General features: G+C 68.0%; 231 protein-coding genes, 1 pseudogene and 1 riboswitch (1 of these 233 only partly in view). Of the genes and pseudogenes, 91 read left to right on the forward strand and 141 right to left on the reverse strand.

The annotated features are described in order from the left end of the window. Window positions 1-140: 140 nt before the first annotated feature. Both ACFULV_RS10990 and ACFULV_RS10995 read right to left on the reverse strand, forming a co-directional pair. Window positions 141-827, reverse strand: coding sequence for an HAD family hydrolase (locus ACFULV_RS10990; protein ID WP_378655501.1), 687 nt, complete (start codon window positions 825-827; stop codon window positions 141-143). Beyond that, window positions 824-1,669 carry a GntR family transcriptional regulator gene (locus tag ACFULV_RS10995; RefSeq protein ID WP_378655504.1) on the reverse strand — a complete coding sequence of 282 codons (846 nt, stop codon included), beginning with the start codon at window positions 1,667-1,669 and terminating at the stop codon, window positions 824-826. Before ACFULV_RS10995 ends, ACFULV_RS10990 begins: the two co-directional genes overlap by 4 nt. A 228-nt stretch (window positions 1,670-1,897) precedes the next feature. On the opposite strand from ACFULV_RS10995, the gene ACFULV_RS11000 reads away from it, so the two are divergent. From ACFULV_RS11000 to ACFULV_RS11020, 5 genes are all read left to right on the forward strand, one after another. After that, window positions 1,898-2,383, forward strand: a complete 486-nt coding sequence (locus ACFULV_RS11000; protein WP_378655506.1) for a hypothetical protein — start codon at window positions 1,898-1,900, stop codon at window positions 2,381-2,383. A 179-nt stretch (window positions 2,384-2,562) separates the two neighbouring features. Beyond that, window positions 2,563-3,657 (forward strand): hypothetical protein, encoded by a 1,095-nt coding sequence (locus ACFULV_RS11005; RefSeq protein WP_378655508.1) that lies wholly within the window; start codon window positions 2,563-2,565, stop codon window positions 3,655-3,657. Beyond that, complete coding sequence (locus ACFULV_RS11010) at window positions 3,654-4,376, forward strand: hypothetical protein (RefSeq protein WP_378655511.1); 723 nt, start codon at window positions 3,654-3,656, stop codon at window positions 4,374-4,376. Before ACFULV_RS11005 ends, ACFULV_RS11010 begins: the two co-directional genes overlap by 4 nt. 3 nt (window positions 4,377-4,379) lie before the next feature. After that, window positions 4,380-4,838 carry a helix-turn-helix transcriptional regulator gene (locus tag ACFULV_RS11015; RefSeq protein ID WP_378655514.1) on the forward strand — a complete coding sequence of 153 codons (459 nt, stop codon included), beginning with the start codon at window positions 4,380-4,382 and terminating at the stop codon, window positions 4,836-4,838. A 2-nt stretch (window positions 4,839-4,840) separates the two neighbouring features. After that, window positions 4,841-6,061 (forward strand): tyrosine-type recombinase/integrase, encoded by a 1,221-nt coding sequence (locus tag ACFULV_RS11020; protein ID WP_378655517.1) that lies wholly within the window; start codon window positions 4,841-4,843, stop codon window positions 6,059-6,061. Here the strand turns inward: ACFULV_RS11020 and ccsB are convergent. From ccsB to hemL, 7 genes are all read right to left on the reverse strand, one after another. Further along, window positions 6,058-7,014 carry a c-type cytochrome biogenesis protein CcsB gene (gene ccsB / locus ACFULV_RS11025; protein ID WP_378634193.1) on the reverse strand — a complete coding sequence of 319 codons (957 nt, stop codon included), beginning with the start codon at window positions 7,012-7,014 and terminating at the stop codon, window positions 6,058-6,060. The two genes, ACFULV_RS11020 and ccsB, sit on opposite strands and share 4 nt — an antisense overlap. 31 nt (window positions 7,015-7,045) lie before the next feature. Then, window positions 7,046-8,674: a cytochrome c biogenesis protein ResB gene (locus ACFULV_RS11030; RefSeq protein ID WP_378655519.1), complete on the reverse strand. Its 1,629-nt coding sequence runs from the start codon at window positions 8,672-8,674 to the stop codon at window positions 7,046-7,048. Then, complete coding sequence (locus tag ACFULV_RS11035; protein ID WP_378634189.1) at window positions 8,674-9,489, reverse strand: cytochrome c biogenesis CcdA family protein; 816 nt, start codon at window positions 9,487-9,489, stop codon at window positions 8,674-8,676. The genes ACFULV_RS11030 and ACFULV_RS11035 overlap by 1 nt, the downstream gene beginning before the upstream one ends. Next, on the reverse strand, window positions 9,486-9,659 hold the full coding sequence (locus ACFULV_RS11040) for a hypothetical protein (protein ID WP_378655521.1): 174 nt from the start codon (window positions 9,657-9,659) through the stop codon (window positions 9,486-9,488). Before ACFULV_RS11040 ends, ACFULV_RS11035 begins: the two co-directional genes overlap by 4 nt. A gap of 62 nt (window positions 9,660-9,721) precedes the next feature. Then, on the reverse strand, window positions 9,722-10,363 hold the full coding sequence (locus tag ACFULV_RS11045; RefSeq protein WP_378655524.1) for a TlpA disulfide reductase family protein: 642 nt from the start codon (window positions 10,361-10,363) through the stop codon (window positions 9,722-9,724). Further along, window positions 10,360-10,977, reverse strand: a complete 618-nt coding sequence (locus ACFULV_RS11050) for a histidine phosphatase family protein (protein ID WP_378634497.1) — start codon at window positions 10,975-10,977, stop codon at window positions 10,360-10,362. The genes ACFULV_RS11045 and ACFULV_RS11050 overlap by 4 nt, the downstream gene beginning before the upstream one ends. 119 nt (window positions 10,978-11,096) lie before the next feature. Beyond that, window positions 11,097-12,416: a glutamate-1-semialdehyde 2,1-aminomutase gene (hemL, locus tag ACFULV_RS11055; RefSeq protein WP_378634182.1), complete on the reverse strand. Its 1,320-nt coding sequence runs from the start codon at window positions 12,414-12,416 to the stop codon at window positions 11,097-11,099. Between the two features lie 207 nt (window positions 12,417-12,623). Between hemL and ACFULV_RS11060 the strand changes: the two genes are divergently transcribed. Beyond that, on the forward strand, window positions 12,624-13,010 hold the full coding sequence (locus ACFULV_RS11060; protein WP_378655527.1) for a hypothetical protein: 387 nt from the start codon (window positions 12,624-12,626) through the stop codon (window positions 13,008-13,010). On the opposite strand, the gene ACFULV_RS11065 is transcribed toward ACFULV_RS11060, so the two are convergent. The 6 genes from ACFULV_RS11065 to ACFULV_RS11090 form a co-directional block, all read right to left on the reverse strand. Continuing rightward, window positions 13,011-13,235 carry a hypothetical protein gene (locus ACFULV_RS11065; protein WP_378634178.1) on the reverse strand — a complete coding sequence of 75 codons (225 nt, stop codon included), beginning with the start codon at window positions 13,233-13,235 and terminating at the stop codon, window positions 13,011-13,013. It abuts the gene before it with no gap. Between the two features lie 76 nt (window positions 13,236-13,311). Continuing rightward, a complete protein-coding gene (locus ACFULV_RS11070; RefSeq protein WP_378655529.1) occupies window positions 13,312-13,575 on the reverse strand; it encodes a hypothetical protein in 264 nt (87 codons plus the stop codon). Window positions 13,576-13,605: 30 nt separating this feature from the next. Continuing rightward, window positions 13,606-13,728 carry a hypothetical protein gene (locus ACFULV_RS11075; RefSeq protein WP_378634173.1) on the reverse strand — a complete coding sequence of 41 codons (123 nt, stop codon included), beginning with the start codon at window positions 13,726-13,728 and terminating at the stop codon, window positions 13,606-13,608. 59 nt (window positions 13,729-13,787) lie between these two features. After that, window positions 13,788-14,300 (reverse strand): hypothetical protein, encoded by a 513-nt coding sequence (locus ACFULV_RS11080; protein WP_378634171.1) that lies wholly within the window; start codon window positions 14,298-14,300, stop codon window positions 13,788-13,790. Continuing rightward, window positions 14,297-15,274: a porphobilinogen synthase gene (hemB, locus tag ACFULV_RS11085; RefSeq protein ID WP_378634168.1), complete on the reverse strand. Its 978-nt coding sequence runs from the start codon at window positions 15,272-15,274 to the stop codon at window positions 14,297-14,299. Before hemB ends, ACFULV_RS11080 begins: the two co-directional genes overlap by 4 nt. A 42-nt stretch (window positions 15,275-15,316) precedes the next feature. After that, a complete protein-coding gene (locus ACFULV_RS11090; protein ID WP_378655532.1) occupies window positions 15,317-16,495 on the reverse strand; it encodes a serine hydrolase domain-containing protein in 1,179 nt (392 codons plus the stop codon). A gap of 254 nt (window positions 16,496-16,749) precedes the next feature. On the opposite strand from ACFULV_RS11090, the gene ACFULV_RS11095 reads away from it, so the two are divergent. Further along, a complete protein-coding gene (locus ACFULV_RS11095) occupies window positions 16,750-17,028 on the forward strand; it encodes a hypothetical protein (protein ID WP_364403472.1) in 279 nt (92 codons plus the stop codon). Between the two features lie 56 nt (window positions 17,029-17,084). On the opposite strand, the gene ACFULV_RS11100 is transcribed toward ACFULV_RS11095, so the two are convergent. The 5 genes from ACFULV_RS11100 to ACFULV_RS11120 form a co-directional block, all read right to left on the reverse strand. Further along, on the reverse strand, window positions 17,085-18,659 hold the full coding sequence (locus ACFULV_RS11100) for a uroporphyrinogen-III synthase (protein ID WP_378634163.1): 1,575 nt from the start codon (window positions 18,657-18,659) through the stop codon (window positions 17,085-17,087). After that, on the reverse strand, window positions 18,656-19,687 hold the full coding sequence (gene hemC, locus ACFULV_RS11105; protein WP_378634160.1) for a hydroxymethylbilane synthase: 1,032 nt from the start codon (window positions 19,685-19,687) through the stop codon (window positions 18,656-18,658). Before hemC ends, ACFULV_RS11100 begins: the two co-directional genes overlap by 4 nt. Then, window positions 19,684-21,156, reverse strand: a complete 1,473-nt coding sequence (locus ACFULV_RS11110) for a glutamyl-tRNA reductase (protein WP_378634157.1) — start codon at window positions 21,154-21,156, stop codon at window positions 19,684-19,686. Before ACFULV_RS11110 ends, hemC begins: the two co-directional genes overlap by 4 nt. A 76-nt stretch (window positions 21,157-21,232) precedes the next feature. Continuing rightward, window positions 21,233-22,096, reverse strand: coding sequence for a redox-sensing transcriptional repressor Rex (locus tag ACFULV_RS11115; RefSeq protein ID WP_378634153.1), 864 nt, complete (start codon window positions 22,094-22,096; stop codon window positions 21,233-21,235). 206 nt (window positions 22,097-22,302) lie between these two features. After that, window positions 22,303-22,584 (reverse strand): glutaredoxin family protein, encoded by a 282-nt coding sequence (locus ACFULV_RS11120; protein WP_378634150.1) that lies wholly within the window; start codon window positions 22,582-22,584, stop codon window positions 22,303-22,305. A gap of 88 nt (window positions 22,585-22,672) precedes the next feature. On the opposite strand from ACFULV_RS11120, the gene ACFULV_RS11125 reads away from it, so the two are divergent. Further along, on the forward strand, window positions 22,673-23,698 hold the full coding sequence (locus tag ACFULV_RS11125) for an HAD family hydrolase (protein ID WP_378634148.1): 1,026 nt from the start codon (window positions 22,673-22,675) through the stop codon (window positions 23,696-23,698). Here ACFULV_RS11125 and ACFULV_RS11130 read toward each other — a convergent pair. From ACFULV_RS11130 to ACFULV_RS11170, 9 genes are all read right to left on the reverse strand, one after another. Next, a complete protein-coding gene (locus ACFULV_RS11130) occupies window positions 23,695-24,711 on the reverse strand; it encodes a lysophospholipid acyltransferase family protein (RefSeq protein ID WP_378634145.1) in 1,017 nt (338 codons plus the stop codon). The two genes, ACFULV_RS11125 and ACFULV_RS11130, sit on opposite strands and share 4 nt — an antisense overlap. Then, window positions 24,708-25,742 carry an NAD-dependent epimerase/dehydratase family protein gene (locus tag ACFULV_RS11135; RefSeq protein WP_378634143.1) on the reverse strand — a complete coding sequence of 345 codons (1,035 nt, stop codon included), beginning with the start codon at window positions 25,740-25,742 and terminating at the stop codon, window positions 24,708-24,710. Before ACFULV_RS11135 ends, ACFULV_RS11130 begins: the two co-directional genes overlap by 4 nt. A gap of 234 nt (window positions 25,743-25,976) precedes the next feature. Beyond that, the gene (locus ACFULV_RS11140) at window positions 25,977-26,078 is read right to left on the reverse strand and encodes a 30S ribosomal protein bS22 (protein ID WP_003402602.1); all 102 of its coding nucleotides are present in this window, start codon (window positions 26,076-26,078) and stop codon (window positions 25,977-25,979) included. Between the two features lie 188 nt (window positions 26,079-26,266). Then, on the reverse strand, window positions 26,267-26,548 hold the full coding sequence (locus tag ACFULV_RS11145; RefSeq protein WP_228537168.1) for a helix-turn-helix domain-containing protein: 282 nt from the start codon (window positions 26,546-26,548) through the stop codon (window positions 26,267-26,269). Window positions 26,549-26,692: 144 nt separating this feature from the next. Then, the gene (gene proC / locus ACFULV_RS11150) at window positions 26,693-27,511 is read right to left on the reverse strand and encodes a pyrroline-5-carboxylate reductase (RefSeq protein WP_378634139.1); all 819 of its coding nucleotides are present in this window, start codon (window positions 27,509-27,511) and stop codon (window positions 26,693-26,695) included. 28 nt (window positions 27,512-27,539) lie between these two features. Continuing rightward, complete coding sequence (locus ACFULV_RS11155) at window positions 27,540-28,406, reverse strand: thioesterase family protein (protein WP_378655535.1); 867 nt, start codon at window positions 28,404-28,406, stop codon at window positions 27,540-27,542. Window positions 28,407-28,594: 188 nt separating this feature from the next. Beyond that, on the reverse strand, window positions 28,595-29,479 hold the full coding sequence (locus tag ACFULV_RS11160) for a sugar phosphate isomerase/epimerase family protein (protein WP_378634133.1): 885 nt from the start codon (window positions 29,477-29,479) through the stop codon (window positions 28,595-28,597). Window positions 29,480-29,495: 16 nt separating this feature from the next. Further along, the gene (locus ACFULV_RS11165) at window positions 29,496-31,562 is read right to left on the reverse strand and encodes a hypothetical protein (protein ID WP_378655537.1); all 2,067 of its coding nucleotides are present in this window, start codon (window positions 31,560-31,562) and stop codon (window positions 29,496-29,498) included. 26 nt (window positions 31,563-31,588) lie between these two features. Continuing rightward, a complete protein-coding gene (locus ACFULV_RS11170; RefSeq protein ID WP_378634128.1) occupies window positions 31,589-32,575 on the reverse strand; it encodes a hypothetical protein in 987 nt (328 codons plus the stop codon). A gap of 65 nt (window positions 32,576-32,640) precedes the next feature. On the opposite strand from ACFULV_RS11170, the gene ACFULV_RS11175 reads away from it, so the two are divergent. Both ACFULV_RS11175 and ACFULV_RS11180 read left to right on the forward strand, forming a co-directional pair. After that, the gene (locus ACFULV_RS11175; RefSeq protein WP_378634125.1) at window positions 32,641-33,519 is read left to right on the forward strand and encodes a hypothetical protein; all 879 of its coding nucleotides are present in this window, start codon (window positions 32,641-32,643) and stop codon (window positions 33,517-33,519) included. 70 nt (window positions 33,520-33,589) lie between these two features. Beyond that, on the forward strand, window positions 33,590-33,919 hold the full coding sequence (locus tag ACFULV_RS11180) for a hypothetical protein (protein WP_378655538.1): 330 nt from the start codon (window positions 33,590-33,592) through the stop codon (window positions 33,917-33,919). Between the two features lie 187 nt (window positions 33,920-34,106). On the opposite strand, the gene ACFULV_RS11185 is transcribed toward ACFULV_RS11180, so the two are convergent. From ACFULV_RS11185 to ACFULV_RS11195, 3 genes are all read right to left on the reverse strand, one after another. Beyond that, the gene (locus tag ACFULV_RS11185) at window positions 34,107-34,796 is read right to left on the reverse strand and encodes a response regulator transcription factor (RefSeq protein ID WP_056814516.1); all 690 of its coding nucleotides are present in this window, start codon (window positions 34,794-34,796) and stop codon (window positions 34,107-34,109) included. Further along, complete coding sequence (locus ACFULV_RS11190) at window positions 34,793-36,031, reverse strand: cell wall metabolism sensor histidine kinase WalK (protein WP_056816211.1); 1,239 nt, start codon at window positions 36,029-36,031, stop codon at window positions 34,793-34,795. Before ACFULV_RS11190 ends, ACFULV_RS11185 begins: the two co-directional genes overlap by 4 nt. Before the next feature lie 130 nt (window positions 36,032-36,161). After that, window positions 36,162-36,542, reverse strand: coding sequence for a winged helix-turn-helix transcriptional regulator (locus ACFULV_RS11195; protein WP_378655540.1), 381 nt, complete (start codon window positions 36,540-36,542; stop codon window positions 36,162-36,164). A gap of 110 nt (window positions 36,543-36,652) precedes the next feature. Here ACFULV_RS11195 and ACFULV_RS11200 point away from each other — a divergent pair, with 110 nt between their 5' ends. Beyond that, on the forward strand, window positions 36,653-37,369 hold the full coding sequence (locus tag ACFULV_RS11200) for an NADPH-dependent F420 reductase (protein ID WP_378655543.1): 717 nt from the start codon (window positions 36,653-36,655) through the stop codon (window positions 37,367-37,369). An 18-nt stretch (window positions 37,370-37,387) separates the two neighbouring features. On the opposite strand, the gene ACFULV_RS11205 is transcribed toward ACFULV_RS11200, so the two are convergent. The 4 genes from ACFULV_RS11205 to ACFULV_RS11220 form a co-directional block, all read right to left on the reverse strand. Beyond that, window positions 37,388-37,735 carry a DoxX family protein gene (locus tag ACFULV_RS11205; RefSeq protein WP_378634114.1) on the reverse strand — a complete coding sequence of 116 codons (348 nt, stop codon included), beginning with the start codon at window positions 37,733-37,735 and terminating at the stop codon, window positions 37,388-37,390. 135 nt (window positions 37,736-37,870) lie between these two features. Then, the gene (locus ACFULV_RS11210) at window positions 37,871-38,608 is read right to left on the reverse strand and encodes a phosphoglyceromutase (protein ID WP_378655545.1); all 738 of its coding nucleotides are present in this window, start codon (window positions 38,606-38,608) and stop codon (window positions 37,871-37,873) included. Between the two features lie 27 nt (window positions 38,609-38,635). Continuing rightward, window positions 38,636-38,812: a hypothetical protein gene (locus ACFULV_RS11215; protein WP_170112119.1), complete on the reverse strand. Its 177-nt coding sequence runs from the start codon at window positions 38,810-38,812 to the stop codon at window positions 38,636-38,638. Between the two features lie 86 nt (window positions 38,813-38,898). Then, the gene (locus ACFULV_RS11220) at window positions 38,899-39,792 is read right to left on the reverse strand and encodes an ROK family protein (RefSeq protein WP_378655548.1); all 894 of its coding nucleotides are present in this window, start codon (window positions 39,790-39,792) and stop codon (window positions 38,899-38,901) included. Between the two features lie 187 nt (window positions 39,793-39,979). Between ACFULV_RS11220 and ACFULV_RS11225 the strand changes: the two genes are divergently transcribed. Continuing rightward, the gene (locus ACFULV_RS11225) at window positions 39,980-41,155 is read left to right on the forward strand and encodes a lipase family protein (protein WP_378634106.1); all 1,176 of its coding nucleotides are present in this window, start codon (window positions 39,980-39,982) and stop codon (window positions 41,153-41,155) included. Window positions 41,156-41,206: 51 nt separating this feature from the next. Here the strand turns inward: ACFULV_RS11225 and ACFULV_RS11230 are convergent, their stop codons facing one another. From ACFULV_RS11230 to ACFULV_RS11250, 5 genes are all read right to left on the reverse strand, one after another. Then, complete coding sequence (locus ACFULV_RS11230) at window positions 41,207-41,701, reverse strand: YbjN domain-containing protein (RefSeq protein WP_378634103.1); 495 nt, start codon at window positions 41,699-41,701, stop codon at window positions 41,207-41,209. Next, on the reverse strand, window positions 41,698-43,056 hold the full coding sequence (gene mshA / locus ACFULV_RS11235; protein WP_378634495.1) for a D-inositol-3-phosphate glycosyltransferase: 1,359 nt from the start codon (window positions 43,054-43,056) through the stop codon (window positions 41,698-41,700). Before mshA ends, ACFULV_RS11230 begins: the two co-directional genes overlap by 4 nt. Before the next feature lie 152 nt (window positions 43,057-43,208). Then, a complete protein-coding gene (locus ACFULV_RS11240; protein ID WP_378655550.1) occupies window positions 43,209-44,204 on the reverse strand; it encodes an alpha/beta hydrolase in 996 nt (331 codons plus the stop codon). A gap of 431 nt (window positions 44,205-44,635) precedes the next feature. Beyond that, the gene (locus ACFULV_RS11245) at window positions 44,636-45,649 is read right to left on the reverse strand and encodes an alpha/beta hydrolase (protein ID WP_378655553.1); all 1,014 of its coding nucleotides are present in this window, start codon (window positions 45,647-45,649) and stop codon (window positions 44,636-44,638) included. Between the two features lie 120 nt (window positions 45,650-45,769). Next, complete coding sequence (locus ACFULV_RS11250) at window positions 45,770-46,588, reverse strand: alpha/beta fold hydrolase (protein WP_378634094.1); 819 nt, start codon at window positions 46,586-46,588, stop codon at window positions 45,770-45,772. Between the two features lie 125 nt (window positions 46,589-46,713). On the opposite strand from ACFULV_RS11250, the gene ACFULV_RS11255 reads away from it, so the two are divergent. Continuing rightward, window positions 46,714-47,448, forward strand: coding sequence for an SDR family NAD(P)-dependent oxidoreductase (locus ACFULV_RS11255; RefSeq protein WP_378634091.1), 735 nt, complete (start codon window positions 46,714-46,716; stop codon window positions 47,446-47,448). A gap of 295 nt (window positions 47,449-47,743) precedes the next feature. After that, window positions 47,744-48,196: a large conductance mechanosensitive channel protein MscL gene (gene mscL, locus ACFULV_RS11260; protein WP_378634088.1), complete on the forward strand. Its 453-nt coding sequence runs from the start codon at window positions 47,744-47,746 to the stop codon at window positions 48,194-48,196. A gap of 85 nt (window positions 48,197-48,281) precedes the next feature. Here the strand turns inward: mscL and ACFULV_RS11265 are convergent, their stop codons facing one another. Both ACFULV_RS11265 and ACFULV_RS11270 read right to left on the reverse strand, forming a co-directional pair. Then, window positions 48,282-49,640 (reverse strand): MFS transporter, encoded by a 1,359-nt coding sequence (locus tag ACFULV_RS11265; RefSeq protein WP_378655556.1) that lies wholly within the window; start codon window positions 49,638-49,640, stop codon window positions 48,282-48,284. Continuing rightward, window positions 49,637-49,813, reverse strand: coding sequence for a hypothetical protein (locus ACFULV_RS11270; protein WP_378655559.1), 177 nt, complete (start codon window positions 49,811-49,813; stop codon window positions 49,637-49,639). Before ACFULV_RS11270 ends, ACFULV_RS11265 begins: the two co-directional genes overlap by 4 nt. Between ACFULV_RS11270 and ACFULV_RS11275 the strand changes: the two genes are divergently transcribed. Both ACFULV_RS11275 and ACFULV_RS11280 read left to right on the forward strand, forming a co-directional pair. Next, window positions 49,812-50,414: an NADPH-dependent FMN reductase gene (locus tag ACFULV_RS11275; RefSeq protein ID WP_378655562.1), complete on the forward strand. Its 603-nt coding sequence runs from the start codon at window positions 49,812-49,814 to the stop codon at window positions 50,412-50,414. The genes ACFULV_RS11270 and ACFULV_RS11275 overlap by 2 nt on opposite strands. Beyond that, window positions 50,411-51,853, forward strand: coding sequence for a DHA2 family efflux MFS transporter permease subunit (locus ACFULV_RS11280; protein ID WP_378634080.1), 1,443 nt, complete (start codon window positions 50,411-50,413; stop codon window positions 51,851-51,853). The genes ACFULV_RS11275 and ACFULV_RS11280 overlap by 4 nt, the downstream gene beginning before the upstream one ends. Before the next feature lie 63 nt (window positions 51,854-51,916). Here the strand turns inward: ACFULV_RS11280 and ACFULV_RS11285 are convergent, their stop codons facing one another. Continuing rightward, the gene (locus ACFULV_RS11285) at window positions 51,917-53,083 is read right to left on the reverse strand and encodes an Ig-like domain-containing protein (protein WP_378655952.1); all 1,167 of its coding nucleotides are present in this window, start codon (window positions 53,081-53,083) and stop codon (window positions 51,917-51,919) included. A gap of 141 nt (window positions 53,084-53,224) precedes the next feature. Continuing rightward, window positions 53,225-53,710, reverse strand: a complete 486-nt coding sequence (locus ACFULV_RS11290) for a DUF2505 domain-containing protein (protein ID WP_378634077.1) — start codon at window positions 53,708-53,710, stop codon at window positions 53,225-53,227. On the opposite strand from ACFULV_RS11290, the gene ACFULV_RS11295 reads away from it, so the two are divergent. The 3 genes from ACFULV_RS11295 (at window position 53,709) to ACFULV_RS11305 (ending at window position 56,258) form a co-directional block, all read left to right on the forward strand. Then, entirely contained in the window at window positions 53,709-54,845 is a 1,137-nt protein-coding gene (locus ACFULV_RS11295; protein ID WP_378655565.1) for a UDP-N-acetylmuramate dehydrogenase, read from the forward strand. The two genes, ACFULV_RS11290 and ACFULV_RS11295, sit on opposite strands and share 2 nt — an antisense overlap. A 64-nt stretch (window positions 54,846-54,909) precedes the next feature. Continuing rightward, window positions 54,910-55,437 (forward strand): DUF2505 domain-containing protein, encoded by a 528-nt coding sequence (locus ACFULV_RS11300; protein ID WP_378634071.1) that lies wholly within the window; start codon window positions 54,910-54,912, stop codon window positions 55,435-55,437. A 23-nt stretch (window positions 55,438-55,460) separates the two neighbouring features. Then, window positions 55,461-56,258 (forward strand): class I SAM-dependent methyltransferase, encoded by a 798-nt coding sequence (locus ACFULV_RS11305; RefSeq protein ID WP_378655568.1) that lies wholly within the window; start codon window positions 55,461-55,463, stop codon window positions 56,256-56,258. On the opposite strand, the gene ACFULV_RS11310 is transcribed toward ACFULV_RS11305, so the two are convergent. Further along, complete coding sequence (locus ACFULV_RS11310; protein ID WP_358186434.1) at window positions 56,244-56,852, reverse strand: hypothetical protein; 609 nt, start codon at window positions 56,850-56,852, stop codon at window positions 56,244-56,246. The genes ACFULV_RS11305 and ACFULV_RS11310 overlap by 15 nt on opposite strands. Window positions 56,853-56,957: 105 nt before the next feature. Between ACFULV_RS11310 and ACFULV_RS11315 the strand changes: the two genes are divergently transcribed. Beyond that, a complete protein-coding gene (locus ACFULV_RS11315) occupies window positions 56,958-57,692 on the forward strand; it encodes a DUF2993 domain-containing protein (RefSeq protein ID WP_378655571.1) in 735 nt (244 codons plus the stop codon). A gap of 35 nt (window positions 57,693-57,727) precedes the next feature. Here ACFULV_RS11315 and deoC read toward each other — a convergent pair whose 3' ends face one another. After that, entirely contained in the window at window positions 57,728-58,393 is a 666-nt protein-coding gene (deoC, locus tag ACFULV_RS11320; RefSeq protein WP_378634061.1) for a deoxyribose-phosphate aldolase, read from the reverse strand. 92 nt (window positions 58,394-58,485) lie between these two features. Here deoC and ACFULV_RS11325 point away from each other — a divergent pair, with 92 nt between their 5' ends. Further along, window positions 58,486-59,013: a GNAT family N-acetyltransferase gene (locus ACFULV_RS11325; protein ID WP_378655574.1), complete on the forward strand. Its 528-nt coding sequence runs from the start codon at window positions 58,486-58,488 to the stop codon at window positions 59,011-59,013. Between the two features lies 1 nt (window position 59,014). Here the strand turns inward: ACFULV_RS11325 and purU are convergent, their stop codons facing one another. The 6 genes from purU to ACFULV_RS11355 form a co-directional block, all read right to left on the reverse strand. Then, a complete protein-coding gene (purU, locus tag ACFULV_RS11330; RefSeq protein WP_378634055.1) occupies window positions 59,015-59,905 on the reverse strand; it encodes a formyltetrahydrofolate deformylase in 891 nt (296 codons plus the stop codon). Window positions 59,906-59,925: 20 nt separating this feature from the next. Beyond that, window positions 59,926-60,978 (reverse strand): alpha/beta fold hydrolase, encoded by a 1,053-nt coding sequence (locus tag ACFULV_RS11335; RefSeq protein WP_378655577.1) that lies wholly within the window; start codon window positions 60,976-60,978, stop codon window positions 59,926-59,928. A 76-nt stretch (window positions 60,979-61,054) separates the two neighbouring features. Then, complete coding sequence (locus tag ACFULV_RS11340) at window positions 61,055-61,345, reverse strand: DUF2516 family protein (RefSeq protein ID WP_056814570.1); 291 nt, start codon at window positions 61,343-61,345, stop codon at window positions 61,055-61,057. A 79-nt stretch (window positions 61,346-61,424) separates the two neighbouring features. Then, window positions 61,425-62,075, reverse strand: coding sequence for a heparin-binding hemagglutinin (locus ACFULV_RS11345; RefSeq protein ID WP_378655580.1), 651 nt, complete (start codon window positions 62,073-62,075; stop codon window positions 61,425-61,427). After that, window positions 62,075-62,521, reverse strand: coding sequence for a helix-turn-helix domain-containing protein (locus ACFULV_RS11350; RefSeq protein ID WP_101465494.1), 447 nt, complete (start codon window positions 62,519-62,521; stop codon window positions 62,075-62,077). Before ACFULV_RS11350 ends, ACFULV_RS11345 begins: the two co-directional genes overlap by 1 nt. Before the next feature lie 113 nt (window positions 62,522-62,634). Next, window positions 62,635-63,966, reverse strand: coding sequence for a DUF445 domain-containing protein (locus ACFULV_RS11355; RefSeq protein WP_358061769.1), 1,332 nt, complete (start codon window positions 63,964-63,966; stop codon window positions 62,635-62,637). A 262-nt stretch (window positions 63,967-64,228) separates the two neighbouring features. Between ACFULV_RS11355 and ACFULV_RS11360 the strand changes: the two genes are divergently transcribed. The 4 genes from ACFULV_RS11360 to ACFULV_RS11375 all read left to right on the forward strand — a co-directional run bounded on the left by ACFULV_RS11360 (window position 64,229) and on the right by ACFULV_RS11375 (window position 68,383). Continuing rightward, window positions 64,229-64,915, forward strand: a complete 687-nt coding sequence (locus ACFULV_RS11360) for a TetR/AcrR family transcriptional regulator (RefSeq protein ID WP_378655954.1) — start codon at window positions 64,229-64,231, stop codon at window positions 64,913-64,915. Between the two features lie 126 nt (window positions 64,916-65,041). Then, window positions 65,042-66,475 carry an ABC1 kinase family protein gene (locus tag ACFULV_RS11365; protein ID WP_378634044.1) on the forward strand — a complete coding sequence of 478 codons (1,434 nt, stop codon included), beginning with the start codon at window positions 65,042-65,044 and terminating at the stop codon, window positions 66,473-66,475. 22 nt (window positions 66,476-66,497) lie between these two features. Continuing rightward, window positions 66,498-67,742, forward strand: a complete 1,245-nt coding sequence (locus tag ACFULV_RS11370) for a saccharopine dehydrogenase family protein (protein WP_378634041.1) — start codon at window positions 66,498-66,500, stop codon at window positions 67,740-67,742. A gap of 17 nt (window positions 67,743-67,759) precedes the next feature. Beyond that, window positions 67,760-68,383, forward strand: a complete 624-nt coding sequence (locus ACFULV_RS11375; RefSeq protein WP_378634038.1) for a class I SAM-dependent methyltransferase — start codon at window positions 67,760-67,762, stop codon at window positions 68,381-68,383. Here ACFULV_RS11375 and ACFULV_RS11380 read toward each other — a convergent pair. The 7 genes from ACFULV_RS11380 to ACFULV_RS11410 all read right to left on the reverse strand — a co-directional run bounded on the left by ACFULV_RS11380 (window position 68,369) and on the right by ACFULV_RS11410 (window position 75,195). Further along, on the reverse strand, window positions 68,369-68,932 hold the full coding sequence (locus tag ACFULV_RS11380; RefSeq protein ID WP_378655957.1) for a vitamin K epoxide reductase family protein: 564 nt from the start codon (window positions 68,930-68,932) through the stop codon (window positions 68,369-68,371). The two genes, ACFULV_RS11375 and ACFULV_RS11380, sit on opposite strands and share 15 nt — an antisense overlap. Next, window positions 68,932-69,702: a DsbA family protein gene (locus ACFULV_RS11385; RefSeq protein ID WP_378655583.1), complete on the reverse strand. Its 771-nt coding sequence runs from the start codon at window positions 69,700-69,702 to the stop codon at window positions 68,932-68,934. The genes ACFULV_RS11380 and ACFULV_RS11385 overlap by 1 nt, the downstream gene beginning before the upstream one ends. Window positions 69,703-69,785: 83 nt before the next feature. Further along, entirely contained in the window at window positions 69,786-70,631 is an 846-nt protein-coding gene (locus ACFULV_RS11390) for a polyphosphate kinase 2 family protein (RefSeq protein WP_378634032.1), read from the reverse strand. Window positions 70,632-70,646: 15 nt separating this feature from the next. After that, window positions 70,647-72,104, reverse strand: coding sequence for an alanine/glycine:cation symporter family protein (locus ACFULV_RS11395; protein WP_378655586.1), 1,458 nt, complete (start codon window positions 72,102-72,104; stop codon window positions 70,647-70,649). A gap of 57 nt (window positions 72,105-72,161) precedes the next feature. Then, the gene (locus ACFULV_RS11400) at window positions 72,162-72,893 is read right to left on the reverse strand and encodes a ZIP family metal transporter (protein WP_378655589.1); all 732 of its coding nucleotides are present in this window, start codon (window positions 72,891-72,893) and stop codon (window positions 72,162-72,164) included. Between the two features lie 7 nt (window positions 72,894-72,900). Further along, window positions 72,901-74,091 (reverse strand): AI-2E family transporter, encoded by a 1,191-nt coding sequence (locus ACFULV_RS11405; protein ID WP_378634022.1) that lies wholly within the window; start codon window positions 74,089-74,091, stop codon window positions 72,901-72,903. A 51-nt stretch (window positions 74,092-74,142) separates the two neighbouring features. Beyond that, window positions 74,143-75,195 (reverse strand): NAD(P)-dependent alcohol dehydrogenase, encoded by a 1,053-nt coding sequence (locus ACFULV_RS11410; RefSeq protein ID WP_378634019.1) that lies wholly within the window; start codon window positions 75,193-75,195, stop codon window positions 74,143-74,145. Window positions 75,196-75,313: 118 nt separating this feature from the next. Here ACFULV_RS11410 and ACFULV_RS11415 point away from each other — a divergent pair, with 118 nt between their 5' ends. Continuing rightward, window positions 75,314-76,384 carry a S1C family serine protease gene (locus tag ACFULV_RS11415; RefSeq protein ID WP_378634016.1) on the forward strand — a complete coding sequence of 357 codons (1,071 nt, stop codon included), beginning with the start codon at window positions 75,314-75,316 and terminating at the stop codon, window positions 76,382-76,384. 22 nt (window positions 76,385-76,406) lie between these two features. Here the strand turns inward: ACFULV_RS11415 and ACFULV_RS11420 are convergent, their stop codons facing one another. Then, window positions 76,407-77,690 (reverse strand): hypothetical protein, encoded by a 1,284-nt coding sequence (locus tag ACFULV_RS11420; protein WP_378655592.1) that lies wholly within the window; start codon window positions 77,688-77,690, stop codon window positions 76,407-76,409. A 96-nt stretch (window positions 77,691-77,786) separates the two neighbouring features. Here ACFULV_RS11420 and ACFULV_RS11425 point away from each other — a divergent pair, with 96 nt between their 5' ends. Both ACFULV_RS11425 and ACFULV_RS11430 read left to right on the forward strand, forming a co-directional pair. Then, window positions 77,787-78,326 (forward strand): TetR/AcrR family transcriptional regulator, encoded by a 540-nt coding sequence (locus tag ACFULV_RS11425; protein WP_378634010.1) that lies wholly within the window; start codon window positions 77,787-77,789, stop codon window positions 78,324-78,326. A 49-nt stretch (window positions 78,327-78,375) separates the two neighbouring features. Further along, entirely contained in the window at window positions 78,376-78,849 is a 474-nt protein-coding gene (locus ACFULV_RS11430) for a DUF1214 domain-containing protein (RefSeq protein ID WP_378655595.1), read from the forward strand. A 98-nt stretch (window positions 78,850-78,947) separates the two neighbouring features. Here ACFULV_RS11430 and metE read toward each other — a convergent pair whose 3' ends face one another. The 3 genes from metE to aceA form a co-directional block, all read right to left on the reverse strand. After that, window positions 78,948-81,272, reverse strand: a complete 2,325-nt coding sequence (metE, locus tag ACFULV_RS11435; protein ID WP_378655598.1) for a 5-methyltetrahydropteroyltriglutamate--homocysteine S-methyltransferase — start codon at window positions 81,270-81,272, stop codon at window positions 78,948-78,950. Window positions 81,273-81,462: 190 nt separating this feature from the next. Next, window positions 81,463-82,335 (reverse strand): 3-hydroxybutyryl-CoA dehydrogenase, encoded by an 873-nt coding sequence (locus ACFULV_RS11440; RefSeq protein ID WP_266293923.1) that lies wholly within the window; start codon window positions 82,333-82,335, stop codon window positions 81,463-81,465. A gap of 162 nt (window positions 82,336-82,497) precedes the next feature. Beyond that, window positions 82,498-83,787, reverse strand: coding sequence for an isocitrate lyase (gene aceA, locus ACFULV_RS11445; protein ID WP_067450000.1), 1,290 nt, complete (start codon window positions 83,785-83,787; stop codon window positions 82,498-82,500). A 496-nt stretch (window positions 83,788-84,283) separates the two neighbouring features. Between aceA and ACFULV_RS11450 the strand changes: the two genes are divergently transcribed. Beyond that, complete coding sequence (locus ACFULV_RS11450; RefSeq protein WP_378655601.1) at window positions 84,284-85,426, forward strand: alpha/beta hydrolase family protein; 1,143 nt, start codon at window positions 84,284-84,286, stop codon at window positions 85,424-85,426. A gap of 77 nt (window positions 85,427-85,503) precedes the next feature. Further along, window positions 85,504-85,791 carry a hypothetical protein gene (locus ACFULV_RS11455; RefSeq protein WP_378655604.1) on the forward strand — a complete coding sequence of 96 codons (288 nt, stop codon included), beginning with the start codon at window positions 85,504-85,506 and terminating at the stop codon, window positions 85,789-85,791. Between the two features lie 40 nt (window positions 85,792-85,831). Here ACFULV_RS11455 and puuE read toward each other — a convergent pair whose 3' ends face one another. The 5 genes from puuE to ACFULV_RS11480 are packed head-to-tail and all read right to left on the reverse strand — an operon-like array spanning window position 85,832 to window position 93,138. After that, window positions 85,832-86,746, reverse strand: a complete 915-nt coding sequence (gene puuE / locus ACFULV_RS11460) for an allantoinase PuuE (RefSeq protein ID WP_378655607.1) — start codon at window positions 86,744-86,746, stop codon at window positions 85,832-85,834. Then, entirely contained in the window at window positions 86,743-87,720 is a 978-nt protein-coding gene (alc, locus tag ACFULV_RS11465; protein ID WP_378655609.1) for an allantoicase, read from the reverse strand. The genes puuE and alc overlap by 4 nt, the downstream gene beginning before the upstream one ends. Before the next feature lie 59 nt (window positions 87,721-87,779). After that, window positions 87,780-89,003 (reverse strand): DUF6986 family protein, encoded by a 1,224-nt coding sequence (locus ACFULV_RS11470; protein ID WP_378655612.1) that lies wholly within the window; start codon window positions 89,001-89,003, stop codon window positions 87,780-87,782. Further along, window positions 89,000-92,194, reverse strand: coding sequence for a molybdopterin-dependent oxidoreductase (locus ACFULV_RS11475; RefSeq protein ID WP_378655614.1), 3,195 nt, complete (start codon window positions 92,192-92,194; stop codon window positions 89,000-89,002). The genes ACFULV_RS11470 and ACFULV_RS11475 overlap by 4 nt, the downstream gene beginning before the upstream one ends. Beyond that, window positions 92,191-93,138, reverse strand: coding sequence for an NADP-dependent oxidoreductase (locus ACFULV_RS11480; RefSeq protein ID WP_378655617.1), 948 nt, complete (start codon window positions 93,136-93,138; stop codon window positions 92,191-92,193). The genes ACFULV_RS11475 and ACFULV_RS11480 overlap by 4 nt, the downstream gene beginning before the upstream one ends. Window positions 93,139-93,239: 101 nt before the next feature. Between ACFULV_RS11480 and ACFULV_RS11485 the strand changes: the two genes are divergently transcribed. Beyond that, window positions 93,240-93,638 (forward strand): winged helix-turn-helix transcriptional regulator, encoded by a 399-nt coding sequence (locus ACFULV_RS11485; protein WP_378633974.1) that lies wholly within the window; start codon window positions 93,240-93,242, stop codon window positions 93,636-93,638. Between the two features lie 2 nt (window positions 93,639-93,640). On the opposite strand, the gene ACFULV_RS11490 is transcribed toward ACFULV_RS11485, so the two are convergent. From ACFULV_RS11490 to uraD, 5 genes are all read right to left on the reverse strand, one after another. Then, window positions 93,641-94,486, reverse strand: coding sequence for an FAD binding domain-containing protein (locus ACFULV_RS11490; RefSeq protein ID WP_378655959.1), 846 nt, complete (start codon window positions 94,484-94,486; stop codon window positions 93,641-93,643). 185 nt (window positions 94,487-94,671) lie between these two features. Further along, on the reverse strand, window positions 94,672-96,042 hold the full coding sequence (locus tag ACFULV_RS11495) for an 8-oxoguanine deaminase (protein ID WP_378655620.1): 1,371 nt from the start codon (window positions 96,040-96,042) through the stop codon (window positions 94,672-94,674). After that, window positions 96,030-96,935, reverse strand: a complete 906-nt coding sequence (gene pucL, locus ACFULV_RS11500) for a factor-independent urate hydroxylase (RefSeq protein ID WP_378633968.1) — start codon at window positions 96,933-96,935, stop codon at window positions 96,030-96,032. Before pucL ends, ACFULV_RS11495 begins: the two co-directional genes overlap by 13 nt. A 1-nt stretch (window position 96,936) precedes the next feature. Continuing rightward, window positions 96,937-97,254: a hydroxyisourate hydrolase gene (gene uraH, locus ACFULV_RS11505; protein WP_378633965.1), complete on the reverse strand. Its 318-nt coding sequence runs from the start codon at window positions 97,252-97,254 to the stop codon at window positions 96,937-96,939. Beyond that, a complete protein-coding gene (gene uraD / locus ACFULV_RS11510; protein ID WP_378655623.1) occupies window positions 97,251-97,742 on the reverse strand; it encodes a 2-oxo-4-hydroxy-4-carboxy-5-ureidoimidazoline decarboxylase in 492 nt (163 codons plus the stop codon). The genes uraH and uraD overlap by 4 nt, the downstream gene beginning before the upstream one ends. 126 nt (window positions 97,743-97,868) lie before the next feature. Between uraD and ACFULV_RS11515 the strand changes: the two genes are divergently transcribed. Together ACFULV_RS11515 and ACFULV_RS11520 are read left to right on the forward strand one after the other, a co-directional pair. After that, window positions 97,869-98,465 carry an NTP transferase domain-containing protein gene (locus ACFULV_RS11515; protein ID WP_378655626.1) on the forward strand — a complete coding sequence of 199 codons (597 nt, stop codon included), beginning with the start codon at window positions 97,869-97,871 and terminating at the stop codon, window positions 98,463-98,465. 15 nt (window positions 98,466-98,480) lie between these two features. After that, window positions 98,481-99,500, forward strand: coding sequence for an XdhC family protein (locus ACFULV_RS11520; RefSeq protein WP_378655629.1), 1,020 nt, complete (start codon window positions 98,481-98,483; stop codon window positions 99,498-99,500). A 42-nt stretch (window positions 99,501-99,542) separates the two neighbouring features. Here ACFULV_RS11520 and ACFULV_RS11525 read toward each other — a convergent pair whose 3' ends face one another. Genes ACFULV_RS11525 through ACFULV_RS11540 form a run of 4 tightly spaced genes read right to left on the reverse strand, consistent with a single transcriptional unit; the run spans window position 99,543 to window position 103,041 of the window. Then, a complete protein-coding gene (locus ACFULV_RS11525; protein ID WP_378655632.1) occupies window positions 99,543-100,607 on the reverse strand; it encodes an ABC transporter substrate-binding protein in 1,065 nt (354 codons plus the stop codon). Between the two features lie 60 nt (window positions 100,608-100,667). Then, window positions 100,668-101,468, reverse strand: a complete 801-nt coding sequence (locus ACFULV_RS11530; RefSeq protein WP_378633951.1) for an ABC transporter permease — start codon at window positions 101,466-101,468, stop codon at window positions 100,668-100,670. Further along, complete coding sequence (locus tag ACFULV_RS11535) at window positions 101,465-102,250, reverse strand: ABC transporter permease (RefSeq protein ID WP_378655635.1); 786 nt, start codon at window positions 102,248-102,250, stop codon at window positions 101,465-101,467. The genes ACFULV_RS11530 and ACFULV_RS11535 overlap by 4 nt, the downstream gene beginning before the upstream one ends. After that, a complete protein-coding gene (locus tag ACFULV_RS11540) occupies window positions 102,247-103,041 on the reverse strand; it encodes an ABC transporter ATP-binding protein (protein ID WP_378633946.1) in 795 nt (264 codons plus the stop codon). Before ACFULV_RS11540 ends, ACFULV_RS11535 begins: the two co-directional genes overlap by 4 nt. Window positions 103,042-103,286: 245 nt before the next feature. Between ACFULV_RS11540 and ACFULV_RS11545 the strand changes: the two genes are divergently transcribed. Then, entirely contained in the window at window positions 103,287-104,303 is a 1,017-nt protein-coding gene (locus ACFULV_RS11545; RefSeq protein ID WP_378633943.1) for an alpha/beta hydrolase, read from the forward strand. 62 nt (window positions 104,304-104,365) lie between these two features. Here the strand turns inward: ACFULV_RS11545 and ACFULV_RS11550 are convergent, their stop codons facing one another. The 5 genes from ACFULV_RS11550 to ACFULV_RS11570 all read right to left on the reverse strand — a co-directional run bounded on the left by ACFULV_RS11550 (window position 104,366) and on the right by ACFULV_RS11570 (window position 108,582). After that, window positions 104,366-104,992 carry a TetR/AcrR family transcriptional regulator gene (locus tag ACFULV_RS11550; RefSeq protein WP_358186529.1) on the reverse strand — a complete coding sequence of 209 codons (627 nt, stop codon included), beginning with the start codon at window positions 104,990-104,992 and terminating at the stop codon, window positions 104,366-104,368. A gap of 146 nt (window positions 104,993-105,138) precedes the next feature. After that, on the reverse strand, window positions 105,139-105,504 hold the full coding sequence (locus tag ACFULV_RS11555) for a DUF3349 domain-containing protein (protein WP_378633940.1): 366 nt from the start codon (window positions 105,502-105,504) through the stop codon (window positions 105,139-105,141). Window positions 105,505-105,515: 11 nt separating this feature from the next. Continuing rightward, a complete protein-coding gene (locus ACFULV_RS11560; RefSeq protein WP_378655638.1) occupies window positions 105,516-105,797 on the reverse strand; it encodes a hypothetical protein in 282 nt (93 codons plus the stop codon). A 12-nt stretch (window positions 105,798-105,809) separates the two neighbouring features. Then, the gene (locus tag ACFULV_RS11565) at window positions 105,810-106,994 is read right to left on the reverse strand and encodes an anion permease (RefSeq protein ID WP_378655641.1); all 1,185 of its coding nucleotides are present in this window, start codon (window positions 106,992-106,994) and stop codon (window positions 105,810-105,812) included. Between the two features lie 73 nt (window positions 106,995-107,067). After that, window positions 107,068-108,582: an ATP-dependent DNA ligase gene (locus tag ACFULV_RS11570; RefSeq protein ID WP_378655645.1), complete on the reverse strand. Its 1,515-nt coding sequence runs from the start codon at window positions 108,580-108,582 to the stop codon at window positions 107,068-107,070. 94 nt (window positions 108,583-108,676) lie between these two features. Here ACFULV_RS11570 and ramB point away from each other — a divergent pair, with 94 nt between their 5' ends. Further along, window positions 108,677-110,083, forward strand: coding sequence for an acetate metabolism transcriptional regulator RamB (gene ramB, locus ACFULV_RS11575; RefSeq protein WP_378655648.1), 1,407 nt, complete (start codon window positions 108,677-108,679; stop codon window positions 110,081-110,083). Window positions 110,084-110,087: 4 nt separating this feature from the next. Here the strand turns inward: ramB and ACFULV_RS11580 are convergent, their stop codons facing one another. After that, complete coding sequence (locus tag ACFULV_RS11580; RefSeq protein WP_378655651.1) at window positions 110,088-111,917, reverse strand: acyl-CoA dehydrogenase; 1,830 nt, start codon at window positions 111,915-111,917, stop codon at window positions 110,088-110,090. A 341-nt stretch (window positions 111,918-112,258) separates the two neighbouring features. Here ACFULV_RS11580 and urtA point away from each other — a divergent pair, with 341 nt between their 5' ends. From urtA to ACFULV_RS11610, 6 genes are all read left to right on the forward strand, one after another. Then, window positions 112,259-113,509, forward strand: coding sequence for an urea ABC transporter substrate-binding protein (urtA, locus tag ACFULV_RS11585; RefSeq protein WP_194826952.1), 1,251 nt, complete (start codon window positions 112,259-112,261; stop codon window positions 113,507-113,509). 76 nt (window positions 113,510-113,585) lie between these two features. Then, on the forward strand, window positions 113,586-114,470 hold the full coding sequence (gene urtB, locus ACFULV_RS11590; protein ID WP_378655655.1) for an urea ABC transporter permease subunit UrtB: 885 nt from the start codon (window positions 113,586-113,588) through the stop codon (window positions 114,468-114,470). Beyond that, the gene (gene urtC / locus ACFULV_RS11595) at window positions 114,467-115,597 is read left to right on the forward strand and encodes an urea ABC transporter permease subunit UrtC (RefSeq protein WP_378655658.1); all 1,131 of its coding nucleotides are present in this window, start codon (window positions 114,467-114,469) and stop codon (window positions 115,595-115,597) included. Before urtB ends, urtC begins: the two co-directional genes overlap by 4 nt. Continuing rightward, the gene (gene urtD, locus ACFULV_RS11600) at window positions 115,594-116,397 is read left to right on the forward strand and encodes an urea ABC transporter ATP-binding protein UrtD (RefSeq protein ID WP_378655661.1); all 804 of its coding nucleotides are present in this window, start codon (window positions 115,594-115,596) and stop codon (window positions 116,395-116,397) included. Before urtC ends, urtD begins: the two co-directional genes overlap by 4 nt. Continuing rightward, on the forward strand, window positions 116,390-117,082 hold the full coding sequence (gene urtE / locus ACFULV_RS11605; protein ID WP_056814706.1) for an urea ABC transporter ATP-binding subunit UrtE: 693 nt from the start codon (window positions 116,390-116,392) through the stop codon (window positions 117,080-117,082). The genes urtD and urtE overlap by 8 nt, the downstream gene beginning before the upstream one ends. 14 nt (window positions 117,083-117,096) lie before the next feature. Further along, the gene (locus ACFULV_RS11610) at window positions 117,097-117,846 is read left to right on the forward strand and encodes a GntR family transcriptional regulator (RefSeq protein WP_378655663.1); all 750 of its coding nucleotides are present in this window, start codon (window positions 117,097-117,099) and stop codon (window positions 117,844-117,846) included. Here ACFULV_RS11610 and ACFULV_RS11615 read toward each other — a convergent pair whose 3' ends face one another. Further along, window positions 117,847-118,728 (reverse strand): NERD domain-containing protein, encoded by an 882-nt coding sequence (locus ACFULV_RS11615; RefSeq protein WP_378655665.1) that lies wholly within the window; start codon window positions 118,726-118,728, stop codon window positions 117,847-117,849. A gap of 202 nt (window positions 118,729-118,930) precedes the next feature. On the opposite strand from ACFULV_RS11615, the gene ACFULV_RS11620 reads away from it, so the two are divergent. Together ACFULV_RS11620 and ACFULV_RS11625 are read left to right on the forward strand one after the other, a co-directional pair. Continuing rightward, window positions 118,931-119,476, forward strand: a complete 546-nt coding sequence (locus tag ACFULV_RS11620) for a carboxymuconolactone decarboxylase family protein (protein WP_378633916.1) — start codon at window positions 118,931-118,933, stop codon at window positions 119,474-119,476. Window positions 119,477-119,568: 92 nt separating this feature from the next. Further along, on the forward strand, window positions 119,569-119,946 hold the full coding sequence (locus ACFULV_RS11625) for a VOC family protein (RefSeq protein WP_378633914.1): 378 nt from the start codon (window positions 119,569-119,571) through the stop codon (window positions 119,944-119,946). Here ACFULV_RS11625 and ACFULV_RS11630 read toward each other — a convergent pair whose 3' ends face one another. Together ACFULV_RS11630 and ACFULV_RS11635 are read right to left on the reverse strand one after the other, a co-directional pair. Beyond that, window positions 119,947-120,270: a hypothetical protein gene (locus tag ACFULV_RS11630; RefSeq protein WP_378655962.1), complete on the reverse strand. Its 324-nt coding sequence runs from the start codon at window positions 120,268-120,270 to the stop codon at window positions 119,947-119,949. A 169-nt stretch (window positions 120,271-120,439) separates the two neighbouring features. Next, complete coding sequence (locus tag ACFULV_RS11635) at window positions 120,440-121,279, reverse strand: NmrA family NAD(P)-binding protein (RefSeq protein WP_378655668.1); 840 nt, start codon at window positions 121,277-121,279, stop codon at window positions 120,440-120,442. 85 nt (window positions 121,280-121,364) lie between these two features. On the opposite strand from ACFULV_RS11635, the gene ACFULV_RS11640 reads away from it, so the two are divergent. Continuing rightward, on the forward strand, window positions 121,365-121,769 hold the full coding sequence (locus ACFULV_RS11640) for a winged helix-turn-helix transcriptional regulator (RefSeq protein ID WP_378655669.1): 405 nt from the start codon (window positions 121,365-121,367) through the stop codon (window positions 121,767-121,769). Between the two features lie 5 nt (window positions 121,770-121,774). Here the strand turns inward: ACFULV_RS11640 and ACFULV_RS11645 are convergent, their stop codons facing one another. From ACFULV_RS11645 to ACFULV_RS11660, 4 genes are all read right to left on the reverse strand, one after another. Next, entirely contained in the window at window positions 121,775-122,470 is a 696-nt protein-coding gene (locus ACFULV_RS11645; protein WP_378655672.1) for a polysaccharide deacetylase family protein, read from the reverse strand. Window positions 122,471-122,522: 52 nt separating this feature from the next. Beyond that, window positions 122,523-123,017: a L,D-transpeptidase gene (locus ACFULV_RS11650; RefSeq protein ID WP_378633903.1), complete on the reverse strand. Its 495-nt coding sequence runs from the start codon at window positions 123,015-123,017 to the stop codon at window positions 122,523-122,525. Between the two features lie 287 nt (window positions 123,018-123,304). After that, entirely contained in the window at window positions 123,305-124,708 is a 1,404-nt protein-coding gene (lpdA, locus tag ACFULV_RS11655) for a dihydrolipoyl dehydrogenase (protein WP_378655675.1), read from the reverse strand. A gap of 81 nt (window positions 124,709-124,789) precedes the next feature. After that, a complete protein-coding gene (locus tag ACFULV_RS11660) occupies window positions 124,790-125,263 on the reverse strand; it encodes a MarR family winged helix-turn-helix transcriptional regulator (protein WP_378655678.1) in 474 nt (157 codons plus the stop codon). A gap of 89 nt (window positions 125,264-125,352) precedes the next feature. On the opposite strand from ACFULV_RS11660, the gene ACFULV_RS11665 reads away from it, so the two are divergent. Both ACFULV_RS11665 and ACFULV_RS11670 read left to right on the forward strand, forming a co-directional pair. After that, window positions 125,353-125,682, forward strand: a complete 330-nt coding sequence (locus tag ACFULV_RS11665) for a rhodanese-like domain-containing protein (RefSeq protein ID WP_378655681.1) — start codon at window positions 125,353-125,355, stop codon at window positions 125,680-125,682. A gap of 52 nt (window positions 125,683-125,734) precedes the next feature. Further along, window positions 125,735-126,766 (forward strand): AraC family transcriptional regulator ligand-binding domain-containing protein, encoded by a 1,032-nt coding sequence (locus tag ACFULV_RS11670; RefSeq protein WP_378655684.1) that lies wholly within the window; start codon window positions 125,735-125,737, stop codon window positions 126,764-126,766. On the opposite strand, the gene ACFULV_RS11675 is transcribed toward ACFULV_RS11670, so the two are convergent. After that, window positions 126,763-127,665: a LysR family transcriptional regulator gene (locus ACFULV_RS11675; RefSeq protein ID WP_378655687.1), complete on the reverse strand. Its 903-nt coding sequence runs from the start codon at window positions 127,663-127,665 to the stop codon at window positions 126,763-126,765. The two genes, ACFULV_RS11670 and ACFULV_RS11675, sit on opposite strands and share 4 nt — an antisense overlap. Before the next feature lie 133 nt (window positions 127,666-127,798). On the opposite strand from ACFULV_RS11675, the gene ACFULV_RS11680 reads away from it, so the two are divergent. From ACFULV_RS11680 to ACFULV_RS11690, 3 genes are all read left to right on the forward strand, one after another. Continuing rightward, window positions 127,799-129,553, forward strand: coding sequence for an adenine deaminase C-terminal domain-containing protein (locus ACFULV_RS11680; protein ID WP_378655690.1), 1,755 nt, complete (start codon window positions 127,799-127,801; stop codon window positions 129,551-129,553). Between the two features lie 31 nt (window positions 129,554-129,584). Further along, window positions 129,585-130,289: a YitT family protein gene (locus ACFULV_RS11685; protein WP_378633889.1), complete on the forward strand. Its 705-nt coding sequence runs from the start codon at window positions 129,585-129,587 to the stop codon at window positions 130,287-130,289. A gap of 136 nt (window positions 130,290-130,425) precedes the next feature. Beyond that, a complete protein-coding gene (locus ACFULV_RS11690; protein WP_378655693.1) occupies window positions 130,426-131,454 on the forward strand; it encodes an NADP-dependent oxidoreductase in 1,029 nt (342 codons plus the stop codon). A 79-nt stretch (window positions 131,455-131,533) separates the two neighbouring features. Here ACFULV_RS11690 and ACFULV_RS11695 read toward each other — a convergent pair whose 3' ends face one another. After that, window positions 131,534-132,508, reverse strand: a complete 975-nt coding sequence (locus ACFULV_RS11695) for a dipeptidase (RefSeq protein ID WP_378655696.1) — start codon at window positions 132,506-132,508, stop codon at window positions 131,534-131,536. A gap of 139 nt (window positions 132,509-132,647) precedes the next feature. Between ACFULV_RS11695 and ACFULV_RS11700 the strand changes: the two genes are divergently transcribed. Next, the gene (locus ACFULV_RS11700; RefSeq protein ID WP_378655699.1) at window positions 132,648-133,178 is read left to right on the forward strand and encodes a hypothetical protein; all 531 of its coding nucleotides are present in this window, start codon (window positions 132,648-132,650) and stop codon (window positions 133,176-133,178) included. Between the two features lie 74 nt (window positions 133,179-133,252). Beyond that, complete coding sequence (locus ACFULV_RS11705) at window positions 133,253-135,313, forward strand: prolyl oligopeptidase family protein (protein ID WP_378655701.1); 2,061 nt, start codon at window positions 133,253-133,255, stop codon at window positions 135,311-135,313. 2 nt (window positions 135,314-135,315) lie between these two features. Here ACFULV_RS11705 and ACFULV_RS11710 read toward each other — a convergent pair whose 3' ends face one another. Then, a complete protein-coding gene (locus ACFULV_RS11710; RefSeq protein WP_378655704.1) occupies window positions 135,316-136,185 on the reverse strand; it encodes an alpha/beta fold hydrolase in 870 nt (289 codons plus the stop codon). Further along, window positions 136,185-136,817 (reverse strand): TetR/AcrR family transcriptional regulator, encoded by a 633-nt coding sequence (locus ACFULV_RS11715; protein WP_378633875.1) that lies wholly within the window; start codon window positions 136,815-136,817, stop codon window positions 136,185-136,187. Before ACFULV_RS11715 ends, ACFULV_RS11710 begins: the two co-directional genes overlap by 1 nt. A 1,188-nt stretch (window positions 136,818-138,005) precedes the next feature. On the opposite strand from ACFULV_RS11715, the gene ACFULV_RS11720 reads away from it, so the two are divergent. Next, window positions 138,006-138,458: an SRPBCC family protein gene (locus tag ACFULV_RS11720; RefSeq protein ID WP_378655707.1), complete on the forward strand. Its 453-nt coding sequence runs from the start codon at window positions 138,006-138,008 to the stop codon at window positions 138,456-138,458. A 49-nt stretch (window positions 138,459-138,507) separates the two neighbouring features. On the opposite strand, the gene ACFULV_RS11725 is transcribed toward ACFULV_RS11720, so the two are convergent. Then, window positions 138,508-138,957 (reverse strand): MarR family winged helix-turn-helix transcriptional regulator, encoded by a 450-nt coding sequence (locus ACFULV_RS11725; RefSeq protein ID WP_378655710.1) that lies wholly within the window; start codon window positions 138,955-138,957, stop codon window positions 138,508-138,510. Window positions 138,958-139,071: 114 nt separating this feature from the next. Here ACFULV_RS11725 and ACFULV_RS11730 point away from each other — a divergent pair, with 114 nt between their 5' ends. Beyond that, entirely contained in the window at window positions 139,072-140,019 is a 948-nt protein-coding gene (locus tag ACFULV_RS11730; protein WP_378655713.1) for an SMP-30/gluconolactonase/LRE family protein, read from the forward strand. On the opposite strand, the gene ACFULV_RS11735 is transcribed toward ACFULV_RS11730, so the two are convergent. Next, window positions 140,006-140,782 (reverse strand): alpha/beta fold hydrolase, encoded by a 777-nt coding sequence (locus ACFULV_RS11735; protein WP_378655716.1) that lies wholly within the window; start codon window positions 140,780-140,782, stop codon window positions 140,006-140,008. The genes ACFULV_RS11730 and ACFULV_RS11735 overlap by 14 nt on opposite strands. 42 nt (window positions 140,783-140,824) lie before the next feature. Here ACFULV_RS11735 and ACFULV_RS11740 point away from each other — a divergent pair, with 42 nt between their 5' ends. Both ACFULV_RS11740 and ACFULV_RS11745 read left to right on the forward strand, forming a co-directional pair. Further along, entirely contained in the window at window positions 140,825-141,511 is a 687-nt protein-coding gene (locus ACFULV_RS11740) for a ZIP family metal transporter (protein ID WP_378633862.1), read from the forward strand. A 106-nt stretch (window positions 141,512-141,617) separates the two neighbouring features. Continuing rightward, entirely contained in the window at window positions 141,618-142,418 is an 801-nt protein-coding gene (locus ACFULV_RS11745; protein WP_378655719.1) for a DUF6585 family protein, read from the forward strand. 121 nt (window positions 142,419-142,539) lie between these two features. On the opposite strand, the gene groL is transcribed toward ACFULV_RS11745, so the two are convergent. Together groL and ACFULV_RS11755 are read right to left on the reverse strand one after the other, a co-directional pair. Continuing rightward, window positions 142,540-144,168 (reverse strand): chaperonin GroEL, encoded by a 1,629-nt coding sequence (gene groL, locus ACFULV_RS11750; protein ID WP_056816261.1) that lies wholly within the window; start codon window positions 144,166-144,168, stop codon window positions 142,540-142,542. Between the two features lie 240 nt (window positions 144,169-144,408). After that, window positions 144,409-145,140 carry a Clp protease N-terminal domain-containing protein gene (locus ACFULV_RS11755; RefSeq protein WP_378655721.1) on the reverse strand — a complete coding sequence of 244 codons (732 nt, stop codon included), beginning with the start codon at window positions 145,138-145,140 and terminating at the stop codon, window positions 144,409-144,411. 72 nt (window positions 145,141-145,212) lie between these two features. On the opposite strand from ACFULV_RS11755, the gene ACFULV_RS11760 reads away from it, so the two are divergent. After that, window positions 145,213-146,472 (forward strand): hypothetical protein, encoded by a 1,260-nt coding sequence (locus ACFULV_RS11760; protein WP_378655724.1) that lies wholly within the window; start codon window positions 145,213-145,215, stop codon window positions 146,470-146,472. Here the strand turns inward: ACFULV_RS11760 and ACFULV_RS11765 are convergent. From ACFULV_RS11765 to ACFULV_RS11785, 5 genes are all read right to left on the reverse strand, one after another. Further along, complete coding sequence (locus tag ACFULV_RS11765; RefSeq protein ID WP_378633846.1) at window positions 146,453-147,535, reverse strand: NAD(P)/FAD-dependent oxidoreductase; 1,083 nt, start codon at window positions 147,533-147,535, stop codon at window positions 146,453-146,455. The two genes, ACFULV_RS11760 and ACFULV_RS11765, sit on opposite strands and share 20 nt — an antisense overlap. An 84-nt stretch (window positions 147,536-147,619) precedes the next feature. Next, window positions 147,620-148,537 (reverse strand): RNA polymerase sigma-70 factor, encoded by a 918-nt coding sequence (locus tag ACFULV_RS11770; RefSeq protein WP_378655726.1) that lies wholly within the window; start codon window positions 148,535-148,537, stop codon window positions 147,620-147,622. Window positions 148,538-148,572: 35 nt separating this feature from the next. Further along, complete coding sequence (locus tag ACFULV_RS11775; RefSeq protein ID WP_378633841.1) at window positions 148,573-149,454, reverse strand: CDP-alcohol phosphatidyltransferase family protein; 882 nt, start codon at window positions 149,452-149,454, stop codon at window positions 148,573-148,575. Next, a complete protein-coding gene (locus ACFULV_RS11780; protein ID WP_378655729.1) occupies window positions 149,451-150,164 on the reverse strand; it encodes a phosphatidylserine decarboxylase in 714 nt (237 codons plus the stop codon). Before ACFULV_RS11780 ends, ACFULV_RS11775 begins: the two co-directional genes overlap by 4 nt. A 70-nt stretch (window positions 150,165-150,234) precedes the next feature. Continuing rightward, on the reverse strand, window positions 150,235-150,507 hold the full coding sequence (locus ACFULV_RS11785) for a GlsB/YeaQ/YmgE family stress response membrane protein (protein WP_101465422.1): 273 nt from the start codon (window positions 150,505-150,507) through the stop codon (window positions 150,235-150,237). Between the two features lie 233 nt (window positions 150,508-150,740). Between ACFULV_RS11785 and ACFULV_RS11790 the strand changes: the two genes are divergently transcribed. The 5 genes from ACFULV_RS11790 to ACFULV_RS11810 all read left to right on the forward strand — a co-directional run bounded on the left by ACFULV_RS11790 (window position 150,741) and on the right by ACFULV_RS11810 (window position 155,731). Next, window positions 150,741-151,766, forward strand: a complete 1,026-nt coding sequence (locus tag ACFULV_RS11790; RefSeq protein WP_378633836.1) for a beta-ketoacyl-ACP synthase III — start codon at window positions 150,741-150,743, stop codon at window positions 151,764-151,766. Between the two features lie 189 nt (window positions 151,767-151,955). After that, window positions 151,956-152,147 carry a hypothetical protein gene (locus tag ACFULV_RS11795; protein WP_378633833.1) on the forward strand — a complete coding sequence of 64 codons (192 nt, stop codon included), beginning with the start codon at window positions 151,956-151,958 and terminating at the stop codon, window positions 152,145-152,147. A 33-nt stretch (window positions 152,148-152,180) separates the two neighbouring features. After that, window positions 152,181-153,848 (forward strand): FAD-dependent oxidoreductase, encoded by a 1,668-nt coding sequence (locus ACFULV_RS11800; protein WP_378655732.1) that lies wholly within the window; start codon window positions 152,181-152,183, stop codon window positions 153,846-153,848. A gap of 70 nt (window positions 153,849-153,918) precedes the next feature. Further along, a complete protein-coding gene (locus ACFULV_RS11805; protein ID WP_378655735.1) occupies window positions 153,919-155,391 on the forward strand; it encodes an ATP-binding protein in 1,473 nt (490 codons plus the stop codon). Next, complete coding sequence (locus ACFULV_RS11810) at window positions 155,384-155,731, forward strand: UBP-type zinc finger domain-containing protein (protein WP_378633825.1); 348 nt, start codon at window positions 155,384-155,386, stop codon at window positions 155,729-155,731. Before ACFULV_RS11805 ends, ACFULV_RS11810 begins: the two co-directional genes overlap by 8 nt. 7 nt (window positions 155,732-155,738) lie before the next feature. Here the strand turns inward: ACFULV_RS11810 and ACFULV_RS11815 are convergent, their stop codons facing one another. After that, window positions 155,739-156,203 carry a hypothetical protein gene (locus tag ACFULV_RS11815; protein WP_378655738.1) on the reverse strand — a complete coding sequence of 155 codons (465 nt, stop codon included), beginning with the start codon at window positions 156,201-156,203 and terminating at the stop codon, window positions 155,739-155,741. Between the two features lie 76 nt (window positions 156,204-156,279). Between ACFULV_RS11815 and ACFULV_RS11820 the strand changes: the two genes are divergently transcribed. The 8 genes from ACFULV_RS11820 (at window position 156,280) to mnhG (ending at window position 165,853) form a co-directional block, all read left to right on the forward strand. Then, a complete protein-coding gene (locus ACFULV_RS11820; RefSeq protein WP_378655740.1) occupies window positions 156,280-158,520 on the forward strand; it encodes an AAA family ATPase in 2,241 nt (746 codons plus the stop codon). 72 nt (window positions 158,521-158,592) lie between these two features. After that, a complete protein-coding gene (locus ACFULV_RS11825) occupies window positions 158,593-159,870 on the forward strand; it encodes a hypothetical protein (RefSeq protein WP_378655743.1) in 1,278 nt (425 codons plus the stop codon). A 114-nt stretch (window positions 159,871-159,984) separates the two neighbouring features. Further along, a complete protein-coding gene (locus ACFULV_RS11830; RefSeq protein WP_378655746.1) occupies window positions 159,985-162,774 on the forward strand; it encodes a Na+/H+ antiporter subunit A in 2,790 nt (929 codons plus the stop codon). Then, the gene (locus ACFULV_RS11835; protein WP_378633812.1) at window positions 162,771-163,154 is read left to right on the forward strand and encodes a Na(+)/H(+) antiporter subunit C; all 384 of its coding nucleotides are present in this window, start codon (window positions 162,771-162,773) and stop codon (window positions 163,152-163,154) included. Before ACFULV_RS11830 ends, ACFULV_RS11835 begins: the two co-directional genes overlap by 4 nt. Beyond that, entirely contained in the window at window positions 163,151-164,746 is a 1,596-nt protein-coding gene (locus ACFULV_RS11840; protein WP_378655748.1) for a Na+/H+ antiporter subunit D, read from the forward strand. Before ACFULV_RS11835 ends, ACFULV_RS11840 begins: the two co-directional genes overlap by 4 nt. Window positions 164,747-164,754: 8 nt before the next feature. After that, the gene (locus tag ACFULV_RS11845; protein WP_378633808.1) at window positions 164,755-165,297 is read left to right on the forward strand and encodes a Na+/H+ antiporter subunit E; all 543 of its coding nucleotides are present in this window, start codon (window positions 164,755-164,757) and stop codon (window positions 165,295-165,297) included. Beyond that, a complete protein-coding gene (locus ACFULV_RS11850) occupies window positions 165,294-165,554 on the forward strand; it encodes a monovalent cation/H+ antiporter complex subunit F (RefSeq protein WP_101465412.1) in 261 nt (86 codons plus the stop codon). Before ACFULV_RS11845 ends, ACFULV_RS11850 begins: the two co-directional genes overlap by 4 nt. After that, window positions 165,551-165,853, forward strand: coding sequence for a monovalent cation/H(+) antiporter subunit G (gene mnhG / locus ACFULV_RS11855; RefSeq protein ID WP_378633804.1), 303 nt, complete (start codon window positions 165,551-165,553; stop codon window positions 165,851-165,853). Before ACFULV_RS11850 ends, mnhG begins: the two co-directional genes overlap by 4 nt. On the opposite strand, the gene ACFULV_RS11860 is transcribed toward mnhG, so the two are convergent. From ACFULV_RS11860 to ACFULV_RS11880, 5 genes are all read right to left on the reverse strand, one after another. Then, entirely contained in the window at window positions 165,850-167,202 is a 1,353-nt protein-coding gene (locus ACFULV_RS11860; RefSeq protein WP_378655751.1) for a DUF5933 domain-containing protein, read from the reverse strand. The genes mnhG and ACFULV_RS11860 overlap by 4 nt on opposite strands. A 50-nt stretch (window positions 167,203-167,252) precedes the next feature. Beyond that, window positions 167,253-168,395 (reverse strand): glutamate--cysteine ligase, encoded by a 1,143-nt coding sequence (locus tag ACFULV_RS11865; RefSeq protein WP_378655754.1) that lies wholly within the window; start codon window positions 168,393-168,395, stop codon window positions 167,253-167,255. A gap of 12 nt (window positions 168,396-168,407) precedes the next feature. Beyond that, complete coding sequence (locus ACFULV_RS11870; RefSeq protein ID WP_378633796.1) at window positions 168,408-169,103, reverse strand: superoxide dismutase family protein; 696 nt, start codon at window positions 169,101-169,103, stop codon at window positions 168,408-168,410. A gap of 89 nt (window positions 169,104-169,192) precedes the next feature. Next, window positions 169,193-169,753 carry a LytR C-terminal domain-containing protein gene (locus tag ACFULV_RS11875; protein ID WP_378633793.1) on the reverse strand — a complete coding sequence of 187 codons (561 nt, stop codon included), beginning with the start codon at window positions 169,751-169,753 and terminating at the stop codon, window positions 169,193-169,195. Between the two features lie 42 nt (window positions 169,754-169,795). Then, window positions 169,796-170,122, reverse strand: coding sequence for a DUF3263 domain-containing protein (locus ACFULV_RS11880; protein ID WP_378633791.1), 327 nt, complete (start codon window positions 170,120-170,122; stop codon window positions 169,796-169,798). A 172-nt stretch (window positions 170,123-170,294) separates the two neighbouring features. On the opposite strand from ACFULV_RS11880, the gene ACFULV_RS11885 reads away from it, so the two are divergent. From ACFULV_RS11885 to ACFULV_RS11925, 9 genes are all read left to right on the forward strand, one after another. Beyond that, window positions 170,295-170,885 carry a peptide deformylase gene (locus ACFULV_RS11885; protein WP_378655757.1) on the forward strand — a complete coding sequence of 197 codons (591 nt, stop codon included), beginning with the start codon at window positions 170,295-170,297 and terminating at the stop codon, window positions 170,883-170,885. Then, on the forward strand, window positions 170,875-171,834 hold the full coding sequence (locus ACFULV_RS11890) for a GNAT family N-acetyltransferase (protein WP_378633786.1): 960 nt from the start codon (window positions 170,875-170,877) through the stop codon (window positions 171,832-171,834). The genes ACFULV_RS11885 and ACFULV_RS11890 overlap by 11 nt, the downstream gene beginning before the upstream one ends. Window positions 171,835-171,856: 22 nt before the next feature. Next, window positions 171,857-172,666 carry an exodeoxyribonuclease III gene (locus ACFULV_RS11895; RefSeq protein ID WP_378655759.1) on the forward strand — a complete coding sequence of 270 codons (810 nt, stop codon included), beginning with the start codon at window positions 171,857-171,859 and terminating at the stop codon, window positions 172,664-172,666. Between the two features lie 73 nt (window positions 172,667-172,739). Further along, window positions 172,740-173,942 carry a homogentisate 1,2-dioxygenase gene (locus ACFULV_RS11900; protein WP_378633780.1) on the forward strand — a complete coding sequence of 401 codons (1,203 nt, stop codon included), beginning with the start codon at window positions 172,740-172,742 and terminating at the stop codon, window positions 173,940-173,942. Window positions 173,943-173,988: 46 nt separating this feature from the next. Further along, entirely contained in the window at window positions 173,989-175,164 is a 1,176-nt protein-coding gene (fahA, locus tag ACFULV_RS11905) for a fumarylacetoacetase (protein ID WP_378655964.1), read from the forward strand. Window positions 175,165-175,313: 149 nt separating this feature from the next. Next, window positions 175,314-177,572, forward strand: a complete 2,259-nt coding sequence (locus tag ACFULV_RS11910; protein ID WP_378655762.1) for an MMPL family transporter — start codon at window positions 175,314-175,316, stop codon at window positions 177,570-177,572. 74 nt (window positions 177,573-177,646) lie between these two features. Next, a riboswitch (TPP riboswitch) is annotated at window positions 177,647-177,773 on the forward strand. Next, the gene (gene thiC / locus ACFULV_RS11915) at window positions 177,766-179,409 is read left to right on the forward strand and encodes a phosphomethylpyrimidine synthase ThiC (protein ID WP_378655764.1); all 1,644 of its coding nucleotides are present in this window, start codon (window positions 177,766-177,768) and stop codon (window positions 179,407-179,409) included. Its footprint overlaps the riboswitch before it by 8 nt. 159 nt (window positions 179,410-179,568) lie before the next feature. Then, a complete protein-coding gene (locus ACFULV_RS11920; protein ID WP_378633773.1) occupies window positions 179,569-179,763 on the forward strand; it encodes a hypothetical protein in 195 nt (64 codons plus the stop codon). Between the two features lie 32 nt (window positions 179,764-179,795). Next, the gene (locus ACFULV_RS11925) at window positions 179,796-180,590 is read left to right on the forward strand and encodes a thioesterase family protein (RefSeq protein ID WP_378633771.1); all 795 of its coding nucleotides are present in this window, start codon (window positions 179,796-179,798) and stop codon (window positions 180,588-180,590) included. On the opposite strand, the gene ACFULV_RS11930 is transcribed toward ACFULV_RS11925, so the two are convergent. From ACFULV_RS11930 to ACFULV_RS11950, 5 genes are all read right to left on the reverse strand, one after another. Next, window positions 180,591-181,097 (reverse strand): SRPBCC domain-containing protein, encoded by a 507-nt coding sequence (locus tag ACFULV_RS11930; protein ID WP_378655767.1) that lies wholly within the window; start codon window positions 181,095-181,097, stop codon window positions 180,591-180,593. It lies immediately after the preceding gene. A gap of 16 nt (window positions 181,098-181,113) precedes the next feature. Continuing rightward, window positions 181,114-181,443 (reverse strand): ArsR/SmtB family transcription factor, encoded by a 330-nt coding sequence (locus tag ACFULV_RS11935; RefSeq protein ID WP_378633765.1) that lies wholly within the window; start codon window positions 181,441-181,443, stop codon window positions 181,114-181,116. Beyond that, on the reverse strand, window positions 181,433-181,864 hold the full coding sequence (locus ACFULV_RS11940) for an SRPBCC domain-containing protein (protein ID WP_378633763.1): 432 nt from the start codon (window positions 181,862-181,864) through the stop codon (window positions 181,433-181,435). Before ACFULV_RS11940 ends, ACFULV_RS11935 begins: the two co-directional genes overlap by 11 nt. Before the next feature lie 78 nt (window positions 181,865-181,942). Beyond that, complete coding sequence (locus ACFULV_RS11945; RefSeq protein ID WP_378655770.1) at window positions 181,943-183,463, reverse strand: MFS transporter; 1,521 nt, start codon at window positions 183,461-183,463, stop codon at window positions 181,943-181,945. A gap of 147 nt (window positions 183,464-183,610) precedes the next feature. Next, window positions 183,611-184,171: a TetR/AcrR family transcriptional regulator gene (locus ACFULV_RS11950; RefSeq protein WP_378655773.1), complete on the reverse strand. Its 561-nt coding sequence runs from the start codon at window positions 184,169-184,171 to the stop codon at window positions 183,611-183,613. A gap of 39 nt (window positions 184,172-184,210) precedes the next feature. Between ACFULV_RS11950 and ACFULV_RS11955 the strand changes: the two genes are divergently transcribed. Further along, entirely contained in the window at window positions 184,211-185,455 is a 1,245-nt protein-coding gene (locus ACFULV_RS11955; RefSeq protein ID WP_378655775.1) for a KasA/KasB family beta-ketoacyl-ACP synthase, read from the forward strand. 11 nt (window positions 185,456-185,466) lie between these two features. Here the strand turns inward: ACFULV_RS11955 and ACFULV_RS11960 are convergent, their stop codons facing one another. The 5 genes from ACFULV_RS11960 to ACFULV_RS11980 form a co-directional block, all read right to left on the reverse strand. After that, on the reverse strand, window positions 185,467-186,462 hold the full coding sequence (locus ACFULV_RS11960; protein WP_378655778.1) for an ABC transporter substrate-binding protein: 996 nt from the start codon (window positions 186,460-186,462) through the stop codon (window positions 185,467-185,469). Window positions 186,463-186,494: 32 nt separating this feature from the next. Then, the gene (locus ACFULV_RS11965; protein WP_378633749.1) at window positions 186,495-187,250 is read right to left on the reverse strand and encodes an ABC transporter ATP-binding protein; all 756 of its coding nucleotides are present in this window, start codon (window positions 187,248-187,250) and stop codon (window positions 186,495-186,497) included. Between the two features lie 91 nt (window positions 187,251-187,341). Next, window positions 187,342-188,148, reverse strand: coding sequence for an ABC transporter permease (locus ACFULV_RS11970; RefSeq protein WP_378633747.1), 807 nt, complete (start codon window positions 188,146-188,148; stop codon window positions 187,342-187,344). 45 nt (window positions 188,149-188,193) lie between these two features. Next, window positions 188,194-188,616 carry a VOC family protein gene (locus tag ACFULV_RS11975; protein WP_378655781.1) on the reverse strand — a complete coding sequence of 141 codons (423 nt, stop codon included), beginning with the start codon at window positions 188,614-188,616 and terminating at the stop codon, window positions 188,194-188,196. Between the two features lie 89 nt (window positions 188,617-188,705). Continuing rightward, window positions 188,706-189,353, reverse strand: coding sequence for a TetR/AcrR family transcriptional regulator (locus tag ACFULV_RS11980; RefSeq protein WP_378633741.1), 648 nt, complete (start codon window positions 189,351-189,353; stop codon window positions 188,706-188,708). 89 nt (window positions 189,354-189,442) lie between these two features. On the opposite strand from ACFULV_RS11980, the gene ACFULV_RS11985 reads away from it, so the two are divergent. Beyond that, on the forward strand, window positions 189,443-190,579 hold the full coding sequence (locus ACFULV_RS11985) for an epoxide hydrolase family protein (protein ID WP_378655784.1): 1,137 nt from the start codon (window positions 189,443-189,445) through the stop codon (window positions 190,577-190,579). Between the two features lie 103 nt (window positions 190,580-190,682). Here ACFULV_RS11985 and ACFULV_RS11990 read toward each other — a convergent pair whose 3' ends face one another. After that, window positions 190,683-191,813, reverse strand: coding sequence for a GTP-binding protein (locus ACFULV_RS11990; RefSeq protein WP_378655967.1), 1,131 nt, complete (start codon window positions 191,811-191,813; stop codon window positions 190,683-190,685). An 89-nt stretch (window positions 191,814-191,902) separates the two neighbouring features. On the opposite strand from ACFULV_RS11990, the gene thiD reads away from it, so the two are divergent. Then, entirely contained in the window at window positions 191,903-192,751 is an 849-nt protein-coding gene (gene thiD / locus ACFULV_RS11995) for a bifunctional hydroxymethylpyrimidine kinase/phosphomethylpyrimidine kinase (RefSeq protein ID WP_378633736.1), read from the forward strand. A 112-nt stretch (window positions 192,752-192,863) separates the two neighbouring features. Here thiD and ACFULV_RS12000 read toward each other — a convergent pair whose 3' ends face one another. Further along, on the reverse strand, window positions 192,864-193,589 hold the full coding sequence (locus ACFULV_RS12000; protein ID WP_378633734.1) for a TetR/AcrR family transcriptional regulator: 726 nt from the start codon (window positions 193,587-193,589) through the stop codon (window positions 192,864-192,866). 150 nt (window positions 193,590-193,739) lie between these two features. On the opposite strand from ACFULV_RS12000, the gene ACFULV_RS12005 reads away from it, so the two are divergent. The 3 genes from ACFULV_RS12005 (at window position 193,740) to ACFULV_RS12015 (ending at window position 197,788) form a co-directional block, all read left to right on the forward strand. Further along, window positions 193,740-194,366 carry a class I SAM-dependent methyltransferase gene (locus tag ACFULV_RS12005; protein ID WP_378655787.1) on the forward strand — a complete coding sequence of 209 codons (627 nt, stop codon included), beginning with the start codon at window positions 193,740-193,742 and terminating at the stop codon, window positions 194,364-194,366. A 69-nt stretch (window positions 194,367-194,435) separates the two neighbouring features. After that, on the forward strand, window positions 194,436-195,731 hold the full coding sequence (locus tag ACFULV_RS12010; protein WP_378655791.1) for a glycosyltransferase: 1,296 nt from the start codon (window positions 194,436-194,438) through the stop codon (window positions 195,729-195,731). Further along, on the forward strand, window positions 195,728-197,788 hold the full coding sequence (locus ACFULV_RS12015) for a glycosyltransferase family 39 protein (RefSeq protein ID WP_378655794.1): 2,061 nt from the start codon (window positions 195,728-195,730) through the stop codon (window positions 197,786-197,788). The genes ACFULV_RS12010 and ACFULV_RS12015 overlap by 4 nt, the downstream gene beginning before the upstream one ends. A 173-nt stretch (window positions 197,789-197,961) precedes the next feature. Here the strand turns inward: ACFULV_RS12015 and ACFULV_RS12020 are convergent, their stop codons facing one another. The 10 genes from ACFULV_RS12020 to ACFULV_RS12065 all read right to left on the reverse strand — a co-directional run bounded on the left by ACFULV_RS12020 (window position 197,962) and on the right by ACFULV_RS12065 (window position 208,599). Then, window positions 197,962-198,741, reverse strand: a complete 780-nt coding sequence (locus ACFULV_RS12020) for an SDR family oxidoreductase (RefSeq protein WP_378655797.1) — start codon at window positions 198,739-198,741, stop codon at window positions 197,962-197,964. 74 nt (window positions 198,742-198,815) lie between these two features. After that, the gene (locus ACFULV_RS12025) at window positions 198,816-199,247 is read right to left on the reverse strand and encodes a PIN domain-containing protein (RefSeq protein WP_378655800.1); all 432 of its coding nucleotides are present in this window, start codon (window positions 199,245-199,247) and stop codon (window positions 198,816-198,818) included. After that, window positions 199,238-199,444, reverse strand: a complete 207-nt coding sequence (locus tag ACFULV_RS12030; protein WP_056814932.1) for a hypothetical protein — start codon at window positions 199,442-199,444, stop codon at window positions 199,238-199,240. The genes ACFULV_RS12025 and ACFULV_RS12030 overlap by 10 nt, the downstream gene beginning before the upstream one ends. Before the next feature lie 70 nt (window positions 199,445-199,514). Continuing rightward, complete coding sequence (locus ACFULV_RS12035; protein WP_101465384.1) at window positions 199,515-200,129, reverse strand: TetR/AcrR family transcriptional regulator; 615 nt, start codon at window positions 200,127-200,129, stop codon at window positions 199,515-199,517. Window positions 200,130-200,133: 4 nt separating this feature from the next. Further along, window positions 200,134-200,916, reverse strand: a complete 783-nt coding sequence (locus ACFULV_RS12040) for an enoyl-CoA hydratase family protein (protein WP_378655803.1) — start codon at window positions 200,914-200,916, stop codon at window positions 200,134-200,136. 61 nt (window positions 200,917-200,977) lie between these two features. Continuing rightward, the gene (locus ACFULV_RS12045; RefSeq protein ID WP_378655806.1) at window positions 200,978-202,138 is read right to left on the reverse strand and encodes an acyl-CoA dehydrogenase family protein; all 1,161 of its coding nucleotides are present in this window, start codon (window positions 202,136-202,138) and stop codon (window positions 200,978-200,980) included. Further along, the gene (locus tag ACFULV_RS12050) at window positions 202,135-204,129 is read right to left on the reverse strand and encodes an acetyl/propionyl/methylcrotonyl-CoA carboxylase subunit alpha (protein ID WP_378655809.1); all 1,995 of its coding nucleotides are present in this window, start codon (window positions 204,127-204,129) and stop codon (window positions 202,135-202,137) included. The genes ACFULV_RS12045 and ACFULV_RS12050 overlap by 4 nt, the downstream gene beginning before the upstream one ends. Before the next feature lie 11 nt (window positions 204,130-204,140). Then, a complete protein-coding gene (locus tag ACFULV_RS12055) occupies window positions 204,141-205,739 on the reverse strand; it encodes a carboxyl transferase domain-containing protein (RefSeq protein ID WP_358061506.1) in 1,599 nt (532 codons plus the stop codon). Continuing rightward, entirely contained in the window at window positions 205,736-206,887 is a 1,152-nt protein-coding gene (locus tag ACFULV_RS12060) for an acyl-CoA dehydrogenase family protein (RefSeq protein ID WP_378633707.1), read from the reverse strand. Before ACFULV_RS12060 ends, ACFULV_RS12055 begins: the two co-directional genes overlap by 4 nt. Continuing rightward, complete coding sequence (locus tag ACFULV_RS12065) at window positions 206,884-208,599, reverse strand: acyclic terpene utilization AtuA family protein (protein ID WP_378655812.1); 1,716 nt, start codon at window positions 208,597-208,599, stop codon at window positions 206,884-206,886. Before ACFULV_RS12065 ends, ACFULV_RS12060 begins: the two co-directional genes overlap by 4 nt. 85 nt (window positions 208,600-208,684) lie before the next feature. On the opposite strand from ACFULV_RS12065, the gene ACFULV_RS12070 reads away from it, so the two are divergent. Next, a complete protein-coding gene (locus ACFULV_RS12070; RefSeq protein ID WP_378633702.1) occupies window positions 208,685-208,828 on the forward strand; it encodes a hypothetical protein in 144 nt (47 codons plus the stop codon). A gap of 49 nt (window positions 208,829-208,877) precedes the next feature. Continuing rightward, window positions 208,878-209,216 carry a hypothetical protein gene (locus ACFULV_RS12075; protein ID WP_378633699.1) on the forward strand — a complete coding sequence of 113 codons (339 nt, stop codon included), beginning with the start codon at window positions 208,878-208,880 and terminating at the stop codon, window positions 209,214-209,216. Here ACFULV_RS12075 and ACFULV_RS12080 read toward each other — a convergent pair. The 6 genes from ACFULV_RS12080 to thiO all read right to left on the reverse strand — a co-directional run bounded on the left by ACFULV_RS12080 (window position 209,199) and on the right by thiO (window position 214,131). Then, window positions 209,199-210,053: an adenylate/guanylate cyclase domain-containing protein gene (locus tag ACFULV_RS12080; RefSeq protein WP_378655969.1), complete on the reverse strand. Its 855-nt coding sequence runs from the start codon at window positions 210,051-210,053 to the stop codon at window positions 209,199-209,201. The genes ACFULV_RS12075 and ACFULV_RS12080 overlap by 18 nt on opposite strands. Before the next feature lie 240 nt (window positions 210,054-210,293). Continuing rightward, complete coding sequence (locus ACFULV_RS12085) at window positions 210,294-211,055, reverse strand: ABC transporter permease (RefSeq protein ID WP_378633697.1); 762 nt, start codon at window positions 211,053-211,055, stop codon at window positions 210,294-210,296. Beyond that, entirely contained in the window at window positions 211,055-211,990 is a 936-nt protein-coding gene (locus tag ACFULV_RS12090; protein ID WP_378633694.1) for an ABC transporter ATP-binding protein, read from the reverse strand. The genes ACFULV_RS12085 and ACFULV_RS12090 overlap by 1 nt, the downstream gene beginning before the upstream one ends. A 59-nt stretch (window positions 211,991-212,049) precedes the next feature. Further along, entirely contained in the window at window positions 212,050-212,835 is a 786-nt protein-coding gene (locus ACFULV_RS12095; protein WP_378655815.1) for a thiazole synthase, read from the reverse strand. Continuing rightward, entirely contained in the window at window positions 212,828-213,043 is a 216-nt protein-coding gene (thiS, locus tag ACFULV_RS12100; RefSeq protein ID WP_378633691.1) for a sulfur carrier protein ThiS, read from the reverse strand. The genes ACFULV_RS12095 and thiS overlap by 8 nt, the downstream gene beginning before the upstream one ends. Further along, window positions 213,040-214,131: a glycine oxidase ThiO gene (thiO, locus tag ACFULV_RS12105; RefSeq protein ID WP_378655818.1), complete on the reverse strand. Its 1,092-nt coding sequence runs from the start codon at window positions 214,129-214,131 to the stop codon at window positions 213,040-213,042. The genes thiS and thiO overlap by 4 nt, the downstream gene beginning before the upstream one ends. Window positions 214,132-214,209: 78 nt before the next feature. On the opposite strand from thiO, the gene thiE reads away from it, so the two are divergent. Further along, complete coding sequence (gene thiE, locus ACFULV_RS12110) at window positions 214,210-214,908, forward strand: thiamine phosphate synthase (protein WP_378633686.1); 699 nt, start codon at window positions 214,210-214,212, stop codon at window positions 214,906-214,908. A gap of 61 nt (window positions 214,909-214,969) precedes the next feature. On the opposite strand, the gene ACFULV_RS12115 is transcribed toward thiE, so the two are convergent. Continuing rightward, complete coding sequence (locus ACFULV_RS12115; RefSeq protein WP_378655820.1) at window positions 214,970-215,608, reverse strand: NUDIX domain-containing protein; 639 nt, start codon at window positions 215,606-215,608, stop codon at window positions 214,970-214,972. A gap of 128 nt (window positions 215,609-215,736) precedes the next feature. Here ACFULV_RS12115 and ACFULV_RS12120 point away from each other — a divergent pair, with 128 nt between their 5' ends. The 3 genes from ACFULV_RS12120 to ACFULV_RS12130 all read left to right on the forward strand — a co-directional run bounded on the left by ACFULV_RS12120 (window position 215,737) and on the right by ACFULV_RS12130 (window position 220,972). Continuing rightward, a complete protein-coding gene (locus tag ACFULV_RS12120; protein WP_378655823.1) occupies window positions 215,737-217,218 on the forward strand; it encodes a hypothetical protein in 1,482 nt (493 codons plus the stop codon). Further along, window positions 217,215-218,171: a glutamate ABC transporter substrate-binding protein gene (locus tag ACFULV_RS12125; RefSeq protein ID WP_378655825.1), complete on the forward strand. Its 957-nt coding sequence runs from the start codon at window positions 217,215-217,217 to the stop codon at window positions 218,169-218,171. Before ACFULV_RS12120 ends, ACFULV_RS12125 begins: the two co-directional genes overlap by 4 nt. 491 nt (window positions 218,172-218,662) lie before the next feature. After that, window positions 218,663-220,972, forward strand: coding sequence for a tetratricopeptide repeat protein (locus ACFULV_RS12130; RefSeq protein ID WP_378634473.1), 2,310 nt, complete (start codon window positions 218,663-218,665; stop codon window positions 220,970-220,972). A 2-nt stretch (window positions 220,973-220,974) separates the two neighbouring features. Here ACFULV_RS12130 and ACFULV_RS12135 read toward each other — a convergent pair whose 3' ends face one another. Further along, window positions 220,975-222,174 (reverse strand): acetate kinase, encoded by a 1,200-nt coding sequence (locus tag ACFULV_RS12135; RefSeq protein WP_378655828.1) that lies wholly within the window; start codon window positions 222,172-222,174, stop codon window positions 220,975-220,977. Continuing rightward, window positions 222,171-224,249 carry a phosphate acetyltransferase gene (gene pta, locus ACFULV_RS12140; protein WP_378633673.1) on the reverse strand — a complete coding sequence of 693 codons (2,079 nt, stop codon included), beginning with the start codon at window positions 224,247-224,249 and terminating at the stop codon, window positions 222,171-222,173. Before pta ends, ACFULV_RS12135 begins: the two co-directional genes overlap by 4 nt. 75 nt (window positions 224,250-224,324) lie before the next feature. Between pta and ACFULV_RS12145 the strand changes: the two are divergent. Next, window positions 224,325-224,475: pseudogene (locus ACFULV_RS12145) on the forward strand (nitroreductase/quinone reductase family protein) (it continues 355 nt past the right edge of the window).

The following is a 224,475-nucleotide window of genomic DNA, read 5'->3' on the forward strand; positions in this document are numbered from 1 at the left end:
AAGCGTTAGAGAATCAGGAACAGGGAGGGGGTGGTTCCTGCGCCGAAGGCGCAGATCAGACAGGGTTTCTACCGGGACCAGACCGGGACCAACCCACTTCGGGCACTTTTCGGGCACTTTTCGGGCAGGATCGCGACCGGTCACGGCCGTGGGCTGTCTGCCAAGCAGTCGAGCAACTCGAACATCGTCGTGATTGTCGCCTCTGGTCGAAGCGCAGCAAACCGCTTGACCTTGCCCGGCTTGTTCGCCAGAGCAACGCATGCGACGCCTGCCGCGCGCCCCGCGGCCACGTCCGATTCGGAGTCGCCGACGAACATGGCGCCGGCTGCCGTCGTCCCCAACTCGCGCAGGCCGACTTCGACCAGGTGCGGATCGGGCTTCAGCAACGCGACCTCAGCACCCGGACGACCTGCAATCGGCCCAACCTTGGAGCGGAGCCCGAGCCTCCGCAGGTAGCGGTCTGCGGCCTCTGCCGAGTTGTTCGTGACGATGGCAACTTGGTATGACCTTGCCGAAAGCTCGGTGATTGCCTCGGCCGCGCCGGGTGTCGGTTCTGCATTCTCGACAGCCCTGCACTCCAGATCGCGAAAGCGCGACTCGACTCGCGAAAGCGTCGCCTTGTCGCCCTCTGCGGCCACATACCGAAGGACGTCGAACGGGTCGTTGGATACGCGTACCGTGCGCGGCAGGTTTGCCCCACCGGCAATGTCGGCCAACTCTTCGGCGACCGCGCGATCCGTGATCGCGCTGAACACCGCGCAAACCGGCCCGTCGAAGTCCAGCAGGACGTTCCGGCGTTCCCTCAGCAGCGACTCAAGTTCGGTCATACCTCGTGGTCCTTGGCGACGGAGGTCCAAATGCTGTCGAACCACATCTGCGATTGCGTGACGAACTGACTTCCCGTCGAGTCCGGGTCATTCGTGGCGCTGAACTCGAACAACGTCGCGTCCTTGCCCATCAGGTCCCATATCGCCGTTGTGGTCCCGTTCAGCGGCACCTCGTGCTCAACCACTGGGTAGTAGCCGAAGAACGCTGTGCTCTGGTTGAACAGGTAGAGCTTGAACTGAGGCGGCGCCGGCCACACTCGAACCGACGCAGTCGCTGATGAGACGAGCCCGAGCCGACCCAGCTCGGCCACGGTGTCAATGACAGCCAACGCGTGTCGCTCCATGATCCGGTTTGCCCGGGCGCGGAACGTCGGGCTGTCGTTCAGCGTGCCGACCTCAGCGGGTAGCGCCCACGGGATCGCAGCATCGGGTACCAGGATTCGGACGGACAAAGTCTCGGGACGTAGGCGCCCGTGTCGAATCTTGTCCAGCGGCTCGGCGATCGCCCCGTTCAGCGTCTCGCCCGAGAACCCGGCGAAGTCGATCGCGACGTTCGGTTCTTCAAACGCGCGCTCAAGATGCGGCCTCAAACCAACTGGCCGCTCGGTGCGCTCGCGCACGAAAACGCCACTCCCCTGCCGAGAGACTACGAGACCTTCATCCCGAAGCAGGCGAACCGCCTGCTGGATGGTCATTCGAGCCACGCCATAGCGCTCGGCAAGTTGTGGTCCGGAAGGCAGCTTCTCGCCCGGCATGAGGGTGCGAGTCAGAATCGCGGCGCGAAGCGCATTTGCGACCTGTTGGTACGGCGGGCGGGGGTCATCGGGGTCAAGTGCATCCATTTCCCCAGCGTATCGACCTAAGCCAGATTGGCCTAGCCAAGCTAGGCCGAAATGCTTGTGTTGGCGCGTGCGGACGCGCTACGATCAAGTTGGCTAGCCAAGCTAGGCAGCTAGCCAAGCTAGTACGAAAACTCCCCCACCGTTCGAGCGGTGGAGGAGTCCCGACCGGAAGCGAGTTCGTACCTCGCTCCGGCATCACTTCCGCACCCATTCCAAGGAGCCAGAAGCATGTCCAGTGTAAATCCCTCCCCCCAGTCCAGCGGCAACAGCAACGGCCGCACCCGGTCACGATGGGCCGGCACCGGCCTCGGCGGGGACGTCATCGCCACCGAGCAGGAACGCCGAACGATGACGCACCGGCAGTTGCTGGAGAAGCTCGGCCGCGGCACCCCCGAGTTCGCCCGCCGCCAGACCGAACGCATCGAAGCCGCTCTCGCCGCCGCCGACGCATCCGCGCCGATCAAGGAACGAGACCTGCCCGGCCGCGCCCACACCGCGCCCGAGGTCGAGTACTTCCTCGACAACGGCCGTTACATGGCCACCGACGGCGTAGATGTCGAACCGGCCCGCAGCGCCGAACTCGAAGACATCGCCCGGCACGGCACCGTGCAGAAGAACGGCCGCGTCCGCTTCGACTACCACGACGGCCTCGAAGAGTCCGAGCTGATCCAGCGCCCCGAACGCCGCCGTACCCCCGTCGAACGCAGCCGCTGAGTTGCCGGGAGTTTCGTAACCCCAGCCTCTGTCTGGTCTCGCGGTTACGAAACTCCCCTTCGCCGATCCGGCACCCACCCAGGACGTCCTGCCACGTCCCGCTATGCGGTATAGAAGTCCGCCGGATTCCAGTCTCATTGCCTGACAACAACTTTCGTTGTCAACTCAGGGAGGAACCCATGACCACCACACATCAGCGGGCCGCTACCGGCGCCCGGACCGGCACCAGCCGCAACCCTTCTCGTGACCACAAAAGGAAGGTCAAGGCTGCCGCGCGTGACGAACTGATCCGCACCATGCGCGCTGGAGGCGACTCGTACCGGGACATCCGCGACCAACTCGGCGTAAGCGCCCGCATCGTTGAAGACGCCCTCGGCGAAGTCGCGGCGTTGGCCGCGATGGGCCGCACCCAAGGCGACATTGCCGACCTGGTCGACCTTCCACGAGCCACCGTGCAGCGTCTTTTACGCGCCAACCGTGAGACCCGACCGAATGCCCGTCACGAGCAGACTGCGCGCCTGATCGCCGAGATGTACGGGTTGCAGGTCGACGTCCTGGCCGAATTCCTCGGAGTGGACATCAGCGGGGCACATACATTGGCCAAGCAGCTGCGCGAAGACGGTCTGATGCTGCCGAAGCTGATCCAGGTGCAACCGGGTGAGAAGTGGATCGTGCCGACCCGCGACGCCGCGTCGAGTTTCCTCGGCTGGACAGTTCACACCACCTGGCGCCCGCCGCTCAAGGACGCCGAGCACTACCGCGCCGTGGCGATGGCCCGCGCGCTGCTCGTCGGCATGGAGCCCGGCGCTTGGATCTCGGAACGGCAGCTACGCCGAGATGCTGAACTGTCGGCGACCCGCACTCGCGGCCGCGCTCGCTACATCGGCCATATCCACGACGGTCGGTTCCTCGGCGTCATCGAGGGACATCACGGCTGGTACGCCGTGGAAGTCGAGCTGACCGCGAAGTCCGCGACCAACATGGACAAAGCCCTGCAAGGCGCGATCAACGCCGCACGCCACGCCGAACCCGATGCACTCGCCGGGGTGCTCTACCTGTGCCGCGGTGACGACGTGGTCCGCGTCGTCGAAGCGGCCAACCGCCGGTTGCCGCAGAACTACGCCGACGCCCTCGTCGTCGTCGGTGACCTCGACGCCGAATGGGACGACTTCCGCAAAACTCGACGTCGGATGCGCGCGGCCACCCGGTCGGCGAACCCGAACCACCGGCGCCGGCGCAGTGTCCAGAAAACTGGACAGGACGGCGACCGATGAACGCCCGCAACGCATCCCTGACACCGCGACAGGCGCGCGCCCTGGCCGGGCTCGTACAGCAGCGGGCCATGCCGGTCGACGTGCTCGCCGACTTCCTCGGCTGCGGATTGAGCCACGCCTACGAGACAGCCGCCGCCCTGCGCGGGCACGGTCTGACTCGGGAGCTGACCGCGCTGGGGTCCGGTCCGAAATGGGTCATCCCGACCCGCCAAGCGGTGACCCGCTACTTCGGTCGGTCGCTGCCGGAGTGGACACCTTCCCCGTTGTGGTCAGTCCGTGGCCGCGCCGCCGCACAGGCGCGCGTGATCCTCGGCGCGACCGGCTTCGACGACTGGACCGGCGAACGAGAGCTCTCGCTGGAGCGCTCCGAGCGCGGTGCGTACCCATACGACGGTCTGATGGTGCACACCAGCAACCCGTTCGCACTGCGCACTGCCCGAGGTGTCGCCTCACCGGTGTGGGCGGTGCGCACCGATGTCGCCCGCACCAGCAACCCGCGACAACTTGTCGCCTCCCTGCGCACCGCTGTCGCCCAGGCCGAAAACGACGGCTGCACTGTCGTCCTCTGGGTCTGCGCCGGTGCGCACCGACCCGAAACGGTCTACAACGCCGCGAAAACCATCCATTCCGACCTCGCGCTCACCGCAGCGACTCCGGACGAAATCACCGGGCGGCACAAGCGCATCCGTGCAGTTCAGAGCCTTCCGAAGGGTGCGTGACCGATGAGTCAGCAACTCGACAACTCCGCTCACCAACAGTTCAAACAGTCTGTCGCCCTGTCGCATTCGGGTGTCGCCCCAGCGACGAACCGCGACACCGAGGCGACGCAAGGCGACAGCCAGGCGACACCGAGGCGACAGCAGGCGACACCGACTGTCGCTCCTGCGCACCGCTCGGGCGACATGGTGCGCACCGCTACGCACCAGCGCACCGACCAGATCTCACCGAACGCACCGACCCGCACCGCAGAGGAGAAGACCATGACCCACGACCGCTACCTCCAGGCAAAGGACTGCGCTGACCTGACCGGCATTCCGGCTGGCACCTGGCGCTACTGGGCGCATATCGGCTCCGGCCCTCGCAGCTTCAAACTCGGGCATAGGCGGGTGTGGCGTGAGTCGGCCATTCTCGCCTGGATCGCCGAGCAGGAGCAGGCCACCGCGACCGGAGGGGCTGCCTGACCATGGCCACACGACGGAACCGCCGCGCCGGGGTCGAAGACCTCTGGACCAAGGACGAACGCCAGCCAGACGGCACGGTTCGGCGTGTTCCGTCCAAGCTCGACGGCATGGGCAAGCGCTGGCGCGCTCGCTACGTCGATGACGCGGGCAACGAGCACACAAAGCGTTTTGCCCGGAAGACAGACGGCCAAGGCTGGCTGGATACCCAGGTCTCGACCCTCGTACATGGCACTCACGTTGCACCGCGTGACGCGCAACGAACCGTCGAAGAGTGGGCAAATGACTGGCTGAAGGGTTACGCCAATCACCGTGATACGACTGTCGAGCTGGCGACTTGGCACGTCAAGAAAATCAACGCCGGGCTGGGGCCGCTGCAACTTTCAGCAGTCCGGCCCTCCACCGTAAAGAAGTGGATGGTCACGCTCAAGGCTGAAGGTCTGGCCGACAGCTATGTCTACTCCCTACATTCCCGACTGGCGCAGATCCTTGGTGACGCTGTCCATGACGGGCTGTTGGCTCGCAACCCGTGCTCTCGTCGCACGTCGCCCGCGACGGGACAGCAGAAGGTCTACGTCGCGACCTCAGAACAGATTTGGGCCGTGCACGACGCCATGCCCCCGCACCTCCGGGTTGCGGTGCTGCTCGGCTCGTTTGTTGGACTTCGGGTGTCGGAGGCGGCCGGGCTCCTGGTCTCCGATGTCGATTTCGAGTCCGGCGTCGTGCATCCCCGCCAGCAGTGGCCGGCGCGCCCGCTCAAGACGGAATCGAGCACCAAACCGGTGCCAATACCGGCGGAACTCGTCGCGATGCTCAAGGAGTCGGTCCGTGTATTCCCCGGTGATCGACTGGTGTGCGACATACTCGGCAAACCGGTCTCCCCCTGGGTGATCGCGTGGCACCTGCGGGCGGCGAAGGCGAAGGTGCCCGGTCTGCCTGAAGAGTTCAGCTTTCAGGACTTCCGGCACTACTACGCATCGTTGCTGATCCGCCGCGGCGCCGATATCAAGGCCGTTCAGGCGCGGCTGCGTCACGGCAGCGCGATCACCACTCTTCGGTACTACGCGCACCTGTGGCCGGACGCTGACGAGACAACTCGCACGGCTGTCGGCGCCGCGATCAGGGATTGGCCGGGTGCCACTGCGTACTCACTGCGTACCGAGGTCGAGGAGCTAGTCGCAACCGACGAGGAAGGCAGCCAGAACCCGCTGGTAGAAGCCGTTTAGTTCAGTCCGGCGTAGCTGTGCAAGCCGCTGATCACCATGTTGATGATGAAGAGGTTGAACAGCATCGCGACGAAGCCGGCGATGTTGATCCAGGCCGCCTTGGTGTCTCGCCAGCCCGAGGTGGCTCGGGCGTGCAGGTAGGCCGCGTAGAGGACCCAGGCGATGAAGGAGCAGGTTTCCTTGGGGTCCCAGCCCCAGAAGCGGCCCCAGGCGGCTTCGGCCCAGATGGCGCCGAGGATGACGCCCGCGCCGAAGAGTGGGAAGCCGATGATGGTGGTCTTGTAGGCGAGCTGGTCGAGGGTGCGGGCGTCGGGGAGGCGGCGGGCGATGGTGCCGAGGATGTTGGTGGATTCCTCGCCCGCGGGCTGACGCATGCGGAACAGGTAGAGCAGGCTGGCCACGCCCGAGACCAGGAAGACGCCACTGCCGATGCTGACGATGGTGACGTGGATCGGCAGCCAGAACGAGCGAAGGGCGGGGACCACGGGGGCCGCGTCGGCGTAGAGGACCGTGCCTGCGAGGAACATCAAGATCAGCACGGGGACCAGCAGGAACGCCCACATGGCCCGGTAGCGCTGGTCGCGCAGGAAGATCAGGCCGATCACCACGGCGGCCGCGGTGGCCATGGTGGTGAACTCGTACATGTTGCCCAGCGGGAAGCGGTGGGTGGCGAAGCCGCGCAGCACGATCGAGCCGATGTGCAGGGCCGCGCCGACCAGCAGCACCGAGAAGGCCATGTTGCCCAGCCGTTCGGCGAGCGGTTTGGCCTCCGGGGTCTCGATGCGGCCGGGCAACCCCGGATCGCCCGCGGGGACGAGTTCGCGCGCGGCGACCTGCTTGGCGCGCGCCGAGGCGTACTGCACGATCAGCAGGACCGTGGCCAGGGCATAAATGGCCATGGCCGACATGAACGCGAAGTCGCTGTACCGTGCCAGCGTTTCGTCGATCTGCATCAGGATTCCGTCTCCATGTCGAGTGCGCGCATCACTTCTCCGCTCCCAGCAGCCGTGTCCGCAGTCGATCGAACTCGGCGCCCCAGCCCGCTTGGTCGCTCCTGGCCAGGCCGCCCATTTCTACTACGGTGCGTCGTTGACCCACGGTACCTGCCGCGGCCTCGACCGGGTACGTCCGGATCCAGATCCGCCGCCGTTTCAGCAACAGCGACACCAGCAGACCGGCCATCATCGTCAGCGCACTCACCAGCACCCACTGCTGGGCGGGGTCGTGCGAGACCTGCAGGTTCACGAATTCCTCGGCGCCGTCGAAGGTGACCTTCGCCCCGCTGGGCAACGTGGTCGACTCGCCGGGGCGCAGGTTGACCCGCGCTTCCTTGGTCAACCGACCCTGCTTGATCATCTCCGGGTCCAGCGAGAACAGCGACTGCGAGCGGCCGGTGTCGAGGCCGGTATTGCCGCGATAGACGTCGACCGCGACCGCCGGGTCGTCCATCCGGGGGAACGACGAGGTGAGCAGGCTGCCGTGGAACATCGCGGTCGGCGCGAACAGACCCTCGATGGCGATCTGGTTCTGCCGACGTTCCTCGTCGGTGGCGTACATGCCGCCGGGCGGGTCGATGCGCAGCACACCGCTGGACAGGAAGGTCTGCGCGTCGTCGGGCCGCCACTGGATGGTCTCGGTGCGGGTCTGCCCGTTGGGGAAGGTGACGGTGAACGTCGGCGCGAAGCCGTGCCCCTGCAGGTAGACGCGGTCACCAGCGACCCGCAGCGGATGGTTCACCTGGAGCTCGGTGCTGCGCCACGTGTCGGTACTCAGGTCCGCGCCCGCCTGGTACTCGATGTTCGAATGGAACATCTCGGCCTGGCCGGTGGGCAGGTAGTCGGCCTTGAAGTCCTTCACCTTGACGCACAGTGGCGTCATGCCGGTGCCGTCGTTGGTGTTGCCTGCGCGGAACGAGTCGAACACCGCGGGCGAGGTGGTGCAGAAGCCGGGCCCGTCGTTGGCGATCACGATGACATTGCCCTCGTATCCGAGCAGCTTGCCCAGCGCGATCGCGACCAGCAGCCCCACCAGCGACAGGTGGAACACCAAGTTGCCGAACTCGCGCAGATAGCCCTTCTCCGCGGACAGCGTCACCTCGCCCTCGCGCTGACCGGGACGAACCTCGGTCCGCCACCCGCGCAGGGATGCCTTGGCGGCCTCGATCACCTCATCGGGAGTGCGGTCGTCGGTCTCGCTGAAGTGGTGCGGCAACCGGCTGAGGTTGCGCGGCGCGGGCACCGGCGGGGTACGCAGTGCCCGGTAGTGATCCCAGCAGCGCGGCAGGATGCACCCGACCAGCGAGATGAACAGCAGCACGTAGATGGCGGTGAACCAGAAGCTGCCGAACACGTCGAACAGTTCGAACCGGTCCATCCACGGGCCGAGCGTCGGACGGTCGGCGATGTACTGGTCGACCTTCTGAGCGTTGAGGCTGCGTTGCGGCAGCAGGGCGCCGGGGATGGCGGCGAGGGCGAGCAGGAACAGCAGCACCAGTGCGGTGCGCATGCTCGTGAGGCCGCGCCAGGAATTACGGACCAGGGCCCAGGCCCGGCCCGGCAGCGACTGCCGGACGGGCGGGGTGGGGGTGGTCGGTGTGGTCAGCGTGTCAGTCATCAGATCGGAAGAGTCACCTCGGAGACGAACCCGTCACGCACCCAGCCGACGAACTGATCCCATGCCCCCGTGACCAGCGCGACGCCGACGGCGACGAGCAGAACACCCCCGATTACCTGAATGGTGCGCGAATTGCGCCGCAGCCAGCCGACCCCGCGCAACGCACCGGCCGACCCGAAGGCCAGCACGATGAACGGCAGCCCGAGACCGAGGCAGTAGGCGACGATCAACGTCACCCCGCGCACGGCGGTGGTGCCTTCGGTACCCGCGGACACCGCCATCACACCCGACAGCGTGGGCCCCAGGCACGGCGTCCAGCCGAGCGCGAACACCCCGCCGAGCAGTGGCGCGCCGAGGATGCTGGTGAGCCTGCGCGGCTCCATCCGCGTGTCGCGCTGCAGGGCGGGGACCAGGCCGATGAACACCAGACCCATCAGGATCGTCACCACACCGCCGATGCGCTGCAGCAGTTCCCGATTCACATTGAGGGTCTGGATCACGCCGAAAACAGTGGCCGTGGCCAGCACGAACACCACCGTGAACCCGGCGACGAACAACCCGGCGGCACCGGCCACCCGCATCTTCGCGCTACGGCGCTGCGCGGTGAGCGTGCTCGCCTGCGCGTTGGTGGCAGGCGGCGCCTCGGCACCGACCAGCCCGGCCAGGTACGACAGATAGCCGGGGACGAGCGGCACGACACACGGTGAAGCGAACGACACCAGGCCCGCGAGCAGGCAGGCTCCCAGCGCCAGCAGAAGCGGACCCGATGCCGCCGTCTGCTGGAAGGAATCCCCGACTGCGGCGAGCGGAATCACTCGTCGGTGTCCGTATCCATGTCATGCTGCTCGTCGCGCGGCAACGACAGGGTTCGCTCGGTCTCGGCCGGTTCAGCGGGGCCGAAATCGAACAGACCGGCGCCGGCGACACTGCGCGGCACGGTCGCGATGCCGGCCCAACGGTCATCGACCGTCCAGCCCGCACCCATTCGGCGGGCGCCCTGACGGGGACGACACGCGGTCAGATTTCCTGGACGACGGCGGCTGCTCACTACTGCTTCTCCTCGGCGGCGATGCGCTCGACCACGGGCTGAAGGTCTTCGGCCAATAGCGAGCGAAGGAAGACCGCGGCGACCCGGTGCTGACGATCCAGGATCAACGTGGTCGGAATAACACTGGTGGGAAAGTTTCCGCCGAGAGCGAGCAAGGTCCGCATCGACGGGTCGTAGATGGACGGGTATTCGATCTTGTTGTCCACTACGAAGTCCTGGGCTTTGTCGCGCTGATGGTCACGGACATTGATTCCCAGGAACGCGACGCCTTGATCTCTGGTCGCCGCGAAGACTTTTTCGAGAGCGGGCGACTCGGCGCGGCACGGGCCACACCACTGTCCCCACAGGTTCACGACCACGATCTGGTTCGGGAAATCGTCGACCGAAACGGTCTTTCCCTCGTTCATCAGATCGGGCCCCGAGAGCGTGCCGATCGTCCCGCGCGTCGCGGGCGGATCGTAATAGATATCCGTTCTACCACCGGGTGAGACGAATTCGAAGGTCCCACCACCGGTGGCAACCGCATCGGTACCCGTCGAACAGCCCGCCGCGGCGATGATCACCAGCAGGGCGGACAGGACGGCGGTCAGCGCCCGCGGCCGACGGCCACGGGCGGTTCCCGACGAGGTGCAGCGTGTCATGCGCCGTGAACCGACGGATCCGACGCCCCGGCGGGCTCGGAATAGACAATGTCGACGAGCGTGTCGCCGTGGTAGACCAGCGAGGTCAGCGACGCCAGCGAGCACTGCCGGTTGCGCGGGTCGTGCCACAACCGCTGACCCTGCAGGAATCGGCGCAGCGTCCACACGGGCAGCTGATGCGAGACCAGCACCACCTCGTGACCGGCGGCCTCGACGCGGGCCTTGTTCACCGCGGCGAGCATGCGATGGGCGATCTGCAGGTACGGCTCGCCCCAGGACGGGGTGAACGGGTCGCGCAGCTTCCACCAGTGCCGCGGCTTGCGCAGCGCACCGTCACCGACGGAGACGCGCAGGCCCTCGAAGGTGTTGCCCGCTTCGATCAGGTTCTCATCGGTGCGCACGATCACGTCGTGGGCGGCCGCGATCGGCGCCGCGGTCTCCTGGGCGCGCTGCAGCGGGGAGGCGATCACCATCGCGATGTCGTGATCGGCCAGCGAGCGCGCGACCGCACCGGCCTGCGAGCGACCGGCCACCGAGAGGCTGAAGCCGGGCAGGCGACCGTAGAGGATGCCGTTCGGGTTGTGTACCTCACCGTGGCGCAGGACGTGCACGATGGTTTCGACGCTCGACGGGTCGTCGTCGAGGGCTGGCGGTGCGGCGGCGGGGGCAGGATGGGGCGCCTCGTCGCTATCCGCCGGGACTGGGGCGAATTCTGCGTCGGGCTGGTCGGAGCTCACGCTGGGGATCCTTCGGGGGTTGCGGCCGCGGCCGCGAGGGCGGCGGCGGGCAGAGCGGCGGCGATACGGTCGAACGCGTCCTCGTCGAGTGCCGCGGAGACGAACCATGCCTCGAACGCGCTCGGCGGCGCGTACACGCCCGCGTCGAGCAGGGCGTGGAAGAAGGCAGGGTAACGCCAGGTCTGGCTCGCTTTGGCGGCGGCGTAATCGGTCACCGGACGCTCGGCGAAGAACACGCTCACCATATTGCCTGCGAACTGGACTTGATGCTCGACACCGGCCTCTGTCAGGGCTTTCGCGAACAACGCACCCAGACGATCGGCATTGCGGTCCAGCGCCGCGTACACCTCGTCGTCGGCCGCACGCAGGGTCGCCAGGCCCGCGGCGACGGCGACGGGGTTACCGGACAGCGTGCCAGCCTGATACACCGGGCCGAGCGGGGCGAGGTTGTTCATGATCTCGGCGCGACCGCCGAACGCGGCGGCGGGCAGGCCACCGCTCATCACCTTGCCGAAGGTGTAGAGGTCACCGGCGACGCCTTCGCGGCCGTACCAACCCGACGCGCTGACCCGGAATCCGGTCATCACCTCGTCCATGATCAGCAGCGCGCCGTTGTCATGGGCGAGGGTGCGCAGGCCCTCGTTGAAGCCGGGCAGCGGCGCGACCGCGCCCATGTTGCCCGCGGCGGCCTCGGTGATGACGCACGCGATCCGGCCGGGGTGCGCGTCGAAGGCGGCGGCGACGGCGGCGAGGTCGTTGTAGGGCAGCACGATGGTGTCGGCGGCCTGCGCGCCGGTGACGCCGGGCGAGGTCGGCAGGCCGAGGGTCGCGACACCGGAGCCCGCGTCGGCCAGCAACGCGTCGACGTGACCGTGGTAGCAGCCGGAGAATTTGATGATCTTGGATCGGCCGGTGAAACCGCGGGCCAAGCGGACCGCGCTCATCGTGGCCTCGGTACCGGAGTTCACCAGGCGGACCCGCTCGACGGGATCGACGCGGGCGGCGATGGCCTCGGCCAGCTCGATCTCGGCCTCGGTCGGCGCACCGAACGACAGTCCGCTCGTCGCGGCCTTCTGCACGGCCTCGACGACGGCGGGGTGGGCGTGACCGAGGATCATCGGCCCCCATGAGCACACCAGATCGACGTAGTCGTTGCCGTCGGCGTCGATGAGCGTGTAGCCGCTCGCGGAGGTGATGAACCGTGGCGTACCGCCGACCGAGTTGAACGCACGAACCGGGGAATTGACGCCACCCGGGATCACGGCGGCCGCCCGCTCGAAGAGCTGGGCCGAAACCGGTACCTGCGTAAGACTCACGGATTCCAGTGTCTCAGTTCGCCTCGGCACGCCGGACGACAGGGTGGAGCACAGTGACCCAGACCGCAGCGACCCACCGACGACACGCCCGACACGCCGCCCCGATCCCGGAAAGAATTCGATCTAGGCCCATTGGCCTGCGACTACGCTCCGGGCGGCTCAGCACCTGAGCCATAGGGAAATCAGGTCTCAGCGAGAGGGTATTTCATGCGTTTCGGCGTCACCAGCACTGCCCTTGGCACAGGGTTCGTCGCGGCGGGAGTGCTATTGGGCGCGGGTTCTGCCACCGCGTTCGCACCGCAGGCCCAGCCCGATCGGATCGGTGCCCAACTCAGCCACGAGGAGACCGCGGCCCTCGGGTCGGGGCCCATTCCGGCGATCACCGCGATGCTCGTACCCGCCAATCGGATCGGCGCGGGTCTGCACACCGACAGCGATCTGTACCGCGACGCCGACGGCGGCATCCGCGCCACCCTGCGTCAGGTGGTGACGGAAGCGGCGGCCCATCCCGACGGCGCCGTCTCCATCTTCCTGAACGCGCCCGGCACGCGCGGCGGCCGCATCGTCGACGTCTACCAGCAGTGGACCAGCTGATCAGGTGTACATGCAGGGCACTTCGGCCGAGATCGTGTGGAGCTGGCACATGATGCCGTTGTAGATGCCGCTCGAGCCGGTCTCCGGGGCGAAACCGTCGGCGGCCGGCTCGGCGGTCATCGGGGTGAGCGGCAGCCCGGGGGCCGCCTGGGCGGGCGCCGCGGCCAGCGCGATGGTCGCCACAGCGGCGGCGACGGTACAGATTCCTGCGGTCAGTCTGGTCATCGATTCCTCCTCGAGGGAGCCCACGGTGCGAGCTCGCGTCCCGAACCCCCACGCACACATCGGAATTCGGCTTCCTCTAGATCATCGGTTCGACGCCGCGCGGTGCTACAGATCCACGGTAGATCCTGGTGACGACATCGATCACCAGCATCCCGCTCACGATCACCAGCGCACAGGCGAGCAACAGCAACGGCGGCACGTAGCGCACCGCCACGAAACCGGGGTGCTCATCGGTGCCGACGAATTCGGTCGTGCGCCGTGCGGCACGCCAGCTGACGACCGCGCAGGCAAGGAAGAGCACGGCGAAGCCGAGTTCGAACAGCGCGATCCAGCGTCTCATTCCTGCGATCCTGCCAGGGGCAGGATCGAATCAGCCGACCAGGCTGGGTACCAGAATCAGCGCGATGACGGCGAGGGTGAGCACAACCATCAGCCCGATCACCAACAGGTCGCGTCGCAGGCTGTGTGGTTGCTCGATCACCACGCGCATCATTGCCTCCGCTCCCCCGGCGCTCAGCCGGTGTGATAATCCTCACCATACACTGCGCAGTGTCACTTGCGGCGGGACTGGAAGTACTTCGTCGACTCCGGCCGGTAGCTGAGGAACGCGGCCCCCGCGGCGAGCACGCCCTGCACGATCGCCGAGCCACCGGCCACGATCGTCGCGGGATTGGCGACCGCGGAGAAGCTGAACATGGTGGCGACGGCGCCGAGTCCGAGCCAGATCGCGACAACCGTGAGCACCGTGCGCGCCCAGCTCTTGCCACGGCCGAGCTGATGGGCGATGGCCACGGTGACACCGGCCAGCAGCACCCCGACCAGCGCGGTCAGCGCGAAAGCCACCAGCACCATCACGTCGACGGTCGACGCCGGGAAGTTCGGATCCGACTTGTGCATCTCGTCGAGGAACTGCTTGCTGAGCTTGTCGCGCTCCCCGGCCATGGTGATGACGCTGGCGAAGGTGTAGACGACACCGAGGCCTGCGATTCCCCACCACAGTTGACGGGCGGTGCCGACGTCCTCCGGCATGGGAAGGGTTTCGGGTTTGTTCGGCGGAACGATCACGACAGCCAGTGTGCTGCCTCGGTCGCCCAGTAGGTGAGCACGATGTCCGCGCCTGCCCGCCGGATGCCGATCAGCGACTCCAGGATCGAGGCCCGGCGATCGATCCAGCCACGCTCGGCGGCGGCGGTGATCATCGCGTACTCGCCGGAGATCTGATAGGCCGCGACGGGGACGGTCGACCGGTCGGCGACGTCGCGCAGGATGTCGAGGTAGGACATCGCGGGCTTCACCATCACGATGTCGGCGCCCTCGGCGAGGTCGAGGTCGAGTTCGCGCAGCGATTCGCGGCGGTTGGCCGGATCCTGCTGGTAGGTGCGGCGATCGCCTTCCAGCGACGAGCCGACGGCCTCACGGAAGGGGCCGTAGAAGGCCGAGGCGTACTTGGCCGCGTAGGCGAGGATGGCGGTGTCGGTGCGCCCGACCGCGTCGAGCCCGCGCCGGATCGCGCCGACCTGTCCGTCCATCATGCCGCTGGTTCCGAGCAGATCGGCACCGGCCTCGGCCTGCGACAGCGCCATCTCCACGTAGCGGTGCAGGGTGGCGTCGTTGTCGACCGCGCCATCGGTGCCGATGACCCCGCAGTGGCCGTGATCGGTGAATTCGTCGAGGCAGGTGTCGGCCATGATGACCGTCGCGTCCCCGACCTCTTCGGCCAGCGCGCGCAGACCGCGGTTCAGGATCCCGTTCGGATCACTGGCCTGGCTGCCGGTGGCGTCCTTGTCCTCGGGCAGCGGCACCCCGAACAGCATCAGCCCGCCCACCCCGGCGGCCACCGATTCCACGGCGGCCTTGCGCAGCGAGTCCAGCGTGTGCTGATACACCCCCGGCATCGAGCTGATCTCCCGCGGCTCGTCGAGTCCGTCAGCCACGAACATCGGCAGCACCAGCTGACGCGGCTGCAGCGTGGTCTCGGCGACGAGTCGACGCAATGCGGGTGTCCTGCGCAACCGCCGCGGGCGGTCGAAAGCGGTCATAGCCCGCAGAATACGCCTGACCCCCGATGGTCGCCGCAGCGCCTACGACGGGTCGCTACGGCGGGCGGTTTCGCCCAGAATCTGCTCGAAAGTTGCGAAGACCGGGGACGGGCCCGCCGAACTCCAGGTTTCGTTGGTGAGCAGGATCGCCGTCACCGCGCCGTCGTTGGACCAGGTGGAGCCGAGACCGCCTGCCCAGCCGTAGGCACCTGCGCGTGGGCCGTCGGGTTGGTCGCGTAGCTGGACGCCGACGCCGTAGCCCCACCCCGCGCTGTCGCCGGGGCCGGGTCCGCCGCGGGCCAGTTGCTCGGCGGTGAGGTGGTTGGTGGTCATGGCCGCGACGGCTTGTTCGGACAGCACGCGGGTGCCGTCGAGTTCGCCGCCGGCGCGCAGCATGCGGGCGAAGCGGTAGTAGTCGGCGAGGGTGGAGACCAAGCCGTCACCACCCCCTTCGAAGGCCGGTGGAGTGCTCCATTGGCCGTCGACGGGGTCGAAGACGGTGCGGGCGCCGTCTGTTTCCGAATAATGCGGGCCGAATCGGGCCAGCTTGCCGGGCGGGACGGAGAAACCGGTGTCGGTCATGCCGAGCGGGCGCAGGACGCGCTCGGCCAGGAATTCCGAGAGCGGTTTGTTCGCTGCCCTGGCGACCAGGAAGCCGAGGATCGGCGCGCCGACGTGGTAGAGCCAGCGTTCGCCGGGCTGGTACTGCAGCGGCAGGGTGCCGAGTCGTCGCAGCCAGGTGTCCGGAGGCAACATCCGGGCGGGCGTCGGCGGGCCCCAGCCGAGGTCGAGGGCACTCCAGGCGGCGTCGAACGGCTTGGGTGAGAAGTCGGTGAAATCCATGCCCCAGCCGAGGCGGAAGGTGAGCAGGTCGTCGACGGTGATCGGGCGGTTCGCCGCGACCGTATCGGTGACTTCGGCGGTGGGGTGCGCGAGCACACGCAAGCCGGCGAGTTCCGGGAGCAGCCGGTCGACCGGTTCGGCCGGATCGAGTAGGCCGTCGTCGATCAGAATCGAGGCCGCCGCCGCGGTGAGCGGTTTGGTCATCGAGGAGATCCGGAAGATCGTGTCGGTGCGCATCGGGGTGGCGCGGGTGGCGTCGAGATGGCCGATCGCGCCGGTGGTGATGTCGTCTCCGGTCGCCACGAGCCATGCCAGGCCGAGCAGTTCGTCCGCCGCGACGTGCGCGCCGAGCCGCTTGTCGATCTCGTCCACCGTCATCGCCTCTCCCCGGGTTTCCTTGCGCTACTAGACCACAGCGGTCCGACAGCTACCCGCGAATCACCACGCGCGGCGCTTCGCCGAGGCCGGCGACAGGTCGTGGCGAACCTGTGGATAACATCGAAACCCACTGGAGCTCAATGGCTTCCGCGAGAGATCGACGAAACCTGTCGGCGCCCCTCGGTATAATCGAAAGCGTGTTCGAGGGTCCCGACGATCGGGGGCGGGACCCTAACGCAACGGGAGGACGCCGAATGAATGCCATTGCCGCTCAGACCACTTTCATCACCGCGCCGTACGTGCCGCTCGAGAAGAAGCGACTGCCCGCGGGCCGTCCGCGCCGCTGGTACGTGGCGCACAACCGTCGGCTCAAGGCCATGCGGTTGACGATCGCGCTGCTGGATTCCGGTGTGTACCTACCCAATCAGGCCACCAACGACACGATCCGGCGCACCGCCGAGAAGATCGACATCCGCCCGCCGTCCGATGCCACCTGCCGGCTCGTGCGCACACTGCTGCGCTACAGCCGGTGACCCTGATACGCCGAAAGCCCGCCGTCGCGGGCGGGCTTTCGGGGTATCTGCTGAGATCAGCGGCTGCTGCTGCGGCGGCTCTTCTTGCGCGGCGGCGGCAGCAGGCCCTCGGCGCGCAGGCGCGACGCGTGCTCGGCCAGTGCCTCCACCAGTGGGCCCACCTGAGCGGTCTCGGGCTGCACGTCCACACGCAGACCGAACTCGATCGCGGTCTCCGCGGTCTTCGGGCCGATGCAGGCCACGATGGTGCGAGCGTGCGGCTTGCCCGCGATACCGACCAGGTTGCGCACCGTGGAGGACGAGGTGAACAGGACCGCGTCGAAACCGCCGGTCTTGATCATCTCGCGGGTCTCCGCGGGCGGCGGCGAGGCGCGCACCGTGCGGTAGGCGGTGACGTCGTCGATCTCCCAGCCGCGCTCACGCAGGCCCTCGGCCAGGGTCTCGGTGGCGATGTCGGCGCGGGGCAGCAGCACCCGGTTCACCGGATCGAACACGTCGTCGTAGGGCGGGAAGTCGGCGAGCAGGCCCTCGGAGGACTGTTCGCCGCTGGGCACCAGTTCGGGGTTGATACCGAAGGAGCGCACCCGCTCCGCGGTGGCCTCACCGACACAGGCGATCTTCACACCGGAGAACGCGCGAGCGTCCAGACCGAACTCGGCGAACTTCTCCCACACCGCGCGCACCGCGTTGGTGGAGGTGAACACCACCCACTGGTAGCGCCCGTCGACCAGACCCTTCACGGCCCGTTCCATCTGGGCGGGGCTGCGCGGCGGCTCCACCGCGATGGTCGGCACCTCGATCGGGATCGCGCCGTGGGTGACGAGCCGCTCGCTCATCTCCCCCGCCTGATCCTTGGTGCGCGGGACGAGCACGGTCCAGCCGTAGAGGGCACGCGACTCCCACCACGACATCTTGGCGCGCTTGTCGACTTCCTTGCCGACCGTCACGACCAGCGGGCCGACGAGCTCGGACGCGGCGTTGTTCAGCGAGGCCAGCGTGGCCTCGATGGTGCGCTGCTGCCGAGTGGTGCCACGCACGGTGACCGCGACCGGCGTCTGCGGCGCCATACCGTGTTCCACCAGCGCGCTGGCGGTCTCGGCCAGGTGACCGGAGGTGGCGTGCAGCACCAGCGGGCCGGGGGCGGCGGCCAGCGCCGACCAGTCGACCTCGCCGCGCACATCGGCCTCGGTGTGCCCGGAGCCCAGCGCGATGCCCGCGTAGCTGGGCACGGCCGAGCCGTTGGGCAGGCCCGGCAGCACCTCGAACACCATGTGCGAGCGGGTGACGGCGTTGACCTCGTTGATCACCGAATCGGTGGTCAACGGGTCGCCGGTGACGATGCGGACCACGTCGTGACCGTTGCGCGCCTCGGCGATCAGCGTCTTGGCCACCTCGGCGGGTTCGCCGAGGGCGGGGCGCACGTCGACCGGGCTCTCGCCGTCCTCGCCCACCTCGACTGCGCTACCGATCAGGGCGAGCACGCCCTTGTCGACATCGGGGTCGGTGAACGCCAGCATCGCCCGCTCGAGCACCTCACGGGCACGTACGGTCAGCAGGGCCGGGTCGCCGGGGCCGGATCCGACGAAAAGGATCCGCCCTGGTTGCTTCTTGGTAGCTCGGCTGCTGCTCATCGGTTGTTCTCCATCGGGCTGGAATTAGTGAAGTCGGTGGGCGCCGGTTCGTCTGTGACGCTCAGCAATGCGCGAGCACCCAGGTCCAGCAGTTCGCGCGCCAGCGTGCGACCGAGTTCGGCCGCGTCTTTCGGCGCGCCGACGATCGAGGCGCGTAGGACATCGGAGCCGTCGATCGCGGCGGCACAGGCGCGCAGCGAGAGTTCGTCGAAGATCCGGCCGTCCTCGTCGATCGACTCGACGATCTCGGCGAGCGCTCCGATCGGTGCGGTGCAGCCTGCCTCGAGCTCACCGAGCAGCGAACGCTCGGCGAGCACCGCGGCTCTGGTCGCGGCATCGTCCAGACCGGCGAGTACCTCGATCAATTGCGGGTCGTCACTGCGGCATTCGACCGCGAGCGCGCCCTGCGAGGGGGCGGGCAGCATCTGCACCGGTTCGAGCGATTCGGTGATCTCGTCGGTGCGCCCGATCCGGCACAGGCCGGCGCGGGCGATGACGATCGCGTCGAGTTCGCCCTCGCTCACCTTGCGCAGGCGGGAGTCGATATTGCCGCGCAGCGGAAGGATGTCGAGGCCGAGGCCGAGTGCGCGCAGCTGCGCGGCGCGGCGCGGGGCCGAGGTCCCGACGCGAGCGCCGGCGGGCAGTTCGCCGAGCACCATGCCGTCACGAGCCACCAGCGCGTCGCGCGGGTCCTCGCGCGGCGGGATCGCGGCGATGGTGAAGCGCGGGTCCTGCGCGGTGGGGAGGTCCTTATAGGAATGCACCGCGATGTCGATGCCGCCCGCGGCGAGCTCGTCGCGCAGCGCGGAGGTGAACACCCCGACACCGATCTTCTGCACCGGATCCGAGGACAGATCGCCCGGTGTCTTGATGACCACCAGTTCGGCGGGCTGCCCCGCCGCGATCAGCGCATCACGGATGGTGCCCGCCTGTGTCAGCGCGAGCAGACTGCCGCGCGTGCCGATCCGCCACGGCGCACTGGGGCTGCCTGCGGTCACGGTGTCCTCTTCCTGCACTGTCGTGGTCATGCGGTTTCCTCCTGCGCATGCCCGAGCGGCGCTGCGTGGTTTCGCATGCTGCCTGTGTCGGGTCTTGACTCGGTCAAGCGTGACGGCCCATCGCCGAGGTGGCCTGCGGTGAAGTCGTCGGCCAGCGCGGACTCCGCCGCGGCGACCTCCATCGGCGCGGCAACCGCTTGTACCGCACCAGGTTTCAGTTCGAACAGCTCACGCAACGCTTCGGCGTAGCTGTCGCCGCCCGGAGTCGATGCCAGCTGCTTCACCCGCACGGTCGGCGCGTGCAGCAACTTGTCGACGACGCGGCGCACCGTGCGCGCCACCTCGTCGCGGGCCGGGTCGGCCAGGTCGGGCAGCCGTGAATCGAGGCGGAGCAGTTCGGCCTCCACCACATCGGCGGCACGCTGACGCAGCGCGGCCACCGTAGGGGTGACCTCCGCCATGCGTTGCCCGGCAAGGTATTTGGCGAGTTCGTCGGCGACGATGACGCGCGCGGCGGCGGTGTCGTCGGCCGCGGCTCCCGCGGCCGGATCGCGCTGCAGCGATTCGATGTCGATGACGGCGACGCCGGGCAGGCCTGCCACGGCGTGCTCCACATCGCGGGGCAGGCCCAGATCGCAGAAGACCAGGGGACGCTCGGCGGCGTCGGTGCGCGCCCGGCCCGCGAGCGCGCGATGGGTATCGGCCAGAGTCACCACGGACCCGACCGCGCCCGTACAGGTGATCACGACATCGGTACCCGCCATGGCCTCGGTGAGCCGCGACATCTCGACCGCCTCGGCCTCGACACCGTGCATGGTGCGCCCGGTTTCGGCGAGACGCTGTGCGCGTTCGAGGGTCCGGTTGACGACGATGATGCGCCCGATCCCGGCCCGCGACAGATGCGCGACGGCCAGCCCGCCCATCGCGCCCGCACCGACCACCACGGCGGTCCGTCCGGCGAGATCGCCCACGACACCGCGCGCCCGATCCAGCGCCACCGACACCACCGAGGCACCGGCCCGGTCGATCCCGGTCTCCGAGTGCACCCGCTTGCCGACCCGCAACCCGTGCTGAGCCAGCTCGTGCAGAGTGCGCCCGACCGCCTGCTGACCGTCGGCGCTGGCGTAGGCGCTGCGAATCTGGCTGAGCACCTGCTGCTCGCCGACGACCATCGAGTCCAAGCCGCTGGCGACCGCGAACAGATGCTCGGCCGCGGCCTCGCTGTAGCGCACGTAGGCGTGCTTGGTGAGATCGCCCAGCGGCAGTCCGGAATGCTTGGTGAGCAGTTCGCTCACCTCGCCGAGTCCGCCGTGGAAGGCGTCGACGACCGCGTAGACCTCGACCCGGTTGCAGGTGGAGACGATCATCGCCTCCGACACGTGACTGGAGGCGAGCAGCCGATCCACCAGCTTCGGCCGATCGGCCTCACTGATGGCCACCTTCTCCAGCACCGACACGGGGGCGCTCCGGTGCGAAATCCCGACCAGCAGAACACTCATGACCGCACCTCGCCGGCGCTCTGTCCCGCCATGCGTGTCCGCACGCCGTGTCGCTGTTTAGCTCGCTGGCGCTCGCTCATGGCGTGATCACCGATCCCTTGGTGCTTGGCTCCGTTGCCGAGTGGGGCGTGGCCGAATGCGGCGCGGTACGCCGCGTCGGCCTGCCGCGGGCCGGTTCGACCGGTGCGGCATGGGTGAGGTGGTTCGGCGGCGGTACCCGGCGCGCGACGCGGCCGGAGCCGACCTCGGCGATCTCGGGCAGCGCGGGCGCGTCGTTGCGCGCGGCATCGAAGGACAGCATCTGCAGTTCCATCGCCAGGTCGACGCGGCGGACCTGGACATGGGCGGGCGCGCGCAGTTCCAGCGGCGCGAAACTCAGAATCGACGGCAGTCCGGCGTCGACGAGCCGGTCACACACGTCCTGGGCGGCTTCGTCGGGCACGGCCACCACCGCGATCGTCGGCGTCAGCGCCGGGATCTGCGCGGTCAGCTGCTCGACATCGCGCACGACGAGACCGGCGTACGACTGGCCGATCACCGACGGGTCGTTGTCGAAGATCCCGACCACGGTGAAGCCTCGTACCCCGAATCCGCCGTAACCGACCAGCGCGCGGCCCAGATTGCCCGCGCCGATCAGCACTACCCGATGTCCCTGCGACAGTCCGAGCACATCTTCGATCCTGGTGCGCAACTTGGCTACGTCATAGCCGACACCCCGCACACCGTTGGGTCCGAGGAAGGAAAGATCCTTGCGCAGCTTCGCCGAATTGACACCCGCCGCGACAGCGAGTTCCTCACTCGATACGATGACTACACCCTCGTCGGCCAACCCGGCGAGAACCCGGAGATAGGTAGCAAGACGAGTCACCGTGGCCTGCGGAATGTCCCGCACAAGAGCCTTGCCGGAGACGCCACTCGGCGTCTCGTGCTGCTCTGTCACGTCGTCGGCTCCTCGTTCCGGGCCTGATCGCGGTCCGGTTCCTCTGTTTCGTTCACCGGTGTGGGTCGCTGCAATTACGAGAGCGCGACCGGTGCCATAGGGGCGGTACAAACCCGGCCACCGCCGCCGCGTGGAGCGGCGGTGCGGATTGCGTGTCACCACCGTAACCGCTTGTGCAGGCGTTCACAAAGTCGGTGAATTCGGCCTCATTTTCCGTCGCGACCAGCGATCCGGCTCAGGTCCGCCCGCAAACGGGGCTCATCGACGTCGAAATAGCTGTGTTCACGGCCGTTCAACAGGACCACCGGCAGGCGATCACCGTATTCGGCACGCAGTTCCGGCTCGCTGACCGCGGCTTCGTCGACGTCTACAGTGGCGACCGGGAGACCGAAATCACCACAGATCATCCGCAATTGCTCCAGTGCCGCGCTGCACATGCCGCAACCAGCGCGGGTCAACAGGGTCACCGTCGGTGTGGGATTAGTCATGAGCCCTATTTAATCCCCGAGCCCGCAGCGGGTTGTCGGTGCAGCCGGTTACTGTGGACATGGTTCGCGCGACTAGCGGAGGGTACTGGTGCCGGAACGTTCGAAGGTGACTAGGGCCGGATTCGTCGCAGGGCGATTCGGGGAGTTCCCTGCGCGGTGGCAGCCCAGCCGCCTCGGTCAGGAACTGCAGGAACAGTTCGCACGGCTGCCACGCAGCCCGTTCGGACCGAGCGAAGAAGAGCTACGCGCCAACCTGGCCGGCGAGGCCAGTGCCGACGCCGCGCTCGAGCTGCACGATGCCGAGCTCGCCGAGCAGGGCGGCGACGCGGGCCCCGAGGTCCCGCGCGACCTCACCGCCGCGGCGTTCTTCGACGTCGACAACACCCTCGTGCAGGGTGCCTCGATCGTCCACTTCGCCCGTGGGTTGGCCGCGCGCAAGTACTTCAAGACCTCCGACCTGGTCGATGTCGCCTGGAAGCAGGTGAAGTTCCGGGTCACCGGCAAGGAGAATTCCTCCGACATGGTCTCGGGCCGGGAGAAGGCGCTCAGCTTCATCGCGGGCCGCCCCACGGCCGAACTCGCGGCACTCGGCGAGGAGATCTACGACGAGATCATCGCCGACAAGATCTGGCCCGGCACCCGCGCGCTGGCCCAGATGCACCTCGATGCCGGTCAGCAGGTCTGGCTGGTGACGGCCACCCCGGTCGAGCTGGCCAATGTGATCGCCAAACGCCTCGGCCTGACCGGCGCCCTCGGCACGGTCGCCGAGAGTGTCGACGGCAAGTTCACCGGCCGCCTGGTCGGCGACATCCTGCACGGCCTCGGCAAGGCGCACGCGGTGCGCACCCTCGCCATCCGCGAAGGGCTCAACCTCAAGCGCTGCACCGCCTACTCCGACAGCCACAACGATGTCCCCATGCTGTCGCTGGTCGGCACCGCTGTCGCGATCAACCCCGACTCCGATCTGCGCGAGGTCGCGAAGAACCGCGGCTGGGAAATCCGCGATTTCCGCACCGGCCGCAAGGCAGCCAAGATCGGCGTCCCCACCGCACTGGCACTCGGCGCGGCGGGTGGAGCGGTAGCGGCTGTCGTAGCCCGCCACCGCGACAACTAACCCAGAACCACGTTCCGGCGCTTGGCCAGCAGCTTGTAGAGGGTTTGCTGGATGGTCTCGCGGACCTGGTCGGTGACCTCGAACATCGTCATCGGGTCATCGGCCTCTTCCGGCTCGAACGCCGTGGTCGCGATCGGCTCACCGAATTCGATGTACCACTTGGACGGCATCGGCACCGCGCCCAACAGCCCCAGATGCGGGAACAGCGGCGTCACCGGGAAGTACGGCAGCCCGAGCAGGCGGGCCAGCGGCTTGATATCGGCGAGTTTGGGGTAGATCTCCTCGGAACCGACGATCGAGACCGGAATGATCGGCACCCCGGCCCGCACCGCCGCCGACACGAATCCGCCGCGCCCGAACCGCTGCAGCTTGTACCGGTCGGCGTAGTTCTTTCCGACGCCCTTGAACCCTTCCGGGAACACGCCGGCGATGTGCCCGGCGCGCAGCAGCCGCTCGGCATCGGGATGGCAGGCCAGTGTGTGCCCGGCCTTACGTGCCAGCGCGCCGAGCAGCGGCATCTCGAAGATGAGGTCGGCGGCCAGCAGCCGCAGCGCCCGCTGATGCGGATGCTTGTCGTGCACGGCCAGTTGCAGCATCAGTCCGTCGATCGGCACGGTGCCCGCGTGATTGGCGACCAGCAGCGCGCCACCCACGGCGGGGATGTTCTCGATCCCCGCGACCTCGACCCGGAACCAGTAGTCCGACAGCGGCCGGAGCGCGGGCAGGATCACCGATTCGAGCAGGTGCCGGTCGTAGCCGAACTCGTCGACCTGATAGTCGCCGGTGAGCCTGCGGCGCGCGAACTCGGCGGTCCGTTCGATCTGCTCGCCGACGGCATCGCGCACGATGTCGGTCAGCGACTTCGGCGGGCGGGCGGGCATTCCCGGTCGACGCTCGCTGAGGGAGGTGACCGGCATCGCCTGCGTCGGCTGGTCCGGCCATCGCCGTGTCTGCGGTCGCTGTCGGGTCTCGACATTCACGTCGAGACGAATGACTTTCGCTCCCTCGTTCATGTACGCGCTCCTGTACCGGCCCCGATGAGGCCGAGCAGTTTGTGTTCCGCGGCGTCGATCCAAGCCGGATCGAAGACGGGCCGCAACGCTGCGCCCGCGATGAAGTCATCGAACGCCTGGACCGTGGTCCAGCGTGGGGTGAAGCCGAGTTCGGTTCGCATACGGGTGGTGTCGAGCCCGCAGCCGAAGTAGAAATAGTCGGGTTGTTCGCCACTGAATCCGCGCATGATCGGGCCCATCAGCGAGCGACCGACCGTGCGGAAGACGAAAAAGGGAACCGGCGCGACGATGCGCCCGGCACGGCGGATCGCCTGCGACATGGCCAGCGCGCCGTCACCGGCGATATTGACCGTGCCACCGTGTGCACGCTGCGCCGCGTGCACCAGCACCGCGACCGCGTCTTCCTCGTGCAGCAATTGCAGTCGGGCTTCGCGACCGAGAACGGTCGGGGTGATCGGCGAACGCAGATATTGCACGCCCCGATCGGCCAGGCGCGGACCGACAATCGGCGCGAAACGCAGAATCGACGCGGAAATATCGGGCCTGCGCCGCGCCATTCCACGCACCAGCGCCTCGATATCGATCATGTCGCGTGCGAACCACCCAGCGGGCGGAGTGCGCGCGCCCATTTCCTCGGTGAATTTCGCCGGATCCTTGGCACTGCAGCCGTACACCGCCGACGACGATCGCACGACCACACGGCGCACCGACGGCGCTTTCTGACAGACGGCGAGCAATTGCATCGCACCGAGGACATTGAGATCCTTCATCACCGCGCGACCGCCACCGGCGGGCGGACGGGTGAGCACAGCCGCGTGCACGACGGTGTCGACGTCGTTGCCCTCGACGACTTTGCGAATCAGTGGATTCCGGATATCAGCGCGCACGAACTCGGCACTACCCATTTTTCGCCGGAGCTCACGGCTGGGCGTCACGGTATCCACCGCGATGACACGTTCGACGCCGGGTTCGGCAGCCAGTCGTGCCGCGACATTGCCACCGAAGAAGCGGCTGGCACCCGTGACCAGCACAACTCTCGGTGCGTGTCGTTCCCGTGTATCGGAACTCGAACCTGACCCCACTCAAAGCCCCCTGCTCATCGTGTTTCGCGTACCAGAGTAGCCGCATTCGCGCCACTCGCCGTCACGATCTACCAGCTTTTAACACCGCCGACCCGTCCTCGACCAGTGAGCTTCACAAACCCGGGTATTTCACAGCGCGAGCCCGCCACCTCGAAGGTGACGGGCTCGTCGCGGTACGCAGGCTTACTTGCCGAGTTTGCGCCGCTGAACACGCGTGCGGCGAAGCAGCTTACGGTGCTTCTTCTTCGACATACGCTTGCGGCGCTTCTTGATCACAGAACCCATAGGGTTTCCTCGCGTTCTCTCTACTCGGCATACACACGCGGTGTTCACGTGCGTCGTTTGGCGTCCGCGCCGCCGGGGCAACCGGACACCACGAACGGTGCCACCGGCAGGCGGACACGAACCAGTTGTCCATGCTACCGGGGCACCCGAGCAGCAACGAAACCGCCCTTGTACCTGGCCGGACTACGTCATCCGGCGTCGAAGTACGACGTCTCCAGGTAGTCGTGCACCGCCTTCGCGTGCACTCGGAACGAGCGTCCGACACGCACCGCGGGCAGTTCACCCGAGTGCACGAGCCGGTACACCGTCATTTTCGACACCCGCATGAGATCGGCGACTTCGGCGACGGTGAGAAACTGCGTGCCACCGCCGATCACCGTTTGCGGGGTGGCGCCGACCCGCGGCGCGGGCGAACCCGAACCACCGCCCGACGCCGATGGATTACTTGACATTCTGTTCGCAGACATCATGGCACCATTGACCTCCGGCACGCCCGCGCCGCCGGCTTCCCCACCAGCGGAACAGACACGCACGTGCTTCTACGAGCTTAGCGGGACCAGTGGGATTACTGCGACGGGTGTGAGAAATCGGTTTTCAAACCGGGTACCCGTTTGTCACTCGTTCGTTGCGCCCTGTTCGGCGGACCGCTGCTTGGCCGCGTGCAGGGCCTCGGTGAACGTCGAGCGCAGCGCACCACGTTCGAGTTCGCGCAGTGCCGCGGCGGTGGTACCACCGGGCGAGGTGACCGCGGCGCGGAGCTCGGCCGCGCTCTGCCCGGTTTCGTCCAGCAGCGCCGCCGAACCGATCATGGTCTGCACGACCAGTTCGCTGGCCACCTCGCGGGTGAGGCCGAGGCCGACGCCCGCATCGATCATCGCCTCGACGACCAGGAAGAAATACGCCGGTCCCGAACCGGATACCGCGGTGACCGCGTCCATCTGCGCCTCGGGCACCGTTACCACTTTGCCGACGGCTTCGAGCATCTCGCCGACCTGCTCGAGCTGCTCCGGCTTGGCGTAGCGACCGGGCGATTGCACACTCATACCCTGTCCGACCAGCATCGGCGTGTTCGGCATCACCCGCACCACCGGGAAACCGGCGGGCAGTTTCGACTCCAGCCGGGCGGTGGAGACACCGGCGGCCAGCGAGACGAGCACCTGATCGCGACCGTTGTCGAGGTCGGCCTTGGACAGATCGGTGAGCACCGAGTCGACCACCCCGGGCTTCACCGCGATCACCACGATGTCGGCGCCCTCGACGGCGTCGGCGACCGAACCGCTCACCCGCACCTTGAAGCGCTCGGCCAGCTGCGCGGCGCGCGCGGCGATCGGCTCGACCACGACCAGATCTTTGGTCGCCCGACCGGATTCGAGCAATCCGGCCACCAGCGCCTCACCGATCCGACCGCCACCGACCACCGCAATTCTCGTCATGAGGACAAGGTTAGTTGGCCCGGTGGCTTCAGCGTGCCGCCGGGATCAGCGCCAGCTGGCGACTCTGGGCGACGACTGCACCGGTCGAGTCGATGACCAGGTGGTCCTCGTCGAACATCCGCTCACCGACCTCACGGGCGGTCGCGATGACGCGCAGCCAGCCGGGCGCGGGGACGCGGCGCAGATACGTGGTCATCTGCACGGTCGGCGACCACCCGAAGTGGCCGAGGTTCATCGGCACCGGCGGGCTGATGTCGGCGGCCATCATCGCGAAGGCGGCGCGCGCCCGCGGATCGGCTTCGTCGCCGTCGAACGGGCGGATCCACAGCCGCAGCCGGGGCGGGCCGGTCTCGCCGCGCAGGAATTCACCCCAGGTCGGGTCGATCACCATGTGGGCGCCCTGGCTGACGTGCACGATCTTGCCCATCGGCGAATCGGCGGAGTAGCGGAACGCCTCGTCGACCGGCTCGGCGGGCATGTCGGTGTCGGGGCCGCTCCAGCGCGTCTCGGCGGAGTCGAGGTGGCCGAAGGTGAACGCGGTCCGGACGAGGGTGCGGCCGTTCTGGATCAGGTCCACGTCGGCCAGGCAGATCTGGCGGCCCTTCTTGCGGATGTGCACCGCGTATTCGACCTCACCCGGGTCGGGGGCGCCGAGGAAGTCGGTGCTGGCCGCGATGGGCGCCATCCGGGCGAGCGATTCGTCGGCCTCGGTGAGCCAGCGGGTCGCCGCGGCGGCGGTGGCCGCGACCATGGTGCCGCCGTGGACTTTGGGGCCGATGGTCCAGGTGGGCGCGATGACGCCGGCGTAGCGGCCGGTCTCGGCATCGGTGGTGGTGAGCTCGGTCAGGTCGAGGACCTGGCTGAACGGCGCGTCGGTCGCGAGTTCTCGCGTCATCGTCACTCCTGGTCGAGGGGCACACAGCAATTCGTACAGCGTACAAGCATGGTGGGGTTCGAAGTATTCCGCGCTGGGCCGGGGGCGGGATGCGAGCGGTGGTGACGCATCAGGGTGACCGAATCCGGATAGCTGAGAGCTGTGTGTGGAGCGCCGGCGCGCTCGAGCGGGGCCCCGGGTGCCTTCCGCTACGGCAGATCGGCGTGGCGAGGTTGGGGGTCAGGGGTCGCGCCGGTGAGGTGGCGGCGGGCGAAATCGAGGGTGCGCGCCAGCTGGGTGGAACGTTCGGCGGTGGTTCGCGCGTTCTGGGTATTGATCTCGGCGACCGCGTGGCCGCGAAAACCGGTGTGTATCAGGTGTTCACACAGTTGCGCGCAGGGCTGGGTGCCGTCGCCGGGCACCAGGTGCTCGTCGTGCGCGGCGCCGCGACCGTCGGCCAGGTGCAGGTGGACCAGGCCCTCGCCCATCCGGCGCGCCAGCTCGAGCGCGTCGGCGCCCGCGGTCGCGGTGTGTGAGAGGTCGAGGGTGTAGTGGTCGAAGCCGGTGTCGGTCGGATCGAAGGAAGGGCTGAACGCGCTCACCGCGCGGCCGGGACCCGCGCGCCGTTCCAGCCTGCGCACCGCGCCGTCGCGGAACAGGGTGTCGGCCCGCATCGGGAACATGTTCTCCACGGCCACCTTGACCGGGTGATGCGCCTCGAGCTCACCGACCTGATCGGCGAAACCCCGCGCGTAGCGGCGCTGCCAGCGAAACGGCGGGTGCACCACCACGGTGTCGGCGCCGAGCGCCTCCGCGGTCCGCACGCTGCGTTCCAGCTTGGCCACCGGGTCGGCGCCCCAGACCCGTTGGGAGATCAGCAGACACGGCGCGTGCACGGCCAGCACCGGGACGCCGTAGCGCTTCGCGTAGGACTGCACCGTCGCGATGTCCTGGCTGGCCGGCTCTGCCCAGACCATCAATTCCACACCGTCGTAACCCAATTCGGCGGCATAACGGAACGCCGCCTGCGTGTTCTCCGGATACACCGAGGCCGTCGACAGCCCGATCGCGATGTCCGCCCGTGCGTTCCCCACAGCCCACTCCCTGTATTCAGCTGGTACTGAGGAGAAAGGCTAGCGGTCCCAGCGTCACGAAGACGCCTACGACGACGGCGATCACGGTGCTGAAGATGTCGTCGGTGCGGCGCAGGATGCGAACCAGCGCCACCAGACCGAGGATCACGACCGTCGCCAGCGCCAGCGCCACCAACGCCATCGACTCCCACAAGGTCTCGAAACCCTTGAACAGCAACATTCCGGCGACCGCCGCGCCCGCGCTCTGCGCGCCCAGGATCATCCACTGGCGGCGGTTGGCGTTGTCGCCGTCGCCGCGCGCCATGCTCGATACGCGCGCGGCACGGCTGGCCACCGACCCGCCCGCCCGGTTACCCGACAACCTGCTCGCGGCCCGCGACTCGGCGACGCTGCCGGTCCTCGACTTGGCCCGGCTCGCCACCTTCGCCCTCGCCCGGTCGGCCAGGGTCACGGCGGCCGCCTTGGTCGCGGCGCGCCTGCTCGCCCTGGTCGGCTTGGGTTCGTAGTCGTCGTCGTAGTCGTCATCGTCGAAGGCCGCGTCGTCGTACTCGGATTCGGCGTAGTCGGCGTCGGAGTAGTCGTTGTCGACGTAATCGCGGTCGACGTAATCGGACTCGGCGTAGTCGTCGGTGTCCTCGTCGTCGACCTGATCGGCGCCGACCCGGTAGACCTCGGTGTGCGCGTCGGCGTCGGGACCCCGATCGGCGCGCTGGCGCAGCAGGTCCCCGGCCACCGACTGCCCGGACACCAGCGGCTGCTCCTGGCTGACCGGCGACCACGCGGCCGTCGGGAAACCACCGCTCTCCGGCGCGGGCGCGTTCTTGTCCGGACGATGCCTGCGCGCCGACCACGACGGCAACCCGCCGGACTTCGGCTCGCCCCGTCGGCGATCCAGCGAGGGGCGCTGATCCGCGCCACGGGCCGGCGGGGCGTCGGTGCCCGGCGCGAGGTTGTAGGCCTGGGTGGCATCGGCGCCCGGCGGCGGAAATCCGTTGAAGGCTTGCGCCGCGTCGACACGACCCGGCGCGGGCTGCCCGTTCAGCCCGGGGGCGCCGTTACGCCCCGCCCCGTTGAAACCTCGCGCGGGCTCGGCGCCCGGCCGCCCGTTGACCGGCTGACCGTCGAAAGACTCGCCCGGTCGCCCGTTGAAGCCCGACGCGGGCCTGCCGTCGAAAGACTCGCCCGGCCGGCCGTTGAAGCCCGGCCCTGGCCGGCTGTCGAAGGACCCGGTGCCCCGATGCTCGTCGAAGCCCGATCCGGCCTGATTGTCGAAACCGGGCCCGATGTCGGGGAGCGCGTCCAATCCACGCGACTGCCCCGGTCTGCCCATGAATGCCTGTGGCGCGTCGATGCCCGCCTCGTAGAGCGGCGCGTCGAACGACGGGCGGCCCGGCGCCGGGCTCGCCTCGATGGCCTCTTCCGCGGCTTCGGCGGCTCGCCTGCGCGCGGCCCGGCCACCGGTGACCGGCGGCGGTTTCGGCGGCTCGGCGTACGGGGCGGCCTCGGGCTCATCCGGGCGATGCCGTCTGCCCCCGCCGACGGCGGGCAGCGCACCGGAACCGAACATCTCGGCGATACCGGGATCGACCGGCTGCGTGGGACCGCCGGGAACACCGAGGCGACCCGGACCGCGGCCTCCCCCACGAGAACCAGCATCGCGCGCCTCGGCACGGAACGGCCCGAACGGATCGGACGACGGTCGCGGTTCGGCGAGTCCGAGTGGATCGCGCGGATCGGGCGCGGAGTACCCCGCATCGGGGTCGAATCGGGTGATCGGGCCCGACATCGGCGAGAAGGCCGGTTCGGCCGGACCGGGCGGCGGGTAGGGCGCGGGCTGGTAACTCGCGGGCGGTTCGTAGCTCGGCGCGGGCTCGGGGGCGTAGGTCGGCGCCGGGACATAAGCGGGCGGGGGTTCCGGCGCGGGCGGCGCGGGCGCGGCGTGCGAGTTCGGCTTGACCGCCGCGTTCTCGCCGGTCAGATCGTTGACCGAGAGTCCGCGCCCGCTGCGCCGTCGTCGTCCACCGCCACCGGAGGAAGCGGGCGCGGCCCCCTGCGCGGCGTTGCGCGCCAGCAGCTCAGCCACCGATAGCTGTTTAGAATCCTCGCTACTCATGCCGACTCCACTTCCGCGACCGGCGTGACCGGCGGCACCGCGGCCGGTCCACCTCCGTTGGGCTCGGAGTCCAGTTTGCGCAAGATGAGGCCTTCGCGCAGCGCCCATGGGCAGATTTCGATGCTGTCGAGCGATAACGCCCGCATACTCGCCTCCGCGACCAATGCGCCGGCCACCAATTGCTGGGACCGATCCGAACTCACGCCTTCCAGTTCCGCGCGGTCCGACGCGGTCATCCGGGAGATGAACGCGATCAGCTGGCGCAGACCGGAGCTGGTCAGTGTACGTCGCACCCGCGGACCGGCCGCCGAGGGTGCCGCGCCGGTCAGCCGGGCCAGCGAACGGAATGTCTTCGAGGTGCCCACGGCCAGGTCTGGCCTGCCCGCGTCGATCATCGTCTTGGACGGGACGACCAGTTCGGCGTCGAGCCAGTCGCGCAGGACCGCGATCTTGCGCTTGCCCGGCGGGTCGTCGCGCAGCCACTCCCTGGTGAGCCTGCCCGCGCCGAGTTGCAGCGACAGCGCCACATCCGGTTCCTCGTCGCCGCCGTTGGACAGCTCCAGCGAACCGCCGCCGATATCGAGATTGATGATCCGGCCCGCGCTCCAGCCGAACCAGCGGCGCACCGCGAGGAACGTCAGCCTGGCCTCGTCGTCGCCGGAGAGCACCTGCAGATCGACACCGGTCATCGCCCGGACGCGGGCGAGCACTTCCTCGGAATTGGTCGCCTCGCGCAGGGCAGAGGTGGCGAAGGGCATCAGCTCCACGCACTTGGAATTGCGTGCCAGATCAGCGAATTCGAGGATGGTCGCGATCAGCCGCGCCTCGCCCTCCTCGGTGATCCGGCCCACCGAATCCATGCTCTCGGACAGGCGCAACGCCGACTTCGTCGAGCTCATCGGCATCGGGTGGCCACCACGATGGGCGTCCACCACGAGCAGGTGGACGGTATTGCTTCCGACATCGAGAACACCAAGCCGCACACGAATACGGTACTTGGTGATCCGGTACAGCAGGCCAGGCGACTGAACTGTTAGCGTCACGAGTTGTGACCGAAGGCGCATCTGGCACCGCGGAGACCGGGCTCCGACCTGGGCGGAAGATCGACCCGACCCCGGAAGTCGAGCTCGACTTTCCACGGGAGTGGATCGAGTTCACCGATCCAGCAAACGACGAGCACCAGATCGTCGCCGATCTGACGTGGCTGCTGTCGCGCTGGACGTGCGTGTTCGGCACGCCTGCCTGCCAGGGCATCATCGCCGAACGCCCCGACGACGGCTGCTGCTCCCACGGCGCTTTCCTGGCCGACAAGGACGATCGCAAGCGCCTCAACGGTGCTGTGAAGATGCTCACACCCGATGACTGGCAGCTGATGGGTGAGGCCACCGAGAACGGCAAGGTCGTCAAGAAGGGTTACCTCGAACTCGACGAACTCGAGGACGAACCCGCCCTGCGCACCCGCCGCTTCGACGGCGCCTGCATCTTCCTCAACCGTCCCGGCTTCGCGGCGGGCCCCGGCTGCGCGCTGCACATCATGGCGGTGCGCAAGGGCATCGAACCCCTGGAAGTGAAGCCCGACGTGTGCTGGCAGCTACCGATCCGGCGCACCCAGGACTGGGTGGAACGCCCGGACGGCGAGCAGATCCTGCGCACCGTGGTCACCGAATACGACCGGCGCGGCTGGGGACCCGGCGGCCTGGATCTGGATTGGTACTGCAGCGGCTCTCCCGACGCCCACGTCGGCGCGAAGCCGGTCTGGCAGTCCTACGGCCCGGAACTGCGTGAGCTGCTCGGTGCGCCCGCCTACGACGAACTCGCCAAACACTGCCGTCGGCGCGAGGGCCTCGGCCTGGTCGCGGTGCATCCGGCGACGGTCGAAGCCGAGCGGATGAACCCCGAACCTCACAGATCGAATCACGCGGAGTGAAAGCCTCGTAACCATTCGGTTCATCTGTAGGTCGTGCATCCGTCACCGAACTCGGGTTGGATAGCTGTTCATGTCCAAGAAAGCGATCTACGCAGCGACCCTCGCGATCGGCGCGACCCTCTCCATGACCGGCCTGGCCAATGCCGAACCGAACGGTGATCCGGCCGCGTACGCGGACTTCACGGCCGACTTCGTGAACTACAACGACCCGGCCGCGATCGACGCCGCCAAGAACGGCAAATACATCATCATCAGCACGCAGGGCACCTCCTCGCCCATCGGCTGCCGCGGCAACGGCGCCGACGTGCCGATCTACGACTGCAAGCAGTTCGACGGCGTGGAAGTGGTCGCCCTGAAGAAGATCGACACCCCCCTCGGCACCGCATGGAGCGTGTTGTAAAAGTCCTCCCGCTCGTCAACGAACGAAAGGTCCCGTCGGAAATCCGACGGGACCTTTTCATTGAGCCCTGGTCTGGCGAGTACATGGGTAACTCACCGGGTACGAGCGAACGCGGCGAGCACCCTTACCGCAGCCGCACACACGTGTCTCCCCGCGCCTGGATCTGGCTGGAGTCGCGGGGAGGCGGTCAAGCTTCGAGCTTGTAGCCGAGTCCTCGCACAGTCACCAGGTGTTCCGGCTTGGCCGGGTCTGCCTCGATCTTCGAGCGCAGTCGCTTGACGTGCACGTCGAGGGTCTTGGTGTCGCCCACATAGTCGGCGCCCCAAACCCGGTCGATCAGCTGGCCGCGGGTCAGTACGCGGCCGGAGTTGCGGAGCAGATACTCGAGGAGGTCGAACTCCTTGAGCGGCAGGGTGACCTGGCCACCGTTGACGTGCACGGTGTGGCGGTCCACGTCCATCCGCACCGGTCCGGCCTCGAGGACGCCGTTCTCGCTACCGGAGTCGAGCTCGTCACCGGCGCCGCGGCGCAGCACCGCCCGGATCCGGGCGATCAGCTCGCGGGCCGAGTACGGCTTGGTGACGTAGTCGTCGGCGCCGAGTTCCAGCCCGACGACCTTGTCGATCTCGCTGTCGCGGGCGGTCACCATGATCACCGGCACGCCGCTGCGCGTGCGCAGCTGCTTGCACACGTCGGTGCCGCTCATGCCGGGCAGCATCAGGTCCAGTAGCACGATATCGGCGCCGGAGCGGTCGAATTCGGCCAGCGCGGACGGGCCGTCGCCGACGACGGTGACGTCGAAGCCTTCCTTGCGAAGCAGGAACGCCAGCGGCTCGGCCAGCGAATCCTCGTCTTCGACGATCAACACACTCGTCATCTGCGTGCCTCCACACCGTTCGTTCGTCCCGCGAGAGTGCGCGGGACGGTGGTTTCTCTCGTGGTGGACTCCGGCGTCTGTTCCGCGTCCTCGTCCCCATCGGTTTCCAGATGGGCGGGGATGCGCAGCGTGAACGTCGAGCCGGTGCCCAGTTTGCTCCACAGGGTGATTTCGCCGTTGTGGTTGGCCGCCACGTGTTTCACGATGGCCAAGCCGAGCCCGGTGCCGCCGGTCGAGCGGGAGCGGGCCTTGTCGGAGCGGAAGAACCGCTCGAACACCCGTTCCTGGTCTTCCTTGGCGATCCCGATGCCTCGATCGGTGACCGCCATCGCGACATGATCGCCGCGCAGCGACCGGCTCACCGACACATGCGAACCCTGTGGTGAATACGCGATCGCATTCTCCACCAGATTCGACAGCGCGGTCACCAGCAACGTTTCGTCGCCGAGCACTTCCAGCCCGCTGGGCCGGTCGGTGCTGACGGTGATGCCCGCGGCCTCGGCGGCGGTGCGCGAGCGGTCGACCGCCTGCTGCACCACCGTGTCGACGTCGACCACGGCCAGATCGGGCAGTTTCTCGGCGCCCTGCAATCGCGACAGCGCGATCAGCTCGGTCACCATCTTGCCCAGGCGCCGGGATTCGCCCAGTACGCGGGAGCCGAAGTGCCGCACGGCCTCGGGATCGTCGGCCGATTCCAGCATGGCCTCGGCCAGCAAGCTCATCGCGCCGACGGGGGTCTTGAGTTCATGGCTGACGTTGGCGACGAAATCGCGCCGCGTCGCCTCCATGCGGGCCTGCTCGGAATCGTCGTCGGCGAACAGCACGACGAAGCTGGTTTCCTCGCGGGAGAGTTTGCGGGCCACACCACGCACGGCGATCCGGCCGCGGCCGGGTAGCGGGTTCTTGGCGGTGAGGTCGTATTCGGCGGATTCGCCGGTCGCGAGGACCTTCTCCACCGCGGCCCACGCGCGTTCGTCGAGCAACCGGTTGCGGACCAGCCCGAGTTCCTCGGCGCGCGGATTCACCAGCACCACATCGCGGTATTCGTCCACCACGGCGATGCCGGACTCGGAGGCGAGCACGATCAGGTCGAGCACCTGCGACATCGTCAGCCCGGTGTCTTCCTGGGTACGGGCGGCCTGCCTGGCATTGACGAACGGGATCAGCAGGCCACCGACTGCCAGCCCGACGACAGCCGCGAGGACTGCCAACAGCACGGCCTGCGGAACACTCACAAGATTGATCGTACGAGTGCGGAGCGACATAACGTCGGCGGGTCGACGAAGTTTCGCGCAGGTCACAGGCACTTGGCATGGCGTTCTTTTGCCGTTCACCCAGCAGGCACCTGGACCTTCGCCGGGCGTGTCAGCCGGGCGGTTCGCCGTACATCGCGGTGGTCACCGCGGGCCCGTGCCGGTCGACCCATGCGCCGAGCGCATAAATCGGAACGAGCAGATCGCGGCCGGCTTCGGTGAGTTCGTACTCCACTCGCGGTGGCGCTTCGGCATACCGCCGCCTGCGTACGAGCGTCATCCGCTCCATCCGCCGCAACGTCTGGGTCAACATCTTCTGGCTGACCCCACCGGCCCCCGTCAGAAGTTCGCTGTGACGTTGCGGACCATCGCGCAACAGGTACACCACCACCGGCAGCCACGAGTTCGCGAACAGGTCCACCGCCATGCGCGCGGGACAGTCGGCCTCGTAGTCACCGTAGGGCGGGTATTGCACCGGTTCAGCGGCGGTCATGGGTACCAGCGTGCCACCGCCGATAGGCACCCGCGGGTGCCTATCGGCCTTTCTAGCGTCGGTGTGGTCGATGCCACCGGGCTCGACACTGGCGACTCACGGGAGTTCTCATGCGTATCGGAATCATCGGCGCGGGCGCGATGGCGTCCGCGTTGGGCGGCGGCTGGGCCACGGCGGGCCACGAGGTGCGGATCGGGGCCCGCTCGGCCGACTCGGCGCGGGCACTCGCGTCCGAGGTCGACGCGATCGGTGGCGCGGGATCGGATGCCGACCGGGCGAGCAGGCCTGTGGTCGACGTGCGACCGGCGACGATCAGCGCGGCGATCGCCTTCGCCGAGGTAGTGCTGTTCGCGGTACCCGTGAGCGCGCTCACCGAACTGCTCACCACGCACGGCGCCGAGCTGGCCGGAAAGATCGTCATCGACTGCACCAACGCGTTCCTGCCCGACGAATCGGCGCCCGACGGCGTCACCGCGTTCGTCCTGAGCGAGGACGCGGTGGCCGAACGCATCGCCGCGGCAGCGCCGAAAGCCCATGTGGTCAAGGCCTTCAACCTCCTCGCCGCCGAGGTGTGGGCGGGCGCCGACCGGGTCTTCGACGGTGTGCGGTTGGCCGTCCCGATCTGCGGCGACGACGCGGCGGCGGTCCAGACAGTGGCCCGGCTCGCCGAAGACCTTGCTCTGCGACCGTTCACCGCGGGCGGCCTGCATCGCGCCAGATATCTGGAGGCGACCTCGGTCTTCACCGTCGGCCTCTGGTTCGCCGGCCTCGATGCCCGCGCGATGTTGCCTCCACTGTCGGCGGCCTTCGCAGTCGCCGACGCCTGACACGGGTCGCCGGGACGTTCAGGCGGCGATCCCCAGCCCCAGCGCCACAGCGACCGGCGCCAGGTACAGCACCGGGAACGCGACCGTCTTGTACGACCGCGCCCGCAGCACCGTCACCACCGCACCCGCGAAGTACAGGATCAGCCCGATCGCGGCGAGAACCCCGATCACCGGCACGAACAGGCCGATCAGCAGCCCGATCGATCCGAGGGCCTTGGCGATGCCCAGCGGTGTCCACCAGGTCTGCGGCACGCCGTATTCCACCAGCGGCTCCACCACGAAGGGGGCCCGGCGCAGCAGTGAGAACGCCGAGAACCCCACCCACAGTGCGGCGACGACAGTAACGATGACGTAGGCGGTGAACATGTGCGTAACTCCTTCGGCAACCGCGTGTTTCGCGGTATCTACCGAGGTGACGACACAGCCGGTACGAGTGTGACATCACCAGAAAGAACCGGCCCCACACCTTTCGAAGGTGCGGGGCCGGTTTCCGGCAAGGAGTTACTTACCGCCCTGATTGGCGACGGCGGCGGCGCCGGCAGCGGCGGCGGCGGGGTCGAGGTACTCGGCGGCCTTCACCGGACGCATGTTCTCGTCCAGTTCGTAGACCAGCGGAATGCCGGTGGGGATGTTCAAACCGGAGATGTCCTCATCAGAGATGCCGTCGAGGTGCTTGACCAGCGCGCGCAGCGAGTTGCCGTGTGCGGCGACCAGCACGGTCTTGCCGGTCAGCAGCTCCTTGGAGATGGTGTCCTCCCAGTACGGGACCATCCGCTTGACGACATCGAGCAGGCACTCGGTCTTGGGGACCTCGATGCCCGCGTAGCGCGGGTCGCCTTCCTGGCTGTACTCGTTGTCGGGCTGGATCGGCGGCGGCGGGGTGTCGTAGCTGCGGCGCCACAGCATGAACTGCTCCTGGCCGTACTGCTCGCGGACCTGTTCCTTGTTCTTGCCCTGCAGATCGCCGTAGTGGCGCTCGTTGAGGCGCCAGTCGCGCACGACCGGGATCCACAGCCGGTCGGCGGTGCCGAGCGCGTTGTCAGCGGTGCTGATCGCGCGGCGCAGCAGCGAGGTGTAGACGACATCGGGCAGGATGCCTGCTTCTTTGAGCAGCTCCCCGGCCCGCTTGCCCTCGGCGATGCCCTTGTCGGTGAGTTGGACGTCCACCCAACCGGTGAAGAGGTTGAGGGCATTCCATTCGCTCTCGCCGTGGCGCAGCAGCACGAGGGTGTAGGTCATAGGGGTCATTCTGACATTGCGGTGATGTCAGGCCCACTCCACCTCGTCGAAGCCGATGACGATCTCGTACGGCCCGCCCTTGACCAGCGCGTCGACCTGTAATCGTGACGCCACCGAGTCGACTTCGCGCACTACGGCGCACACTCCTTGGAACGGACCCTCCGGAATATGGACGACATCGCCCGGCACGTAGTCGGCAGCCACCTCATGGAGGCTACGCCCGCCGGTGACCAGGCCGAACGAACGCGCCGGGCGCATTGCCTGCCGGACCGAAGAGTCCTCACATCGCCTCAATCCGCGGCGGCCTCGACCGCTAGCACTCCCGCACCGACCAGCGTGGCTCCTTCGCTCAACGTCGACAGTTCCACCGACAGTTCCTCGACGAACTCGAGCCGCGCGTGCCGGGCGACGGCAGCGCGCAACGGTCCCCACAGCGGCTCGCCCGAATGCGCGAAACCGCCGCTGATCACCACCCGATCCACATCCAGTAGCGCGGCAGCCGACGAGATCGCCTGACCGAGAGCGGTTCCCGCACGCGCCATGGCGGCGAGCGCGATCGGGTCACCGCGATGCGCGGCCTCGGCGAGCTCCATCCCGCTCTCCCCTGCCCAGCCACGCTCCCGCGCCCAGCGCACCGACGACAGCCCGCTCGCCACCGCCTCGACGCACCCGAATCCCCCACAGGGACAAGCGGTGTCATCCCCGGGCACCACGATATGCCCGATGTGACCGGCGTTTCCCGTGCGCCCCACCACAACCCGGCCGTCGGCGATAATCCCCCCACCGACACCTGAGGACACCGTCATGGCCAGGCCGTTGTCCACCCCGCGCAACCCGCCCACCCGATGCTCGGCCAGCACCAGACAGGCGCCGTCGATGGCCAACCGCACCACCGCGTTCGGGAACAGCGCGCGCACGTGGTCGACGATCGCGAACCCGCCGCGCCACGCCGCAAGGTTCAACGGCCTGATCATTCCCGCGGGCACGTCGACCGGCCCCGCCGCTCCGATCCCGACCGCGCTCACCTCGTTGTCACCTGCCACAGCGACCAGAAGGTCTCGACATGCCGCCCATGGATCGTCGGAGGCAGCGGGGGCCTGACGCACCCCGTGTAGCCGGTAGTGCGGGTCCACAACTCCCGCAGCGAATTTCGTTGCCCCGATATCGAGCGCAAGCACCGCCATCACCACTCCTACCTCCCGTGCCGGGCCGCGTCGCCGCACACCTCGCCCGCACCCGATGTGAGTCATCACAACATGTGGCACGCGACACTTTGACTACTGGTCGGTACAAATCACAGGTTTTCGTTAGATACTTCGACACGGGTCGGGTCGTCTCGTTGGGCAGCACTACTGTTGATGAAGGAAAGCTGTGTCGAAAATCGCTGTATTGGTGTTGAGTCTGCTATCGGTAGGCTTGTTCGCCGCACCCGCGGGGGCGAACCCGCTGTATCCGACGCCTGATCCGGATCCGTTCTTCACCGCACCTGCCGACATCGCCGCGCTGGCACCCGGCGACGTCGTGCGCACGCGCCACATCGACACCTGGATGTACCCCGGCACCGAGGGCCACCAGGTCGCGTTCCGCTCCACCAATTCGGCGGGCAACGCGATCATGGGCATCACCACCGTGCTCATGCCGGTCGGCGTGAAGAACCCGCCGCTGGTGTCGTACCAGGCGCTGATCAACTCGATCGGCACCCGCTGCAACCCGTCGCAGTCGCTGTTCAACGGCGAGCTGCAGGACGCGCCCGGCGCCATGCTGCCGTTGGCGCGTGGCTGGGCGATCTCGGTGCCCGACTACCTCGGCCCGACGGTGGCCTACGGTGCGGCCAAGCTCAGCGGCATGGTCACCCTCGACAGTGTGCGCGCGGTGCAGAAGGTCGCCGAGCTGGGCGTCGGTAACTCGCCGGTCGCGATCGCCGGCTACTCGGGCGGCGGCATGGCCACCGCGTGGGCGGGCGCGTTGCAGCCCACGTACGCACCGGAGCTGAAGCTCGCGGCCGTGGTGTCCGGCGGTATCCCCGCCGATCTCGAACTGATGGCCGACGCACTGGGTTTCCAGCCGCACCCCGGCTTCGGTCTCGCCTTCGCCGCCGCGATGGGCATCGAGCGCGAGTACCCCGAGCAGGTGCCGGTGTCGGACCAGCTCAACGAGAACGGCCTGTGGTTCCGTGAATTCACCAAGGACGCGTGCCGTCGCTTCCTGCTGTTCCACGGCGCCCTGCGCAACGCCGAGCAGATGGCGGCGTCCAAGGAGCTGATGGGCAGCCAGGTGGCCCGTGGGGTGCTGCGCGAGAACAGCCTCGTGCACTTCCAGGGCGCGCCGACCGCACCCACCTACATCTGGCAGGGCAAGTACGACATCCTCACCCCGTACGCCCCGGTCGCCGAGACCATCGCCCGCTGGTGTGGTCAGGGTGCCCCGGTCCAGCTGAACACGGTCGAGATCTCCGAGCACATGACCGCCGCCGTGGCGGGTTTCCCCGACGCGTGGAACTACGTCGAGGCCCGCTTCCGCAACGAACCGGTCCCGACGAACTGCTGAGCTGAAACACGATGCCGGACAGGAACTTTCCTGTCCGGCATCGCTGTGTTCTCAGACCTTGTCGGCGTCGTCGATGATGTGCTCGAAGGCGCGCAGGTTCTTCAGCGACTCACCGCGCGAGACCCGCCACTTCCATTCCTTGCGAATGGATTCGGCGAACCCGAGCTCGAGCAGGATGTTGAAGTCGTTGTCGACCGCTTCGAGGATCTGACCGAAGATCCGGTCGAGTTCGTCGGCGGTGACCGACTCGGCGGACATGCGGCCCACCAGGTAGATGTCGCCGACATTGTCGAGGGTGTAGGCCACGCCGTAGAGGCGGCGGTTGCGGCGCAGCAGGTATTTGTAGACGCCTTCGAAGTTCTCGTCGGGTTTGCGGCACACGAACGATTCGATGCGGACACCGTGCTTGCCGACGGTCAGCATCACCGTGGTCTTCAGCTTGCGCTCGCCGGGCAGCACCACGATGAAGGTGTCGTCACCGTGGCGGGTGTACTCGATCTCGCGATCGCGCAGCGTGTCGTCGATAACCTGCGAAACGGCGCTCACCTGCGCACTCCCGTCCGGCGCCGCAACAGCGCCCGCGATCTGGCCTGCCTGGTCTCGCCCGCGTGCAGGGCGATGGGACCGCGTTCGGTGCGGAATCCGGCCATCGCGGCAGCGTAGCTGTCGAGCAGGCCGTCGGCGGTGTGCGCCCAGGAGAACCTGCCGGCGTGCTCCACGGCGGTGGCGCCCATGCGGGTGAGCCGGTCGGGATCGTCGAGCAGGGCGGCCAGCGCGTCGGCCCAGTCGGGGGTGCGATGCCCCGGCACGAGCAAGCCGGATTCGTGGTTGCGGACCGCGGTGCCGAGACCGCCGACGTCGGCGGCGAGGACGGGGGTACCGCTGGCCTGCGCCTCGATGGCGACCAGGCCGAAGGATTCGTTGTAGCTGGGCACGGCCACCACATCGGCCGCGCGATACACCTGCACGAGCTTGTCGGCGGGCTGCGGCGGCAGGAACGTGACCCGTTCGGCGATGCCGAGGTCGGCGGCCAGTTCGATCAGCGCGTCGGGCCTGGCCAGTCCGGTGCCGGACGGTCCGCCCACGATCAGCACGCGCAACTTGCGGCTCGGATCTCGGCTCAGGAGTTCGGCGGCCGCGCGCACGAGGACATCGGGGGCCTTGAGCGGCTGGATCCGGCCGATGAACGCGACGATCTGCTCGTCGGCGCGCAACCCGAGCTCGGTGCGCGCGGCGAGCTTGTCACCGGGCCGGTAGCGGGTCAGGTCGGCGCCGGGCGGCACCACGTCGATGCGGTCGGGCGAGGCGCCGTAGAGCTCGACGAGCTGACGGGCTTCGTCACCGGTGTTGGCCACCAGCCGGTCGGACTCGGCGATCACCTGCTTCTCACCGATTACCCTGGTCTCGGGTTCGGGAGTATCGCCCTCGGCCAGCGCGGCGTTCTTCACCGCGGCCAGGGTGTGCGCGGTGTGCACCAGCGGCACCCGCCAGCGGTCGCGTGCCAGCCACCCCACCTGGCCGGACAGCCAGTAGTGCGAATGCACCAGGTCGTAGTGGCCCGGCAGATGCCGCGCTTCCTGGCGCAGTACCTCGGCGGTGAACGGACACAGCTGGGTGGGCAGCTCGTGCTTGTCGAGTCCCTCGAACGGGCCCGCGACCACGTGGCGCACGATCACGCCGGGTGCGGCTTCGGCCACCGGCGGCAGCTCCGAGGAGGTCGCCCGGGTGAAGATCTCCACCTCGGTGCCCCGTTTGGCCAGCTCGAGCGCGGTTTGCAGCACGTAGACATTCATCCCGCCCGCGTCCCCCGTACCGGGCTGCGCCAGCGGCGAGGTATGCACCGACAGCACCGCGATGCGATGGGGCAAAAGATCGGGACGACGCTGGCTCACACCCTCCAGTGTGCACGCCGCGACGCCGCCACCGTTGCCCCTACCGGGTTCGGTGACGGCTGTCACAGCGTGTTCGTGAGTGAGTTCACGTCCTCGTCGTGGTCGAGCCTGCCCGATCCGCGGTCCGCGCGCGAGCGGATTTCGGCCCTCGCGTTCGGCCGTCACGAGCGGTGCAGCGCCGCCTCGAACACGGGCCACGATTTGTGCATGTCCTGCTCCCAGTAGCCCCACGAGTGAGTGCCGTTGGGGCGCATGTCCACCGTCGCGGGAATGCCGAGTGTCTGCAGTCGATCGCGCAGCTGCTGGGTGCACAGATTCGTGACGGCTTCGAGCCCGGCGCCGAACAGCAGCTGCATGGTCAGCTGCGCCGGGTCGCCCTGGGCGGCGGTGATGGTGTCGTACGGCCCGGGAATGCCGGTGCCGGAGGAGATGTAGACGTCGGTGCCGCGCAACGCTTCCGCGTGCAGGTAGGGGTCGTTGGCCGACCACGCGGGATCGGTGGGTGGGCCCCACATATTCGCCGCGTTGCCGAGCCTGCTGCCCACCACCGTCCGCACGATCGCCTGTCCGCGTGGATCACTCGTGCGCACGCACCCGCTGTAGGACCCGATCGCCCGGTACAGGCCGGGTTCGGCGAGCGCGAGCTGGAACACCGAGGTGCCCGCCATCGACAGTCCCGCGATGGCGTTGGCGCCGGTGCCGCCGAACTCCGCGTCGATCACGGGCGGTAGTTCCCTGGTGAGGAAGGTGGTCCAGCGCTGCTTGCCGAGCACCGGGTCGTCGGTTCGCCAGTCGGCGAAATAGCTTCCGGCCCCGCCGAACGGGATCACCACATTGACCTGTTTGTCCTTGAAGAACTCGACGACATCGGTGCGATCGAGCCAGTTGCCGTCGGCGCCTCCGCCGACCCCGTTGAGTAGATACAGCGTCGGCGCGGGCGCTTTCGGATCCGCGGCCCGCAACACCCGCACCCGGGTGACGATGTCCATCGCCGGTGAGTACACGCCCACATCGATGGTGCGATCGGGTTCGACCCGCTGATCCTCGATACGTGCCGCCCCCGGTTCGGCACCCGCGGGCACCCCGGCCACGACACCGGCCAACAAGCCCAGCACGGCCACTGCGACCCGTACGCCCACTGCCCGACCAAACATCATCGAACTCCGATCTCGACGCCGAATCCTCTTCTCCACATACGATCCAACGACATTCCAGAACGCTACACACGAATTCAGCGGAAGTCTGTGACGATTCCCAGAAGATTTTCCTGAATTCTGGACGTTCGATCCGATTGGTTAGCGAGAACAATCACAGGCCGATCACATCAGCGCGGCAGACCAATCACGCCGATCACTCTACCTGCGCAGGAGCCCGAATCGCCCGGCACGACCGGCGCTCCCGCCGACAGATATCGCCTGCGCGAATAGACCGACCGGACCTTTTCATTCGAGGCCGCGAATTGCGAAACATGACGCAACATGTCTGCAAACTTATTCGCATCACCGGAATCGGCGGTGAAGTCCGCACCGAAAACCGCAGGCAGGTCACGTCGGTACCGGCCGCCGCCGCGACCGGCGCGCGGGAACGTTCAGCCGACGCGCAGGGCCGCGGCGAACAGCGGCCAGGAGTGACGAAGATCCTCGCGCCAGTAGCCCCAGGAGTGAGTTCCGTTGGGGCGCAGGTCGACTGTGGCGGGGATGGCCAGGTCGTGGAAGCGGGTGGCGAGCTGCTGGGTGCACAGCGCGGTGACCGCGTCGAGCGCGCCGCCGATGATCAGCTGGTCGACGAGCTTCATCGAATCACCGTGTAGCCCCGGCCCGTCGACAGTGTCGAGCACACCGGGAAGACCGGTACCGGAGGAGACGTAGATCGCCAGGCCGCGCAGGCGCTCGGCGTGCAGGAAGGGGTCGTTGGCGGCCCAGAGCGGGTCGCCGGGTTGTCCCCACATGTTCACAGGGTCACCGTTCTGGCCGGAGACGACGGTGTTGACGATGGCATGACCCTGCGGACCGCTGGTGGAGACGCAGCCGCTGTAGGAACCGACCGCCTTGTACAGCGCGGGCGCGGCGAGCGCCAGCTGGAAGGCGGCGGTGCCCGCCATCGACACGCCCGCAACGGCATTGGCTCCGGTGCCGTGGAACTCACGGTCGATGACGCGGGGCAGCTCGCGAGTGAGGAAGGTGGTCCAGCGCTGACGGCCGAGGACGGGGTCGTCGGCCTGCCAGTCGGCGTAGTAGCTGCCCGCGCCGCCGATCGGCATCACGATGGTGACCTGCTTGCCGGCGAAGAAGGTGTCGGCGTCGGTGCGGGTGAGCCAGTTGCCGCCGTCGCGCCAGTCACCGGACGGGCCGACGCCGCCGTCGACGCCGTTGAGCAGATACAGGACGGGCGCGGTCGCCGAACGGTCGGCCGCGGGCAGCACCGCGACGGTCACCGGTTTCGCCATGGCGGCGGAGTGCACCACCAGCTCGACGACGCAGCCGGGACCGGGCTCGACGGAAATCAGCCGCGCGGCGTCGGTGGCCGGACTCGCTCCGGCGACCGGGGCGGCGCACACCATGACTGCCACGAGAGCCGGCACACATCGCGTCAAGACGCTCATGCGCCACCTCCATGCCCGGCCGTGGGACATGGCCGTCGAGCTTCAGAGTAGGTCGGCCTCACCTGCCCCGGACATGTTTCTGAAACATTGTCGATTCAGAGCAGGTGCGGGCTGCCGAGCTCACTCCAGAGCGTCGACAAACGCGCTGACCTCGGCGAGGAAGCGTGGCCGGTCCTCGATGAACAGCCCGTGCAGAGCGCCTTCCCAGAAGGAACCGCGAGCGTCAGGGGCATTGTCGAGGATGTACTGACCATTGGCCGCCGGGACCACCGGGTCATCGGTGCCGTGCAGCACCAGAACCGGAACATCCAGGGCGCGCAGGGTTTCGGTGTTGTCGATCGTGCGGTAGAACAGCGCCTTGCGCACCGAGGGCGGGGTCGCCAGACTGCCGCCGAACAACCGCTGCGCGTCGACGCCCTTGTCCGCGCCGGGCCCGGTATTGGCATTGCCGAACACCGAGAACGCCCGCACCGCCCGCCCGGCGGCCTCGTCGAACACGCCCGGAATCGCCTTCTCCATCGACGGCCCCGGTGCCGCACCGGGCACATCGCGCCCGATATGGGCGGGCGCGCCGCAATAGACGACACCGGCGACAGCCGAGGTGCCGTAGGTGGCGAGGTAGTCGGTGGCGACGATCCCACCATAGGACCAGCCCAGCAGCACCGCACCGGCGTCGACACCCTCGGCGGCCAGCACCGCGGCCACATCGCCCGCCCACGCCTTGGGGTCGTCGTAACCGGCGCCGGGGTCGTCGGAGTACCCGTGACCGCGCAGATCGACCGCGATCACCCGATAGCGCTCGGCCAGCTCGTCCGCGGCCGCCCCCCAGCACCGCAGATTCCCGGCCCACCCGTGCAGCAGCACCAGCGGCCTACCGGTACCGATCACCCGGTAGACGATCCTCGTTCCATCGGCACTGACAGCATCGCGAATAGCCATACCGACAGGTTAATCGGCGCGGTCACGAAGGATTCCCCAGCCGCGCACGGCCGCGGCGAACGCCTGACATCACCGTGATCGGAGCCATGGCGGCTGGGAATCCCGGGCGAATAAGATCGGCAAACATGAGCATTCGCACCGCTGTCGTCACCGGGGCCAGCTCGGGAATCGGTGAAGCCACCGCCCGGGAACTGGCGAAACAGGGTTATCACGTCTACGTCGGTGCCCGCCGGTTCGACCGCGTGCAGCGCCTCGCCGAGGAGATCGGCGGCACCGCCATCGAACTCGACGTCACCTCCGAGGAATCGGTGCGCGCGTTCACCGACGCCATCGACCACGTCGACGTGCTGGTCAACAACGCCGGCGGCGCGAAGGGCATGGCCGCGGTCATCGACGCCGACCTCGACGACTGGCGCTGGATGTGGGAGACCAACGTCGTGGGCACCCTGCGCGTCACCAAGGCGCTGCTCCCCAAGCTGATCGCGTCCGGCGACGGCCTGATCGTCACCATCACCTCCATCGCCGCCCTGCACACCTACGACAACGGCTCCGGTTACACCTCCGCCAAGCACGCCCAGGCCGTCGCTCACCGCACCCTGCGCGGTGAGCTGCTCGGCAAGCCGGTCCGCCTCACCGAGATCGCCCCCGGCGCCGTGGAAACCGAGTTCTCCCTGGTCCGCTTCGACGGCGACGCCGACCGCGCCGCCAAGGTCTACGAGGGCATCGATCCCCTGCACGCCCAGGACATCGCCGAAATCGTCGGCTTCGTGGCCACCCGCCCTCCCCACGTCAACCTCGACACCATCGTCGTCAAACCCCGAGACCAAGCAGGCCCCGGCTCCTTCGCCCGCCGCTCCTGAGTACGTTTCCCCAGTTCGGCACCACTTACTCCCCTCAAACGTGAGACTCGACACCTGGACTCGTCGGGTTCGCCGCCCGGCCCGTCGCACGACGCGACGAGCCGGGCGGTCAATCCGCGCGCGGGACAGGCGAATCCGGCGCGACAGCCGTTCGAGTGGCGAGAGTGGGCGTGGGAATTGATACTGGGAGCGGGCGGTTCGATCGTTGCTGCGAATTCGCCGCGATACCCGAACTGGCATTAACATCGCCGTTTGCCGTTAGCCAGCCCCTAGGAGTAGAAGTTCGATGCTCGGTATGAAGTCTGTTTTCAGTGGGTTCAAAGATTTCCTGATGCGCGGGAACGTCATCGACCTCGCGGTCGCGGTCGTGATGGGTACCGCGTTCACCGCGGTGGTCACCTCGTTCAGCAAGGGACTCATCAACCCGCTGCTCGCGGTGTTCGGCTCGACCAACGAACTGGGCCTCGGCGTCCAGCTGATCGCCGACAAGCCGGCGACGTTCATCGCGCTCGGCCCGATCATCACCGCGTTCATCGACTTCTTCATGGTCGCCGCGGTGCTGTACTTCGTGCTGATGCTCCCGATGAAGTCGCTGAAGAACAAGTTCGGCACCACCAAGGATGCCGAGCCCACCGAGACCGAACTGCTCATCGAGATCCGCGACCTGCTGGCCAAGCAGCAGGGCCTGAGCACCGACCAGGCCGTCGCGCTGAGCAAGGAACGCGCCAGCGAGTCCGTCGAGGCGTAGTCGCCTCCGATTCCCCCGTCCGGCCCACCGGACGCGAACGACCCCCCGACCGTCGAGTCGAGGGGTCGTTCGTTTCCGGTCGGGTTCAGGCGTAAGCCAGGGTCTTGGCAGGCCAGCGCGGGTGGTCGGGGTCGATCACGTAGGGGTGGGTGTGCTGGAAGTGCCGGGGGCCGACCTGAATCGCGTCGGCCAGGATCGCCGGGTCGACCGAGCCGAGTTCGTGGATATGGGTGATCTCGGCCGGGTCGTGGCGGGGCCACAGCCGGATCGCCGCGACGGTGCCGATGCCGGCGATGACGGCCAGGGTCGCCCAGGTAGCCGTGAAGCCGGCGGTGGTGGCCAGCCAGCCGGTGATCGGGTAGGTGATCAGCCAGGCGAGGTGGGACAGGGAGAACTGGCCGGCGAAGAGGGCCGGACGGTCTTCCGGTCGGGCGGAGCGGCGCAGGACGCGGCCCGTGGGGGTGAGGATCAGGGCGGTGCCGGCGCCGATGGTGGCCCAGGTGGTGAGGGCGGCGGGCCAGTGCCACTCACCCGTCGGCAGGGTCGAGAGAACGAGCGCAGCGGTCAGGCCGGTGAGCAGCACCGCCGCCCCGGTGAGCATGACCGGGCGTTCACCGCGGCGGTCGAGGATCTTGGGCAGGGTGAGCGCGATGAACATCGTGCCGAGACCGTTCGCCGCGAGCAGCAGCGCGACGCCGGACTGGTCGCCGCCCAGCACATCCCGCGCGTAGTTCACGGTGTTGACCATCACCACCGAGCCCGCCGCGGCGACCACCAGGTTCAATCCGAGCAGTCCACGCAGTCGCGGCGTCGCCGCGAACAGCCGCAGCCCGGCGGCGAGCCGCTCGGCGATCGCGCCGTCACCGACCGCCGCGTTCGGGATGCGCGCGGCCGTCACCAGGGCAACCGACACCGCGAAGCCGAGGCCGGTGCCGACGAACAGCCAGTGGAAGCTGATCAGGCTCAGGGCCAGCGCCGCCAGCATCGGGCTGAGCAGCGTTTCCATCGTCGCCGCGAGCTGGGCGGCCGACAGCGCCTTCGTGTAGTCGCGTTCGTCGGGCAGGATGTCGGGCAGAACCGCCTGGTAGGTGGGGGTGTAGGCGGCCGAGGCGATCTGCAGCAGCGTGATGAGCACGTAGATCTGCCAGATCTGGTCGACGAAGGGCAGGGCGAGCACGATCGCGCCGCGCACACCGTTGAGCGCCATCAGGAATTGCCTGCGCGGCAGCCGGCCGGCGTAGGCGCCCGCGATCGGCGCGACGGTGACGTAGGCGACCATCTTCAGCGTCAGCGCGGTGCTGAGCACGATGGCCGCGTTGCCGCCTGCCAGTTCGTAGGCGAGCAGGCCGAGGGCGACGGTGGTGAGTCCGGTGCCGAACAGGGCCGCGACCTGGGCGGTGAACAGCAATCGGTAGTCGCGGTGCGCGAACAGTGAGGTGCTCATGATGCCTGCCCTTCAAGGCTGCTTATCTGCGTATGAACGCAATAAGCAGCATAAGCCGAAAAGTATTCCCGGACCACCGATATCTTTTCCGGCTTGACCTCAATGACCGTTGAGGTAGGACGGTAGAGCGCAGCGGCGGCCGAGGGGCCGTCACCGACGAAGAGGAACGTCATGAGCGCCACGGTTGACCACGCCCGAACCGCAATCAGCCCGCTGCGGCTCGCGGTCGTCATCGGCAGTACCAGGGAGGGGCGTTTCGGTCCGACGATCGCGAGCTGGTTCGTCCGGCAAGCGGCCCTGCGCGACACCGTCACCGTCGACATCGTCGACACCGCCGGCATCGAACTGCCACACGCGTTCGGCGCCGCCACCGATCACCCTTCCGTCGCCGAAGCCACCGAAAAGCTCTCGCGCGCCGACGCGTTCGTGGTGGTGACGCCCGAGTACAACCACAGCTACCCCGGCACGCTGAAGAACCTGATCGACACCCACCACGCCGAATGGCAGGCCAAGCCGGTCGGCTTCGTCTCCTACGGCGGCATTTCCGGCGGACTACGCGCCGTGGAACACCTGCGCCCGGTCTTCGCCGAACTCCACGCCGTCACCGTGCGCGACTCGGTCTGCTTCCCGAATCCGTGGGGCCGATTCGACGACGCGGGCGAGCTGTCCGCGCCGAACGATGCCGACGCCGCCGCGGCGACCATGCTCGACCAGCTCACCTGGTGGGGCGAAGCTCTGCGCACCGCCCGCCTCGCCCAGCCGTACGGGAAGTGAGCGCCGTGATCACCACCGCCGAACCGGCCACCAGCCGCGCTCCGATGCGGATCGCCCTGGTCCTGGTGGTCGGCATGATCATGGCCACGCTCGATCAGACCATCGTGAACGTCGCCATCAACAAGTTGTCGATGGAGTTCCACGCGGGCCTGAGCACGATCCAGTGGGTCGCCACGGGCTACTCGCTCGCCCTCGGCGCCGTGGTGCCGACCTCGGCGTGGCTGGTCGGCCGATTCGGCGCCAAGCGGCTGTATCTGACGGCGATCAGCGCGTTCGTGGTCGGCTCGGTGCTGGCCGGGCTATCGTGGAACATCGAGTCGCTCATCGCTTTCCGATTGATTCAGGGCGCCAGCGGCGGGCTGTTGATGCCGGTGGCCATGACGATCCTGCTGCGCGCGGCCGGGCCCGACCGCCTCGGGCAGTTGATGAGCACGCTCGGTCTGGCCATTCTGGTCGGCCCCCTGCTGGGCCCGGTGATCGGCGGATATCTGATCGACGAGGTGTCGTGGCGGTGGATGTTCTTCATCAATCTGCCGCTGGGCGCGCTGGTGTTACTGCTGGCGGTGCGGGTGGTGCCCGACGACGCCCCGGAACCGCCGCGGGCGCTCGACATCCGTGGGCTGCTGCTGATGTCGCCCGGGTTGGCGCTGGTCATCTACGGCGTCACCGCCGCGGGCGAGAGTGCCGGATTCGCCACGCCCGCGGTGCTGGTGCCGCTGCTGGTGGGGGTCGGCCTGATCGCCGCGTTCGTGCGCCGTTCGCTGACCACCTCGGTGCCACTGCTGGATCTGCGCGTGCTCGGCAACCGGATCACCGGCACCTCCGCGGTGCTGCTGGCGGTGTTCGCCGGCGGCTACTTCGGTTCGATGCTGCTGCTGCCGCTGTACTTCCAGGTGGTGCGCGGTGAGTCAGCACTGGTGGCAGGCGCTTTGGGGATTCCGTTCGCCCTGGCATCGGGTGCGACCATGCAGGTGGCGGGCAGGCTGATCGACCGGATTCCGCCCGGCCGGTACCTGCCCGCGTCGATCACGGTGGCGCTCACCGGTTTCGTGCTGTTCGTGATCCAGCTCGACGCGGACGCGCCGTACTGGGCGCTGTGCCTGACGATGGTGCTGATGGGCGCGGGCGGCGGCGGGACTCTGATGCCGGTGATGACCACGGCGACCCGGCCGCTGAGCCGCGAGCAGCAGCCCGCCGGTTCGACGGTGCTGAACATGATCAGCACCACGTCGATGGCGATCGGGACCGCGGTGGCCTCGGTGACGTTGGGCGCGCTGCTCCCGGTGACGGGTGGCCTCCAGGCGCTCCACGCCATGACGGCGGACCAGCGGGCCGAACTCGCTCCCGCCCTGGCCGACGCGTTCCAGCACACCTATCTGATCGCGCCCGTCATGATCGCGCTGGCGCTCGTCCCAGCGCTGCTCCTGCCCCGACGCTAGGGGCCGGCGAGCCGTCGTGCCGTGGCGTTCGAACCACCGCGGCACGACGGCGCAGGTGCGGGATTATTCGGCGGGCAAGGCGGACATGGACTTCCATGTCGGCCAATCGAGGGCCCAGTCGTAGACGTCGCCGTCGGCCTGGGACAGCTCGATCGAGGTGCCGGTCACCTCCACCGGGTCGCCGTAGAGGGCGGTCGGGAAGTAGGCCTGGGCGTCACCGGGTGAGAGGTTGATGCAGCCGTTGGTGACGTTCGAGGAACCCTGCGCCGAGAGGGATTCGGGGTTGGCGTGGATGAATTCGCCGTTGTTGGAGATACGGACGGCCCAGCGTTCACGAACGTTGGTGTAGTACGGCGGATTCGACATCATGAAGTCCTCGTACTTCTCGGTGACGATGTGCACGCCCGAGCGGGTCACGTTGCGCGGCTCGTTGCCTTCGCCGTAGGACACCGCGAAATCGAAGATCGTGGCGCCGTCGCGCACCACCTGCATGCGGTGACTCGGCGCGTTCGCGATGACGATCTGACTGCGGCCGATGGTGAAGTCGGAGGTGACATCGGAGTCGCCGTAGGCGCCGCCGCCGAGGTCGACGCCGTAGAGCTTCGCGGCGACGTGCACGGTGGTACCGGGGGTCCAGTAGTCCTTCGGACGCCAGTGCACCCGCGAGCCGCCGTCGTCGGGCAGCCAGGCCCATGATCCTTCGGTGCCCTGGTCGGTGGTGACGGTGAGGGCCTTCTCCACGGCCGCCTTGTTCGTGACCGGCCCCGCGAACTTCAGGATGATCGGCGCCGCGATCCCGACCTCCTGGCCGTCGCCGATGTTGATCGTGGCCGGGATGGTCGACTGGGGGCTGATCGTGGTGAAGGTGGCGTCGATCGGGATCGGTTTCGCGTCGGCGCCGATGGCCGTACCGGCCCAGGTGTAGGTGGCGCCGTAGCCGAGCGGTTCGGAGACTTTGTAGGTGGTGCGGTCGGGGCTGAGCTGACCGGTGATCTGTTTGCCGCCGGCATTGGTGAGGGCGATCTGGTCGATCGTGCCGTGCGCGACCGTCACCGACACGGGCGCGACCGGATCCACATCGGTGGCTCCGGGGGTGGGCGCGATGGTGACCTGCGCCACCGGAGCCGCCTCGGCGGCCTCGCCCTGCCGGTCGACGGTGCACCCGGTGAGCACGACGAGCACCGCCAGCACGCTCACCGCAACCACGGATCGCCCGCCCCGAACGCCCACTTCACGCCTGTGCGCCGACGAATTACGCCGCGCGGTGACCCGCGCGCGCAACAGATCGGTTACCGAATGTTTGCTCACGCATCGAATGTACGCCGAGCTACCGACCCACACCCCGTGAGCGCGGTCTCACCGAGACCGCTACTACCGGTTGAGCCATTCCTCGGTGAAGGTGGCCTCGTTGCCGAGGAGTTCGATCAGGCGCTCGGAGATGGCCGCCTCGATCTTGCCGCCGAACAGCGGGATCTTCACCTCGATGGTGCCGTTGATGGCGGTGGTGGAGCCGGTGCCGCCGTCGGGTGCCATGGTCACCGTGCCGCGGACCACCGCGGGGGCGCCGTCGACGTGGGCCTCGAAGATGCCGCCGGTGCCGGTGTAGGTCTCGGTGCGCGGAATGATCAGGTCGCCGGGGCGCACAGCGGTGATGGCGGGCGGGAGCTGGTCGGCGGGGATGGACTGCACCATCTGGACGCGGACCTGGTCGCCGTCCACGGCGAAGGCGTCGAGCCGGGCACCGGGCCCGCCGACCTCGGCGATCCGGGCCTTCCAGTACTGCTCGTCGGAGTACGCGGCGCGCACCGCATCGACGGAATGCGTGTAGCCGGCAGTGAACGCCAGAGGTGTAGCCATGCTCGACACGGTACCGTCTGCGGACGTGCGTACAACACGGGTGGTGTCCTCCGATCAGCTGCGTGACCTGCTTGCCGATACCGGCGCGAAGGTCCGCGATTCGGTGCGTTTGTCCGAATTGACGACCTTGCGGGTCGGCGGGCCCGCGCTGCTCGCCGAATGCGCGAGCACCGAGGCCCTGGTGGCCACGGTGAAGGCCCTGGACGCGGCCGGTATCGCAGTGCTGCTGGTGGCGGGCGGGTCGAACCTGCTCATCGACGACGCGGGCTTCGACGGCGTGGTCGTGCTGGTCGGCACGACCGGCGTCGAGCTGGGAACCGACAATGTGGTGGCGGAGGCAGGCGCGAACTGGGACGAGGTCGTCGCGGCGACCGTCGCGGCCGGGCTGGGCGGGCTGGAGTGCCTGTCCGGGATTCCGGGTTCGGCCGGTGCGACACCGGTGCAGAACGTCGGCGCGTACGGCGTGGAGGTGGCGTCGCTGCTGCGCCGGGTGCGCCTGCTCGATCGCACGACCGGGGACGTGCGCTGGGCCGAACCCGCCGAACTGGGCTTCGGCTACCGGACCAGCGTGCTCAAGCACAGCGACGACGCGGTGGTGCTCGCGGTGGAATTCGCCCTGGATCCGAGCGGGATGAGCGCGCCGCTGCGCTACGGCGAGCTGGCGAAGGTGCTCGGCGCGGGCGACGGCGAGACGCGCCCGGTCGAGCAGGTGCGCGCCGAAGTGCTGCGCCTGCGGGCGGGCAAGGGCATGGTCCTCGAGCCGGCCGACCACGACACCTGGAGCGCCGGTTCGTTCTTCACCAACCCGGTCGTCACCGAGGAGCAGCTGCCGCGGGTACTGGCCGCGATCGCCGCGCACGTCGGCGACGACGTCAAGGTGCCCACCTATCCCGCACCCGACGGCACCAAGCTCTCGGCGGGCTGGCTCATCGAACGCGCCGGTTTCGCGAAGGGCTTCCCCGGCGACAGCGCCGCCGCGCGCCTGTCGACCAAGCACACCCTGGCTCTGACCAACCGTGGCACCGCGACCGCGTCCGACATCGTCGCCCTGGCCCGCACCGTGCGCGCGGGCGTCCAGGAAAGGTTCGGCGTGACGCTGGAGCCGGAACCGGTAACCGTCGGCATCGATTTATAGGACCGAGCACAGACAACCCACCTCTTCCCTCCGCCCGCACCCCAACCACGTAACGTGTTCTGCCATGGCACGCAGACTGGACTACTCGGCTCGCTACCCCCTGCACACCACCGAAGAGCTGTACGCAGCCCTCCAGAGCAGGGACTACTGGGAAGCCCGCGTCGCCGAAATGCGCAAGTACGCGCCCAACAACGAAGTGGTGAGCCTCGACGTCACCGACGACGGCATCGACGTGGTCCTGCACCACACCCTGCCCCGCGAGATGCTCCCCGAGATCGCCCAGACCGTGATGCGCAAGGACATGGTGATCACCCGCAAGGAGAGCTGGGGCCCGTTCGCCCACGACGAGACCGAGGGCAAGTTCTCCGCCTCGATTCCGGCCGGCCCCGGCAGCCTGACCGGCACCATCCGCCTGTTCCCCACCGACACCGGCGCCACCATGCGCTTCTCGCCCACCGCCAAGGTCTTCATCCCCATGGTCGGCCCGCGCCTGGAGCAGTTGATGCTGGTGAACCTGGTGGACCTGTTCCGCGCCGAGCAGGAAGAGACCCTGCGCTACCTGGACAATCAGACCGCCGACAAGTCGGTCTGACGCACCGGAGAGCCTCGACGCCCGTGGCCCCCAGCCGCAAGGCCCTCCCGCCGGTCGGCACCATCACCCGCGGCACCACCGGCGTCAACCGTTTGCGCCGCAGTGACCGCTGGCTCGTCAACGACGAACTCGTCAGCACGACACTGCGTGAATCCTCCAACCCCTTGGTCGTCGACCTCGGCTACGGCGCCGCACCGTGGACCACCTTCGAACTGGCCGCCCGGCTGCGCACCGTCCGCCCCGACCTCGAGGTGGTCGGCCTGGAGATCGACCCGGCCCGCGTCGTGGCACCCCGCGACGGCGTCCGGTTCGCCCGAGGCGGCTTCGAGCTGGCGGGCCTGCGACCGACCCTGGTCCGCGCGTTCAACGTCCTGCGCCAATATCCCGAGGACGCCGTGCCCGACGCGTGGTCGCGCATCCAGTCCAACCTGGCACCCGACGGACTGCTCGTCGACGGCACCTGCGACGAACTCGGCCGCCGCTGCGCCTGGGTCCTGCTCGACCGACACCGCCCCCTCTCCCTGACGCTGGCCTGGGATCCGTTCACCGTGGACCAGCCCTCCGACATCGCCGAGCGCCTGCCGAAAGCGTTGATCCACCGCAACATTCCCGGCGAACGCGTGCACACGCTCCTCACCGCCGCCGACCGGGCCTGGGAGCGTGCCGCGGCCATGGCGCCGTACGGCCCTCGCATCCGCTGGCGTGCGGCGGCGGAGATGCTGCGCGCCAGCGGTTTCCCGGTCCACACCTACAAACGGCGAATGCGCGATTGCGTGCTGTCGGTGCCCTGGGACGTGGTCGCCCCGTCAGACCCGGCTTAACGCCCGCCGCACCCGCGCCGACGCCCGCGGCGCCAATTGCTGCCCACCCCACCAGATCTCGTCGGTATCGCACCGGTGGATCGCCACCGCGTCGGCCACCACCTCGTCCAGCGCCGACTGCGAGATCTCGGTCTCGGCCAGATCCAGGACCGTGCGCACCGGCGTGGTCACCAGAAACGGCCCTGCCGACTCGACGTCCGCCGCGCAGAGCTTGCGCCGGGTCAGCACCAACCGTGGGGTCACCGGCGGGCGACCCGCCGACACCGACAGGTGCAGAAACCGAGGCTGTAACCTGCCGATTCCGTGCAGTTCCGCCGCACTCTGGTACGACACCGCCGCCGCGCCGTCGAACCACGCCGCCCACATCGCGTACTCGTCGAGCGGCCCCACCCGCCACTGGCCCAGCCGCATCATCCCGACCCCGGCCCTGGTCACCGACCCGTCCCCCAGGGCCGCCCTGACCTGCGATTCGCAGCCGGTACGCAACACCTGACGCGTGGTGAAGAAACCCGCGTGCCGTCCGGCGAGGCGCCGCAGCACCCGCCATCGATGATCCGCTGTCCCCGCCACCCGGCGCGCGCCCTCGCCAGTCATGCAACCCAGATTACGCCCGGTTGCGTGCGCCAGGTCACATTTTGTGTGAAGGCTTTCACTACGTCCTCAGAGCGGACACAGAAAGATCGGGAAGAATCCGATGCCATGACCACACAAAAGCCCCCTCGCCCCAGGATCGGTCGGCGCTCTCTGGTGATCGCGTTGGCCGTGGTCGCCGTTCTGCTCGTCGCGGCCATCGGCGGAACCGAAGCCTATGCCCGGCACAAGATCTCGAGCTGTATCAGCGGCGCGTTCGAGCAACAGATGGGCTCGAGCATCGACGTGGGCTTCGGTCCGCGCCCGATCCTGCTGTCGTATGTGGACGGCAAGGTCGGCACGATCACCGTCGACAGCGAGGACAACAAGTTCGGCCCCGCTGTCGGGATGGTGGTGCACGCGAAATTCAACGACATCGAGCTCGTCGACCGCGGCCGAGGCGGCGGCACCATCGACAGCTCGACCGCCGACGTGACCTGGAACAACGACGGCATCCGCGAGACCCTCGGCACCATGGTCAGCGGCGTGAGCTCCTCGGCGAGCACCGGAGTGCTCACTCTCGATGTGCTCGGCGGCCTCGCCCAGCTGGAGGTGCAGCCGATGGTCCGCGACGGCAACGTCACGGTGGAGACGAAGTCGGCGCAGATACTCGGCATCGGCCTGCCCACCGACCTCGTGCAGGACATCGTCGAGACCTTCACCCAGAGCTTGCAGAGCTACCCGCTCGGCCTGCGGGCGCAGGAGGTCAAGGTCACCGACGACGGTGTGAGCGTGCACCTTTCGGGCGGCAAGACCGCACTCGAGAGCGACCCGTCCGCTCAGCAGTCCGGGTTCACCTGCTGAGCGTGCGCGGCGGTGACGACTCGGGACAACCTCGTCTAGTCGGGAAAACCGTCGAGGACCGCGGCCGATTTCGACAACCCGAGACGCGTAGCACCGGCCTCGATCATCGCGGCGGCGTCCGCGGCGGTGCGGATTCCGCCGCTGGCCTTCACCCCGAGTCGTCCGCCGACGGTCTCGGCCATCAACCGCACCGCGTGCACGCTGGCACCGCCCGCGGGATGAAAACCGGTGGAGGTCTTCACGAAATCGGCGCCCGCCTGCTCGGCCGCCCGGCACGCGCCCACGATCGCCGCATCGGTGAGCGCCGCCGACTCGATGATCACCTTGAGCACGGCCCGATCCCTGGTCGCCTCGCGCACGGTGATGATGTCGGCGAGCACGGCGTTGAAATCACCGGCCAGCGCGGCGCCCACGTCGATCACCATGTCCACCTCGGCGGCGCCCTGATCCACGGCCAGCCGCGCCTCGGCGCCCTTGACCAGCGAATGATGTTTGCCGGAAGGGAAACCCGCCACTGTGGCCACCACCAGCCCCGGCGCACGCACCGGCAGCATCGAGGGCGACAGGCAGATCGCGTACACCCCCAACTTGCGCGCCTCGACGACCAGCGAGTCGACCTCGGCCGGAGTGGCTTCCGGCGCGAGCAGGGTGTGGTCGATCATGTCGGCCACGGCGGCCCGGGTCAGCGGCGCGGAAGTCATTTCCCGAGCATCGCACACGCGCGGCCGAGTCCGGAACATCGGGCACGGCACATCATTGCGCTCCCGTACCCAAATCCTGGAGACTTAAGCCTGTGCTGATCCGTCGCGAGACCCCAGCGGACGCCCCGGCGATCGCCGCGATCCACCGCGCCGCGTTCGCCCCGCATTACGCGGGCGATCCGGCCGTCACCGAACCACCCGAACACGCCCTCGTCGAGACGCTACGTACCGACGAGTCGTGGATGCCCACGCTGTCGCTGGTCGCCCTCGAGTACGACACCGTCGTGGGGCACATCTGTCTCACCAGAGCCGGAATCGGCCCGTTCCCGGTGCTCGCGCTGGGTCCGCTCGGCGTCGATCCGGAGCATCAGAAGTCCGGCGTCGGCTCGGCCTTGGTCCACGCCGCCCTCGGCGCCGCCGACGCCCTCGACGAATCGGTCGTCGGCTTGGTCGGCGATCCCGACTACTACGCCCGCTTCGGCTTCGTCCCCGGCGCGCGGCTCGGCGTCGTGCCCGACGAAGCCGAGTGGGCGCCGTACTTCCAGGTCCGCCCGCTCACGGCCTACGATTCCGCCGTGACCGGTGAATTCCGTTATCCGGCACCGTTTTACGACCTATAGGTCATTCGAAGACGACCGTGCGGCGACCGTGCACGAGCACCCGGCCCTCCAGGTGCCAGCGCAGTCCACGCGCGAGCACGACCCGCTCGATGTCACGTCCCTGTCTGACCATGTCACGCACGTCGTCGGCGTGATCGACGCGGATCACGTCCTGCTCGATGATGGGCCCCGCGTCCAGCTCGGCGGTGACGTAGTGGCAGGTCGCCCCGATCAGCTTCACCCCGCGCGCATACGCCTGGTGATAGGGCCGGGCGCCGACGAACGAGGGCAGGAAGCTGTGGTGGATGTTGAGCGCGCGCCCGGCCCAGTGCTCGCACAGTTCGGCGGGCAGCACCTGCATGAAACGGGCGAGCACCACGGCGTGCGGGTCGTGGGAGTCGACGAGGTCGCGCACCTGCTCGAAGGCCGGACCGCGCTCGGCCGGGTCCTTCGGGAACGGCACATAATGGAACTTCACCCCGTGCGCCTCGGTCATGCCCGCGAGGTCGGGGTGGTTGCCGATCACGGCCTCGATGGTCGCGGGCAGCTCACCGGCCTGTGCGCGGCCGAGCAGGTCGTGCAGGCAGTGCCCGTCCTTGCTGACCAGCAGCACCGCGCGCCGCGGCGCACCGGAATCGTGCAGCTGCCATTCGGTCTCGGGACCGAACTCGGCGGCCACCTCGGCGAAGCGCACCCGCAGCTCGTCGATGGAGAACGGCACCGTCGAGGCCTTCACGGCCTGGCGGGTGAAGAACCAGCCGATGTCACCGTCGGAGTGATACCCGGCCTCCACGATCGAGCCGCCGAAGCCGGCGATGAACGAGGAGATCCGGGCGATGACGCCCGGCCGGTCCGGGCACCCGAGGGTCAGCACGAACCGACGGTCGTCCGAGGTCACAGCGGTAGAACTCATCCGCCGATTCTCGCAGGCGGTCAGGCCAGGGCGCGCACGGGCTCGTTGACGGCGGCCAGCACTCGGGCCACCTCGGCGTTGAACAGGTCGAAGCGTTCGACATTGCCGAGGTGTCCGGTCGGCAGCACCTTGAACCCGGCGAGCGTGCCTGCTTCCTGGAGCAGCGCGGCCAGGCGCTCGGCGTGGATCGCCGGGGTCATGTCGTCGCGATCGCCCGCGAGCACGGTGGTCGGGACCGAGAAATTCTTCGCGTCATCGCCGAGGTGCAGCTCGGTGAGCAGGAACCCGTAGCGCGAACGCGTCATCATCGGACAGCCGCGCACCACCGACAGCGCGTAATTCAGCTTCTCGCGCGAGGTATCGAGGGTCATCACCTGCCGGGCGAAGATCCAGCGCACCGGCTTGATCGGCGGGAACACCACCGGGGTGCCGAGAATGAGCTTGCCGAGCCAGTCCGGCGTCGGCATCGAACGGCCGCCGAGAATCCGCAGCGGGATGTTCAGACCGGGAACCATGGTCGACACCTCGACCAGCGAGTGCGCGCCGGTGTTGGTGAGGATCACCGCGGCGGCCTGTTCGGCAACCCGCTCGGGGTAGCGGCCCGCCCAGGCGATGAGCGTCATCCCGCCCATGCTGTGCCCGGCCAGTACCGCGCGCTGACCCGGCAGCAGCACGGCGTCGAGCACGTCGCACAGGTCGTCGGCGAGCAGATTGGTGCTCGGGCGGGCGTAGCCGTTGGTGCTCTCGCCGTGGCCGCGCTGGTCGTAGGCGACCACGCGGTACTCGCCGGCGAAGGCGTTGATCTGGGCGTTCCAGTATTCGATCGAACACGTCCAGCCGTGGGCGAACACGATGACGGGCGCGTCGACCGGGCCGTAGGCGTGCACCCGCAGGCGGGCGCCGTCGGCGGTGACCACGGGGATCACGTCGTACGGCATCCGCGGCGGATCGAAGGCCGCGATCCCGTGCGTCCGCGTCCGCAGATCCGCCCGGTGGGCCGCGAGGGTGGTCTCGACCACGGTGGACACCCGGTCGACCAGGTTCACCAGAGCCGTCGGCAACTTTGCGCGCATCGGCACACTCCTTTGTGTTACTGATAGATACAGTAACACCGCGTACCACGCACCCGCGAGCCCTTCTGAGGGCTATTTACCAGCGCGGGCCGCGCTGCACCTCGTCGACCTTCGGGCGCACATCGGCCAGATACACCCCGGTCGCGATGATCGCGATGAACGACAGCATCCCCAGCCCGCCGATGCCGATCAGCAGAAACACCAGCGCACCACCGAGAATGGCCAGCCAGATCGGTTTGGTCATCTTGTCGACGGCGGTGAAGGCATCCGAACGCTGGCGCACAGCGTGAATGAGCGCGAACACCGTCGCGCCGAAGGCGCCGATCCACAGGATCAGCAGAATCAGCGAGGTCATCCCATTCACCATGTTCACACCCCCATCATACGAACAGCGGCCCCGCACACACCTGGTGTACGGGGCCGCTGTCAGCGGTGATGCGCGAAGGCTAGACCTTCTTGGGCGCGGCAGCCTTCTTGGCCGGAGCGGCCTTCTTGGCCGGAGCAGCCTTCTTGGCGGCCGGAGCCTTGGCCGGAGCCGGCTCGGTGGTGACCGCGACGACCTCGGCCTCGACCACGGCGTCGACCTTGTCGGCCACAGCCTCGGCCTCGGCCTTGGTGCGGCCCAGCAGGTCGTTGACCTTGGTCAGGGCATCCTCGGCGCGAGCGGAGGCATCCTTGTAGAGGTTCTCGACGCGGCCGATCTGCTCGTCGACGGCCTGGTTGGCACGCAGCCGGTCGACGGTCTCCTCGCCGCGAACGGCGAGATCGGCGTAGATGTCGAGCGCCTGGCGGTAGTACTGCTCGGCCAGCTTGCGCAGCTCTTCGGGGGTGAACTTCTCGCGCAGCTCGGCGAGGTCCTCCGGCAGCTCCGACGGCAGGCCGGAGATACGGTCACGCAGGGTGTCGAACTGGGCCTGCACGTCGGCGGGCACGTTCGCGATGCGCTCGCGGGCCTCTTCGACGCGGGCCTTCGGGTCGGCGGTGGCAACGCGGCCACGCACGTCGGCGACGACGTCGTTCACGGCGGCGTAGATGGCGTCACCGGCGCCGACGGTGGCGAACAGCGGCTTGGTCACAGTGGCGGTCTTCTCGGTCATCAGTCTTCAGTCTCCTGGTGTGGCGGAGTGTCAGTTGTCGTGAACGAAACGTCAGTGTCTCGTTCGTTCCCCCCTGAGCCGGCTTCTTCCCCGTTTTCCCGGCGAAACGACTCATAGATTTCCAGCAACACCTGTTTCTGCCGCTCGGACACCGAAGTGTCGGCGAGCAGGGCGTCACGGACCGGGCTGTGCGGACGCTGCTCCAGAAATCCTGCCCGCACATACAACACCTCCGAGGAAACCCGCAGTGCCTTGGCGATCTGCGCGAGTACTTCGGCGGAGGGATTACGTAATCCGCGTTCGATTTGGCTCAGGTACGGATTACTTACCCCCGCCAGAGCGGCGAGCTGACGCAGGGACACCTGCGCACCTTCGCGCTGTGCCCTGATGAAACCTCCGATATCTTGAGCCGCGTGCGCTACACGACTCTCGGGTTGGTCTGTCATCGCTCACCTTCTGGCGTTGTAAGGCCAATAGTAGAACAGGGTGCTAGCTATTGCAAGCACTACAGTTAGCACCCGGTCGGCTAACGCGTACGCAGCCCCGGTTACCAGGTCGTTCAGTGGAACAGCAGCTGCGAGATCGTGTAGATGGCCAGGCCGGCGAGTGAGCCGACGACCGTGCCGTTGATCCTGATGAATTGCAGATCCCGACCCACCTGCAATTCGATCTTCCTGCTCGCCTCGTCGGCATCCCAGCGCGCGACCGTATCGGTCACCAATGTCGTGATCTCCGCGGAGTAGTTACCGACCAGATAGCGAGCACCGCGATCGATCCACCCGTCCACTTTGCCACGCATCTCCGGGTCGTCGCGGAGGCGCTCGCCGAGCTGCTGCACATTCTCGGCCACCTTGCGCCGAAGGGTGGAATCGGGATCTTCGGCCGATTCCAAGATCAACCGCTTCGCCGCCCGCCAGGTGGCCTCGGCCATTCCGGTGATCTGCTCGCGGCCCATGATCTCGGCCTTGACCTTCTCCGCCTTGGCGATCATCGCGTCGTCGTGTTGCAGGTCCTCGGCGAAATCCTGGAGAAAGCGATCGGCGGCCCGGCGCAATTCGTGATCAGGATCGGAGCGCACCTTCCAGGTGAACTCGACGAGTTCCCGATAAATTCGCTCCGACAGCAATGTATTGACAAATTTCGGTGCCCATTGCGGCGCATCGCGCACCACGATCCGGTCGATCGTGTCCTGGGAACCCAGCGCCCACTGATGGGCGCGCTCGGCCAGCAGGTCGATCAGCGGCCGCTGCCGGTTGTCGGCGATCATCTCCGAGAGCACCCGGCCCAGCGGCGGCCCCCACAGCGGTTCGGCGATCCGCTTGACGATGGTGTTGTCGATGATCTGCTCGACGTCCTCGTCGCGCAGGGTGTTGACCACCGCGGTCAGGATCGTCGCGCTCTCCTGCGCCACCCGGGCCGCGTGCGCCGGATCGGCCATCCACCGGCCCACCCGCAACGAGATCTGCGCCGAGTCCAGGCGCGCCGAAACCACGTCGGGGGCGAGGAAGTTGGTGCCGACGAAGGCGCCGAGGCTCTCGCCGAGCTGGTCCTTCTTCTTGCGGATGATCGCGGTGTGCGGGATCGGCAGACCCAGCGGGTGCTTGAACAGCGCGGTGACCGCGAACCAGTCGGCCAGTGCGCCGACCATGCCCGCCTCCGAGGCCGCGCGGACATAGCCCACCCACTCGCCACCGCCGCCGCGCGATTCGAGCCAGCGGCACAGCAGGTAGATCACACTGGCCACCAGCAGGAAACTGGTCGCCAGCGCCTTCATCTTGAACAGGTCACGTTTTTTGCCCGCCTCGTCGGTCATCACCGCGAAGCCGGCGGGCTGTGCGGCGGGCTCGGTGCGCGGCGTGAGAACCGCCGTGTTGCCGGGAGATTTCTCCATAGCCCCCATTCTGCTGTGCGCACGGCGAGTGCGCCGCCGCCAACCCCGCGTGGCGTCGCCCACGACACGGCGAACCGCGCGGTTTGTCGTACGCGCGCATAAGCACTCGAGTGTGGTAAATGCCGCAACGTGGGCCAAAGGAGCGCCACCCCACACCGGCGCGCCTAAGCTGTTCACTAAAGACGCCAACATCGATCACGAGGGGGCTGTTCTGTCCACCGAAGACCTTGTCGAGATCGGCGAGCAGTCGAGCCGAGCCAGTGTGCGCGGCGGCGGCCAGGCCGACGGCCGCAAACGTCGGTGGCGACAGCACAAGATCGACCGCCGCGAGGAGCTGGTCGACGGCACGCTCAACGCCATCCGCGCGCGGGGCAGCCAGGCGGGCATGGACGAGATCGCCACCGAGATCGGCGTGTCCAAGACCGTGCTGTACCGCTACTTCGCGGACAAGAACGACCTGGTCCACGCCACCATGCAGCGGTTCATCGAAACCACGCTGCTGCCCCGGGTGTACGGCGCGATCAGTCTCGACGCCGACGAATACCAACTCGTGCGCGCCGCGATGACCGAATACGTCGGCACCGTCGACGACGACCCCGAGGTCTACCGGTTCATCATGAGCAATGCCGCGGGCGACAAGTCCTCGCTCGCGGAGTTCGAGCGCCTCTTCGCCGAGGTGGTCACCACGGTGCTGGTCGACCGGGCGGGCGCCAAGGGCATCCGCACCGAGGGCGCGATGCTGTGGTCGTATGTGCTGGTCGGCGGCATTCAGCTGGCCACCCACTGGTGGACCACCACCGACAAGTCCATGCCGCGTCAGGACGTCATCGACTACCTCACGATGATGGCCTGGAGTGCGATCGAGGGCATGGCCCGCGCGGGCGGCTCACCCGAGATCTTCACCGCACAGCCGCATCCGCTCCCCGAAATGCCGCAACAGTCGCCCTGACCCGGGATTTCCCGCGTTCGAGGGAGCCGAGCTCGACAACGGCGCGCGGTTGGCTACGCTGAACCCGGGCGGGACGCTGTGGCTTGTGTCACCGCCGTGCGCGTCGGCACCAACGGAGGTATCTCGATGGCGAAGAACGTGCCGACTTCCCGGCTTGCCCGCGGGACGAAGCTGGGGGCAGTCGCGGCGGGGTCGGTCATCCGCTCGAAGAAGACCAGATTATCGATGCGCGGCCGCTCGGAGGCCGTGCGCGCGCGGATGGCCGAGGAGTCGATGATCCGCACCACCGAACAGGTGGTCATGGTGCTGGGCACCATGAAGGGCGTCGCGATGAAGCTGGGCCAGATGATGTCGGTGCTCGACCTGGATCTGGTGCCGGAGAACCATCGCGAGCGGTTCCAGCAGCGCCTGGCCGTGCTGCGCAACGCGGCGCCGACGGTGTCGTTCGAGTCCATGCGCACAGTGATCGAGCAGGATTTCGGTGCCCCGCTGGCGGAGATCTTCGCCGAATTCGATCCGGAGCCGATCGCCGCCGCCTCGATCGGCCAGGTGTACCGGGCCACGCTGAACGACGGCCGTGCTGTCGCGGTGAAGGTCCAGTACCCCGGGGTCGACGCGGCCGTGCGCGCGGATCTGAAGAACCTCACCATGTTTCGCCGGGTGCTGGCCTCGGCGATGCCGTGGATCACCCCCGCGGTGCTCGACGAGCTGAAACTGAACATGGAGAGCGAGCTCGACTACCAGGCCGAAGCCGCCACCCAGGCCGAGATCGCGCACCTGTACCGCGACCACCCGTTCATCGTGGTGCCGTCCTCGGTACCCGAGCTGTCGACCACCCGCGTGCTGGTCAGCGAGTTCATCGACGGCGACGGCTTCGACGAGGTGCGGAAAATGCCCGCCGCGGTGCGTGACCGGGTCGGCGAGATCATCTACCGCTTCTACGTCGGCTCGCTGTTCAGCTTCAACGAGTTCTGTGGCGACCCGCACCCGGGCAATGTGCTGCTCGCCCGTGACGGCCGGGTCGCCTTCCTCGATTTCGGGTTGTTCAACCGGATGGACCCCAAGCTGGTCGGATTCGAGATCCAGTGCCTGCGCGCGGCCGCCGAGGACCGCGCGGAAGACCTGCGGCAGCTGATGATCGATCGCGGCGTGATCGATTCGCCCGAGGAGATCGGCGCCGAGGAATGCCTCGAATACGTGCTCGCCGCCTCGGAATGGTGTCTGGTGGACGAGGAACTCACCATCACCCCGGAACTGGCCAGCGGCGCATTCCTGCTCGCCGTCGACCCGAGGGCCAGCGAGTTCACCGGCATGAAGCAGCAGAATCTGCCGCCCGAACACCTGTTCTCGCGCCGCGCCGACTTCCTCACCTTCGGCATGCTCGGCCAGCTCGACAGCACCAACAACTGGCATGTGATCGCCAGGGAATGGCTCTACGGCGATCCGCCGGTCACCGAACTCGGTCTGGCCCACCGCGATTGGCTCGCCACTCATCCACCGAAACCGGTGAAGAAGACTCGCGCCCCCCGCAAGGCCGGCGCACCGGCCACCAAGCCCTGAATCATCTTTCGAAAGGCGCGTCATGCCGCAGCACCGTGAGTTCGACCTGATCCTGTTCGGCGCAACAGGTTTCGTCGGCAAACTCACCGCCGAATACCTGCTCACCGCGGCCCCGGCCGACGCCAGGATCGCCCTGGCGGGCCGTTCGGCGAGCAAGCTCGCCGCCACCCGCGACGAGCTCGGGCCCGCCGCCGCGACATGGGAACTCGTCGTCGCCGATTCCAGCGACCCCGCATCGCTGGCCTCGATGGCCGAGCGCACCAAGGTCGTGGTCACCACTGTCGGACCGTACCTGCGCTACGGCATGCCCCTGCTGGGCGCGTGTGCCGCGGCGGGCACCCACTACGCCGACCTCACCGGTGAGCCGCTGTTCATCCACGACGCCATCGAGAAGTACGAGCAGACCGCGGTCGACTCGGGCGCCAAGATCGTGAATTCCTGTGGCTACGACTCGATTCCGTCGGATCTGAGCGTGTACGAGATCTATCGCGCCACCATCGCCGACAACACCGGCGAGCTCGAGGACACCACCCTGGTCGCCTATCTCAAGGGCGGCGTGAGCGGCGGCACCATCGATTCCGGGCGCGCCATGATGGAGGACGTCGCGGCCGATTCCGCGCGCGGCAAGATCCTGGCCCACCCGTACTCGCTGAGCCCGGATCGCAGCATGGAACCCGATGTCGGCCGTCAGTCCGATCAGGCGCTGGCCCGCGCCGACAGCATCGACCCCAGCCTGAACGGCTGGGTCACCACGTTCGTGATGGCCTCGCACAACACCAAGGTCGTGCGCCGCACCAACGGCCTGCTCGGCTGGGTCTACGGCAAGCAGTTCCGCTATCGCGAGGTGATGAACGCGGGTACCTCGGCCGCCGCGCCGCTGGTCGCCGCGGGTATCGCGGGCGGCATGGTGGCCGCGATGGCGTCGCAGGCGGCACTGTCGCGGGTGTCGCTCGGCCGCAAGCTGCTCGACCGGATTCTGCCCAAGCCCGGCACCGGCCCCAGCGAAAAGGCCCGCCGCAGTGGGTGGTTCACCATGAAGACCTTCGCCCGCACCAGCTCCGGCGCCAGATACCAGGCCACCTTCTCCGGCACGGGCGATCCCGGCTACCAGGCCACCGCCGTCCTGCTCGGCCAGAGCGGCCTGAGCCTGGCCTTCGACACCCTGCCCGAGCGCGCGGGCGTGCTCACCCCCGCATCGGCGATGGGCGAGGCGCTCACCGCGCGGCTGCGCGAGGCCGGGATGACCATCGAGGTCGCGCGCCAGTGAATCTCGCCCGCAGGACGATGAACGCCCCGGCGCTGGCCGCGGTGTACGAGCACGCGTGGCGACCCACGTTGTTCTACCTCGCCAGCGGCCGGACCACCGGCACCGACCGCCGCGACGCGGTCGGCGCCCTGCGTCTGAGCGGCCCCATGAAGGTGCTCGATGTGGCGTGCGGCCCAGGCAATTTCACCGGCTACCTCAGCGAGTACCTGACCAAGGGCGGTTTCGTCACCGGCCTGGACTACTCGGCGCCGATGCTGGCCAAGGCCGCCACCGACAACGCGAGCCCGCGCGTCGGTTATGTCCGCGGCGACGCGCGCATGCTGCCGTTCGCCGACGGAACCTTCGACGCCGTCTGCTGTTTCGGCGCCCTCTACCTGATCCCCGATCCGCTGGTCGCCACCCGCGAGATGATCCGTGTCCTCGCCCCGGGCGGGCGCATCGCGATCAGCACCAGCTATGCCGAGGACAACCTCTTCGGCTCGGCGAGCAGCCTGGCCGCGAGCCTGAGTGGCCTGCGCCTGTTCGACCGCGATACCTTCCCGAAGCTGTTCGCCCGCGCGGGACTGACCGAAATCGACCAGCGCGTCCACCGTTTCATGCAATACGTGGACGCCACCAAGCCCGTGTCAGACCAGGCTTAGCCAGTAGTCCTGGAACTTCAGGAACACCAGCAGCAGCACCACCGCGTAGAACACCACGACCAGGGTCCAGCGCCATTCGGCGAGGATCCCCATGGCCCCACGCGACCGGCCCCACAGTTCCTGTGTGGTCACCGCGAACAGGACCGGCACCGCCACCCACACCACCATGCAGTACGGGCACAGCGCGTTGATCCGGTACAGGCTCTGGAAGATCAGCCAGCACAGTCCGGCGATGCCGAGCACGGTGCCGAGCCACAGCCCGCCCCAGATCCAGCGCGGGAAGCCCACACCGACCACCGACAGCACGGCGAGGGTCACCACCACCGAGAACCCGACGACGCCGATGAGCGGGTTGGGGAAACCGAAGACCGCGGCCTGGTCGGTCTTCATGATCGACCCGCACGACAGCACCGAGTTGATGCTGCACGAGGTCACGTAGTTCGGGTCGACGAACAGCTTGAACCGTTCGACGGTGAGCGTGAACGACGCCAGCCAGCCCGCCAGCCCGGCGATCAGCAGCAGCCAGGCCGAGCGGGCGGGGGCGGTGATCACTTCGCCGCGTCAGCGATCACGGGGGCCAGGCCGTTCTCGGTGAAGATCGCGTCGGTCTGGTTCAGCTGGCCGTTGATGTACACCGACGGCGTCGACTTCACGCCACTCTGCAGCGTGGTCTGGGTGACCTGCTGGATGTAGTCGTTGTACGGCTTGTCGTTGATGCAGGTCGCCACGGCCGGATCGGTGTACCCCGCGTCGGTGGCGATCTCGATGAGCTCGTCGTTGCTCAGACCCGCACCGCCCTCGGCGGGCTGCTTCTCGAACATGGTCTGCAACCAGGACTGGTACTTGGTGGTATCGGACTTCGCCACGCAGAACGACGCGTTGGCCGCGCGCGAGGAATACTGATCGGTCGAGGCCTTGTCGAGGAACGAGATGATCTGGTACTCGACGGAAGCAGTGCCGTCGGCGGCGGCCTTGGCGAGCGTCGCACCGTTGGCTGCCTCGAACTGCTTGCAGGCCGGGCACTGGAGGTCGGCGACCACGCGCACCTTGACCTTGGCATCAGGATTGCCGATCACGACCGTGCCGGTCTCGGTGACCGCCCCGCCCGTCGCGGGCAGCTGCGCCGCCGAGGTCGTCGACGATTCCTTGTCGGAATCGGACTTGTTCACCGCGATGCCGATGCCGATGGCCGCGACCAGCGCGACCAGGACGGCGGCGACGCCGACCTGGATCGCGATCTTGCGCTTCTTGTCGGCCGCCTCGGCCGCCGCCAGCGGATTCCTGCCCGAGGGGCTCTTGCCCGTGCTCACCGTCGTCACACGCCTTTCGCTCGTTGGCTCCCCACCGGGAACATCATGCGGGCCGAACCTGAGAGTTTCCGCAATGCTCGTCTTGCCCGTATTCAGGACTCGTCGAGTCGACGCAACTGCTCGGCGATATCGAAGTCGGCGGGCGGCCAGTCGAGTTCCATCTGCGCCAGCGCGGCGATCAGCAATTCGGTGACCGCGAGGCGCGCGTACCACTTGTGGTCCGACGGCAGCACGTACCAGGGCGCGTAATCGGTGTTGGTGCGGTCGAGAACGGCCTGGTACGCCTTCTGATATTCGGGCCAGTAGGCGCGTTCGGTGATATCGGAGGGGTTGAACTTCCAGTATTTGTCCGGGCGTTCCAGCCGTTCGCGCAGCCGGCTCTTCTGCTCGTCGAGGGAGACGAACATGGCGACCTTCACGATGGTGGTGCCCGCGTCGGCGATCTCCTTCTCGAACGCGTTGATCTGGTCGTAGCGCTGCTCCCACTCCGCCTGCGGCACGAGGTCGTGCACCCGCACCACCAGCACGTCCTCGTACTGGGAGCGGTCGAAGACGCCGATCTGACCGTGGGCGGGCAGCTTGTTGCGGATGCGCCACAGGAAATCGTGCTGCTTCTCCAGCTCGGTGGGCACGCCGAACGACGCGTGGTCGACGCCCTGCGGGTCTACCGACCCGATGACGTGGCGCACGATGCCGCCCTTGCCCGCGGTGTCCATGCCCTGCAAGATCAGCAGCACGCTGCGCTGTCCACCGGTGCGGCCGTGCGCGAACAGCTTCTCCTGCAAGACCGAGAGCACCGTCGCCCGTTCGGCGAGTAGTTCCTTGCCCAGGCGCTTGCCGCCGCTGAAGCCCGGCGTGCTCGAGGTGTCCAGATCAGCGACGCGCTGACCGTCGGCGCGCAGCGCGATATCGGCCGTTTCGGTCCACTGTTTCGCCATTTCCCATGCCTACCACTACTGGGCGGGTTTACCGGGCAAGCTCGACGCAATCGTTGCCTGCCAGCACTGCACGCCCGCCGGGTCGGCGATGTCGGCACTGTGCACATACACGGGGTCCGCACCCGCACTGCGCTGCGCGCGGTAGTCGGCGAGCAGGCGGAACGCGATGACGCCGAGCGGGAGGATCGCGGCCAGGTTGACCAGCGCCATCACGCCCATGAACACATCGGCCAGGTTCCAGATCAGGCTCACCGAGCCGAGCGCGCCGCCGAAGACGGCCACCAGCACCAGGATTCGGAACGCGGTGAGCACCTGGGGACGGGTGGTGATGAATTCGATATTGGCGCGACCGTAGTAGAAGTTGCCGATCATCGAGCTGAACGCGAGCAGGAACACCACCGCGGTGAGCACGTGGCCCGCCCAGCTGCCCAGCGACGCCTGGAGTGCGCTCTGGGTCAGGTCGGCGCTGCGCCGCTCGGACAGATCGGGGTCGGTGGTCAGGATGATGAACGCGGTGATCGAGCAGATCAGCAGGGTGTCGAAGTAGACACCGAGCGACTGGACCAGACCCTGCTTCACCGGATGCGAGACATCGGCCGCCGCAGCGGCATTGGGCGAGGACCCGAGTCCGGCCTCATTGGAGAACATGCCGCGCCGGATGCCCTGCGCGAGCGCGGTCCCGATTCCGCCGCCGACCACCTCGCGCAGCCCGAACGCCCCGCCGACGATATCGGCGAGTACCCGCGGCAGGTCGGTGATGTTCAGCGCCACCACCGCGATGCCGAGCAGCAGGTACACCACCGCCATCACCGGAACCAGCACCTCGGTGATGTGGCTGATCCGGCGCACCCCGCCGAAGATCACCACCCCGAGCAACGTGATCAGGCAGAGCCCGACCAGCGGCGCGAACCAGTCACCGTCCAGCGCCGACAGCGACGCCCGCCCGGTGGCCACGATGGTGTTGGACTGCACCGCGTTGAACACGAATCCGAACGTCACGGTGATGATCACCGCGAAGGCCAGTCCCTGCCACCGACGGCGCAGCCCGTACTCCATGTAGTACGCCGGACCGCCGCGGAAGGTGCCCGGCTCGCTCTCGCGCCGCTTGTAGAGCTGGGCGAGCGTCGATTCCACGAACGCCGACGCGGCCCCGACCGTAGCCATCGCCCACATCCAGAACACCGCCCCCGGCCCACCGACACTGATCGCGGTCGCGACCCCCGCGATATTGCCCGTGCCCACCCGAGCCGCCGCCGAGATACTGAACGCCCCGAAGGCCGACACCGCCTTCTTCCCATCCGCCGCTGTCGGCCCCTTCTCGGCCACCACCCGGAACATCTCCGGCAACATCCGCACCTGCACCACCCCGCTGCGCACGGTGAAGTACACCCCCGCCACCACGACCAGCGGAATCAGCAGCCAGTTCCAGAACACATCATTGACATCGACGATCACCGAGTTCAGTGTGTCCATCCGCCGAACGCTACCGCCGCCACACCGCACGACCGGTCAGGCTGTGTCTGATGTTGCTCAATGGCTGACGGCGGCGACGGCGAACATGGCGGCTACGCCGAACAGGGTGCACAGGAGGGTCAGGCGGGAGGGGTGGCCCGCGTGGGCCTCGGGGAGGATGTCGGCGGTGGCGAGGTAGAGCAGGAAGCCGGCGAAGTAGCCCATGTAGAGGCCGATCCAGTTTTCGGGGACGTGGATCAGGGTGCCCAGGATGGCGCCTATCACGGGCGCGATGGCGTCGAGGGCCAGCAGGGTGAGGGCGCGTTTGCGGGCGTTGCCGTAGACGGTGGGGATGGTGAAAGTGTTGAAACCGTCGGCGAAGTCGTGGCAGATGACAGCGATCGCCACGGACAGGCCGACCGCCGCGCCCGCCTGGTAGCCGAGGCCGATGCCGAAACCGTCCAGGGTGCTGTGGAAGATCAGGCCGCCCGCCGCGAGCAGGCCGACCGACTCGAGACCGTGCTTGTGCGTACCGAATTCCTGCTCGTGGCCGCGGTGGACGGCGACCGCGCGCTCGATCACGTGCAGGCTGAGGAAGCCGAGCACCGCGGCGATCAACACGTACGGGATGCCCCGGAACATGCCGTCGGACTGTTCCAGCGCCTCGGGGATCAGGTCGAACGCGACCACACCGAACATCACCCCGGCGGCCAGCCCGAGAACCAGGTGCTTGCGGTCGCCGATCCGCATGGCGACGAAACCGCCGAACAGCGTCGACAACATCGACACCAGGGACAACAGGATCGCCATGCGCTGCCTATTCGTCGGTGGATGCGGCTTCGGGCTCGGTCTTCTTGCGCTTCTTCTTTTTGGCCGGTGGCGCCTCGGCCTCCTCGGTGACTTCGTAGCGCCGCACGTAGGCACCCGCGAATCCTTGCAGCGTGGCGGTGACGGGGATGGCGAGCAGGGCGCCGGTCGGACCGAGTAGCGCGGCGCCCGCGATCACCGCCCCGAAGGCCACCGCCGGATGCATGTCCAGGGTGGTCGCGGTGATGCGCGGCTGCAGAACATAGTTCTCGAACTGCTGATAGGCGATGATGAACAACAGGATCCACAGCGCCGAGATCGGGTCGTGCACCAGCGCCACGAGTACCGGAAGCGCGCCGGCCATATAGGTGCCGACAGTCGGAATGAACTGGGAGACAACGCCGACCCACAACGCCAGGGCGAACGCCGACGGCACATCGAGCACCCGCAACGCGACGTAGTGCGCGATCGCCGAGCACAGGGCCAGCAGTGCGCGCGAATAGATGTAGCCGCCGGTCTTCTCGACCGCGATGTCCCAGGCCCGCAACACATGCTTCTGCTGTTTCGGCGGCAGCAGCGAACACACCCAGGTGCGGAAACGCGGTCCGTCGGCCGCGAAGTAGAACGTGAACAGCAGCACCCCGAGCAGCTGGAACAGCGCGCCGATCGCGACAGTGCCGATGCCCCAGACGTTTCCGGCCAGACCGACCAGATACTTCTCGATCGTGGAACTCCACTCCGAGGCGTACTTGGTCAGGTCGTCGCCCGAAATATCCTGATGGAAGGTCGAATTGACCCAGTCGACCAGATCCTGGACGTAGTCCGGGGCGTTCGTCACCAGCATGGTCACCTGGTTCACCAGCAGCGCGCCCAGCGTCCACACGAACGCGACGATCACCACCAGCACCACCAGGAACACCGCGCCGGTGCCCGCGCCGCGCCGAACACCGCGCGCGGCAAGCCAATTCACCGCGGGTTCGATCGCGAACGCCAGGAAGATCGACACCAGCAGCACCGTCAGCAAACCCTGCATCTTGCCGAGCACCCAGAACGCCGCGATCAACGCGGCAACCGCGAGCACCGCGTACAGCAGTGCCCGCGGCAGCCAGCGCGGCGGTGTACGCACCGACCAGAAGGCGGGCAGGGCGCTCATGTCGACGGACTGTGCGGCGGGTTCAGCGGATTCGTCCTGGGCAACCACGGATGTCACGCTACCCAGGACGTGCGCCGACAGCCTGTCGGCGCGCGCGCCTTACACGGTGGCCGTGTCGATCACGAACCGGTATTGCACATCGCTGGCGACCACGCGGTCGTACGCGGAGTCGATCTCGTCGGCGGAGATCAGTTCGATCTCCGCGCCGATGCCGTGCGAGGCACAGAAGTTCAGCATCTCCTGGGTCTGCGCGACGCCACCGATCATCGAACCGGCCAGCGACCGGCGGAAACCGGCGAGGTTGCGCCCGGTGACACTCATCGGGTGCTCCGGCAGGCCGAGGATCACGAGCGTGCCGTCGAGGGCGAGCAGGCGCAGGTAGCTGTCGATGGGCAGGTCGGCCGACACCGTGTTGATGATCAGGTCGAACTGGCCGCGCAGCTGACGGAAGGTTTCCTTGTCGCTGGTGGCGTAGTAGTGGTGCGCGCCCATGCGCAGGCCGTCGTCACGCTTGCGCAGCGACTGGCTGAGCACCGTCACCTCCGCGCCCAGCGCCGCGGCGATCTTCACGCCGACGTGCCCGAGCCCGCCCATCCCGATGATCGCGACCTTCTTACCCGGTCCCGCGTTCCAGTGCTTCAGCGGTGAGAACAGCGTGATGCCCGCGCACAGCAGCGGCGCGGCGACATCGAGTCCGATGCCCTCGGGAATCGAGACGACGAAGCTCTCGTCGACCACGATCTGCGTGGAGTAGCCGCCCATCGTGTAGCCGCCGGGCTGCGCGGACTCGGGCACCCTCGAGTTGTAGGTCCAGGTGGGGCCGTTGGTGCAGTACTGCTCCTCACCCGCCAGACACGGCACGCACTTGCCACACGAGTTCACCAGGCAGCCGACGCCGACCCGGTCACCCACCTGGTACTTGTGCACCGACGAGCCGACGGCGGCGACGATGCCCGCGATCTCGTGACCGGGCACGCACGGATACTGCGCGCCACCCCACTCGTCACGCGCGGTGTGGATATCGGAATGGCAGATACCGGCGTATTTGATATCGATCAGCACATCGTCGGGACCGACTTCGCGGCGTTCGATCGTGACCTTCTCGAAGGCCCCGTCGGGAGAGGGCTTGGCGTAGGCGGCAGCGGTGCTCATGGCTACATGCCTACAGCCGCATGCGTGTCTTTGCCAACCACCGCGTCCGTATCGAGACCGGCGGACGCCGAAAACGGGTCACAATGGATTGGTCGGCTCGCGAGAGAGGACATGTGCTGTGAAGCGTGTCGGACGAGTGCTGGTGACGATGATGGCGGCGCTGCTCGGGGTGTGCGCGTTCCTCGGGTATCGCGGGGAGATCGCCGTGGTCGAGCCGGAGTTCGTGGCGCAGGCACAGGCGCCCGTGCTGGTGCCGCTCGATCCCGCGCTGGTCGCCGGGCAGGTGGGAGCGGCGCTGGTCAATATCGATGTCGACGCGGCCGGTTTCGGGATCGGCGCGGCCGGGTCGGGGATCGTGCTCACCCCCGACGGGCAGATCCTCACCAGCCATCACGTGATCAAGGGCGCCGAGGCGCTGACTGTCACCGATATCGCCAACGGTCTCGTCTACGAGGCCACCGTCCTGGGCTACGACTCCGGCGCCGATATCGCGCTGCTGTCGCTGGGCGGGGCCACGGACCTGCCGACCGCGCGCCTGGGCACCTCGGCTGATCTGCGGATCAGCCAGGACGTGCTCGCGATCGGTGACGCGGGTGGCGACGGCGGCGAGCCGACCTCGGTCGCCGGTCCGATCACCGATCTGGACGCCACGATCGTCGCCATGAACTCCGCCGACCTCACCCGCAAGGCGTTGAACGGGATGGTGGAGATCGCCGCACCGGTGATGGGCGGGCAGTCCGGCGGCGCGCTGGCCGACGCGTCCGGTGCGGTGGTCGGGGTGATCACGGCGGCGTCGGGCGAGGATTCCCGAGCCCAGGGAAAACCGCCCAACGGCTACGCGGTCCCCATCGACACCGCCATGCGGATCGTGGCGCAGATCCGCTCGGGGACGCCCACCGACACCGTCCACATCGGCCCGACCGCCACCCTCGGCGTGCAGGTGATCGATGCCAGACCGGCAGGTGCCCAGGTGAGCTGGGCCTTCTACGGCCAGCCCGCTCGCGAAGCCGGGATCAACATCGGCGACGTGATCACCGCGGTCGACGGCACCTCGATCACCACCGCCAAGGCGCTGAGCGCGGCCATCAACACCCGCAAACCCGCTGACCCCATCCGGCTCGAGGTGACCTCCCCCAACGGCACCACCCGAATCGTCGACGTAGTACTGGCGTACGGAACACCCAACTGACCCGTGGCCGCTGAGAACGACGTCACTCGAGAGTGTGCAGAAGTTCGATGAGGGTGAGGCGGAGCTTTTCCATCTGGGGGCGGCTGTAGAGGGTGGTGTCGTATTCGAGCTGGAGGGTGAGGCGGCCCGCGATGGTGAAGGCGGTGAGTTTCGGGGGCATGGCGGGGCCCATGGCGTAGATGTCGTCGCGGACGAACGCGATGTGGTCGGGGATCGAATGGGGTCGGACGCGGCCGATGTTGGAGAGCGCGAAGGTCGGCGGCGCGGTGAGGAGGGCGGCGGTGACGTCGTCGTTCACGAGCTGGGTGGCGAGGGGGAAGAGCGCGGGTTCGCGACGGTCCAGGCCGGCGCGCAGGCCGGTGTCGACCGAACGAGCGAGTTCGAGCTGAGTGGTCTCGCCGGTCGCCAGGACCAGCGTGCCCCCGCCCGAGGCGTAGTTGACGATCGTGTCGACGGGCACCGGCGGGTCGAATTCCGCGCGGACGTCGGCCGCGTAGCCGCAGAACAGCGGCACGCTGCCCGATTCGGGGAACCGGGTTCGGACGGCCGCCAGCACCGTACCGGTGAGCACGCTGTTCACCGAGAGACCGTGGGAGCGCGCCGCCGCCACCAGTTCGGCGGTCTCCTCGGCGGTCAGTTCGATGCGCTGCATCGCGAATCGGCCGAGCCGATCGGTGTCGGTACCGTCACGGGGCAGTGTTCGAGGCGCGTCCTCGGGGCTCATCATCGCCGCGCCCGCCCTGACCTCGGCCAGCCACGCCTGCGCCGCCTCGACCGAAACCACCTCGGCCAACCGGGTATCCATGGCCTCGGGCATCGACTGATCCGATTCCGCTTCCGGCACAGCCTTATCCGTCACGTGCGCCGTGTAGTGCCGCCACAGCTGGCCGAGCAACGCGAATCCTGATCTGCCATCGGAGATTCCGTGATGGATGGCCAACACGATCTGCTGACGCAGGCCCGCCCGCAGCAGGTACGCGCGAAACAGTCCGTCGCTCCAGTCCCGCGGCCCGTTGACCAGCGCCAGATATTCGGCCTCCCCACCTTCGACGAGGTCCAGCCGAGGCCGGAACGCGTCGTCGCGGACGAAATAGCCCGCACCGTCCTCGGTCACCACCCGGCTGCGCAGCAGCGGATGCGCCGCGGCGAGCTCGTCGAGCACCGTCCGCAGGATCGCGGGGTCGAGCTCGCCGTGCACGGTGGTGCCGAGGAACAGCGGCATCCCGCCGGTGGGGACGCTGCCGATGGTCGTGCCGATGCCGAAGTAGCTGGATTCGAACGGGGAGATACGTCGCCGAGAGGTCATGGTCGAAACATACATCTGTTTCATACACTTGTCACTGACGCTTGTTTGAAACCGATGTCACAAACAGATGTATGCGCGACTTGCTATCGTGCGCGAGTGGGAACGCGAGAAGATCTCCTGGAAGCCGCCAAGCAATGCCTGGCCGAACGCGGCTACGCCCGCACCACCGTGCGCGACATCGTCGCCGCCTCCGGCACGAACCTCGCGGCCATCAACTACCACTTCGGCACCCGCGACAAGCTGCTCCAACAGGCGATGCTGGAATCCAGCGCGAGCGCGGTGACGCAGATCCTCGACGCGCTGCCCGCCGACGACCCGACCGATCCCACCGCCCGCCTCGAAGCGTTCTGGCACAGCCTGATCACCTCGTTCGTCGAGAACGCGCCGCTGTGGCACGCCAACGCCGAATGCCTGAACCAGGCACTGCACTCGCCCGAGCTGCGCGCCGAACTCGCCGACGCGCAGGGACGTGCCCGCCGCGGCCTGACCGAGGCCTTCGGCGACGGCGACAGCAATGTCGGCGCGATCCTGCAGACGATGATCGGCGGCCTGCTCTTGCAATGGCTGATCGACCCGGACAACGCCCCCTCCGCGGCCGAGCTCACCGCGGGCGCCCGGGCCATGATCCGCGCCTGACGCGCTCCACCACCGAACCGGCACGCGGCGATCTCACCCGGTCCGGGCGATGTGCGCCGATCGCGCATCGGGCGGATGCTGGTGTCGCGCAGTCCGACGACGGTCGCGCGACGTGGACGCCAGGACGAGGAGCGCACATGCCGGATCAGAACGTCCCCGACTGGACCGCACAGGCCTATCTGTACGGATTCCCCCTGGTCTTCAACCTCGATTCGATCGAGCGAATGCTCCGCGAGGGCATCGGCGATATTCCCGCGACACCGTTCAACGACTTCTCCCATGCCCGCACCCTCGCCGGCGCCACGGCGACCTTCGTCTCGGTCAACAACGACACGGTGTACTCGATCGCCCTGATCGACCCCTCACCATCACCATCAGCCACGCCGAACCCACCGACCCCAAGGCCCGCGCCAACTGGCTCCCCGCCCCCGAAGGCGACTTCCGCCCCTGCATGCGCATGTACGAGCCCCAGCCACCAGTCCTTGACCAGACCTACCTCCTCCCCCCGATCACCAGAACCTGAGCCCGGCACACGAATTCCGATCACGCCGCGCCCGTTCGAGTACCGCGCCCAGACAAAAAAGGCGCACCGGAATCCGGTGCGCCCTTTTGTTTGTTCGCTTACTCCTCGGTCGCGGCGGCCGCCTGCGCGGCCAATGCGCGGCGGCGGACCCGGCGCGCCGCGGCCACCATGTTGCGCAACGACGGCTCCAGCTGCCAGTAGTGGCGGGTCTTGAGGCCGCCGTCGGGGTTGGCCCACAACCGTTGCGGGGTCACGGCATTCGCGGCCTGGGTGAGCAGTTCGTCGAACTCGTCGATATCGGGGATGCGGGCCGAGCGGCTCTCGTACACGCCGGGGCCGACACCGTGGGTGAGGCCGTGGCCGGAGGACAGGTCCTCGGTGAGCGCCTCGATGACCCATTCGATCGAGCGGGTCGCCACGATCGCGGTGACGTCGGCGTCGAGCTGGTCGATCGCGTCGACCACCTCGGTGCGGCCGGAATAGCCGATGTGCGTGTGGATCTGGGTGTCGGGGCGCACGCCGGAGGTGGCCAGCTTGAACGCGCCGACCGCCCAGCGCAGGTACTCCTCACGGCCGTGCGGGCGGGCGGGGAGCAGCTCACGGATGGCGGGTTCGTCGACCTGGATGATCGCGATCCCGGCCTTCTCCAGGTCGACCACTTCGTCGCGGATGGCGAGCGCCACCTGGTCGGCCGTCTCGTAGAGCGGCTGATCCTGGCGGACGAACGAACGTGCCAGCATCGTGACCGGCCCGGTCACCATGCCCTTCACCGGCTTGTCGGTCAGCGACTGCGCGTAGGTGGTCCACTCCACCGACATCGGTGCGGGCCGTGCCACATCGCCGTAGACGATCGGCGGTCGCACACAGCGCGAGCCGTACACCTGCACCCAGCCGAAGCGGGTGGTGGCGAAACCGTCGAGCTGCTCGGCGAAGAACTGGATCATGTCGTTGCGTTCGTGCTCACCATGCACGAACACGTCGAGGCCGATGTCTTCCTGGAGCCGGATCGTGGCCTCGATCTCGGCCTCGACCTGCTTGCGGTAGTCGTCCTCGGACAGCCGGCCCGAGGCCACCTCGTGGCGGGCCTGGCGCAGCTTGCCGCTCTGCGGGAACGAACCGAGCGTGGTGGCGGGCACCAGCGGCAGGTTCAGCCGCTCCTGCTGCGCGGCCGCGCGCACGTCGTAGGGCGCGCGTTCGCGCATCTCGGGCGTCACCGCGTACACCCGCTGGCGCACCGCGTGCTTCTGCTTGAAGTGCACCTCGGTGGGCCGCTTGCGCCAGTTCTCCGACGGGCCCTCGGTGAGCGCCTTGGCGAGTGAGACGACCTCGCCCACCTTCTGTTTCGCGAAGGCGAGCCGGTCGGCGACGTTGCCTTCGATGTCGTACTCGGCGAGCACGTCGTAGGGCACGTGCAGCAGCGTGGTGCCGGTCGACACCACCAGATCCGGGCACACCTCGGCGATCGCGTTGAGGTAGCTCAGCGTGACGAAACGGTCGGCCCGCCACACGTTCTGGCCACTGATGACACCCGCGTAGATCCGCTTGCGCCTGATCCCCGGGATCGCCGCCAGTTCCTCCGGCTGCATCCGGTAGGAGGCCAGGTCCAGTCCGATGGCCTCGACATTGCTCGCGGCCAGAATCCGCAGCGCCTCACCGAAGTCGCCGTACTGCCCGGTGACCAGGATGCGCGGACGCAGCGGCGCCTTCGCCAGCTGGTTGTAGGCCTTTTCGAACGCGGCGAGCTCGGCGGGAGTGCGCTCGCCGGTGAAGCAGGGCTCGTCGAGCTGCACGCAGGTCGACCCGCGCTTGGCGAGGATCTCGAACAGCTCTTCGTAGAACGGCAGCAGCTGATCGAGCAGGCTCAACGTGTCGAACTCGGCCTCGCCCGGCACATGCCCGGCCTTCGACAGCAGCAGCAAGGACACCGGTCCGAGGACCACCGGGCGCAGCTCGATCCCGCGTTCGGCCGCCCGGTCCCACTCGTCGAGCAGAGCCTCGGGATGCAGCGAGAACGTGGTGTCGGCGTCGAGTTCGGGCTGACGGTAGTGGTAGTTGGTGCCGAAGAAACGCACCAGCTCGAGCGGCGGGGTGTCCGGGTTGCCGCGCGCCATCAGGAAGTAGAAGTCGAGCGGGTCGAGCCCGTCGGCGAACTCCTTGAATCGCGAGGGCACCGCACCGAACAACAGCGCGTTGTCGAGGATGTGATCGTAGAAGGAGAAGGTGTTGCCCGGCACCTGCGTGAGTCCGGTCGCGGCCAGTTCGTTGAACTGACGCTCCTGGATATCGCGACCTACCTGGCGCAGTTCCTCGCGCTCCATCGATCCGCGCCAGTACGACTCGAGCGCACGCTTGAGCTCTCGGTGCGGACCGATCCTCGGGTATCCGAGAACGCTCGACCCGAATCCATCGGTGACGTTGACCATGACCGCCGATACTCCCTTTCGATCACACGCTGCGCTCGACATAGCTCCGGATGCGCGAGCGCGTCCGGCAACAGCAGCTTAGGCCGCGAGAGCGACCCTTCGCCGTTTCCCCTGCAAACACCCCGGAAAAGGCCGAAGGCCACCGGCATCGCGTCTCAGCTGATGTCGGTGGCCTCCGGCGAGCAAACTTCTACTTGCCGTACTGGTAGAACCCGGCTCCGGTCTTCTTACCGAGCAGCCCTGCTTCGACCATGCGCATCAGCAGCGGCGGGGCGGAGTACAGCGGCTCCTTGAATTCCGAGTACATCGAGTCCGCGATGGACTTCACGGTGTCGAGGCCGACGAGGTCGGTCAGCGCCAGCGGGCCCATCGGGTGGGCACAGCCGAGCACCATCGCCTTGTCGACGTCGTCCTTGGTGGCGAAGCCCGACTCGACCATCCGGATGGCCGAGAGCAGGTACGGCACCAGCAGCGCGTTGACGACGAAACCGGAGCGGTCCGCCGAGCGCACGATCTGCTTGCCCAGGATCTCGGCGGCGAACTGCTCGGCGCGCTTGGCGACCGGCTCGCTGGTCTTGAGCGTGGTGACCAGCTCGACCAGCGGCAGCACCGGCACCGGGTTGAAGAAGTGCAGACCGACCACGCGCTCGGGGTTCGCGGTGGCGACGGCGATCTTCATGATCGGGATCGAGGAGGTGTTGGAGGCGAGCACGGCGTTGGGGTCGGTGACGACCTTGTCCAGCTCGCTGAAGATGGCCGTCTTGACCTCTTCGTTCTCGACAACGGCCTCGACCACCAGCTGTCGGTCGGCGAAGTCGCTGAGATCGGAGGTGAAGCGCAGCCGCCAGGCCGCCTGCTCCCGCTCCCGCTCGGTGATCTTGCCGCTGCTCACGCCACGGTCCAGCGAACGCAGGATCCGGGCGCGGCCCGCGGCGGCGAGTTCACGGGTCGTCTCGTAGACGAGGACGTCGACGTGCGCGCGTGCGCACACCTCCGCGATGCCGGCGCCCATCTGTCCGGCGCCGATGATGCCAACGCGCTGAATCTTCTCGCTGCTGCTCACGTCCCGCTCCTGCTGTGTGTCTGGCTGTGGGGTGGCTGGGGAGGTCATAGCGACCAAAGTATAGGGATGCCCTCCCACGCCAGGGCTGTATGGCGTGGGAGGGCGTACACCCCTACCGGAGTAGAGGAAAGGTGTTGCCGGTCAAAGCAACCCCGAGGGGGATCAGTGGAACTGACCCTCTTCGGTGGAGCCCTTCAGGGCGGCGGTCGACGTGTTGGGGTCGACGGTGGTGGCGATGGTGTCGAAGTAGCCGGCACCGACCTCACGCTGGTGCTTGATGGCGGTGAAGCCACGCTCGGCAGCGGCCTTGAACTCGCGCTCCTGCAGGTCGACGAACGCGGTCATGCCCTCGCGAGCGTAGCCGTGCGCCAGGTCGAACATGCCGTAGTTGAGCGAGTGGAAGCCCGCCAGGGTGATGAACTGGAACTTGAAGCCCATCGCGCCGAGCTCACGCTGGAACTTCGCGATGGTCGCGTCGTCCAGGTGCGCCTTCCAGTTGAACGAAGGCGAGCAGTTGTAGGCCAGCAGCTGGTCCGGGAACTCGCTGCGAACCGACTCGGCGAACTTGCGCGCGACCTCGAGGTCCGGGATACCGGTCTCCATCCAGATGAGGTCGGCGAAGGGGGCGTAGGCCTTGGCACGCGCGATGCAGGGCTCGATGCCGTTCTTCACACCGAAGAAGCCCTCGGCGGTACGGGTGCCGTCCAGGAACTCACGGTCGCGCTCGTCCACATCGGAGGTGATGAGGGTGGCGGCCTCGGCGTCGGTGCGGGCGATGATCACCGAAGGCACGTCGGCGACGTCGGCGGCCAGACGCGCGGAGGTCAGGGTGCGGATGTGCTGCTGGGTGGGGATCAGCACCTTGCCACCGAGGTGGCCGCACTTCTTCTCCGAAGCCAGCTGGTCTTCCCAGTGCACACCGGCGGCGCCGGCCACGATCATGGCCTTCTGCAGCTCGTAGGCGTTCAGGGCGCCACCGAAGCCGGCCTCGGCGTCGGCCACGATCGGGGCCAGCCAGTTCTTGACCGACTCGTCACCCTCGACCTTGGAGATCTCGTCGGCACGCGACAGGGCGTTGTTGATGCGACGCACGACCGCGGGAACCGAGTTCGCCGGGTACAGCGACTGGTCCGGGTAGGTGTGGCCGGACAGGTTGGCGTCACCGGCGACCTGCCAGCCGGACAGGTAGATGGCCTTCAGGCCGGCGCGAACCTGCTGCACGGCCTGGTTGCCGGTGAGGGCGCCCAGCGAGTTGATGTAGTCCTCGTTGTTCACGAGGTCCCACAGGATCTCCGAACCGCGACGGGCGAGGGTGTGCTCCTCGACGACGTTGCCCTGCAGCTTGGAAACCTGCTCGGCGGAGTAGGTGCGGGTCAGGCCCTTCCAACGCGGGTTGGTGTCCCAATCCTGCTGGATTTCCGCTGCGGTCTTCGGGGTGCCGGGGAGAGACATCTCTTGACTCCACTTCCTCGTGTGGTCGGTGCTCCACGCAGTCGGCGTGCGAATCAACCGGTGGCTGAACGCTTTCGGTTGCACATCTCGTACTGCTGGAGCAATTTGCAGGCTTGCTAGGACTTACTAGGGCCCAAGGGGTGTACTTCCAAACAATGGCACACCCAGAAATGGCCGTCTACCTGTTGGTTGTGTGAATCTCAGCTAGTTTTGCCGACGCGTTTGCTAACTTTGCGAAATTAGCGGGCTGATTGCAAGGACTCCGCCTACCAGCGAGTAGCGCTGACCTGGAGTTTTAGCATAACGCTTGTACTGTTAGCGATCATCAGGTGGGCGCACGCCGACACTCCCGAGCCTGGCAGTCTGTGAGTCGTTTCACACACCACGCCGGACACGAATGATGTGCGTGTCGTCACTCGATTCGGTCACGCCGCGGGTATCGATCCGCATCGCCCCGGAAGTGGACACTCATCCACCGAGGCGAAAGAGTGGGCCCATGAGGATTCCGAGGATCACGGCGGCAACGCTGACCGTGTTGGCGGCGGCGCTGAGCCTGGCGCCGGTGGCGAGCGCGCAACCGACCGAGGCGGCAGGCACCGTCGTCGGCGTCGAGTCACTGTCCCCCGCGGCCACCCTGCCCGGATCGGCCCGCGCCGAACGCCTGCTCTACCGCTCGACCACCGCGGGCGACCAGCCGACCACCACCAGCGCGGCCGTGTACGTCCCCGCGGGCGAAGCGCCGCAGGGCGGCTGGCCGGTGATCGCGTGGGCGCACGGCACCGTCGGACTCGGCGACGACTGCGCCTACAGCGTGGCCGGGCCCGCCGCGGTCGAGCGGGACTGGGCCTACCTCGGTACCTGGTTGCAGCAGGGCTACGCGATCGTGGCCGCCGACTACGCGGGCCTCGGCGGACCCGGCGAACATCCCTACCTGAACGGCATCGCCGAAGCGCACAACGTGGTCGACGGGGTCAAGGCCGCGACCGAGCAGTACGCGTCGCTGTCGAACAAGTGGGCCGTGGTCGGCCAGTCCCAGGGCGGCGGCGCCGCGGTGTTCACCGCTCGCTACGCCACCGAATTCGGCGGCCCCGACCTGGACTACCGCGGCGCGGTCGGCACCGGCGTGCCCGCTTACATCGAGGACGTCATCGGGCTCATCGGCCCCGGCGTGCCCCCGATCGCCCTGAGCTCGCACCTCACCGCGTACGTCCTGTACATCCTCAGCGGCCTGCGCACCACCTACCCCGACCTGAACATCGACGGCCTGCTCACCGAGACCGGCCGTTCCTGGCTCGCCCGCGCCCAAACCGGCTGCATCGGCCCACTGGGCGACGAGCTGGCCGCCGCGAAGCCCTCGGTCGGCAGCATGTTCGCCCGCCCACTGTCGTCGATCCCCGACGTCCACGGCCTGCTCACGCGCTACATGGGCCTGCCCGAATCCGGCTTCGACCGCCCGCTCTTCCTGGGCCAGGGCCTGCGGGACACCGACGTGGTCACCCCCGAAACCCTCCGCTACGCCGCGGTCCTCCAGGCCAACGGCCAGCCCGTCACCTTCCACACCTATCCCACCGACCACGACGGCACCGTCAACGCCTCCCTGGTCGATTCCCTCCCCTTCGTCAGCGCGTTGTTCGCCTGACCACGAGCACGACAACGGCCCCGCGCTACGCCGAGTAGCTTGGGGCCGTTGCGGTTTCGATACGTAGAGTCGCCGGAGTGAGAATTATTCGATCCGCCGCCCTGGCCGCTTTCGTGCTGCTGCTCGCACCGGCTTTCGCGCACGCCGACCCGCCGCCGATCTTCACCCCCGAAGAGCAGTGCGAGACCACGCGCGCCCTGGTCGACAATGTCCGCGCCGCGAAACCGGATGCGACGCCGGAGGAGATCGCGGACGCGTTCGTCAGCTACATGGACTCCATGGGCGCCTACAACCGCGTTCCGCAGGCCAAGGAATCCGATCGCCAGATCACGCTGAGCAATATCGAACGCTGCGGTTTGGCCTAGGCGCCGACGTCGACCCCCGTGCGGGGGTCGACGTTTCGCGTCAGTTGCCCAGGAGTCGGACGGCCGCCGGATGCACTTTGCGCCAGTGTTCGGCGATGTCGATGCGGCGGGTTATCCACACCCGATCGTGGGATTGGACGTGGTCGAGGAACCGTTCCAGTGCCGCGGTGCGGGCGGGACGGCCCGCGATCCGGCAGTGCAGGCCCACGGAAAGCATTTTCGGGGTGTCCTCGGCCCCTTCGCGGTAGAGGACGTCGAAGGCGTCGCGCAGGTGGGCGTAGAACTCCTCGCCGTTGGCGAAGCCCGCCGCGGAGGCGAAGCGCATGTCGTTGGTGTCGAGGGTGTAGGGAACCACCAGGTGGTTCTGGCCGCGCACCTCGGTCCAGTAGGGCAGATCGTCGGCGTAGGAGTCGGAGTCGTAGACGAAACCGCCGTGTTCGACGACCAATTCGCGGGTGTTCGGGGAGTCACGGCCGGTGTACCAGCCGAGTGGAGCGGAGCCGGTGAGCTCGGTGAGGATGCGGATCGCCTCGGCCATATCGGCACGTTCGATATCGCGATCGATCAGCTGGTAGGACTTCCATTGCAAGCCGTGGCAGGCGATTTCGTGGCCCAGTTCGGAAAAGGCCGCCACCGCTTCGGGATTGCGCTGCATGGCGCGCGCCACCGCGAAGACGGTGAGCGGCAGGTCACGCCGCTCGAAGGCGCGCAGCACCCGCCACAACCCGGCGCGCGAACCGTATTCGTAGAGCGATTCCATGCTCATGTGCCGGTTCGGGAAGGCATCGGCGGGCGTCATCTCGGACAGGAAGGTCTCCGAATGCGGCGAACCGTCGAGGACGTTGTTCTCGCCGCCCTCTTCATAATTCAGCACGAACTGCACGGCGATCTGCGCGTCGTCGGGCCATTGCGGGTCGGGCGGATTCGGCCCGTACCCGACGAAATCACGACTCATGCGGAGAGCTCCCCGTAGAGGCGCAGCCGCGCGAGCCCGCCGTCGGGATAGATGTCGAGGCGCACCTCCACGACGGAGGCGGCCGCGGGCCGTAGCACGAACCGGTGGCGGGTATCGGGCAGCAGGTCGGTGCGCGGCAAGAGCTCGACTTCGGTTCCGTCACTGGTGAATCCGGTGAGCGATGCCGCGCCGGGGCTGTTGCCGAGGAAGCAGGAGGTGTCGATCTCGGCCAGCCGGATCGCCCCTGGTCCGGCGAGTTGGATTCGTACCCAGTCGTTTCCGTCGTCGCGGCGGCGCGCCGTCTCCCAACCGTCGCCCATTTCCCTGGCCAGGCCGGGGTAGAGCAGCTGGTTGGGCGAGCTGTAGAACCGGTTGGAGCAGTCGAGCACGAGGGCGCCGTTCTCCAGCGCGGCGAGATCGAGTGGGCCGAGGCCGAGCAGCGCGGGATCGGGGCGGCCTTCGCCGTGCACGCGCAGGCGGGCGACGCCGCCGTCCGGATGCATGGTGAGTTTCACATGGGTCCAGCGGTTCTCGTCGTCGATGGCGAACGGATTGCGGCTGTCACCACCGACCTTCACGCGGTCGAGCAGGGTCACCCAGTCGGTGCGGGCGGCGATTTCCTCGGCAGGCGGGTAGCCCTCGATCGCCAGCGCCGACAGCGATACCTCGGGCGGGAAGTTGCCCTTGAACCAGGCCGTGTCGACCACGACGCCACGGATCACACCGGGCACGCCGAGGCGAACGACGGCCGAATCGTCACCGGGCTTGCCGCGGTGCCTGCGGGTCTCCCAGCCGTCATAGACCTGGCCCTTGTGGCCGAATGTCGCCGGCTGGTACTCCGACGGACCCGGGCTGACCAGGTTCTCCTTCTCCGCGAAGAATTCGTCGTTCGCCCAGATCACGGAACCGCCCAGGGTGCGGACGGCCAGATCAGGGAGCAGGGTGAAATCGTCGCTGCCGGTGAATCGGCTCACGGGTGCCTCCTGGGGTCGGGTGCCATATTACTGGTATACCGCTATTTGTAGCGGTTTCGTCACGTCGCGCGCACCCGTCGAGCGACGAGATCGAGCAGAACCTCGCCGGTCAGGCCCGGCGCGTCGGCGAGCAGTTCGGCCTCGGTGAACGCACCGGCACGCAGGCCGCGCAGCACCGTGCTCGCCAGGGCTTCGGCGGTCGCGGGCTCGTCCATGACACCCCCGCCACGCCGGTCCAGGTAGGCGATCAGGCGCGGCACCGCCACCTCGCACGCGGCGCGGAAGAAGTCGTAGGTGGCGAGCCAACGGGTGACCAGGTGACCGGGGTGCATGTCCCAGCCCTGATAGTAGCCGCGGCGCAGGGCCCGATCGACCAGGCGGTGGTGGTTGGCCAAGGCGGCTTCGGGATCGGCGTCGGGGACGATCTGGGTGGAGCCGTCGCAGATCCACACCCCCGTCTGCGCGGCGGCGACCTGCATCACCGACTTGGCGTAGTCGGCGGCGGGATGGTCGAGGGCCTGATCGGTGGCCGCGATGCCGCAGGCGGCGGTGTAGTCGTAGGTACCGAAATGCAGTGCGCTACAGCGTCCGTCGGCCAGGTGGATCATCTTGACGATGGGCGCGGTGCCATCGGGGGCGATGATCGCCTGCGGGCTCTCGATCTGGAGCTCGAAACGCAGCGACCGTTCGGGCAGGCCGTGGCCGCGCTCGAGTCCGGTGCACAGGTCGACGATCGCCGACACCTGTTCCGCGGCGCGGATCTTGGGCACCGTGAACACGAATCCGGGCAGTGCGCCACCCGCCCCGTCGAGGACGAGTTCGAGAGTGCGCAATGCGCGCCGGCGTTCGTTCGACGCCAGACCTTTCGTCCGAACACCGAACGAGACCGGCGCGCCGGGCTTGTCGGCCCACGCCGCCAGCGCCTCGCCCGCCGCCTTCGCCGCCGCGTCCTCTTCGTCATCGGCCCGGAATCCGTAACCGTCTTCGAAGTCGATGCGCATGTCCTGCACCGGCCGGTCCGTGAGTTGACGGCGCACGGCCGGGAGCGAACCGGTGACATCGAGACCGACGAGGAAGTCGGCGTGGCGATGCAGCAGCTCCAAGGCGGTGGCGCCCCACTCGGTCGGCGTCTGCGCGGTGGCGCGGTCGGCCGGCACGTAGGCGGTGTGCACGGGCTGGACCCGGTCACCGGCTCCTGGGTAGCGCACGCGCAGTTCGGCGTCGACGGAGTCGAGCACCGAGTCGATGCGGGCTCGAATATGTTCGGGCAGGCGAGTATTCACCCGGCGGTTCCTTCCTTGACGGCCCGCCACACACGATCGGCGGTCATCGGTAGTCGGTAAGGGCGGACACCGACGGCGTCGCGGATCGCGTTCGCCAGGGCGGGTGCCACCGGGTTGTAGGGGGACTCACTCATCGATTTGGCACCCAGCGGGCCCAGTTCGTCACTGGTTTCGGCGAAATACACCTCGGTGCGGGGCAGATCGGCGAACTGCGGAATGTGATAGTGGCGCAGCGTCCGGGTGGTCACCACGCCGGCCTCGGATCGCATGTCCTCGTAGAGCGCGGTCCCGATCGCCTGGGCGACGCCGCCTTCCACCTGCCCACGCAGCTGCACCGGGTTCACCACCGTGCCCGCGTCGGCGACCTGGACCGACTGCAATATCCGTACCGCACCGGTCGAGGGCCGGACCGCCACCCGGAACGCGTGGACATTGAAGCTCACCGAGCGCGGGGTGCCCGCGTGGGTGCCGTGGGCGACGAGCTCGCCGTCGGCGAGCAGTCGCGCCGCGGTGATCAGTTCGTCGCCGCAGCGCACGCCGCCCGCTTCGAGCAGACAGTCGCGTTCGGGGTGACCGCTCACCTTCGCCGCCCTGGCCAGCAGCATCGCGTGCAGTTCGAGCGCCGCCGCGTAGGAGGCTTTGCCCGCGACCATGGTGCCGGTGGAGCCGAACGCGCCGGTGTCGTGGCCGACCACGTCGGTGTCGGACTGGCGGATCACGATTCGCTCGGCGGTGCTGGCCAGTGCCGTCGCCGCGAGCTGGGCATGAACGGTTGTGGTGCCGTTGCCGAATTCCGCGGTGCCGACACCGATTTCGTAGCGGCCGTCGGGCAGCAGGGTCGCCGTGGCATCGGCATGATGTCCGCGCGGGGGCACGGTCGCGATCATCGCCACCGCCATGCCCTCCCCCACCTGCCAATCCGGTCCGGGCGCGGCGACACCGTTGCCGCGAAGGAGCGCCCGCTGGGCGGTGTCGAGGCACTGGTCGAGGCCGTAACTGCCGAAAGTCAGGTCGGACTCGTCGACTTCGGCGGCGGTGAACCGGTCGCCCGGGATCACCACATTGCGGCAGCGGAATTCGAAGGGGTCGACGCCGAGTGCGCGGGCCAGTTCGTCGATCGCCGATTCGACGCCGAAGATCACCTGGCCGAGTCCGTAGCCTCGGAACGCGCCGGAGGGAACGTTGTTGGTGTACACCGCTTGTGCGTCGACCCGCTTGTTCGGGCAGCGGTAGACGGCTACCGATTCGCCGACGGAATGGAACATCACGCCCGCGCTGTGGTTGCCGTAGGCGCCCGCGTCGGCGAGGACGTCCACCGAGAGCGCGGTCAGGATGCCCGCCGCGTCGGCGGCCGCGGTGACCGCGACCCGCATCGGATGACGGCACGTGGCCGAGGTGAACTCGTCGGTGCGGGTGAACTCGTACTGCACGGGATGCCCGGTGCGGAGCACGGCCAAGGCGATCAGGTCCTCGGCCAGCATTTCCTGCTTCGCCCCGAAGCCGCCGCCGACGCGAGTCGCGAACACCCGCACGCGGTCTCGATCCAGCCCGAACAGGTGGCACAGTTCGTCGCGTACCAGGAACGGCACCTGGGTGCTCGAGCGAACGACGAGCCTGCCCGCGTCGTCGAGCCAGCCGATCCCACCATGGGTCTCCAGGTGCACGTGCTGCACGCGCGGCGAATTCCACACGCCGCTGACCACTTTCGCGGCCTGTGCGATACCGGCCTCGACATCGCCGACACCACCGTGGATCTCGGCGATCAGATTGCGTCGCGCATCGGCGATCCGTGCCGAGTCCGGCTTGTCGGCATGCAGTAGCGGCGCACCATCGGCCATCGCTGCCTCGGGCTCGAATACCGCGGGCAGTACCTCGTATTCCACGTGCAGCGCTCGCACCCCCGCACGTGCGGCGTCCAGGGTCTCCCCCACCACCGCGGCTACCCGCTGCCCCGCGAACCGGACCGTGCTGTCGAGCACGAAGGTGTCGTCCGGATCGTCCTCGCGCAGCTCGTGACGAGCCGTGGAGAACGCGGTCCGCGGTCCATCCACATGTGTCAACACCGTGTGCACACCCGGCACCGCCCGCGCCGCGGCCACGTCGATGGAGACGATCCGCGCATGCGCGTGCGGACTGGCCAGCACAGCCAGATGCCACGGAGCCACCGGCGGCATCTGCTCCCCGGCCCCCGGCACCACGTCCATCGTGAACGCCTCCCCACCCTGGACGATCCGCGCTCCCGCCGGCGCCCCCACCCCGTCCCCGATCTGCCCCGGCCGATACTTTCGCCGCATCACCCCACCGACCCGCGCCGCCACGACCGACACGGCAGAGGCCCCGACGTCCGGCCCCTGCGCCGCCGATACCGTGGTGACCTCGTCGGCCGACCGGCCGCCTGTCACGTAGGACTCGACACCGGGTCCCTCCGCGACGACCGACCCCGTCAGGTCGTCACCGGGGCGCGCGCCACCTGATCTGGCCGCCCTCGCCGTGTCATCGAACGGTCGCTGCTTCGCGCGTTCGGCCGGGCCCTCGGTCACCGACTCCCCATCGGCCGATTCATCCACATTCGGGTCCGTGTCAGCGCCCGTGGTGGTTGTTGTCGAGAGGTCGTCGATAATCAGCCTGCCACCGCTTGCCGCGTCTGCGTCGATCACGTCGTAATCCGCATCGCCACGCGACTGCCCCGCGCGGGGCGCCTCGGAAGTTGTGCACAGTGATGCACAGGGTGTGGCCAGCGCATCGGCGATGGCTCGGTAACCCGTGCAGCGGCATAGGTTTCCCTTCAGCAGTTCGGCGTGTTCCGCGTCGGTGGTTGCCTGCACAGCCGAGTTGTCCACAGCTGTGCCGGGACGAGCGGCGGCCAGACCCGATGCCGTGACCACCATTCCGGCGGTGCAGAAACCACATTGGAACCCGGCGTGCTCGACGAAGCTGCGCTGCACCGGGTTCGGTCCGTCCGCGTCGCCGAGTCCGGCGGCGGTCGTCACCGCGCGGTCGGCGGCGCGGTGTGCCGGGGTCAGGCAGGAGTGGACGGGCTCGCCGTCGAGCAGCACCGAGCAGGCGCCGCAGTCGCCGGAATCACAGCCCTTCTTGACCGCGAGCTCGCCGTGTTCGCGGAGCAGCGTGCGCAGGCACTGGCCGGGCCGCGCGGTCACTTCGACCGCGCGGCCGTCGATATCGAGCCTCATGAACCACCTCCGTGTTCCGTGGTCAGCACGATGCGGCCGCGCAGGCCGCCTCGGGCCAGTCGGGTGTGCGCATCGGCGGCTTGCTCGAGCGGCAGGGTGGCGGCCACGCGCAAGGCGAGGTCGTAGCCGGCGAGCGTGGCGAGGGCCGCGCCGTCGGCACTGATCCAGGCGTGGTGGACGCGAATGCCGCGCAACGGAGTCGGGTCGGCGCCACCGACGACGGTGACGAACGACCCCCGGTTGCGCACTGCGGCAAGAGCTCTGGCGCTCAGGCCCGCCGTGTCCAGGACGGCATCCACACCACCGGGCACCAGCGCACGGACCGCCTCGGCCAGGTCTGGCGTCTCACGCGGCACTACCCACTTCGCACCGAGCCCGCGCACGAAGCCGGCGTCCTCGGGGCCGACCTGCGCGATCACCCTGAGCCCACGCCACCGCGCGGCGATCTCGACCGCGAAACCGCCGACCGCGCCTGCCGCGCCGGTCACCAGCACACTGTCGCCTTCGTCGAGATCGAGCAGATCGAGCGCCTGAAAGGCGGTGAGCCCGTTCAGCGGGAGCGTCGCGGCCTCCGCCGCCGAGCGGCCGACGGGAGCCGCTGCCACCGCCGACGCGTCGAGCACGAGGTAGTCCGCGTAGCTGCCCAGCGACCGGTCGAGCAGATCACGAAGGCCGATCACGGGCTGCCCCACCGCGAAACCGGGCACCCCGGCGCCGACCTCGTCGATCTCGCCCGCCACGTCCCAGCCGATCCCGGTCACCGGTCGCGGCGCCATCAGACCGGCGTCGACCAGCGCACCCGCCCTGGTCACCGCGTCGACCGGGTTCACCGCGGCCGCCGACACCCGGATCCGCACCTGACCTGGCCCCGTCGCGGGCACCGGCACCTCGACGAGTTCGAGTGCTTCCGGTCCGCCGAAGGTATGGACGACAACTGCGCGCATGATGATCTCTCTCTTCCGTAGGTACTGACCGAACCTAGGGAGAGCTACTCTCTATCGGGAAGTACGCACTGCGAAGTGCGTACCGCACGCGAAGGAGAGCGATGAGTACGCGGACCGCCGCCGAGCGCCGCGCCGAGGCGGGCGCGGCCTACAACGCCTACGTGGCCGAATGCCCGGCGCGCCAGCTGCTGGACCGGATCGGCGACAAGTGGGTGAGTCTGGCGATCAACGCGCTGGCCGACGGTTCGCTGCGCTACAGCGAACTGAACCAGCGGCTGGCGGGGGTGAGCCAGAAGATGCTCACCCAGACCCTGCGCAATCTCGAACGCGACGGCCTGGTCACCCGCACCGTGCTGCCCGAGGTGCCGGTCCGCGTCGAGTACCGGCTGACTCCGCTCGGCGAGGACCTGCTGCCGGTGATGCGCACCATCAAGGGCTGGGCCGAGCAGCACATGGATCGGGTGCTCGCCGCCCGCGCCGCCTACGACGCCACGCGCTGAACTCACGACACCTCCCGGAGTTCGGCGGCCACCTCTGCGGCGAGCAACCCGGTCACGTGCTCACGCCAGTCCGGCGCACCGTGTGGATCGTCGAACCACACGTCGGGATCGATGTCGGCCAGCGCATCGTTCAGCTCGGATGGCGAAGGGACGGAATCGAAGTCGAGAACGATCGGGCGAACGGTCGCCGCGGTGACGGTGATCGCGCACCGGCCGTCGGCCGCACGCCTGCCCATCACCACCGACCCGGAACGCCCGAGCGGAGCCAAGGCCACCTTGCGAAAGCTGGTGCGCGCCAGCAGGCTCGCGGTGGGAACGACGAACGAGCGCACGACCGCACCCGCTCCCAGCAGGTTCTCCCCCGGCCCGGTGACGAAGTCGCGCAGAGGGATTCGTCGCTCGCCACCGCCGCGCGGCCAGATCACCGCGGTCGCATCCAAGGCGACGAGAGCGCCGAGCACCGCGCCGGCGGGCAGTGACAGACATACGTTCCCGCCGACCGTCGCTGTGCGCCAGATCTTGTGCGAGGCCAGCAGCGCCCGGCAGGACTGCGCGAACAGCGCCGTACCCGGCCACTCCGGTCGCATGGTCGAGGTGCCGAGTTCCCGGCCGGGACGGGCACCGGCGAACTCCGCCAGTGTGCAGGTCGCGGCGATCTCCAGCCCCGGTGCTGACTCGGTCAGCGGCGCCCAGCCGAGGGTGGTGATGTCGACGAGCGTGTCGAGGTGATCGTGCGGTTCGGAGAACAGGAAAGTACCGCCCGCCAGTACCGCGCTGCCCGCCCCGATCTGCGCCAGATCGGCGCGTTCGCGGGCGAGAACAATCTCGGAAACAGTGTCCAGATCCACGTTCACCTCGCTAACCTCACCGGCCACAGTAGGGGCCGGGAGTTGCCACGATGTTGCACGAAACCCGCGCCAGATTGCGCCGCGGTTAACCCGGTGTACGCCATCCAGTGTGCGCCGATCCGGGCAAAACCGCAGATCAGCACGCCGACGCGCGCGGCATCAACGCACGCCCCGGCCGGGCCGCATCACGCACCGGCGAGCAGCGTCGCCTGGGCCCGGGCCACGTCGGCCCCCACCGCCGCCTCGTCCACCGTCAGTACGACATCGTCGCGGACAACCTCGCGCCCGTTCACCAGCAACGCGGCCAGCGGCGGCGCCGAGCCGAGGATCAGCGCGACGACCGGGTCCTCGATACCGGCGTGCGCGGGGGTATCCAGCCGCCACAGCGCCAGATCCGCCAGCTTGCCCGGCTCGATGGACCCGATCTCGTCCGCCCGCCCGAGTACCCGCGCACCGCCCATGGTCGCCAGCTCCAGCGCCGTGCGCACTGTCATCGCCCGCGGACCGCCGACCGCCCGCGCGTACAGCAGCGCGTTGCGCGGTTCCTCGATCATCGAACTGGACTCGTTGCTGGCCGCACCGTCGACCCCGAGGCCGACGGGCACACCGGCCGCCACCAGGTCGGCGGTCCGTGCGATCCCCGCACCCAACCGGCCGTTGGAGGTCGGGCAGTGCGCGATCCCGGTCCCGGTGCGAGCCATCGCCGCGATCGCCGGATCGTCGAGGTGCACGGCGTGGGCGTACCACACGTCGTCGCCGAGCCAGCCCAGCCGCTCCATGTACTCGGCGGGTGTGCACCCGAACTTCTCCTGGCAGAAGTCCTGCTCGTCGAGGGTTTCGGCGAGGTGCGTGTGCAGCCGGACGCCCGCGGAACGGGCCAGCGCCGCGGACTCGCGCATGAGATCAGCGGTCACCGAGAACGGCGAGCAGGGGGCCAGCGCTATCCGCACCATCGCGTCGAAGGACGGGTCGTGCCAGTCCTCGATGGCCGCCGCACTCGCGGCGAGGATGTCGTCGATCGACTCCACCACGGTGTCGGGCGGCAGCCCGCCCTTGCTCTGGCCGAGGTCCATCGACCCGCGCGCCGGGTGGAAGCGCAGCCCCACCTCGCCCGCCGCGCCGATCTCGGCGGCGAGCAGGTCACCGCCGCCGCGCGGGAACACGTAGTGGTGATCCGACGACGTCGTGCACCCGCTGCGCGCCAGCGAGACCAGCGCGCCCGTGGCCGCCGTCCGCACCGACTTCTCGTCGATCCGCGCCCACACCGGATACAGCGTGGTCAGCCACTCGAACAGCGTGTTGTCGGCGGCCAGCCCACGGGTGATCCATTGGTACAGGTGGTGGTGGGTGTTGACCAGACCGGGCGTGAGCACGCAGCCACGCCCGTCGATCCGCGCGACCTCCGGGCCGAACTCGGGCGGCACACCCGCGACCACAGCGTCGATCTTGTTGCCGCGCACGGTGACCCACCCGTCGCGATACTCGGTTCCCGCCGCGTCGACGGTCACCACCGCACAGCCGTGGATCAGCAGATCGGGTGCGCTCACGGCTGCCACGCGATCCCCGCATCGGGCGCGTCCGCACGCGCCAGGGTGGCGTGGATCGAGCCGTACGGCCGGTCGGCCGCCCAGAAGACCTCACCCTTGTTCTCGATCTCGAACCGCGCGAGGTCGTAGTCGAAGTGGTGCTTGTTCGGCGCCGACAACCGGATCTCGGCTAGCACCGGAAAGCGTTCCAGCGCGGCTGTTCCCATCGCGTACAGCGTCTGCTGCAACGCCTTGGAGTACGTGGTGGCGAACAGCTCGAGCAGCGTGGCGCGGATCCCGGCGTACACCTCGTCCCAGTCGAATCCGCTGGTCTCGGCGAACCGCCACTGGACCACCAGCGAACTGGCGAGCACGCGATCGTGGGTCGGCGCGAGCGTCGTGTACTCGTCGGTGAGGAAGTCGGCGAATTCCGATCCGGTCGACTTGAGCAGCACCAGGTCCTTGATCCCGCCGATCACCCACCGCTGCTGCTCGGCGCCCTTGCCCGCCACGGTCACCGCGGCCGTCCGCACCTCGGGGCCCTGGCGCACCCAGGTGTGATCGTGTTCGGCACCGTCGACCGAAACCCGCTGCCAGCCATAGGAGTCCACGTCGATACGCGCGCTCGACACCGGATCGACCGAGTCGGCGAAATGCTTCCCCAGCGCGATCGCGTAGTCCTCGATGGTGTCGAGACCGGGCTTCTTCGAATACACGAAGGCCATGTGCTTCTGGGTGTCGGTGGGCAGGACGTGACGCTGGTCACCATCGGTGTACGCCGCCTCGAAATCACCGCGCAGGGTGGTCGAGACGTTCACGTCGCGAATCTCGTGGCGCGCGTTCTCTTTGTAGAAACGCACAACCCGATTCTCGGCCTTGCCATATCGATTGTCGGTCAACACGATCGGACCGGACAGTGCCATCTCAGCTCCCTCGGTAGGTGGAAAAGGCGAACGGCGACAGCAGCAGCGGCACATGCAGATGCGGCTGCTCACCCACCGTGAACGCGACGCAGACTTCCGGATAGAAGGTCTCGGTGCCCTGCGCCGCGAAGTAGCTGCCGGTATCGAAGAACAGCCGGTAGTCACCCGGATTGAGTCCGGCCGCCAGCTCCTTCACCCGGCCGTCGGCGTCGGTGAGCGCCTCGGTGAGCCGCTGCTCCCCGCGCATCAGCAACACCGCGACACCCGCGGCGGGGACCCCGCGCACGGCGTCGAGCACGTGGGTACTCACGCTCGTCATGCCGCCACCAGCCCCGCCAGGCGCAGCCGGTTGATCTTCGTCAGTTCTGTTCGCATGACCTGCCTTTCAGTAGACGGATCGTTGTCCAACCGCGCGCGCAAGATCGCCAGCAACTCCTCGCCGCTGCGACCTGCCGCGCAGACCAGGTAGATATGGCCGAACTTCGCCTCGTAGGCGCGATTGCCCTCTGCCAGGGCTACGCGCACGTCCTCGCCCGCCACCCCGGACTGCTCGCGCGCGGAGGCCGCCGAGGTCGGGCGATCGCCGATCCGCGGGTGACCGGCCAGCGCCTCGTCGATCTCGGCGTCGTCGAGTGCGGCCGTTCCCGCATCGGCCGCCGCCAACAGCGCTTCGGTGGTGGCATAGGGACGCGCGGCCGCGATCGCCCGCGCCCAGCGTGGCGCCGAGCAACAGGCAAGCAGTGCTTCTTCGGCAGTCTTCGCAGGTAGATCGTTGAAACCCGCGAGGCTCAGCCCTTCGCTCGTCATCGATCCAGCATCGCGCGATCCCCGGCCCGCCGCCACCGATGTGCAGTCCATCACGTCGGCGTGTCGTCGTCGGTGCGCTCCCCTGCTGTAATCGACCGGCAACATTGCGTCATTACCTTCGCTCACATGCCTCCACTCGACCGTTCCGCGCACGCCTCGTGCACGGGCATCGTCCTCGCGGCGGGTGCGGGCACGCGGTACGGCAAACCCAAGGCACTCGCCGAGAACGGCGCCTGGTTGCGTTCGGCGATCACCGCCCTGCGCGACGGCGGCTGCGATCCGGTGGTCGTCCTGCTCGGCGCGACCGGACCCGATCCGGCCGCCCTCGGACTGCCCGGCGGCACCCGATGCCGGTGGGTCGCCGACTGGGCGACCGGACTCTCCGCGACGGTGCGCGAGGGCCTGCGCGCCGCCACCGAAACGAACACCCGTTACGTGGCGTTTCTGCCCGTCGATATCCCCGATATCGGGGGCGATGTGGTCGCCAGAGTGCTCGCCGCGGCACGCGCGAGCAAGAGCGGACTTGCCCGTGCTGTGTTTCACAACACACCTGGACACCCCGTTGTGATCGAGAACAAGCACTGGGAAGCCATTTCCGAAGTAGCCGCAGGCGATATCGGGGCCGGTTCCTATTTGGGCGGTCGACAGGATATGGTGTGCGTCACGTGCGACGACTTGGCGACAGGGACCGATCGCGATTTCCCGGAAGTCGGCGCACGGTGATCGGAGTTGTGAGATATGCGCGATATCGTCGATGACCTTCTGCGAGTGTGGCATTCGGGCCGTACGGGCGGCCTTGCCACCGTTGTCCGTACCATCGGCACCAATTCCCTGCCCATCGGCTCTTCGATGCTCGTCACCCCCAACGGTGGCGTCTTCGGATCGATCGCCTCCGGACGGCTCGAAGAGACCGTCTACGAAGCGGCATTGGAAGCGGGTCGCACCGGCGTCCGGCAACTGCGTCGCTACAGCATGCTCACCGGTCTGGAATCGAGCGCCGACGACGGAACACTCGTCGACATCTTCGTAGAACCGTTCTCCTGCCGCGATTTTCCCGAATTCCCCACCATCGCCGCCGATATCCAAGCCCATCGCCGGGTCACCGTGTTCACCGTGGTGTGGAATCAGGATCCCGATGTCATCGGCCAGCATCTGGTCACCGATCGCAAGCACGCGACCGAACTCGTCGCGCTGCCCGAGTCGGATCTGTTCGTCGCCTCGTACTGCCCGCCGCCGCGCCTGATCATCTTCGGCGCCAACGCCTATGCCGCCACCCTCGTCGCGCAGGCGCGGATGATCGGCTACCGGGTGACGATCTGTGACTCGCGTCCCGAGTTCGCCGATCCGGCCTCGTTCCCCGGCGCCGAAGTGGTCGTCGACTGGCCGCACCGCTACCTCAACACCCTCTCGGCCGCGGGCGAGGTCGACAGCAGCACCGCCATCGTCGTGCTGGCCAACGAGCCGCGCTTCGAGATCCCGCTGCTCACCGTCGCCTTACGACTACCCGAGCTCGGATACCTGGCCGCCCTCGGCACCCCCGCCGACCAGGCTCGTCGCCTCGACGACCTGCGCGCGGGCGGCTTCGACGAGCCGACTCTGTCGCGCGTGCACGTACCGGCCGGCCTCGAGTCCGGCCCGCGCACCCCGGCCGAGACCGCGGTCTTCATCACCGCCGACTTCCTCGCCTCCCGCGCGGGTCTGCGCCTCGCGGCTCAGCGCGACTACGGGTCGACCGCCGCTGTGGGCATGGCTATTTGATGTACCCGGTCGGCGCCGCGAGGCAGCGGCGCCGACCGAGTTCTATTTCAGGCCCGGGTTCTCGGCGTACACCTCGCGCAGCACGGACAGGTCGAAGAGCTGGTCGGCCTTGATGTCGATCTTGGCGGTACGCAGCGCGGCGATGTTCTGCTCGATCAGCGCGTCCGACATCGTCAGCAGGCCGTCGGTCCTGGTCGACGCCGAGACGACCAGGTCGTTCTGCGCGGTGGCCTCCTTGGTCTGCTCGGCCAGATCGAGTTTCAGGTCCTTGCCGTAGACCTCGACGGCCAGGCGCGCGGACTCGGCCGGGTTGGCGACAGCGTCCTTCCAGCCCTTGATCTGGGCGGTCAGGAAGGCCTTCAGCTTGTCGCGCTCGTTGTCGATGGTGTGCTGGCTGACAGTCAATGTCTCCGCGACCAGCGGCAGGCCGAAGTCGGCGAACAGGAAGTGATCGTTGGCGAAGCCCTTGGCGGCCAGGGTGATCGGCTCGTTGGTCACATAACTCACCCAGCCGTCGACCTCACCGTTGGCCAGCGGGGTCGGATCGAACTGCGCGGGCACCACGGTGACATCGCCGGGACTGATGCCGTTGGCCGCCAGCAGAGCGCTGAAGATGAGCTGATTGGTGTCCTGCACGCCGATCTTGCGGCCCTTCATCTCCGCCGGAGATTTGATCGGTTTGCCCGCCGAGCTCACGATCGCGAACGGGTTCTTCTGATAGGTCGCGCCGACGATCTTGGCGGGTAGTCCTTCCAGTACGGCGGGTGCGGTCGTCTGTGGCGCGGAAAGGCCGAGCCAGATCTTGCCGGTATCGAGACCGGCTTCCACCGACGTCGACGCCGCGCCACCCGCGACGAGATCTACCGCACCGAATCCCGCATCCTTGAAATAGCCCTTCGAATCGGCGAAATACTCACCCGCGAATTCGATGTTCTTGATCCAGGACAACTGGACAGCGACCTTGCCGAATTTCGAGCCGTCGTCGGTCGAGCCGTTCGAGGAAGTGGCCGAACTACCGCCGCAGGCGGCGAGCAGCCCGGCGCCGCCGAGCGCCGCGCCGGTCAATGCGGAAAAGCGGAGAAAGGAACGACGGTCGATACTGTTCATACGCAGAATGTAGGTTCGGTGCGTTTCGTTCTCTTTGCGGCCACGTTCCGCCGCTATTCCTTACTTTCCCGCGCTCGGGCCGAAGCGGGCGAGCACCACGTTCTCGATCACGCCGACGATCGCGTACAGCAGCACCGATACCACCGTGACCACCACGATCGACGCCCACAGCCGGTTGTACTGGAACATCGGGATGGCCCGTACCAGGCTCGCGCCCAATCCTGTTCCACTGCCGAGCCATTCACCCAGCAGGGCGCCGATCAACGCGCCGGGCACCGAGACCCTGGCCGCGGCGAACACCGACGGCAGCGCGGCGGGCACCGCGACCATCCGTAGTCGCGTCCACCGCGTGCCGCCGTAGGCCGTCACCAATTCCATTGCCTGCCGGGGCGCTTCGCGCAGGCCCGTCATGATCATCACCAGAGCGGGGAAGAACACGACGATCGCCGTCAGCACCGTCACCCCCGCCGTGCCGCGGCCGAAGATCAGCACCACGATCGGACTCAGGGCGACCAGCGGCACCGACCGCAACAGCATCGCGACCGGCATGAACGTCTGCCGCACAGCCGAATACAGCACGAACAGCGCGGCGACGCCGATCGCGCCGAGCATCCCGACGACGAACCCCGATGCCGCGTCACCGAGGGTGATCGCGAGGTCGTCGAAGATCGCCTGCCGGGCCGCAGGCGCACCCGCCGAAGTGACCAGGTAGGCCCAGACATCCGACGGCGTCTTGCCCACTCGCGGCCCGATCTGGGGGAACAGGCGAAGAAACAGCGTCCAGATGACGAGCAACAGAATCAGCGACGTCGCCAGCGGCAGCAGGAAGCGGCCGATCCGGCGCGCGACGGTGGTGGTCATCGCCCCTCCTCCACCGTCGTCCACGGCGTGATCAGGCGGGCCGCGCCCGCCACCAGCAGGTACCCGAGCCCGGCCAGCGCGGCCGCGGCGATCGCCATGCCCCAGGTGCGTGGCACGTTGTAGGCGGTCTGGGCCGCCGTGAGCGCCACCCCGATGCCGCTGTCGACGCCACCCAGATACTCACCGATGATCGCGCCGAGCACCGCCGACGGCGCCGCGATCTTCAAGGCGGCGAACGTATTCGGCAGCGCGGCGATGGCTCGCACCCGATACAGCTGTTGCCAGCGGCCACCGCCGTAGGCGCGCACCAGATCCAGGCTCGCCGGATCGGCCGAGCGCAATCCGCTCACCGCGCCGACCATGGTGGTGAAGAAGCAGTACATCGCGGCCAGGAACACGGTGGGCGTGCGCCCGCCGAACACCACCAGGATGATCGGGCCCAGCGCCACCAGCGGCGTGCAGTAACTCAGGATGGCCAGCTGGGTCGCGAGGGGTTCGATCCGCGGCACCAGCATGATCAGCGCCGCGATCCCGATCGCGAGCACGTTGCCCCAGAGGAAGCCCTGTAACGCCCCGATCGCGGTGACCTGGAAGTTGGGTCCGTAGAGGCCCCACCCGTCCGACCACATGGTCGAAAGGACCCGCCACGGTGAGGGAATCGTCCCGCCCGCGGTTCCGGCGGCGGCCAGCGCCCACCACAGGGCGATCAGCACCACCACGCCCAGCGCCCCGGCCGCCCGGCCCATATCGGCCGGGATCCGCCGGGTTGTCGCCACACTCATGCCACCCCACCCCGCCCGAACAGCAGCTCGGACAGGTAGTCACAGAGCTTGTGGAATTCGGGCGTGCGCATCATCTCGGGCGTGCGCGGACGCGGCAGGTCGATCTCGACCAGCTCCAGTACCCGGCCCGGTCGCGGACTCATCACCGCCACCACGTCGGACAGGAACACCGCCTCGCCGATGCCGTGGGTGACCATCAGTGTGGTCGCGGGCTTCTCGGTCCAGATGCGCAGCAGTTCCAGGTTCAATCGCTGCCGGGTCATGTCGTCGAGCGCGCCGAACGGTTCGTCGAGCAGCAGCACCGACGGCTGCACGACCAGCGCTCGCGCGATCGAAACCCGCTGGCGCATACCGCCGGACAACTGCGCGGGCTTGGCCTTCTCGAACCCCTCCAGCCCGACCAGCGCGATCAGTTCGGCGATCCGGTCCGGTTCGGCGGGCAGCCCGGCCACCTGCAACGGCAGCCGGATGTTCGATTCCACACTGCGCCACGGCAGCAACGCCGAATCCTGGAACGCGATACCGAGCTCGGCTCCACCGCGCAATTGTTCCGGGGACATGCCGTTGATCCGCGCGGTGCCCGCACTCGGTTCGTCCAGGCCGGCCAGAATCCGCAACACCGTCGATTTGCCGCAGCCCGAAGGCCCGAGCAAAGACAGGAATGCGCCGTGAGAAGTGCGCAAATCGACCGAGTCCAGCGCGTTGACAGTGTTGCGGCCCACTGTGAAGGTCTTGCTCAACCCACTGATCTCGATCCCGGTGGTCGCGCTACCGGGGATTTCCTTACCCATGCTCGTCACCATAAGAGCGCCTGGTTGCGGCGGCATTTCCGAATCACAGCCCAGATTGCGCCCCCGTAAACCGTGCTCGAGGTCACCATAAAAGTGAACCGGTAACGATTCGCTCATGTGAGAGGACATAGAGTGTCGGAGGATCTGACAGCCCTGCAGGCGTCGAGCGCATATGCTCTCGGCGACCGGGGGAAGCACTGCGATGACGTGCCCGACAGGGCCCGTGGACTGGAACCGACTGTTCGATGAAGCTCTCTGCACTACGTACCGTGGCCGCGCTGCGCACCACCGCCGTGGCTCTGACCGCCGCATTGTCGGTGGCCGTTGTCGCCGGTGGCGCCGCGACCGCCGAGCCCGAGAAGCCCTCAGCCGTGTCGTCCATCGTCAAAGACGGACGCGTGTGGCATCTGAAGGTGTACTCGGCGGCGATGAAGAAGGACATCACGATCGACGTGCAGCGTCCCGTCGACGAGTCCAAGCCGGCCCCCAACTTCTACATGCTCAACGGCCTCGACGGCGGTGAGGGCACCGCCAGCTGGGCTGCGCAGACCCAGGCGCTGAGCTTCCTGGCCGACAAGCAGGTCAATGTGATCCAGCCGATCGGCGGCCGTGGCAGCTACTACACCGACTGGAAAGCCGAAGACCCGAAGCTGGGCCTGAACAAGTGGAGCACCTTCTTCACCCAGGAGCTCCCCCCGCTGATCGACGCCGCACTCGGCTCGACCGGTCTGAACTCGCTGGCCGGCCTGTCCACCTCCGGCACCTCGGTGCTGCAGCTGGCCGAGGCCAACCCGGGTCTGTTCAAGTCCGTCGCCGCCTACAGTGGCTGCGCGCAGATCGCCGACCCGATGGGCAAGCAGGCCGTCAAGTTCTCCGTGGAGACCTGGGCCGGTGGCAAGACCGCGAACATGTACGGCCCGGACAACGATCCCGCGTGGGTCGAGAACGACCCGGTCATCAACGCGGAGAAGCTGCGCGGCACCAACCTCTACATCTCCAGCGGTAGCGGCATGCCGACCAACGCCGACGTGGCCTACTACCTCAACGGTTCGCCCGGCCCGATGGGCGTGATCAACCTCGGTCTCGGTATCGGCATCGAAGCGGCGACCAACGCTTGCAGCCAGAACCTGAAGACCAAGCTGGACTCGCTGGGTATCCCGGCGACCTACCAGTTCACCCCGATGGGCACCCACTACTGGCCGTACTGGGAGCAGGCGCTGCACGAGTCGTGGCCGCTGCTCGCTCAGGGCATGGGTATCTGATTTCCCACTGAAAGCGGGAGGCATCCGGATTCGGATGCCTCCCGCTTTTGCGTTGTCGCCGGCTACGTGGTGGGCGCGACCGCGGTGCGCACCGTGAGCCCGGAGCGGATGAAATAGGCGATCTCCTCGCAGATCTCGTCGACCGAGATCGCGTCGCCGGGAACGGTGGCGTGCACCATCTCCTGGGCGAGGGAATTCACGGCGCCGATAACCGCGAGGCCGAACAGGTGCAGGCTGCGCGATTCCGCTTCGCCACGTTCGGCGGCGCGCTGCGCTTCCCGGGTGAGCAGTGCCGAAATCGACCGCCGCTGCGCGCGCCGCCATTCCTCCACCACCGGACTCACCCCGACGACCTCGACATAGAACACCCGCGCCGCCCGGCGATCACGGCAGGTCACCGCCAGGAACGCGCGGAAACTCTCCACCACGCGCACCACCAGCGGCTGTTCGCTGGTGTGTTCCAATGCCTCGTCGAGGCGGCGTAGCGCGGCCGCGTTCAACCGGTCGACGAGTGCGATCAGTAATGCCTCGCGGCTACCGATGTCTTCGTAGAAACTGCGGGTCGACACATTCGCGGTCGAACACAGCCGCTCGATCGAGGTCGACGAATATCCCTGGGTACCGAATAGTTCCAGCGCCGCGTCGGTCAACCTGTTGCGGCGTAGCGCGACTCGCTGCTGGCGCGACAATCCACCGTAACTACGACCACTATCGGTTACATCCGCACGCCGAACCACGGATGCATGCTAGCGCGCGATCGCCGGACAGCCGGGCGATTCGTCATTGTCGCCGCGAGCGAATTCCGCTGGCGTATCGGAATTGTCGAAGTGGATGATCAATTCTGTTCGGTAGTGGGTTCGCCGTCGTCGAGTGGTTCGGCCAACGGCCAGCCACCGGCGGCCAGATGCGAAGCCACCCGCGAGACGTCGTCGGGCGCGGGCTGTTGCTTCGCGAAATCGGCGATGGCGGCCGCGATTTCGGCCTCGCTGATCGATTCCCGATTCGGATTCGCCTCCACCAGTTTCTCCCCGATCACCGTCACCTCGTAGTCGGTGAGGTGGCGGTGCAGCACCGCGAACAAGGCGACATAGTCGGACTGGGGAATGCCCTGTGGATAGCCCGCGCGCAGCCACCCGAGCACCCGCGAGAGCAGGTTGCCACGGACCGGCGGGGTCGCGGGGGTGGGGTTCGGATCGGTCATGGCTTCCTCACTCATGATTGGCCGAACAGGTGGATGCCGAACTGGTGGGCGATGAACGCCTTGGCGGTGAACAGGATTCCGGTGATCACCACGACGACGATGAGGACCAGACAGGCCACCGCACCCGCCAGCGCCGGATAGTTGCGCCGGACTCGGCCCTCGGCGTCGACGGTCTCGGCATTTCCCCACCACCGCACAGCGAAGGCGAAGACCGCGGGTACACCCGCGCCGAAGACCAGCGCGGCGAGCACCACTTCCCACAGTGAACTCAGATTGGTGATCACGGTGTGCATGATCGCTCCCCTCTACCCGGCATGGTTCTGGTCGATCGGCGCCTGTGCCGAGGTGGGTGGCCGGCCATCGGGCCATTCGTTCACATTGTGAGTGCCGACCGGGTCACGGCGCGACCGGAGATAGATTCCGAGCGCCCCGGCGATCAGGAGGCCGAACACCACGAGCACACCGGGGAGTCCACCGATGACGTTGGCGATCGCCCAGCAGATCGCGCCGACGATGCCCGCCATCGGCAGAGTCAGCATCCAGGCCACGGCCATCCGGCCCATCACCCGCCAGCGCACCTCGGCGCCCTTGCCGATGCCGGTGCCGAGGATCGCGCCGGTCGCGGTCTGCGTGGTCGACAGCGGCAGGCCGAAGTGTGCCGAGGTGAGAATGATCGCCGCCGAGGTCGACTCGGCGGCCAGGCCCTGTGGCGACTCGATCTCGACCAGGCCCTTGCCGAGTGTCCTGATGATCCGCCAGCCGCCGAGATAGGTGCCGAGGGCGATCGCGACGGCACAGGCGGCCATCACCCACAGCGGCATGTGGTCGTCCTTGTCCAGCGAGCCGTAGGCGACCAGCGCGAGGAAGATGACGCCCATCGTCTTCTGCGCGTCGTTGGTGCCGTGCGCCAGCGAGACCAGGGAGGCCGAGCCGATCTGGCCCCAGCGGAAACCCTCTTCGGACTTCTCCTGGTCGACGCCACGGGTGATCCGGTACACCACGAACGTGCCGATGGCCGCCACCATCGCCGCGATCACGGGCGCGAGCAGCGCGGGCAGCACGATCTTGATCAGCACGCCGTCCGACCCCGATGCCCAGATCACGCCGTTCCAGCCGAGTGCGGCGATCGTCGAGCCGATCAGGCCGCCGAACAGGGCGTGCGAGGAACTCGACGGCAGGCCGAGCAGCCAGGTCAGCAGGTTCCACAGGATGCCGCCGACGAGGCCCGCGAAGACGATTACCAGCAGGTCCTGCCCGCCCACATCGTCCAATTTCACGATCCCCTTGGCCACCGTCGCCGCGACCGCCACCGACAGGAACGCCCCGATCAGGTTCAGCACGCCCGAGAGCGCGACCGCCGTCTTCGGCTTCAGCGCACCGGTGGCGATCGAGGTCGCCATGGCGTTGGCCGTGTCGTGGAATCCGTTGGTGAAGTCGAACGCGAGAGCTGTGACGATGACGATCAACAGGACCATTAGTTCGGCGCTCACCGGAACAGTGTGTCGTATGCTGCCGCCGGATTGCCAAACTGTTGCGGGTAAGTCGCACGACCAGCGGCGGAGCTCAGCCGGCGGCCACGCCGAGCGCGCGCACCGCCTCGATGGTGTCGGCCTCTCCCGCTTCCTTGTCCGGCCGGTACCGCACCACCCGGGCGAAGCGCAGCGCGACGCCGCCCGGATATCGGGTACTGGTCTGGACGCCGTCGAGCGCGATCTCGACGACGAGTTCGGAGCGCAGGTACACGGCCTGGCCGTCGCGGTGGGTTTCGTGGCGCGGGAATTCCTCGGTCTGCCAGCGCAGCAGTTCGTCGGTGAGGCCCTTGAACGTCTTGCCGACCATCACCGGCTCACCGGTCTCGGGATCGCGGGCCGCCAGATGCAGGTTGGACAGGAACCCGGTGCGGCGGCCATAACCCCATTCGGCGCCGATCACCAGTAGGTCGAGGGTGTGCGCGGGCTTGATCTTCTGCCAGGCCTTGCCGCGGCGGCCCGCGGCGTACGGGGCATCGAGTGCCTTGACCATCACACCCTCGTTGCCGACCGCGAGCGCGTCGTCATAGCAGTCGGCGGCAGCCTCCGGGGTGGGTGCGATCAGCGCGGGGATGCTGTGTTCGCCCGCGACCTGTTCCAAAGCGGTGCGGCGGACACGCAGCGGTTCGTCGATGAGGTCGGTGCCGTCGAGATGCAGGCAGTCGAAGAAGTACGGGTGTAACCGGCGTGGATCGCCGAGGGTGGCGAACCTGCTCATCGTCTCCTGGAACGGGCGTGGGCGGCCCGCGTCGGTCAGGGCGAGGGTTTCGCCGTCCAGGACCACGGTGGCGCAGTCGAGGGACTTGACCAGATCGACGAGTTCGGGGACGCCCTCGGTGATGTCGCGCAGGGTTCTGGTGAAGACCCACACCTGGTCGCCGTCGCGGTGCACCTGGATGCGGGCGCCGTCGAGCTTGTGTTCGACACTGATGTCGGAACCCAGCTCGGCGAGGGCCTCGTCCAGCGAACCGCCGGGTGAGGCGAGCATCGGCGCTACCGGACGTCCTACTTCGAGACGGAACGCGGCCAGGGCCTGCTCGCCCCCGGCGAGCGCGGCGATCGCGGTGACGGGGAGTCGGCCCGAGAGCATATGGGCCCGGCGCACCACGTCGACGGGGATGCCGGTGGACTGTGCGAGCGCCTCGACCACGATCGCGGTGAGCGCGCCCTGCCGGAGTTCGCCGGTGAGCAGGCGGACCAGGAAGGACTGTTCCTCCTCGGTCGCGGCGGTGAAGAGCGCGGTCAGCAATTCGCGGCGCCGGTTGGTCGAGCCCTTGCCGTTCAGGCCGGTGAGCTGGGAGAAGATGTCGTCCACCGCGCCGACGGTGAGGCTCGCGTCGCCGCTGGGCGGTGTGTCGAGCCCGGCCACCGTGCGCCACCCGGCCCCGATCCGGCCCTGCACCAGCTCGCCGGACAACCACGCCACCACGGTCCCGATCTCGGACGGGTCCGCAGCACCGAAGAGCTCGGCCAGCGCGGCGGTTTTCGCCTTGCGCGACCGGGTCGCCCGCACGGCCGCGGAGGCCGTGACGACATCGCTGAACAGCACCCCACGACAGTATCGCGAGGGTGTGACACAGAGCTCGAGTCCGGTTGTTAAGAATCCATTGGCAAGCCTGCGAAACCGCCCCTAAACTGGACATATGGCCAAGACCTATGTCGGAGCGCGGCTGCGCCAGCTGCGGACCGAGCGTGGGCTGAGCCAGGTCGCGCTCGCGCAGAAACTGGAGATCTCGGCCAGCTATCTGAACCAGATCGAACACGACGTGCGACCGCTCACCGTGCCGGTGCTGACGCGCATCAACGAGGTCTTCGGCGTCGACCCCACCTTCTTCTCCGCCCAGGACGACACCCGGCTCATCGCCGAGCTGTCCGAAGTGGTGATGGACGCCGAGCTCGGCATCGAGGCCGACACCCAGCAGATCGCCGACATGGTCTCCGCCCATCCGTCGATGGCGCGCGCCCTGGTAGCCATGCACAACCGCTACCGCAACACCAGCGCGCAGCTGGCCGCCGCCACCGAGGACCGGTTCGCCGACGGTTCCGGCAGCGCCGCGATCAGCAAGCCGCACGAGGAAGTGCGCGACTACTTCTATCAGCGCCAGAACTACATCCACGAATTGGATACCGCCGCAGAGGATCTCACCGCGCGCATCCGGTTCCACGGTGGCGAGGTGAGCACCGAGATCGTGCGCCTGCTGCGTGCGCACGACGTGCGGATCAGCGAGCGCATCGACCTCGGCGAGGGCGTGCTGCACCATTTCGATCCCGAGACCAAACAGCTCGAGATCTCCCCACACCTGTCCGGTGGGCAGCGCACTTTCAAACTCGCCGCCGAACTCGCCTACCTGGAATGCGGCCCGCTCCTCGAAAAACTGGTCGACGAGGGCAATTTCGCCTCCGATGCCTCGCACAAACTCGCGATGCTCGGCCTGGCGAACTACTTCGCGGCCGCGATGGTCTTGCCCTACACGCACTTTCACGAAGTAGCCGAGAGTTTCCGCTACGACATCGAACGCCTGTCGGCGCATTTCTCGCAGAGTTTCGAAACCATCTGCCACCGCCTGTCGACCCTGCAACGGCCGACCCTGCGCGGCGTCCCGTTCTCCTTCGTACGCGTCGACCGCGCGGGCAATATGTCGAAGCGCCAGTCCGCCACCGGTTTCCACTTCTCGGCCAGCGGCGGTACCTGCCCGCTCTGGAACGTCTACGAGACCTTCGCCTACCCCGGCAAGATCATGACCCAGATCGCCCAGATGCCCGACGGCCGCAAATACCTCTGGATCGCGCGCACCGTGGAACGTCGCGCCACCCGCTACGGCCAACCCGGCAAGACCTTCGCGATCGGCCTCGGCTGCGAGCTGCGCCACGCGGGCCGCGTCGTCTACGCCGACGGCATCGACCTGGGCGAAGCCAACGCCACCCCCATCGGCGCGGGCTGCCGAGTGTGCGTGCGCTCCAACTGCCCCCAGCGCGCCTTCCCGCCGCTGGGCAAGGCCCTCGACATCAGCGAACACCGCAGCTCGGTCTCGCCGTACCTCATCAAATAGCTGCTCAGAAAGCTTCTTCCGGGACGGCCATGATGTCGTTGTCGATGGCGGCGAGGATGTTCTTGGTGGCGGTGAGTTCGGGGAGGACGTTCTTGGCGAAGAAGCTCGCCGCGGCGACTTTGCCCTGGTAGTAGGGGCGGTCCCGCGGTGCGGCGTCGGAGGCCAGGGCGGCGGCGGCGATGTCGGCCTGGACCAGCAGGCGCCAGGCGATGAGGAGATCACCGACCGCCATCAGGAAGCGAACCGAGCCGAGGCCGACCTTGTAGAGCTCGGTGGGCTCGGTCCGGCCCGCCATGGCGTAGCCGGTGAGGGTGGCGGCCATCGCGCCGACATCGGCTTGGGCGGTGCGCAGCAGGGCGCGCTCGGTGGCGAAACGGCCGGTGTCATTGTCCAGGTAGACGCCGATCTGAGCGTTCACGTGGGAGAGGGCGACGCCACGATCGCGAATGATCTTGCGGAAGAAGAAGTCCTGGGCCTGGATCGCCGTGGTGCCCTCGTAGAGCGAGTCGATCTTGGCGTCACGGATGTACTGCTCGATCGGATAGTCCTGCAGATAGCCGGAGCCGCCGAACGTCTGCAGCGACTCGGCGAGCAGCTGGTAGGCGCGCTCGGATCCCACGCCCTTGACGATCGGCAGCAGCAGATCGTTCACGCGGTGCGCGGTCTCCGGATCGGCACCGGACACCAGCTGCGCCACATCCGTGTTCTGGTGCGCGGCGGTATACAGATACACCGCTCGCAACCCCTCCGCGTAGGCCTTCTGCATGGCCAGCGACCGGCGCACATCAGGGTGATGGGTGATGGTGACGCGCGGCGCCGCCTTGTCGGCGACCTGCGTCAGATCCGCGCCCTGCACCCGCGTCTTGGCGTACTCGAGCGCGTTCAGGTACCCGGTCGACAACGTCCCGGACGACTTCACGCCTACCGTCATCCGCGCGTTCTCGATCACCTTGAACATCTGCGCGATGCCGTTGTGCACGTCGCCGACCAGCCAGCCCTTGGCGGGCACCGCGGTGCCGCCGAAGGTCACTTCGCAGGTCGGCGAGGACTTGATCCCCATCTTGTGCTCGACCCCGGTCACGTACACACCGTTGCGGTCGCCCGGTTCCAGCGTCTCGGGATCGAAGAGGAACTTCGGCACGTAGAACAGCGAAAGCCCCTTGGTGCCGGGGCCGGCGCCCTCCGGCCGGGCGAGCACCAGGTGGAAGATGTTCTCGGCCGTATCGCCCACGTCACCGCCGGAAATAAACCGTTTCACCCCGTCGATGTGCCATGACCCGTCGGGCTGCGGCACAGCCCTGGTGCGACCGGCGCCGACATCGGATCCGGCATCCGGTTCGGTGAGCACCATGGTCGCCTGCCACCCGCGATCGAACCCGCCCCGTGCCCAGCGCTTCTGTTCGTCGTTGCCGATCTCGTAGAGCACCGAGCCCATCATCGGGCCCATGTTGAAGAAGCTGGCCGCCGGATTGGCACAGATGATGAGCTCGTTGATCGCCCACATCAGCGCGTTCGGGGCGGCGGTGCCGTCCATACCCGCCGGCATGGCGAGGCGGTACCAGCCCGCTTCGTGCACCAGGTCCACCGTCTTACGCAGCGGATCGGGCACGGTGATGTCGTGGGTATCGGGGTGGAACACCACCGGGTGCCGGTCGGCCTCGGCGAACGAGTCCGCGATCGGCCCCTCGGCCAGGTGTTTCACCTCGTCGAGGAGCTGGCGCACCGTATCGGAGTCCAGGTCGCCGTAGGCGCCGGTGTCCAGAACCTTGTCCAGGTTCAGGACCTCGAACAGATTGAACTCGATGTCACGCACGTTCGCCTTGTAGTGCCCCATTGGGCCCTCCTCGACTGACCGCACACGGCCGATTGCCGTGTGACTCGGCGGCTCGACGTTGTACAAATCGAAGCGTGCCGCACCTGTGCGGCCCTACGCAACCGTAGGCAAGGCGACCCTTCGGCAGCTGCCGCGGACGAACAATTCACACGGACGAAACAGACGAAACGGGCACGTGACCGAGAGACATTCGGGTGCAACAAGTTCCCTCTACTGTCTCGAATCACGAATACAGCTTCTGTATACAACTCGGTGTACATCCAGTCTCCGGGGCAGACAGCGGCGGTATTCGTTGTGGCGCGTGTGGCGCCGCCGTTACACCTGATGAGGAGAACCGCCCCATGTCTGAATCCCGTTTGGTCAAGGCACTTGTCGTGCCTGCCGCGGTGGCCGTCGCCGGCCTGCTGCTCACCGGCTGTGGTGCGCGCGACGACGCGTCGACCGGCTCGACCGCCGCCTCCTGCGTCGACACCAGCAAGGACACCATCAAGGTGGGCTCGCTGCACTCGCTGTCGGGCACGATGGCCATTTCCGAAGTCACCGTGGCCAATTCGACCAAGCTGGCGATCGACCAGATCAACGCGGCGGGCGGCGTGCTCGGCAAGAAGATCGAGATCGTCCTCGAAGACGGCGCCTCCGACCCCAAGACCTTCGCCGAGAAGGCGGAGAAGCTGATCAGCTCCGACTGTGTCGCTTCGGTATTCGGCGGCTGGACCTCGTCGAGCCGCAAGGCCATGAAGCCCAAGTTCGAGAGCCTGAACTCGCTGCTCTACTACCCCGTGCAGTACGAGGGCCTGGAAGATTCCAAGAACATCTTCTACACCGGCGCCACCACCAACCAGCAGATCATCCCCGCGCTGGACTACCTGAAGCAGAAGGGCATCAAGTCCCTCTACCTGGTCGGCTCCGACTACGTCTTCCCGCAGACCGCCAACCGCGAGATCAAGGCCTACGCCGCGGCCAACGGTATCGAGATCAAGGGCGAGGACTACACCCCGCTGGGCTCCACCGACTTCTCCACCATCGTCAACAAGGTGCGGGCCGCCAAGGCTGGCGCGGTGTTCAACACCCTCAACGGTGACTCCAACGTGGCCTTCTTCCGCGAGTACACCAACGCCGGCCTGAAAGCCGCTGAGATGCCGGTGGTTTCGGTGTCGATCGCCGAGGAAGAGGTCGCGGGCATCGGCGCGCAGAACATCGCGGGCCAGCTCACCGCCTGGAACTACTACCAGACCGTCGACTCCCCGGCGAACAAGAAGTTCGTCGCCGACTACAAGGCCGCCTTCGGCGCCGACAAGCCCACCTCGGACCCGATGGAAGCCGCGTACGCCTCGGTCTACCTGTGGAAGAACACCGTCGAGAAGGCCAAGTCGTTCGCGGTGGCCGACATTCAGGCCGCGGCCGACGGCGTGAGCTTCGACGCCCCGGAGGGCACCGTCACCATCGACGGCTCCAACCACCACATCACCAAGACCGCCCGGATCGGCGAGATCCGCCCCGACGGCCTGATCTACACCGTCTGGGATTCCGGCAAGGCCATCATCCCGGACCCGTACCTGAAGTCCTACGAGTGGGCCAAGGGCCTCAAGTAAGTAGCCCGACCGAGGTAGGACGCGCTCTGAGTCAGGGCGCGTCCCACACCGCCCCCTTTCCAAGGAGTCCACTGCAATGGACGTGCTGATCAGTCAGCTCTTCACCGGGCTGAGTCTGGGATCCATTCTTCTGCTCGCCGCGCTCGGCCTGTCACTGACCTTCGGTCAGATGGGCGTCATCAACATGGCGCACGGCGAATTCATCATGGCCGGTTGTTACACGACCTACGTTGTGCAACAAGTCTTCTCATCGGCCGGAGTGTCGCTGGTCGTGTCCCTGCTGATGGGCTTCCTCATCGGCGGCCTGCTCGGCGCCGCCCTGGAAATGGGGCTGATCCGCTACATGTACGACCGGCCGCTGGACACGCTGCTCGTCACCTTCGGTGTCGGACTCGTGCTGCAGCAGGCCGCGCGTGACATCTTCGGCGCACCCGCCAAGAACGTGCTGGTGCCCGAATGGCTCAGTGGCGGCATCACTATCGCGGGCGCGGTCGTGCCGAAGACCCGCATCTTCATCCTGGTGCTGGCGATCGTCGCGGTGACCACCCTGGCCGCCGTGCTCAAGACCACCCCCATGGGTCGACGGATTCGCGCCGTCGTGCAGAACCGCGGACTGGCCGAAACCAGCGGCATCTCCAGCAGATTCACCGATATCAGCACGTTCTTCATCGGTTCCGGACTGGCCGGCGTCGCCGGTGTGGCGCTCACCCTGATCGGTTCGACGAGCCCCACCATCGGCCAGAGCTATCTGATCGACGCGTTCCTGGTGGTCGTGATCGGCGGCCTCGGCCAGATCAAGGGCACGGTGATCGCGGCGTTCGCGCTCGGCCTGCTCAACTCGTTCATCGAATACTCCACCACCGCGTCCATCGCGAAGGTGATCGTGTTCGTGCTGATCGTCGTCTTCCTGCAGGTCCGCCCGCAGGGCCTGTTCACCGTGCGGACGAGGAGCCTGGCATGACCGCACTCACCGAACGTCTCCGCGAATACCCGCGGCTCACCCCACTACTCGGCTTCGGCGTCGCGGCGATCCTGCTGTTCGCCGTCGCCCCTGCGGTGCTGAGCGATTTCCGCCTGAACCTACTGGCCAAGTTCATCTGCTTCGCCATCGTGGCCGCCGGCATCGGATTGGCCTGGGGCCGGGGCGGAATGCTCACCCTCGGCCAGGGCGTGTTCTTCGGCATCGGCGCCTACATCATGGCCATGCACATGCAGCTCGCCGACGCCGCCCGCCTCGGCAACGACGTCCCGGAGTTCATGGAGATCTCCGGCATCAGCGAACTCCCCGGTTTCTGGCAGCCGTTCAGCTCCGCGCCGGTCGCCATCCTCGGCATCCTGGTGCTGCCCGCGCTGGTCGCCGCCGTGCTCGGGTACGGCGTGTTCAAGCGCCGGGTGCGCGGCGCCTACTTCGCCATCCTGAGCCAGGCACTGGCCGCGGCGCTGGCGATCCTGCTCACCGGTCAGCAGGCCATCGGCGGCTTCACCGGGCTGTCGGACTTCCGCTCCTTCTTCGGATTCCGGCTCTCGGACCCGGCCAACCGGCAGATGCTGTTCTTCATCGCCGCGGCCACGCTGCTCGTGGTGGTGGCCCTGATCCGACAGCTCAACCGCAGCCGCTACGGCGAACTGCTCGTCGCGGTGCGGGACGCGGAGGAGCGGGTGCGCTTCCTCGGCTACGACCCCGCCAACATCAAGATCGTCGCGTACGTCGTGGCGGCATTCCTCGCCGGGATCGCGGGTGCGTTGTTCACCCCGATCGTCGGCATCATCTCCCCCGCCGACATCGGCGTGATCCCGTCGATCGCTTTCCTCATCGGTGTCGCCATCGGTGGCCGCACCACGCTGCTCGGGCCGATTCTCGGCGCGATCGGCGTCGCCTGGGCGCAGACCTCGCTGTCGGAGTCGTTCCCGTCGGGCTGGACCTACATGCAGGGCATCCTGTTCATCGTGGTCGTCGGCTTCATCCCCGCCGGGCTGGCCGGGCTGTGGCCGATGTTCAAGGGCTGGCTCGACAGCCGTAAGAAGCTGCCACCCGCACCGGAAGAACCCGCCGCCGTCGTCACCGAGGAGAAGGTGCAAGCGCGATGACACTCGAACCCAAAGCCGGCGGTAACGCGGGCATGGACAGCGACTACCTCGAAATTCGTGGTCTTTCCGTCAGTTTCGACGGTTTCAAGGCCGTCACCGATGTCGATCTCACGGTGCTGCAGGGCGACCTGCGGTTCCTGATCGGCCCGAACGGCGCGGGCAAGACCACGCTGATCGATGCCATCACCGGCCTCGTCCCGGCGACCGGTTCGGCGCAGAAGTCGGGCACCGAACTCCTCGGCAAGAAAGTGCACCAGATCGCGCGCCTCGGCATCGGGCGCACCTTCCAGACGGCCAGTGTGTTCGAGCAGCTCACCGTGTTGCAGAACCTGGATATCGCGGCGGGCGCCGGGCGTTCGGCACTGTCGCTGCTGCGTATGCGCAAGTCCGTGCTGCCGAGTATCGAAGAGGCGTTGGAGACAACGGGTCTCACCGCACTGCGGGACAAGCCCGCCGGGGTGCTCGCGCACGGGCAGAAGCAGTGGCTCGAGATCGGCATGCTGCTGGTGCAGAACGCGTCGGTGCTGCTACTCGACGAGCCCGTCGCGGGCATGAGCGCCGAGGAGCGCGAGGAGACCGGAAACCTGTTGCGCCGCATCGGCAGTGATCGCGTGGTGGTCGTCGTCGAGCACGACATGGACTTCATGCGGTCCTTCGCCACCTCGGTCACCGTGCTCGCGGGCGGCAAGGTCCTCAGCGAGGGCAGCGTCGAACAGGTGCAGGCCGATCCCAAGGTGCAAGAGGTCTATCTCGGCACCGCGACCCTGGTCGCGACAGACAAGGAGTCGGCCGATGCTTGAGCTACACGACATCCGTTCCGGATACGGGCGCACCGAGGTCATCCACGGTGTCAGCATGACCGTGCCCGACGACAGCGTCGTCGCGATCATGGGCCACAACGGCGCGGGCAAGACCACGCTGCTGCGCGCGGCGGTGGGGCTGCTGCCCACCAAGTCGGGCACCATCACCTTCGACGGCGAGAAGATCACCAAACTCTCTCCCTCGCAACGGGTCAAGCGCGGAATCGGTTATGTGCCGCAGGGCCAGCAGAGCTTCGGACAGCTCACCACCGCCGAGAACCTGCAGGTGGTCGCGGACGGACGCAAGCGCGGCAAGGCGCTGATCGACGAATCCCTCGATCTGTTCCCCGCGCTGAAGGACCTGCTCACCCGCAAGGCGGGCCTGCTCTCGGGCGGGCAACGTCAGCAGCTGGCCATTGCCAGGGCGCTGATCACCGAGCCGAAACTGCTCATCCTCGACGAACCCACCGAGGGCATCCAGCCGTCGGTGGTCGCCGAAATCGAGCGCACCATCATCGAATTGACGCAGCGCGGCGGTTTGAGCGTGCTCCTGGTGGAGCAGCACATCGGCTTCGCACTGCAGGCCGCGCAGCAGTACTACGTGCTGCACTCGGGGCATCTCGGCTCGACCGGGGCAGGCGGGGCAGGCGCGGAATCCGCGGTCCGCGCGGCGATGGCGATCTGATCGCAGCGGCGCAGATGGCCGGGAGGGGATCGGGCGAGGACGCGCGTCCCGCCGGCGGCCGGCGGCGGGTGCCGCTGGCCGCCCGCGTCTACGACGAACTCCGCCACGACCTCGCCACCGGGGAACTGGCGCCGACCGAACGGCTGCGCGCCGAACGGCTGGCCCAGCGCTACGGCGTCTCGCGCACCCCGGTGCGCGAGGCCCTGGCCCGGCTCCAGGCCGACGGGCTCGTGCAGCGACATCCCGACGGTCTCTACCTGTACCGGCCACGCCTGAACGAACTCGACGAGCTCTACGAACTACGAATCGTGCTGGAATCCCGTGGTTTTCAGCGTATCGCCGCGGGTGGTTCCGTCCAGGTGCACATCCCGGCCGAGCACGACCTGCCCACCGTGCGCGCCGAGCTGGCCCGCTGGCTCGAATACCGCGACACCCCACCGGAACCCGGGCCCGACCTGGTCGCCGCCGACGAGCGGTTCCACACCGAACTGCTCAGGGCGGCGGGCAATTCCGCCCTCGCCGAGGCACTGGCCGCCGTCTACCTGCGGGTTCGCCCGGTGCGCACGATGGATGTGCCGACCGCCGAGCGGGTGGCGGCCATGACAGCCGATCACATCACCATCGCCGAACAGGTGCTCGCCGGGGACGACGAACAGGCCCTGCACACGCTCACCGCCCACATCGACTCCTCCCGCGCGCACGTCCGGGTGCGCGCCGAGCAGGCGATCGCCTTCACCAAACTCGGTCGCGCCGTGCGGGATTGATCAGCACTCCGGCTGGAACGGCCAGCACTCGGTCTTGCGCGGAGTCGCCGACGTGGGCGCACGGGTGGTCGAGGTCTGCGAGGTGTCCGACATCGGACGCGGATGCGGCGAATCCTGGATCAGCGCCACGCCGACGACCACGAAGACGACGAAGATGCCGAGCACCGCGGCGGCGAACAGTCCGATGCCGACGAGCTTTCCCCGGCGCGACGGATCAGGCGGTGGGGCAGGCTCGCTGAATTTACGCACCTGCGGCGCCACCGGAGTCGGCGCGCGTCGATGGGTGTCGAAGCCCTCCTCGACCAGCTCGGCGCGTGACGGCGCTTCGACCACACCGAGCGCCGTGCAGGTGGTGAGCACGCGCTCGACCGTCCATTCGCGCGGCCCCGCCGAGAACCCTTCCAGGTATACCCGCAGCTCATGCGCATCGACGCTGTTCGCGACCAGCACGTCCAGACCCGGCCGCAGCGCGGTGCGCGCCGGCCGCACCACCACGCCCCGATACGGCACGAGCACCACCGCGCCGGAGACATGCCTGCTGTCCTGCAACGCCCGCTCCAGCGCGACCCGCACCGCGTGCACCCCGTGTTCGACCCGGTCGGTGAGACCGTTCGACGCGTCGGCTTCTAAATCCAGCGGACTGTCGCTGATCATCCAGGTGCCGTCGGCGGCGGCGGTGAGCAGCCCGCTCTGCCGTCGCCGGAAACCCTTCACCTCGAGCACCGTGATCCCGCGCGGCGTCACGATCACCGCGCCGAGCCGCCGGTCACCCACCCGGCAGTCGACCAGCGCGAGCCCCGTACTCGGATAGGCGCGCAGGCAGTCCACGAGCTCACGCTCGGCGCCGGTGAGCTCGGCACCCGGTCTGATCCGAACCAGCATGTGCGATGTTCCCCTACCAGTGCTGCGACCTCACACCGCCGCTGCGCGCTGCGGTACCCACCGATCATGACGCGCAACTGTCCCGAAAACCACTGGAAACCAAAGAAAACCGGCACGAATACAGGAGTGGCCCCTGGAGCGGATACCGGCGAGTACGCTCCGATCCTGGCCGACGATGTTCGAGAAGACAGGTGGACCAGAGATGGAATCAGCGCCCCTACCACGCGTTTCGCCGGGCCGGTTCGGTGAACTCGGGCCGATCAACTGGGTTGTCTGGCAAGTGCTTTCCCGTGCGTCGGGCACCGAGGACGCGCATCTGTTCAGCACCCTCGGTCGCACCGGCGGGCTCTTTCGCGGCTGGCTGCATTTCTCCGGCAAGCTCATGCCGGGTGGCAGGTTGCCGCGCGCCGAGGCCGAGCTGGTGATCCTGCGCGTCGCTCAGCTGCGCGAATGCGACTACGAGGCCGACCATCATCGTCGATTGGGCCGCAAGGCGGGCCTGTCGGCAGTCGAGATCGAGCGGGTTGCCGCAGGTCCCGAGGCCGAGGGCTGGACTCCCCGGCAGCGGGCACTGCTGAATGTCGCCGATCAGCTGGTGAGCACCCGCAACGTGGACGACGCGGCGTGGAACGCGCTGGCCGAGCACTACGACGAGCGGACGCTGATCGAGATCGTGCTGCTGATCAACCAGTACGAGGGGCTGGCGTCGACCATCACGACCTTGCGGATCGAGCGTGACACGTTCTGACTGTGTGACCCACGTCATATAGCGAGTCGCCGTAGAGTCTCCCACAGTAAAGACGTACAACGTACGGAGTTCACTGCCACCGAGGAGACCCCATGCAGATCAGCGCTTCCGCCCTCTCGCTCAATGTCGCCGACCCCCAGGCCTCGGCCCAGTTCCTGATCGACCACCTCGGCTTCACCGAGAAGATGGCCGCCGACGGGTTCGTCAATGTGACGCGGGCCGACGCGGGCATGGACGTGATCTACCTGCGCACCGGCCTCGGCTCGTTCAAGCCCGCCCGCATCGCGGGCAGCGCGGGCGAGGGACTGCTCGTCGTGTTCGTCGTCGACGACATCGACCGCGAATACGACCGCTTGCGGGCCGAGGGCGTCCCGATCGAGACGCCCATCGAAACCGAGGAGTGGGGCGAGCGGTACTTCCAGATGACCGACCCCAACGGGATCGTCATCCAGCTCGTGCAATGGGTGTGATCAGCGGCGGGCGACGCGCAGCGCGGCCACGATCATCGGGATCTGCAACGGCAGCCGCGCCAGCACGCCTGCCTTGAAAGCCTTGGCCGCCTTCGGATTACCGACCACATCCACCGTCATCTGGATATTGGCCGGGAAGACACCGACGAACAGCGCCGCGGCCAGCCAGCCACCCAGCCGACGGGTGCGCGGCACCGCCAGCGCGGTCGCCACGCCCAGCTCGGCAACCCCGGACCCGTACGTATAGGTCCGCGGGTTGCCGGGCAGCTGCGGCGGCACGATCTTGTCGAACGGCTTCGGCGCGAGGAAGTGCAGGATGCCCATGAAGAACAACAGCCCACTCAACCAGGAGTGCGCCGTTGCGCCCCTCCGGGTATTCGAGCCAGACCGCGGCGCGGGGCTAGGTGACGTTGGCGGGCGGAGGTCGCTCATCTGGCCAGGTTAGCCCGTGCCCGGTGAGTTACCCATGCGCTGCCGTCAACGACGGCGGCGACTACTGCGCGAAGACCGTGGCGGCGGAGGTGGCCGGGCGGCCGAGGAGCTTGGTCAGATCGCCGGTGGTTACCTCCAGCAGGCCCTCGCCGATGCCGGCATCGGCGTCGGCGAGGACGGCGGCGTACTGCTCCTCGAGACCCGCCGCGCGCAGGGCTGCCGCGTAATCGTCCTTGGCGAGGTCGGCGTAACGGACCGGGGAGCCCTTCGCCTCGGTGGCCGCGGCCGCGAGGTCGGCGCCGGTCAGAGCCTGGTCACCGCCCAGTTCGTAAATGCGGCCCTCATGCCCCTCGCCGGTCAGCACGCGCGCGGCTGCCTCCGCGTAGTCGGCGCGTGCGGCGCCGGAGACACGACCCTGGGCCATCGCGCCGTGGAGGACGCCGGACTGGGCCGCGTTCGCGACGGCGCCGGCGTAGTTCTCCCAGTACCAGCTGTTGCGCAGCAGTACCGTCGGCACGGCGGCGCTCGCCAGCACCTCTTCGGTGCCGCGATGCTCGGCGGCCAGCAGCATCGGATTGCTGTCGGCGCGCGGAATGCTGGTGTAGGCCAGCAGTTCGACCCCGGCGCGCTCGGCGGCGCGAAGCACGTTGGTGTGCTGGGCTACTCGCTTGCCGAACTCGTTGCCCGAGATCAGCAGCACCCGGTCCACACCGGCCAGGGCGGCGTCGAGGGCCGCCGGATCGTCGTAGGACGCCTGCCGCACTTGCGCGCCGCGCGCGGCGAGGTCGGCCACCTTGGCCGGATCGCGCACGATCGCGACCGGTCGCTCCCCTGCGGCGAGCAGAGCCTCCACGACCAACCGGCCGAGCTTTCCGCCTGCTGCTGTCACTGCCACGGTCATTTCTGCCTCCATCGGTGCAAGTACTAACTATTAGTAAGCACTATGCCTTCAGTGGGCACTTGCGTCAAGTAGGTACGATGGATCCATGCCCGAGACGACCCCCGCGGATCACGACCCCACGCTGGAAGCCGACGTCTTCGCGCGCAATTGCCATTCCCGCCCCGTCCTGCAGAACATCACCGGACGGTGGGGTGTACTCGCTCTGGTCGCGCTGCTCGACGGGCCGGTCCGGTTCAGCGCCCTGCGCCGCCGGGTCGACGGTGTGAGCGAGCGCATGCTCTCGCAAACCCTGCAGGCGCTGGAACGCGACGGCATGGTCCATCGCGAGGTGCTCGAAGCGATCCCACCCCGCGTCGAATACACCCTCACCGAACTGGGCACGACGGTCGCGAACCAGCTGAAGTCGCTGATCGTCGTCGTGGAATCCAATATGGACACCGTCCGCGCGGCGCAGGACACCTACCACCGCGCAGGTGGCATCGACCAATGATCGGCTCAGCGCGCGAGTAGCTCCGAGACAGTGACGAATCGGTAGCCCTGCGCGCGCAATCCGTGCACGATCTCCGGCACCGCGGCAAGAGATTCGGGCCCGTACATGACGTGCAGCAGGATGATCGATCCCGGTCGGGTCTCGGCGAGGGTGTCGCCCACGATGGCCTCCCGTGACGCGCCCCCCGCGGAATCGGGCTCCACATCCCAGGTCACCGAGGTGCGATCGTGGTCGGCGAGGTAGTGCGGCAGCGTCCACAGTTTCTTGCCGTACGGCGGGCGGAAACTGATCGGCCCCGGATAGCCGGCGCGACGGATCTCGGCGTCGGTCCGCTCGATCTCCTCGCGCACGGTGTCGCCGGAAACCAGCACCATGCGCCGGTGCGAATAGGAGTGATTCCCGATCTCGTGGCCCGCGCCCACGATCGCCGCACCGTATTCGGGATGCGCGGCCAGGTCCTCGCCGACCAGGTAGAAGGTCGCGGGAACCTGTAATTCCCCCAGCGTCCGCAACACGTCCGGCGTCCGCGCGGTGGGTCCGTCGTCGAAGGTCAACGCGACGACCTTCTCGTCGGTCTCGACCCGATCGACCAGCCGACCCGCCACCTGATAGGTCCGCGAATTCGTCAACACATACAGACCGGCCAGCACCGCCGAAACCACGACGATGCCGACAACCCCGCCCACCAACCACCGACGCATGGACAGACGGTAACTCACCGGGCCGGATCAGCCCGGTGAGTTGTCCGGGTACCTACGCGATGACCTGGGTGATGTCGCCGGGGTTCAGGTAGTCGAAGAAGCGGTGGGCGCCGTCTTCGGTCATGCGCACACAACCGTGTGATTTCGAATCGACCGGACCCACGTGGAATGCCATGTCGCCGTTGAAGAACGTGGCCCAGCGCATCGGCGCATTGTGCATCGTGCTCCAGTGGAATTCCCGCTTGAAGGAAATCTTGGTCACCGCGGGCGGCGTTTCGAAGCCGGCCATGCCGTGCGAGATCGGCGTGGGTCCGAAGATCACCCGGCCGTTGTCGACCAGCCACGCCTCGTTCGTCGACAACCGCATGCACGCCCTGGCTTCGACGACCGGGCACGGCGATGCGGTGGGAACGATGGCGGGAACACCGGGAACGTCCGGGCCACCGGGGAAAAGAGGTTCAGCGACGGCCGGTGTCACCGTACCGAGTCCGGCCACAGCGACCGCGGCTATTGCCGCCATCCGTGCTGTCCAACCGAAAATGCTCATCGAGTTTCGACCCTCTCTGTCCGCCTCTCCGCGCCTTGTGCCGGTCGTTAGGTACGACGACAGCGCGGTGCCGGGCTGGCGGTCACGATGGAGTCAGCTTGTGGGCGTGCCCGGCGAGTTACCCATGTACTCACAAGATCAGGTGTTGCGACTAACAAGCGAACGAAAGAGCTACAGAGATCATCGGTTACAGGCTTCGATTCACCAAATCAACGCCCGGAAAAATACCGAATAGAAACCAAAAGACCGGGCACGCGATCGCGCACCCGGCCTTTTCGACTGATAGGTCAGAAGTTGATCATGTGCCCCGCGAGGCCGTGGATCGCTTCCTGCACCGCTTCGCTCAGCGTCGGGTGGGTGTGCACATTGCGGGCCACCTCGTTGACGGTGAGGTCCCACTTCTGGGCGAGGGTGAGTTCCGGCAGCAGCTCGGACACGTCGGGGCCGATCAGGTGGCCGCCGAGGAGCTCGCCGTGCGTGCCGTCGGCGATCAGCTTCACGAAGCCGGTCGGGTCGCCGAGGCCGTGTGCCTTGCCGTTGGCCTGGAACGGGAAGTTCGCGACCTTCACGTCGTAGCCCTCGTCGCGGGCCTGCTGCTCGGTGAGACCGAAGCTGGCGACCTGCGGCTGACAGAAGGTGGCGCGCGGCATCATCCGGTAGTCGCCCAGGGTCATCGTCTCGGCGCCGCCGATGGTCTCGGCCGCGACCACGCCCTGCGCCTCCGCCACGTGGGCGAGCTGCAGCTTGGCGGTGACGTCACCGATCGCGTAGATGTGCCCCACGTTGGTGCGCATGTAGTCGTCGATCTCGATGGCGCCACGGTCGGTGAGCGCGACGCCGGTGGTCTCCAGGCCGTAGCCTTCCACCCGCGGCGCGAAGCCGACGGCCTGCAGCACCTTGTCGACCGTGACGGTCTCGATCGCGCCGGACTTGTTGTCCTTGATCTGGACGGTGACCTTGGAGCCGTCGTCGTCGATCGACTGCACGGCCGCACCGGTGCTGATGGTGATGCCGAGCTTCTTGTACTGCTTGGTGATCTCTTTGGAGACGTCGGCGTCCTCGTTGGGCAGCGCGCGGTCGAGGAACTCCACGATCCGCACGTCGACGCCGTAGTTCTTGAGGACGTAGGCGAACTCCATGCCGATCGCGCCGGCGCCGACGATCAGAATCGAGCCGGGTAGGTCACGGGTGAGGATCTGCTCCTCGTAGGTGACCACGTTCTCGGAGAGCTGGGTGCCCGGCAGCAGCTTGGTGGTGGTGCCGGTGGCGATGATGACGTTGTCGAACGTGAGCGTCTCGGCGCCGCCCTTGGTGAGGGCCACGTCGATCGAGTTCGGGCCGGTGAAGGTACCGAGGCCGTCGAACTCGTCGATCTTGTTCTTCTTCATCAGGAAGTGCACGCCCTTGACCCGGCCGTCGGCCACCTTGCGGCTGCGGTCGAAGGCGGCACCGAAGTCGAAGCTGACCTCACCGGAGATGCCGAAGGTCTTGGCTTCCTTGTGGAAGATATGGGCCAGCTCGGCGTTGCGCAGCAGTGCCTTGGACGGGATGCAGCCCACGTTCAGGCACACGCCACCCCAGTATTTCTGCTCGACAATCGCTGTTCGCAGGCCGAGTTGAGCGGCACGGATCGCGGCGACATATCCGCCGGGACCAGCGCCGAGAACGACGACATCGTAGTGGGAAGTCACGTCACCGAGCCTAACTCTGTTTCGAGGAGTTCACCCACCCGTCCCCCACATAGGTGAGATGTGCCCCGACCCGGCCGCCGGTCACCGTCGACGCGGGCGCGGCGAGGCCAGATCGGTAGCGCCGAGCACTTTGCGCAAGGTGGCGGCGAGGGCCTCGAGTTCGCCGGGGTCCGCGTGGGCTCCGAGCCGGCGTTCGATGCCGTCGAGGTAGTGCGGTGCGGCCGCACGGAACCGCTGCCTGCCGAGTTCGGTGATGGCGACGATCGCGGATCGGCCGTCGTCGGGGTTGTGTTCGCGGCGCAGGAGGCCGTTCGACTCCAGTTCCGCGACAAGGCGGCTCACCCTGGTGCGGCTGAGGACGACCTTCTCGCCGAGGTCGCTCATCCGCATCGGTCCGGCGGCGTCCAGTTCGAGCAGGACGTCGTACCAGGTCAGCGGGAGTCCGGCGGCTTTGCGCAGTTCGGCGTCGAGCTCGGGAACGAGAGCGGCGTGCACCTGTAGCAGCGCGGCCCACGCGGCTACCGCGGGACGACGGGACGACTGTTCGTTCGGCACCACCCCACCCTAACCACTTGCGTGCGTGCGCACACAACTAGTAGCGTGTGCACGCACACAAATTCTTTCGAACGACATGAGGTGAACCCATGACCGCACTCATCACCCGCGACGAACTGGTCGCGGAAATCGCGGCGAACAGCGTGATCGTGCTCGACGCCCTCGGCCCCGAGTACTACGCGAAAGCCCACCTGCCCGGTGCGCTGAACCTGACCGGGGACGAGGTTGCCGACCGCGCCGCCGACCTGCTCCCCGACCGCGACGCCGCCATCGTGACCTACTGCTCGAACGCGGCGTGCGGCAACAGCGAGGCCGTCGCGATGAAGCTGGAAGCGCTGGGCTACACCAACATTCGCAAGTACCGCGAGGGCATCCAGGACTGGTCCGACGCGGGCTTGGCCATCGAAACCTCGGCCTGAGCACAACCTCGGCCCGCCATCGCTCACCACCGCGCCCAGTACTGTCGGTCCGGTGAGCGGTGGCGCGTCGGCGGAGGGAATCGGTAGCCGGCTCGATGGCACCGCGTCCACCCACCTCGTCCGTCTGCTCGTTCGGGCAGCCAGGGAGGCGGACGTGGCCGAGGACCAGCTGGCCCGCGTGGCCGGCATCGACGAGGCGACTCTGCGCGGCGAGCTCAATCGGATCCCGATGGGTTCGCTGTTGCGACTGTGGGAATTGATCGCGCAGGCCCGGCCCGGCGCCGGATCAGGGGCCGCGATCGCCGCCGCCGCACCACTGGGCTCACTGAACACCTGGGACTATCTGGTGACAACCGGTGCGACACTCGCCGATTCGCTGCGCGCGGCGCAGCCGTACCACCGCCTGGTCACCGCGGCCACCGAAGGTTTCGACCTGTCCGGCGACGGTGATCTCACCATCGGCTACCGGACTTCGGCCAGCGATCCGGCGGTGGCCTCGGTGGTCAACGAGTACGTGCTCGCCTACTACTTGCGCCGCGCGCGCGAAGCGACCGGCCGACCGCTCGTGCCGACCCGGGTGAGCTTCGGTCACGCCGCCCCGGCCGAACACTCCGGGCTGGTGGCCGTATTCGGTACCGCCGATATCGACTTCGACGCCGAATCGGACGCGATCACCTTCCACGCCGACGACGCCAACGCACCGCTCACCCGCGCGGATCCGATGCTGGCCGACTTGATGCGCAGCCACGCCGACCTGGTCCTGGCCTCCGCCCGCCCGATCTCCGATCCGCTCGACGCCTTTCGTATCGCCCTCGGCGCGGCACTGGACGCGGGCGACCCAGCCCTGCTCCGAGTCGCGAAAAGCCTTGCCATGAGCCAGCGCACCCTGCAACGCCACCTCGCCGAACACGGCACGTCCTGGCGCGACGAACTCGACCTGCTCCGTCACGAACGGGCGAAAACCCTGCTGGACCAGGGACACAGCACCGCCACCGTCGCCGCCCGCCTCGCGTTCACCGACGACCGAGCACTGCGCAAGGCCTTCCACCGCTGGACCGGCACCTCGCCCACCGCGACCCGCTAGTCGCGCTCACCGGGCCGCAGCGCTCCCACGATCTCGTCGGCGAGCAGCAGACTGGCCAGGCCGTGACCGTGTTTCTCCCGCCGCACGAGGGAGATGACGTTGTCGCTGAAGGCGTCGCGGACCGGCCGGAAGACCAGACGGCCGTCGCGCATTTCCTCGGCGATGTCGAATTCGCTGAGGAAGGCGATGGCCTCGCCGGACGTCGCGAGCCGTTTCATGGTCTCGATCGAGTTGGTGTGAAACGCGGGCTGGATATCGAGATCGGCTTTCGCGAAAGCCTCGGCGACGATGCCGTGGATCACCATCGAGCGATCGGCGAAGATCAGCGGAAAGGGCGTGCACTGCGCGAGCGGGACCGTGTCCATGACCGCCAGCGGATGATGCGGGGAGACAACGACTCCGAGCCGGGTGTTGATCCGCCAATAGGTCTCCAGCCGCGTGGACGACGGAATATTGAAACCGAGACCGAGGTCGGCCTCGCTGTTCTCGACCGCCTGCACGATATCGAGGGTCGACATGGTGCGGATCGATATCCTGACCTGCGGATGACGGGTACGAAACGTCGCCGCGGCGGTGGCGACGACGCTGCTGGCCAGGCCGGTCATCGTGGCGATCACGACCTCACCGCTGCCGAGGGCACGCAGATCGCGGATATCGGCCACCGTTTCCCGGTATTGCCGCAGCGTCTGCCGGATGTGCGCGAGCAGCGCCTCACCCGCCGGGGTCAGGCGCATGCCGCGGGGCAGGCGCTCGAACAGCGGCTGGTCGAGTTCGGCCTCGAACAGCAGGATCTGGCGGTTGATCGCCGAGGGTGCCACGTGCAGGCGGGCACCGGCCGCGCGGATGGACCCGAGACGGGCCACCTCGTCGATGTACTGCAGCAATCGCGAATGGAGCACCGCGCACCTCCTCCTCGGAACTGTACGAAAATTTAGTACACCTCGTGCGAAAACGCATGCTTGTGGGCAACGGTGTTTGTCGCGTCCAATCAATACAGGCAAGCGACAGTGAATTTTCGAAGTGAGGACCACCATGGCCCAGCAGAATTCGACGACCGACGACATCACCGAGGTCGCCACCCACGATGACCACGTACGGATGATCTTCGGCATCTTGGAAGGGGAGCGAGAAGCCGACCTGCTGCTGCGCAATCTGCATATCGTCGATGTGCACACCGAATCCGTTTACCCCGGTTCACTACTGGTCCACGGTGAGCGCATCATCGCGCTGAATCCCGACGAATCGATCGTGCGATACCGCGAATCCTTCGACGGCGAGGGTCTTTACGCGATTCCGGGCCTGATCGACGCGCATCTGCACTTCGAATCCCAGCTCGCGCATCCGGCGGCATTCGGCGAGGCGATCGTGCCGAGCGGAACGACCACCGTTTTCGGGGAAACGCTCGATTTCGCCAGTGCCGCGGGCGAAGACGCGATCGACGCCGCCCGCGCGCTGTTCGCCGACCACGAGAAGCTGCCGTACCGGCTCTATGCCTTCGCACCGGGAAAGAAGACCTCACCCGAGATCACCGAGGCGATGCTGGCGATGGATCCGGTGATCGGCCTCGGCGAACTGGCCCACCTGTCCTATATGACCGGCAACGCCGACGATTTCCGCAAGTCCGCGCTCGGACGCGCGAACGCGGGAGTCGTGAACTGCCACTGGGGCGTCACCTCGCTGTCGGACATGCTGCTGAATTACATGCCCGCCATCGGCGTCGACAACAACCACGACGTCTGGAACGAAGACGATATCGAGAAGAGCCTCCGCTACGGGCTCAATACCCAGATCAAATTCGGCGTCGGCAGTCCCGAGGTTATTCGAACGATGCTGCGCGCCATCGTGAAACGCCGCTGGCCCGCCGAGAACTTCCAGCTGTGCGCTGACAATATCTCGGTGGATCGGGTGCTGCGGCAAGGCCATATCGACTGGGTCATCTCGCTGGCCGTCGAGATGGGCATGCCGCCGATCCAGGCGATCAAGATGGGCACGCTCTACACCGCGCGCTCCTTCCACAAGGACCGCGACCTCGGTTCGCTGAGCCCGGGACGATTCGCCGACATCGTGCTGACCGACAGCCTCTCCAAGATCAACCCCCGCTATGTGTTCAAGGGCGGCAAGCTCGTCGCCAAGGACCGTCGCCTGCTCGAGCCGGTCGGCATCGACTACTCGGTCCTGGCCAAGCAGCCCCGGCCCGGCCTCGCCGACCTGCGCGCCGAGCAGCTCGAGCTCACCCCGATCGAGGTCTCCGAGGACGGCACGCGGGCGAAAGTACTGCTCTTCGACGTGTACGGGCGCGGGCATCTCAAGTTCGCGCAGGAGGTCTGGGTCCCGGTGCGCGACGGTGTCGTCGTCCCCGAGTTCGAAGGCGTTCGCCTCAACCGGATCTCGGTCGTGCAGCGCTACGCCGACGGGCCGCGCCACATAGTCAACGCGCTGTTCAAAGGCGTTTCGCTCGACCGCGGCGCGGTCTCGACCTTCTGGCCCGCTCCGGCGGCCTACTTCGTGGTCGTCGGCAGCGACAGTACCGAGATGCGCGAGAACCTCCGGCACTTGGACGCTCTGGTCGGCGGCTGCGTGGTGACCGAGGACGCGCAGGTGAAAGCCGTTCTGCCGCTGGACTTCTACGGGGTGATGGCCGATATGGACCTCGCCGAACTCGTCGAGTCGACCCGCTCGATCGACGACGCGCTGGCGAAGCTGGGCAACCACAACGAAGGTGAGCCGGTCGTCAACAAGCTACTCACACTGTTCATCTCGCTCGACCGCTTCGGCTTCATGAAATAGCCTCGGCTACCAGAGCAAGGGATCCACCGCTATGCAACACGACAACGACGCGGCAGTCATCGACAACGGAAACAAGGTCCGCCGCTGGATCACCTACGTCGCCGGAATCTATATCCTCACTCTCGGCCTCAGCCTCGCCATCAGGGCCGGGATCGGCATCTCCCCGCAGAGCAGCCTCACCCGCACGATGACGCTGGTGTTCACGCCGCTGAGCCAGGGCAACTACAACCTCATCCTCGAGGTCATCATGCTCGGCCTGACCTTCCTGGTCAGACCGAAGGCTTTCAAGGCCGGCTACCTGCTCTCGATGATTCCGGCGCTGGTCCTTGCGGTGCTGCTCGACGTGAACCTGTGGCTCACCGAGTGGATCCAGCTCGAGCCGTACGCGGCCAACGTCGTTCTGCTGGTCTTCGCCGACGCGATGCTGGCCTTGGGCCTGTTCATGATGATCCGGGCGAACCTGATCCTGATGCCGATCGATCTGTTCGTGAACACGATCCAGCAGAAGACCGGCCGGAAGTGGGGCAACATCAAGACGGTGTTCGACTGCACGCTGCTGGCGCTGTCGGCGGGCATCGGCCTGCTGTTCCTCGGCGCACCGCATTTCATTCGCGAGGGCACGATCGTCAACGCGATCCTCGTCGGGCAATACGTGAAGGGGTACTTCTTCCTCTACGAGAAGTTCGTGGCGCGCAAGCGCTCGGCCGCGCTGGTGCCGACGCCCGTCGCCGACTAGGAGAAACCACCACCGCCCGGTCTGTCGTGAACGGACCGGGCGGTGGCGTGCGCGGACCTGGGAAGGTGAACCCGGCCGCCATAACGTAGTTACCACCGGCGAGAAACACCGGCTGACCTCGAAAGAAGGCTCGATCATGTCGAACACGGCCACCCGCGCACTGCCCACCTTCACCCGCGAGATCCACCTCGCCGCCCGCCCGAACGGCGCACCGGTCGCCGGAGACTTCGCTCTCGTCGAACGGGAACTGCCGGAGCTGGGCGAAGGCCAGATCCTGGTCCGCAACACCTGGATGTCGGTCGACCCGTACATGCGCGGCCGGATGGACGACAAGGCTTCCTACATCCCGCCGTTCGAACTCGGTGCGGCCCTCGACGGTTCCGCCGTCGGCGAGGTGATCGCCTCCCGCTCGGCCGATATCGCGGTCGGCGCGACGGTCTCGCACTTCGCGGGCTGGCGCGAACACGCCGTCGTCGACGCCGGAACCGCCACCCCGATCGACCCGGAACTCGCCGCGCCGCAGCACTTCCTGAGCGTGCTCGGCACCACGGGCCTGACCGCCTACGCCGCACTCACCGATGTCGCTCGGGTCGAGCCGGGCGACACGGTGTTCATCTCCGCCGCGGCGGGAGCGGTGGGCAGCGTGGCGGGCCGGATCGCCAAGGCGCTCGGCGCGAAGCGGGTGATCGGCTCGGCAGGCGGTCCCGTCAAGACCCGGAAGTTGCTCGAGGAGTTCGGTTTCGACGCGGCGATCGACTACCGCGCCGGCGATCTCGGCGGTCAGCTCACCGCCGCCGCACCCGACGGCGTCGACGTCTACCTCGACAGCGTCGGCGGCGAACACCTGAAGGTCGCCATCGAGGCGCTCAACCAGCACGGCCGGGTCGCCCTGGTCGGCGCGATCAGCGGCTACAACGGCGCCACCGCCCAGCAGACCCCTGACCTCTACCTCGCGGCGACGAAGGAGATCACTCTGCGCGGCATGCTGGTGACCAGCTACTTCCCGATCTTCGGCGAGTACATCGCCAAGGCCGCGGGCTGGCTCGCCGACGGCACCCTGACCACCACCGAAACCGTCTACGAGGGCCTCGACCAGGCCCCCGCCGCGTTCCTCGGCGTCCTCACCGGCGCCAACACCGGCAAAATGCTCGTCCGCCTCGCCTGAGCGACACCCGGAACGCCCCGCCGCGCACCGAACCGGTCCGGCGGGGTGAACCCGGTCGATCAACCGGCTTGGGCACAGGTCATGCCCGCCAGACGTGGCTCGCGGCCCGGGCGAAGTTGCCGCCGAAGATCGCCGCGCGCTCGGCGGGCGTGAACCCACGGTCCGCGAGGAGCTCGTCCAGACCCGGCACATCGGATTCACCGAGCAGGTCCTCGGGCGGGGTCCACTGGAGTGGGCCCCATTTCGTGTAGGACTCGGAGAACGCACCGGGATTGTCGCGGATCTCGTCGTTGAACTCCTGACCGTCGAACGAATAGTCCGACCCGATCCCGATGTGGTCGATGCCGACCAGATCGACCCCGTACCTGATGTGGTCGGCGATCGCCGTGACCCGCTCGGCGCGGGCGGCGGGCTCGTTGCGGCCGAGGAAGATACCGACGCCGTTCACGCCGATCACCCCGCCCGTGGCGGCACACGCGCGGGCCTGTTCGTCGGTGATGTTGCGCGGATGCTCCCACAGCGCGGCGAAATTGGAGTGGCTGTAGATCATCGGGACCGAGGTGTGCGTGGCGATGTCGAGCCCGGTGCGGCGCGAGCAGTGCGAGCCGTCGGCGAACATCCCGACCCCGTTGAGCTTGCGCACCAAGTCTTTTCCGTACCCGGTGAGCCCGGTGTCCTCGGTGTCGAGGCAACCGCAACCCGCCGCGTTCGCATGGTTGTAGGTGGGCAGCAGCGAACGCACGCCGAGGTCGTAGAACAGTTCCACATTGTCGAGATCGCCGTCGAGCGGCCCGGAATCCTCCAGATCGAAGGCCAGCGAGATCACCTCCGGCGCACCGATATCGCCGACCCGATCCACCAGCCGGAAGCGCGGATCCGCCCCCGCGTCGTCCCGGAGCCGGTGCAGCAGAGCCAGCGAATCGTCCTTGGTCTGCGCCGAATACCCGACGTTCACCGACAGATACGACCCCAACGGATACCGAGCCAGTTCGGCGACCCGCGCCGTGTGCCGCAACGGCAGACAGCAGTGCTGCTCCCACAGGAACACATCCACCTCCGGTTGACTCGTGACCTGCGATCCTACGTTTCGCGGCGCATTCGACACCGGACCGACGCTAACGCGATGTCTGATCCGTTCGATAAATCGGTACTGCTCCGCTAGCCCGAAGGCCCCAGATCAAAGGCGGTGCGACATGCGTCGCTTCCTCGTCCTCCTCGCCATACTCGCCGCCTGCGTCGGTCTCTCGACGCTGCCCGCGGCCGCCACTCCGTCCTACTGCGGCCTCGACTGGGGTTCACAGGACAAGACGTCTTCGAACTACTCCACCGCCACCGTCGCCGATGTTCGCGTGGTCCGCCACGAGTGCTTCGACCGACTCGTCATCGACCTGTCCGGGCCCGTCGCCGGCTACCTCGTCGGGTACGTCGGCACCGTCACCCAGGACGGCTCCGGCGCGACCGTCCCCCTCCGGGGCGGCGGGTTCCTCCAGATCGCGGTCCTCGCCCCCGCCTACGACAACGCGGGCAACAGCACCTACAACCCGTCGAACCGCACCGACCTGCTCTCGACGAGCGGCTATCCGACCTTCCGCCAAGTCGCGTTCGCCGGCTCCTTCGAAGGCCGGACCACCTTCGGCCTCGGCGTTCGCGCCCGCCTCCCCTTCCGCGTGAGCACCCTGGACAACCCCGCCCGCGTCGTCATCGATGTCGCCCACCACTGGTGACCGCACGCGCCTGACATCGGCGCGGGTCGCAGCGCGCCCGACATGCGAATCCTCACATCGGCAACAATGTGGGGATGAGCGGCGTTGAAGAGAACGTGACCGATCCCTATCTCTGGCTCGAGGACGTGACCGACGAGGGCGCGCTGGACTGGGCGCGCGCCCGCAACGACGTGGTGGGGCGGCGGTTCGCGGCAACCGACCGATTCGCCGAGATGGAGCGTCGCGTCCTGGCGATGCTCGACGACGACACCAAGATCGCCTATCCCGGCAGACGGGGGCCGTGGCTGTACAACTTCTGGCGTGATGCCGAGCACCAGCGCGGGTTGTGGCGGCGGACCACGTTCGAGTCATACGCCACCGACGCCCCCGAGTGGGATGTGCTGATCGACGTCGACGCGCTGGCCGAGGCCGACGGGGAGAACTGGGTGTGGGCGGGCGCCGCGGTGCTGCGGCCGTCGCAGGAGCGCGCCATCATCCACCTGTCCCGTGGCGGTGCCGACGCGACCGTCGAGCGCGAATTCGACCTGACCACCAGGCAATTCATCGCACCCGAGGACGGCGGATTCTTCGTGGCGGAGGCGAAGTCGCGGATCGGCTGGATCGATGCCGACACCGTCTACATCGGCACCGATTTCGGGCCGGGATCCCTCACCGATTCCGGATACCCGCGCATCGCCAAGCGCTGGCGGCGTGGCACCGAATTGTCCGCTGCCGAAACGGTGTTCGAGGGCAAGTCGAGCGATGTCTCGATCGGCGCCGGATACGACCGTCACCCCGGCTACGAGCGGCACTACCTGCACCGGTCGACGGACTTCTTCAACAGCGAGGTGTCGCTGCTCGACGGCGGGGAGTGGCGGCTGATCGAGACCCCCACCGACGCGGACGTGGACTGGTACCGCGACTGGCTGCTGGTGCGCTTGAAGACCGAGTGGACACCGGGCGACACCACCTTCGCTCCCGGCAGCCTGCTGGTCACCGATCTGAACGAATTCCTCTCAGGGGAACGGGAATTCGAGGTCCTCTTCGCCCCGGATCCGCACACCTCACTGGAATCGTGGGGCTGGACCGAGAACCACCTGATCCTCACCACCCTGCACGATGTGCAGACCGGATTCCGCGTGCTCACCCCCGGCCCGGACGGCTGGGCGAGCAGCGAGCTCGCCGACTCCCCCGCCATGTCGTCCACCTCGGTGGCCAACCTCGACCCGCTCGAGGGCGGCGACGAGTTCATGCTCACCACAACCGGTTTCACCACGCCGACCACGTTGCTCAGCAGCGCGATCGGCGATACCGCGGTAACGCTGAAGCAGGCCCCCGGCTACTTCGACGCCACCGGCATCGAGACCGAACAGTTCTTCGCGACCTCCGACGACGGAACCGCGGTGCCCTACTTCGTGATCCGCCATCGCGACCGGCGCGGCACACCGGGTCCGACGATCATGAACGGGTACGGCGGCTTCGAAATCTCCAAGACTCCGGCCTATCTCGGCTCGGCGGGCATGAACTGGCTCGAACGCGGCGGCACCTACGTGATGACCAACATCCGTGGCGGCGGCGAGTACGGTCCCGAATGGCACACGGCCGCACTGAAGGAGCACCGCCACCGCGCCTACGAGGACTTCGCCGCGGTGGCCCGCGACCTGGTCACCCGCGGGGTCACCACCCCCGATCGGCTCGGCGCGATCGGCGGCAGCAACGGCGGCCTGCTGATGGGCGTGATGCTCACCCGCTACCCGGAACTGTTCGGCGCCATCGTCTGCCAGGTGCCGCTGCTGGACATGAAGCGCTATCACCTGCTGCTGGCAGGCGCGTCGTGGGTGGCTGAATACGGCGACCCCGACAAGCCGGAGGAGTGGGCCTACATCAGCGAGTACTCGCCGTATCAGAACACCGACACCGGCAAGCAGTACCCACCGATCCTGCTCGCCACCTCCACCCGCGACGACCGGGTCCATCCCGGGCACGCGCGAAAGATGGCCGCGCTCCTGGAGTCCCAGAATCGCACCGTCTGGTACTACGAGAACATCGAGGGTGGTCACGGCGGCGCCGCGGACAACAAGCAGTCGGCGTACCTGTCCGCGCTGGTCTACGAGTTCTTCATCCAGATGCTGATCGAGGGGCGCCGCTCGGCCTGAGGTCAGCGGTCGCGCAACCACTTCTCCACCGCGTCGACGGTGGAGTCCGGATTGGTGATCCAGCCGTTGTGCCCGAGGGCCTCCGGCTGGAACCACCGGGTGATCTGCGCGCCGGGCAGCTTGCCCAGCAGGTGATCCGCGGAGGTCTGCGGGGCCATGTCGTCACCGGCGACGGTGATCGACAGCACCGGGAACTTCAGCCGCGACATCCGCTCGTCGTAGTCGATATCGGCGCCGACGGGCACGAAGCGCCCGGTACGCGCCAGCCTGGCCCAGTCCGACATGAGAACTTTGGACTGCCTGCCGTAGGCGCGCTTGCCGAGCAGGTCCCCCGGCCAGAACCCGGCCAGGTTCGATGCCACCGCCACCGCCGCGGTGCCCACCAGCACGCCCGGACCGAACACCCCGCGATACCCACGGAAATACGGTGTGCCGGACGCGATCAGGATCAGGCCACCGAGCCTGCCGCGCACCCGCGCCGCGTACATCGCCGCGAGTTGCCCGCCCATGCTGTGGCCGAGCAGGTACGGCGTGCTGGCGGGGAACCGGTTGCGCACCGCGGCCAGCATCGCCGGGAAGTCCACCGAGACCAATTCGTGGTAGCCGTAGGTGCTCTCGCCATCGGGACGGTGGGTGCTCTCGCCCTGACCGCGCAATTCACCGATGGCGACATCGAATCCGCACGCGGCCAGCCGGTGTCCGAAGTACTCGTAGAACTCGCCCGGCACAGCCAGACCGGGGACGATGACCACGACCGCGCGTGGAGCGTCCGGGGTGACCGGATGCCGGTGCGCGCCGGTGGCCGGAATGAGACGCACCGGCAAGGTGCTGCCGTCGGGTACCTGGATCGGGACGATCTCGACCCGCGCCATCAAGCCCCGACCGCGCCCAGGATCACCCGGCTCAGCACCTTGATCACCTCGTCGAGCGGCGGGCGTGGGTCGCTGCCGCTCCAGCCGTCGACCACGTAGTTCACCGCGCCGATGACGGCGAGCACTCGCAGTTCGTAGTCGCCGGGCGGGATTTCGCCGTGCATGGCCGCGTCCTCGGCGGCGCTGGCCAGCAGCGAACCCCACACGCGGCGCAGTTCCAGACGGAACTTCTCGACTTTGGGGCCTGCTCCGACCACCTCGACCAACGCGACCCGCGCCTTGCGGGGGTCGCTGCCGATCGACTCGACGTAGGCCCGCACGGCCGCATCGATCTGCTCGAGGACGGTCGCCTCGGACTTGTCCTCGAGCGCGGTAGCCACCGCCTCGCGCGAATGCCGGTCGATCTGCTCGTACAGCTCCAGCAGCAGAGATTCGCGACCGGTGAACTCCTCGTAGAACTGTCGAGACGATAGTCCCGCGTCCTTACAGATCGCACCGACCGAACTGTTGGCATACCCGTCGCGCGCGAAGACCGTCAGGCCTGACTCCAGAAAACGCGCACGCCGCTGGCGTTGCCGGTCCTCTACGGGTTGCCCGGCATACATTCGTCCCGTATTCGCATCCTGTGACATTGTCGCTGACAATACCGAAGGGCCTGATCCCCTCGTCATGGATCAGGCCCTTCGGCTGCCCAATCGGCCAACCGCGCGTTAGCCGAAAGATGGCTACAGACGGCTCAGTTGCCCGAGCCCTGCACCGAACCGGTGCTCAGCGAGCTGGTGAGCAGGCCGAGCAGCAGGGTCAGGATGTTGCCGTCGCTGCTGTCATCAGTGATGTTGTAAAGCATGTGTCACTCCAAGTCGATGTTTTGTGACTTCGTTGTCACTGGCCATTTGCCGTCTCGGACGATACCCAGTGACAATGTGAAGCGGGAGTGTTTTAAAGGAATTTTCTAGAATTTTTTGTCGTGGGACACAAGACCAAGGAACTCGGGGCGCACGCGGGCCCGACATGAGCCGATTCACTCACGACAACGAAGCCGTCGACAGCACGAGATCGTGAATATCGGCATCGCCGACACGTCATCGACGCGCTGGGGCAACCGCGATGTGAAACGTGAGTGTACCGAAGCGCGGTACCCGCATCCGCCGAACCGGGAAGTAACCGTCGCGATGAGCCCGGCCCGACGGATCCGCGAGCAACCGATGTGACTGCCGGACAGTCGAATACGGCGTACCGGGATCAGCGCACGGTGCGACAAATCATTGCCGGCGAGCGCTGGGCACGGTACTCCTGTTCCCATGACCACTCCGCTGAGCGGCGGGCCCGAGCCCGTCGGCGACTACTGAAGCGACGGGCCGGGGGTGAGCGCCGACAGGCGGAACAGCCGCGACAATCTGTGCCGTAGGGATTCTCGTCGCCGGACAGCTCTCCGTGGCGCTGCCGATACTCGGCGACCCGACCGAGGCACAGGACACCGGCCGCGGCGCGGCGACCCGGACAATCCCTGCTTTCGGGCTCGCCTACCGCGTCGGCCCTCCGGTCACCGGCCCGCCGTGGAACCGAGGGAGCCCGGTGATCGCCGGGAGTCCGACGGCCTGGTCCACCCCTGCGGTGATCGCGGAGCGGAATTCGAGCTCGGGTCCGGCCGTGCGGGGTTCGCCTCCGTGTTGCGCACCCCGCGGCTGGTTCTGCGCTACCTCAGCCGCCGCGCCCGGGTTGCGGCCGGCCTGCCGAAATCCGCCTACAGGCGGAGGCCGGTCCCCCTGGGGGTGCCTATGCTGAGCGTGACAGCCCGTCACGCATACCCGGAGGCACCGTTGCCGAACACTCTCGAAGCCAGCATCGACATCGCCGCACCGCCGGAGAAGGTCTGGTCGGTACTCGCCGATCTGCGCCGCATGTCCGAGCTCAGTCCGACAACCCTGAAGATGGTCGCGCTCGGTGGCGTTCGCGACGGCGCCTTCACCGTCAACGTCAACAAGGTGGGCTGGAAGGTCTACCCGACCACCTCGCGGATCGTGCGCTTCGAGCCGAACAAGGCACTGGCGTTCCGGATGAACGAGAACCGCACGGTCTGGGCCTACGAGCTCGAGCCGACCGCCACCGGCACCCGCGTCGTCGAGACGCGCACCGTCGACGCCAAGGGCCTGCCGGGCTGGCTGCGGGGAACGATCAAGGTCGCCATGGGCGGCGAGGAGAAGTTCGAGGCCGACCTGGTCTCGGGAATGCACGAGACGCTGAGCAAGGTGAAGGTCGCCGCCGAGCGCTGACCCGATCTACGCCTGAGCCCGCCGGAACTTTCCGGCGGGCTCTTTTTCGTCACGGCAGGTTGTCGCGGATCTCGTCGAGTACCTGCGCGCTGCGCGTGAGCAGTTCCTGCACCGCCGCCAGTTCCGCCGCGGTGAATCGATCGGCCAGTGTGCGCTCCACCGCGATCGCGCGGGTGTCGGCATCGGCCATCACCGACCGTCCCGCCTCGGTCAGGCGGGTCTCCAGCACGTTCTTGTGCCACTCGTGCGGGGTCCGGTCCACCAGGCCGCGCTCCTGGAGGTTGGTCAGGACGGTGTTCATCGTCGGCGGGGTGACGCCGGCCAGCCGGGCCAGGGCGGCGGCCGAGATGCCGGGATTCTCCGCGAGGTACAACAGCGCGCTGTACTGCGCGACGGTCAGCCCGGCCGGTTTCAGCGCGGCGGTCTTGGTCGCGATCAGGGCTTGCTCGGCGCGCTTGATATACGAGCCGAGCCTCTCGGCGGCGGGCATGGACGTCATGGGTGCATGATATCCGCCCATCATTTCATAACTCCCTTGACGATCATAACGACTCTAATTTACATTACTGCCTATTACTTGATGTCTAGCATTACATCACTGAGAGGCTTCATCATGTTGCGAACCATCGCCGTCGCCACCGCGTGCGTGGCCCTGACCGCGTGCGGGACCTCGCCTGCCACACCCACGCTGAGCACGGCCTACGAACTGCCGGGCAACGCCGTATATCCCGAGGGCATCGGCTTGGACGCGCGCAACGGTGACACCTATGTCGGGTCGTTCGCGGACGGGACCGTCTACCGGGCGACGGCCGACGCCGCGCGCGCGGAGGTGTTCCTGCCCGCGGGCGCCGATGGCAGGAAGACGGCGAACGGCGTGAAGGTCGATCGGAGCGGTCGGCTGTGGGTGATCGATTCCGGTGTGGGCGTGAGTGTGTACGACACCGGGTCACGCGCCCTGCTCGCGACGTTCGGAGTACCCGGTGACGCACCACGTTTCGTCAACGATCTGGATTTCGGGGCGGATGGGTCCGCCTACCTGACCGACAGCGTGCGCAATGTCGTCTACCGAGCGGTCGTCGGCTCCGGCCGTGACGAATTGACCGTGGCCTACGACCTGACCACCACACTCGGACCGCGTGAGCCGAAGGTGTTCGAGCTCAACGGAATTGCCGCCGACCCGGCCGGGACGTATCTGATCGTCGTTGCCATGTCAGCGGCCGAGCTGTACCGCATCGACCTCACCGGCGGCCCGGAATCCATCCGCAAGGTAGCGCTGACCGGTGGCGACGCGCGCCACGGCGACGGCTTGGACCTGCGCGGGGACACCCTGTGGATAGTTCACAACCTCGACAACACCATCAGCCGCTGGACCCTCGCCGACAACGGCGCCACCGCTACCCGCACCGGCGAATTCCACGACCCCGCGCTGAATGTTCCCACCACGATGGTGCATTCGGGCGAGAAGGCGCTGATCGTCTCCTCACAGTTCGACAAGGGCGGACCGCTGGGGGCACAGGGCACACCGGGGACGTTCGTCGTCTCCGCCGTCAGTGGGATCTGATGAATTCGCCCAGCACGGAGACGAACTCGTCCGGTTGCTCGACCTGGGGCGAATGGCCCGCGTGCTCGACGAGGTGGGTGTCGGCGCCCGCCGCGGCGAAGCGGGCGAGGGTCTCGGTGCTGTCGTAGAGGTTGTCGTGACGACCGTGGACGGCGAGGACGGGCTGGTCGAGGGCTTGCGCGCGAATGTCGAGCGGGGCGGCCGCGAAGTCGGCGGCACGGCCGCCCACCGCGTAGGCGAGGCCGCCGGGAAGGGCGGTGCGGAAGTCGCGGACCAGCGCTTCGGCCAGACCGGGCGCCGAGTCGTAGCGGAATCGGGGCGCGAAGACCGAACGGTTCGCCAGGCGGATCACCGGTCCGGGTGTCCACCGTTGCGCCAAGCGCACCGACCACGGACGGACCACCCATCTCGCGGCGGTCGGGATGCTCGCGGCCCGGTAGTCCGGGGCCTGGCCGACGACCACCACACGAGCCACCCGGTGCGACGCGGCGGCGAGTTCCAGCGCGATCTCGGCGCCGAACGAGTGACCCACCACCGTCACGTCGGTGAGGTCGAGGTCGTTCATGAGTGCGATGAGCGGAGCCGTGCGGGCCGCGGCGCTGAAGTCGCCGTCGGCGCCCACATCGTGCATGTCCACGCGGATCACCCGGAAGGTCGCGACCATCCGCTCGGCGACCGCGGCGAACCAGTCGACCGAGCCGGGGATGCCGTGCAGGAACACGATCGCCGGTGCCGTGGGTTCGCCTTCGTCCACAACCAACACGTCAACCACCCTAGTCGCCGCACGGCCGAATAGGCTCTGGGCATGTCTACCGCCCTGCTGTACGGCCTCGGTACCGCGGTCCCGCTGCTGATCGGGGTGGCGGTGGGGCTGCGGTGGTCACTGCCGAAAGCCGTGCTCGCCGCGATGATGGCGTTCGGTGCGGGCACGATGATCGCGGCGATATCGGAGGAGCTCTTCGCGCCAGCCTTCCACCGCGACGGTGCGCTGCTCGCCGGCACCGCGCTGTTCGCCGGTGCGGGGGTGTACGTGGTCGCCAACCATCTCATCGAGAACAAACTCGGGCCCGCCGCGATCGGCTGGGCGTTGCTGCTCGGGACGGTGCTCGACGGCGTGCCGGAGAACCTCGCATTGGGTGTATCCCTCAGTGGCGGAGGAGGATTGGTGTTGGTGGTCGCGATCGCGGCGGGCAATGTGCCCGAAGCGGTCAGCGGGGCGGTACTCATGCGCGAGCAGCACGGGTTCGAGGCGGGCCGGACCTTCGCGCTCTGGGCGGTGACGGCCTCGGTGCTCGTCGCGGTGACCGTGCTGGGAAACGCTTACGCCGACTCGGTTTCGACGACCGCGATCAGCGCGGTCCAAGCGTTCGCGGGCGGCGCCACGATCGCGGTGCTGGCCGACTCGCTCGTCCCCGAGGCCTATCGCGAAGGCGGCTGGTGGGTCGGAATGGCAACCGCGGCAGGATTCTTCGTCGCTTTCGCCATCGGCTGAGCCATTGCGCCCGGTCGCGGCCAGAATTTCATCTCCGTACCGGTGGCAATATTCCGCCGGTTCGCATACGCTTCGCCGCGGATGAAAACGCCTCATGGAGGGACGAGTGATCACTCCGAACAGGCCGGAGGACGTAGCCGATGCTCGGCACGCGGTGCCGTTGACCCAACTGATACACCTGATGGCGGAGTATCAGCATCTCGGCGCGCACCGTGACACCTTTCTCGCCACCCCCGCCGACGACACCTTCGTGCGCGGCTGCGGCATCGTCGCGGGCTGTATCGCCACCATCGGCATCATCGTCGCGGCCGTCGGCGGCTGGCAGGGCGGCGTGGCACTGCTCGTGATCGCTGGCGCGCCCGTCCTGCTCGCACTGCGCCGCGGGGTGATCAACCGGCAGAACCGCGCCGCCCGTATCGACCTGTTCGACCAGGGCGTCACCGTCTACCGCTCGGGTCAGCGCGTGGCCGGATTCCGGTGGGACAGCACCGAAGTGCGTCAGCACGCGATCCCCTTCCACGACACCACCCCCGTCACCTACCTGCTGGAACTGTCGGGCCCCGGCGGTGTCGAAGCGACCATCGACGAAGAGGGTTTCGCCCGCGCCCGCGAATGGGCCCGCGCCATCCAATCCGCCGTCACCGCAACCCAGCTCCCCGCCGCGGTGGCCGCCATCGACAACGGCGAAACCGTCCCTTTCGGCGACCTCTCGCTCTCGCTCGACGCCCTCACCTTCCGCGGCGACGCCCTGTCCTGGGAAGACATCCAGCTCATCGACGCCCGCAGCGGCCACATCCGCATCAAACTCTCCGGCGTCTGGATGTCCCTCGCCCCCGTCAGCACCATCCCCAACTTCTACATCTTCAACGAACTGGCCGAACGCCTCCGCCTCACACCGGTCGGCTGACTTCGCCAATCCGGGCGACGCCGCCGTAGTCGCTCCCCTTCTTGTTCTCTGCACGCCGAAGGCCGGTCCACCGTGGTGGACCGGCCTTCGTGACTTGCGTTGGAACCAGCTGATCAGGAGATCAGAAGTCCATGCCGCCCATGCCGCCGGTGGGGTCGCCACCTGCGGGGGCGGACTTCTCCGGCTTGTCGGCGACTACTGCCTCGGTGGTGAGGAAGAGCGCGGCGATGGAGGCCGCGTTCTGCAGGGCCGAGCGGGTGACCTTGACCGGGTCGGCAACGCCGGCGGCCAGCAGGTTCTCGTAGACACCGGTGTCGGCGTTCAGGCCTTCGCCCTCGGGGAGGTTGGAGACCTTCTCGGCCACGACGCCGGGCTCGAGGCCCGCGTTGAAGGCGATCTGCTTGAGCGGAGCCGACAGCGCGACGCGCACGATGTTGACACCGGTCGCCTCGTCAGCGGTCAGGCCGCTGAAGCCGTCGAGCGCGGGGGCGGCCTGCAGCAGCGCGACGCCACCACCTGCAACGATGCCCTCTTCGACGGCGGCCTTGGCGTTGCGCACGGCATCTTCGATGCGGTGCTTGCGCTCCTTGAGCTCGACCTCGGTAGCGGCACCGGCCTTGATCACCGCGACGCCGCCGGCCAGCTTGGCCAGACGTTCCTGCAGCTTCTCACGGTCGTAGTCCGAATCCGAGGACTCGATCTCGGCGCGGATCTGCGCCACGCGGCCCTTGATGGCCTCCGCGTCGCCGGCACCCTCGACGATGGTGGTCTCGTCCTTGGTGATGACGACCTTGCGTGCGGTGCCGAGCAGCTCGATGCCAGCGGTCTCCAGGGAGAGGCCGACCTCTTCGCTGATGACCTCGCCACCGGTGAGGATGGCGATATCGGCCAGCTGGGCCTTGCGGCGGTCACCGAAGCCCGGCGCCTTGACGGCAACGGACTTGAAGGTGCCACGGATCTTGTTCACGACCAGGGTCGACAGGGCTTCGCCCTCGACGTCCTCGGCGATGATCAGCAGCGGCTTGCCGGCCTGGATGACCTTCTCCAGCAGCGGCAGCAGGTCCTTGACCGTCGAGATCTTGGACGAGACGAGCAGGATGTACGGATCCTCGAGGACCGCTTCCTGACGCTCGGGGTCGGTCACGAAGTAACCGGAGATGTAGCCCTTGTCGAAGCGCATGCCCTCGGTGAGCTCCAGCTGGAGCCCGAAGGTGTTGCTCTCCTCGACGGTGATGACACCTTCCTTGCCGACCTTGTCCATCGCCTCGGCGATGAGCTGGCCGATGGCCGGGTCGCCGGCGGAGATACCAGCGGTAGCAGCGATCTGCTCCTTGGTGTCGATCTCCTTGGCGGTGTCGAGCAGCTTGGCGGTGACGGCCTCAACGGCCTTCTCGATGCCACGCTTCAGGCCGAGCGGGTTCGCGCCGGCCGCGACGTTGCGCAGACCTTCACGCACGAGCGCCTGGGCGAGCACGGTGGCGGTGGTCGTACCGTCGCCCGCGACGTCGTCCGTCTTCTTGGCGACTTCCTTGACCAGCTCGGCGCCGATCTTCTCGTACGGGTCCTCGAGGTCGATCTCCTTGGCGATGGACACACCATCGTTGGTGATCGTGGGGGCGCCCCACTTCTTCTCGAGTACGACGTTGCGACCCTTCGGGCCCAGCGTCACCTTGACAGCGTCGGCGAGGGCGTTCAGACCCCGCTCGAGACCGCGACGGGCCTCTTCGTCGTACGCAATTGTCTTGGCCATTGCGTTGAGATCCTCCACATGTCTATGGCTGACACACGAGACGACCACAGGTTGGATCGCCCCAAAGTACGCTGGCCAGGAGGTGCCCGCGACGGACGACCGAGGGTGTCGATGGAACCCGATCTCACCGTCCCGACCTGGCACTCAACAGTGACGAGTGCCAAGCCATTTTTAGCACTCAGGTGGTGAGAGTGCAAGGTCGCGCCCAGCGCGGACGACACACCGGGCGCGCCCGCGTTCTCAGGTCTCGTCCTGCACCGAAGCCAGGAACTGATTCAGCAGCTCGACAAGCTCGGCCTCTACGACGGCCTTGTCAAGGCCCAGACCGCTGAGTACGCCCGCACCGTTCTCCTGTTCCAGCAGAGCCAGCAGGATGTGCTCGGTGCCGACGTAGTTGTGACCGAGCCGCAGCGCCTCGCGAAAGGTGAGCTCGAGGACCTTCTTCGTGTCGCCGTCGAACGGGATGAGCGCGGGCACGTCACCGTGGGCGGCGGGCAGCGAGGCGGTCGCGGCATCGCGCACGGCGTCCAGTGAGACACCCCTGGCGACGATCTCCTTGGCGGCCAGACCTTCCGACTGGCCGATCAGGCCGAGGATCAGATGCCCGAGCGCGATCTGGCCGCTCCCCGAGGCGCGGGCCGCTTCCTGCGAGCCGACGACCACCTGCCGGGCCCGGTCGGTGAACTTGGCGAAGCCTGCCTGCGGGTCCATGGCGGCTGTGTCGCTCGGCCCCTTGGGCACGAATCGTTTCTGCACAGCCTGCTTGCTGACGCCCATGCTGGCGCCGATGTCGGTCCAGGAGGCGCCGGAACGGCGGGCCTGGTCGACGAAGTGGCCGATCAGGTGGTCGGCGGTCTCGCCGAGGTGATTGGCGGCGACCACCGCGTCGGAGAGTTGGTCGAGGACGTTGTCGGGGCGGGCCTTCTTGATGCCGTCGATGAGGTCGTCGAGGCGAAAGTTCGGAGTGCTCATGCGTCAACCATAGGTTGACGATGCCGTGCCGTCAACGATTGGTTGACGGCAAATTCCTGGCAGAGTGTCGCCATGGGGAGAATTCGGCGCTGGGCGCCGCGCGTGGTGGGGATCATCGTGACGGCGGCGTGCCTGATCGGGGCCGGGCGACTGCTGGGGCCACAGCCGGGGCTGGACGAGCAACCCGGATCGACCGCACGCCAGTTGGCCTTCGTACGTGATGCGCTCGACGGCGGCTCGGATACCGCTGCACAGCAACTGTTTCCGGAGGGATATGTCTTCTCGAACGTGCTCTACGGTCTCGCCTGGGTACAGGCCGCGCACACCGATCCGGGACTGCGCGAGGACGCGCTACGCGAAGCACGCTGGGCGCTGGCCAGAACGCAATCCGACGAGGGCCGTGCGGTTTTCAGCCCCGGGTTGCAGCCCGCGTACGGAGTGTTCTGGGCCGGGTGGACCAACTGGTTGCGAGGCGCGATCCTGTCGCTCGATCAGTCCGATACTGCTGCGGTGCAGCAGTTCTCCACACACAGCGCCGAGATCGCACAGGCGTTCGCCGCGGCCGGCACACCGTTTCTCCAGGCTTATCGAGGTCAGGCGTGGCCGGTCGATTCGACCGTCGCGGTGGCTTCACTTCGCCTGCACGACACGCTGTTCGGGGCGCAATACACCGGGGTGATCGATCGCTGGCTCGAGCAGGCCGAGACCCGCCTCGACCCCGCCACCGGGCTACTGCCGCATCAGGTTTCACCGACCGACGGGTCGATGCTGACCGGCGCGCGGGCAACCTCACAGACAGTGATACATCGGTTCCTGCCGGAGATCGACCCGACCTTCGCGCGAAGCCAGTACGCGCGCTATCGCGACCGATTCGTCGCGCACCCCGGCGGTTTCGGTCCCGCCGTTCGCGAATACCCGAAGGGCGTCGACGGCAGCGGTGATGTCGACTCGGGACCGCTGGTAGCCGGGATCAGCCTGTCGGCCACCGTCGTCGCCGTCGGAGCGGCCAGGATGAACGGTGACGGCGCGCTGGCCGCCGCGATCGGATCGGAAGGCGAGCTGATCGGGTTGCCGGTCGATCTGCCCTGGTCCAAACGCTATGCGTTCGGGCTGCTGCCGATCGGGGACGCGTTCGTGGTGTGGTCGTCGACAGCGCGACCGCTCACGGCCGCAGCGGCGATGGCCGAATACGACCTGCGCTGGTGGTGGCGGCTGCCATGGCTGGCCCTGCTCGGCCTGATCGCTCTCGCGCCATGGGCATGGACGTCGGCCCGCCTCCTGCGAGGGCGGGCCGAGCGCCATGCGATCGGACTTACCGCAACCCCACGGTGAAGGCGGTTCCGCGCACGATCAGTTCCTTCATCACCACACCGATGCGACCGGTGAACACCGTGTTCGTGGGGGTGTCGTCGGCCTTGACCAGTTGCAGCACCGCGTCACGACGGCCGAGGCTGATGCACTGCGCCACGTAACGGCCCTCCATCGGCTCCGGTTCGCGACCACGCGCCCGCGCCGTGATCGCCCCGACCACGTACTGCCCGGCGGGAATCGCTGTCGCGCAGGCCATCCGCAGTGGGCGCCCGTCCACCCCCGTCATCAGCGCGGCGTCGCCGACGGCGTAGATGTCGGGGTGCGACACCGAGCGCAGCGTGTTGTCGGTGCGGATGCGACCGTCGGCCGCGACCTCGAGACCCGCGCGCCGAGCGAGATCGGGAACGGTGAACCCGGTGGTCCACACGGTGGTGGCGGCGGGCACCAGGGTGCCGTCGGCGAGCCGGACGGCATCGGGCAGCACCTCGACAACCTTGACGCCGGAACGGATTTCGACGCCGAGACGGGTGAGCGCGGCGCGGATCGCCTCGTGCGCGCGCGGCGAGAGCCACGCACCCGGATCCTCGGTACCGAGCAGGCTGATCCGCGAATCCGGCTGCGACTCAGCGAGTTCGGTGGCCAGTTCGATGCCGGTCGGGCCCGAGCCGACGATGACGATCTGACCCGACAGTTCCGTCAGGTCCTCGGCGGTGGCGACGAACTTCGCGTGCTCGGCCGCTCCGGGCACGGCGTCGCGGTCGGCCTGGCTACCGAGCGCGTAGACGAGGGTGTCGTAGTGCAACGTCCACTCGCCGTCCAGGGCGACGATCTTGCGATCCGGGTCCAGGTCGGTGACCCGCGCCTGAAGGAATTCGATGCCCTTGCGTCCCAGCGACTTCCGCAGGTCGAGCCGCTTGACCGGCTGACCGGCGGCGGCCTGGTGCAGACGCACCCGCTGCACGAATTCGGCGCGGCCGTCCACGACGGTGATCTGGGTGTCGCGAGTCTTCTTCGCGAGGGCGCGGGCCGCGGTGAGTCCCGCGTACCCGGCGCCGAGGACGACGATCCGATGCTGACCGGTCATGGTGTGGCTCCTTCTCTCGAAATGCCTACACACACCAGACCGATCAGCCCCCGAGTTCCTGACAGGTTCTCGAAGTGATCTGGATCACATGGTTACGGCGCCCAGTTTGACCGGGTTCACGACCGTGCGGACCGCCGCGATCGAGCCCGCTTCGTCGAAGTCGAATACGAGTACACCGGCCGGAATCTCGTCCTGGATCAGGATCAGGCCCACGTCGCCGTTGATCTCGGTGAATTCGAACCGCGACGTGGGGCTGAGGAAACGCCGCAGGTTGGACAGGTAGCGCGCGACCACATCGCCACCGACCACCGGGATCTTGGCCGCGACCACCCGGCCGCCGCCATCGGCGACCGACACGACGTCGTCGGCGAGCAGCTCGCGCAGACCGTCCACATCGCCGGTAGAGGCCGCTTGCAAGAACTTCTCGATCATCGTGCGCGCGTGCTCGGCCGACACCACGAAACGCTGCTTGCCGGTGCGCACCCGCTGACCGGCCCGATGGAATATCTGCTGGGTGTTGGCCACGGTGAGATCGAGCATCTCCGCGATTTCGGCATGGGAGTAGCCGAACGCCTCGCGCAGCACGAACACGGCGCGTTCGATCGGGCTGAGCCGTTCCATCGCGGTGAGCACCGCCAGCGAGACCGATTCGCGTTCCTCGACGGTCCCCAGCGGACCGAGCGCGCCGCCGCCGGTCGGTACCGGCTCCGGCAGCCACTGCCCGACATAGGTCTCGCGCCGGGCCCGAGCCGAAACGAGCTGGGTGCGACACAGATTCACGGTGACGGTCGTCAACCACGCTTCGATATTGGCGATCTCGGCGCGGTCGGCCAGCGCCCACCGCAGATAGACCTCCTGCACAACGTCCTCGGCCTCACTCGCCGCACCGAACATGCGATATGCCAGCGAGAACAGCCGCGGCCGATGCTCCATGAACTCGGTGATATCGGCGGCCGGCGCCGCGGAGTCCTCGGGCGGAAGAGGTGGTGTTGATGGCTCCATGTCGAAACGTCCAGTCGCGAGGGTCGTATGCCTGGTCAGTCGTCGTTGCGCGGGCGACGCAGGCGCAGGCGCGCCGATCCACGGATCGCCGGTCGGCGGATCGCGGGCATCCGTCGCTGCGCCCGCCGTTGTGCCCGCCGCTCAGCCGGCTTGTGCTGCCAGGTCTCTGGACGGGCGGCCACCCAGCGGGCCGACCGCCAGGCGAACGGAATGTGCGCGAGGTAGAGCGCGACCAAGATCAGCAGCAGCACGATCGGGTACGTGACCAGCAGCGCGGCGGCCAGCGCGGTGAGCACCAGCAGCCCGGCCGCGGCCTGCGGAGCGACCGACACAGACTTCATCGCCAGGGTGGGGATGGTGCTCACGCACAGCAGCGCGGCGAAGACCGTCCAGGCGGCGACGAAGGCGAACCCGTCCCACCAGCCGTCGCCGAACTGCACCTTCAGCGCGATCGGCACCAGCGCGATCAGCGCTCCGGCGGGCGCGGGGACACCGACGAAGTACTCACGCGCCCAGTTGGGCCGGGAATCGTCGTCGAGCAGGGTGTTGAAGCGGGCAAGGCGCAAGACCAGGCTCACCGCGAACAGCAGCGCGACGATCCAGCCCGCGCTGTTGCCGTCGAGCAGGGTCACGTAGATGACCAGCGCGGGCGCGACGCCGAACGAGATCGCGTCCGAGAGCGAATCGAGTTCGGCGCCCATCTTGCTGGTGGCGTCGAGCATGCGCGCGAGCCGCCCGTCGAGCGTGTCGAGCACGGCGGCGGCACCGACCATCGCCAGCGCGATCCCGAGTTCACCGTCGAGCCCGAACTTCACTGCCGACAGGCCGGCGCACAGCGCGAGAATGGTGACGACGCTCGGCAGCAATCGCACCGAGCGGGGCCGTTTGCGCGGTGCTGTGCGAGCCTGTTCGATCATCCCAGCACAGCCAGGACTGTTTCGGCCCCGATCGTGCGCTGCCCGGGGGCCACCAGCAGTTCGGTGCCGACCGGGAAGTACGTGTCGACGCGAGACCCGAACCGGATCAGGCCGTAGGTGTCACCGATGGTGAGCAGGTCACCGACGCGGGCATCGCAGACGATGCGCCGAGCCAGCAGTCCGGCGATCTGCACCACGACGACCTGCTTACCGTCGGCGGTGTCGATGACCATGCTGTTGCGTTCGTTGGCGTCGGAGGCCTCCGGCAGATCGGCCGAGAGGAACTTGCCCGGCTGATGCAGCACCTCGCGCACGGTGCCGGACACCGGAACGCGCTGCACGTGCACATCGAGCACCGACAGGAAGATGCTCACGCGCGGCAACGGCTGATCGCCGAGTCCGAGCTCGACGGGCGGCACCGCGGTGTCGACCAGCGCCACTTCACCGTCGGCGGGCGCGACCACGATGCCCGGCCGGTTCGGCGGCACGCGATGCGGGTGCCGGAAGAAGGCGGCGCAGGCGGCGGCCGAGGCCAGACCGGCACGGCGCACCCATTTGTTACGTCCGCCGATCACCGCCACCGCCAACGGCACCGCCACGAACGGCAGTCCGGCGGGATGTAGTGGGGGTACAGCGGCCCGCACCAAGTCGACGACATGTCCGACGCCGGTGGTATCGGGCGTGCCGGGCGGGGTGGGGCGGCGTGCCACGGGCTCCCTCTTTCGTGTGATGACTACAAGCGATCACACCTTACGGGAAGCCCGGGGCAAGCACCTGTGGTCAGTGGACCGATTTACGCCCGGTGAACAGCTTCACCAGGTACAACAACACGCAGGCGCCCACCAGACAGGTGATGAAGCTGAAGATCCAGCCCGCGCCTTCGACATCGACGCCGAACAGACTCAGCACGAAGCCGCCGAGCAGCCCGCCGATGATCCCGACGACGATATTGAGCAGGATGCCCTGCTGTGCGTCGGTCTTCATGAACTTGCTCGCGATCCAACCGGCCAGACCGCCGATGATGATCCAACTGATGATGCCGAGTCCGAGCATGCTGTCCTCGATCCCTCGAAGGGTCGGCGAGCAATCGCCTTGTCACCAAGATACCCCCGGCTGCGCTGTGACAATCGACACTCTGATCATGAGGCGCTAATATGAGGAAGCCTCATGTCTGAGCGTTCACATGGTGTCCACGTACGGGTCACGGGCGATGAGGGACAGATTTCGATGCTTCGGGTACACCCAGCGGTGCTGCCGCAGGTTGACAGGTACATAGGAGACGCACAATGGCTCGAATCGCCCAGACGACGGGTACTGAGCACACCGCGATCCTCGGATTGGGCGTCTACCGCCCGGCTCGGGTGGTCACCAACGACGAGGTAGCGGGGCCGATCGACTCCAGCGACGAGTGGATCCGCACCCGGTCGGGAATCAACACCAGACGCTTCGCCTCGGATGAGGAAACCATCCAGTCCATGAGCGTCGCCGCCGCGCGCGACGCGATCGCCGCCGCCGGGGTGCAGGTCGACCAGATCGACTGCGTCATCGTGGCGACGTCGACGCATCTGGTGCTCACCCCGGCAATCGGCCCGCGCATCGCCACCGAGCTCGGCATGACCGGCTCGGCCGCCTTCGACATCTCGGCGGGCTGCGCCGGGTTCTGTCACGCGCTGGGCATGGCATCCGACTTCGTCCGCACGGGGACCTCGAAACACGTGCTGGTGATCGGCGTCGAAAAACTCAGCGTGACCATCGACTTCACCGACCGCGCGACGGCCTTCCTGTTCGCCGACGGCGCGGGCGCGGTCATCGTCGGCCCGTCCGCCGAACAGGGCATCGGCCCGACCGTGTGGGGTTCGGACGGCACTCAGCACCATGCCATCGGCCAGACCAAGGACTGGGTGGAGTTCTTCGACGAGATCGAGGAGAAGGGTACCGACGCGGTGCGCCCCTACCTCACGATGGAGGGCACCGCGGTGTTCCGCTGGGCCGCGCACTCGCTGGAGAAGGTGTGCCGCGACGCGATCGATCGCGCGGGCCTGACCACCGGCGACCTCGACGCGATGATCCCGCACCAGGCCAACGGCCGGATCATCGAGATCATGGCCAGGGTGCTCGAGCTACCGGAGCACTGCGCGCTCGCCAACGACATCGAGGATTCCGGCAACACCTCGGCAGCATCGGTCCCCCTCGCGATGGAGGCGCTGTTGCGCAAGGGCGAATCGAAGCCGGGCGACACCGCGCTGCTGATCGCCTTCGGCGCCGGGCTGTCCTATGCGGCACAGGTTGTCACCATGCCCGCCTGGAAATAGCTGATCAGCAAATCCCACAAAACCGGGGTGGCCTGCGCCGAAGCAGGCCACCGACCGGTTGGCTCGCCGTGTCCACCTTGTCCCGCTTGCACCAACTCGGACATGCTGGCAAACTTTTCGCTACCGACGTTTGCTGATCGACGAAGCTCAGCCTCCAGCGTTCCCGTCGTCAACCCGAGGTGATCGGCCGTGAAACTGCGCTCACTCCTGCCACGCAGGCATATCAACGAGGTCCCGCTCCTGCCGAGCATCGGACCGGACGACGCCTTCGCGCTCCCCAGCGCGTTCGTGCCCCGCGGCACCCGTCTCAAACGCGAGGAACGCCTCGAACGCCTCCTCACTCCTACCGAACTCGACCTGGTCCTCCACCACCAGCTCTGACCGCTACCTCGCAGCAGGGGGATACTCGATCGGGTGAGCACTCCCTCGGTAACCAAACCGGCCATTCTGAGCGTTGACGACGATCCCGGCGTATCGCGCGCCGTGGTGCGGGACCTGCGCCGCCGCTACGGCGCCGATTACCGGATTCTGCGGGCCGAATCGGGACCGCAGGCACTCGAGGCGCTGCGGGAGATGAAACTGCGCGGGCAGCCCGTGGCGGTGCTGATCGCCGATTACCGGATGCCCGGCATGGACGGGATCGAATTCCTCGAGCAGGCGATGGACCTGCACCCGTACGCACGCCGGGTGCTGCTCACCGCCTACGCCGACACCGATGCCGCGATCGACGCGATCAATGTCATCGATCTCGACCACTATCTGCTCAAGCCGTGGGACCCGCCGGAGGAGAAGCTGTACCCGGTGATCGACGGGTTGCTCGAGGTGTGGCGCAGCGCCGAGCAGCGGCCCGTGTACGAGACCAAGGTCGTCGGCGATCGATGGTCGCCGCGGTCTTCGCAGGTGCGAGAGTTCTTGGCGCGCAACCAGTTGCCGTATCGGTGGTACCCGGTCGACGAGCCGGAGGGCACCCGGTTGCTGGAGGCGGCAGGCGCCGATCCGGCGGCCTGTCCGGTGGTGATCACGGCCGCGGGCACCGCGCTGATCCAGCCGACCGACAGCGAGCTCGCCGAAAACGTCGGGCTCACCGTCGAACCCAGCGGGGACTTCTACGATCTGATCGTGGTCGGCGGCGGACCCGCCGGACTCGGCGCGGCGGTCTACGGTGCGTCGGAAGGCTTGCGCACGGTGCTGGTCGAGCGCACGGCCACCGGCGGACAGGCGGGGCAGAGCTCGCGGATCGAGAACTATCTCGGATTTCCCGACGGGGTCTCGGGGTCACAGCTGGCGGATCGGGCGCGGCGGCAGGCGGCGAAATTCGGCGCGGAGGTCATCACCACTCGCGATGTGGTCGCGCTCGAGATCAACGGGTCGGCGCGCACCGTGCGATTCGCCGATGGCGGAAAGCTGTGCGCGCATACGGTTCTGATCGCTACGGGCGTGGACTATCGACGTCATCCGGCACCGGGTGTGGACGAATTCACCGGGCGCGGTGTGTATTACGGTTCGGCGATGACCGAGGCGGCCGAGTGCGCCGAGCAGGAGGTCTACATCGTCGGCGGGGCCAATTCCGCCGGACAGGCGGCGGTGTTCCTGTCCCGCAACGCCCGTCGCGTGCACCTGGTCGTCCGCGGCGACTCGCTGGACAAGTCGATGTCGCACTATCTCGTCCGGCAGATCGCGGCCGTCCCCAACATCGTCGTACACACCGAGACCGAGGTGGTCGGCGTCGACGGCGACACACACCTGGAACGCATCGTTCTGCGCGACAACAGCACCGGCACCGAAGACAAGGTCGACGCGCAACGGCTGTTCCTGTTCATCGGCGCCGCGCCGCAGACCGGCTGGCTCGACGGCGTCGTCACCCGTGACGCCGCCGGATACGTGCTGGCCGGGCCCGACCTGATGGTCGACGGCGCGCGACCACCCGGCTGGGAACTGCCGCGCCCACCGCAACACCTCGAGACCAGCGTCCCCGGCGTGTTCGTGGCGGGCGATGTGCACGCCGAATCCGCCAAGCGGGTCGCCTCGGCGGTCGGCGAGGGCGCGATGGCGGTCATGCTCGTCCACCGGTACCTGGCATGAGAGGTCAGCGGCCGGAGGCAGTAGCGGAGCGTAACCACGCAGGCCGCCCGATCATGCCCATCGAGACAGCATGAGTGAGGACCTGATGATCTGTGATCCCGAGGAACTGCGCACTCTGTTCCTGTTCGAGAAGCTCGACGACTCCCAGCTCGCCGAACTGTGCGCCATCGGGCGCATCGAGTACGTCGAACCGGGCCCGGTGTTCCGCGAGGGCGAACCCGCCACCTGCTTCTACGTGCTGATCGACGGCGAGGTCCGGCTGACCAAACTGTCCGGCGGTATGGAGATCGAGATCAACCGCACCGACCATCGCGGGGTGTACGCCGGCGCCTGGATGGCCTACCTGGGCGACCGGACGAACCAGGACTACAACGGCTCGATGTATGTGCTGCGCCGCTCCCGGTTCCTGGTCATGGACGCGGCCGACTTCTCCAGGATCATGCACGAGTGGTTCCCGATGGCCGTGCACCTGCTCGAGGGCGCGTTCTTCGGCGGGCAGAAGTCGAGCCAGCGGATCGCCGAACGCGAACGGCTGCTCGCCCTGGGATCGCTGTCGGCCGGGCTCACCCACGAGCTCAACAATCCCGCCGCCGCCGCGGTGCGCGCCACCTCCGGCCTGCGCGAACGCGTCGCCGGGATGCGGCACAAGCTGAAGATGATGGCCGAGGGCAAGTTCCCGGCCGACGCGCTGGTCAAGCTCGTCGAGATGCAGGAGCAGGCCGCCGACCAGGTCGCCAAGGCACCCGATCTCAGCCCCCTGGAAGCGGCCGATCGCGAGGACGCGCTGGCCGAATGGTTCGAGGAGCGCGGCATCGCCGACGGCTGGAATCTGGCGCCGACCTTCGTGCAGGCGGGCCTGGACACCGACTGGCTGGAGGGTGTGCACGCGACCCTGGAAGCCTGCCAGGCGCCGGTGTTCGAGGGCGCCGTGCGCTGGCTGAACTACACCATCGAGACCGAGTTGCTGATGAACGAGATCTTCGACTCGACCACCCGCATCTCCACTCTCGTCGGGGCGGCCAAACAGTACTCGCAGATGGATCGCGCGCCCTATCAGGTCGTCGACCTGCACGAACTGCTCGATTCCACCCTGGTGATGCTCAACCGCAAACTCGGTGACGGCATCCGCGTGGTGAAGGACTACGACCGCACGCTGCCGCCGATCCCCTGCTTCGCCGCCGAACTCAACCAGGTGTGGACCAACCTGATCGACAACGCGGTCTACGCGATGGGCGGCGAGGGCACCCTGACGATCCGCACCTTCAAGGAGAACGACTGCGCCGCCATCGAGATCGGGGACACCGGGCCTGGCATTCCCCCCGAGGCGCGGGGCCGGATCTTCGAGCCCTTCTTCACCACCAAACCGGTCGGCGACGGTACCGGTCTCGGCCTCGACATCTCGTTCCGGATCGTGGCGAACAAGCACAACGGTGACATCCGGGTGGAATCGGAACCCGGCAACACGCGCTTCATCGTCCGCCTGCCGCTGCACCCGGCGGCGGAGGATGTCAGCACACCTACTACAGGAGGTCAGGATGGCTGAAGCGGGGATCGATCCGAGCGTGCCGCCCAGTGGCGCCGGTTGCGTCGAATGCGACGCGAGCGGCGGCTGGTGGGTACATCTGCGCCGCTGTGCCGAATGCGGGCACGTCGGCTGCTGCGACAGCTCTCCCAGCAAGCACGCGACGAAGCATTTCGAGGCCACCGCGCACCCGTTCATGCAGAGCTACGAGCCGGGCGAGGACTGGTTCTACAACTTCGCCAGCGGCGAGATGTACAGCGATGGTCCCGAGCTCGCCGCGCCGACCAGTCATCCCACTGATCAATCCGTCCCCGGCCCGGCCGCGCGGGTGCCCGCGAACTGGCAATCGCTGCTGGGCTGAGCCAGGACTAGGGCTTCATCCCGGCGGCGTCGGCTACCGGCTTGTCGGCATTGGCCGGAACGAGGCAGACCAGCTTCACGGTGCTGAGCGCCACGTTGGGGCTGCCCTCGAACGGCCCGCCGGGGTGTGCCGCGAGGACCTGATCGATCGCCTTCTTCTCGCCGTCGGAATCGAGCGAGGTGAACTGCGCGCAGGTGATGTCGGCGCCCGCCGCGGCCGGCGTCGGCGCCGCGCTCGACGTGGGCGCCTTGGTGGTGGTGGCGGGCGCGCTGGAGCTCGGCGTGCCCTTGCGCAGCCCGCTCGCATCAGCGGAGTCGTCGGACCCGCACCCGACCAAGGTCAGGGTCAGAGCCCCGGCGGCCAGAACGGCGAGGGAGATTCGGTTCATCTGCTGCTTTCCCCGGTAGATCGCGGCGCCGGCACCTCCGGCGCGTCCGGTGCAGCGTACCGACTGGCGGCGATAGTTCGTCATGTCCGCCAGAATGGCCCGCTGACCTTGCGGTCGGCCTATCGATTCCTGATCGCGCCGCGAAGGGCAGAATGGGGCGGTGGCTGAACTTTCGCTCACCGCCCGGCTCAATCCCTCCGCAGCCGACGCTCGTCGCGGGGTGGTGCGCCTGCACCCCGAGACGCTCACCGCGCTCGGCCTGCGCGAATGGGACGGCATCGCGCTGATCGGCGCGCGCAGGACCGCGGCGGTGGTGGCGAAGGCGCCCGCGGACAGTCCGCCGGGGGTGGCGCTGCTCGATGACGTGACGCTGTCGAATGTGGGATTGCGGGAGAACGCGGCGGTGACTGTCGCCCCGGTGACGGTCTTCGGCGCCAGGCAGATCTCGCTGAGCGGCTCGGCGCACGCTGTGGCCAGCATCCCGGCGGCCACCCTGCGGCAGGCGCTGCTCGGCAAGGTGGTGACCGTCGGTGACACGGTATCGCTGCTGCCGCGCGATCTCGGACCCGATATCAGTTCCGCGGCGGCCACCCAGGCGCTCTCGCGTGCCTTCGGGATCGCCTGGACCACCGAACTGCTCACCGTGACGGCGATCGAGCCCATGCCGGGACCGGTGAGCGTGCAACCGAATTCGGCCGTCGGCTGGGGCGCGGGTGCGGCAGCGATCCAGCACACGGTGGAACGTGACGGCGATGTACGGCCTTCGAGCAAGGCGGGCCGGCAATGGTTTTCGGAGCCGGATCAGCCGGGATCCGCCGCGGTGAAGGTGAGTTCGGGCAGCACGCCGGTCCAGATCGAGGATCTGGCGGGCGTGCAGAGCCAGGCGGCCAAGCTGGCCGAATGGCTGAGCCTGGCGCTCGATGAGCCGGAGTTGCTGAAGACGCTCGGCGCACCGGCGCATCTCGGTGTCCTCATCACCGGGCCCGCCGGGGTCGGCAAGGCCACCTTCGCCAAAGCTGTTGTCGCACCGCGTCGTATCGTCGAGCTCGATGGGCCGAGCGTCGGCGCGACCGAGAGCGGCACCCGGCTGCGTGAGGTCGCCGAGGCGGTGGCCGATGTCGCCACCGGGCAGGGCGGCGTGCTGCTGATCACCGATATCGACGCGCTGCTGCCCGCCGAGGCCGAGCCCGTCGCCACCCTGGTTCTCGACCAGCTGCGGGCCGCGGTGCGCGCACCGTGCGTCGCCCTGCTGGCCACCACCGCCCATCCGACACAGGTGGATTCGCGGCTGCGCGCTCCGGATCTGTGCGATCGCGAACTGGCATTGCCGCTGCCCACCGCGGCGATCCGGCGGGCGCTGCTGGAACAGCTGCTGCGCAAGGTGCCAGCGGGAAAATTGGACCTCGATGTGATCGCCTCGCGCACACCGGGTTTCGTGGTGGCCGACCTGACCGCGCTGTGCCGGGAAGCGGCCGTGCGCGCGGCGGGCCGGGCCAGCCGCGAGCACACCGAACCCGAACTCGCCCAAGACGATCTGATCGGCGCGCTCGACGTGATCCGGCCGCTGTCCCGTTCCGGCACAGAGGAATTGGCGATCGGCTCGCTCGACCTCGACGACGTCGGCGACATGATCGAAACCAAACAGGCACTCACCGAAACAGTGCTGTGGCCGCTGCGCCACCCCGACTCCTTCGCCCGCCTCGGCATCGAACCGCCGCGCGGGGTCCTGCTCTACGGGCCACCCGGCTGCGGCAAGACCTTCCTGGTGCGGGCGCTGGCCGGGACCGGCCAGCTCAGCGTGCACGCGGTGAAAGGCGCTGAGCTGATGGACAAGTGGGTCGGCTCCTCCGAACGCGCGGTGCGCGAGTTGTTCCAGCGGGCCCGCGACTCCGCACCCTCGCTGATCTTCCTCGACGAGGTCGACGCGCTCGCCCCCCGACGCGGCCAGAGCAGCGACTCCGGGGTGTCGGACCGGGTGGTCGCCGCGCTGCTCACCGAACTCGACGGCGTCGAACCCCTGCGTGATGTGGTGGTGGTCGGCGCGACCAACCGCCCCGAACTGATCGATCCCGCGCTGCTGCGGCCGGGCCGGCTCGACCGGCTCGTCTTCGTCCCGCCACCGGACGGCCCGGCCCGGCTCGAGATCCTGCGCACGGCGGGCCGCTCGGTACCGCTGGCCCGGGATGTCGACCTGGCCGCGCTGGCAGAGGATCTCGACGGCTACTCGGCCGCCGACTGCGCCGCCCTGCTGCGCGAGGCCGCGCTCTCGGCCCTGCGCCGCGATATGGCCGCCGCCGACGTCACGGCCGAGGACGTGGCCACCGCCCGCGCGAGCGTGCGGCCATCCCTGGACCCCGAGCAGGTCGAATCGCTGCGTCGCTATGCCGAGAGCAGGGCTTGAGGCCGAAATCGCCACCCTGATCCGGCCGCGACATCCCCGGTGGAGGTGTGTGTCGCCGGTAACGTCGGCACGGTGCCCAAGATCGGTGATGGTCTGGACGTGGTCACGGCGTTCGCCGGCGCCGCGGCCGCGGGGATGTCGCTGTTCCTGCCGTTCAGCTTCGGCGACGATTCGTCGATCGATTCGCCGTACCGCGTCACCAGTCTGATCAACAGCGTTCCCCGCGCGGCCGCACTCGGTCTCATCGTCGCTGTCGTCGTCGCCGTGCTGGCCAGGCCGATCACCCGGCCGGGGCTGATCTGGCTCACCGCGACGGGCGGGGCGGCGGCGCTGGCGATCAACTACTTCATCGGCGAGGCGATGACCTCCGCCGACGTACTCACCACCCAGAACTACATCGACTCGCTGTGCGGCGGTGTGCTGTTCGGGGCGCTGTGTATCTGCGCGTGGCGGATGCGCTGGTCCGCGGTCGGTTTCGGGCTCGGGGTCCTGGTCGTGTTCGTCTACGGCGAAGTCGTGGCGGTGTTCACCTCGAACGCCGCGGCGACGGCGGACAAGGCCGTGCACACCCCGTTCTGGCTGGTCGGCTCCGCGGTCGTGCTGCTGGCGGTGAACACCGCGCGCCATCGGCACGGCATCATGCTGCCCGCGGTGCCGCGGATGGCGGCGGATCTGCCGATCGCCCCGATCATCGCCACCACGGTGCTGTCGCTGTCGCTGCTGATCGCCACCGAGTGGCTGGGCCGCGAGTTCGACGCCCGCCGCGGGACCTCCTGGCAGGTCGCGCTCGCCGTGATCGTCACGATCGTGGCGGCGTTCGTGGCCGCCGCGCTGCTGCCCGGCCGCGACGGTACCGGTGTGCTGATCGCCGTGAGCGTCGCCGCCGCGGCCGATTCACTCAGTGACGCACCCAGCCTCGGCTGGCATCTCGTCCTCGTCCTGGTGGTCGGTGCGGTCGCCATCCTGGCGGGCCTGCGGTGGGCGACACCGTGGGGCGTGCTGCTCGGCGCCGCCGTGATCTGCGGTTTCGCCATTGTGGCCGAACGTCTTCCGTGGGCGTTCGTGTGGACGGCCGGGGTGGTGCTGCTGACCTGTGTCACCGGTTTCGCTATCGGCTCGATCCGGGTCAGCTACCTGCCGAGCGCGATGCTGGGGCTCGGCGCGCTGTACCTGCCGTCGATCCTGTGGTCGATTCCCACCGGGCAGCGGCACTGGCCGACGGGCAGCACCGCCGTCGCCGATCGAGTGCCGGGGCAGGTGGCGTTGGCCATCACCGTCGGCGCCGCGGCCGGACTCGCGGTGCTCTATCAGATCCGGCCACCCGCGCAGCCACGGGCGGCGCAACCATAGCCGGACCGCTCGCGACATGGCCGACGCGACAACCTCGGTGCCGCCGAACATCCCGTCCGCGCCCGTAGGATCGGGACGCGCTACTCGACCGCTACCTACCCGACGGAGGGGGAGTTGCTAGCCGTACTGCTCGTTCACGCACTGGCCGCCCTCCTGGCCCCGCTGTGTGTACGAGTGCTCGGCCGCAACGCTTTCTACCTGCTCGCGCTGGTACCGCTGGGCAGCCTGGGCTGGGTGATCGCGCACTGGGGAACCACCGTGCGCACCGAGGTGCAATGGGCGCCGCAGATCTCGATGGACATCGATCTGCGTTTCGATGCCCTGTCCGCGGTGATGTGCACGCTGGTGCTCGGCGTCGGCGCGCTGATCCTGGCGTACTGCGGGCGGTACTTCGAGCGTGACGAGGCCAGGCTCGGGGTATTCGCGGCCGAGCTCACCGGGTTCGCCGGCGCCATGTTCGGGCTCGTCACCAGCGATAACATGCTGCTGCTGTACGTGTTCTGGGAAATCACGACGGTGCTGTCGTTCCTGCTCGTCGGCCACTACGCCGAACGCGCGGTCAGTCGAAGGGCGGCGATCCAGGCGCTGTTGGTGACCGGCGCGGGCGGGCTGGCGATGCTGGTCGGCATCGTGGTCCTCGGGTTGCGCTACGACAGTTTCCTGCTCTCGGACCTGCTCGCGGCGAGCTCGGTCCCGGACGGGAGCGCGGTGTCGGTCGCGATCGGCTTGGTGCTGATCGGGGCGATCAGTAAATCGGCGATCGTGCCGCTGCACTTCTGGTTGCCCGGCGCGATGGCGGCGCCGACACCGGTGAGCGCGTATCTGCACGCCGCCGCGATGGTGAAAGCCGGTATCTACCTGGTGGCCCGGCTGGCGCCCGCACTCGCGCAGACCCCGCCATGGCATCTGATGCTGCTGCCGCTCGGCATCGCCACCATGCTGCTGGCCGGGTGGCGGGCGATCCAGGTACACGATCTCAAGCTGGTGCTGGCGTTCGGCACCGTCAGCCAGCTGGGTCTGATGATCACGATGATGGGCATCGGCACGCCCGACGCGGCGCTGGCCGGGCTCGCTCTCCTGGTGGCGCACGGGCTGTTCAAGGCGTGCCTGTTCATGGTGGTCGGCATCATCGATCACGGCGCGGGGACCAGGGATCTGCGCAGACTGTCCGGGCTAGGCCGGCGTGCGCCGGTGCTGTGCGCGATCGCGGTACTCGCCACGCTCAGTATGGCCGGGCTGCCGCCGCTGCTCGGTTTCGTCGGCAAGGAGTCGGCGCTCGGCGCGCTGTGGTCGGCCGAGATACTGAGTCCGCCGGTGCGGTTCGCGCTGCTGGCCGGGGTCACCGTCGGGTCGGCGTTCACCGTGGCCTACAGCATCCGATTCGTCTGGGGCGCTTTCGGAGTCACCGCGAATCCCGAGCGCGCGGTCACCTGGCACGCACCCGGCCCGCTGCTGCTCGGTCCGCCCACGGTGCTCGCGGTGGCCGGGCTGGCCGGGGGTCTCGACACCCAGGCGGTCGATCGATGGTTGAGCCCCTACGCCGAGTCGCTGCCGGGCGTGCTCGACACCCATCTCGCCCTCTGGCACGGCTTCACCGGACCGCTCGCGCTGACGGTGGTCATCGTCGCGGCCGGCATCGCCCTGTTCCTGATCCGCGGCCGGATCGGCGAACCCGCGCACCCGCGTCTCGGCAACGCCGATCGCAACTACGACGCGGCCCTGCGCGCGATGGACCGACTGTCGTTGCGCATCACCGGAACTGTGCAGTCGGGTTCGCTGCCCGCCAGCCAGGCCACCATCCTCGGCACGCTCATCGTGTTGCCGACGGTGATGCTCGCGATCGGCACGCGGACCGGAGTGCAACTGCGACTGTGGGATTCACCGTTGCAGGCGGCGATCGGCGCGATCATGATCGCGATGGCGCTGGCCGCCACCGTCTTGCGCAACAGGTTGGCCAGCGTGCTCGTGGTCGGGGTGACGGGCTACGGCTGCGGCGTGATCTTCGCGCTGCACGGCGCCCCCGATCTCGCACTGACCCAATTCCTGGTCGAGACACTGACTTTGGTCGTCTTCGTGCTCGTGCTGCGCGCGTTCCCGGCGGAGATCGCCGAAAGCCAGGGCACGGCGTTCAAGTTCCGCCGGGCACTGCTGGCCATCGGCGTCGGCATCACCGTCCCCGTACTCGCCGCGTTCGCCATCGCCGCCAGGCGAGGCAACCCGATCTGGCATGCCATCCCCGATGCGGCCTATCGGATCGGCGGGGGCAAGAACGCGGTCAACGTCCTGCTGGTCGACATCCGCGCCTGGGACACCCTCGGTGAGATCTCGGTGCTCGTGGTCGCCGCGACCGGCGTCGCGTCGCTGGTCTTCCGCAGCCGCCGCTTCGGCAGCGCACCCCGCGCCGCCGATTCCCCGAACTACGACCCCGACGCGGTGAGCTGGCTGCCCGCCGCCCGCCTCCTCGATCGCCGCGATCGCTCGATGGTCCTGCAGATCACCACCCGCCTGGTCTTCCCCACCATCATGGTGCTGTCGGTGTACTTCTTCTTCTCCGGCCACAACGCGCCCGGCGGCGGCTTCGCGGGTGGCCTGGTCGCCGGATTGGCCCTGACCCTGCGCTACCTGGCGGGTGGCCGATACGAACTGGGCGAAGCGCTCCCGGTCGACGCCGGGCACCTGCTCGGCGCCGGCCTCACCCTCGCGGCGGGCACCGCCACCGCGTCGCTGCTGCTCGGCGCACCGCCCCTGTCCTCGGCGATCATCGAGGTGACGCTGCCGCTGCTCGGCCACCTCAAACTGGTCACCGCCATGTTCTTCGACCTCGGCGTCTACCTGGTTATCGTCGGGCTGGTGCTGGACGTCCTGCGCAGCCTCGGCGCCCGCCTGGACAAGGAAATCCCATGAGTGCCGACCTCGTTCTCCTGATCACCATCGGCGTGCTCACCGCGTGCGGTGTCTACCTGCTGCTCGAGCGGGTGGTGTCGAAGATGCTGCTGGGAATGATCCTGCTCGGCAACGCGGTGAACCTGCTGATCCTCACGATGGGCGGCCAGGACGGGAAGCCACCGATTCTCGGCAGCGCCGACACCTCCCCCGACGGCATGGCCGATCCCCTCGCGCAGGCGATGGTGCTCACCGCGATCGTGATCACCATGGGCCTGGCGGCTTTCGTGCTCGCGCTGGCCTATCGCTCCTACATGCTGACCACCACCGAAGACGTGACCAACGACCCCGAGGACGCCCAGGTCGCCGCCCGCCGCGAACGGGAGGATCCCGAACAGTGACCCTGTCCCCGGAACTGCTGCCCGCCATCGCCGCACTGCCCGTGCTGGTTCCGCTGCTCGCCGCCGCGGCGACCCTGGTGTTCGGCCGCCGCCCACGGCTCCAGGCGATGATCACGCTCACGGCGCTGGCGGTGGTGCTGCTGATCAGCGCCCTGCTGCTGTATCTCGCCGACCGCGACGGCACCACCGCGGTGCAGGTGGGCGGCTGGCCGACCCCGATCGGGATCACGCTGGTGGTCGATCGGCTCAGCGCCGCCATGCTGCTGGTCTCGGCCTTCGTCCTGCTCGTGGTGTCGATCTACGGTGCGGGACAGAACATCTCCGACGGTGGCGAACACCAGCCGACCTCGATCTACCGGCCCACCTATCTGATCCTGACCGCGGGCGTGTCGACCGCGTTCCTGGCCGGTGACCTGTTCAACCTGTTCGTCGGCTTCGAGGTCCTGCTCGTCGCCTCGTTCGTGCTGCTCACCGTGGGCGCCACCGAGGAACGGATCCGCACCGGCATCGCCTATGTGATGGTGTCGATGGTGTCGTCGCTGATCTTCCTGATCGGCATCGGCCTCACCTACGCGGCGACGGGCACCCTGAATCTCGCGCAACTGGCCGTGCGCCTGGAAGCGACGCCCAGTGGCGTGCGCACCGCCTGCTACGCGGTACTGCTGGTCGCGTTCGGGATCAAGGCGGCGGTGTTCCCGCTGTCGAGCTGGCTGCCCGACTCCTACCCCACCGCGCCCGCGCCGGTCACCGCGGTGTTCGCGGGTCTGCTCACCAAAGTCGGTGTGTACGCGATCATCCGCACGCACACGCTCTGGTTCCCCGACGGCGCGTTCGACGACATCCTGCTGGTGTGCGGTCTGGCGACGATGATCGTCGGCGTCCTCGGCGCCATCGCGCAGACCGATATCCGGCGACTGCTCTCGTTCACACTGGTCAGCCATATCGGGTACATGGTGTTCGGTATCGGCCTCGCCACCACCGCGGGCCTCACCGGCGCGGTGTTCTACGTGGCCCACCACATCCTGGTGCAGACCGGGCTGTTCCTCGCCGTCGGACTGATCGAACGCCAGGCCGGTTCGGTGTCGTTGCGCCGGATCGGCGGACTGGCGACAGCCAGTCCACTGCTGGGCGTGCTGTTCCTTGTCCCGGCCCTGAATCTCGGTGGTATCCCGCCCTTCTCGGGATTCATCGGCAAGGTCGCACTCCTGGAAGCCGGTGCGGCCGAGGGCAGCGTCCTGGCGTGGGTGCTGGTCGCGGGTTCGGTGATCACGAGCCTGCTCACGCTGTACGCGGTGGCGCGGGTCTGGAGCAAGGCGTTCTGGCGACCACGCGAAGAGGCGCCGGAAGGTCATCTCACCGCGGCGAATCTGCCGACGCTGGTGGAGGACTCGACCGATGTGTACTACGAGGACCGCACCGATCCCGGCCGGATGCCGGTACTGATGGTGCTGGCCACCATCGGGCTCGTCTCCGCGGGACTCGCGCTCACGGTGTTCGCCGGACCGGTCCTCGGCATCGCCGAGCGCGCCGCCGACGACCTGAACGACCCGTCGGTCTACATCGACTCGGTCCTCGGCCCGGTGCTGCGATGAGCCGGCTCGTGAACCGCGACAATATCCTTCGCGTCGCCGTGCTGATCTGGCTCACCGCCGTCTGGGTCGCGCTCTGGGGCGATCTGAGCCTGGCCAACGTCCTCGCCGGGGCCGTCGTCGCACTGATCGTGGTCTTCGCGCTGCCGCTCCCGTTGGTCCCGGTGGCCGGGCGCTTCCATCCGCTGTCGTTTCTCGAATTGATCGCTGTCGGTACCTATTACGCGCTCGAATCGAGCTTGCAGGTGGCTTGGTTCGCGATTCGGCCCAGCGGCCCGCCGGTCTCGGGCGTGCTGCGCGTGCATCTGGCCATCCAGTCCGATCTGGTACTGGTGATGTGCACCGACCTGCTCAACCTGATCCCCGGCACCATGGTCCTCGAACTCGACCGCGCGCGCTGCGTGGTCTATGTCCACGTGCTCGATGTGGGCAGCGACGAGGCGGTGGTGAAGTTCTACCGCACCACCCGGCGCCTGGAACACCTGATGATCAATGCCTTCGAACGACCGAGCGAACGCCGCCGCGTCGAAACACCACCGGAGGTGCAACCATGACTGTCGTCGCCGTCATCGCCGCCGTCCTGCTCACGGCCGCCGCGGTGATCACCAGCTACCGCGTCCTCGCGGGTCCGAGCACCCTCGATCGCGTCGTCGGCATCGATTCACTGATGGCCATCGCCGCGTCCGGGCTGGCGGTGTGGGCCGCCTACAGCGACGACACCACGGTGATCCCGGCGATCGTGGCGCTCGCGCTGGTCGGTTTCCTCGGCTCGGCGGCGGTCACCCGATTCCGGGTCAGGGACGACCGATGAGCGTATGGGAATGGGTGTCGGCGGTGCTGATCCTCACCGGCTGCGCCCTCGCGTTCACGGCGTCGATCGGCATCGTCCGATTCCCCGACACCCTCACTCGTATGCACGCGGCCACCAAACCACAGGTGGTCGGTCTCATGCTGGTTCTCGTCGGCACCGGCATCGACATCCGCGACGACGTCAATGTCTGGATGCTCGTGCTCACCGGCCTGTTCACGATCATCACCGCGCCGGTCGTCGCCCATCTCATCGGCCGCACCGCCTACCGCGAACAGCGCCACCGCGACGGGTTGTTCTAGGTGGCGGGCGTCGCGATTCGCTCGAGGGCCGGTGCGGGCGCGGTGGCGAACCAGGTGTTGTGGAAGGCGATCGCGACCGCGGCCAACAGCCCGATGACGATCGCGCCCGCGGCCACCGGATACTCCGCCATCGGCACCGCCAGGTACCGGTAGGACAGCAGCAGCCCCGCGAACACCGCCACACCGAAGCCGACGAGCCGGATCCGGAAGCCGCCCCAACCCCGCTCGGGCGCGCGCAGCGCCGACTCGACGGTCAGGCACAGCACCGCGCCCGCCACGAGGTCGACGCCGTAGTGATATCCGAAACCCAGTGTCGCGGTGACCGTGGCGGCCAGCCAGAACGCCCCGCCCCAGCGCATCCAGACCGGGGCTCGCGACCCGTCGACATCGCGGCGGGTGTGGATGAACAGCGACAGTGCCCACGCGGTGTGCATCGAGGGCATGCAGTTGCGCGGAGTGAACTCGTCGAAGGTGAGCGCGGCCGGGTTCGCATCGAGCGGCGGCATCGCGGCGGGCCAGAAATTGCCCACCTGGAAACCGTGCCCGTCGGCACCGAACGCGAACATCGGCCCGACCACCGGGAACAGCACGTAGAACAGCGGCCCGACCAGACCGAGCACCAGGAAGGTGCGCACCAGGTAGTGGGTCGGCCACTGCCCGGTCGTGACCACTGTGCGCAACTGCCATACCGCTACCGCGATCGCGGCCACCGGCAATTCGATGTAGACCCAGTGCAGCACCGCGTACACCTCGGGCCCGAGCACATCCAGCACGCGCCCGACGACCCACGACGGATCACCGAGCGCGTGATCGGCGAGCAGCACGTATTCGTCGAGCACGGTGGGCCGCACCGCCGAAGTCAGGTGCAGCCACACATCGCCGACCTTGGTGGCCAGCACCAGCAGCGCACCGAGCGCGACCGCCTTCAACGCGTCGCGACGTTCACGACCCCGCCATCGCACTGCCGCGACGACAGCCAGCGCGGCCAGCACGATCGTCGGCCCGTTGCCGACGGTGAACGGCTTGCCGTCGATGAGTCGCAGCGCGACCCACACCGCGTCGATCCCGATCGCGGCGGTCAGCGCGAACACCCGGCGGCGCGTGGAGATCCCGACGAGCGCGAGCACCAGTCCCGCCCACGGCACCGACATCGACTTGGGCGTACCGACGAAGTCGCGAGCCAGGCTGGCCAGCGGTCCGTCGAAGCCGCTGAGCGACGCGACGATCTGCAATCCGACCAGCAGCGCGAGCACTGCGGCCACCCCGGCGACGGCGAGTGTGCGTGGTTCACGCAGACGCGAACCGAGGGTGGCACCCCCCGCAACGTCGCGCGGATGTTCGACAAGCATCCGACCATCGTAAACGGCGGGTGAACGCGATCTCCCCGCGCAGCTGAACGCTACTGATCCAGCTCGCGCACCAGCGCGTCGACGACCGCGACCATATCGCCCTGTGTCTGCGCGGCGACCCGGCGTTGCCGCTGGTAGGAGGCACCGTGACGGGGAATGTCAGCCACCGCCGCCAGTTCGTCGGCGCAGCCGAGACGCTTCGCGGTCGGCTCGAGCCGGGTGAGCAGGTCCATCAGATCGTCGGTGACCAAACGCTCATTGCTGGCGTCGTCGACGATCACGATCGCGTCGAGCCCGTAGCGCGCGGCGCGCCATTTGTTCTCCTGCACATGCCATGGCGGCAGCGTCGGCAGTTGCTCGCCGTTCTCGAGGCGCTGATCCAGGTCGACGATCAGGCAGTGGATCAGCGCGGCCACCGAGGCCAGTTCGGCGCGGCTGGACAGCCCGTCGCACACGCGCACCTCGATGGTGCCCCACTTGGGCGCGGGCCGGATATCCCAGTGCATCCCACCGAGCTGTTCGAACACACCGGTTTTCATCTGGTCGTGTACGAAACCTTCGAACTGGCGCCAGTTCTCGAACTGGAACGGCAGCCCGGCGGTCGGCAACTGCTGGAACATCAGCGCCCGGTTGCTGGCGTAGCCGGTGTCGTCGCCCGACCACATCGGCGACGACGCCGACAACGCGAGCAGATGCGGATACGACAGCAGCAGCGAGTTCAGGATCGGAAAGACCTTGTCCCGGTGCGACACTCCCACATGCACGTGGACACCCCAGATGAGCATCTGACGGCCCCACCACTGGGTGCGTTCGATCAGTTCGTCGTAATGGGGTGAGCGCGTGAGCTGCTGGGCCGACCACGCCGCGAACGGGTGGGTGCCCGCGCAGAACAGGTCGACACCGAGCGGATCGGCCGCGCGCCGCACCGCGTTCATGGTGCTGTGCAGGTCTTCGACCGCGCCGCCGACCGTGTCGTGCACGCCGGTCACCAATTCGACCGTGTTGCGCAGCAGTTCCTTGGTAACCTGCTGGGTGCCGTCGTGGGCGCGCAGGTCACCGACCGCGTCGAAGACCGCCGAGGCGGTGTTGGACAGATCACGCGTCACCTTGTCGACGAGCGCGATCTCCCATTCGATGCCGATGGTCGGCCGGGGCGAACCGCGAAACGAAACCGACTCGAATGCCCCGGCCATGGGAGTGTCTCGCTAACCGACGACGCCGCACGCCACCCGGGCGCCCGCATCACCGGTGGTCAGCGTGGTTTCGTCCGGTCCGGTGCCACCCTCGCGGGTGTAGCGCGGCGGGATGTTGCCGAAGTTGTCGGCGCCGCCGTGGATGATCAGCGCCTTGCCCTTGACGTTGTCGAGGGTGACCGAGTCGGTCCGGGTGACCAGCTTCGCGGAGCCGTCGGCGCCGACCTGCAGCGAGGTGAGGTCACCGCTGGCCGGGTGCGCGGTGGCACCGCCGACCTGCAGATGCCCACCGGCCGAGGCGAAGTCGCCCTCACAGGTGCCGTTCTGGTGGAAGTGCAGGCCGTGGAAGCCGGGCGTCAGACCGCGCGCCTCGACGGTGACGACCAGGTGGCCACCCTCTTGGACGATGGTCGCGGTGCCGACCTCGGCGCCCGCACCGTTCTTGAGCGAGGTCTTCAGGCCGCCCGCCACGCCACCGTGGTCGTCGCCGTGGCCGGGAGCCGCGGTCTCCGACGGTGCGGCGTGACCGCCACCGTGACCGCCGCTTTCGCCCGCCGGTGCCGCCGAGCTGGTCCACACCGGCGGCGTGGTGCCCTTGACGTCACTCGACTCCTGGCTGTTGGTGCAGGCTGCGAGCCCGAACGCGGCGACCGCGAGCACCGGGGTCACAATGCGCCAGGACGGGCGACGAGTTGTCGACGTGGCCATCAGGGGACTCCTTATCGGACTGGGGCTATACCGCTCAAGATGATGCCACAGCGGCGACACGGCCTACGGCACCGCGTGCCGCGCCTGGTTCAGCGACCGGTCAGTACGACGACGACACCCGGCGAGGTGTCCCCCGACTTGGGCGCGACCGTCCCGCCGACCTGCTCGGCGATCTCGGTGGCCGCGGCCTTGTCGCGCGCGCCGCCGCCGTAGTACACGGTGGTGGTGGTCAGGTTCTCGCCGCTGTAGTTGCCGGTGCTCACGTTGGTCCAGCCCGCGGTGGTGAGTTCGCTCGCGGTGCGCGCGGCCAGGCCGGCGACCAGGCTGTTGTTCAGCACCCGCACCGACACCGTCTGATCCGTGGCGCCCGTCGCGGGTGCCGTGGTGGTGGTCGTCGGCGCGACGGAAGTCGTCGTGGTGGTGGTCGGGGCAGCGGCCGCGCTGGTGGTCTTCGGCGCGGGCGTGGTGGCAGGCGCCTGCGCCACCGCGCTGGAGGTGGTGGTCTCGGTCTGCTCGGTATCCGATGCCACGGCATCGGAGTTCGACAGCGACATCGCACCCAGACCGGCGAAGACAATGGCCAGCGCGATCAACACCATCGCCAGCGCGCGCAACGGCGGGCCGCCGGGAGTGGGGTTCGGGTTGCTCACCCGCCCAACCCTAGTCGCAACGAACGGTGTGTGGCCGTCATGTCAGACCTGGAAACCGAGTTTGCGGGCGGCACGCGATTTCTGCCTGCTCGCTCGCAGCCGGCGCAGCCGCTTGACCAGCATCGGGTCGGCGGCCAGCGCCGCGTCGGAGTCGACGACAGCGTTGAGGACCTGGTAGTACCGGGTGGCCGACATGGCGAACAGCTCGCGGATCGCGTCTTCCTTGGCGCCCGCGTATTTCCACCATTTGCGCTCGAAGTCCAGAATGTCGAGCTCACGACGACTCAGACCGGTGCTCTCGTCGGCGGCCGAATCCTGTTCGCCCGCAGAGTGGCCCTCCGCGATGTGCCGAGCTGCTGCGCCGTCCATCTTGCTCCCTCGCCGAGTATCACGAGATGGGTAGATACCGTCGTCATTCAACCACGGGTTCCCCTGATCCTTCGACCCATGTCACGGCGTGTTGACTGAAGGCCAGTAGGGGTGGCGCGGCCCACAGGGGTCCGCCGATCCTCCGCCCGCGCCAGCGGCGATAATGGCGACCATGGCAATTCTCCCGATCGTGATCGTCGGTGACCCCGTTCTCCACAACCCCACCGCGAAGGTGACGGAGACCCCCGCGGAGCTGGCCGAGCTCATCGCGGATATGTACGACACTCTCGAAGAGTCCAAGGGTGTCGGCCTGGCGGCCAATCAGGTCGGCGTCGGCAAGCGCCTGTTCGTCTACGACTGCCCCGACTTCGACGCCACCGGCAATCCCCTCCGCCGCAAGGGCGTGGTGGTGAACCCGGTGCTGGAGACCTCGGCGATCCCCGAGACCATGCCCGACCCCGATGACGACGAGGAAGGCTGCCTGTCGGTGCCCGGCGAGCAGTTCCCGACCGGTCGCGCGGACTGGGCGAAGGTCACCGGGACCGACGAGAACGGCGAGCCGGTGGAGCTCGAGGGCACCGGCTTCTTCGCGCGCATGCTCCAGCACGAGGTCGGCCACCTCGACGGTTTCCTCTACGTCGACGTGCTGATCGGCCGCAATGCCCGCGCCGCCAAGAAGGCGATCAAGCGAAACGGCTGGGGTACACCGGGTTTGAGCTGGATCCCCGGCACCGTCCCCGACCCCTTCGGTCATGACGACTGATATCCCCCTCGGCCGCCGGGTGGTGATGCGGTACCAGCTGCCCGCGGGTTATCCCCAGCCACTCACCGACGTGATCGGCGAACTGGTGTCGCTCACGCCGCCGTCGGTGCGCACCGCCGAGGGCGAGCTGGTCTCGGTGTCCGCCGATCGCGTTGTGGCGTTGAAGGCGCTGGGGCCAAGGCCCATTCGGACCAAGGAGATCCGGTCGCTGGAGACCGCGGCGGCCATGGCCTGGCCGGGCAGCGCGCACCTGTGGATCGACGGCTGGCTGGTACGAGCGGGCAACGGCTACACCGGGCGCGCGAATTCGGCTGTGCCGCTGGGCGAGTCGGGTGTGCCCGCGGTGTTGTCGATCGACACCATGCACAAGATCGCGGACTGGTACACGAGTCAGGGGTTGCCGCTGCTGCTGCAACTGCCCGACCGGCTCGCTCCCGTCCCGCCGACCTGGAACACCTGGAGCGAGACCGTGGTCCTCGGTCTCGACATCGCGAATTTCGTACTGCCGCAAGGACCGTCGATGGTCCGTATCTCCGACGAACCCGAGGACGGCTGGCTGCGGACGCACCGCTACCGCGGCGAGATCCCGCTCGATCCGACCGTGCGTGAACCGGACCGCGCCGTGCTCACCTCGGTGCTGGACGGCACTCTCGGCTTCGCCTCGCTCGGCCTGCCCGAACCCCTGTCCATCGGCCGCGGCGCGGTGACCACCGCCCCCGACGGCCGGCGCTGGGTCGGGCTCACCTGTGTGGCCGTAGCGACCGCGCACCGCCGCAACGGACTCGGCGCGCTGCTGTGCGCCGAACTGATCCGGTGGGGTGCCGAGCTGGGCGCGAGCCACGCCTACGTCCAGGTGGAGGTGGGCAATTCCGGCGCCCTCGCCCTCTACCGCGAACTCGGCTTCATGGAACATCACGCCTACCGCTACGCCGCCCCCCAGAGTCATTAGTCCCGAAAGGACCATCGCCGTCGTGCGTCTCGCCACCTGGAACGTCAACTCGATCCGCTCCCGCGTCGATCGGGCGATCGCCTTTCTGGACCGCCACGACATCGATGTGCTGGCGTTGCAGGAGACCAAGTGCCGTGACGATCAGTTCCCGTTCGAGCAGTTCGAGGCCGCGGGCTACGAGGTGGCGCACGTGGGGCTCAATCAGTGGAACGGTGTCGCGATCGTGTCGCGGGTCGGGCTCACCGATGTCGAGCTCGCGTTCCCCGATCAGCCCGGCTTCGACAAGAACGCCGGCGATTCGCTGATCGAATCGCCGGTGGTGGAGTCGCGCGCGATCGGCGCTACCTGCGGCGGGGTGCGGGTGTGGAGCCTCTACGTCCCCAACGGGCGCACGCTCGCCGACCCGCACTACACCTACAAACTGGACTGGCTCTCGACCCTGCGCGCGAAGGCGGCAGGCTGGCTGGCCGACGACCCGCAGGCGAAGATCGCGCTGGTCGGCGACTGGAACATCGCCCCCACCGACGACGATGTCTGGGCGCCGGAACTGTTCGTCGGCAAGACCCACACGTCCGCGCCCGAACGCGAGGCGTTCCAGTCCATGCTCGACATCGGCTTCCGCGATGTGATGCGTCCGTTCGCCCCCGGCCCCGGTGTCTACACCTACTGGGACTACACCCAGCTGCGTTTCCCCCGCAAAGAGGGCATGCGCATCGACTTCATCCTCGCCTCCCCCGCCCTCGCCGACCAGATCAAGGACGCTTCGGTGGACCGCGAGGAACGCAAGGGCAAGGGCGCCAGCGACCACGCGCCGGTGATCGCCGAATTCTGACGGACCCGCCACGCGTTCTCGGTTACGTTGGAGGTGGAAGTTTCAGCCTGCAACGTAGCGGGAGGTACGCCTCATGTCGTTTTATCGCAGGGCCGGGACGGTGCCGCCGAAGCGGCATACGCAGCATCGGGATGCGCGCGGCAACCTCTACTACGAAGAGCTGATGGGCGAGGAGGGGTTCTCCGGGGACTCCTCGCTGCTGTATCACCGCGCACTGCCGCCCGCGATCGTCGACGCTACGGTCTGGGAGCTGCCCGATCAGACCTTGACGCCGAATCATCCACTGCACCACCGGCATCTGCGGCTGCCACTGCTGTTTCCCGGCGATACGGCGACGACGACCGACCCGGTGACCGGGCGCAGGTTGCTGCTGGCCAATGCCGATGTGCGGATCTCGTACGTGGTCGCCAAGGGCGCGTCCCCGCTGTACCGCAATGCCATCGGCGACGAGCTGGTGTACGTGGAATCCGGTGCGGCCGTGGTGGAGAGCGTGTTCGGGATCGTGCCGGTCCGCCAGGGCGATCAGGTGCTCATGCCGCGCGCGACGACCCACCGCTGGCTGCCGATGGGCGAGGAACCGTTGCGCGCGTATGTGATCGAGGCGTCGAGCCACATCACCCCGCCCAAGCGCTATCTCTCGAAGTTCGGTCAGCTGCTGGAGAGTTCGCCGTATTGCGAGCGGGATCTGCACGGGCCACTCGAATTGCTGCTCGTCGAGGACACCGATGTGGAGGTGCTGGTGAAGCACCGGGCGGGCACCGAGGTGATCGGCACCAGGATGACCTACGCGACGCATCCGTTCGATGTGGTCGGCTGGGACGGCTGCCTGTACCCGTACACGTTCAATATCGCCGATTTCGAACCGCTGACCGGCCGCGTTCATCAGCCACCGCCGGTGCATCAGGCCTTCGAGGCCACCAATTTCGTTATCTGCAATTTCGTGCCGCGCAAGGTCGACTATCACCCCCTGTCGATTCCGGTGCCGTACTACCACTCGAATGTGGATTCCGACGAGATCATGTTCTATTGCGGCGGGAACTACGAGGCGCGCAAGGGTTCCGGTATCGCCCAGGGTTCGGTGTCGGTGCATCCCGGTGGTTACGCGCACGGCCCACAGCCCGGTGCCTATGAACGCAGTATCGGGGCGGAGTTTTTCGACGAACTGGCGGTGATGGTGGACACCTTCCGCCCGCTGCAACTCGGCGAGGGGGCGCTGGCCTGCGAAGATCCCACTTACGCGTGGACGTGGTCCGGTCGTGGGCCGGGGCAGGCATGAGTGAGCGCGGTGGCGTGAACGGCGGCTTTCGATGACCGGCGCGCAGGTGCTGCGCGTCGAAGTACCGGCCGACTCGCTGTTCGGGCCGGAGAATATGCCCTACGGCGTCTTCGCGCCCCACGACGGCGCTTTCCGGGTCGGTTGCCGGTTGGGCGATATGGTGCTCGATCTGGCTGTGCTGCTGGATGATCCGGTGTTCGCCCGCCCCGAGATGAACGGGTTTCTCGCGCAGGGCTGCGGCCGCTGGCGCGAGGTCCGCGCGAGGTTGCGCGCGCTCGCGGACACGGCGCTGCCGATCGATGCCGTGTATCCCTTGTCCGCTGTGCGGATGGCACTGCCGGTGCGGATCGGCGACTACGTCGATTTCTACGCCAGCATCGACCACGCCACCAACCTCGGCAGGCTGTTCCGTCCGGACAGTGAACCGCTGCTGCCGAATTGGCGGCACCTGCCGGTGGGTTACCACGGCCGGGCGGGCACCGTCGTCGTCTCGGACACCCCGGTCATCAGGCCGCGAGGACAACGCCGGACCGCCGCGGGCACACCGGATTTCGGACCGTCGCAGCGGCTGGACATCGAGGCCGAACTGGGCTTCGTCGTCGGCTCCGGATCCACGCTCGGCGCACCGGTGACCGTCGACGAGTTCACCGAGCATGTGTTCGGCGTCGCCCTGGTCAACGACTGGTCGGCCCGCGATATCCAGGCCTGGGAGTACCAGCCGCTCGGCCCCTTCCTCGGCAAGTCGTTCACCACGTCGCTCTCGGCCTGGATCACCCCGCTGGCCGCGCTGACTCAGGCGCGGGTGCCGCTACCCGCACAGAACCCTGAACCTCTCCCCTACCTGCGCGGCACCGGCGACTTCGGCCTCGACATCGACCTGACCGTCGCCTGGAACGGCGAGGTCGTCGCGCATCCGCCCTACTCACGCATGTACTGGTCACCCGCCCAGATGCTTGCCCACCTCACCGTGAACGGCGCCTCGATCCGGCCCGGCGACCTCTACGCCTCCGGCACCATCTCCGGGCCGGAGCCGTCCCAACGTGGATCGTTCATCGAATTGTCCTGGGGTGGAACACAACCCATCACAGTGAATGATCAGACCCGCACATTCCTGGCCGACGGCGACGAGGTGACGATCACCGCCACCGCGCCGGGCACCGAGGGCAGGCGAATCGGCCTCGGCGAGGTCGGCGGCCGAATCCTGCGGGCACGCGATATCTGAGACACCACTAGCGGTTGGGGGCAGCCCTCCGCGTCCACCCAGGGGCGGAGATGGTACTCGACCGACCTCCACCCCGAGGCGGTATCGGAGATAATTCGACGCGGGATACGGTGACGGTTCGAACGTTTCCGAGCAGAGGGCACCCGACGATGTTGACGAGAATCGCCCGCACCGCCGCTGCCCGACCACGATGGGTGGTCGCGGTCGCGCTGGTGCTGATGGTGTTGTGCGGCGCGATCGGCGCCACGGTGCACTCGCACATGAAGTCGGGTGGATTTGTCACCGACGATCTCGATTCGGTCCAGGCCAGCCAGTATCTAAGCGACCACTTCCCCGGCAGTGAGCCCAACTACGTCCTGACGATCACCACCGAGGGCGTAGCCGATTCCGCCGCCGCGCGGGCGGCCGCCGACCGCGCGCTGGCGGTCCTCGCCGCGCATCCGGAGATCGTCAGCGGCGTCCAGTCGTACTGGACCGCGCGCCCCGATCTCAAACAGGCGATGCTCAGCAAGGACCGCACCCACGCGCTCATCCTGGCCAGCATCGAGGGCGACGACGCCGAACTGCCCGTCCGGGCGGCCCAGCTGAGCGAAGAACTTCAGGTCGAGAACGGCCCCGTCACGGTCAAGGCCGGTGGGCTCGCCGCCTCCTTCGCCGATATCAACACCCAGATCAGCAAGGATCTGATCGTCGCCGAGGCGATCGCGATCCCGATCACCGGCCTGCTGCTGGCGCTGGTGTTCGGCAGCCTCATGGCCGCCGCCCTGCCGGTCGCGATCGGGCTGTTCGCCATCGCGGCGTCGCTGGGCATTCTGCGCGTGCTGACCGCGCTCACCGATGTGTCGATCTTCGCGCTGAACATGACCACCGCACTCGGACTGGCGTTGGCAATCGACTACAGCCTGTTCATCGTCAGCCGATATCGCGAAGAGCTGACGGCGGGCTCCACCCCGACTGCCGCGGTGACCCGTGCGATCCAGACCGCCGGTCGTACGGTCGTGTACTCGGCGCTGGTCGTCGCGCTCTCGCTGTCGGCGCTGCTGGTGTTCCCGCAGTACTTCTTCAAGTCGTTCGCCTACGCGGGCATCGCCGTGGTCGCCGCGGCCGCCGCGGCCGCGGTGATCGTGCTGCCCGCCCTGCTCGTTCTGGTGGGTGACCGCATCGATGCGGGCGACCTGCGCGCACCGATGCGCCGGCTGTTCCGGCTGACCCCGAGGACGGAGAAGGAACCGCGTCAGACCTTCTGGTACCACCTGGTCACCGCGGTGATGAAGCGTCCGTTGCCGATCGCGCTGGCCACCACCGCGTTCCTGCTGCTGCTCGGCTCGCCGTTCCTGGGTGTCCAGTTCGGCTACCCCGACGACCGGTCGCTGCCCACCGATGTCGCCAGTCGCGAAGTGGGCGACATCCTGCGTACCGAATTCGATGCCGACCTGGCCTCGAGCGCGACCATCGTGCTACCCGAATTCCGGGGCAGCACCGCCGAACTCGATACCTACGCCCGTGACCTGTCCAAGGTGCCCGACGTCCCGGCCGTGCTCAGCAGCGCGGCGGTGTACCGCAACGGGCTGCGGGTGGCCCCTGGCGTGCCCGAGATGACGGACCCGCAGCACGGCGCCTACCTGTCGGTCGCCACCACGGTCGACCCCTACTCCGACGCGGGTGGCAACCAGCTCGACACCCTGCGCGCCGTTCCCGCACCGTCGAAAGCCCTGATCACCGGCCCGGCCGCGCTGAACCAGGACTCGGTCAACGCGATCACCGGCAAACTGCCGCTGGCGGGCGCGCTGATCGCGCTCACCACGCTGGTGCTGCTGTTCCTGTTCACCGGCAGCGTGGTGCTGCCGGTGAAGGCGCTGATCCTCAACATCCTGTCGCTGGCGGCGACGTTCGGCGCGATGGTGTGGATCTTCCAGGAAGGCCATCTGTCGGGGCTGCTCGGCTTCACCGCGACCGGCACCCTCAACCTGGCCATGCCCATCCTCATGTTCAGCCTGGCGTTCGGCGCGTCCATGGACTACGAGGTCTTCCTGCTGTCGCGGATCCGCGAGGAATGGCTGGCCGGGCCCAAGACCACCGAGGGCAATACCGAGGCGGTCGCGATGGGCGTGGCCCGCACGGGACGCATCTTCACCGCCGCCGCGCTGCTGATGAGCATCGTGTTCCTCGGCGTCGCCAGTTCCGGCGTGTCGATGATGAAACTGTTCGGCCTCGGCTGCGCGCTGGCGGTGATCAGCGACGCGACCGTGATCCGCGGCCTGCTCGCCCCCGCGCTCATGCGAATGATGGGCACCTGGAACTGGTGGGCGCCGAAGCCACTGATGGTGCTGCACAGCAAGTTCGGGCTCGATGAAGCCGAGAACGACGCGCACGACGCGCCGAAACAGCTCGACTCGGCAGCGGTGTAGCGAGCCTCGCACGCGATCCGTCCGGTCCATCCCCGGGCGGGTCGCGATCCGGGGCGGGTATCGTCGGCGGCGCACTTCACACCAACGGGGGCTCGCACCAGCGGGCTGAGAGGACGGCTAGCCCATATCGGGCGTTCAGGGCCGTCGACCGTATGAACCTGACCGGGTAATGCCGGCGTAGGGAGGAACAATCGTGGGCTCGAACACGTCTTCTGACAGGACGGTCGACACCGTCACCACCGGCCCGATCCAGGGCAGCGTCAAGCACTACCAGGAGGTAGACGGCCTGCGCATCCCGGTTCGCCGGATCAACCTCACCAACGGCGACCACTTCGATGTCTTCGACACCTCGGGGCCGTACACCGACGACAACGCGGTGATCGACCTCGAAGCCGGGCTGCCGAAACTGCGCGACGAATGGGACTCCCCGACCGTCGACGGCCCGCCGACCCAGCTCGCCTGGGCTCGTCAGGGCATCATCACCCCCGAGATGCGGTTCATCGCCGCCCGCGAGGGGGTCTCGCCCGAACTGGTGCGCGAGGAGGTCGCGCTCGGTCGCGCGGTGATTCCGGCCAACCACAACCACCCGGAGCTGGAGCCGACCATCATCGGCAAGAAGTTCCTGGTCAAGATCAACGCCAATATCGGCAACTCGGCGGTGTCGTCGTCGATCGCCGAAGAGGTGGAGAAGATGGTGTGGGCCGCGCGCTGGGGCGCCGACACCATCATGGACCTGTCCACCGGCAAGAACATCCACGAGACCCGCGAGTGGATTCTGCGTAACTCCCCCGTCCCGATCGGCACCGTGCCGATCTATCAGGCGCTGGAGAAGGTGAACGGTGATCCCACCAAGCTCACCTGGGAGATGTACCGCGACACCGTGATCGAGCAGTGCGAGCAGGGCGTCGACTACATGACCGTGCACGCGGGCGTGCTGTTGCGCTACATCCCGCTCACCGCCAAGCGGGTCACCGGCATCGTCTCGCGCGGTGGCTCCATCATGGCCGCGTGGTGTCTGGCACATCACCAGGAATCGTTCCTGTACACGCACTTCCGTGAACTCTGCGAGATCCTGGCGCGCTACGACGTGACCTTCTCCCTCGGTGACGGCCTGCGTCCCGGCTCCATCGCCGACGCCAACGACGAGGCCCAGTTCGCCGAGCTGCGCACCCTCGGCGCACTCACCAAGATCGCGAAATCCTATGGCGTGCAGGTGATGATCGAAGGCCCCGGCCACGTGCCGATGCACAAGATCGTCGAGAACGTGAAGCTCGAGGAAGAGCTCTGCGAAGAGGCGCCGTTCTACACCCTCGGCCCGCTGGCCACCGATATCGCGCCCGCCTACGACCACATCACCTCGGCCATCGGCGCCGCGATCATCGCCCAGGCCGGCACCGCGATGCTCTGCTACGTCACCCCCAAGGAACATCTGGGCCTGCCCAACCGCGACGACGTCAAGGTCGGCGTGATCACCTACAAGATCGCCGCCCACGCCGCCGACCTCGCCAAGGGTCACCCGCACGCCCAGGACCGGGACAACGAATTGTCCAAGGCCCGTTTCGAATTCCGCTGGCACGACCAGTTCGCGCTCTCGCTGGATCCCGACACCGCCCGCGAGTACCACGACGAGACCATGCCCGCCGAGCCTGCCAAGACCGCCCACTTCTGCTCGATGTGCGGTCCGAAGTTCTGCTCGATGCGCATCTCCGCCGACGTGCGCGAATACGCGGAGAAGCAGGGGCTCACCGATGTGGCCGCCATCGAGGCGGGCATGGCCGAGAAGTCCGCCGAGTTCGCCGACCACGGCAGCAAGGTGTACCTCCCGGTCGTCTCCTGACCCCGCTCCACCCTTCGCCGACGCCCGTCCGATCTCCGCGATCGGGCGGGCGTCGCACGCGCGCGCACCCTGGATTTCGGGGCTTTCGCGCACCGTGGCGATCGGTAACGATTGGCAATCGTGTCGACCTACCGGCACGCCGAGCACTGGAGTGAATCAATGAAGCGCATCGTCGCCGGGGCCCTCGTGGCCGCCGCCCTGTCCCTCGCCGCCCCGCTCGGCACCGCCCAGGCCGCGTCCCTCCCGGTCGCCGACTCCGGTTCGTCGTCCATCGGCTGCACCTCCGACACGAGCCCGTGTGCCCTGCGCCCGCTGTTCGACCTGTTCACCGCCCTCTTGACGGGCAGCGCCTAGGCCACGAGGGCGCGCGGGGTAACGTCGGCCGGGTGGCCGATGCCTTCTACCGCCAAGACCCCGCGGACCCGAACCGGTACCTCTCGACCGAGCTGACCCGGGGCCCGTGGTCGCCGGACGCCCAGCACGCCGGACCGCCCTCCGCTCTGCTCGGGCATGTGATCGAGCGCTGCGAACCCCGGCCGGGATTCCAGGTCGGACGAGTCGCCGTCGAGATTCTCGGGCCGGTGCCGCTGGCTCCGCTCACCGCGCAGGCGAAGGTGGTGCGGTCGGGGCGCAGTGTCGAACTGATCGAGGCGACTTTGTCGTCGGAGCGCGGACCGGTGATGCAGGCCAACGCGTGGCGGCTCAAGCTCGCCGAACCCGCCCTCGATCTGCCCGCCCAGTTCCTGCCGACCGGCACCAGGGCGCTGCCCGCGGAAACCGAGCCGGAGCAGTTTCCCTCCGATCAGGAGATCGGCTTCCACACCGGCATCGAATACCGATTCACCGCAGGCTCTTTCGCCGCACCAGGGCCCGCGATCTGCTGGATCCGGTTGAAGTATCCGATCGTCGCGGGGACCACCCCGAGCCCGCTGGAGCGCGCACTGGCCGCCGCCGATTCGGGAAACGGGGTCAGCGCGGTCCTCGACTGGTCGAAATACCTGTTCATCAACACCGACCTCACCGTGACCCTGCATCGTCAGCCGGTCGGTGAGTGGGTGTGCCTGGACGCGGTGACCCATCCTCAGCCGCACGGCATCGGCCTCGCCGAATCCGCGCTGTTCGACGAGACCGGGCCGATCGGGCGCAGCACCCAGACGCTGCTCATCGCGCCCCGGGGCTGATCAGGGGCGCGGCTTCACCAAGTCGGCGTTGCCGTGCTTGAGCAGTTCCGACTCGCCGGTGCTCGTGCGCCGGAACGGGTCGCCTTCACCGGTGGTGAGCAGACCGCGCAGGCTGGTGGTGATGTAGGCGCCCCAGGCGTTGGAGCACACCTCGTAGCATTCCCCGGCCGGCACCAAACCCACATGGGTGAAACGGATTTCGGTTCCGTCGGCGTTCTCGGTGATGTCGAAGACGACGTCGGTGTCCTCCCATTCGCTGGTGTCGGCGATGAAGGACAGGTGCGAGTCGGTGACGTGCCAGACCAGGCGCTCGCCCGGAATCGACGTGGTGGTCGTCATGGTGCAGCGGTGCAGGCCGGGGACCTCGAAGAGGTAGCTGTCACCGACCGTGCCGGTGCTGCCCTCGATGGTCTCCGACCACCAGGCCCACACGTTGTTGATGGCCGCGAAGGCCTCGTCGGGATTCTTGTCGACAGTGATGGTGGCGGTGAAGTCGTTGTCGCTCATTGCGTTTCCTTCCGGCTCAGCCGTCGAGATGCCGGCGGAGCGCGTCGAGTGGGCCGTCCCAGTCACGGGACAGGGCGGCCAGAAATTGTTGTGCCACGTGCATCGGGGCGGAATCGAGGCGGTAGCGCACGCGCCGCCGCTCCCCCGGTTCCGCGATCACCAGGCCCGCATCCGCGAGCAGGGCAAGGTGTTTGGCGATCGCCTGCCGGGTGATGGGCAGCCGATCGGCGAGGTCGGTCGCGGTGGCCGGACCGTGCGCGGCGAGTGCGGCGAGTACCGACCGCCTGCTCGGATCGGCCAGCGCGACGAAGACCCGTTCGGCGGTGGCCTCCAGCTCAGGCCGCATCGAGGTACTCGACGAGCTCGCCCAGCTCGCTCTTCCAGCCGCCGACATTGCCCTCGAACGCCTCCTTGTGCGCCTCGTCGGGCAGCTGGGCGAAGCCGGTCTCGGTGACCGTCAGCCGGGTGCCGTCGCCGACGGGCTCGAGGCTGAATTCGACATAGGTGCGTCGCGGGTCGTCGTCGGGCAGCCCGTTGATCGGCCAGGTGTAGCCGAACACCGAGGGTTCCTCGACCCGCTCCACCCGCATGTCGGCGGCGAACCCTTCCTTCCAGGTCATTCGCATGTCCCCGCCCGGCCGCAGGTCGATCTCGGCGGTATTGCCGAACCAGCTCCCCAGCCCTTCCGCGGTGGTGATGGCCGCCCATACCTTGGCCGGCGGATGCGCGAGCTCGACAGTCCGGACGATCTGATCAGGGAATCCCATGATGCCTCCTCATATATTGCAACCGACTGGTTGCAACTCAGAGTATTGCAACCCTCGGGTTGCGTCAAGGGTGTGTCCTCAGTGGTCGCCGGTGACGCGGAAGCCTTTCGGGACCAGCCAGACCGTGCCGACAGCCACCACCGCGACGACGGCAGCCGAGATGTAGGACGTGGTGGTGAGGGCGACATCGAAGGCATGACCGGCGGCATGGGCGAGTTCGTCGCGGGCGGGTTCGGGTAGGTCGGTGGCCACCTCGGCCGCACCGCCGATCGAACCGCTCGCCTGGTCCAGTTTGTCGGCGGGGACGGAAAGGCCCGTCATGTGCTGACTGAAGATCCTGGCGTGCAGGCTGCCGAGCAGGGCGACGCCGAAACCGACGCCGACCTCGTAGTTGGTCTCCTCCACCGCGCCCGCCTGGCCCGCCCGGTCCGCGGGCACGGCGCCGACCAGCACCGCGGCCGCCGCGGTCACGGCCATACCGTCGCCGAGACCGAACGACACCAGCACCAGCGCGACCACCGGATAGGTGGTGGGTTCCGGACTCACCGCCAACAGCAGGAAGCCGAGGGCGACAGCGCCGAGGCCGAAACCGAGCACCGCGCGGACACCGAACTTCTCCATCAGAAACGGCGTGAGCAGGGAGGCGGTGAGCAGCGTGAGCGCGGCGGGCAACATCCGGATGCCCGCCTGCGACGGGCTGTAGCCGTGGACGTATTGCAGCCACAGTGAGATCAGGAACATGGCCGCGCCGATCGCCATCATGGCCAGCAGCGTCGCGACCGCCGCCGCGGTGAACGCGCCGTTGCGGAACAGTCGCACATCCAGCAGCGGGTCGGTGGCGGTGAGCTGACGTCGGGTGAACCAGGCCAGCGCGGCGATGCCGATCAGCAGAATCGCCCAGTCCACCTCGCTCGCTTCGCCTTTCGCAAGATGCTTGACACCCCACGCCAGACAGACGATGCCGGCCACCGACAGCGCGGCGGCGAACCAGTCCAGGCTCCCCGCCTGCGGCGCACGATATTCCGGCAACACCCACAGCCCCACCACCACCGTCACGACCACCACCGGCACGTTGAGCCAGAACGCCGACGACCACCCGAAGTGCTCGACGAGGAACCCACCGACGATGGGCCCCACCGTGGCGCCGACGCCGGCGACCGCCGCCCAGATCCCGATGGCCATGGTGCGTTCGCGCACGTCGGTGAAGATGTTGCGGATCAGCGACAGCGTCGACGGCATCACCATCGCACCTCCGACCCCGAGCAACACCCGGCCGCCGATCAACTGCGCCGCGCTCCCGGCGGTGGCCGCAACCACCGACGCGATGCCGAACAGCACGAACCCGCTGATGAACAACAACTTTCGCCCCACCCGATCACCGAGCGCGCCGGTGGTGATCAGCAACCCGCCGAGCACGAGCCCGTAGATGTCGATGATCCACAGCTGTTCCAGCGGCCCGACCTGCAAATCCTCGATCAGCGACGGCAGCGCCACGTTGAGAATCGTGGCATCCATCGCCACCAGCAACAGGCTGGCGCACAGCACCCCGAGCATCACCCAGCGCACCGACCCGTAGGACCCGTCCCGCGCTTCACTCACCCTGGCCACCTCACCGACCGCTCGGCCCTCGACGTCCGTTGACGACAAGCTACCCACAACAGTGGTGCCCGCCCGGCAACGCTCGCGGCAGGTCCGGCCGCGATCCGAGCACGCGAAGGCCGACGCGGGCCGATCACCGACGGGTATTCAGCCGGGCAGGACCGCCTCGATGAGGGCGCGCGCGGCGCGGCCCGTGCGTTCCCGGTCGCCCGTGATCACACGGTCCTGGATGATGCCGCGCAATCCGGAGACCAGCAGCGTGGACACCACCTCGGGATCCTCGGCCAGCCCGGCCCGCCGGAGCGCGGCGGCGAGTTCGGTGACAAAGGTGGCGATCGCGGCGTTGGCGTAGTCCTGGTACGGCGAGCCGGGGGCGCACGCGGCACCGAGCACCTGCAGCAGCACCCGCACGCTGTCGGCTTCGGCGCCCTCGGAATTCACGTCGAAGAAGCCGATCAGCCGCTCGGGTAGCTGTGCGGGCTCGACGATGTCGGCGAAGAGCGCGGCGAGGTCGGGTCGCTGGGTCGCCAATGCCTGGACCAGCAGTTCTTCCTTGGTTCCGAAGTAGTAGATCAGCATGCGCGAGCTGGTTCCGAGCGCCGCGGCCAGCGGTCGCAGCGAGAGCTCGGCCAAGCCGTGCGACGCGATGTAGGTGACGACGCCGGCCAGCATCTCGGCGCGCTTGCGGTGGTCGAGGGGACGGGCCATGGGTTGACTGTAGCGAGTGCTACAGGTATTCATGTCAGCGTGACTGTACCGATCGCTTCAGAAACTCGAGACGGCGTGGTGGTGACCGCGTACGCGGCGACCACCGCACTGGCCGACACCATGGACGAGACCTGGTCGCGTCTGCTGCGCGGCGAGAGCGGAATCCGTGCGCTACCCACCCAGTTCCTCGCCGAGCACGATCTGCCGGTGCGGATCGGCGGACCACTGGTCACCTCGCCCGACGCCGAGCTGACACGGATCGAGCAGCGCAGGCATTCCTATGTCGAACGCATGGCTCTGGTCCTCGGCAGGCAGGTCTGGCAGGCGGCGGGCGCGCCGGACGTCGACCGTGAACGGCTCGCCGTGGCCATCGGTACCGGCCTCGGCGGCGGTGACGCACTGATCGATGCCGTCGACGCGATGCGGGCGGGCGGCTACCGCAAGGTCTCACCGCTGGCCGTGCCGATGGTGATGCCCAACGGACCCGCCGCGACCGTCGGTCTCGAAATCGGCGCGCAGGGTGGGGTTTTCGCGCCGGTGTCGGCCTGCTCGTCGGGGTCGGAGGCGATCGCGCACGCGTGGCGGCTGATCAGCACCGGCGAGGCCGATGTGGTGGTCACCGGTGGCGTCGAAGGGCATATCGACCCGGTCCCCATCGCGGGCTTCGCGATGATGCGGGCGATGAGTACCCGCAACGACGAGCCCGAACGCGCCTCCCGGCCGTTCGACCGCGACCGCGACGGCTTCGTCTTCGGCGAGGCGGGCGCGCTGCTCGTGCTCGAATCCGAGCGGCACGCGAAGGCGCGTGGTGCGCGCATCCACGCCAGGGTGCTCGGTGCGGGCATCACTTCCGACGCCTTCCACATCGTGGCCTCCGACCCAGCGGGTACCGGTGCGGCGCGGGCGATGCGCAAGGCGATTCACACTGCGGGGCTGCGGGTCCGCGACATCGATCACGTGAACGCGCACGCGACGTCGACATCGATCGGCGATGCTTCCGAAGCGGCGGCGATCACCGCGGTCGCGCCCGATGCCTCGGTGTACGCGCCGAAGTCAGCGCTCGGTCATTCGATCGGCGCGGTGGGCGCTCTCGAAGCGGTCCTCACGATCCTGAGCCTGCGTGAGCAGATCGTGCCGCCCACACTGAATTTCGACAACGCGGACCCGGCGATCGATCTCGATATCGTCGCCGGGGCGGCACGGCCGCACAGGATCGACTACGCCCTCAGCAACTCGTTCGGATTCGGCGGCCACAATGTCGCGCTCGCGTTCGGAAAGGCGTAGCGGCGCGAGACTTACGCCTTGTCGAAGCGGGTGTCGACGTAGGACTTGAAGTCGACCTTGCCGGGGATGGCCTTGGCCTTGGTGAAGGCGTCGGCGATCTCCTGTTCGGAGGCGATGACCTGGTCGGTGAGTTTGATCGGCTCCTTGATCGAACGGGTCCAGGTGGTGCGGGAGGCGTCGACGCTGATCTGGGTCAGTTCGGCGTATTCGGTCGACCAGGTGTCGAGGTTGTCCGAGGACCACTTGGTGGCGGCGGCGTAGCGCTGGAAGAAGTCGGCGAGAGCGGCGGACTTACCCGCGTCGGCGACGGTCTTGTTGCCCGCCACCCAGAAGTTGTAGCCGTTGGCGGCCTGGTCGGCGGTGGCGATCGACTTGGCGCCGATCTCCTTTTCGGCGATGGCGGTGTAGGGGTCCCAGGTGGCCCAGGCGTCGACGTCGCCGCGGGTGAGCGCGGTGTAGCCGTCGCCGGGAGCGAGGTAGACCGGCTCGACATCGCTCAGCGACAGGCCGGCCTTCTGCAGTTGCAGAAGCAGGTTCGCGTTGGCCGAACTGCCCTTGTAGACGGCGACCTTCTTGCTTTTGAGGGCCGCGACCGAACCGATCGTGGAGTCCTTGCCGACCAGGATCGCGTCACCCTTGCCGGTGGCCGAGAGCGCCCCGACGATCTTGATGTCGGCGTCGGCGGCCGCGCCGAAGATCACCGGGGTATTGCCGGTTTGGGCGATGTCGATACCGCCCGCACTCGCCGCCTCGACCAGCGGCAGACCGGCGGTGAAGGTGGAGAATTCGATCTTGTAGGGCAGGTTCTCCAGCTGTCCCGATGCCTTCAGCAGCACCTCGATCGAAATCGCCTTCTGGTCACCGACTTTCAGCGTGACGGTGCTCAGGTCGACCGGGCCCGAGGGGGCGGCCTCGGTCGCCGTGTCGTCGCCGCAGGCGCTCAGTGCGAGCGTTGCGACGGCGGCGAGGGCAAGCCCCGCCAGACGGGACATCGGAGTGCGTTTCACAGGAACAACTTTCGTGCGATGGTGCGGAGGATTCAGTGCACGCCGAGCAGTGCGAGCAGCTGCGTCGCGTACTCGGCGACTTCCGGCGCGGCGGCGGTGCGGGGGCGCGGCAGCTCGATGGGCACATCGGCGGCGATGCGGCCGTCATCGAGAACGAGAACGCGGTCGGCCAGGGTGATCGCCTCCAGTACATCGTGGGTCACCAGCAGGACGCCGAACTCGCGCTGCGCGTGCAGGCCGAGGAGCAGCTCGTGCATCGTCAGCCGGGTCAGGGCGTCGAGAGCGCCGAAGGGCTCGTCGAGCAGCAACAGCGTCGGCTCGGCCACCAATGCCCTTGCCAGCGCGGCACGTTGGGCCTCACCACCGGACAGGGTGAGCGGCCACGCGTCGGCGCGGCCGGCGAGGCCGACCTCGGCGAGCAGGTCACGGGCGGCTTGCTCGTCGGCACGTCGGTTGCGCGGCTTCGGCCTGCCGAGGGCCACATTGCGCACCACCGGCTGCCACGGGATCAGCCGGGGTTCCTGGAAGACGATCGTCGGCCTGCCTTCGACGGAAACCCCACCGCGAGTGGCGGTATCGAGGCCGCCGAGGATCCGCAACAGCGTGGACTTGCCCGATCCACTGCGCCCGACCAGCGCGACGATCTCGCCCGCACCGATCTCGAGATCGATCCCGTCGAGCACGGTGCGCTCACCGAATCGCTTGCCGAGGGCGGTGATTCGCGCGGCGGGGACACGAGCCGATCGCGACGAGATAGGGGTGACGGTCGTGGCGGCGGCAGCGGTCATGGGGTGAACCTCGCGATCGAGCGGCGGCGGGTAGCGGGCCTGCCTGCTCTCGGGACGGGGTGGGTCCTCGAGCCGGCGGAAGAAGCGGACATCAGCGGTGCACCGCCGGGCGCCAGCGCAGTGCGCGGCGTTCGAGCAGCCGTACGATCGAGTCGGTGAGCAGTCCGAGCAGGCTGTAGACCACCAGACCGAACACCACGATGTCGGTACGCAGGAATTCGCGGGCATTGTTGACGACGAAACCGAGTCCGGCACTGGCATTGATCTGTTCGGCCACGATGAGCGAGAGCCAGGCGATGCCGAGACTCTGCCGGGCGCCGACCAGGATCTGCGGCAGGGCGCCGGGCAGCACGAGCAGGCGCAGTCGCTCGGCGAGTCCGAGGTGCAGGGCGCTGCCGAGCTCGAGCAGTTTCGGGTCGAGCTGGCGGATGCCCGAGAAGGTGTTGAGGTACAGCGGGAAGAACACGCCGAGGGCGATCAGGTAGACCTTGGGTTCCTCGCCGATGCCGAACCAGATGATGAACAGCGGGATCAGGCCGAACAGCGGGATGGTGCGGATCATCTGCAGCGGCGGGTCGACCGCGTACTCACCGATCTTGCTCAAGCCGGCGAGCACGCCGAGTACCAGCGCGAGAACCGCGCCGAGCGCGAAGCCGTACAGCGCGCGCTGGCCGGAGACCAGCAGGGCCTCGGTGAGCTGGCCGGATCGGTAGGTTTCCAGACCCGCGTCCAGCACCGCGGACGGCGCGGGCAGCTTCTTGGCCGGGATCGAGCCGCTGGCACTGGCGAGCTGCCAGATGACCAACACCGCGATCGGCGAGAGCGCACGCAGGAACCCCGGGCGACGGTACAGCGGGATCCGTCGCTCGCCGGTTTCGGTGGGCCTCTCCAACAGCATGCGAGCATGGTGCCCGCCCGAAGCGGTATACCGACAGGGTTCGAATCAGCTCGAGGATTTGTCGGCTCGGCTGGAGATCTGCTGCACCGCCCAGCCGTTGCCGTCGGGATCGCTGAAGAAGACGAAGCCGACATTGTCGAGCGGATGCGGGACGGGCCGCGGATTCTTGCCGAGCTCCTGCACCTCACTGACCTCGACTCCCCGCGCCACCAGCTCCGCGTGCGCCTGCTCGATATCGGGAACCACGAGTTGCAGGCCCTTCAGCGAGCCCGGCGGCATCTCCGGCACGGCCCCTTTGCCGATGACGATCGAGCAGCCCGAGCCGGGCGGGGTGAGTTGCACGATGCGAACGTCGTCGGAGATCACCGTGTCGTGGTCGACGGTGAAGCCGAGCTGACGCGCGTAGAAATCCTTGGCCCGGTCGATATCGGAAACCGGGACGATCACAACTTCCAGAGTCCAGTTCACTACGCGCCTCCGCGTTGCAGTCCGGGGTGATGCGCCAAGTGTGCCAGTTCCGCGCTCCGGAGCGGCGCGTATCGCCTCCCTCGCCGCGGTCAGGGCTTGCGTTCCCATCGCCAGGCGAATTCGCCGGTCGCCGGGGGTGGGCCCGGCAACTCGCCCTCGGTGGTGAGCCCGTCCACGATCAGCGCGAGGACGCGGTGGCGCAGTTCGGCGGTGCGCACCGGGTCGGGCATCGTGATGGCCGAGCAGGCCTCGAAGATCAGGCCGAGGTCGAGGGCGTCGACATCGGGCCGAAGGCGACCGCTGGCGTGCGCGCGGCGGACCAGCTCCTCGCCGGCCTCGCCCGAGTGCACGACGTCGGGCAGCATCGACTCGTCGGGTGTGAAGGTGCCCGCCAGACGCACGGTGAGCGAGTGCACGTCGGCCTCGACGACCCGTTCCAGGAATCCGACGAACCCGCGCCAGCCGTCCGAATCCTCCAACGCCGCATCGGCTTCCGCGTTGAATCGCCGTAGCCCCTCGTGGCAGAGGGTGCGCAGCAGTACCTCCTTGCTCGGATAGCGCCGGTAGAGCGCGCTGATTCCGACGCCCGCCCGTTCGGCGACGGCGGCGATCGGCGCGTTCGGATCGTCGAGGAACACCGCGCGGGCGGCGTCGAGGATCAGTCCGTCGTTGCGCGCGGCCTGCGCCTTGCGACCGGGCAAGCGGGGCTGATCTGCGGTTTCGGTCTGCTTCGCCATGAGTATCAGCCTACCACTTGAAACGGAATGTTCCGTTCTGCTATGTTTGAAACAGAACGAAACATTCCGTTTCAATAGGAGGAGTCGACATGACCGCCATCACCCCGTTCCGGATCGACGTTCCGCAGGCCCGCCTCGACGATCTCGCCGACCGGCTGCGCGGCGCCCTGTACCCCGACGAACTGCCCGGCGTCGGCGATTCCTACGGCGTCCCGGCCGGTCACGTCCGCGCGCTGGCCGAGTACTGGCTCGAAGAGTTCGATTGGCGCGCGTTGGAATCCGAGCTCAACGCCTACCCGCAGTTCACCACCGAGATCGACGGCGAGGACATCCACTTCCTGCACATCCGTTCCTCGCGCGCCGATGCGACGCCGGTGATCCTCACCCATGGCTGGCCCGGTTCGATCCTCGAATACGTCGACGTGATCGCGCCCCTCACCGAGCCGGAATCGGCCGACACGCCCGCCTTCCACCTCGTGATCCCCTCGCTGCCCGGTTTCGGTTTCTCCGGTCCCACCCGCAGCACCGGCTGGAACCGCTACCGCACCGCCCGCGCCTGGGCCGAGCTGATGGCGCGCCTGGGCTACCAGCGCTACGGCGCCATCGGCAACGACGGCGGCTCGATGGTCTCCCCGGAGATCGGCCGGATCGCGCCCGACAATGTGATCGGTGTGCACGTCACCCAGCTGTTCTCGTTCCCGTCCGGCGACCCGGCCGAGTTCGAGGGCCTCTCCGAGGCGGATATGGCCGCGCTGCAACATCTCCAGTGGTTCCACGAGAACAAGATGGCCTTCAACACCCTGCACAGCCAGCAGCCGCAGACCCTGGCCTACGCGCTCGCCGATTCCCCGGTGGGCCTGCTCGGCTGGAACGCGCAGCTGTTCGGTGAGTCGCTCGACGCGCAGTTCGTGATCGCGAATGTGGCGCTGTACTGGCTCACCGGGACAGCGGGTTCGTCGTTGCGCTTCTACTACGAGGACGCACACGCCACCGAGCAGCCGACCGAGCCGACCACGGTCCCGACCGGGCTGGCCATGTTCGCCGGCGATTTCCAGTCGATCCGCCGGTTCGCCGAGCGCGACCACAGCAAGATCGTCAGCTGGAATTCCTACGACACCAGCACGGGTGTGGGCGGCGCGAACGACGCGGCCGGGCACTACGCCGCGCACGAGGCGCCCGCGGTGCTGGTCGGCGACATCCGCGAGTTCTTCGCCGGGCTCGCCTGATTCGTCCAGGTGCCGCGGCCCACGCTCCCCTCATCGGTGCGTGGGTCGCGACCCATTCGAATCATGCACCAGCGCAGTGTGATACGCGCACCAAAGATGCCAATCAGTGATGCTCGTGCAGGTCGGCCCAGGCCGGGAACGGATCGGCGTAGCCGGTCCACGCGCTCGGGCCCGCCGCGAACTCCGCGTCGGTGAGCAGCGCGGCGTCGAGTTCGCGCCGCACGGCGGGGGCGTCGAGGCGCACCCCGATGAACACCAGCTCCTGCCCGGCGGGCACTTCCAGTTCCGACCACCACGCGCCGGGTTCGAAGGTCAGGTTCGGGCCCGCCTGCGACCAGATCGCCGCCAGCTCGGGACGACTCGCGATCCAGCAGAATCCCTTGCTGCGCAACATCCCCCGCAATCGCTCCAGCGCGGCGGCGAGGCGTTGCGGATGGAAGGGCCGGTCGGCAAGGAAGGTGAAGCTGCTGATCCCGTATTCCTCGGTCTCGGGAGCGTGTCCGCCCGCCAATTCCTCCGCCCAGCCTTCGGATTCGGCCGCGACCACCGGGTTGTAGCGCCCGGTGGCGAGCACTTCGTCCAGGTTCACGACGCCCTTCTCGGTTCGCAGCACGTGTGCTCGCGGGTTGAGCCTTCGTACGGTCGCCTCCACCGTGGCCGCGGCGTTCGCGCTGACCAGGTCGGTCTTGTTGATCAACAGCACGTCGGCGAACTCCACCTGATCGACCAGCAGATCCGCGATCGAGCGGGCATCACCCTCGCCGGCTTCGAGGTCGCGTTCGGTGAGCGCCTGTCCGCGGACGAGTTCGGCCAGGAAGGTCGAGGCGTCGACGACGGTGACCATGGTGTCGAGGCGGGCGATATCGCCGAGGCGGAACCCGTCGTCGAACTCCCAGTCGAAGGTGGCGGCCACCGGCATGGGTTCGGAGATGCCGGTGGACTCGATCACCAGCTGGTCGAAGCGGCCCTCGCGCGCCAGACGCGCGACCGCCTCGATCAGGTCCTCGCGCAGGGTGCAGCAGATGCAGCCGTTGGTGAGTTCGACCAGCTTCTCCTCGGTGCGGTCGAGGTGTCCCTGGCCCGCGACCAGCGCCGCGTCGATGTTGACCTCGCTCATGTCGTTGACGATCACCGCGACCCGGCGGCCGTCGCGGTTGGCGAGGATGTGATTGAGCAGCGTGGTCTTGCCTGCGCCGAGGAAGCCGGACAGGACGGTGACGGGCAGGGGTGTCAGGGTGTTGGTCACGAGTTAATGATAATGGTTTTCATTTGCAGTGCCCAGGTGGGGTCTCGCGACGGCGAGTGCGGTCGTAGGGTTGGGGCGTGAAGATGTTGCCGCTGACCCCCGATGGCCAGACCCCCGTTCGCGCGCTCACCATCGCGGGCACCGACTCCGGTGGCGGCGCGGGCATCCAGGCCGATTCGCGCACCATGGCGCTGTGCGGCGTGCACGCGTGCGTGGCGGTGGCCGCCGTGACCGTGCAGAACACGGTGGGCGTCAGCGGTTTTCACGAGATTCCGCCGCAGGTCGTGGCCGATCAGGTACGGGCGGTCGTGCGCGATATCGGCATCGGCGCGGCCAAGACCGGCATGCTCGCCTCCACCGCGATCATCGAGGCCGTCGCCGGGGTGTGCCGCGAGCTCGGAATCGGGCGCGAGGGCACCATCCCGCTGGTGGTCGATCCCGTCGCGGCTTCCATGCACGGTGATCCGCTGCTGCACGCCGAAGCCCTGGAGGCAGTGCGCAATACGCTGATTCCGCTGGCGACCGTCGTTACCCCCAACCTCGACGAGGTGCGTCTGATCACCGGCATCGAGGTGGTCGACGACGCAACCGCGCGCAAGGCCGCCGAGGCATTGCACGCACTGGGCGCGCAGTGGGCGATCGTGAAGGGCGGGCACCTGCGCGCCTCGGAATTCAGCACCGACCTGCTCTACGACGGCGACACCTTCCGCGAGTTCAGCGCACCGCGCATCGCCACCGGCAACGATCACGGCGGCGGCGACACCCTGGCCGCGGCGATCGCCAGCGCGCTCGCCAACGGCTACCCGGTTCCCGACGCGGTGGAGTTCGCCAAGGAGTGGACCTACCGATGCCTCGCCGCCTCCTACGATCTCGGCGCAGGTCACGGCCCCGTCTCACCACTCTGGAGACTCCACGTCGAGGCTTAGCGTGGCGTCCCGAACTTGTCGGTGCCCAGGTTCATACTGAATCCATCGCACCCCCGTCGACCCCAATGACGTGATCGGCGAGAACAACGGAGTTCGTGCCGGGCGCGAGATCTCAGTCGAGACCGAAAGCCGAGCGCAGCGGTTCCGACGGGTCGATCTTGACCCCGTTGAAGCGAGCGTGCGCCTGCGCCAGCGCCGAGATGCTCTCGGCGAGATAGTCGACGAAGCGCTCGACCGGCATCGCCGATACTTCGCGCTGGTTCGCGCCGAGCCACCAGTCCGTGGCCGAGGCGACCGCGCCGAAAATCGAATAGTTCACCAATTCGATCCCGGTCACGTCGATCGATTCCGTCGGCAGCAGGCCCGCGAAGAATTCCGCCGCCCGCCTCGCCGATTGGCGGGCCGCGACCAGCGCGCGTTCGGTTTCCTTGGCCTGCTGGCTGAAATGGCTGTGCAGCATGAACCGGAAGACATTCGGATGCGCCGACACGACCGCCACATATTCGGTGGCCGCGGTATGGACGAGTTCGCTGATCGAATCGTCGGTGAGATTCACGCTGGTGAGCACACGCTCCCAGAGCATGTCGCGCACCCGGTCGACGATCGCGTTGTAGAGGTCGGTCTTGTCCTCGAAGTGGCGATACAGCTTCGGCTTGGCCGCACCGGCTTCCTTGGCGATATCGCCCATGCTCACATCGGGCCCGACTTGATCGAGCGCCCGGAACGCCGCGTCGACGAATTCGATACGCACCTGCACGCGATGCTCACGCCAGCGTTCGGTCCGCGCGTCGACACGACGCCGCGGCGCCTCGTCCGTCTTGGGGTAACCGCGCGTCACGGTAGTAATACTAGGGCGGGCCGTACCGAGGGTTACGCACCCCACCGAGAGCGGGAACACATTTGCCGAAACAGCAAGATTTCTGGCGCCCTGCGGAGCTGCCGATGCACTATCGGATGATCCTTTCACCCTGACTGACCAGGAGCATCGATGACCGAGACCGTGGCGAACGCCGAAGAGTTCTGGGAAGACTTCTACCGCGAGCGTGCGCAGATCTGGACCGGTAACCCGAACCCCCTCCTGGTGCGCGAGGTCTCCGAGCTGACCCCCGGGACCGCCCTCGACCTGGGCTGCGGCGAGGGCGCCGACGCGATCTGGCTGGCGGAGGGCGGCTGGCAGGTCACCGCCGCCGATATCTCCGCGACCGCGATGGAGCGTGGCGCGCGGCGGGCCGCCGAAGTAGGCGTGACGATCGTGTGGGAGCGCCACGACCTCCAGGCGAGCTTCCCGGCAGGCACCTTCGACCTGGTGTCGGCGCAGTTCCTGCACTCCCCGGTGGAACTGCCGGACGAGCGGGCCGGGATTCTGCGCAACGCGGCGGCCGCCGTCGCGCCCGGTGGCGTGCTGGTGATCGGCGCACACGCGGCCGCGCCGAGCTGGGCCTCCAGCGAGATGCACGCTCATGTGTTCCCGACCATCGAGCAGGTGCTCGAGCAGCTCGAGCTCGGCCCCGAATGGCAGGTCGAGACCGCTGAGCTGGTCCACACCCCCTCGACCAGCCCCGACGGTGTGGCCGGCGAGCGCGCCGACAGCGTGCTGCGCCTGCGCCGCGGCTGACCACGATCCCCAGCAACCTCCCAGCCTGGTCCCAGCTCGGTGGCAGCGCGGCCGTCGAGCCTGGGTGTCATGACTCAGACCGAGGCCGAGCAGAAGGCCATGCAGAGCAGCCGCGCGCCGGTGCTCGACGTAGTGATACCCGTCTACAACGAAGAGGTCGATCTCGGCCTGTGCGTGCGGAGGTTGCACGCCTATCTGCGCGCCGGATTCCCGTTCACGGCCCGCATCACCATCGCCGACAACGCCAGCACCGACGCCACCCTCGCGGTGGCGGAGTTGCTGGCCGCGGAACTCGACGGCGTCGAGGTACTGCACCTGGACGCCAAAGGGCGCGGGCGGGCCCTACGGGCCGCGTGGGAAGCCTCGGACGCGGCGGTGGTCGCGTACATGGATGTCGACCTGTCGACCGACCTGGACGCGCTGCTGCCGCTGATCGCGCCGCTGGTGTCCGGGCATTCCGATCTCGCGATCGGCACCAGGCTCGACGCGTCGGCTCGGGTGGTGCGCGGACCCAAGCGTGAGATCATCTCCCGCTGCTACAACCTGCTACTGAAAACCACTCTGCAAGCTGGCTTTTCGGATGCGCAGTGCGGCTTCAAAGCCGTGCGCACCGAGGTCGCCCGGGAACTGCTGCCGCTGGTCCGGGACGGCGAGTGGTTCTTCGACACCGAGTTGCTGGTGCTGGCCGAGCGGGCGGGTCTGCGGATTCACGAGGTGCCCGTCGACTGGATCGACGATCCCGACAGCCGGGTCGACATCGTCGATACCGCACGCAAGGACCTGCGCGGAATCTGGCGCTTGACCAGGGCGCTGACCACCGGCGCCCTCCCGCTGGACGAGCTGCGGGCCGCTGTCGGGCGGGAACCGCTGGTCGCCGGGGTACCCCTCGGCATGGTCGGGCAGCTGGTGCGGTTCGCGATCGTCGGGGTGAGCTCGACCCTCGCCTACATCGTGCTGTATCTGCTGTTGCAGCCGCTGCTCGGCAGTCAGGGCGCCAATCTGATATCGCTGCTGGTCACCGCGGTGGGCAATACGGCCGCCAACCGGGCATTCACCTTCGGTGTGCGCGGACGCGGCAACGCGATGTCGCACCAGTTCCAGGGCTTGGCCATCTTCGCGTTCGGGCTGGCGATCACCAGCGGATCCCTGTTCGCCCTGCATCGCTGGGCTCCCGACGCACCCGTGGCGGTGGAACTCACCGTCCTGGTCACCGCCAATCTCGTGGCGACACTCGCTCGTTTCGTCGGCCTGCGCTGGGTGTTCCGGCACGCGGGCGGCGACCGGACGAGCGTCTCGCCGGTGTTCGTAGCCACCGACAATGCGGATTCGGCGGCGCGTGCGCACGCGGTGGAGGTCCGTCGATGACCACGACCATCGCACCCTCCCCACCGGCCGATACCGTGCGGGCGAGGCCGACCCGAAAGCGCTGGGAGCGCCCCGCGTTGGCGGTGTTGCTGCTCGGCACGCTGATCGCCTATCTCATCAATCTGAGCGCCAACGGCTGGGCCAACGACTTCTATGCCGCTGCGGTACAGGCAGGTTCGCAATCGTGGGAGGCGTTCTTCTTCGGCTCCTCCGATGCCGCCAACTCGATCACCGTCGACAAACCGCCCGCTTCGCTGTGGGTGATGGAGCTGTCGGTCCGGCTGTTCGGGCTCAACAGCTGGAGCATGCTGGTGCCGCAGGTGCTGCTCGGCGTCGCGAGCGTCGCACTGTTGTGGGCGACGGTCCGCAGGTCGTTCGGACCCGCGGCGGGGTTGATCGCGGGCACGGTGCTCGCGGTGACTCCCGTCGCGGTGCTGATGTTCCGGTTCAACAATCCCGACGCGCTGCTCGTCCTGCTGATGATCGCGGCCGCGTGGGCGATGACACGAGCGGTCGCGGACGGGCGGTGGCGATGGTTGCTGCTCACCGGCGCGTTCATCGGATTCGGGTTCCTGGCCAAGCAGTTGCAGGTGCTGTTGGTGGTGCCACCGTTGGCCCTGATGTATCTGATCGCCGGACCCCCGAAGCTGGGAAAGCGGGTCGCGCAATTGTTCGCCGCCGGTGCCGCGATGGTGGCCGGCGCGGGTTGGTGGATAGCGGCGGTGGAGCTGTGGCCGTCGGATTCGCGGCCGTGGATCGGTGGGTCGCAGAACAATTCGATCATCGAGCTCACCCTCGGATACAACGGACTCGGCCGGTTGAACGGCAACGAGACCGGCAGTGTCGGACCCGGCGGGGAACTGCCCACCGGCGGCAACGGGATGTGGGGAAGCACCGGGATCACCCGGATGTTCGAACCCGCGCAGGGCGGTCAGATCGCGTGGCTGATTCCGGCGGCGTTGCTCGCGCTCGTGATCGGGCTCGCCTTGCGCGGACGCGCGCCGCGCACCGATGCTCGACGGGCCGCGCTGATCCTCTGGGGCGGTTGGCTTCTCGTCACCGGACTGGTGTTCAGCTTCATGGCGGGGATCTTCCACCAGTACTACACGGTGGCCCTCGCGCCCGCCGTCGCGGCGCTGGTCGGGATCGGGGCCGTGCAGATCTGGGGTTCGCGTGATCGGCTGTGGGTGCGGTGCGCGGGCGCAGTGGCCATTGCGCTCACCACGGCGACCGCGTGGATGTTGTTGTCACGCAGCGCTTCCTTCCAGCCGTGGTTGCGCTGGGCGATCCTTGTCGTCGGTGTCATCGCCACCGTCGCGTTCGTGTTCCCGCCGGCTCGCAAGCAGTCGGTGATCGTGGCGCTCGCCGCGGCCTTCATCGGCCTCGCCGGGCCGATCGCCTACTCGGTCGACACCCTCGCGTCCACGCATTCCGGTGCGATCCCCTCCGCCGGACCCAGTTCCGGCGGGATGCACGGAATGGGGGGACCCGGTATGCGTCCCGGTGGAGACGGCGGCAGGCCCGGCGCCGATGGATCCGCCAGGGACGGTGCCGCACCCGGCGGTGCGGCCACGGGTGCGCCGACCGGCACGCCGCCGGACGGTGGCGCGCAGGGGCAAGATGGCGCGGCTACGCCGAACGGTGCCGCGCAGGGTACGAATGGCGGTGACCAGCGCATGGGTGGCGCGGGTGGATTGCTGGGCGGATCGCGGCCGAGCGACCAGATCGTCACCCTGTTGGAGTCGAACGGCACCGACTACACCTGGGTCGCGGCGGCCGTCGGTTCCAACAGCGCCGCCGGGTATCAGCTCGCCACCGAACTGCCGGTGATGCCGGTCGGCGGGTTCAACGGCAGCGACCCGTCGCCCACCCTCGAACAGTTCCAGCAGTACGTGGCCGACGGAAAGATCCACTACTTCGTCGGTAGTGGGCGCGGCGGCCCCGGCGGGAACAGCGCATCGACCAGCTCGGCGATCACCGCCTGGGTGACGGCCAACTACACCGCGACGACAGTCGACGGAGTAACCCTCTACGACCTCACCCAACCGAAGTCGTAGCCATCTCGCCGTCAGGCTGGGCCCGGCGGATCACCCCGATCCGCCGGGACCAGCCTTGGTGTCGCCTCACCCCATCGCGCCGCCGGAACCCTGCGTTGCCGCCCAGATTTCGTCCACCACGCGGTCACCGTCGCCACAATTCGGCCCGACGTCGGAGAGCGGGCGCAGCAGCGTTAGAGCGCGGCGGGGACCGTGGCGGCGACCCACTCAGCGAAGGACGGACCGGCCAGGGTGGCGTGCGGGGACGGCAGGAGGGTGCCGTTCTCGAATTGCTCGCGGTCGGGGTTGGCGGAGTCGGAGGTTTCGATGATCTGCAACGAATCGCCGCGGGCCTCGACCAGGACAGTGGCCGCACCGGCCATGGTCTCCGGCTGCGGTCCTGCGATCTCCGGGAACGGAATATCCTCGGCGGCAATCGGATTCGTGGCGAGATCGACCAGCGCCTCGGCTACTGTTCGGGCGGCGACCAGCTGGGTACGCATACCCGGAACGTAGGCGACGGAGCCTTGCGTACCCCACCCGACCATCACCTCGACGAGTTCGTGGAACTGCGCCGCACGCAGGATCTGCACCGGCAGAACACCTTTGAGAAGTTCCTGCTCGTGGGCGAGCTTGGCGGCGTTGTACCCGGCGAGCGAACCGTCGATCCCGATGATGGACACCACGACCAGCCGCTCGACCCCGGCCCGCTCCCCCGCCGCATGCAGGTTCCGCGCGGACGCGGTGAAGAAGTCGGTCGCCACCTGCTGATCGGCCGACGGCGTACTGGACGCGTCGATAACAATGTCGACCCCGGTCAACGCCGCGTCGAGACCCGCACCGGTCTCGATGTCGACACCGTCGGCGCGCGAGAAGGCGACAACGTCATACCCACGCTCGGCCAGCACATCCACCACGTGCCGACCCAGCCGCCCGGTTGCCCCCGCCACCGCGATCTTCTTCTGCTCCACCATGATCCACTCCTTCATCGCTTCTTGCGGGTTCACAGAGTCGACGAAGTAGGCGACCGGAGTGTGACATCACCTGGTCACGACGTCTCGAGACTCCCCCGAGGCGCGACCCAGCGGTGATTGAGGTCCACCACCGATGCGACCGTTTCGAAATCGGAGTCGTAGTGGAACAGGACAAGGCGGTGTTCTATCGCCAACACCGAAGCGAGCAGGTCATGGATGCCGACCGCGCGGTGGCGGCCCGACCGCGCGAGTTCGCGTTGAATCGTGAAGGCGCTTTGCCAGTGTTCGTCATTGGTGGGCAGGCACTCATAGGCTGCGCGGCGCCGAAACCGAATCTGTTCGTATTCAGCCGGGCTTCGGGCGCTGTAGAGCGCCTCGGAATCGAGCGGTGCACACGTGGCTATCAACCCGGCCTCGAGCAGCGGCCCGAGTGCGGCCCCCACGTCCGGATGACGCATTCGAGCGGCCGCGCTGGTGTCGATGAGATAGCGCGCCGTTATCGCCATACGTCGTCGCGCCGATCCTTGTCGGCCATTTCGGCCATGCCGCCGTTGACCAACCATTCGACTTCGCTGGCGCGCGCATGCGCCACCACGGCCGAGTTCAGCGCGGCACGAACGGTATCGGAGACACCTGCGGTCCCGAGCGCGTCCTGCGCGGACTCGAGTAGCTCGTCATCGATCTCGATCAGGCGTTTGGTCATCGCACAGTCCCTCGATATATATTCCCCCATGCCCGAACTATATACCTCGAAACGACCAGGTCACAAGGGTTCAGTGGGACAGGTTCAGGGCGGTGTGGAGGGTGGCGGCCCACTGGTCGACGATCAGTTTGCGGCGAGCGGAGTCGTCGGTGAGGACGTCGGCGAGGCCGAGGCCGCGGGCCAGGTCGAGGGTGGCCTGGACGAGATGGTGGGTGACCGGGTCGGAATCATCGACGCCGAGGGCTTCGATGGCGCGGCGGTGGGAGATGCGGCCGAACCGGGCCTCGAGGGGCAGGATGCGTTCGCGCAGGGCCGGGTCGGCGGCGGCGTGGGTCCAGACCTGGAGCGCGGCTTTGAAGAACGGGGTGGTGTAGGACTCGACGAGCGCGGAGACGACGGCGCGCGTGCGGCCTTCACCCTGGGCGACCGCGTTCACCGTTTCGGCCTCGGCCTTGGCCTGGTCCATCCGGAACTCGAACATGAACTCGAGCGCGGCGGTGATCAGGTCCTCGCGGGTGGGGAAATGGTGCTGGGCGGCGCCGCGCGACACCCCGGCCCGCTCGGCGACCACCGACACGGTGGCGGCTGCCCAGCCGGTTTCGGCCAGGCAGTCGATGGTCGCCTCCAGCAGCCGCTGCCGGGTGGCCCGGCTGCGGTCCTGCTTGGGTTCGTGGGGTGTCGCCATCGGACTATTGTGCCCAGCTGGGCGGACGCTTCTGGAAGAAGGCCGTCATGCCCTCGATCACCTCGGGGGTGCCGAAGAAGCTCGCCGACCGCTCGGCCAATGCTTCGGCCTCGGTGTCGAACGTAGCCAGCACCGCCGCGTTGACCAGTTTCTTGGACTCGGCCAGTCCCTGCGGCGACCCCTTGCGCAGCTCGCCACTCAGGCGTTTCACCTCGGCGGCGGCGTCCTGCGCGGCCACGGTGACCAGGCCGATCTCCTGCGCGGTCGCGGCGTCGAACTTCTCGCCGGTCAGGAAGTAGCGGCTCGCGGCTCGCTGGTCCAGCCGCGGCACCAGCGTGAGCGAGATCATGAACGGCGCCATCCCGATGCGCACCTCGGTGAGCGCGAAACTGCTGCCAGGCCCCGCCACGACCAGATCGCAGGCCCCGATGATGCCCATGCCGCCGGCCCGGACGTTGCCGTCGATCTGCGCGATCACCGGCTTGGGCGAGGCGAGGATGCCGCGCAGCACGTCGATCATCACGCGGGTGCGTTCGTCGGCGGCCACCGCCGGGTCGGCCGTGCTCGCCTCCTTGAGGTCGGCGCCCGCGCAGAAGGTGTCACCGGTGTGGGCGAGCACGATGCCGCGTACGGCGGGGTCGGCGGCCGCGGCGTCGAATCCGGCGAGCAGCTCACAAACGAGCTTGGACGAGAGCGCATTGCGGTTGTGCGGGGAATCGAAGGTCAGCGTGGCGAACCCGTCGACGACCTCGTAGCGGACGAACGGTGTTTCCGTCGCGTCACTCATCGGGACTCCTGTTCATCCGATAGGGGTGGTCGCCCCGCTTCCGGGGCGACCACCGTTGTGCCTAGTACGAGCGCGGCAAGCCGAGCGAATGCTGGGCGACGAAGTTCAGGATCATCTCCCGGCTGACCGGCGCGATGCGAGAGATACGCGCGGCCTGCAGCATGGCCGCCAGCCCGACCTCACGGGTCAGGCCCGAACCGCCGTGGGTCTGAATCGACTGGTCCAACGCTTTGATGCTCGCTTCCGCGGCCGCGTACTTGGCCATGTTGGCCGCCTCGGCGGCGCCGAACTCGTCGCCGGTGTCGTAGAGCGTCGCGGCCTTCTGCATCATCAGCTTGGCCAGTTCCAGCTCGATTTTCACCTGGGCCAGCGGATGCGAAATACCCTGGTGCGCACCGATGGCCGTCTTCCAGACCGTGCGCTCCTTGGCATACTCCACGGCCCGGTCGATGGCGTAGCGGCCGAGGCCGACCGCCATGGCCGCGCCCATGATGCGCTCGGGATTCAGTCCGGCGAACAGCTGGGCGATGGCCGCATCCTCGGAACCGACGAGGGCGTCGGCGGGCAGGCGCACGTCGTCGAAGAACAGCGTGAACTGGTTGTCCGGCTCGATCACGTCCATCTCCTGGACGTTCTTCACCAGGCCGGGCGCGTCCACCGGCACGATGAACAGCGCGGGCTTGAGCTTGCCGGTCTTGTGGTCCTCGGTCCGCGAGACCACCAGGATGGCCTCGGCCTGATCGACACCGGAGATGAAGATCTTGCGGCCGTTGAGGATCCAGTCGCCGCCGTCGCGGCGGGCGGTGGTGGTGATCTGGTGCGAGTTGGAGCCCGCGTCGGGTTCGGTGATCGCGAAGACCATCTTCGACGAGCCGTCGGCCAGCTTGGTCAGCCAGTTCTGCTTCTGCGCCTCGGTGCCGTACTTGGTGATGATGGTGCCGCAGATGGCAGGCGAGACGACCATCAGCAGCAGCCCGGCGCCCTGCGCCGCCAGCTCCTCCTGCACCAGCGCCAGCTCGTACATGCCCGCGCCACCGCCGCCGTACTCCTCGGGCAGGTTCACGCCGAGGAAGCCGAGCTTGCCCGCCTCGTCCCACAGCTCGGTGAGGGGCTCGTTCTTGCGCGAGAGCGGCAGCACGTAGTCGCGGTAGTTGTACTTGCTCGCCAGCGAGGCGACCGCCGCGCGCAGCGCCTTCTGCTCTTCGGTTTCGGTGAAGCTCATGCCTGCTCCTGCTCTTCTTCCTCGACGACGGCGAGGACGGTTCCGACCTCGACCTGCTGGCCGACGGTCACGTTGAGTGCACTGAGAATGCCGGTCGCCGGGGCCGCGATGGTGTGTTCCATCTTCATCGCCTCCAGCCACAGAATGGGCTGCCCCTGCTTGACGTGGTCGCCTTCGGCGGCACCGAGGCGGATCACGCTGCCGGGCATCGGCGCGAGCAGCGAACCGGCGGCCACCTGCTCCGACGGGTCGGTGAAGCGGGGCAGCCTGCGCACGGCCACCGGGCCGAGCGGGGAGTCGACCGCGACATGATCGCCGTAGCGGGCGATCTCGAATTGCCTACGCACCGAACCACGTTCACCCGGCACACCGAGGATTACCCGATCGGGCGCGACCGAGATGAGCTCGAGACCGTCGTGGCCCTCGACCGCGACACCCGTGCGGGTGAAGCGGTAGCGCACCTCGTGGGTGCCGGAGGTGCGGCTTTCGTAAGACTTGGTCTGCGGCAGCGAAGACAAGTTGCGCCAGCCACTCGGGGTGAGTCCGGCCAGGCGCGAGGTGCCCCGATTGGCAGCCGAATCGGCAAGCGCCGCAGCGACAATCGACAAAGCCTCGTCGGCCTCCGATACCAGCGGCGCCGAGAGCACGGCCAGGTCGTGGGTGGCGAAGAAGGCGGTGTCGGTGTCGCCGGCGAGGAACGCCGGGTGCCGCAGCACGCGCACGAGCAGGTCACGGTTGGTGACCAGGCCGTGGATCTTGGCGCGCTGGAGCGCGGTGGCGAGCAGATGTGCCGCCTCAGCGCGGGTTTCGGCGTAGGAGATGACCTTGGCGAGCATCGGGTCGTAGTGGACGCCGACCACCGAGTCGTCGACGACACCGGTGTCCAGGCGCACGCCGGGCTGGTCGAGAACCGTGAACTCACCAGCGGTGAAGGGGATCTCGATCTTGTGCACCGGACCGCTCTGCGGCTGCCAGTCGTGCGCGGGGTCCTCCGCGTAGAGGCGCACCTCGATCGAGTGGCCACGCTGGGCGGGCTGGGTCGCGGGCAGCGGCAGACCCGACGCCACCTGCAACTGCAGGCGGACCAGGTCGAGGCCGGTGGTCTGCTCGGTGACCGGATGTTCCACCTGGAGACGGGTGTTCATCTCCAGGAAGAAGAAGTCACCCTTCTCGTCGGCCAGGAACTCGACAGTGCCCGCGCCTTCGTACCCGATCGCCTCGGCCGCCAGACGCGCCGCCTCGAACAGCCGATCGCGCATGCCGTCGATCTTCTCGACGAGCGGCGAGGGCGCTTCCTCGACGACTTTCTGATGACGACGCTGGATCGAGCACTCCCGCTCGCCGACAGCCCACGTCTTGCCGAAAGTGTCCGACATGACCTGGACTTCGATGTGCCTGCCGGTCTCGAGGTAGCGCTCGCAGAACACGGTCGGATCGCCGAAGGCCGACTCGGCCTCGCGCCGAGCGCCCGCGATCTGATCCTGCAGTTCGCCCAGCTCGCGCACCACGCGCATACCGCGTCCACCACCACCGGCGGACGCCTTGATCAGCACGGGCAGGTGCGCGTCGGTGACCTCGGCCGGATCGAGCTCCGCGAGGACGGGGACACCGGCGGCGTCCATCATCTTCTTGGACTCGACCTTGGAGCCCATCTGCTCGATCGCCACGACGGGCGGGCCGATCCAGACCAGACCCGCGTCGAGCACGGCGCGCGCGAATTCGGCGTTCTCGGAGAGGAATCCGTACCCGGGGTGGATCGCGTCGGCAGCGGCCGACAGCGCGGCCTCGATGATCAGCTCGCCACGCAGATAGGTCTCGGCCGGAGTGTTGCCGGGCAGCCGGATGGCAGCATCGGCCTCGGAAACATGCGGTGCCGCGGCGTCGGCGTCGGAGTAGACCGCGGTGGTACCGATGCCCATCCGACGGCAGGTGGCGAACACGCGGCGCGCGATCTCACCACGATTGGCAACGAGGACATTCGTAATGGCCATGTTGTCGCGCCTCACATTCGGAAGACGCCGAAGCCCTCGGCGCCCTTGATCGGGGCTGTGTGAATGGCCGACAGAGCCATTCCCAGCACGGTGCGGGTGTCGCGGGGGTCGATAATGCCGTCGTCGAACAGCCTGCCCGACAGGAACATCGGCATGGCCTCGGCCTCGATCTGCGCCTCGACCATCGCGGCGAGACCGGCGGCGGCCTCCTCGTCGAACGGCAGGCCCTTGGACTCGGCCGCACCGCGCTGCACGATGGTGAGCACGCCGCCCAGCTGCGCCCCACCCATGACAGCGGATTTCGCGCTCGGCCAGGCGAACAGGAAACGCGGGTTGAACGCGCGCCCGCACATGCCGTAGTGCCCGGCGCCGTAGGAGGCGCCGACCAGCAGCGAGATGTGCGGCACCGTGGAGTTGGCGACCGCGTTGATCATCATCGCGCCGTGCTTGATGATGCCGCCGTGCTCGTACTCCTTGCCGACCATGTAGCCGGTGGTGTTGTGCAGGAACAACAGTGGCGTGTTCTTCTTGTTGGCCAGCTGGATGAACTGGGTGGCCTTCTGCGATTCCTCGGAGAACAGCACGCCGCGCGCGTTGGCGAGGATGCCGATCGGGTAGCCGTTGATCTCGGCCCACCCGGTGACCAGGCTCGAACCGTAGAGCGGTTTGAACTCGTCGAAGTCGGAACCGTCGACCACGCGGGCGATGACCTCGCGGGGATCGAACGGGATCTTCAGGTCCGAGGGCACGATGCCGAGCAGTTCCTCGGGATCGTAGATCGGCGAGATCACCTCCGCGCGCGGCTCCGGGCCCTGCTTCTTCCAGTTCAGGCGACGAACGATATTGCGGCCGAGGCGGATCGCGTCCTGCTCGTCGGCGGCCATGTAGTCGGCCAGACCGGAGGTGCGGGCGTGCATCTCGGCGCCGCCGAGGGTCTCGTCGTCGGAGTCCTCACCGGTGGCCATCTTCACCAGCGGCGGGCCCGCGAGGAAGACCTTCGCGGCTTCCTTGACCATCACCACGTAGTCGGACATGCCGGGGATATACGCGCCACCGGCGGTGGAGTTGCCGAAAACCAAGGAGATGGTGGGGATCCCGGCCGCCGAAGCCTGGGTGAGGTCGCGGAACATCGCGCCACCCGGGATGAACACTTCCTTCTGCGTCGGCAGGTCCGCACCACCGGACTCGACCAGCGAGATCACCGGCAGACGATTCTCCCGGACGATGTCGTTGATGCGCAGTGTCTTACGCAGCGTCCACGGGTTCGACGTGCCGCCGCGCACCGTCGGGTCGGGCGCGACGATCATGCACTCGACACCCTCGACGAGGCCGATACCGGCGATCGTCGACGCGCCGACGTGGAAGTCGCTGCCCCACGCGGCGAGCGGGCACAGCTCGAGGAACGGCGAGTCCTCGTCTAGCAGCAGCTCGATGCGCTCACGGGCGGTCAGCTTGCCGCGCTTGTGGTGGCGGGCCACCTTCTCGGGGCCGCCCCCGGCGATGGCCTTGGCGAACTCCGCCTCGACCTCGGTGAGCTTGGTGGACATCGCCTCGGCGGCCGCGGTGTACTCGGGCGAGGCGGTGTCGATGAGGGAACGGAAGGTCGTCACGACTGGTACCCCAATACTTTCGACGCCAGCATGGTCAGGATCTCGTTGGTGCCGCCGCCGATGCCGATGATGCGCACATCGCGGTAGATGCGCTCGACCTCGGCCTCGCGCATGTAGCCCATCCCGCCGTGCAGCTGCACGGCCTGGTTGGCCACCCATTCGGCGGTCTCGACGGCGTTGTTCTTGGCGAAGCACACCTGAGCGATCAGGTTCTCCTCACCGGCCACGTAGCGCTCGACCAGCGCCCGGGTGTACGTGCGCGAGATATCCACGCGCTGCGCCATATCGGTGAGCGTCATCTGCACCTTCTGGCGGCTGATCAGCGGTCGGCCGAAGGTCTCGCGATCGCGGCACCACTGCACGGTGAGGTCGAGCGCGCGCTGGGCCAGCGAATACGCCTGCACCGCGAGGCCCACCCGCTCGCTGACGAACGCGGCGGCGATCTGCGCGAAGCCGCTGTTCTCGGCGCCGACCAGGTTCGACGCCGGCACCCGTACGTCCACGTACGACAGCTCGGCGGTATCCGAGGCCAGCCAGCCCATCTTCTCCAGCTTGCGGCTGACGGTGAAGCCCGGCGTGTCCTTCGGCACCACGATCAGCGAAACACCGGCCGCGCCGGGGCCGCCCGTGCGCACCGCGGTGACGACGAAGTCGGCACGGCAGCCCGAGGTGATGAAGGTCTTGGCGCCGTTGATGATGAAGTCCTCACCATCGCGCACGGCCGTGGTGGTGAGGTGGCCGACATCGGAACCGCCGCCGGGTTCGGTGATGGCCAGCGAACCGATCAGGTCACCGGCCAGCGTCGGCTTGGCCCACTGGTCGATCTGAGCCTGGTTGCCCGAGGCGATCATGTGCGGCAGCGCGATTCCACAGGTCAGCAGTGAGGCCCACAGCCCGCCGGACGCACCGGCGACATGAATCTCCTCGCCCACGATCACCGAGTCGATGGCGTTGCCGCCCTCGCCGCCCGCCGATTCCGGGTACTCGATGCCGAGCAGGCCGAGTTCGCCCGCCTTCTTGTGCAGCTCGCGCGGCAGTTCACCGGCCCGCTCCCAGGCATCGAGGTCGGGCAGGATCTCCCGCTCGACGAACCCGCGCACGGTGGCGCGCAGCTCTTTTCGCTCCGGCGTTTCCCAAACTGAGGTCATGCGAACAGCTCCGTCGGCATATCGATGTGGCGGGAGCGCAGCCATTCGCCGAGCCCCTTGGCCTGCGGGTCGAAACGTGCCTGGTAGGCGACGCCCTTGCCGAGCAGGCCGGAAATGATGAAGTTGACCGCGCGCAGGTTGGGCAGCACGTGGCGGGTGACGGTCAGTTCGGCCGTCTCGGGGAGGAGTTCTCGCAGCTTCTCGACGGTGAGGGTGTGCACGAGCCAGCGCCACTGGTCGTCGGTGCGCACCCACACGCCGATATTGGCGTCACCGCCCTTGTCGCCGCTGCGGGCGAGCGCGATCGTGCCGAGCGGGACTCGACGGGTCTCGGTGGGCGGCAGGGGTGCGGGCAGTTCTGGTTCGGAAACAGGTTCGAGGACAACGGTTTCCGTGGCAGGGGCGATGTCGAGGCGAGTACCGTCCGCCAGCACGGCGAGATGCGGCACCTCGTGCGCGTCGACGAAGCCGGGGGTGAAGACACCGTAGGGTGAACCGTTTCCGGGCAGCGCGGTGAAGCTGGCGCCCGGGTAGCTCGCGAGCGCCAATTCCACAGCGACACTGGAGAACCCGCGACCGACCTTGTTCGGGTCGGCATCGCGCACCACACAGCGCAGGATCGCGCTGGCCTGCTCTTCGGTCTCGGCGTCGGGGCGATCGAGGCGAGCCAGGGTCCAGGTGAGCTCGGCGGGCTTGTCCGGCAGCCAGGATTCCAGCTGTCGTTGTGCCAGGGCGGCTTTGGCCTCGATATCGAGTCCGGTGAGGATGAACGACATCTCGTTGCGGAAGCCGCCGAGAGTGTTCAGCGAGACCTTGAGCTGTGGCGGCGGGGGCTCACCGGTGACGCCGCTGATCAACACCCGGTCCTTGCCCTCCTGGCTCAGCACGATGCTGTCCAGGCGGGTGGTGACATCGGGTCCGGCGTAGCGCGCGCTCTGGATCTCGTACATGAGCTGGGCTTCGACGGTGTCGACAGTGACCGCGCCACCGGTGCCGTCGTGCTTGGTGATCACACAGGACCCGTCGCGCCGGATCTCGGCGATCGGGAAGCCCGGGCGGCCGATGTCGCCGAGTTCGGTGAAGAAGGCGAAGTTGCCGCCGGTGGCCTGAGTGCTGCACTCGATCACATGGCCCGCGACCACGGCACCGGCGAGCGCGTCGTAATCGGTACGGGCCCAACCGAAGTGGGCCGCCGCCGGACCCACGATCACGGAGGCGTCGGTGACCCGGCCGGTGACGACGATGTCGGCGCCGGAGTTCAGGCACTCGACGATGCCCCACGCGCCGAGATAGGCGTTGGCGGTGAGCGGCTGACCCAGGTCGAGCTCGGCGGCCCGCGAGACCAGGTCGTCGCCTTCGACATGCGCGATCTTGGCATCGAGCCCGAGCTCGGCGGCGACCTTGCGCAACTGCTCGGCCAGCCCGGCCGGATTCAGCCCGCCGGCATTGGTGACAATCTGGACGTTCTTCTCGAGCGCGAGCCCGAGGCAGTCCTTGATCTGCTTGACGAAGGTCTTGGCGTAGCCGAGGCTCGGATCCTTCATCCGGTCGCGGCCCAGGATCAGCATGGTGAGTTCGGCGAGGTAGTCGCCGGTCAGCACGTCGAGCTGACCGCCTTCCAGCATCTCGCGCATGGCGCTGAGCCGGTCACCGTAGAACCCGGAACAATTCCCGATCCGGATCAGGTCCGGGTCAGCGGAGAGAGCACTCATGGCACCCAGGATCGCAGCGGTTCAGAAAAAAAGCAAGCATGCGTGCTTGTTAATTCCGTGCAATCGACCAGGCAAGATGGAACCCATGCTGTCCGTCCTCCTCTTCGCCCTCGCCGGATTCCTGCTCGGCGGCGCGTACACGACCTGGAAGAACAACCGCCCGGTGGCGATCGGTTTGATCGTCGCCGCTGTCCTCGCGGGCCTCGGCGCCGCGCTCTGGCTGGAATAGCAAGGCTTTCGCAAGATCAGGGCAAGGCAGGGGCTGTTGGCTTGCCGACATGTTCACTTGGTATGTCGGCCTGCTCGCGCTCAGCGGCCTCGCGATGATCATCATGGCCAACGTCGACAACGGCCGCAGCCAGCTCTCACGCGCGCTCAACGCGGTGTTCGGCATCGCGTTCCTCGGATACGCGGGGTACCTGTGGTTCGTGTTCGAAGGCGGCGACTACCTGATCTTCTTCCACGCGTTCATCCTGCCGGTGCTGCTCATCATCGACTTCGTTCGTTCGACGAACTGGCAGGCGCTGACCACCAAGCCGACCCCGACCCAGCAGGCGTTCCGCGCCTACTGGAAGGAACAGGATCGGCTGGAGAAGCGCTCAGCCCGACGTGTGTAGCTTGAAGATCCTGACGTCTTCCGGGACGCCGTTCAGCGGCGCCGCCCAGAAGTTGCGCTTGTAGGGTTTGGCGACAACACCCAGCTCATCGAGGGTTTCCGGACGCAACGCGGCCAACGTGATGCTGGATATCATCATGTTGCCGTTGCCGCCCGCCTCCATCATCCTGGCAGCGATATTGACGTCGACGCCGAGCCAGTCGCCGCCGATCTCCCGGGGCGAGCCGGTGTGCAGACCGACCCGCATCCGCGGGGTGTAGCCGTTGATCTCGACCCCGGCGAGATTGCGCCGGGCCGCCAGCGCGGCGCGCACGGCACGATCGGGCGAGGAGAACACCGCCATCAGACCGTCGCCCATCCGCTTGACCACCTGACCGCCACGCTCGACGATCGGCGGCTCGATGGCCTTGGCGACCTTGCGCAGCAGTTCCAGGGTGCGCTCGTCGCCCACCGACAGCGACCAGCTCGAGAACCCCACCAGGTCGGTGAACACGATGGTCACCTCCTCGGAGCCGCGCCCACGGCCGATCCGCTCCAGCCCCGCCTGCCACACCTGCAGGGCACCGAAACCGATTTCCCTGGCCGCGGTCGGGGCGCCGCCCGCGATCTTGTCCGCCGCCCGGGCCACCGCGCGCGCACCACCGGGTCCTGTCACCGACAGCGGGTCGCCGAAAGCCGGGTCGCCGGGCAGCTGTTGGCGTGCCCTGCGCAGGGCGCCGATCAGGTCCGCCCGCCGGTTGGCCGCTTGCAGCTTCGACGAGATCTGGGCGCGCTTGCGGCTCGCGCGCGCATCGGTGTCGGACTCGGCGGATTCACTCACGATCGGCTCCAACGGGATGGACACGTCCGCGGCGTCGCGCCGCCGCGGATTCACCCCGCCAGAAGGCGTTTCACTCACGCCAAAAGGTTATCTCACCCAACGACGACCGCCGGTCCGCTGCTTGTGTGCAGCGGACCGGCGGTCCTACCTTCGAGCTACCGGGCAGCGGAAGCCCGAAGGTTCGGGTCCCACGACCTCCCGACAAGGTCGCGGCCCTCGCGACCCGGGCCATTACGAGGGCGGCCCGGGGTTGGATTGTCAGGCGTCGCGGCGGTTGACCAGCACGAGCGCGCCGGCGAACACGATCGCCACGAACACGGCGAAGTAGATCAGGCTTCCCCACACGCCCCAGTGCCAGTCGCCTGCGTACTCCTCGACGCTCAGGAAACGGTTCGCGTTCTGGAAGGGCAGGAACGGCTTGACGGTGCGGCCGAAGCTGCCGAACGCGCCGAGCAGGTTCTCCAGCAGCAGCGACCACAGCACGATCAGCGAGATCGCCGCGGCCGACTGGCGCACCAGCACACCGACGCCGATGGCGAGCATGACGCACAGGAACGCGTAGATCGGCACGCTGTAGATGGCTCGCCAGTTGCCGTCGAGCACGAGACCGGGAGCGTCGTCACCGGTGATCAGCTTGGCCACGATGAACGCGATGAGCGCGAGCACACCGGTGAGCACGGCCGAATAGAAGCCGACCAGCGCGGTCTTCGACAGCACGACCTTGGATCGGTTCGGGACCGCGAGGAAGCTGGAGCGGATGACGCCGAAGCGATATTCGCTGGTCACCGTCAACGCGGCCATGATCATCAAGACCATGACGCCGAAACCGGCGACACCCGACACCGCCACGCTCGGGGTGAGCAACGGCGGGCCCTCGCCGGAATCCCCGGTGGAGTCGGCATTGGTGACCAAGGCGATCAGCACGGCGAGGCCGATGCCGAGCACCACCACGACCGCCGAGCACCACCAGGGCGAACGGGTGGAGGTGAGTTTGATTCGTTCCGCTGCGAGCACGCCCATCAGAGCGCACCTCCCATCGCCTGTTGATCGAAGCTTTCACCGTGGTACTCCACGGCGCCGCCGGTCATCCGCATGAACGCTTCCTCGAGCGAGGCCTGCTGCGGTGCCAGCTCGTAGAGCGTGACGTTGTTCGTGCCCGCCACCTTGCCGACCTCGTCGGAAGTGACGCCCGCGACGATCAGCGCGGCGTCGCCGTCTTCCTTCACGGTCATGCCGTGCGAGGTGAGCAGGCTGCGCAGCTGATCCAGCTGCGGGCTGCGCACGCGTACCGACTGCTCGGAGGCGCGGTCGATGAACTCCTGGGTGGTGCCGTCGAACATCAGCTGACCACGACCGATGACGATGAGCTGCTCGGCGGTCTGCGACATCTCCGAGAGCAGGTGGCTCGACACGAGCACCGTGCGGCCCTCGGCGGCCAGGCGCTGCATGAACCGGCGGATCCACAGGATGCCCTCCGGGTCGAGGCCGTTGACCGGCTCGTCGAACAGCAGCACCTTCGGGTCGCCGAGCAGCGCGCCCGCCAGGCCCAGGCGCTGGGACATACCGAGCGAGAATCCGCCCGCGTTCTTGTTCGCCACCTCGGACAGGCCGACCAGGCGCAGGACCTCTTCGACCCGCGACTTCGGGATGTCGTTGGAGGCGGCCAGCCACTCCAGGTGGGCGCGCGCCGAGCGGTTCGGATGCACCCACTTGGCATCCAGCAGCGCGCCGACCTGCGTGAGCGGGCGTTCCAGCTGCTGGTACTGCTTGCCGTCGATGAGCGCGCTGCCCGCCGTCGGCTTGTCCAATCCGAGGATCATCCGCATGGTCGTCGATTTACCGGCACCGTTGGGTCCGAGGAACCCGGTCACCAGTCCTGGTCGGACGGTGAACGTGAGGTCCTGCACCGCGACGGTCTGGCCGAATTGCTTCGTCAGGCCCTTCAGCTCGATCATGCGCCCCAGCTTGCCTCACGATCGCCGTGCCGCGCGTCGCCGAGAAGTAGCGAGTCGGGTCATCCTCGAGGATGACCTTCGACCCTTAGACGGCTGGGGGAAGAAGCCTGAGCCCAGAAACGCTTGGGGATACGGCCCGCCTGCCTGGCCAGATAGCCCGCACGCACCGCGGCCGACATGGCCGATGCCATGAGTTCGGGCTCTTTCGCCCTGGTCACGGCGGTAGCGAGCAGGACTGCCGAGCAACCGAGTTCCATGGCGAGAGCGGCGTCGCTGGCGGTGCCGATGCCGGCGTCGAGGATCACGGGGACCCCGGCGGCGGCGACGATCATCTCGATGTTGTGGGGGTTGCCGATACCCAGGCCCGTGCCGATCGGTGAGCCGAGCGGCATCACGGCGGCACAGCCCGCTTCTTCGAGGCGGCGGGCGAGGATCGGGTCGTCGGTGGTGTACGGCAGGACCACGAAACCGTCGTCGACGAGCTTCTCGGCGGCGTCGAGGAGCTCGAACGGGTCCGGCAGCAGGGTGCGGTCGTCGGCGACCACCTCGAGCTTGACCCAGTTGGTGTCGAGCGCCTCGCGGGCCAGCTGGGCGGTGAGTACGGCTTCGGCGGCGGTGCGACAGCCCGCGGTGTTGGGCAGCAGGGTGATGTCGAGGCGCTTGAGCAGGTCGAGCACGCCGGTGCCGCCCGCGGCGTCGACCCGGCGCATGGCGACGGTGGTGAGCTCGGTGCCGGAGGCGATCAGTGCCTGTTCGAGGACGGCGAGGTTTTCGGCGCCCCCGGTGCCCATAATCAGGCGGGAGCCGAACTCCTTGTCGGCGATCCGCAACGGCGACTCAGCCACCCTGCACCGCCGTGAGCACCTCGATGGTCCAGCCGCGCCCGACCGGCTCGTCCCAGCGCGACTTCGAGAAGACCGCGCCGTCGACCGCCAATGCCACACCCTGGCAGGGCAATTCGAGCTTGGTCAGCAGTTCACGGACGCTGAGCGGCTCGGGGAACTCGTGGTCGACACCGTTGACGGTGACACCGATCGGGATGGTCGAGGTCATCGAACTCCTCCTTGCGACAGAGATGGCATCTGCGATGCCGGAAAACGTTGAGGTGCTGCGGCTTCGACGACCACGGGGGTCTCGCCGTCGAGCAGTGCGGGCACGACCGCCGCGGTGAGCGCGAGGGTGAGCATGCCGTTGCGGCCGTGACCGGTGGCGGCGACGACCCGGTCGTCGAGGTGGCCGAGCAGCGGCAGGTTGTCGGGGGTGCCCGGCCGTGAGCCCGCGTTCGCTTCGGCCAGTTCGTATTCGGCGATGCCGGGCAGGATGGTTTCGGCGTCGGCGATCAGGTCACGGACACCGCCGACGGTGACGGTGGTGTCGAAGCCCGCTTCGTATTGTGTTGCACCGACGACGATTCCGTCTTCGCGGGGAACCAGGTAGACCTGCCTGCCGTGGACCCGGGCGCGGATCACCCTGGTCGGTGGCGGGCTGACGCCGGGCCTGCGACGCAACCGGAGGATTTCACCCTTCACCGGGCGCACCGGCAGGCCGGGCCAGAGCTCGGCGGAGCGGGCGCCCGCCGCGAGAACTATCCGGTCATGCGGTAGATCATCCAGCGCGGCAACGGCTTCGGCACGGATCTCGACACCGGCAACGGCGCAGGCGGATCGGAGCGCACGCAGTACGCGCCGATTGTCGATGGCGGGTTCGGTTTTCGCGTGCAGGCCGGCGCGGACGGTGCGCGCGAGCGCGGGTTCCAGTGCGCGGACTCCCGCACGGTCGAGCACCCGCAGATCGTGACCGAAACCGGCCAGCCAGTCCGAGACGGTGCGCAGGTCCGTGACATCGGCGCCGTCGAGGGCGACGGTGAGCGTCTCCCCGGCCACGAACATCGATTCACCCGAGACCGCTCGGAGCCGTTCGGCGAAAGCGGGCCACTGCGCCAGCGCGGCCGCGCCGAAGGCGAGCACCCTGTCCTCCCCCGGCCAGCCTTCCGACAGCGGAGCGAGCATCCCACCGGCCACGAAGGAGGCGCCGCGCGCGGGTTCGGGGTCGTAGACGGTGACCGTCCAGCCTGCCTCGGCGGCCCGCCATGCGACGGCAAGTCCGACGGCGCCGCCGCCAACGACCGCCAGAGTTCGCATCACGTTCCACCTGTCTTTTTCGCCTACCGCCCGCCACGGCGTTCGCACTCCAACGGTAGCGCGACTACCGTCGACAACGTGCAGCCCTCCCATCCGAACCGTTCCGTCCCGCCACGGGAGCGCCTGTCGAGTGCACTGCTGTATCTGTGCACCGATGCGCGGCGGGAAAAAGGCGATCTGTCCCGCTTCGTCGACGCGGCGCTGGCGGGCGGAGTCGACATCGTGCAGCTCAGGGACAAGGGATCGCCGGGCGAGGCCGAATTCGGGCCGCTCGAGGCGAAGGCCGAGCTCGGTGCGCTCGCCGAGATCAAGGCCGCGACCCGCCGCCACGGCGCCTTGCTCGCGGTGAACGATCGCGCCGATATCGCACTCGCGGCGGGCGCCGATGTGCTGCACCTCGGCCAGGGCGACCTGCCGCCGTCCTACGCGCGACGTGTCCTCGGCCCCGATGTGGTGATCGGCCGCTCCACCCACAACCGCAACCAGGCGAGCCTGGCCGCGATCGACGGCCACCTCGACTACTTCTGCACCGGCCCGATCTGGACCACGCCGACCAAGCCCGGTCGCCAGGCCGCGGGCGTCGACTTCGTCCGCTCGACCGCCGAGTCCCATCCCACACTCCCCTGGTTCGCCATCGGCGGCGTCGACGCGCAACGGCTCCCGGAGGTGCTGGCCGCCGGTGCGCGCCGCGTGGTCGTCGTCCGCGCGATCACCGAAGCCGCCGATCCGGAAGCCGCGGCTCGCGAACTGAAGCAAGCGCTCCTCGCCGCCGACTGAGCGCCACGGCGGCCGTGCGTTGATGTGCGCGCAGTCGGGTCGACGAGGTGGCGCACCGAACTCAGGCGAGAACGTCTGCCCTGGTGAGGACCGGGCCTTCGGTGGGCTCACCATCGAGAACGACTTCGACGCCGGGGCCGTCGACCCGCGCGTGCAGCCAGAAGAAGCCCTGGTCGGGCAATTCGACTGTGCGGGGTAGCGCTTCCGCGAGCTCGGCGTCGGCCTCGAGGCGCACGCGCAACGGCACCGCGCGCAGTTCGATCCAGGAGACGGCGAAGCCGGGATGCAACGGCAGTTCGGCGACCTCGTCCTCGGGGACCCAGGCCAGTTCGGCGCTCTCCTTGTTGGCGACCGTGGGCAGCGGCTTGTCGGCGTCGGCGATGACGGTGATGTAGGTCCAGCCGCTCGGGGCGGTCATGGTCAGGCGCTCGGCCCGGACCCGGAGGTCGGCGGCGGCGATGCCCGCTTCCTCCTCGGCCTCCCTGACCGCCGCGTGCTCGGGGGACTCGTGCGAGTCACGCGCCCCACCGGGCAGCGCCCAGGTGCCGCCCTGATGACTCCACGGCGCCCGGTGCTGCAACAGCACCGCGGACCCGCCACCGGGCAGCGGTGCGCGCAGCAGCAGACCCGCCGCACCGAATTTTCCCCAGTGCTTGGCCCCATCGGGGCCCTTGAACCAGCCGTCTCCGTCGCCGCGCATCCCATACTCTTTCCTCCGAGCAGCCGTACAGCAACCGCTGCGGGGGTGTGTGAGGGGCTGCGCTACCCGTAGGCCCACAATAAACTCCGCACAGGTAGGTGTGCACGGACAGCGCCGGGAGGTGAACGATGGTCGAACCGGGGAATCGCAATGCCTCGACGGAGGTGGCGGCCGTCCGTGTTCGCCCGTCATCGCAGGCCACGACGGGTGCGAAGCACTCCGAGACGGCCGGCGCGGCGCCGGTGACACCGCGCTGGGCGCCGCTGCGCCGACCGGCCGCGCCGGTCGACCGGCCGCCCGCGCCCGACGTCAGAGCGTTGCGCGCGCAGTTCCAACCCGCCCGGTTGCGCAGCTTCGCGCACTCCTCGCCGGGACGGCTCGTCGCCGCCGGACTGGTCCTGATGGTGCTGTGCGTCACCGCGGGCGCGGTGACTTCGACGACCGTGAGCGAGCGTCAGCAAGCTCTCGGCGTCCTGCTCGACGACACCGAACCCGACGCGCATTCGGCCAACCACCTCTACACCTCGCTCTCCATCGCCGACGCCGCCGCGGGCACCGCGTTCATCGCGGGCGGACTCGAACCCCAAGCGGTGCGCGACCGCTATACCCAGGCCATCGGTGAGGCCGCCGCCGAACTGGTGACCCAGGCCGGGCACGTCTCCGACGAAGAGGCGGCCGATCCCTCGGGCACCGACCGCCGCCTGCGCACCGGCATCGCGACCGGGCTGCCCGTCTACAGCGGGCTGATCGAGACCGCGCGGGTAAACAATCGCAACGGCTATCCCGTCGGCGCGGCCTATCTGAGCGAGGCATCACATCAGATGCAGACCGGACTGCTGCCGATGGCCGAGGAGCTGGAGGACCACCGCTTCGACGCGGTGACCGCCGCGCAGTACCGGCACGTGCAACCACCGTGGACGGCGATCGTGCTGCTCGTGGTGGCGCTCGGCGCGCTGATCTGGGTGCAGGTCGAGCTGGCGCGGCGCTCGCGCCGATTCTTCAATATGGGCTTGCTGGTCGGCACCGGCGCGCTGGCGCTCACCCTGATCTGGACGGTGGCGGCCGGTTCGCTGTCCGCGGTGGCGATGATTCGCTGCCGGGACGAGGGCGCGGTGCCATCGGCGCGATTGGCCGAGAGCCGAATCCTCGTGCAGCAAGCCAGATCAGCGGAAATGGTGAAGCTGGTCCGCCGCGACGCGACCGGCGACTACGACCGCACCTTCGATACGAACGCCGCCCGGCTCAACGAGCTGCTCGCCGGTTACCCCGGGGACGCACCGGCCCGCGACGAGGTGGCGCACGCGCGCGCCGCGCTCACCCGCTGGCAGTCTGCCCATCAGCGGATGAACGACACCCTCGAGCGGGGCGATTTCGTGGGCGCGGCCACCGTCGCGACCGGTCCGAGCGCCGCAGATTCCGCCGCCCAGGTCGACGCACTCGACCGGGCACTGGACAAGGCGGGCGCGGTGACGCGAGACACCCTGCGCGCCAAGGTCTCGCAAGCGATCGACGTGCTGTCGTTCCTCGCCCCCGGCGCGTTCGTGCTCGGCATCGCGGCGGCGGCATGCGTCGCGCTCGGGCTGTGGCCGCGACTGCGGGAGTACCGATGAGGCGCGGCCGGGTTGTCGCGGCGCTGATGCTGGCCGGACTCCTCGCAGGCTGCTCCGAGGGCACCCCCACGCCCGCTGAGCGGGGTGTCTATTCCGAGCCGCCGTTGCCCGCCAAGGCCATTCCGATCGGCACCGACACCCCGGTGCCTCCCACCGGCGGCGAACAGTGCGGCGATCCGACCGCGAGTCTGCGACCGAGCACCGCCACGGGCCCGACGATCGATGCCATTCGCGCGCGCGGCAGGCTCGTCGTGGGCCTCGACGCGGGCAGCAACCTGTTCAGCTTCCGCGATCCGCTCACCGGTCGCATCGTCGGGTTCGACGCCGACATCGCCCGCGAGATCGCCCGCGACCTGCTCGGCAATCCTGATCTGATCGAATACCGCAGTCTCGCTTCGGAAGAGCGCGAGCGGGCACTGCAGGATCACACGGTCGACCTGATCGCGAAGACGATGACGATCACCTGCGAGCGACGTCAGCGGGTGGCCTTCTCGACGGTGTACCTGCGGGCCGACCAGCGGGTGCTCGCGGTGAAGGGTTCGGGCATCAACGGCCTGGCCGATCTGGCGGGCAAGCGGGTGTGCGTGGTGCGCGGCACCACCTCGCTCGACCACATCCGCCGCGACCAGCCTGCCGCCACGATCCTGACGGTGCCGACGTGGGCCGACTGCCTGGTGGTGCTGCAACAACGCCAGGTCGACGCCGTGAGCACCGACGACTCGATCCTGGCGGGCCTGGCCGCCCAGGACCCCTATACCGAAGTGGTGGGCGGGAGCATCAGCGCCGAGCCGTACGGCATCGGGATCCCCAAGGGCGACGACGACCTGGTGCGTTTCGTCAACTCCACCCTGGACCGCATCCGCAACGACGGCACCTGGACCCGCATCCACCGCCGCTGGCTCGCGACGCTCGGCGAGACACCGAGCCCGCCCGCACCGAAGTACCAGGACTGACGGCCATGAGCACGAACCCGACCGATGACGGAACAGGGCAATCGACACCCCACGCCGCTGCGCCGGATGACCAGGAACGGCGCGAGCCGACCCAGCTGACCCAGCGCCACCGTCCGGGCACCCTGCCCGGCGGATGGACGCTGCCCGGCGACGACGAGACACGGCCACTGCCCAAGCTCACCGCCGAGGCGGCCGCGGAGTTCGCCGGCAAACAAGCGAGCAGCCGCGACCAGACCCCGGCGACCGACGCCACCCGGCGTGCCGAGGAGTCCGGCGCCGACCCGCGATCGGGCGACGTTCCCCCCGCCGACTCGGGAACGTCGCAGGACCACCTCGCTACGCAGCGGGCGAGCAGACCCGCACCGACGGCACACGAATCCGCCGCGTATGTCCCGACCGAAGCGACGCAACGCGCCCCCGAGGCCACGCCGAGCGCGGCGGCCGAGGACGCACAGCACACCCGCGAGACCGCGCCCTACGCGGCGACCGAAATGGCCCATCGCCCCGCCGAAACCGCGCCCTACGCGGCGACCGAAGCGGCACAGCGGGTTCCGGTGAACGCCCCGCACGCGGCGACCGAGGCAGCCCAGCGCGACGATCAGACCGGCGCACGAGCGTCCGATCCCTGGCCGTCCGCGCCACAGACCGGGGTGAGTACCGCGCGGTCGGGGCGCAGTGTGCGGACCGCGCGGTCACGGCCGACGCGGCGGCTCGGCGCCGGGCTGGTGCCGATTCCGACGGTCACCCCGGCGGACCCGCGCGACGCCGTGCTGGCCGATCCGATGGTCTCGGAAGGCCGCCGGTTCTGTTGGCGCTGCGGCAATCCGGTCGGGCGGTCGACGCCGGCGCGAGCCGCTTCGACCAGCGGGGAATGCGAAACCTGCGGGGCAGCTTACGATTTCCGGCCGTCGCTGCACGAGGGCGATATGGTCGCCGGGCAGTACGAGATCCAGGGGTGCATCGCGCACGGCGGTCTCGGCTGGATCTATCTGGCCATCGACCGCAATGTGAGCGATCGGTGGGTGGTACTCAAGGGCCTGCTGCACGCGGGTGACGCCGAGGCGCAGGCCGTCGCGGTGGCCGAGCGCCAGTTCCTGGCCGAGGTGGCGCACCCGAGCATCGTCAAGATCCACAACTTCGTCGAGCACACCGCGGGTGACGGGTCCATCGGCTACATCGTGATGGAGTACGTGGGCGGGCATTCGCTGCGCGACATTCTCGATGCCAGGCCACGGGGCGAGCAGATGCCGCTGGCCGAGGCCATCGCGTATGTGCTGGAGATCCTGCCCGCGCTGGAACATCTGCATTCGATCGGCCTCACCTACAACGACCTCAAGCCCGACAACGTGATGGTCACCGAGGACCAGGTGAAGCTCATCGACCTCGGCGCGGTCGCCACCATCGACGCCTATGGGAACCTGTACGGCACCAAGGGTTTCCAGGCGCCCGAGATCGCCCGCACCGGGCCGACGCCCGCCTCCGACGTCTACACCGTGGGCCGGACGATCGCCGCGCTCACGCTGGCGCTGCCCAGCGAACACGGCCGCTACCTCGACGGCATCCCCGACCCCGCCGACGAACCGCTGCTGGCCCGCTACGAGTTCTTCCACCGATTCCTGCTCACCGCCACCGATCCCGATCCGGCACAGCGCTTTCCGTCGGCGCGGGCGATGTCGGCGCAGCTGGCCGGTGTGTTGCGCGAGATCCTCGCCTACGACACCGGCACGGAACATCCACAGCTGTCCACAGTGTTCAGTCCACAGCGCACCAGCTTCGGGACCGAGGAACTGATCAGCCAGACCGACGCCTATCTCGACGGTGTCGGTCGCTCGCCGCTGCTGGATTCCCGCGATGTGGTGGCCGCACTGCCGATTCCGCTGATCGACCCCGCCGACCCGTCGGCGCCGCTGCTGGCCGCCACCGCCAACCCCGAACCGGAGCGGGTGCTCGAGGCGCTGCACGACTCCCGCGAGCGGGCCGAGGCCGATCCGGACAACGCACCCGAGACCCTGGCGGGCGAACTGCTCTTCGCCGAGGCGCGAGCGCGGCTGGAACTGGGCGAGTCGGCGGCGGTGTTGCACATGCTCGATCGGGTGCCCAGCGAATCCGATTGGCGCACCGACTGGTTCACCGGTCAGGCACATCTGCTCGAACTCGACTACGAGGCCGCCTTCGCGTCGTTCGAGGCGGTGTTGCGGGTGCTGCCGGGCGAGATCGCGCCGAAGCTGGCGTTGGCCGCCACTGCGGAACTCATTCTGCAACACTGGGATTCCGACGCCCCCGAACAGTGGCGAAGCTTCGCCGAACGTTATTACGACACCGTCTGGCGCACCGACAGGGCCGTGGTGAGCGCGGCATTCGGCCTGGCCAGACAGCTGGCGGTGGCCGGGCGAGTCGGCGAAGCGGTCCACGCCCTCGACGATGTGCCCGCCGCGTCCCGCCACTTCACCACCGCTCAGACCACGGCGATCCTGTTGCTGCTCACCAGCTCTCCCGTCGCCGAACTCGACGAGCAGATCCTGCGGCTGGCCGCCTCGCGCGCCCAGTCCATCCCAGCGGGCGAGCACCGCGCCACCCTCATGCGCACGCTGGTCCAGGGCTCGGCATTGGCCTGGCTACAGGCCGGGAACACACCGAAACGTAAGGACGCCAAGCTGTTCGGCCGCGCCTTCACCGAACGCGAACTGCGCGACGGCACCGAATCCGGTCTGCGCTCGCTCGCCCGCAACGCCCCGGACCGGACGCACCGCTACGCCCTCGTCGATCTGGCGAACTCGCTACGACCCAAATCCTGGTTCTGAGCTCAGTGCCCGCCCACCAGCTCGTGGGCCGCGCGGGCAATGGCCAGTTCTTCGTTGGTGGGTACCACCAGCACAGTCACCGGGGCGAACTCCGGCGAAATGCGGCGGATGCCCGGCGCTCTCTTCTCATTGCGGGCCGGGTCGATGTCGATGCCCAGCGCCTGCAGACCCGCCAGTGCGTCGGCGCGCACCGCCGAGCTGTTCTCCCCCACACCGGCGGTGAAGATGATGGTGTCGACGGTGCCGAGTTCCACCAGGTAGGCGCCGAGATAGCGGCGCAGGCGGTGGATGTAGACGTCGTAGGCGAGCTTCGCCTGGGTGTCGCCGCCGTCGATGAGCTGCTGCAATTCGCGGAAGTCGTTGACCCCGCTCATGCCTTTGAGGCCGGAACTGCGGTTGAGCAGTTGCTCCACCTGACTCACGTCCAGATCGGCCGCCCGCATGAGATACGGCGTGACGCCGGGATCCAGATCGCCCGGCCTGGTTCCCATCACCAGACCTTCGAGTGGGGTCATCCCCATGGTGGTGTCGATCGCGACGCCCCCTCGGATCGAGGAAGCCGACGCCCCGTTCCCCAGGTGGAAAACGATCTGGTTCAGCTCTTCGGTCGGTTTCCCCAGGTACTCCGCGGCCTTCTCCGACACGTACTGGTGCGAGGTCCCGTGGAAGCCGTACTTGCGAATACCGTGGGCCGCGGCGAGTTTCGCGTCGATCGCGTAGGTCTTGGCGGCGTCGGGCAAGGTGTGGAAGAACCCCGTGTCGAAGACCGCGACCTCGGGAACGCCGGGCAGCAGCTCCCGCGTCGACTCGATACCGACCACGTTGGCGGGATTGTGCAGCGGCGCGAGCACCGACAGTTCGTCGATCGCGTGCAGCACATCGTCGGTGATCAGGGTCGGTTCCCAGAACACCTCGCCGCCGTGCACCACCCGGTGCCCGACCGCGCCGATGCCGATCGTGGTCAGGTCGAGGCCGGTCTCGCGGAACATCTCGAACGCCCGCGCCAGACCGGCTCTGTGGTCGGGTATCGCCCCGTCGTATTCGAGTTCGGCCGTCCCCGCCTCGTGCACGATCCTGCCGCCGTGCGACTCGCCGATCTTCTCGACCAGGCCGGATGCCAGCACCTGCGCCGAAACAGCATGCAGCAGTTGATACTTGATCGACGAGGAGCCACTGTTCAGCACCAGAACAAGGTCACTCACTTGCCATCCCCCTGAGCCTGGATGGCGGTGATCGCCACCGTGTTGACGATGTCGGCGACCAGTGCGCCGCGCGAGAGATCGTTCACCGGCTTGCGCAGACCCTGGAGCACCGGCCCGATCGCGACCGCGCCCGCGCTGCGCTGCACCGCCTTGTAGGTGTTGTTGCCGGTATTGAGGTCGGGGAAGACGAAAACCGTGGCCTTGCCCGCCACTTCGGAATCGGGCAGCTTGGCGCTGGCGACGGCGGGCTCGATCGCCGCGTCGTACTGGATCGGGCCTTCCACCGGCAGTTCCGGCGCACGCTCACGCACGAGTTCGGTGGCCGTGCGCACCTTGTCGACGTCGGCGCCGGTGCCGGACGCGCCGGTCGAGTAGGACAACATCGCCACCCGGGGGTCGATCCCGAAACGGGCCGCCGTGCCCGCCGAGGACACCGCGATATCGGCCAGCTGCTCCGAGGTCGGATCGGGCACCACCGCGCAATCGCCATAGGCGAGCACACGATCGGCCAAGCACATCAGGAACACGCTCGACACCGTGGAGACCCCGGGCACCGTCTTGATGATCTCGAACGAGGGGCGGATCGTGTGCGCGGTGGTGTGCGCGGCACCGGAGACCATGCCGTCGGCGATCCCCTTGTAGACCATCATGGTGCCGAAATACGAGATGTCGGACATGGTTTCGCGCGCACGCTCGAGCGTCATGCCCTTGTGCTTGCGCAATTCGGTGTATTCGGCGGCGAATTCGTCGAGATAGCCCGAGGTGCGCGGCGCCATCACCTGGGCGTCGGCGATATCGACACCCAGCTCGGCGGCACGGGCCCGTACCGAGGTCTCGTCACCGAGGATGGTGAGGTCGGCGATCTTGCGCTGCAGCACCCGACCGGCCGCACGAATGATGCGGTCGTCGTCGCCCTCGGGCAGCACGATGCGTTTGCGGTCGGCGCGGGCGCGTTCGATCAGCCGGTATTCGAACATCTGCGGTGTCACGACAGCCGAGGACGGAACCTGGATGCGCCGCAACAGCTCCGGCGCGTCGACCCGCTGCTCCATCAGCGCGAGCGCGGTGTCGACCTTGCGCGGGCTACCCGCCCACATCCGGCCGCGGGTGCCGTGCACGGCACTGGCGGTGTCGTAGGTACCCAGCTCGGTGGCCAGGATCGGCAGCCTGGGGTGCAGGCCCTCCATCAGCCGCGCGATGGCCGGATGCGGGCGAAGACCGCCGTTCATGATCACGCCCGCCAGCGACGGGAAGCCCTCTGCCTCATGGGCGTTCACCAGGCTGAGCAGCACGTCGGAGCGGTCGCCCGGGGCGATCACCACCACACCGTCGGAGAGCCGCTCCAGGATGTGTTCGGCGGTCATGCCGCCGACCATGATGCGCAGCGCCTCACGCTGCAGCAATTCCGGGTCGCCACTGTAGATTTCGCCGTCGATCGCCTCGCACAGCTCGCCCATGGTCGGCGCCATCAGCAGCGGCACCTCGGGCAGCGTCCAGGACGGCACATCGAAACCGGCCAGGGCGGTCGCGATGTCGTCGAGCTCGTCGGGAGCGCACCGATTGGCGACGATCGCGACCAGGTGGGCGTGCTCGGTGGCGAGCTCGGCGGTACACAGTTCGACCAATTGCTTGACCTCGCCGGGCGTACGTTCCGCGCCGCGAACGACCAGCAGGACCGGCGCGCCCAGGTTCACCGCGATCCGGGCGTTGAAGCGCAGCTCGCTCGGGCTGGCGACGTCGGTGTAGTCGCTGCCGACGATCACCACCGCGTCACAGGCCTTGGCGACGTCGTGGAAACGCATCACGATGTCGCTGATCGCGGCCGTGGGGTCGCGGTGGACGTCCTCGTAGGTGACGCCGACGGCCTGCTCGTAGCTGATATCGGCGGTGCTGTGCTCGAGCAGCAGTTCGAGGATGTAGTCGGGTTCGTCGGTGGAACGGGTGATCGGACGGAACACGCCGACGCGTGCGGTGGTCGCGCACAGCATGCCGAGGACACCCAGTGCCACCGTAGATTTTCCGGTGTCACCCTCGGGCGAGGCGATGTACACGGTGGACGGCGCTTGTTCGACCATGCTCGCGAGCTTAGTGAATCGGCGGCGATTCAGGGGTTCGGCGGGGTCCGATCCGGTCGCGTTATAGTCCGGCCCATGACATCGCAGTTCCCGGATCGCCAGTGGGGCTCTCGCGCCAATCCCCTGTCCCGCGCCGCCACCCGATTCGCCGCGACCAAGCCGGGTTCCTGGCTGATCCGCACCATCACCCCGCTCGACCGCGCCCTGCTCGAGCGCACCGACGCCA

The sequence above is a fragment of the Nocardia sp. NPDC057272 genome (assembly GCF_042668615.1).
GTDB lineage: Bacteria > Actinomycetota > Actinomycetes > Mycobacteriales > Mycobacteriaceae > Nocardia.

Excerpts from the sequence above, each read along its gene's own strand:
- ACFULV_RS12070 (WP_378633702.1), top strand. The coding sequence starts at position 208,685 with ATGCTGTCCGTCCTCCTCTTCGCCCTCGCCGGATTCCTGCTCGGCGGC.
- ACFULV_RS11295 (WP_378655565.1), top strand. The coding sequence starts at position 53,709 with ATGCTCGACACGGTACCGTCTGCGGACGTGCGTACAACACGGGTGGTG.
- ACFULV_RS11185 (WP_056814516.1), bottom strand. The coding sequence starts at position 34,796 with ATGACGAGTGTGTTGATCGTCGAAGACGAGGATTCGCTGGCCGAGCCG.
- ACFULV_RS12040 (WP_378655803.1), bottom strand. The coding sequence starts at position 200,916 with ATGAGTGACGCGACGGAAACACCGTTCGTCCGCTACGAGGTCGTCGAC.
- ACFULV_RS11030 (WP_378655519.1), bottom strand. The coding sequence starts at position 8,674 with ATGACTGACACGCTGACCACACCGACCACCCCCACCCCGCCCGTCCGG.
- ACFULV_RS12030 (WP_056814932.1), bottom strand. The coding sequence starts at position 199,444 with ATGACCAAACGCCTGATCGAGATCGATGACGAGCTACTCGAGTCCGCG.
- ACFULV_RS11300 (WP_378634071.1), top strand. The coding sequence starts at position 54,910 with ATGGCACGCAGACTGGACTACTCGGCTCGCTACCCCCTGCACACCACC.
- ACFULV_RS11650 (WP_378633903.1), bottom strand. The coding sequence starts at position 123,017 with ATGAGCATTTTCGGTTGGACAGCACGGATGGCGGCAATAGCCGCGGTC.
- ACFULV_RS11700 (WP_378655699.1), top strand. The coding sequence starts at position 132,648 with ATGCGTCGCTTCCTCGTCCTCCTCGCCATACTCGCCGCCTGCGTCGGT.
- ACFULV_RS11395 (WP_378655586.1), bottom strand. The coding sequence starts at position 72,104 with ATGGACACACTGAACTCGGTGATCGTCGATGTCAATGATGTGTTCTGG.
- groL (WP_056816261.1), bottom strand. The coding sequence starts at position 144,168 with ATGGCCAAGACAATTGCGTACGACGAAGAGGCCCGTCGCGGTCTCGAG.
- ACFULV_RS11060 (WP_378655527.1), top strand. The coding sequence starts at position 12,624 with ATGCGTTTCGGCGTCACCAGCACTGCCCTTGGCACAGGGTTCGTCGCG.
- ACFULV_RS11095 (WP_364403472.1), top strand. The coding sequence starts at position 16,750 with ATGAATGCCATTGCCGCTCAGACCACTTTCATCACCGCGCCGTACGTG.
- ACFULV_RS11740 (WP_378633862.1), top strand. The coding sequence starts at position 140,825 with ATGTCTACCGCCCTGCTGTACGGCCTCGGTACCGCGGTCCCGCTGCTG.
- urtA (WP_194826952.1), top strand. The coding sequence starts at position 112,259 with ATGTCTGAATCCCGTTTGGTCAAGGCACTTGTCGTGCCTGCCGCGGTG.
- ACFULV_RS11375 (WP_378634038.1), top strand. The coding sequence starts at position 67,760 with ATGAACGCCCCGGCGCTGGCCGCGGTGTACGAGCACGCGTGGCGACCC.
- ACFULV_RS11765 (WP_378633846.1), bottom strand. The coding sequence starts at position 147,535 with ATGACCGGTCAGCATCGGATCGTCGTCCTCGGCGCCGGGTACGCGGGA.
- ACFULV_RS11410 (WP_378634019.1), bottom strand. The coding sequence starts at position 75,195 with ATGAGCACCGCTGCCGCCTACGCCAAGCCCTCTCCCGACGGGGCCTTC.
- hemB (WP_378634168.1), bottom strand. The coding sequence starts at position 15,274 with ATGACCGCTTTCGACCGCCCGCGGCGGTTGCGCAGGACACCCGCATTG.
- ACFULV_RS11130 (WP_378634145.1), bottom strand. The coding sequence starts at position 24,711 with ATGAACGAGGGAGCGAAAGTCATTCGTCTCGACGTGAATGTCGAGACC.
- ACFULV_RS12010 (WP_378655791.1), top strand. The coding sequence starts at position 194,436 with ATGACTCAGACCGAGGCCGAGCAGAAGGCCATGCAGAGCAGCCGCGCG.
- ACFULV_RS11520 (WP_378655629.1), top strand. The coding sequence starts at position 98,481 with ATGCGCGATATCGTCGATGACCTTCTGCGAGTGTGGCATTCGGGCCGT.
- ACFULV_RS12120 (WP_378655823.1), top strand. The coding sequence starts at position 215,737 with ATGGTCGAACCGGGGAATCGCAATGCCTCGACGGAGGTGGCGGCCGTC.
- ACFULV_RS11365 (WP_378634044.1), top strand. The coding sequence starts at position 65,042 with ATGGCGAAGAACGTGCCGACTTCCCGGCTTGCCCGCGGGACGAAGCTG.
- ACFULV_RS11835 (WP_378633812.1), top strand. The coding sequence starts at position 162,771 with ATGAGTGCCGACCTCGTTCTCCTGATCACCATCGGCGTGCTCACCGCG.
- ACFULV_RS11885 (WP_378655757.1), top strand. The coding sequence starts at position 170,295 with ATGGCAATTCTCCCGATCGTGATCGTCGGTGACCCCGTTCTCCACAAC.
- ACFULV_RS11270 (WP_378655559.1), bottom strand. The coding sequence starts at position 49,813 with ATGACGTTCCTCTTCGTCGGTGACGGCCCCTCGGCCGCCGCTGCGCTC.
- ACFULV_RS11210 (WP_378655545.1), bottom strand. The coding sequence starts at position 38,608 with ATGACCTACACCCTCGTGCTGCTGCGCCACGGCGAGAGCGAATGGAAT.
- ACFULV_RS11100 (WP_378634163.1), bottom strand. The coding sequence starts at position 18,659 with ATGAGCAGCAGCCGAGCTACCAAGAAGCAACCAGGGCGGATCCTTTTC.
- ACFULV_RS12015 (WP_378655794.1), top strand. The coding sequence starts at position 195,728 with ATGACCACGACCATCGCACCCTCCCCACCGGCCGATACCGTGCGGGCG.
- ACFULV_RS11555 (WP_378633940.1), bottom strand. The coding sequence starts at position 105,504 with ATGACCGATCCGAACCCCACCCCCGCGACCCCGCCGGTCCGTGGCAAC.
- mscL (WP_378634088.1), top strand. The coding sequence starts at position 47,744 with ATGAAGTCTGTTTTCAGTGGGTTCAAAGATTTCCTGATGCGCGGGAAC.
- ACFULV_RS11930 (WP_378655767.1), bottom strand. The coding sequence starts at position 181,097 with ATGAGCGACAACGACTTCACCGCCACCATCACTGTCGACAAGAATCCC.
- ACFULV_RS11255 (WP_378634091.1), top strand. The coding sequence starts at position 46,714 with ATGAGCATTCGCACCGCTGTCGTCACCGGGGCCAGCTCGGGAATCGGT.
- ACFULV_RS11145 (WP_228537168.1), bottom strand. The coding sequence starts at position 26,548 with ATGATGTCTGCGAACAGAATGTCAAGTAATCCATCGGCGTCGGGCGGT.
- ACFULV_RS11860 (WP_378655751.1), bottom strand. The coding sequence starts at position 167,202 with ATGCTTGTCGAACATCCGCGCGACGTTGCGGGGGGTGCCACCCTCGGT.
- ACFULV_RS12050 (WP_378655809.1), bottom strand. The coding sequence starts at position 204,129 with ATGGCCATTACGAATGTCCTCGTTGCCAATCGTGGTGAGATCGCGCGC.
- ACFULV_RS11245 (WP_378655553.1), bottom strand. The coding sequence starts at position 45,649 with ATGAGCGTCTTGACGCGATGTGTGCCGGCTCTCGTGGCAGTCATGGTG.
- ACFULV_RS11580 (WP_378655651.1), bottom strand. The coding sequence starts at position 111,917 with ATGGGGCACTACAAGGCGAACGTGCGTGACATCGAGTTCAATCTGTTC.
- thiO (WP_378655818.1), bottom strand. The coding sequence starts at position 214,131 with ATGCGAACTCTGGCGGTCGTTGGCGGCGGCGCCGTCGGACTTGCCGTC.
- mnhG (WP_378633804.1), top strand. The coding sequence starts at position 165,551 with ATGAGCGTATGGGAATGGGTGTCGGCGGTGCTGATCCTCACCGGCTGC.
- ACFULV_RS11710 (WP_378655704.1), bottom strand. The coding sequence starts at position 136,185 with ATGGCGCGGGTCGAGATCGTCCCGATCCAGGTACCCGACGGCAGCACC.
- ACFULV_RS11140 (WP_003402602.1), bottom strand. The coding sequence starts at position 26,078 with ATGGGTTCTGTGATCAAGAAGCGCCGCAAGCGTATGTCGAAGAAGAAG.
- ACFULV_RS11110 (WP_378634157.1), bottom strand. The coding sequence starts at position 21,156 with ATGAGTGTTCTGCTGGTCGGGATTTCGCACCGGAGCGCCCCCGTGTCG.
- ACFULV_RS11715 (WP_378633875.1), bottom strand. The coding sequence starts at position 136,817 with ATGTCACAGGATGCGAATACGGGACGAATGTATGCCGGGCAACCCGTA.
- ACFULV_RS12005 (WP_378655787.1), top strand. The coding sequence starts at position 193,740 with ATGACCGAGACCGTGGCGAACGCCGAAGAGTTCTGGGAAGACTTCTAC.
- ACFULV_RS11290 (WP_378634077.1), bottom strand. The coding sequence starts at position 53,710 with ATGGCTACACCTCTGGCGTTCACTGCCGGCTACACGCATTCCGTCGAT.
- ACFULV_RS11900 (WP_378633780.1), top strand. The coding sequence starts at position 172,740 with ATGTCGTTTTATCGCAGGGCCGGGACGGTGCCGCCGAAGCGGCATACG.
- ACFULV_RS12045 (WP_378655806.1), bottom strand. The coding sequence starts at position 202,138 with ATGAGCTTCACCGAAACCGAAGAGCAGAAGGCGCTGCGCGCGGCGGTC.
- ACFULV_RS11220 (WP_378655548.1), bottom strand. The coding sequence starts at position 39,792 with ATGGCGGTGCTTGCGCTCGATATCGGGGCAACGAAATTCGCTGCGGGA.
- deoC (WP_378634061.1), bottom strand. The coding sequence starts at position 58,393 with ATGACTTCCGCGCCGCTGACCCGGGCCGCCGTGGCCGACATGATCGAC.
- ACFULV_RS11265 (WP_378655556.1), bottom strand. The coding sequence starts at position 49,640 with ATGAGCACCTCACTGTTCGCGCACCGCGACTACCGATTGCTGTTCACC.
- ACFULV_RS11940 (WP_378633763.1), bottom strand. The coding sequence starts at position 181,864 with ATGGGATTCCCTGATCAGATCGTCCGGACTGTCGAGCTCGCGCATCCG.
- ACFULV_RS11310 (WP_358186434.1), bottom strand. The coding sequence starts at position 56,852 with ATGACTGGCGAGGGCGCGCGCCGGGTGGCGGGGACAGCGGATCATCGA.
- ACFULV_RS11910 (WP_378655762.1), top strand. The coding sequence starts at position 175,314 with ATGTTGACGAGAATCGCCCGCACCGCCGCTGCCCGACCACGATGGGTG.
- ACFULV_RS12065 (WP_378655812.1), bottom strand. The coding sequence starts at position 208,599 with ATGAGTGCTCTCTCCGCTGACCCGGACCTGATCCGGATCGGGAATTGT.
- ACFULV_RS12085 (WP_378633697.1), bottom strand. The coding sequence starts at position 211,055 with ATGGGCGTGCTCGCAGCGGAACGAATCAAACTCACCTCCACCCGTTCG.
- ACFULV_RS11705 (WP_378655701.1), top strand. The coding sequence starts at position 133,253 with ATGAGCGGCGTTGAAGAGAACGTGACCGATCCCTATCTCTGGCTCGAG.
- ACFULV_RS11155 (WP_378655535.1), bottom strand. The coding sequence starts at position 28,406 with ATGACGCGAGAACTCGCGACCGACGCGCCGTTCAGCCAGGTCCTCGAC.
- ACFULV_RS11485 (WP_378633974.1), top strand. The coding sequence starts at position 93,240 with ATGAGTACGCGGACCGCCGCCGAGCGCCGCGCCGAGGCGGGCGCGGCC.
- urtD (WP_378655661.1), top strand. The coding sequence starts at position 115,594 with ATGACACTCGAACCCAAAGCCGGCGGTAACGCGGGCATGGACAGCGAC.
- ACFULV_RS11400 (WP_378655589.1), bottom strand. The coding sequence starts at position 72,893 with ATGGCGATCCTGTTGTCCCTGGTGTCGATGTTGTCGACGCTGTTCGGC.
- ACFULV_RS12025 (WP_378655800.1), bottom strand. The coding sequence starts at position 199,247 with ATGGCGATAACGGCGCGCTATCTCATCGACACCAGCGCGGCCGCTCGA.
- ACFULV_RS11530 (WP_378633951.1), bottom strand. The coding sequence starts at position 101,468 with ATGACCACCACCGTCGCGCGCCGGATCGGCCGCTTCCTGCTGCCGCTG.
- ACFULV_RS11000 (WP_378655506.1), top strand. The coding sequence starts at position 1,898 with ATGTCCAGTGTAAATCCCTCCCCCCAGTCCAGCGGCAACAGCAACGGC.
- ACFULV_RS11680 (WP_378655690.1), top strand. The coding sequence starts at position 127,799 with ATGGCCCAGCAGAATTCGACGACCGACGACATCACCGAGGTCGCCACC.
- ACFULV_RS12090 (WP_378633694.1), bottom strand. The coding sequence starts at position 211,990 with ATGATCGAGCTGAAGGGCCTGACGAAGCAATTCGGCCAGACCGTCGCG.
- thiS (WP_378633691.1), bottom strand. The coding sequence starts at position 213,043 with ATGACCTCGACCATCCCGATCGGTGTCACCGTCAACGGTGTCGACCAC.
- pta (WP_378633673.1), bottom strand. The coding sequence starts at position 224,249 with ATGGTCGAACAAGCGCCGTCCACCGTGTACATCGCCTCGCCCGAGGGT.
- ACFULV_RS11630 (WP_378655962.1), bottom strand. The coding sequence starts at position 120,270 with ATGGGCATCCTGCACTTCCTCGCGCCGAAGCCGTTCGACAAGATCGTG.
- ACFULV_RS10990 (WP_378655501.1), bottom strand. The coding sequence starts at position 827 with ATGACCGAACTTGAGTCGCTGCTGAGGGAACGCCGGAACGTCCTGCTG.
- ACFULV_RS11535 (WP_378655635.1), bottom strand. The coding sequence starts at position 102,250 with ATGAGTGTGGCGACAACCCGGCGGATCCCGGCCGATATGGGCCGGGCG.
- pucL (WP_378633968.1), bottom strand. The coding sequence starts at position 96,935 with ATGGCACTGTCCGGTCCGATCGTGTTGACCGACAATCGATATGGCAAG.
- ACFULV_RS11075 (WP_378634173.1), bottom strand. The coding sequence starts at position 13,728 with ATGATGCGCGTGGTGATCGAGCAACCACACAGCCTGCGACGCGACCTG.
- ACFULV_RS11770 (WP_378655726.1), bottom strand. The coding sequence starts at position 148,537 with ATGGAGCCATCAACACCACCTCTTCCGCCCGAGGACTCCGCGGCGCCG.
- ACFULV_RS11195 (WP_378655540.1), bottom strand. The coding sequence starts at position 36,542 with ATGACCGCCGCTGAACCGGTGCAATACCCGCCCTACGGTGACTACGAG.
- ACFULV_RS11250 (WP_378634094.1), bottom strand. The coding sequence starts at position 46,588 with ATGGCTATTCGCGATGCTGTCAGTGCCGATGGAACGAGGATCGTCTAC.
- purU (WP_378634055.1), bottom strand. The coding sequence starts at position 59,905 with ATGAGTTCTACCGCTGTGACCTCGGACGACCGTCGGTTCGTGCTGACC.
- ACFULV_RS11620 (WP_378633916.1), top strand. The coding sequence starts at position 118,931 with ATGGAATCAGCGCCCCTACCACGCGTTTCGCCGGGCCGGTTCGGTGAA.
- ACFULV_RS11730 (WP_378655713.1), top strand. The coding sequence starts at position 139,072 with ATGTTGCGAACCATCGCCGTCGCCACCGCGTGCGTGGCCCTGACCGCG.
- urtB (WP_378655655.1), top strand. The coding sequence starts at position 113,586 with ATGGACGTGCTGATCAGTCAGCTCTTCACCGGGCTGAGTCTGGGATCC.
- ACFULV_RS11635 (WP_378655668.1), bottom strand. The coding sequence starts at position 121,279 with ATGACCGTGGCAGTGACAGCAGCAGGCGGAAAGCTCGGCCGGTTGGTC.
- ACFULV_RS11005 (WP_378655508.1), top strand. The coding sequence starts at position 2,563 with ATGACCACCACACATCAGCGGGCCGCTACCGGCGCCCGGACCGGCACC.
- ACFULV_RS11370 (WP_378634041.1), top strand. The coding sequence starts at position 66,498 with ATGCCGCAGCACCGTGAGTTCGACCTGATCCTGTTCGGCGCAACAGGT.
- ACFULV_RS11810 (WP_378633825.1), top strand. The coding sequence starts at position 155,384 with ATGGCTGAAGCGGGGATCGATCCGAGCGTGCCGCCCAGTGGCGCCGGT.
- ACFULV_RS12125 (WP_378655825.1), top strand. The coding sequence starts at position 217,215 with ATGAGGCGCGGCCGGGTTGTCGCGGCGCTGATGCTGGCCGGACTCCTC.
- ACFULV_RS11645 (WP_378655672.1), bottom strand. The coding sequence starts at position 122,470 with ATGCGTCGGTGGTTGGTGGGCGGGGTTGTCGGCATCGTCGTGGTTTCG.
- ACFULV_RS11340 (WP_056814570.1), bottom strand. The coding sequence starts at position 61,345 with ATGGTGAATGGGATGACCTCGCTGATTCTGCTGATCCTGTGGATCGGC.
- ACFULV_RS11180 (WP_378655538.1), top strand. The coding sequence starts at position 33,590 with ATGTCCAAGAAAGCGATCTACGCAGCGACCCTCGCGATCGGCGCGACC.
- ACFULV_RS11920 (WP_378633773.1), top strand. The coding sequence starts at position 179,569 with ATGAAGCGCATCGTCGCCGGGGCCCTCGTGGCCGCCGCCCTGTCCCTC.
- ACFULV_RS11390 (WP_378634032.1), bottom strand. The coding sequence starts at position 70,631 with ATGGCGAAACAGTGGACCGAAACGGCCGATATCGCGCTGCGCGCCGAC.
- ACFULV_RS11665 (WP_378655681.1), top strand. The coding sequence starts at position 125,353 with ATGACCGCACTCATCACCCGCGACGAACTGGTCGCGGAAATCGCGGCG.
- ACFULV_RS11020 (WP_378655517.1), top strand. The coding sequence starts at position 4,841 with ATGGCCACACGACGGAACCGCCGCGCCGGGGTCGAAGACCTCTGGACC.
- ACFULV_RS11790 (WP_378633836.1), top strand. The coding sequence starts at position 150,741 with ATGGCTCGAATCGCCCAGACGACGGGTACTGAGCACACCGCGATCCTC.
- ACFULV_RS11120 (WP_378634150.1), bottom strand. The coding sequence starts at position 22,584 with ATGACTAATCCCACACCGACGGTGACCCTGTTGACCCGCGCTGGTTGC.
- ACFULV_RS11935 (WP_378633765.1), bottom strand. The coding sequence starts at position 181,443 with ATGCGGCCTGAGCTGGAGGCCACCGCCGAACGGGTCTTCGTCGCGCTG.
- urtE (WP_056814706.1), top strand. The coding sequence starts at position 116,390 with ATGCTTGAGCTACACGACATCCGTTCCGGATACGGGCGCACCGAGGTC.
- ccsB (WP_378634193.1), bottom strand. The coding sequence starts at position 7,014 with ATGCAGATCGACGAAACGCTGGCACGGTACAGCGACTTCGCGTTCATG.
- ACFULV_RS11045 (WP_378655524.1), bottom strand. The coding sequence starts at position 10,363 with ATGACACGCTGCACCTCGTCGGGAACCGCCCGTGGCCGTCGGCCGCGG.
- ramB (WP_378655648.1), top strand. The coding sequence starts at position 108,677 with ATGGCCAAGACCTATGTCGGAGCGCGGCTGCGCCAGCTGCGGACCGAG.
- ACFULV_RS12130 (WP_378634473.1), top strand. The coding sequence starts at position 218,663 with ATGGCCCATCGCCCCGCCGAAACCGCGCCCTACGCGGCGACCGAAGCG.
- puuE (WP_378655607.1), bottom strand. The coding sequence starts at position 86,746 with ATGAGTCGTGATTTCGTCGGGTACGGGCCGAATCCGCCCGACCCGCAA.
- ACFULV_RS11755 (WP_378655721.1), bottom strand. The coding sequence starts at position 145,140 with ATGAGCACTCCGAACTTTCGCCTCGACGACCTCATCGACGGCATCAAG.
- ACFULV_RS11560 (WP_378655638.1), bottom strand. The coding sequence starts at position 105,797 with ATGCACACCGTGATCACCAATCTGAGTTCACTGTGGGAAGTGGTGCTC.
- ACFULV_RS11625 (WP_378633914.1), top strand. The coding sequence starts at position 119,569 with ATGCAGATCAGCGCTTCCGCCCTCTCGCTCAATGTCGCCGACCCCCAG.
- uraH (WP_378633965.1), bottom strand. The coding sequence starts at position 97,254 with ATGACGAGCGTGAGTACCCACGTGCTCGACGCCGTGCGCGGGGTCCCC.
- ACFULV_RS11355 (WP_358061769.1), bottom strand. The coding sequence starts at position 63,966 with ATGGAGAAATCTCCCGGCAACACGGCGGTTCTCACGCCGCGCACCGAG.
- ACFULV_RS11480 (WP_378655617.1), bottom strand. The coding sequence starts at position 93,138 with ATGCGCGCAGTTGTCGTCCATACCTTCGGCGGACCGGAAGCACTCGAA.
- ACFULV_RS11870 (WP_378633796.1), bottom strand. The coding sequence starts at position 169,103 with ATGGCCACGTCGACAACTCGTCGCCCGTCCTGGCGCATTGTGACCCCG.
- ACFULV_RS12035 (WP_101465384.1), bottom strand. The coding sequence starts at position 200,129 with ATGGCGACACCCCACGAACCCAAGCAGGACCGCAGCCGGGCCACCCGG.
- aceA (WP_067450000.1), bottom strand. The coding sequence starts at position 83,787 with ATGTCTCTCCCCGGCACCCCGAAGACCGCAGCGGAAATCCAGCAGGAT.
- ACFULV_RS11420 (WP_378655592.1), bottom strand. The coding sequence starts at position 77,690 with ATGACCTCTCGGCGACGTATCTCCCCGTTCGAATCCAGCTACTTCGGC.
- ACFULV_RS11345 (WP_378655580.1), bottom strand. The coding sequence starts at position 62,075 with ATGACCGAGAAGACCGCCACTGTGACCAAGCCGCTGTTCGCCACCGTC.
- ACFULV_RS11090 (WP_378655532.1), bottom strand. The coding sequence starts at position 16,495 with ATGACGGTGGACGAGATCGACAAGCGGCTCGGCGCGCACGTCGCGGCG.
- ACFULV_RS11775 (WP_378633841.1), bottom strand. The coding sequence starts at position 149,454 with ATGATCGAACAGGCTCGCACAGCACCGCGCAAACGGCCCCGCTCGGTG.
- ACFULV_RS11350 (WP_101465494.1), bottom strand. The coding sequence starts at position 62,521 with ATGACAGACCAACCCGAGAGTCGTGTAGCGCACGCGGCTCAAGATATC.
- ACFULV_RS11515 (WP_378655626.1), top strand. The coding sequence starts at position 97,869 with ATGCCTCCACTCGACCGTTCCGCGCACGCCTCGTGCACGGGCATCGTC.
- ACFULV_RS11010 (WP_378655511.1), top strand. The coding sequence starts at position 3,654 with ATGAACGCCCGCAACGCATCCCTGACACCGCGACAGGCGCGCGCCCTG.
- ACFULV_RS11065 (WP_378634178.1), bottom strand. The coding sequence starts at position 13,235 with ATGACCAGACTGACCGCAGGAATCTGTACCGTCGCCGCCGCTGTGGCG.
- ACFULV_RS12115 (WP_378655820.1), bottom strand. The coding sequence starts at position 215,608 with ATGCGCGGCGACGGAGACGGCTGGTTCAAGGGCCCCGATGGGGCCAAG.
- ACFULV_RS11070 (WP_378655529.1), bottom strand. The coding sequence starts at position 13,575 with ATGAGACGCTGGATCGCGCTGTTCGAACTCGGCTTCGCCGTGCTCTTC.
- ACFULV_RS11950 (WP_378655773.1), bottom strand. The coding sequence starts at position 184,171 with ATGGCCCGTCCCCTCGACCACCGCAAGCGCGCCGAGATGCTGGCCGGC.
- ACFULV_RS11200 (WP_378655543.1), top strand. The coding sequence starts at position 36,653 with ATGCGTATCGGAATCATCGGCGCGGGCGCGATGGCGTCCGCGTTGGGC.
- ACFULV_RS11315 (WP_378655571.1), top strand. The coding sequence starts at position 56,958 with ATGACCACACAAAAGCCCCCTCGCCCCAGGATCGGTCGGCGCTCTCTG.
- ACFULV_RS11890 (WP_378633786.1), top strand. The coding sequence starts at position 170,875 with ATGACGACTGATATCCCCCTCGGCCGCCGGGTGGTGATGCGGTACCAG.
- hemC (WP_378634160.1), bottom strand. The coding sequence starts at position 19,687 with ATGACCACGACAGTGCAGGAAGAGGACACCGTGACCGCAGGCAGCCCC.
- ACFULV_RS11545 (WP_378633943.1), top strand. The coding sequence starts at position 103,287 with ATGAAGCTCTCTGCACTACGTACCGTGGCCGCGCTGCGCACCACCGCC.
- ACFULV_RS11040 (WP_378655521.1), bottom strand. The coding sequence starts at position 9,659 with ATGGGTGCGGGCTGGACGGTCGATGACCGTTGGGCCGGCATCGCGACC.
- ACFULV_RS11850 (WP_101465412.1), top strand. The coding sequence starts at position 165,294 with ATGACTGTCGTCGCCGTCATCGCCGCCGTCCTGCTCACGGCCGCCGCG.
- ACFULV_RS11475 (WP_378655614.1), bottom strand. The coding sequence starts at position 92,194 with ATGAGGCTCGATATCGACGGCCGCGCGGTCGAAGTGACCGCGCGGCCC.
- ACFULV_RS11785 (WP_101465422.1), bottom strand. The coding sequence starts at position 150,507 with ATGCTCGGACTCGGCATCATCAGTTGGATCATCATCGGCGGTCTGGCC.
- ACFULV_RS11980 (WP_378633741.1), bottom strand. The coding sequence starts at position 189,353 with ATGGCGAAGCAGACCGAAACCGCAGATCAGCCCCGCTTGCCCGGTCGC.
- ACFULV_RS11615 (WP_378655665.1), bottom strand. The coding sequence starts at position 118,728 with ATGCTGGTTCGGATCAGACCGGGTGCCGAGCTCACCGGCGCCGAGCGT.
- ACFULV_RS11015 (WP_378655514.1), top strand. The coding sequence starts at position 4,380 with ATGAGTCAGCAACTCGACAACTCCGCTCACCAACAGTTCAAACAGTCT.
- ACFULV_RS11880 (WP_378633791.1), bottom strand. The coding sequence starts at position 170,122 with ATGGACGGCGCAGCAGCTCGGCACATCGCGGAGGGCCACTCTGCGGGC.
- ACFULV_RS11335 (WP_378655577.1), bottom strand. The coding sequence starts at position 60,978 with ATGCGCGCAAAGTTGCCGACGGCTCTGGTGAACCTGGTCGACCGGGTG.
- proC (WP_378634139.1), bottom strand. The coding sequence starts at position 27,511 with ATGACGAGAATTGCGGTGGTCGGTGGCGGTCGGATCGGTGAGGCGCTG.
- ACFULV_RS12020 (WP_378655797.1), bottom strand. The coding sequence starts at position 198,741 with ATGGTGGAGCAGAAGAAGATCGCGGTGGCGGGGGCAACCGGGCGGCTG.
- ACFULV_RS11725 (WP_378655710.1), bottom strand. The coding sequence starts at position 138,957 with ATGACGTCCATGCCCGCCGCCGAGAGGCTCGGCTCGTATATCAAGCGC.
- ACFULV_RS11240 (WP_378655550.1), bottom strand. The coding sequence starts at position 44,204 with ATGATGTTTGGTCGGGCAGTGGGCGTACGGGTCGCAGTGGCCGTGCTG.
- ACFULV_RS11760 (WP_378655724.1), top strand. The coding sequence starts at position 145,213 with ATGGGGAGAATTCGGCGCTGGGCGCCGCGCGTGGTGGGGATCATCGTG.
- ACFULV_RS11685 (WP_378633889.1), top strand. The coding sequence starts at position 129,585 with ATGCAACACGACAACGACGCGGCAGTCATCGACAACGGAAACAAGGTC.
- ACFULV_RS11430 (WP_378655595.1), top strand. The coding sequence starts at position 78,376 with ATGTGCGCCGATCGCGCATCGGGCGGATGCTGGTGTCGCGCAGTCCGA.
- ACFULV_RS11450 (WP_378655601.1), top strand. The coding sequence starts at position 84,284 with ATGAGGATTCCGAGGATCACGGCGGCAACGCTGACCGTGTTGGCGGCG.
- ACFULV_RS11865 (WP_378655754.1), bottom strand. The coding sequence starts at position 168,395 with ATGGCCGGGGCATTCGAGTCGGTTTCGTTTCGCGGTTCGCCCCGGCCG.
- ACFULV_RS11275 (WP_378655562.1), top strand. The coding sequence starts at position 49,812 with ATGAGCGCCACGGTTGACCACGCCCGAACCGCAATCAGCCCGCTGCGG.
- ACFULV_RS11525 (WP_378655632.1), bottom strand. The coding sequence starts at position 100,607 with ATGAACAGTATCGACCGTCGTTCCTTTCTCCGCTTTTCCGCATTGACC.
- metE (WP_378655598.1), bottom strand. The coding sequence starts at position 81,272 with ATGGTCAACGTCACCGATGGATTCGGGTCGAGCGTTCTCGGATACCCG.
- ACFULV_RS11640 (WP_378655669.1), top strand. The coding sequence starts at position 121,365 with ATGCCCGAGACGACCCCCGCGGATCACGACCCCACGCTGGAAGCCGAC.
- ACFULV_RS11965 (WP_378633749.1), bottom strand. The coding sequence starts at position 187,250 with ATGACCGCTGCCGCCGCCACGACCGTCACCCCTATCTCGTCGCGATCG.
- ACFULV_RS12060 (WP_378633707.1), bottom strand. The coding sequence starts at position 206,887 with ATGACCTCAGTTTGGGAAACGCCGGAGCGAAAAGAGCTGCGCGCCACC.
- urtC (WP_378655658.1), top strand. The coding sequence starts at position 114,467 with ATGACCGCACTCACCGAACGTCTCCGCGAATACCCGCGGCTCACCCCA.
- ACFULV_RS11540 (WP_378633946.1), bottom strand. The coding sequence starts at position 103,041 with ATGGGTAAGGAAATCCCCGGTAGCGCGACCACCGGGATCGAGATCAGT.
- ACFULV_RS11690 (WP_378655693.1), top strand. The coding sequence starts at position 130,426 with ATGTCGAACACGGCCACCCGCGCACTGCCCACCTTCACCCGCGAGATC.
- ACFULV_RS10995 (WP_378655504.1), bottom strand. The coding sequence starts at position 1,669 with ATGGATGCACTTGACCCCGATGACCCCCGCCCGCCGTACCAACAGGTC.
- ACFULV_RS11805 (WP_378655735.1), top strand. The coding sequence starts at position 153,919 with ATGAGTGAGGACCTGATGATCTGTGATCCCGAGGAACTGCGCACTCTG.
- ACFULV_RS11985 (WP_378655784.1), top strand. The coding sequence starts at position 189,443 with ATGACCGCCATCACCCCGTTCCGGATCGACGTTCCGCAGGCCCGCCTC.
- ACFULV_RS11205 (WP_378634114.1), bottom strand. The coding sequence starts at position 37,735 with ATGTTCACCGCCTACGTCATCGTTACTGTCGTCGCCGCACTGTGGGTG.
- ACFULV_RS11610 (WP_378655663.1), top strand. The coding sequence starts at position 117,097 with ATGGCCGGGAGGGGATCGGGCGAGGACGCGCGTCCCGCCGGCGGCCGG.
- ACFULV_RS12075 (WP_378633699.1), top strand. The coding sequence starts at position 208,878 with ATGTTCACTTGGTATGTCGGCCTGCTCGCGCTCAGCGGCCTCGCGATG.
- uraD (WP_378655623.1), bottom strand. The coding sequence starts at position 97,742 with ATGACGAGCGAAGGGCTGAGCCTCGCGGGTTTCAACGATCTACCTGCG.
- ACFULV_RS11970 (WP_378633747.1), bottom strand. The coding sequence starts at position 188,148 with ATGCTGTTGGAGAGGCCCACCGAAACCGGCGAGCGACGGATCCCGCTG.
- ACFULV_RS11815 (WP_378655738.1), bottom strand. The coding sequence starts at position 156,203 with ATGACGAACTATCGCCGCCAGTCGGTACGCTGCACCGGACGCGCCGGA.